This is a genomic window from Streptomyces sp. NPDC015346, assembly GCF_043078785.1.
Taxonomy (GTDB): domain Bacteria; phylum Actinomycetota; class Actinomycetes; order Streptomycetales; family Streptomycetaceae; genus Streptomyces.
This window is the reverse complement of record NZ_JBIBTW010000001.1, coordinates 907,506-1,135,928: the sequence shown is the minus strand read 5'-3', so window position 1 is coordinate 1,135,928 and position 228,423 is coordinate 907,506. Positions and strand designations below refer to the sequence as shown.

Here is a 228,423-nt window from a genome sequence, read left to right as displayed (position 1 = left end):
GTCCGGCCGGTGGACTCGACGGGCGCCGGCGACGCGTTCGCGGGCGCGTTCCTGGCGGCCCGTCTCGCGGGGGCGGCCCCGCCGGCGGCGGCGGAGGCGGGCTGCCGGGCCGGCGCGGAGGCGGTGACGGTGGTGGGCGGCCGGCCGGAGAGCGGGAGCCGGGGGAAGGGGTGGCCGGAGAGCGGGAGCCGGGGGAAGGGGTGGCCGGAGAGCGGGGTCTAGCCGGGGAGGCCGGTCCAGGCGGGGTGGCGCGGATCGTCGGCGCGTACGACCACGTCGGCGACGTCGGAGGGGCCGACCTCGTCCTCGTACCGCGCGAAGGCGGGCAGGGTCCAGGGCTCCTCGGTGCGGCGCGCGAGGGCTCCGGGCGACAGCCGCAGATGGACGGTCACGTCGAACGGGAACCAGTGCCCGAGCAGGAACGGTCCGTGCATCACCAGCACGCCACCCGGAGGGAGTTCCACGTACGGGCTGCGGGTGGCGCGGTCGGTGACGGGATCCCACAGATCGGGCAGCACGCGCCCGCTCCCGCCCGCCTCCAGCGGTCCGAACACCTCGCGCCAGAGGGCCCCGGTGTCGAACCACCCGCTGTAGTACGCGTCGGGGTCCTGCTTCCCGTACTCGTAGCGCAGCGAGGCGGGACGCAGGAAGCCGCCGGTCCCGACGACGAGCACGGACCTGCCGCGCAGCCGCAGCGCCTCGGCGATCCGCTCGGCCGTCTCCCCGGTCGGCGCCGCGGGCGGCCCGTCGATGCCGACCTTGAGCCAGTCGCCGCCGTCGCCGGGCGTGGCCTCGTCGACGTGACCGGCCAGGATCCGGGCCAGTCGCTCCCAGGTGATCGCTTCATAACGCAAGGGACGTGACCCCGTTCCCATCCTCGGTCTCGGCTCGCACGGAACAGGATCATTGTCCCCACGGAGCCGGCCAGGGCCGCCGCCCCACAGCCGTCGGCTCGGCTCACGCGACGAACACGGTCTCCCCACGGCCCGCCGGGCCGGCACCGGCTGCCGGGTCTGCCTGGTCCGCACCGGCCGCCAGGTCCGCCGCCCGCCCCGACCGGTCCGACCGGTCGACCCGGCCCGCCGCGACCGCCTCGGCGAGCGTCAGCTCCCCGCCCGCCAGGGCGCGGCAGGTCGCCAGGTCCGTCCGCAGCCGCACGTCGGCGTCGACGGCCGGCCCGTCGCCGTACTCCGGCGGACCGCCCGCCCGCGTCCGTACGTGGAACTCCCCCTCGTCGAGGGTCACCTGCACCACCACCCCGGCGCTCTCCGCCTCCAGAGCGCGCAGCAGCGGGATCGCGAACCAGTGGACGCGTACGGCGTCGGTGGGCCGGGGTTCCTCCAGGGCGGGCGCGCCCCACTCCGCCAGCGCGCGCAGGACGGGCAGCAGGCCGCGGCCCCGCTCGGTGAGTTCGTACACGTACGCCGAGGCGGGCGGCGGCAGCCGGCGGCGGGTGAGGAGCGCGGCGCCCTCCATGTCCTTGAGGCGGCCGGCCAGCATGTCCGTGCTGACGCCCGGTAGATCGGCGTGCAGGTCGGTGTAGCGGCGCGGCCCGGCGAGGAGTTCACGGACGATCAGCAGAGTCCAGCGGTCGCCGACGACGTCGAGGGCGCGGGCGGCGGCGCAGTACTGGTCATAGCTTCGGCGGCGTGGCATGCGACGCAGTCTAGACAACTTGTTGGACTTTCCAAGCTCGAACTTGGTAAAACCAAGCAACAGTACTTCTGGGGAGGTCGTCGCATGGAGTTCCGGCAGTCGAGCAAGCTGAGCGAGGTCTGCTACGAGATCCGTGGCCCGGTCATCGAGCATGCCAACGCCCTGGAGGAGGCGGGCCACAGCGTGCTCCGCCTCAACACGGGAAACCCGGCGCTCTTCGGCTTCGAGGCGCCCGAGGAGATCGTCCAGGACATGATCCGGATGCTCCCGAAGGCCCATGGCTACACCGACTCCCGCGGCATCCTCTCCGCCCGGCGCGCCGTCGCCCAGCGCTACCAGGGCATGGGTCTGCCGGAGGTCGACGTCGACGACGTCTTTCTCGGCAACGGAGTCTCCGAACTGGTCTCCATGGCCGTCCAGGCGCTCCTGGAGGACGGCGACGAAGTCCTCATCCCCGCCCCCGACTTCCCCCTGTGGACGGCGGTGACCACGCTCGCGGGCGGCAAGGCGGTCCACTACCTCTGCGACGAATCGGCCGCCTGGTACCCGGACCTCGACGACATGGCCGCGAAGATCACCGACCGCACCCGGGCCGTCGTCATCATCAACCCCAACAATCCCACGGGTGCGGTCTATCCGCGCGAGATCGTCGAGGGCATCCTCGACCTCGCCCGCCGCCACCAGCTGATGGTCTTCGCCGACGAGATCTACGACCAGATCGTCTACGACGAGGCCGTCCACCACCCGGCCGCCTCCCTCGCCCCCGACCTGGTCGTCCTCACCTTCGGCGGTCTGTCGAAGACGTACCGGGTGGCGGGATTCCGCTCGGGCTGGCTGGTCGTCAGCGGCCCCAAGCAGCACGCCAAGAGCTATCTGGAGGGGCTGACGATGCTCGCCTCCATGCGGTTGTGCCCCAACGCCCCTGCGCAGTACGCCATCCAGGCCGCGCTCGGCGGCCGGCAGTCGATCCACGAGCTGACCGCGCCGGGCGGCAGGCTGCGCGAGCAGCGCGACAAGGCGTGGGAGAAGCTCAACGAGATCCCCGGGGTCTCCTGCGTGAAGCCGAAGGGCGCGCTCTACGCGTTCCCCCGACTCGACCCGAAGGTGCACAGGATCCACGACGACGAGAAGTTCGTCCTCGACCTGCTGCTGCGGGAGAAGATCCAGGTGGTGCAGGGCACCGGCTTCAACTGGCCGCGGCCGGACCACTTCCGCATCCTGACCCTGCCGTACGCCGACGACCTCGACGCCGCGATCAGCCGTATCGGCCGCTTTCTGAGCGGCTACCGGCAATAGGCCCGGGAAACGGGAGCGGGTCCGAGGGCGTAGCCTGCCCCCGGACCCTGTCGATGCCGCTCACATCACACGCCGGCACGCTTGAGAACCCGGGTCAGTCGTCATTGCGTCGCGTCCTGCCATTGGACCACCGCCGATCGAGCTCGGCGGACCAGATTCGAACTGGCATTTCGACGCACCAGGGCCCGGGCCCGGTCGATCCGGCGATGAGCGGCGAATGCTGAATCTGGAGCAATAGTCTGAGTTTGACCGCGACCCTCGTCAGAAGGGCCGCGCATTCACGACAAGCCTCATCTTCAGCTTTGCGCTCCTCGCGCACCCCGGCCGTGTTCTGTGGTGGCCGGGGAGTCTGTGTGGTGTCTGCCCGCTACCCGAAGAGGTAACCGAAGACGGCGTCGCCGACGCGCTGATCGGTGACCTCGGCGCTGTTCGCCTCCTCCCGGGCGAACTTCACCGCCTGCTGGAGCTTCTCCACCCGCTCCAGGAGTTCGTTCACCCGCCGGGCCGGCAGCGCGCCGGAGAACTTGACCGTGGTCCAGTAACCGACCGGCACGTCCTCGTAGTACACCTCGACCTGCGCCGGGTGCTTGTCCGTCGCCTCCGCCTTGACGTGGTTGCGCGGCACCTTCTTCGTCCGGACCGTGCGGACGACCTCGGTCTTCCACGCGTCGGTCGACGGGTCCTGCGTCCAGGACTCGGCCGCGTCGAGGACGGGCAGCTTCCGGACGAAGGTGTTGATGTCCGTCAGCTGCTTCTCCAGGAAGAGGAGGTACGCGACGGGCACCTGACTCACCAGCACGCGCCCGTCGACCGTGATGTCGGCGCGCGCCTCGCAGTTGGCCCAGTCCTTGGTGGCGGTCACGTCGAACAGCCGGGTCAGCGCCCGCGCCGTGTCGCGCAGCACGTCCTCGGCCTTCACCTGCACCAGCGTGGACTCGGGCGGAAGCTGCTCGCCCTCCTCGTCCTTCGGCTGGTACGTACGGGAGATGCCGGCGAGGAGCGCGGGCTTCTGCAGCCCGTGGTGCGCCGCGGTCAGGTCCTGATGTGCCCGGGACTTGACGCCCTTCTCCACTGCGATGATCTGATTGAGTTTCGTTGCCACGCGAAGGACCCTAGCCGTGGCGGGCACGTCGAATCGAACGATTTTTCACGGCCGTTCTCTTGTTTCGGCCGTTCACGACCCTCACGGCTCCGGAGCAGGGGAGACCGCCTTGGACCTGGTCGCACCCGTCGTCGTCGAACCGCTCAAGCGCCGCCGCTGCTCGGAGTGCCACCAGGGGCCGTTGGAGCGGATGATCCTCGAGTTCAACGCACCGGTCTGCCTGGACTGCGCCGACCTCGGCCATCTGGTGTTCCTGCCGCGCGGGGACGCGGCACTCACCCGCAGGGCTCGCGAGGCCAGTGCGCTCTGGGCGGTGGTGGTACGGCACAACCGGCGCCGTACCCGGTACGAACGTCAGGGGCTGCTCGTCGAGGAGGCCGCGCTGGCCCGGGCCGAGGCGGCCTGCCTGGCGGACGCGGAGGCGCGGGCGCGGCGGCGGGCACGGGACGCGATGCGGCGCGCGGCCCGGGACGCGCAGGTCACGGCGGCGCTCGAGGCGGAGATCCTGCGGCTCTTTCCGCGCTGCCCGGCTGAGCGGGCCGCGGAGATCGCGGCCCATGCCTCGCTGAAGGGCAGCGGCCGGGTGGGGCGTACGGCGGCCGGGCGGTCGCTGGACCCGGGTGCGGTCACGGCCGCCGTGCGGGCGGCCGTCCGCCATGTCGACACCGAGTACGACACGCTGCTCATGCGGGGAGTCCCCCGCCACCAGGCCCGGACGAGGGTGGCGCCGGCCATCGAGGCCGTGCTCCGGGCCTGGCGTCGAACGTGAGGCCGGGGTCTCAGGCCTCCGTGCCCGCGCGACGCGCGCGGCGGTACAGCAGCGCGCCACCGAGCAGCAGGGCCGCTCCGGCCGGGGCGGCGTAGCCGACCAGGTCCGCGCCCGTCTCGGCGAGCGCGCCCGAGCTGTCCTTGGGGGCGTACTCGCGCTCCGGCTCCGGCTCCTCGGCGTCGGTGCTGGGCAGGGGCACGTTCTTGCCGGGAACCTGCGGCTTGGGCTCCTCGTCGGGCTCATCGGGGTTGTTGACCGACTGATTGCCGTAGGCCGGGTTGCCGATGCCGACGACGTTGACCGAGTTGCCGCTGACGTTCACGGGGAGGTGGATCGGCAGCTGGATGCTGTTGCCGGAGACCAGTCCGGGGGAGCCCTGTGCGAGGCCCTCGGCGGCGGCACCACCGCCGTGCGAACCGCTGCCGCTGTCGCTGCTGCCCGGTCCGCCCGCGTGGGAGCCGCCGCCGCGGGAGCCGCCCGGCGCTTCGCCGTGCGGGGTTCCCGGCAGGTCCTTGTGCTTCCCGCCGCCGTCCCGCTCCGAGCCGTAACCGTCGGACCCGCCCGATCCGTTGGCGCAGCTGTTCCCGTAGGCCGGGTTGAGCAGTCCGACGACATTGACGGTGTTGCCGCAGACGTTGACCGGTGCGTGCACCGGCAGTTGGACGGTGTTGCCGGAGACCACACCCGGCGAATCGACCGCGGCGCCCTGCGCACCGGAGCCTGCGTGCGCGGCGCCCGCCGAGAGCGCGAGCGCGCCACCCGTGACCATCAATGTGGCCAGACCACTTCGGCGAATCTGCCTCATGGCTTCCTGCCTTCCGGAGGTGTTCACGGGCAGCTGCCCGTACCGCAATTAACGCGATCCGAACCCGCCTGGATCAGGCCACCGGCGCGTTTCACTCCATCGTGTGGTCGGCTTTCGAACGCGCACGAACATCCTCGCTCAGTGGCCGAACACCCCGGCCGGCGGCCGAGCAGGTCGTCAGCGGCCGAGCAGGTCGGTGAGTGCGCCGACGGGGTCGGGGTCCGGGGTGCCGCGGGGCCACCAGTCCTCGCGGTCGGCGTCCGACTCGTATCCGTACCACAGGCCGTCGCGGCCGAGGCGGAGTTGGAGCGTCCGGGTCGACAGGCGGTTGCGCCAAGGCCGGAAAGAGGGGTGATCGGCGGCGAGCAGGGCGGGGCGGGCCCGGTCGAAGGGGCCGGCCGGCGGATCCCAGGGTTCTTCCAGGACGGCGAGTCCGGCCAGGCCGCCCTGGCGCCAGGCGGCGACGGCGCGGGCCAGGTCGGTGGGGGTGCGGTCGAGGGCGTACGCGAGGTCGCGGTAGAGCGCGCGGGTGGAGGCGGTGAGACCGGAGCCGGGGTGCGCGGCGGCCAGCCGGACGGCGTCCTGCCACGGCGTGAGGGCGGCCACGGGGTCGTGGCCGGTGACGAGGAAGGTGTGGGCGCGGGAGGCGGCCTCCGTCGCGAGGAGGTCCAGGGCGAGCGGGTCGGGGGCGTCCGGGTCCGGGGGGTGGACCGGGGGCCGCCCGGGGCGCGCCGGAACGGGGAGGGGCGGCGGAAGGGGCGGCAGGGCCCGGGTCCCCGGGCCGCCGGGCGCGGTCTCCAGCACATGGCGGGCGGGGACCGTCGGCATGAGCGAGGTCCCCGTGCTCGCCTCGGCGGCGGACCGTGCCGCGTTGCGGTGGGTGAGCGCGGCGAGGATCTCCTGTTCGCCGCGGCCTCGCATCAGGAAGAGGACGAAGGGGTCCTCGTCGAGGAGCCGGGCCGACTGGTAGCAGAGGGCGGCGGCGTGCTTGCAGGGGTAGCCGTCGTCGGGGCAGGAGCAGTCGGGGATCAGGTCGCCGGGCGCCGGCAGCAGACCGGTGACGGCTTCGAGGGCGTGCGGGACGTCCTTGTCGAGCAGGGCGGCGATGTGGTCGGGCCGGGCCGCCGCCTCGTCGAGGAACCGCTCCCAGTCGTCGTCCCCGAGGGTGCGGAGCCGGATCTCGGTGCGGTACGGGCGGGGGCGGCTGCCGTGGACGTAGGCGACGACACGACCGGGGGTGACGGTGATCGCGTCGACGTGGCCGCGGCCGGCGTAGGCCTTGCCGCGGGCCAGGCGGGCGGCGTCGAGGGCGGTGTCCTCCAGGGCCTCCACCCAGGCGTTGCCCCACCAGGTGGCGGCGAAGCGCCCGTCCGGCGCCTCGCGCGGCGCGAGGGGCGGGAACGTGCGGCGGCGGTCGTCGTGGAGCGGACCGGCGTACCGCCCGGCGGCCGGCCGGCGGCCCGCGGCGGGGCGGCGGTTCATGACGGCCTCCTCAGGGACACCAGGTCGGCCAGTTCGCGGTCGGTCAGTTCGGTGAGCGCGGCCTCGCCGGAACCGAGGACGGCGTCGGCGAGGGCCCGCTTGGCCCGCAGCATCTCGGCGATGCGGTCCTCCACCGTGCCCTCCGCGATCAGCCGGTGGACCTGGACCGGCTGGGTCTGCCCGATGCGGTAGGCGCGGTCGGTGGCCTGCTCCTCGACGGCGGGGTTCCACCAGCGGTCGAAGTGGACGACGTGCCCGGCCCGGGTGAGGTTGAGACCGGTGCCCGCCGCCTTCAGCGACAGCAGGAAGACGGGCACCTCGCCGGACTGGAAGCGGTCCACCATCCGCTCGCGCTCGGCCACGGGCGTCCCGCCGTGGAGGAGTTGGGCGGGGATCGCGCGGGCGGACAGGTGGTCGGCGAGGAGCCGGGCCATGGAGACGTACTGGGTGAAGACGAGCACCGAGCCGTCCTCGGCGAGGATCGTGTCGAGGAGTTCGTCGAGCAGGGCCAGCTTCCCCGAGCGGCCGGCGAGCCGGGCGGTGCCGCCGCCCTTCGGTGCCTGTTCCTTGAGGTACTGGGCGGGATGGTTGCAGATCTGCTTGAGGGAGGTCAGCAGCTTCATGACGAGCCCCCGGCGTGCGATGCCCTCCGCGCCCTCGATCTGCGCCATGGTCTCCCGCACCACCGCTTCGTAGAGCGAGGCCTGTTCACGGGTGAGGGCGACCGGGTGGTCCGACTCGGTCTTGGGCGGCAGCTCGGGGACGATGCCGGGATCGGACTTGCGGCGGCGCAGCAGGAAGGGCCGCACGAGGCGGGCCAGCCGCTCCACCGCCTCGTCGTTCTCGATCTCCTCGCTGTTCTCGACGGCGCGCGCGTGGCGGGCGCGGAACGCCTTGAGGGGGCCGAGGAGGCCGGGGGTCGTCCAGTCGAGCAGGGCCCACAGCTCGGAGAGGTTGTTCTCCACGGGGGTGCCGGTCAGGGCGACCCTGGCCGCTGTCGGGATCGTGCGCAGCGCCTTGGCGGTCGCGGAGAAGGGGTTCTTGACGTGCTGTGCCTCGTCGGCGACGACCATGCCCCATTCCAGCGCCGCCAGGCGGGGCGCGCTGGTGCGCAGGGTGCCGTACGTGGTGAGGACGAACCCGCCGGTGCCGGAGCCGCCGTCGAGCCCGTCGAGGGAGCGGTCGGCGCCGTGGAAGCGGCGGACGGGGACGCCGGGGGCGAACCGCTGGATCTCCCGCTGCCAGTTCCCGAGCAGGGAGGCGGGGCAGACGACGAGGGTGGGCGACCGGCGGGCGCGGCGCAGGTGGAGGGCGATGAGGGTGACGGTCTTGCCGAGGCCCATGTCGTCGGCGAGGCAGCCGCCGAGGCCGAGCGACGTCATCAGGTCCAGCCAGGCGAGCCCGCGCAGCTGGTAGTCGCGCAGGGTGGCGTCCAGGCCGGCGGGTGGTGCGACCGCCTCGGGGCCGGCGACGAGTCGGTCCCGCAGGGTGGCGAGCGCGCCGACGGGCACGGCCCGGACGGTCTCGCCGTCCACCTCCGCGGTGCCGGTGAGGGCGACGGCGAGGGCGTCGACGGGCTCCAGAAGACCAAGTTCGCGCTTGCGGGCCTTGCGCACCAGGTCGGGGTCGACGACCACCCACTGGTCGCGCAGCCGCACGATGGGCCGGTGGGACTCGGCGAGGGCGTCCATCTCCCGCTCGGTGAGCGGGTCGCCGTCGAGGGCGAGCTGCCAGTTGAAGCGGAGCAGCTCCTCGCTGTCGAAGAAGGCGGTGCCGTCGGTGGCGGAGCCGGGGGCGGCGACGGGCGGCCGGACCACGGCGGAGGCGCTGAGCGAGCGGGCCAGCTCGCGGGGCCAGTGGACGGCGACCCCGGCGTCGGCGAGGCGGGCGGCGGCGGGTCCCAGGAGTTCGTACAGCTCGTCCTCGGTGAGGGCGACGACGTCCGGTACGTCGCGCTCCAGGAGCCTGCCTAGGGGCGGCCAGACGCGAGCCGCGCGGCGCACCGCGAGGACGGCGTCGACGCGGGCGCGCGGCCCGAAGTGCTCGTCGCCGTCGCCCGCCCAGAGGGCCGCGGCGTCGATGACGAGGGTGGGGTCGGCGAGGCTGTGCACCTGGAGGAGAGCGGCCGCCGCCTGGCGTTCGTCACCGCCTTCCTCCGCGATGTCGAAGAGTTCGTATCCGGCGAGGTCGAGGCGGAGTGAGACGCGCACGCCGGCGTCCATGCCGGCCGCGGCCTCGGCGGCCCAGGCACGCGCGCGGGGCAGGTGCTGCGCCGCGCGGGCGGCGAACGGCGCACCGGCCGCGTGGGCCGCGGCGGGGGTGCGGGGCAGGGTGTCGGCGACGGCGTCGAGGAAGGCCCGCACCAGCGCCTCCGGCTCCGGCAGCTGGAGGGGCCTGCGGCCGGGGACGGGCACGGCGTGCGCTTCGTACGGCATGGCGGCGGCGATCGCCCGCAGGTGGGCGATGTCGTCGGCGTCCAGGGGCCCGGCCCGCCAGGCGTCCAGGTCGTCGGCGGTGAGCCCGGGCAGCAGCCGGCCCCGGGCGGTGAGGTGGAGGGCGTGCAGGGCGGCGGCTCCCCAGCAGGCGGTGGCGGGGTGGGCGGCCGGGTGGTGCCGGGCGGCGACCAGATGGGGCAGGGCTTCGTCGACCCCGAGGATCACCGCGGGGACTGTGCGGCCGCGGACTCCGGCGCCATGGCGGCGCACGACGGCGAGCTCACCGAGGCGCGCTCCGTCGGGCTCGCCCGCGTCCCCGCCGCTCGCCGCCGTCGGGACCGTGGGCAGTTCGCCGCCGTCCGGGGCCCAGAAGGCGACGCGTCCCTCGCGGGGCAGGGCGGCCGGAAGGAAGACGGCGGCGCAGGTCTGCAACGTATGGCTCACGGCGCTGCTCACCTCCCCGTTCCGCGACGGATTCCGACTGGACCTCCGACCTTACGGGTGGGGTCTGACAACGGGCCTTCGCGGCGCTTCGCCCGGGCGGCCCAGCAGCGGGTGACAGCCCGCCCGGCAGGCGGCAGGGTGACGGGGAACAGGGCTTCCGCGCCTTCGCCCGACAGACGAGGATCCGCCATGTCCGTTCACCGGCGTCTCGGCACCGCCGCCGGGGCCGTGCTCCTGACACTTTCCGTCGCGGGCTGTTCCGACCTCGGCCGCACCGCGGTGGGCACGATCACGTTCGAGACCGGGCACGAGAACGAGGTCTTGGTGACGAGCCCGTCGGTCAAGGGCTGTCACAAGCTCGCCCCGGCCGGGGCGACGAAGATCGAGAACGACACGCTGGTCGACATCCTCATGTACACAAGCGAGAACTGCCGGGGCGCGTCCATCTACGTCCCCACCAAGTCGGGCAACGAGATCGTGCCCGGAACCCCGCCCTGGCGCAGCTACCGCGTCGTCCACTAGCGAACCGGGCGGTCGTACCACCGGCGGCGCGCCACGCCTGAACCCCCGTCCCGGACGTGGCGCGCCTCCGTGGGCCCGGCGGAGGCGGCCACTCCGTCCAGAGCCGTCCTCCCTCACACCTGGCGCCGCAGGACCAGGCCGAGGAGCTCCTTGTTGTGGTGGCGGCGTGTCCAGGCGATCACGACGAGCGGCACGGCGAAGAGGAGGGGGGTGAGGGCGTACTGGCCGTCGAAGACCGTCATCTGGGTGACGAAGGCGCCGATCATCAGGCCGGTGAGTGCGATCGCCGAGGCGCTCGACAGGATCGGGATCACCAGGGCGACGGCTCCGGCGAGCTCCAGGGCTCCGACGGTGTACATCAGCCAGTCGCCCCAGCCGATCTTGTCGAAGGACTCGGCGGCCGACCAGTGGCCGACGAGTTTGGGCGAGGCGCTGGGGATCGCGAAGGCCAGCGCGAGGAGGATCTGGAGCACCCGCACGGAGATGTCGGCGCGTCGGCTCAGCTTCTTGGCGCCGGCCCTCGGGACATATGCGGAAGCGGTGGTCACGGTGGTCTCCCTCGTGTCGGCGTGCGTGTCGGCGTTGCGTGCGCTTTCACAGAGGTAGACGGGCGGGACACCGGAAACTCATCGCCGTTCCGCGTCCCGACCACACTTTTCTCAGCGGGACTTGGGACGCGCCCTCACCCATGTGCCGTCGTCCGTCAGGTAGGTGTCCACGGCGAGTCCCGCCTCTCCCAGATACCGCTCGAAGTCCTCCCTGCTCAGCGGCCGGGAGAGGAACGTCTGCGTCCAGCGCGCGCCGTCCGGGAAGGCGTATTCGGCGAGGACCTCGTCGACGCCGTCCCCGACCGGCTCCGCCGACGCGATCCGCACCGTGCAGCCCGCCGCGTCCCGCCGTACACGGGGCACGTCGAGGTGCCACCCTTCGCCCTCGCGCTGGATCAGTACGCAGCCGTCGTCGCTCACATGCCGTCCACAGGTCTCCAGGAGGGCCTGCCGGGTGCGGTGTTCGGCGGTGTGCACCAGGAACGAGGCCAGCATCACCACGTCGAACCGCCGCCCCAGGTCGAGTGATTCGATCGGGCTCCGCACGGCCTCCACGCCGGGCACCCATCCCCGGCACGCGTCGCCGTGCGCCTCGCGGGTAGACCCTCACTAGGCCCTCGGGGAATCCTCAGGGGGATCGACGGGAGATGCGACCGTCATGCGTACGGGCAGTGAGCCGTCGACCGCGCGCAGTCCTCTGCGCCTGCGGTTCTGGCTGAGTCTATGGGGTCTGATCTGGGCCGGCTTCGGTACGGCGGTCTTCGCCCTGGTCGGCAGGCCGGGCTGGGCGGCGGCCTGCGGAGTGCTGCTGGTGATCGTCGCGGTCGACATGGCCATGGTCCTGCGCCACCTCCGGCAGGGTCCGCACTGGCAGCCGGGGCGGGACGTCCCGCCGTACGAACCCGATCGTGGCGGCAGGGGCCGCTGACGCGCGCGTACGGCCTCGCGTCAGCCCGCGTCGAAGCGGGCGGCCTGGACGTACTCGGGCTTGGGGTCGAGCGCGGCCGCGAGCCGGAAGTGACGCGTGGCCTGATCGGGGTGGCCGGAACGCTCGAAGGTGCGGGCGAGTGCGAAGTGCGCGTACGCGTTGTCCGGCTCGCGCTCCAGCACGAGCTCGAACTCGAGCTGAGCGGGTCGCAGTTGCGCTGCGGCGAAGAAGGCCCTGGCCCGCAGCAGACGGGCCGCGGTGTTCTCGGGGTGGGCGGCGATCACGGAGTCCAGCAGCTTCACGGCACCACGGGGGTCCCGCGCGGCGAGCAACTGCTCGGCCGCACGGAAGTCGATGACGTGTGTTTCCGGGTTCCTCTCGGCCACGATGGCATCCTTCCCCTTGCTCCGGCGGTTCAACGTCGGGCGCGGCGGCCGTATTCCGTACGGAACCGGCCGGACGATCCGCCCCCGCTTCCCCGGTCCCTACCCCGCCGATGGCGCGACCGATCGACCGCGGCCGCTCACTCCTCGGCCACCGCGCGCCGCTCCAGCTCCTCCCACACCTTGCGCACCTGGGGTTCCAGCGCCTCCAGCGGCCCGTCGTTGTCGATGAGGAGGTCGGCCACGGCCCGCCGTTGCGCGCGCGTGGCCTGGGCCGCCATCCGGGCGCGGGCCTCGGGTTCGGTCATTCCGCGCAGCCGTACGAGCCGGTCGAGCTGGGTCTCGGGAGACGCGTCCACGACGACGACCAGGTCGTAGAGGGGGGCGAGACCGTTCTCGGTGAGGAGGGGCACGTCGTGGACGACGACGTCGTGCGGTCCCGCCGCGCTCTCGAGCTCGGCGGAGCGGGCGCCGACGAGCGGGTGGACGATGGCGTTCAAGGTGGCCAGGCGGTCGGCGTCGGCGAAGACGATCGAGCCGAGCTTCTGCCGGTCCAAGGTGCCCTCGCCCGTCAGGATGTCGGTCCCGAAGGCGTCCACGACGGCCGCGAGCCCGGGCGTCCCGGGCTCGACGACCTCGCGGGCGATCTTGTCGGCGTCGATCAGCACGGCTCCGTACGAGACGAGCAGCCGCGACACTTCACTCTTGCCGGCGCCGATACCGCCGGTCAGGCCCACCTTCAGCATGAGCGGCAGCTTAGGACCCCGGCCTGGTTCGCGCCCGACCGGGGCCACCGGGGCCCGAGGGCCCGAGGGAGGCTACGCCTCGCCCTCCCGCTCGGCGAGGAAGCGCTCGAACTCGCGCCCCAGCTCGTCGGCGGACGGCAGGTCGACGGGCTCGGCGACCAGGCTGCCGCGGGTGGCGGCGCCTGCCACGGCGTCGTACTGGTGCTCAAGCCCCTGGACGAGCGCGACCAGCTCCTCGTCGCCCTCGCCGATCTGGCGCTCGATCTCGGTCTGGGTGCGCCGGGCCTCGGTGCGCAGGGTGTGGGCGATGCCCGGCAGGACGAGCCCGGTGGCGGCCGTGATGGCCTCCAGAACGGTCAGAGCGGCGTCGGGGTAGGACGAACGGGCCACGTAGTGCGGGACGTGCGCCGCGACGCCGAGGGTGTCGTGGCCGGACTCCGTGAGGCGGAACTCGACGAGCGACTCGGCGCTGCCGGGGACCTGGGCCTCGTCGAAGGGGCTGCGGTGGCCGGGCATGAGGTCCGTGCGGCTGCCGTGCGGGGTCAGGCCCACGGGCCGGGTGTGCGGGACTCCCATGGGAATGCCATGGAAGTTCACCGAGAGCCGCACGCCGAGGCGCTCGACGATCTGGCGGACGGCGGCGGAGAAGCGCTCCCACTCGACGTCCGGCTCGGGACCGGAGAGCAGCAGGAAGGGGGCGCCGGTGGCGTCCTGGACGAGCCTGACCTCGAGGGCCGGTGTTTCGTACGCCGTCCAGCGGTCGCGCCGGAAGGTGAGCAGCGGCCGACGGGCGCGGTAGTCCACGAGCCGGTCGTGGTCGAAGCGGGCCACCACCTGGTGCGGCAGCGTGTCCAGCAGGCGGTCGACGATCTGCTCGCCGGTCTCGCCCGCGTCGATGTAGCCGTCGAAGTGGTACAGCATGACCAGCCCGGCCGACTCCTGCGCCAGGGCCATGTCCACGACGGCCAGACCCTTCTGGTCCCATTCGTACAAATCCTGGGGATCAAGCACGATTACCGCTCCTCCTCGCGTTCCTACAAAAGAACGCCCTCCCGGACAGCGACATTCCCTCGGACCGTGAATTTCCGTTCACGGAGCGCCTCTTCGACCGCGCGGCGGCACGCGCGCGGGGACCCGCAAACGGGGGCCCACTGCGCCCGCGACAGGTCCAGACCTTGACATGACCATGAGCCCTCCTTACCGTCTCGGAGCAGCACGGGTTCACCATCTCGCTCATCGTCCATGTATGAGAACTCTACGGAAGGCACCCCATGCGACCCCCCATGCGCGCCCGCTCGCTGCTGCTCCCCCTTTTGCCGGCCCTTCTGGCCGTGCCCCTCGCCGCCTCACCGGCCTCCGCCGCGACCATCGAGGTCTCCACCGCGGCCCAGCTGAAGACGGCTCTGACGAACGCCCGGCCCGGCGACACGATCCACCTGGCCGACGGCACCTACACCGGCAACTTCAAGGCCACCACCCCCGGGAGCTCGTCCGCCCGGATCACCCTCACCGGCTCCTCCCGCGCGGTGCTCACCGCCGGCGGCGGCTACGGCCTGCACCTCAACGGGGCCTCGTACTGGACGATCAAGGGCGTCACCGTGACCGGTGGGCAGAAGGGCATCATGGCCGACGCCGCGAACGGGGTGGTGATCGACGGGGTGACCGTGCACGACCTCGACATGGAGGGGGTGCACTTCCGCGACTCCAGCAGGAACGGTGTCGTCAAGAACTCGCGGATCTACGACACCGGCAACGACGGACGCGGCATGGGCGAGGGCGTCTACGTGGGGAGCGCCAACACTCTCTCCGACAAGAGCGACCACGCGCAGATCCTCAACAACACGATCGGCCCGGATGTCGGCGGCGAGGCCGTCGACATCAAGGAGGGCACCACCGGGGCGAAGATCATCGGCAACACCTTCGACGGCCGCGGCCTGACCGGAGCCAACTACGACGACTCCTGGGTGGACGTGAAGGGCAACAACGTCCTGGTCGAGAACAACACCGGCCGCAACACGACCAACAACGGCTTCGAGACCCACACCCAGCGGAGCGGCTGGGGCTGCGGCACGGTCTTCCGCGGCAACCGGTCGGACCTCACGGGCGCGACGGGCTCCCGGCAGCTCGCCATCCACGTCACCAACCAGAGCGCCGGCTGCACGACGACGGTGTACGGCTCGAACACGGTCACCGGCGGCAAGGGGCTGACGAACATCGCCGTCACCCCCTGACCGGCGACGCGAACCGTGCCCCGCGAACGGCACAAGGCCCGCCCCCCGAGGGGAGCGGGCCTTGTGTTTCTCAGCCTGTCAGCTGGTGGTCAGAGCGTTCAGCTCTGGCCGCCGGCCAGCTTCTCGCGCAGGGCGGCGAGGGCCTCGTCCGACGCCAGGGCGCCGGAGTTGTCGTCCGACTCCGAGGAGTACGAACCACCCGAGATACCCGCACCGGCGTTGCCTCCGGCGGCCGGGGCGGCAGCGCCCTCGGCAGCGGCGGCCTCGTCGGCCTCGCGGGACTTGATGACCTGAGCCTGGTGCTGCTCGAAGCGCTGCTGCGCCTCGGCGTACTGGGTCTCCCAGGCCTCGCGCTGGGTCTCGTAGCCCTCGAGCCAGTCGTTGGTCTCGGGGTCGAAGCCCTCGGGGTAGATGTAGTTGCCCTGGTCGTCGTAGGACGCGGCCATGCCGTACAGGGTCGGGTCGAACTCGACCGAGGCCGGGTCGGCGCCGAAGGACTCGTTGGCCTGCTTCAGCGAGAGGCTGATGCGACGACGCTCGAGGTCGATGTCGATGACCTTGACGAAGATCTCGTCGTTGACCTGGACGACCTGCTCCGGGATCTCCACGTGGCGCTCGGCCAGCTCGGAGATGTGGACCAGACCCTCGATGCCCTCGTCCACGCGGACGAACGCACCGAACGGAACCAGCTTGGTGACCTTACCCGGGACGACCTGACCGATCTGGTGGGTCCGGGCGAACTGCTGCCACGGGTCCTCCTGGGTCGCCTTCAGCGACAGGGAGACGCGCTCGCGGTCCATGTCCACGTCGAGAACCTCGACGGTGACCTCCTGGCCGACCTCGACAACCTCGGAGGGGTGGTCGATGTGCTTCCAGGACAGCTCGGAGACGTGCACGAGGCCGTCGACGCCACCCAGGTCCACGAAGGCACCGAAGTTGACGATCGAGGACACGACGCCGGAGCGGACCTGACCCTTCTGCAGGGTCGTGAGGAAGGTCTGGCGAACCTCGGACTGGGTCTGCTCGAGCCAGGCGCGGCGGGACAGGACCACGTTGTTGCGGTTCTTGTCCAACTCGATGATCTTCGCCTCGAGCTCCTTGCCCACGTAGGGCTGGAGGTCGCGGACGCGACGCATCTCGACGAGGGAGGCCGGCAGGAAGCCACGGAGGCCGATGTCGAGGATGAGACCACCCTTGACGACCTCGATGACGGTACCGGTGACGATGCCGTCCTCTTCCTTGATCTTCTCGATGGTGCCCCAGGCGCGCTCGTACTGGGCGCGCTTCTTCGAGAGGATCAGGCGGCCTTCCTTGTCCTCCTTCTGGAGAACAAGGGCTTCGATCTCGTCGCCGACCTTGACGACCTCGTTCGGGTCGACGTCGTGCTTGATCGAGAGCTCGCGGCTCGGGATGACACCTTCGGTCTTGTAACCGATGTCGAGCAGGACCTCGTCCCGGTCGACCTTCACGATGACGCCGTCGACGATGTCGCCGTCGTTGAAGTACTTGATCGTCTCGTCGATCGCGGCGAGGAAGGCTTCCTCGTTACCGATGTCGTTGACCGCAACCTGCGGGGTGGTGGCGGTGGTCTCGGTGCTGCTCGTCATGTGGGAAAGGGCTCCGGTTACGGACAGAAAGTCGTAGGTACTGCTACGCCGTGAGCCCGTATCGCACTGAAGAAGCCGGACAGCCAATGAAGCGCCTTCCCGCACAAGCGGGGGACGCCTCGAAAACCGAGGGGACATACAACAGGTGCGAGCGCGGCCTACTCCGTCTGAGGCGCGCAGGCCCGCAGCGCAACCTTTAGCATACGGGGGCGGCCGGACAGGGTCAATGCGCGAAGCGCGCACCCAGGGCGGATCGCCGCATATCCGGCACAACTTCCGTCTCCCCCGGCCGTGTCGGCCCGGGGCGGCACCGCCGCGCTGAGCGCAAACTACATCGACGGGCGAGATGAACCAAGAGTACGAACAGGAAGAAGGCCCCGGGTTCGAGCCGGAGGCGACCCGGCGTGACGCGGGTGACGCGGAGAGCAGCCGGGCGAGCCGCGGATGGTGGGACCGGAACGCGGACGAGTACCAGAGCGAGCACGGGGCGTTCCTCGGGGACGACCGGTTCGTCTGGGGTCCGGAGGGGCTCGACGAGGCGGAGGCGGGGCTGCTGGGCCCGGTCGGCTCCCTCGAGGGGCGGGACGTCCTGGAGATCGGCGCGGGGGCGGCGCAGTGCTCGCGCTGGCTGGCCGCGCAGGGGGCCCGGCCGGTCGCGCTCGACCTGTCGCACCGCCAGCTCCAGCACGCCCTGCGGATCGGCGAGGACGTGCCACTCGTCGAGGCGGACGCCGGGGCGCTGCCCTTCCGGGACGGCTCCTTCGACCTGGCGTGCTCGGCGTACGGAGCGGTGCCGTTCGTGGCGGACCCGGTGAAGGTGTTCCGGGAGGTGCGCCGGGTGCTGCGGCCCGGCGGCCGGTGGGTCTTCTCGGTGACGCACCCGATCCGCTGGGCGTTCCCCGACGAACCCGGCCCCGAGGGGCTCTCGGTCGCGTCCTCCTATTTCGACCGCACTCCTTATGTGGAGCAGGACGAGAACGGCCGGGCCGTCTACGTGGAGCACCACCGGACGATCGGCGACCGGGTACGGGACGTGGTCGCCGGCGGCTTCCGGCTGGTGGACCTGGTCGAGCCCGAGTGGCCGGCGTGGAACAGCCAGGAGTGGGGCGGCTGGTCGCCGCTGCGCGGGAATCTGATCCCCGGCACGGCCATCTTCGTGTGTGAGCGCGACTGAGAGCGGTTTCGTCATATGAACCGACCGGCCCTGTGGACAGCGGGGCCCGCTCACGGCGACGACGTACGAGACTGAGTGCGTGATCCGAAACGACGCACTCGACCGTCTCCCCGTCCGCCATGCCGTCCCCGAGCTGCTGCGCGCGCTCGACGGGCGCGGCACGGCGGTGCTCCACGCCCCTCCCGGCACCGGCAAGACCACGCTGGTGCCGCTCGCGCTCGCGGGGCTCATAGGGGACGGACCGCGGCGGCGGGTGCTGGTGGCCGAGCCGCGCAGGATGGCGGTCAGGGCGGCGGCGCGGCGGATGGCGTGGCTGCTGGGTCAGGAGGTCGGCGGGGCGGTCGGCTTCTCGGTCCGAGGCGAGCGCAGGGCCGGGCCCGCGACCCGGGTCGAGGTGGTGACCACGGGCATCCTGCTCCAACGCCTGCAGCGCGATCCGGAGCTTTCCGGTGTGGACGTGGTGCTGCTCGACGAGTGCCACGAGCGTCATCTGGACGCGGACACGGCGATGGCGTTCCTGGTCGACGTCAGGGCGACGCTGCGGCCGGAGCTCAAGCTGATCGCCGCGTCCGCGACCAGTGACGCGGAGGCCTGGGCGGAGCTCCTCACGGTCCTCGACGGGAGCGGCCCCGCGCCCGTCGTGCGGGCGAAGGGAGAGGGGCACGGCTACGGAGTGCGCTTCGCCGCTCCGCCCGCGGGGATCAGACCCTCCCACGGCACGTGGGTGGATCCGGCGCTGCTGCGTCATGTCGCGGCGACCGTGCGGCTGGCGATGGAGCACCACGAGGGCGACGTCCTCTGCTTCCTTCCCGGCACGGGCGAGATCGCTCGGACGGCGGGGCTGCTCCAAGGCCTCGACGCCGAGGTGCTGCAGCTCCACGGCCGGGCACCGGCGGCGGTGCAGGACGCCGTGCTGCGCGGGCGGGAGCCGGAGGGAAGGCGGCGGGTCGTCCTGTCGACCTCGGTGGCGGAGTCGAGCCTGACCGTGCCCGGTGTGCGGATCGTCGTCGACTCGGGGCTGGCCCGGGAGCCCAGGACGGATCACGCGCGCGGGCTCGGCTCACTGGCGACGGTGCCGGTGTCGGCCGCGACGGCGACCCAGCGCGCGGGACGCTCCGGGCGCGAGGCGCACGGCGTCACCTACCGCTGCTGGTCGGAGGCCGAGGACGGCCACCGCCCACGGTTCCCCTCCCCCGAGATCAAGGTCGCCGAGCTGGCGGACTTCGCGCTCCGGGTCGCCTGCTGGGGAGATCCCACCGCAGCCGGCCTCGCCCTGCTCGACACCCCGCCGGCCGGGGCGATGGCGGCGGCCCGTTCCGTACTGACGGCGATCGGCGCGGTGGGCGAGGACGGCCGTGTGTCGGAGCGGGGGATACGGATGTCCCGGCTCGGCCTGCATCCGCGGCTGGCCCGCGCCCTCCTGGACGGCGCGCCCGAGGTCGGCGTCCGGCGGGCGGCCGAGGTCGTGGCGCTGCTGAGCGAGGAGCCGCCCCGGGAGTACGGCGACGACCTGGCGGCGGCCTGGCGCACGGCACGGCGCGGCGGGGACGGCTACGGGGCGCGCTGGAAGGCGGAGGCCCGTCGCCTTGAGCGGTCGGCCGCCGAGGCGGGTCCGGCCCCGGCCGGATCGGGGCCGGCGGGCACGGGCGGATCCGGGGCGGGCGCGGTGAGTGGCCGGGCCGGTTCCGGGACCGGGGGCGCCGCGCAGGTGGGGGACGACGCCGTGGCCGGGCTGGTGACCGCGCTCGCCTTTCCGGAGCGGGTGGCCCGGGCGCGCGAAGGCAGCGGCCTGCTCATGGTCTCGGGGACGGGAGCCGAGCTCGCCGAGGGATCGGGGCTGCGCAGCGCGCCCTGGCTGGCCGTCGCCGTGGCGGACCGGACCGCGCGCAGTGCGGTCGCCCGGGTGCGGCTGGCGGCCGTGATCGACGAGGGCGTGGCGCGAAGGGCCGCGGGCCACCTGCTGGACGAGGGCGAGGAGGTCCACTGGGAGGAAGGGGACGTGGTCGCCCGGTCGGTCTCCCGCCTGGGCGCCGTGGAGCTCACGGCGCGCCCGCTCAGGGGCGGCGCCGATCCGGGGCTCGTACGGGCGGCGCTGCTCGACGGGCTGCGGCGCGAGGGGCTCGGGCTGCTGCGGTGGAGCCGGGAGTCGGAGGAGCTGCGCCGACGGCTCGGCTTCCTCCACCGGGTGCTCGCCGGGCCCTGGCCGGACGTGTCGGACGAGGCGCTGCTCGACCGGGCGGAGGAGTGGCTGGAGCCGGAGCTGTCCAGGGCGGCTCGGCGGGCGGACCTCGGCCGGATCGACGCCGGCCAGGCGCTCCAGCGGCTGCTCCCCTGGGCGACGGGCGAGGCGGCCAGGCTCGACGAGCTGGCGCCCGAGCGGATCGAGGTGCCCAGCGGCTCACGGATACGGGTGGACTACAGCGGTGAGCAGCCCGTCCTCGCGGTGAAGCTGCAGGAGATGTTCGGGCTGGCGCGAACACCGCGGGTGGCGGGGATCCCGGTCGTGGTCCATCTCCTCTCCCCCGCCGGCCGCCCGGCGGCCGTCACCGCCGACCTGGCCTCGTTCTGGCGGGACGGCTACCGCTCGGTGCGCGCGGAGCTGCGCGGGCGCTACCCCAGGCACCCGTGGCCGGAGGACCCCGGGGCGGCGGCGCCGACCCGCCACACCAGCGCCCGGCTCAGGAGGGAGGGGTAAGGGTCGGCGGGACGGGACCGCCTCGCCTGCCGCGGGCCTCGAGCCACAGCGCGAGGGCGAACAGGGCGAGACTCAGGACGACGAAGGTCCACGGCAGATAGGAGGTCACGAGGAGGACGAGGGCACGGTTGGTCTTCACCAGTTCTTCGGTGCTCCGGAGGTAGTCCTCGCGCATCTTCACATGGCCGGCGAAGGCGGTGACGGTGTCCTGGCCCATGAGCTTGCGGGCGTTGCGGAGCTCCTCCCGGTGGATCTCCTCGCCGTTGACGGGAGCTCCGGTGACCGGGTCGACCCAGAACATGCGCTTGGTGGTGTACCAGCGGGTGATGCCGGTCTGGGCGAGGAATTCGGGGGTGATGCCCTTGACGGGCATCGACTTGGGCATGGGGACCTTGGTCCAGGGGATGGTCTGCTCGAAGTAGTAGACCTCCATGCCCCGGAAGGTGCGGGTGCCCTTGTAGTGGATGGGGGCGGAGGTGCGGGCCTGGGCGTCGAAGTACTGGTAGTCCCGCTTCTCGGTGAGGAAGGGCCATTTGAACTCGATGCCCTCGCGGCGGACCGGGTCGCCGTCGACGGACTCGCCGGTGGCGTGGACCGGGTCCTGGGTGTGGGCGTCGAAGATGTACCGCTCGGGGATCTGGGAGACCATCTTGCCGTCGGGCCCGGCCACGTAGGAGAGCGAGTCCCAGACGACGACGTCGCGTCCGGCGTCGCGTTCGATCCGCTTCGACTCCTCCACGTTGCCCTTGAGGGTCTGGATGATCGTGAGCTTCTCGACCTGTTCGGCCTTGAGGGTGGAGTAGTTGAGAAGGGTCGCGGGCTTCGCCTCCAGGACGGTCACCTGGTACTGGTTCGGGGGGATCTTGACAGCCCGGGGGAAGACGTACCAGCGCAGGGTGGGGGCCATCGCGGCGAGGCAGACGGCGAAGGAGAGCAGGACGAGGCTGGCTCGGCGGCGCATGGACCTCCTCCTACTTCTGGGGGCCGGGGTCGGCGGTGAGGAGGGGCTGGGGCGAGGTGGGTCCGTCGGGCGGCAGGTCGACGACGGCGAAGAGCAGGATGACGAGGAGGACTGGGACCAGCCCGATGGCGGCGGCTACGAGGGCGCGCATGGTCGGCCTCCCGGTGCTCGATCTGATGCTGTGTCAGGGCTGGGGCACCGTAGCAACGCGGCCGCGAGATGAGAACACGTCGCACCCAGAACCCGGAACGCCGCCCCTCCGTCCGGGAGGACGGGGAGGCGGCGGGGGCAGGACGTATGAGCCGGAGGTGCGGGCGGGCGGCCGGGCCGGGTCAGGGCGTCGGCGTGGCCTCGGGGGAGCCGGTCGAGGGGTTCGGGCTCGGCGTGGGCGTCGGGGTGGGGGTCGGCGTCGGTTCGGGGGCCGGGGCCGTGACCTTGAGCTCGATGGTCAGGGTGCCGCCACCGGGCGCGGTCAGCCGCAGCAGGAACGTACCGGTCTGGCCGTCCGCGTAGATGTCGGGAAGGGTCAGGACACCGTTCGCGTCCGTCTTCAGTCCGGTGAGGGTTCGCAGCGGGGCGCCGTTCGCGTCCTTGAAGTACGGGCCGTCGGTGCGCGTCCGCGGGTCCTGCGCCGAGGTGATCATGGTGGCGGTGAGTCCGACCGAGGAGGCGGCCGCGCCGTCGAGGGTGGCCTTCACCAGGACCCGGTCGGCGAACCGGCCTTCGGTTGTGGCGGTCAGCTCCTTGTCGTCGCCTCGGACCAGGGTGTCCGCCTGCCGCTCGGTGACGGTCGCGGTGAACGCGACCGGAGCCAGCGTCCGGCCGACGACCGTGGCCCGGACGGTGAACGTGCCCGTCCGCTCGCCCGCCCTGACGGGCGGCGCGACGGCGGTGCCCGCCGAGTTGGTGGTCACGATCACGTACTTGGCCACGCCGCCGAAGTTGGCGTCGGTGGAGCCGACGATCTCGAACCGCACGCCGAGCCCCGCGACCGGCCTGCCGGCCGAGTCGAGCGCGGCGATGGCCGGCCGCGCGGTGAAGACGCCGCCCGCGGTCGCCGTCAGCGTGCCGGTGCCGGCGTCCTTGATCCGCGTGACCTGCGCGCTCGCCGGCGGCTTCGTGGCGGGATCGCTCGGCTTGGGGGTGACGGGCGTGGACGGCTTCGACGGGGACGGCTTGGGGGTGGTGGGGGACGGCCGGGGAGTGGTGGGCGCCGGGTGTGTCGGCCGGGGCGAGGTTTCGACGCGCGGGGTGTCGCTGCGGTCCCGGGGCAACTGGCCCGTGCCGTCCGGGACCTGGTGGGTGCCGCGCTTGTAGTACTCGAACCAGGAGAGCACCGTGTGCAGGTACTCGGTCGAGCGGTTGTAGCTGAGGATGGCCCGGTCCAGATCGGCCTTGACCGCGAGGTCGCGGTTGTTGGCGCAGAGGTAGAGGCCGGCGGCCTGAGCCGCGTCGTAGATGTTGTTGGGGTCCTTGCGGCCGTCGCCGTTGGCGTCCTGACCCCAGGTCGCCCAGGTGGAGGGGATGAACTGCATCGGACCGACGGCGCGGTCGTGCGTCCTGTCCCCGTCGAAGGCGCCGTTGTCGGTGTCCGAGATGTTGGCGAAGCCGACGCCGTTGAGCACCGGGCCGAGGATCGGCGAGAGGGTGGTGCCGTTGGCGTCGACGCGACCGCCGCGCGCCTGACCGGACTCGACCTTGCCGATGCCTGCGAGCAGCTGCCACGGAAGGTGGCACGCGGGGTCGCTGGAGGCTATGGACTGCTCCGCCCGCTTGTAGGCGGCGAGGACGGACGCGGGTATGCCCGCCTCGGCGGGGCCGGTGACGATCGGCAGGTCTATGGAGGTGCCGGGCTTGTTCGGCGTGTTCAGCGGCGGCAGGTCCGTGTAGTACGGGGAGTCGCCGGTCGCCGAGCCGCCGGGGGGCGTCGAGGCGTCACCGGCGCCGACCGGCCGGTCGCCGCTCGCGTTGTCCGCGGGCGGCGGCGGGGCCGCGCCGGGCCCCTGCGAAGCGGCCAGCGCGGCCACCGCCGCGGCCACGACAGCACCGCTGGTGGCTCCTCTGCGCAGCCGGCGGCCGAATTGCGCTGTCATACGTATGGTCCCCTCCCCGTCGACTGCACTCGCGCTCCCCGCGCGTGGACTCAGGTGACCCTATGACACCGACAGGCCCGCGAACACCGAGGGCTGACCGTCTTTCACGCTTTCGTCACCTCTTGGCCGCCCTTGGTGCCGCCGACATCACTCCCCCCTCGCTCCGCTCACGTCCCCCGGCATCGGTCCCGGTCACTCGCGCATACTGGGCCGGACCGGTTCTCGAGGGGGATGTTCCATGCCGTTCACGCTCAGTCATGCCGCCGCCGTGCTGCCGGCGCTCCGGAGGGACGGCACCGCGCGCGGGCCTCTGGTCGCCTCCGCGCTCGTGGCGGGGTCGTTCTCGCCCGACATGACCTACTTCGCGGCCACGGCGATCCCGGAGGCGATGGTCTTCGGCGATGTCACGCACTCGCCGGTGGGGATCGTGACGGTCGATGTGCTGATCACCGCGGCGCTGGTGGCGGTGTGGCTGATGGTGCGCGAGCCGCTGATGGCGCTCCTGCCGGCGCGATGGCGAGGACGGGTGTACGGGTTCGTCCGCGGCCGCTCCTGGCGGGAGCGGCGCGCGCCCGCGCTGGCCGCCTGGTTCTTCCTCTCCGCGGTGGTGGGGGCGACGACCCATGTGGTCTGGGACTCCTTCACCCACCTGGACCGCTGGGGCACCCGGTCCGTGCCGCTGCTCGGCGAGATCGTGGCCGGCTTCCCGGTCTATCTCTATCTGCAGTACGGCGGCTCGGCGTTGGCGCTCGGCCTGCTGGTGTGGTTCACCGTACGGGCGCTGCGCGCGAGCTCCGCGGTCGCGCCGCCGCCGCCGGAGGTCCCGGTCCTGGAGCGGCGGGGACGGTGGCTGGCCGGTGGGCTGATCGGCGCCTGCGTCCTGGCCGGGATCGTGCACCGCTGCCTGCGCTGGTACGCGTACTGGGGTCGCGTCGAGACACCCCTGGACATCATTCCGACCGCGTGCTTCGGGGGCGGCGCGGGGCTCGCCGTCGGACTGGTGCTGTACGGGGCGGGGATGCGGCTGCGAAGGACACCTCCGGCACCGGACCGAGGCCCGGCCCCGGACCCGGCACCGGCACCGGCACCGGCACCGGCACCGGCCGAGGGTCGTGAGCCGGTGCGCTCCCGTCCGGGATCCCGCTGATCTCGTCGGCCGGCGTGTAACCGCGGGCCGCCGCCCCGCCCGCGAGCCCGCGGTGGACCGCGAGCGCGACCCGCTCCAGGGTGCGGACGCCATAGCTCATCGACGGGTTGTCGTGGCTGAGGAGGGCGAGGCGGTAGTCATGGCCGCCGCCGAGGATCGCTCCGACGCTGTGCACCCGCCAGCCGTGGGTGGCGCGCGGCAGCCAGCCGTTCTTGAGATGGACGCGGGCGGCGTCAGGCGCTCCCGCGGAGACGCCCCAGGCCTGCGAGGGAATGACCTGACTCATGAGGGTGAGGGCGGCGGGACGGCGGGACACCGCGGCGAGCAGGGCCAGTTGGTCCCGTGCGGTGGTACGGGTCAGGCCCCAGTAGCGGTCGGGGCCGAGGACGGTGTCGTGGGCGCCGGCGCCGGTCAGCACCCGGCCCATCCGGTCGCGTGAGAGGCCCAGCCAGAGGGCGGTCGCCGCGTCGTTGTCCGAGCGGGTGATCATGGCCTTCATGCGCTGGGACTCCAGGCTGGTGGGCGCGCGGCCGAACTCCTCGGCGCGGCCGAGGACCGACTCCATGATCAGCACCTTGGCGGTGCTGGCGGCGTCGAAGTACCGGTCGTCGTGGAGCCCGCAGCGCAGGGCGCGACCGGGGTCGAGGACGGCGACGGAGACGGTTCCGTCACGGCCTTCGAGGGCGGCGTGGATGTCCGTCGACAGGGCGGCGGCGAGCGTGGGGTGGCTCGGCGAGGAGCAGAGCTCGGCCGCGCGGCCCACCGCCGCGGCCGGCCCGGTGGTTCCCAGCGCCGCGAGCATCGTCCCGAGGAGGGCCCACGTGCGCAGACGGGGGCGGCGGCTCTCGATCATGCTGCCAGTCTCGGGAGCGCCCCGGCCGGAGCGCTCCCGTACTGGTCCACCTGGCCCAAGCGGACCCCCGGCCACCGAACACCCGCCGCCGGCCACCCTCGGGCCGACCGGCCGGCCGAGGCACGGGCGAGCCGAGGCACGGGCCGGCCGAGGCGCCGGCCGCCCTGGCGCGTCAGTGCGCCGCCGACTCCCAGTCCGGACCGACGCCGATCGAGACGTCGAGCGGGGCGCGGAGGGTGACCGCGGAGGACATCTCCTCGCGGACCAGGGCCTCGACCCGCTCGCGCTCGCCCGGGACCAGTTCGAGGACGATTTCGTCGTGGACCTGGAGGAGCATGCGGGAGGAGAGTCCGGCCTCCCTCAGGGCCCGGTCGACGTTCAGCATGGCGACCTTCACGATGTCCGCCGCCGTGCCCTGGATCGGGGCGTTCAGCGCCATCCGCTCGGCCGCCTCACGGCGCTGGCGGTTGTCGCTGTTCAGGTCCGGGAGGTAGCGGCGGCGGCCGAGCATCGTCTCGGTGTAGCCGGTCGCGCGGGCCTCGTCGACGACCCGGCGCAGATAGTCCCGTACCCCGCCGAACCGCTCGAAGTACGTGTCCATCAGGGCGCGCGCCTCGCCCGCCTCGATGTTCAGCTGCTGGGAGAGACCGAAGGCGGACAGGCCGTACGCCAGGCCGTAGGACATGGCCTTGATCTTGCGCCGCATCTCGGCGTCGACGGCGGACCGCTCGACCCCGAAGACCTGGGAGGCGACGGTGGTGTGCAGGTCCTCGCCGGAGGCGAACGCCTCGATGAGGCCCTCGTCCTCGGAGAGGTGGGCCATCACCCGCAGCTCGATCTGGCTGTAGTCCGCGGTCATCAGGGCATCGAAGCCCTCACCGACGACGAAGCCGTGGCGGATGGCCCGGCCCTCGTCGGTGCGGACCGGCACGTTCTGCAGGTTCGGGTCGGTGGACGACAGCCGGCCGGTCGCGGCCACGGTCTGGCTGAAGGTGGTGTGGATGCGGCCGTCGGCGGCGATCGTCTTGATGAGGCCCTCGACCGTGGAGCGCAGCCGGGCCTGCTCGCGGTGGCGGAGCATGATCACCGGCAGCTCGTGCTCGGTCTGGCCGGCCAGCCAGGCCAGGGCGTCCGCGTCCGTGGTGTAACCGGTCTTGGTCTTCTTCGTCTTCGGCAGGTTCAGCTCGCCGAAGAACACCTCCTGGAGCTGCTTGGGCGAGCCGAGGTTGAACTCGTGGCCGACCGAGGCGTGCGCCTCCTTCACCGCCTGCTGCACCGCACCGGCGAACTGCTGCTCCATGGCCTCCAGATGGGCGCGGTCGGCGGCGATGCCGTGCCGCTCCATCCGGGCGAGCAGCAGGGACGTGGGCAGTTCCACGTCGTGCAGCAGCTCGGTCGCGCCCACCTCGGCCAGCCTGTCGCCGAACGCGTCGCCGAGGTCGAGGACGGCGCGGGCCTGGGCCATCAGCGCGTCCGCCTCGGCGTGCTCGTCGGCGCCGAAGGCCAGCTGGCCGTCGGCCGCGGCGGGGGCCAGCTCGCGGTGGAGGTACTCGACGGAGAGCGCGTCCAGGGCGAAGGAGCGGCGGCCCGGCTTGACCAGATAGGCGGCGAGGGCGGTGTCCATCGTGATGCCCTCGATGTGCCAGCCGTGCTCGGGGAAGACCCGCAGCGCGTCCTTGGCGTTGTGCATCACCTTCGGCCGGCCCGGGTCGGCGAGCCAGGCGGCGAAGGCCCGCTCGTCGGACTCGTCGAGCCGGGTCGTGTCGAACCAGGCGGCCTTGCCGTCGGCGGCCGCGAGCGCGACCTCGCTGACATTGCCGACACCCAGCGCCCAGGTCGCGACGGTGGCGACACCGAGCGGCTGTCCCCCGTGCTGCTCCAGCCAGAAGGCCAGCTCGCCCGCGCCGAGGACCGTGCCGTCCAGCTCGACGCCCGCCTCGGGGGCCGGGGCCTCGTCCTCCTCCGCACCCGGGTCGACGGCGAGCAGGCGCTCCCGCAGGCTCGGATTGCGGATCTCCAGGACCTCCAGGAAGCCCTTGAGCGCGGTCCTGTCGTACGGGGCGCGCTCGAGCTCCGCGACGCTCCGGGGCAGCTCGACGTCCCTCACCAGCTCGGTGAGGTGCCGGTTCATCTTCACCGACTCCAGGTGGTCGCGCAGGGCCTGGCCGACCTTGCCCTTGACCTCGTCGGCACGCTCGACCAGCTCCGCGAACGACCCGAACTGGTTGATCCACTTCGTGGCCGTCTTCTCACCGACGCCGGGGATACCCGGCAGGTTGTCGGACGGGTCGCCGCGCAGGGCGGCGAAGTCGGGGTACTGCGAGGGGCTCAGGCCGTACTTCTCCTGGACCTTCTCCGGGGTGAACCGGGTCAGCTCGGAGACGCCCTTGGTCGGATACAGCACGGTCACGTGATCGGTGACCAGCTGGAAGGAGTCGCGGTCGCCCGTGACGATCAGGACGTCGAAGCCGGCCGCCTCGGCCTGGGTGGCGAGCGTGGCGATGATGTCGTCGGCCTCGAAGCCGTCCACCGCGAACCGCACCGCGTTCATCGTGTCGAGCAGCTCGCCGATCAGCTCGACCTGCCCCTTGAACTCGTCCGGGGTCGTCGAACGGTTCGCCTTGTACTCCGGGAAGTCCGCCGAGCGCCAGGTCTTGCGGGACACGTCGAACGCCACGGCGAAGTGCGTGGGCGCCTCGTCGCGCAGCGTGTTCGCCAGCATCGACGCGAAGCCGTAGATCGCGTTCGTCGTCTGTCCGCTCGCGGTCGTGAAATTCTCCGCGGGCAGCGCGAAGAACGCCCGGTACGCGAGGGAGTGCCCGTCCATGAGGAGCAGGCGGGGACGGTTTTCTTCGGTCTTCTTCGATGCTGTCTCGGCCACGCACACGATCCTGCCACGGACCGCTGACAATCCCGTCCTCGCCCGGTCGCGGGCACCCGCTGTCGGTGGTCCGTGACAGGATCGGAGACGTACGCCACAGGATTACCGCTCAAGGGAGAGCGCGATGGTCAGCAAGCCGCCCGCAGGCGACCCGGTCCAGGACGCGCCGCAGGTCGCGCCGCCCCAGCACGCGGCCGCCGGACTCCCCGCCGTCGGGCACACCCTCAAGATCGCGCAGGCGCAGATGGGCGTGCGGCGTACCGCGCGGACCCTGCTCAAGGTCAATCAGAAGGACGGCTTCGACTGTCCCGGCTGCGCCTGGCCGGAGGCCGACAAGCGGCATGTGGCGGAGTTCTGCGAGAACGGCGCGAAGGCGGTCGCCGAGGAGGCGACCCTGCGCCGGGTGACGCCCGACTTCTTCGCCACCCATCCCCTCTCCGACCTGGCCGGCCGCAGCGGCTACTGGCTGGGGCAGCAGGGCCGCATCACCCAGCCCATGTATCTGCCGGAGGGCGCCGAGCGGTACGAGGCGGTGACCTGGGAGCGGGCGTTCGCGATCATCGCCGAGGAGCTGCGCGCCCTCTCCTCCCCCGACGAGGCGCTCTTCTACACCTCGGGCCGGACCAGCAACGAGGCCGCGTTCCTGCTCCAGCTCTTCGCCCGCGAGTTCGGCACGAACAATCTGCCGGACTGCTCCAACATGTGCCACGAGTCGTCCGGTTCGGCGCTGAACGAGACCATCGGGATCGGCAAGGGCAGCGTCTCCCTGGAGGACCTGCACCAGGCGGACCTGATCATCGTGGCCGGCCAGAACCCGGGGACGAACCACCCCCGGATGCTCTCCGCCCTGGAGAAGGCCAAGGCCGCGGGCGCCCGGATCATCTCGGTCAACCCGCTGCCCGAGGCCGGCCTGGAGAAGTTCAAGAACCCGCAGACCCCGCACGGCATGCTCAAGGGCGCCTCGCTCACCGACCTCTTCCTGCAGATCCGCATCGGCGGCGACCAGGCCCTCTTCCGGCTGCTCAACAAGCTGGTCCTGGAGACCGAAGGCGCCGTCGACGAGGAGTTCGTACGGGAACACACGCACGGGTACGAGGAGTTCACCGCCGCCGCGCGCGCGGCCGACTGGGACGAGACGCTCGCCGCCACCGGACTGACCCGCGCCGAGATCGAGCGGGCCCTGGAGATGGTCCTCGCCTCGCAGCGGACCATCGTCTGCTGGGCGATGGGGCTCACCCAGCACAAGCACTCCGTGCCGACCATCCGCGAGGTGGTCAACTTCCTTCTCCTGCGCGGAAACATCGGCCGCCCCGGCGCCGGCGTCTGCCCGGTCCGCGGCCACTCGAACGTGCAGGGCGACCGCACGATGGGGATCTTCGAGCGGCCCGCGCCCGCCTTCCTCGACGCCCTGGACAAGGAGTTCGGGATCGTCTCGCCGCGCCACCACGGCTTCGACGTCGTCCGCTCCATCCAGGCGCTGCGCGACGGCGAGGCGAAGGTCTTCTTCGCCATGGGCGGCAACTTCGTCGGGGCCACACCCGACACGGAGGTCACGGAGGCGGCGATGCGCCGCGCCCGGCTGACCGTCCACGTCTCGACCAAGCTGAACCGCTCGCACGCGGTCACGGGCACGCGCGCGCTGATCCTGCCGACGCTCGGGCGCACCGACAAGGACGTCCAGGCCTCCGGCAAGCAGTTCGTGACGGTGGAGGACTCGATGGGCCTGGTGCACGCCTCGCGGGGCAACCTGCCGCCCGCGAGCCCGCACCTGCTCTCCGAGCCGGCGATCGTGGCCCGGATGGCGCGGGCCGTGCTCGGACCGGAGTCGGCCACCCCCTGGGAGGAGTTCGAGAAGGACTACGCCACGATCCGCGACCGCATCGCGCGCGTGGTGCCGGGATTCGACGACTTCAACGCCCGGCTCGCCGCGAACCCGGGCGGCTTCGCGCTCCCGCACGCCCCGCGTGACGAGCGGCGCTTCCCCACGGCCACCGGCAAGGCCAACTTCACCGCCGCGCCCGTCGAGTACCCGCGGGTCCCGGAGGGCCGGTTGCTGCTGCAGACCCTGCGCTCGCACGACCAGTACAACACCACGATCTACGGCCTCGACGACCGCTACCGCGGCATCAAGGGCGGCCGCCGCGTCGTCCTGGTCCACCCCGAGGACGCGGCGGCGCTGGGCCTGGCGGACGGGGCGTACACGGACCTGGTGAGCGAGTGGAAGGACGGCAGCGAGCGGCGGGCGCCGGGCTTCCGGGTCGTGCACTATCCGACGGCCCGCGGCTGCGCGGCTGCGTACTACCCGGAGACGAACGTCCTCGTACCGCTGGAGTCCACGGCGGACGTCAGCAACACCCCCGCCAGCAAGTCCGTCATCGTGCGTCTGGAACAATCACACTCCGCCTAAGCGTTTGCTCAGGCGATCAGGTGATCAGCTGGCTGATCGGGCGGATCAGTGGATCAGCAGCCGTACGAAGACGAACGGAGCCGGGCCGATGGGTGAGCAGCAGCACGTGAAGTTCCCGCCGGAAGTCATCGAGGAGTACGCCGCGCTCGGCGTGGACCTTCCCGCTCTCTTCTCGGCCGGGCACCTCGGCAACCGGATGGGCGTGCAGATCGTCGAGGCCTCGGCGGAGAAGGTCGTCGGCACGATGCCGGTGGAGGGCAACACCCAGCCGTACGGACTGCTGCACGGCGGCGCCTCCGCGGTGCTCGCCGAGACGCTGGGCTCGATCGGCTCGATGCTGCACGGCGGCGTCTCCAAGATCGCCGTCGGCGTGGACCTGAACTGCACCCACCACCGCGGGGTCCGCAGCGGCCTGGTGACGGGTGTGGCGACGCCCGTCCACCGCGGGCGCTCCACGGCCACGTACGAGATCGTGATCACCGACGAGCACGACAAGCGGGTCTGCACGGCCCGGCTGACCTGCATGCTCCGCGAGGTCACGGCGAAGGACGCGGCGAACGTCCCGGACACCGGGGCGGGCGCACCCGCGGGCGCCTGACCGTACACGCACCCGACCACGGCCCGGGACGGCTCCTCCGTCCCGGGCCGCCGTCGTACCCCCGTCCCGGGCCGCCGTCGTACCCGGCCCAACTGCGATGTCTCCGGACCCTCTTGCCCCGCCGGGCCGCACCCGCTTCACTGACGAACCTCCCCCACAGGAGAACACCGGTTCCAACGGTTCCACTCACACACCGAGGGGTTCTTCTTGACCGCCGTACGCACCACGACCGTGGCGAGCGCAGTCGCCGCCGCGGCCTGCGCTGCCGTTCTCGCCACCGCGATCCCGTCCGCAGCGATCAACTCGTACAACGCGACCCCCGCACCCGAGCGCACCGAGGTCGGCGCGCTGGTCGCGACCTGGGACAACGACGGCGACCCGGCCACGCCCGACCGGGTCGACTGGGTCTGTTCCGGCACCATGATCGACGCGGACACCTTCCTGACCGCGGCGCACTGCACCACCGACTGGCCGGAGAACGTGCGGTTCTACGTCTCCCTCGACCAGGACGTGCAGGGAGGCCTCGACAAGGCCGCCGCCGAGCACCCGGGCGACCCGTCCGCCGTGGCCAGGGCCGTGGCCGTCGAGGGCACCGCGCACAACCACCCGGCCTACCCCGGCCCGGCCTCCGACACCCATGACATCTCGGTGGTCCAGCTCCCGGCGGCGAAGCTGAAGGAGCGCTGGTCCTTCACACCGGCCGCGCTGCCCGCGGCCGGCGCGCTCGCGGCGCTCGGCCCGCAGGGCCTGAACGACACCTCCTTCGTCGTCGCCGGTTACGGCACCCAGGAGGCCCGGCGCGGCCCGGGCGGGCACACCCACCCCGGCGGCGGCGTCCGGCTGAAGGCACCCGTCACCTTCAACGCCCTCAACGACGCCTGGCTCCGGCTCTCCATGACCGCCCCGCAGGGCAACGGCGGCGCCTGTTACGGCGATTCGGGCGGCCCGAACTTCGCCACGCTGAACGGGAAGCGGACCCTGGTCGCCACCACCATCACGGGCGACACGCCCTGTTACGCCACGAATGTCGTCTACCGCCTCGACACGCCCGGCGCCCGCGACTTCCTGCAGCCGTTCACACAACTGCCGTAACCACTGGGGCTGTTGTGTCCACGCCCCACCCTCCCCTAGCGTGGCGCCCATGGCGCTGTCGCCCCACACGCCGGCCAGGACCGCCTCTCGCGCGGTCCTGGCCGTCGGCCTTCCCGCGACGAGCGACGCGACGGCGCGAGGCCAGGGCCAAGGCCGGGGACCTCCCGGCCCCGCGCGCCGTAACACTGCGTAACATCCGCGCAATCCGGAAGCGGAGTGAGAGGCTCAGCCCTCCGTCCGCTCAGATTTGAGCCCCTGTCCGCTATCCGGACACCCTCCACCCCGCCCCGACAGGTGCAAGATCAGCTCAAGCCCCTGAGCGGAACTGCGCGTTCTCACTATGTGAACACCCCGTCACCGACCGTTATGCCCCAATTTGCCCACCCGCTGTCCACCTCCTCTCCCCCTCGCGATAACAAGACAGTCACATCCTGACCTCGGCGCTCCCCACCTCCTCCACCTGCGCTTAGAGTCACCGCCAGTCACCGCGCCGCCGGGCGCGTCCACTGCACGACCCCGCATCACCCGTCACCCCAGTACGGCCCGGCACTCACCACGGCACCTCTCGCCACAGCTTCATCGGCACCGCCTCAGTTCGAGGGGGCCGCGCCAGGGAAAGGATTCTTCGTGCGACACCGTTCCTTGCTCATCCTCACCACCGCGATCACCGCGGGAGCACTCACCCTCACCGCCTGCGGGTCGCGCGACGACAAGGGCGGCGACGCCGCCGGCGGCACGACCGTCGTCATCGGCCTCGACGCGCCCCTGACCGGCGACCTCTCCGCCCTCGGCCTCGGCATCAAGAACTCCGCCGACCTCGCGGTCAAGCAGGCCAACAAGAAGCAGTACGTCAAGGGCATCACCTTCAAACTCGAAGCCCTCGACGACCAGGCCCAGCCCTCCGCCGGCCAGCAGAACGCCACCAAGCTGGTCGCGAACAAGGAGGTCCTCGGCGTCGTCGGCCCCCTGAACTCCTCCGTCGCCGAGTCGATGCAGAAGGTCTTCGAGGACGCGAACCTGGTGCAGGTCTCCCCGGCCAACACCAACCCCGCGCTCAGCCAGGGCCCCAAGTGGAACACCGGTGAGAAGAAGCGGACCTACAAGACCTACTTCCGCACCGCCACCACCGACGCCATCCAGGGCCCGTTCGCCGCCCAGTACGTCGTCAACAAGGCCAAGAAGACCAAGGCCTTCATCATCGACGACAAGAAGACCTACGGCGCCGGCCTCGCCGCCACCTTCAAGGGTGAGTTCGAGAAGCTCGGCGGCAAGGTCGTCGGCACCGAGCACGTCAACCCCGACACCAAGGACTTCAGCGCCGTCGCGACCAAGGTCAAGAGCTCCGGCGCCGACGTCGTCTACTACGGCGGCGAGTACCCGGCCGGCGGCCCGCTGACCAAGCAGATCAAGGAAGCCGGCGCCAAGGTCGTCGTCGTCGGCGGCGACGCGCTCTACAGCGCCGAATACATCAAGCTCGGCGGCGCCGCCGCCAACGGCGACATCGCCACCTCCGTCGGCGCGCCGATCGAGACCCTCCCGTCCGCCAAGGAGTTCCTCGCCAACTACAAGGCCGAGAACTACAAGGACGCGTACGAGGCGTACGGCGGCTACTCCTACGACTCGACCTGGGCCATCATCGAGGCCGTCAAGAAGGTCGCGGACGCCAACGGCGGCAAGCTGCCCTCCGACTCCCGCGCCAAGATCGTCGAAGCGATGCAGACCATCTCCTTCGAAGGCGTCTCCGGCAAGGTCTCCTTCGACGAGTTCGGCGACACCACCAACAAGCAGCTGACCGTGTACGGCGTCCAGAACGGTGCCCACAAGCCCCTCGAGTCCGGCACCTTCGGCGGCTGATCCGCCCCACCCCTCACCACCCAGCACCACCTTCGCCGCGCGGGGCGCCGCACCAAGCGCCCCGCGCGGTGTCACATCCGTCGAAAGTCTCGGAGGACAATGCGGTGAACGAACTGCCGCAGCAGCTGGTCAACGGCCTGCTACTGGGATCCATGTACGGGCTGGTCGCCGTTGGTTACACGATGGTCTACGGCATCGTCCAGCTCATCAACTTCGCCCATGGCGAGATCTTCATGACCGGCGGCTTCGGGGCCCTGACGGTCTGGCTCATGCTCCCCGGAGGCACCAGCCTCTGGGTCGCACTCCCCCTCATGATCATCGGCGCCATCCTGGTCGCCACGACCATAGCCGTCGGCGCCGAACGCTTCGCCTACCGGCCACTGCGCGGCGGGCCCAAGCTCGCCCCGCTCATCACGGCCATCGGCCTCTCGCTCGCCCTCCAGCAGGCCGTCTGGCAGTGGTACCCCGAAGCGAAGTCCGCCCGCATCTTCCCGCAGATCCCCGGCGGCCCGATCGAGCTCGGCCCGCTCACCATCGGAACCGGTGACATCTTCCTCGTCATCGCCTCCCCGATCTGCATGGCCTTCCTCGCCTTCTTCGTCATGCGCACCCGCCTCGGGCGCGGCATGCAGGCCACGGCCCAGGACCCGGACACCGCGCGCCTCATGGGCGTCAACACCGACCGCATCATCGTGATCGCGTTCGCACTCGGCGCCTCCTTCGCCGCCGTCGGAGCCGTCGCCTACGGCCTCAAGTACGGCCAGATCGACTACAGGATGGGCTTCCTCCTCGGACTCAAGGCGTTCACCGCCGCAGTCCTCGGCGGCATCGGCAACATCTACGGCGCCATGATCGGCGGCCTCGTCCTCGGCATCGCCGAGACCATGGCCACCGCCTACATCAACCACATCCCCGGCATGCAGCAGCTCGGCGGCCAGTCCTGGGCCGACGTCTGGGCGTTCGTACTCCTCATCGTCGTCCTCCTCCTCAGGCCCCAGGGCCTGCTGGGCGAGCGCGTCGCGGACAGGGCGTGACCACCATGACCACAACTTCCAAGAACACGACGGCCCCCGCCGCACCCGAGCCCACGCCCACCAAGGCGACCGGACTCATCCCCGTCCCCGTCACCACCGCCCGGGCCCTCATCCTCGGCGGCGGCGCGCTCACCGTGGTCAGCTGCTTCCTCTCCTGGACCTGGACGGCCGCCTTCCCCGGCGACCTCACCGTCTACGGCTACCCGGGCGGCCTCCAGTGGCAGGTCCTCGTCACCGGCCTGCTCACCGTCCTCCTCAGCCTCTCCTCGTACGGAGTCAAGGGCACCCGCTGGCTCACCCCGGCCGGCGCCGACGCGGCCCTCAAGTTCTCCGCACTCGCCTCCTTCGCCACCGCCTGGTACACGATCATCGCGATCAGCGTCACCCTCGGCGGCCCGATCAACCTGGAGCCCGGAGGCGCCGTCGTCGGCGTCGCCACCCTCCTCACCCTGATCGGCGCACTGGCCCTGCCCTTCGAACGTCCCGAACTCCACCCCGTGGACCCCGAGGACGACAGCTGGTCGCAGTTCAAGCACCGGATCTCCAACGACCTGCAGACCTTCAAGGCCGCCTTCGCCTCCGGCCAGGCCCGCCCCCTGCGCCCGCTGCCCTCCGCCGTCGAGATCCTCATCATCACCGGCATCCTCGCCACCGGCCTCGGCGTCTTCACCTACGGCATCGGCACCGAGTACGACGAGCTGTTCATCGGCTTCCTGATCACGGCCGGCTTCGGCTTCGCCGCGCTCACCAAGTCCGGCCTCATCCAGCAGGCCACCCAGCTCACCGGGAAGCACCAGAACCTCACCATCGCCGGCGCCTTCATCGCCGCCGCCCTCTTCCCCTTCACCCAGACCGACGACCAGTACGCCACCATCGGCGTCTACATCCTGATCTTCGCGACGGTGGCACTCGGCCTGAACATCGTCGTCGGCCTCGCCGGCCTCCTCGACCTCGGTTACGTCGCCTTCCTCGGCGTCGGCGCCTACGCCGCCGCGCTCGTCTCCGGCGCGCCGACCTCCCCCCTCGGCATCCACCTCCCCTTCTGGGCGGCCGTCCTCGTCGGCGCCGGCGCCTCCCTCGTCTTCGGCGTCCTCATCGGCGCCCCGACCCTGCGGCTGCGCGGCGACTACCTCGCCATCGTCACCCTCGGCTTCGGCGAGATCTTCCGCATCACCATGATGAACACGGACGGCACCTCCGGCCCCGACATCACCAACGGCTCCAACGGCATCGCGTCCATCCCGAACCTCAACATCTTCGGATTCGACCTCGGCGTGGAACACTCCATCGCCGGATTCACCATCGGACGCTTCGCCAACTACTTCTTCCTCATGCTGCTGATCATGGCGGTCGTCGTCCTCGTCTTCCGACGCAGCGGCAACTCCCGCATCGGCCGCGCCTGGGTCGCCATCCGCGAGGACGAGACCGCCGCGCTCGCCATGGGCATCAACGGCTTCCGCGTCAAACTCATCGCCTTCGCCCTCGGCGCCACCCTCGCCGGCGTCGCCGGCACCGTCCAGGCACACGTCACCTACACCGTGACACCCGAGCAGTACCTCTTCGCCGGACCCATCCCGCCCAACTCCGCCTTCCTGCTCGCAGCCGTCGTCCTCGGCGGCATGGGCACCATGAGCGGCCCCTTGGTCGGCGCGGCACTGCTCTTCCTCATCCCCAACAAGCTTCAGTTCATGGGCGACTACCAGCTGCTCGCCTTCGGACTCGCGCTGATCCTCCTCATGCGGTTCCGCCCCGAAGGCATCATCGCCAACCGGCGCAACCAGCTCGAGTTCCACGAGAACGCCGAAGCGCCCGCCACGCTCGCCAAGGCAGGTGCCTGAACCATGACCACCACCACCACGACGAAGGACACCGCCCCGGCGGTCCCCGAGCGCGAGCCCGTGCTCGACGCCCGCGGAGTCACCATGCGCTTCGGCGGCCTCACCGCCGTCCGCGACGTCAACCTCACCGTCAACAGCGGAGAGATCGTCGGTCTCATCGGCCCCAACGGCGCCGGCAAGACCACCTTCTTCAACTGCCTCACCGGCCTCTACATCCCCACCGAAGGCGAAGTCCGCTACAAGGGCAACGTCCTGCCGCCCAAGTCCTTCAAGGTCACCGACGCAGGCATCGCCCGCACCTTCCAGAACATCCGGCTCTTCAACAACATGACCGTCCTGGAGAACGTCCTGGTCGGCCGCCACACCCGGATGAAGGAAGGCCTCTGGTCCGCCCTCCTCCGCCTCCCCCGCTTCAAGAAGGCCGAAGCCGAAGCGGAGACCCGAGCCCTCGAACTCCTCGACTTCATCGGGCTCAAGCACAAGGCCGACCACCTCGCCAAGAACCTCCCCTACGGCGAACAGCGCAAGCTCGAAATCGCCCGCGCCCTCGCCAGCGACCCCGGCCTCATCCTCCTGGACGAGCCCACCGCCGGCATGAACCCGCAGGAGACCCGGGCCGCCGAAGAACTCATCTTCGCCATCCGGGACATGGGCGTCGCCGTCCTCGTCATCGAGCACGACATGCGCTTCATCTTCAACCTCTGCGACCGGGTCGCCGTACTCGTCCAGGGCGAGAAGCTCCTCGAAGGCGACAGCCAGACCGTCCAGAGCGACGAAAGGGTCATCGCCGCCTACCTCGGCGAGCCCTTCGAAGGCGCACCCGGCGAGGAGGAGGTGGCCGAGGTCGAGGCGGCGGAGGCCGCAGCGGAAGAGGCAAGCGCGGAGGCGACGAGCGCGGAGGAGGCGACCGACACCGGCGCCGCCGACGCCGAACCCTCCGACGCCGAGCCCTCCGACGCCGACGAGGCCACCGACGCCGCCACGGACAGCACAGAAACCGCGGCCGCCGACACCCCGAAGGCCCCCGGTTCGGGCAAGGAGAACGACGCATGACCGCACTGCTCGAAGTCGAGGACCTGCGCGTCGCCTACGGCAAGATCGAGGCCGTCAAAGGCATCTCGTTCTCCGTCGAAGCCGGCGAGGTCGTCACCCTGATCGGCACCAACGGCGCCGGCAAGACGACCACCCTCCGCACCCTCTCCGGACTCCTCAAGCCCGTCGGCGGCCAGATCAAATTCGAAGGCAAGTCCCTCCGGAAGACACCCGCACACAAGATCGTCTCCCTCGGACTCGCCCACTCCCCCGAAGGCCGCCACATCTTCCCCCGGATGACCATCGAGGAGAACCTCCTCCTCGGCGCCTTCCTCCGCAAAGACACCGCCGGCATCAACAAGGACGTCCAGCGCGCCTACGACCTCTTCCCCATCCTCGGGGAACGCCGAAAGCAGGCCGCGGGCACCCTCTCCGGCGGCGAACAGCAGATGCTCGCCATGGGCAGGGCCCTCATGTCCCAGCCCAAACTGCTCATGCTCGACGAGCCCTCCATGGGCCTCTCCCCGATCATGATGCAGAAGATCATGGCGACCATCGCCGAACTCAAGGCCCAGGGCACCACCATCCTGCTCGTCGAGCAGAACGCCCAGGCCGCCCTCGCCCTCGCCGACCACGGCCACGTCATGGAGATCGGCAAGGTCGTCCTCTCCGGAAGCGGCCGAGACCTCCTCCACGACGAATCCGTCCGCAAGGCATACCTCGGCGAGGACTGAGCCCCCGGCTCCGAGAACGAGGAGGCCCGCCCCACAGCGTTGTGGAGCGGGCCTCCTTCTCGTCCTACCGGGCCTACGGGCCTACGGCGTCACTGCTGGCCCTTCGCCGCCTTCTTCTCCTCGGCGTCCTCGATGACCGCCTCCGCCACCTGCTGCATCGACATCCGCCGATCCATCGACGTCTTCTGAATCCAACGGAACGCCGCCGGCTCCGTCAGCCCGTACTGCGTCTGCAGGATGCTCTTCGCCCTGTCCACCAGCTTCCGCGTCTCCAGCCGCTGGGAGAGGTCGGCGACCTCCTTCTCCAGCGCCCGCAGCTCCGCGAAACGCGACACGGCCATCTCGATCGCCGGCACGACATCGCTCTTGCTGAACGGCTTCACCAGGTACGCCATGGCCCCGGCGTCCCTCGCCCGCTCGACGAGGTCCCGCTGCGAGAAGGCGGTCAGCATCAGGACCGGGGCGATGGACTCACCGGCGATCTTCTCGGCGGCGGAGATCCCGTCGAGAACGGGCATCTTCACATCGAGAATGACCAGGTCGGGGCGGTGCTCACGGGCAAGCTCGACGGCGGTGGCCCCGTCACCGGCCTCGCCGACGACCGAGTAGCCCTCTTCTTCGAGCATCTCTTTGAGGTCGAGGCGGATGAGGGCCTCGTCCTCGGCGATGACGACACGGGTCGTCAGCGGCGGAACGTGCGACGCGTCGACGTCGTCTGCGGCGGGCTGGGGCGACTCGGGGGCGGTCACGGGGGCTCCTCATTGCGGGGCAAGCTGCTCCCCATGAGCCTACCTAGCTGCGGTATGGTGGACGCGCAGCGGGTCATAGGAAACCTTTGATTTCGCGGGCCCCGGTAGCCCAATTGGCAGCAGGCAGTGGATTCAAAACCCACACAGTGTCGGTTCGAGTCCGACCCGGGGCACCTTTCCTTCGATTCCATGGTCACGACCCCCGTGGTGATCGTTCACTCACATCGGTGAACCTGTTCGAAGCCTGCGGGTATGAGGCCGACGTTCCGCGACGCTCGCATTCATGTACGACCTTGACACGCGTCAGCGCGCCCTGACTCTCGTCGCCGACGGCCACAGCCTCAACTCCGTCAGCAAGCGGACAGGCATCTCCCGAGCCGCGTTACGGGCCTGGAAGACCAGACTTGAACCGCTCCCCCGCGTCAACGCGCACGCCGTGCCATGCGTGAGATGGCGTCCGCTACCGGGGTTGCCCGATGACACGGCGACCTACTCCTACCTGCTCGGGCTGTATCTCGGCGACGGCTGCATCAGCAACCACCCCCGAGGCGGCCACCATCTCCGCATCGCGTGTGCGGATGCCTGGCCGAGCCTGATCGAGGCCTGCCGCACGGCGATCCTGGCCGTACGGCCCGAAGGAAGCGTCTGTGTCCTGCAGAAGCAGGGGTGCGTCATGGTCACCAGCTACGGACGTCATTGGAAGTGCCTCTTCCCGCAACACGGGCCGGGGAAGAAGCATGAGCGGCCCATCGTCCTCGAACCGTGGCAGCGACAGATCGTGAGCGAACACCCCTGGGCGTTCATCCGGGGGCTGATCCACTCCGACGGGTGTCGGATCACCAACTGGACCGAGAAGGTCATCGGTGGGCGGCTCAAGCGGTACGAGTATCCCCGGTACTTCTTCACCAATTCGTCCGCCGACATCATCGGGCTCTTCACCGCCGCCCTGGACCTCGTCGGTGTCGAGTGGAAGGCCACCAACCAGCCGCGCACCGCGCAGAACATCTCGGTCGCCCGCAAAGCGTCCGTCGCGCTCATGGACCTTCATGTGGGGGCCAAGTCCTGAGCGTGCACCCCTGACCGCCTGCGACGTTCCCTCGCATGACGCCCATGAATCGCCGTACCTTCGTCGCCGCCACCGCCGGGGCCGCCGCCGCTGCCGTTGCGTTCAATCCCGTCACCGCTGCCGCCCAGCCTCGTACACAGGACGACTTCGCTGATGCCGATCGCGGGTTCATCGCCGCCCTCGTGCCGGGGGTGGTGAAGGACGCCGCCGGGAAGGTCGTCTGGGACAACGACGCGTACGCCGCCGCCGCGCTCGGGCCCTACCGGGCGCACCGGGGGGAGCGGAAGGTCACCGGGCTGATCTACACGCATCCGCATGTGGATCACTTCGGGGGGTCGCGTGGCGTGTTGCCGGAGGGGGCGGTGGGCGGGGTGCCGGTGTTGGCGCCCGGCGGGATTCATGGAGCACGCCGTCTCGGAGAACGTGTACGCGGGTACGGCGATGACGCGTCGCGCCGGGTACATGTACGGGGCGCATCTGCGGAAGTCACCCGCGGGGCAGATCAGTTGTGGGCTCGGTCAGAGCGTGTCGCTGGGGACGGTCGGGCTGGTGCCGCCGACGGCTGCGGTTGGTGAACGGTGTGCTGACGTATCGCGTGAGTGGGCGGCGGGATCCGGGGGCGGGGGTGACGTTGACGATGACGAAGCCGCAGTTGCTGGCGCTGCTGGGGGGCAGGGGGCTCGGCGGGGTCGCGGTGGAGGGTGATGCGTCGCTGCTCACGGTGTTGCTGGGTGTGCTGGACAAGCCTGATCCGGACTTCGCCATCGTCACGCCGTGAGGGTCAGGGGTTTCTCGGGCGGTCGTCGTCTTCGCCGATGTGGTGGACGCGGACGAGGTTGGTGGAGCCGGCGACGCCGGGTGGGGAGCCGGCGGTGATGACGACGATGTCGCCTTTCTGGCAGCGGCCGATGCGGAGGAGTTCTTCGTCGACCTGGGCGACCATGGCGTCGGTGGAGTCGACGTGGGGGCCGAGGAAGGTTTCGACGCCCCAGGTGAGGTTGAGTTGGGAGCGGGTGGCGGGGTCGGGGGTGAAGGCGAGGAGGGGGATCGGGGAGCGGTAGCGGGAGAGGCGTTTGACGGTGTCGCCGGACTGGGTGAAGGCGACGAGGAATTTGGCGCCGAGGAAGTCGCCCATTTCGGCGGCGGCGCGGGCGACGGCGCCGCCTTGGGTGCGGGGTTTGTTGCGGTCGGTGAGTGGGGGGAGGCCTTTGGCGAGGATGTCCTCTTCGGCGGCTTCGACGATGCGGCTCATGGTTTTGACGGTTTCGACGGGGTGTCGGCCGACGCTGGTTTCGCCGGAGAGCATGACGGCGTCGGTGCCGTCGATGACGGCGTTGGCGACGTCGGATGCTTCGGCGCGGGTGGGGCGGGAGTTGTCGATCATCGAGTCGAGCATCTGGGTGGCGACGATGACGGGTTTGGCGTTGCGCTTGGCGAGTTTGATGGCGCGTTTTTGGACGATGGGGACGTGTTCGAGGGGCATTTCGACGCCGAGGTCGCCGCGGGCGACCATGATGCCGTCGAAGGCGGCGACGATGTCGTCGATGTTGTCGACGGCTTGGGGTTTTTCGATTTTGGCGATGACGGGGAGGCGGCGGCCTTCCTCGTCCATGATGCGGTGGACGTCCTTGATGTCGCGTCCGCTGCGGACGAAGGAGAGGGCGATGACGTCGGCGCCGGTGCGCAGGGCCCAGCGGAGGTCGTCGATGTCCTTGTCGGAGAGGGCGGGGACGGAGACGGCGACTCCGGGGAGGTTGAGGCCTTTGTGGTCGGAGACGAGGCCGCCTTCGATGACGCGGGTGTGGACGCGGGGGCCGTCGACGGTGGTGACTTCGAGGGTGACGCGGCCGTCGTCGACGAGGATGCGTTCGCCGGTGGTGACGTCGTCGGCGAGTCCGTCGTAGGTGGTGGAGCAGATGTGGCGGTCGCCGTCGACGGGTTCGACGGTGATGGTGAAGGTGTCGCCGCGTTCAAGGAGTACGGGTCCGTGGAGGAAGCGGCCGAGGCGAATCTTCGGACCTTGAAGGTCGGCGAGGATGCCGATGCTGCGGCCGGTTTCGTCGGAGGCCTTGCGGACGCGGTGGTAGCGCTCCTCGTGTTCGGCGTAGGTGCCGTGGCTGAGGTTGAGGCGGGCGACGTCCATTCCGGCGTCGACCAATGCCTTGATCTGGTCGTATGTGTCGGTGGCGGGGCCCAGGGTGCAGACGATTTTGGCTCGGCGCATGGTTCGAGCCTAGGGCTTACCGGCGGGTAGAGAAGTGGACTGGCATGACTGTTCAACAACCTTTGCGTGAAAGGTTATTGACAAGACTTGAATTTGTGCGCAGGGGTGCTCCGATGAGCACGTAGCGGTTTTACGCGAGGTATTCGCGCAGGCCCTTGGAGCGGGCGGGGTGGCGCAGTTTGGACATGGTCTTGGCTTCTATCTGGCGGATGCGTTCGCGGGTGACGCCGTAGACCTTGCCGATCTCGTCGAGGGTGCGGGGGTCGCCGCCGTCGAGGCCGTAGCGCAGGGCGATGACTCCGGCTTCGCGCTCGGTGAATTTGGCGAGGACGGCGGTGAGGTGCTTCTTGAGGAGTTCGGCGCCGACGATGTCTTCGGGGGCGGGTGTGGCGGTGTCCTGGATGACGTCGGCGAGTTCGCCGTCGCCGTCGGCGTCGCCGAGGGGGGTGTGGAGGGAGACGGGTGTGCGGTCGTAGCCGCGGACCTGGACGACGCGGGCGACGGGGACGTCGAGGGCGGCGGCGAGTTCCTGGTCGGTGGGGTCCCGGTCGAGTCGGGTGGCGAGTTCTCGCTTCGTACGGGCGAGTCGGTTGATCTCCTCGACCATGTGGACGGGGACGCGGATGGTGCGGGACTGGTCGGCGAGGGCGCGGCCCATGGCCTGCTTGATCCACCAGGTGGCGTAGGTGGAGAGCTTGAAGCCCTTGGTGGGGTCGAACTTCTCGATGGCGCGGAGGAGGCCGAGGTTGCCTTCCTGGACGAGGTCGAGGAGGGGCAGTCCGCGGCCGGTCTGGCGTTTGGCGAGGGAGACGACGAGGCGGAGGTTGGCTTCGAGCATCTGGTCCTTGGCGTGGCGGCCGTCGCGGGAGAGGTGTTCGAGTTCGGGGGTGGGGACGCCGGTGTCGGCGATGCGCTGTTCGGCGGCGATGCCGGCCTGGACGCGGAGCCCGAGGGTGACTTCCTGTTCGGCGGTGAGGAGGGGGATGCGGCCGATCTGGCGGAGGTAGTCGCGGAGGGTGTCGGCGTCTTCGTGGGTGCGGGTGTGGGTGCGGGTGTTCACGTGGTGACCTTTCGGGGCGGGTCTGCGGAGGCTCTCGTTGTGATGGACCTAAATTTAGGCTGGACCTACCCCATAGGTCAAGCATAAATTTAGGACCGACCTATGAGAGGGTGTTGTCCATGAGCGCACAGACGCTGCGGGAGCAGAAGAAGCAGCAGACCCGGCAGGCGATCTCGGACGCGGCGACGCGGCTGTTCGTCGAGCGGGGCTTCGACCGGGTGACGATCGCGGAGATCGCGACGGCGGCGGGCGTGGCCAAGATGACGGTCACGAACTACTACCCCCGCAAGGAGGACCTGGTCCTCGACCTGAGCGAGGAGTTCGTGGCCGGTGCGGCGCGGGCGGTCGCGGCGGGGCGGGAGGCCGGTGTGCCGGCGGTGGAGGCGCTGGCCGAGGACTATCTGGCAGCGGTGGAGCGGCGGGACCCGGTGATCGGGTTCGCGCCGGAGCCGTTCGCCCGGATGCTGACGGAGAGTCCGGTGCTGTTGGCGCGGCTGCGGGAGTTCCACGAGCAGCGGGAGGCGGCTCTGGCGGCCGCCCTCGCGGTGGACTGGCCGCCCGGTGACATCACGCCGCTGGCCCAGGCCGCGCAGTTGGGCGGGGCGCTGCGGGTGCTGTTCGGGCGTCTGGTGGAGCGGGTGCTGAGCGGTGAGGGGCTGGACGCGATCGCGGTGGCCCACGAGGCGGAGGCGCGCCGGGTGTTCGCCCTGCTGCCCCCGCCGCCGGAGCCGCCGCGGTAGGCCTATCCAGATCTTCAGCGCTGCAGGGCTTCGGGCTTCAGAGCTTCGGCGGAAGCATGGTGAAGCGGGCGGTGACCTCGGCCGTGACGGTCTGGCGCTGGGGTTCGAGGTCGAGTGGCGGGGCCTCGTCGATCGATTCCGCCGCGAACGCCATGCGTGCCCCGCCCATGAGGGCGGGTGGCGGGGCCATGCCGGTGTCGGAGAGTTCGAGGAGCGCGGCGAGGCTGGTGCCGAGGGCCGTCGCGTAGGCGCGGGCGCGTTCGACCGCCTCCCCCACCGCTTTGCGGCGCGCTTCTTCGTACGCCGGGGATTCCGGGCGCAGTGCCCACCAGGGCCCCTCGACGCGGGTGAGTTCGAGGTCGGCGAGGCGGGTGACCAGTTCGCCGAGGGCGGTGAAGTCGTTGAGTTCGGCGGTCAGGCGGACCGCGCCCCGGTAGGCGCGGACCCGTTCGCCGCGGCCGTGGCGGCCGGTCTCCGGAGCGATGGAGAAGGCACCCGTCTCCAGTCTTTCGACGGCTTCGCCGTAGGAGCCGACCAGTTCGGCGGCGAGGGCGTTGCGCCGGGTCAGATCGGTGAGGGTGGCCCGCCGGTCGGTGCCGCGTGCGGCGACCGTTACGGCGATGCGGGCGATCTCCGGGTCCACCTCGAGTCGTGCCTCGCCGCGCACGGCCACCTGCGGGGCGTCGGGGGTCGGGTGTTCGGTCGTCGTCACTGCGGGCTCCCTCGTGAGGCCGGCGGGTGCGGTCCGGAACACTTTCCCACTCCGTAACCCGAAAGGTCTGTTGCGGAGGTGGCGTCTGAGCCAGAATCTACGCGCGTTGTGCGCCATCGAACCACCGAGGAGATCACATGCCGCTGAACCGCCGGACGTTCCTGGAGAGCTCCGTCGCCGTCGGAGCCGGAGCCGCCCTCACCACGGGGGTCGCCGCCCCCGCGCAGGCCCAGGGACGTCCCCCCAAGCCGGCCAAGCGGTACTCCTTCACCGTCATGGGCACCACCGACCTCCACGGCAACGTCTTCAACTGGGACTACTTCACGGACAGGGAGTTCGACGACAAGGCTCACAACGACGTCGGTCTCGCGAAGATATCCACGCTGGTCAACCAGGTGCGTGAGGAGAAGGGCAGGGGCAACACCCTGCTCATCGACGCCGGTGACACCATTCAGGGCACCCAGCTGTCGTACTACTACGCGAAGGTCGACCCGATCACGCAGGCCGGCGGTCCGGTCCACCCGATGGCGCAGGCCATGAACGCCATCGGCTACGACGCGGCGGCGCTCGGCAACCACGAGTTCAACTACGGCATTCCGGTGCTGCGGAAGTTCGAGGAGCAGTGCGACTTCCCGCTGCTCGGCGCCAACGCGCTCGACGCGAAGACTCTGCGCCCCGCGTTCCCGCCGTACAGCATGCACCGGCTGCGGACACCGCACGGCCGGGATGTGAGGGTCGCGGTACTGGGCCTGACCAACCCGGGCATCGCGATCTGGGACAAGGCGAACGTGTCCGGAAAGATGGTGTTCCCGGGCCTGGAGGAGCAGGCGGCGAAGTGGGTGCCGAAGCTGCGGTCGATGGGCGCCGATGTGGTGGTCGTCTCGGCGCACTCCGGTTCCAGCGGCACCTCCTCGTACGGTGACCAGCTGCCGTACATCGAGAACGCGGCGGGGCTGGTGGCCGAGCAGGTCCCGGGCATCGACGCGATCCTCGTCGGGCACGCCCACACCGAGATCCCGGAGTACCGGGTGAAGAACCGGGAGACCGGTCAGGACGTCGTCCTGTCGGAGCCGCTCAAGTGGGGGCAGCGGCTGACGCTGTTCGACTTCGACCTGGTCTGGAGCAAGGGCCGCTGGACGGTGGAGAAGGTCGGCGCGCGGGTCCTCAACTCCAACACGGTGGCGGAGGACCCCGAGATCACCGGGCTGCTCGCCGACGAGCACAAGAAGGTCGTCGCGTACGTCAACCAGGTGATCGGCACCTCGACCGCCGCGATGGCCACGGCCGACGCGCCGTGGAAGGACGAGCCGATCATCGACCTGATCAACCACGTGCAGGCGGAGACGGTGAAGGCGGCGCTGGCGGGCGGCGAGTACGCCGCGCTTCCCGTCCTCTCTCAGGCGTCCTGTTTCTCCCGTACCGCCGCGATCCCGGCCGGTCAGGTCACCATCAGGGACGCCGCCGGGCTCTACCCGTTCGAGAACACGCTGGAGGCGCTTCTGCTGACGGGCGCGCAGCTGAAGGACTACCTGGAGTTCTCGGCGAGGTACTACGTCCAGACCCCGGCCGGCGCGCCGGTGGAGCCCGCGAAGCTGACGAACGCGGGCGGTATCCCGGACTACAACTATGACGCGGTGTACGGCCTGACGTACGAGATCGACATCGCGCGGGCGGCCGGTTCGCGGATCGTGAACCTGTCCTTCGACGGCCGGCCGGTCGATCCGGCGGCGCGGTTCGTGCTGGCGGTGAACAACTACCGGGCGAGCGGCGGCGGCGCGTTCCCGCACGTGGCGGGCGCCCCGCAGCTGTGGGCGGACTCGGACGAGATCCGTAACACGATCATCCAGTGGGTGCGGGCGAAGGGGACGGTCGACCCGGGCCAGTTCGCCTCGGTGGGCTGGAAGCTGACCCGGGACGGGGTGCCGGTCTTCTAGTTCAGGTCTGTGCGAGAGGCGTCAGCGCCTGGCCCTGGGCCGGGATGCGTGGCGCCTCTCGCCGTTCCAGGCCGAAGCTGGTGAAGGCGGTGCGGCGCGGGAGCGGGTACGGCTCCTTGCCCGTGAGGGTGTTGAGGATGGTGGCGCTGCGCCAGGCGGCGAGCCCGAGGTCGGGGGCGCCGACGCCGTGGGTGTGTTTCTCGGCGTTCTGGACGTAGACGGAGCCGGTGACGGAGTCGTCGAGGACGAGCCGGAAGGCGTCGTCGATGCGGGGGCGTCCGGCGGAGTCGTGGCGCAGATACGGGTCGAGGCCGGCGAGCATCCGGTCGACGGGGCGTTCGCGGTAGCCGGTGGCGAGGACGACGGCGTCGGTGGTGAGCCGGGAGCGGGTGGCCTGCTGGATGTGCTCCAGGTGGAGTTCCACCTTGGTGGTGGCGACGCGTCCGGCGGTGCGGACCTGGACGCCGGGGGTGAGGACGGCGTCGGGCCAGCCGCCGTGGAGGGTGCGGCGGTAGAGCTCGTCGTGGATGGCGGCGATGGTGTCGGCGTCGATGCCTTTGTGCAGCTGCCATTGGCGGGGCATGAGGTCGTTGCGTACCCGCTCGGGCAGGGCGTGGAAGTAGCGGGTGTAGTCGGGGGTGAAGTGCTCCAGGCCGAGTTTGGAGTACTCCATCGGCGCGAACGCCTCCGTGCGGGCCAGCCAGTGGATCTTCTCGGCGCCGGCGGGGCGTGCTCGGAGCAGGTCGAGGAAGACTTCGGCACCGGACTGGCCGGAGCCGATGACGGTGACGTGGTCGGCCGCGAGGAGCATGTCGCGGTGGTCGAGGTAGTCGGCGGAGTGGAGGACGGGGACTCCGGGGGCGTCGGCGAGCGGCTTCAGCGGCTCGGGGACGTACGGCTCGGTGCCGACGCCCAGGACGATGTTGCGGGCGTAGGCGCGGCCGAGGGCCTCGGCCTCGCCGTCGGGGTCCAGTTGGGTGAAGTCGACCTCGAACAGGGCGCGTTCGGGGTTCCAGCGGACGGCGTCGACCTGGTGGCCGAAGTGCAGGCCGGGGAGCCGGGCGCTGACCCAGCGGCAGTAGGCGTCGTACTCGGCGCGCTGGATGTGGAACTTCTCGGCGAAGTAGAAGGGGAAGAGCCGGTCCTTGGAGCGGAGGTAGTTGAGGAACGTCCACGGGCTGGCGGGGTCGGCGAGGGTGACGAGGTCGGCGAGGAAGGGGACCTGGAGGGTGGCGCCGTCGATGAGGAGGCCGGGGTGCCAGTGGAAGGCGGGGTTCTGTTCGTAGAAAGCGGTGGCGAGGCCGCCGGGGACGCCTTGGGCGAGCGCGGCGAGGGAGAGGTTGAAGGGGCCGATGCCGACGCCCACGAGATCGTGGGGGTGGTCGGGGTCGCGCTGGGGTGTGCTGCCGGTCATCGGTCGATGCCGCCTTCCACGAGGGTGATCAGGGTGTCGAGGTCGCCGGGGCCGGCGTGGGGGTTGAGCAGGGTGGCCTTGAGCCAGAGCCGGCCGTCCTCGTGGGCTCTGCCGAGGACCGCGCGGCCTTCGGTCAGGAGCCTGCGGCGGATCGCGGCGACGTGGGTGTCGTCGGCTCCGGTGGGCCGGAACAGGACGGTGGTGAGGGCGGGGCGTTCGTACAGCTCGAGGCCGGGGGCCTTGTCGACGAGGTCGGCGAGGTGCTGGGCGAGCTCGCAGCACTGGTCGACGAGTGCGCCGAGGCCGGTGCGGCCGAGGGCCCGGAGGGTGACCGCGGTCTTGAGGATGTCGGGGCGGCGGGTGGTGCGCAGGGAGCGGCCGAGGAGGTCGGGCAGGCCGGCCTCGGTGTCGTCGTCGGCGTTGAGGTAGTCGGCGGTGTGGTTGAGGGCTGCCAGGTCGGCGGCGTCGCGTACGGCGAGGAGTCCGGCGGCGACCGGTTGCCAGCCCAGTTTGTGCAGGTCGAGGGTGACGGTTCGGGCGCGGTCGAGGCCGGTCAGGAGGGTGCGGCGGGCGTCGCTGAACAGGAGTGGGCCGCCGTAGGCGGCGTCGATGTGGAGTTCGGCGCCGTGTGCGGCGCAGAGGTCGGCGATCTCGGGGAGGGGGTCGATGCGGCCGGTGTCGGTGGTGCCGGCGGTCGCGGCGACGAGGAGCGGGCCGTGGAGGTCGGTGAGCGCCTCGTCGAGGGCGACGGGGTCGAGGGTGCCGTTGGGGGTGGGGACGGTGACCGGTTCGGGCAGGCCGAGGAGCCAGGCGGCGCGGTGGAAGGAGTGGTGGGCGTTGGCGCCGACGACGGTCTGGACGGGATGTCCGGGGCCGTGGCGTTCGCGGGCGAGGAGCAGGGCCAGTTGGTTGGCCTCGGTGCCGCCGGTGGTGACGAGGGCGTCGGGCCGGGGGGCGTCCGGGTAGGCGCCCGGGTAGACCTCGGCGGCGAGGGCTTGCGTGACCAGGGCTTCGAGGGCGGAGGCGGCGGGGGCCTGGTCCCAGGAGTCCATGGAGGGGTTGAGCGCCGAGGCGGCGAGGTCGGCGGCGGCGGCGAGGGCGAGCGGCGGGGTGTGGAGGTGGGCGGCGCAGAGCGGGTCCGCGGGGTCCGCCGAGCCGGCGGCGAGGGCGTGGACGAGGCTGTGGAGGGCGGCGTCGGCGCCGGTGCCGGTGTCGGGGACGACCTCGCCGAGGGCCTCGCGCACGCGGGCGGCGACGGCGTCGGGCCCTCCGGCGGGCAGGGGGCCGCCGCGGGTGAGGGCCCCGTCGTGGAGTGCGGTGAGGACGGTGTCCAGGAGCGGGCGCAGGGCTGCCGGTCCGGACGGACCTCCGGCGAGGGGCGGGGAGTTCGGCGTGGGCACGGCACACATGGCACCACCCTGCCGGGGGTTCTACGGGTTTGTCCGCCGAGCGACGCCAAGCAACCCGAACGAGGGACGGGGGACGGGGAGAGGGCCCCGACGGCGGGGTGGGGGGTGGGGGGGTTGGGCGGCCGGGCCGTCGGGCGGCCGGTCCGGGGGCGGCCGGGCCGTCGAGCGGCCGGGCCGTCGGGCGGCCATGGGCGGGCCGCCGGAGCCGCCCCGGCTCCGGCGGCGCCCCCCTTACGCGCCGCGGACGCGCAGGGCCCGCCGGAGGTCGTCGAGTTGGTCGGCGAGTTTGCGGTGGAGGGCCGGGATCATCGCGTTCTCGTTGAGATGGGTCTCCCCGAGGGAGAGGGAGGCGGCGTCGACGGCGTACGCGGGGAAGGCGTAGCGGCCCGCGGCCTCCGCCATCGCGGGGCCGCGCCGGGCGCCGAGGGCGATGGCTGCGGGGTAGAAGCGGGGCACGTACTCCCGTACCAGCTCGGCCTGTTCGGGCTGCCAGAAGCCCTGGGCCGTCGCGGTGAAGAGGTAGTTGGACAGGTCGTCCGTGTCGAAGAGGCGGGACCAGGCGGCCGCCTTGGCCTGGGGGTCGGGCAGGGCGGCGCGGCAGCGGGCCGCTCCCTCCTGGCCGGTGGCGCTCGGGTCGTGCGCCAGTTCCTCGTCGATCGCGGCCTCGTCGACGGCGCCGAGGACGGCGAGGCGGGCGAGGATGCGCCAGCGGAGCTCGGGGTCGACCTCGGGGCCGCCGGGGACGGTTCCCTCGGCGAGCCAGGCGGCGATCGTGTCGGGCTGGGTCGCGCTGTCGATGAAGGTGCGGACGGCGGTCAGGCGCAGGCCGGGGGCGTCGCCGTCCTCGGTGCGGCGGATGAGGTCGCGGGCCAGGGAGGTGAGGAGGGCGAGCGCGCCGGGGCGTTCCTCGGCCGGCAGGTAGCGGTCGGCGATCTGGGCGCGGGCGAAGGAGAGGACGCCCTGGACGACGGCGAGGTCCCTCTCCTCGGGGAGGTGGGCGTGGGCCGCCTCCAGGTAGGCGGCGGGGGCGAGTTCGCCGTCGCGGACCATGTCGCGCAGGGTGTTCCAGACGACGGCGCGGGTGAGGGCGCCGGGGATGCCGGAGAGGCCGCGCAGGGCGGTCTCCAGGGAGGCCTCGTCGAGGCGGACCTTGGCGTAGGTGAGGTCGCCGTCGTTGAGGACGACGAGGGCGGGGCACGGCCCTGGAAGGTCGACGGGCGCGGTCTGCGGCACGTCGAGCTCCAGGCGCTCGCGGGCCACGAGCCGCCGGGCGTCGATGAGGTCGCGGTCGTAGACGCCGGCGGCGATGCGGTGCGGGCGGCTGCCGTCGTGGCCCACGGTGAGGGTGGTGCGGGTCTCGTCGCCGCCGAGTGTGGGGGTGAGGGTATCGACGCCGGTGGTGCGCAGCCACCGCTCGGCCCAGCCGTGGACGTCGCGGTCGGTGGCGGAGGCGAGATTGTCGATGAAGTCGGCGAGGGTGGCGTTGCCGAACTTGTGGCGCTTGAAGTGGGTGTTGATGCCGGCGAGGAAGTCCTTCTCCCCCATCCAGGCGACGAGCTGGCGCAGGGCGGAGGCGCCCTTGGCGTAGGAGATGCCGTCGAAGTTGAGCAGCGCGGAGGCGGTGTCGGGGACGGCGTCGGGGTCGGGGGCGACGGGGTGGGTGGAGGGCCGCTGGTCGGCGTCGTACCCCCAGGCCTTGCGGGCGATGCCGAAGTCGATCCAGGTGTCGGGGAAGCGGTCGGAGCACGCCTCGTTGACGGTCTGGTAGCCCATGTACTCGGCGAAGGACTCGTTCAGCCAGATGTCGTCCCACCAGCGCAGGGTGACGAGGTCGCCGAACCACATGTGGGCCATCTCGTGGGCGATGACCATGGCGCGGGTCTGGCGCTCGGTGACGGTGACGGCGGAGCGGTAGACGAACTCGTCGCGGAAGGTGACGAGGCCGGGGTTCTCCATGGCGCCGGCGTTGAACTCGGGGACGAAGGCCTGGTCGTAGGAGTCGAAGGGGTAGGGCTCCTCGAACTTCTCGTGGAAGCGGTCGAAGCAGGCCTTGGTGACGTCGAGGATCTCCTCGGCGTCGGCGTCGAGGTGGGGGGCGAGGGAGCGGCGGCAGTGGATGCCGAAGGGGAGCCCGGCGTGCCGGGTGCGGACGGAGTGCCAGGGTCCGGCGGCGACGCAGACGAAGTAGGTGGAGAGGAGCGGGGTGGCGGCGGCCTTCCAGCGGCCGTCGGGCTGCTGCTCGGTGATGCCGTTGGCGAGGACGGTCCAGCCCTCGGGGGCTGTGACGGCCAGCTCGAAGACGGCCTTGAGGTCGGGCTGGTCGAAGGCGGCGAAGACGCGCTGGACGTCCTCCATGAAGAGCTGGGTGTAGACGTACGACTCGCCGTCGGTGGGGTCCGTGAAGCGGTGCATGCCCTCGCCGGTACGGGAGTACCGCATGGTGGTGGCGACGCTGAGGATGTGTTCGCCCTCGGTGAGGGTGAGGGGGAGCCGGTTGCCGTCGAGGGAGCCGGTGTCGAGGGGCTCGCCGTCGAGGAGGGCGGAGTGGAGGGTCTCGGGCTTGAGCTCGACGAAGGTGTTCCCGGCGGTGCGGGCGGTGAAGCGAATGACGCTGGTGGATTCGAAGGTCTCGTCGCCGGTGGTGAGGTCGAGGTCGACCGCGTAGTGCTGGACGTCGAGGAGCTGGGCACGGGTCTGCGCTTCGTCGCGCGTCAGTACGGACATGGGGCCATGCTGCCTGACGGCGCGGGGACGCGGCAGGGGGTTTCCCCTGCTCATGGTGTTTCGCGGCTCGTGGTGTCTTCCCGCTCGTGGAGGGGTTCCAGCTCGTGGGGGTTCCGCTCTCAGGCGAGGCCGGCGCCGTTGAGGTGGGTGAAGGCGGCGGTGATGCGGGGGCGGTCGTAGCCGGCCGGTCCGGCGGCGCCGCTGGAGATGAGGGCGTGGAGGAGGAGGCGGGCCTTGGGCGGGTCCAGGGGTCCTGCGGGGATGAGGCCGCGGTGCAGGACGTCGTACTCGGAGCCGGGACCGCGGTAGGTGTGGGTGAGGGTGGCGCCCGCGCCGGTGCGGGAGGCGAGGACGACCGGGATACGGGTGGCCAGCTCCGCCAGGGGCTCGACCAGCCGGTCGGGGACGTGTCCGGCGCCGAAGGCGGCCAGGACGAGGCCGTCGAAGCGGGAGTCGACGGCTTCGAGGAGTTCGCCGCGGTCGCCGAGGGAGAGGGTGAGCAGGGCGACCCGTACCGCCGGGTCGAACCGCAGGGGGCGGATCGCGGAGGGGGTGGTGGGGCGCAGCAGGATCCTCGTCTCGCCCTCGACGACCGCGCCGAGGGGGCCGGCGCCCGGGGAGGCGAACGTGGCCACGGAGGTGGTGTGGGTCTTACGGACGTGCCGGGCCGCGTGGATCTCGTCGGCGAGGACGACCAGGACGCCGAGGTCGCGGCAGCGGGGGTCGGCGGCGACCGTGAGGGCGGCCGCCAGGTTGGCGGGGCCGTCCGCGCCGGGCAGGTCGGGGCGGCGCATGGCGCCGGTGACGACGATCGGCCGGTCCGTCGGGCAGAGCAGGTCGAGGAGGAAGGCGGTCTCCTCCAGGGTGTCGGTGCCCTGGACCACGACGACGCCGGAGCCGGCGGCGACCGTCTCCCGTACGTCGTGCGCGAGCGCGGCGAGGTCCTCGAAGGTCAGGGAGGAGCTGGGCAGCCGGCGGAAGTCGCGCAGCTCGACCTCCACGCCGGGGACGCCGAGGCCCGCCACCACCTCCGCGCCCGTCATGCGGGTGGCGTCGCCGCCGCGTGCGGAGATCGTTCCGCCGAGCGTGAAGAGGGTGACGCGGCCCATCAGCGTGCTCCGTCCGCGTTGGCCGCGTCCCGGGTCGCCCCGTTCGCCCCGTTCGCTCCGTTCGCCCCGTCCGCGATCGTCTCGTGGTGGCGGATGACCTCCGCGATGATGAAGTTCAGGAGCTTCTCCGCGAACGCCGGGTCCAGTTTCGCGCTCTCGGCGAGCTCGCGCAGGCGGGTGATCTGGCTGGCCTCGCGTGTCGGGTCGGCCGGCGGCAGCTGGTGCTTGGCCTTGAGGACGCCGACCTGCTGGGTGCATTTGAAGCGCTCGGCGAGCATGTGTACGACCGCCGCGTCGATGTTGTCGATGCTCTCGCGGAGCCGGGTCAGTTCCGCGGTCACGGACTCGTCGATGTCGCTCATGAGCAGCGAGCTTAGACGGAGCGGGTGGCGATCGTCGGAGGGTGTTCGGGATCCGGGATCCGGTTGCTCCAGCCGCCCGGCACGGTCCTGCCCTGCTGTTCACGGAAGCGGATCGGGGCAGCGCCGACCCTCCGGGTGAACAGCCGGGAGAAGTAGGCCGGGTCGTCGTAGCCGACCCGGCGGGCGACGGCCGCGACGGGCAGTTCGGTGGCGGCGAGGAGTTCCTTGGCGCGGCCGAGCCGGATGGAGAGCAGGTAGTCCTTGGGGCTGCAGCCGGCCGCGCGCCGTACGGCGGTGCGCAGCTCGGCCGGGGTCATGCCGTGCCGGGCGGCGTGCTCGGCGACGGAGAGCGGCTGGAAGGCGTCGCGGGCGAGGGCGGTCAGGACGGGGTCGCCGTCGGCGTTGGTGTCGGCGCGGGCGCGGCGGAGCGCGACGAGGAGTTCGTGGACGGCGGCGCCGGTCTCGACCTCCAGGAGCGGGTTGCCGCGCCGGGCGGCGCGGGCGATCCGGCCGATGACGGCGCGTGGTCCCGCGGCGTCGGAGAGCGGGACGACGGGCCGGTCGGGCTCGATGTAGCCGAGTTCGGTGTAGGTGGCGGTGGCGGGGCCGCCGAAGTCGACGAAGCTCTCGTCCCAGCCGGTGCCGCGGTCGGCGGAGTAGTGGTGGGGTATGCCGGGGGTGAGCCAGATCAGGGCGGGTGCGGTGACGGTGGTGCGCCGTCCGTCGGGGCCGCGGTACCAGCCGCTGCCGGCGCTGACGACGACGGCCACGTGGTGGTCGAGGGTGCGCGGGCCGACGGTGGGCAGGGTGCCGTGCTGCAGCCCGACGCCGAGACAGACGAGCCCGAGGCGGTGGTGGACCGGGCTGGGCGTGAAGTAGCGCATCCAGGTGTGGTACATCGGCTCGGGCTCCTTACGTCCAAACAGCGACGATCTTTGTCCATGGACCGGTCCGCCGCCAGAGGGCGAGGGTGAGTCCATGAGCACGTTCGCTGTGGGTGACGAGGACTTCCTCCTGGACGGGCGGCCGGTGCGGCTGCTGTCGGGGGCGCTGCACTACTTCCGGGTGCACGAGGAGCAGTGGGGGCACCGCCTGGAGATGCTCCGCGCGATGGGGCTGAACTGTGTGGAGACGTACGTCCCCTGGAATCTGTACGAGCCGGAGCCGGGCCGGTACGGGGATGTGGCCGCGCTCGGCCGGTTCCTGGACGCGGTGGAGCGGGCCGGGATGTGGGCGATCGTGCGGCCGGGGCCGTACATCTGCGCCGAGTGGGAGAACGGCGGGCTGCCGCACTGGCTGACGGGCTCGCTCGGTCGGCGGGTGCGGACGGACGACGCGGAGTACCTGGAGCAGGTGGAGCGCTGGTTCCGGGCGCTGCTTCCGCAGGTCGCGGCGCGGCAGATCGACCGCGGCGGCCCGGTGATCATGGTCCAGGTGGAGAACGAGTACGGCAGTTACGGCTCGGACCAGGGGTATCTGCGGCGGGTGGCGGATCTGCTGCTCGACTGTGGGGTGGGGGTGCCGCTGTTCACGTCGGACGGGCCGGAGGACCACATGCTGACGGGCGGCTCGGTGCCGGGGGTGCTCGCGACGGCGAACTTCGGTTCGGGGGCGCGGGAGGCGTTCGCGGCGCTGCGGCGGCATCAGCCGTCGGGGCCGCTGATGTGCATGGAGTTCTGGTGCGGCTGGTTCGACCACTGGGGCACGGAGCATTCCGTACGGGACGCGGAGGACGCGGCGGCGACGCTGCGGGAGATCCTGGAGTGCGGGGCGTCGGTGAACGTCTACATGGCGCACGGCGGGACGAATTTCGCGGGCTGGGCGGGGGCGAACCGGGCCGGTGCGCTGCACGAGGGGGAGCTGCGGCCGACGGTGACCTCGTACGACTATGACGCGCCGGTGGACGAGGCGGGGCTGCCGACGGAGAAGTTCTGGCGCTTCCGGGAGGTGCTCGCGGAGTTCGCGGAGGGTCCGCTGCCGGAGGTGCCGGGGCCGCCGCGGCGGATCGCCGCTCCGGTGGCCGGGGCCCTGGCCGAGTGGGCTCCGCTGGCGGAGGTCCTGGAGGTGCTGGGCGACGAGGAGGCGGTGGCCCCGGTGCCGCCGACCTTCGAGGAGCTGGGCGTGGAGCGGGGGGTGGTCCGCTATCGCGTGGAGATTCCCGGGCCCCGGCAGCCGTATCCACTGTCGGTGAGCGGGCTGCGGGACCGTGCGACGGTGTTCGTGGACGGGGTCCGGGCGGGCGTACTGACGACGGAGGACGCGGTGCTGCCGGAACCGGTGGCGGGGCCCGCGGTGGTCGAGCTGTGGGTGGAGTCGCTGGGCCGGGTCAACTACGGGCCGCGCCAGGGTGAGCCGAAGGGGATCACGGGCGGGGTGCGGCACGAGCGGCAGTACGTGCACGGGGTACGGGCCCGGGGGCTGCGGCTGGACGCGTTCGAGGCGGGGGCCGTGGGGAAGGTGCCGTTCGGTCCGGCGGCGGGTGGGGCTCCCGGCCTGTACCGGGCGGTCGTGGAGGTCGCGGGTCCCGGTGACGCGGCGCTCTCCCTGCCGGGTGCGGGCCGCGGCTTCGTGTGGGTGAACGGCTTCTGCCTGGGGCGGTTCTGGGACGTGGGTCCGCAGGACTCGCTGTTCGTGCCGGGTCCGGTGCTGCGGGAGGGCGGCAACGAGGTGTGGGTCCTGGAGCTGGAGGGCGGGGCGCCGGGGCGGGTGGAGCTGGCGTAGGAAGCGCGCGGTGGGCGCCGCACGCGCTGCGGTACATGCGGTACGGGCGTGCGGTACATGCGGTACGGGCGTGAGGTACGGGCGTGCGGTACGCGCGGTACGTGTACGGAGGCGGGCCCCACCCCCGTACACGTACACGTACACCTACCGCGTCACGGGGTCACAGCGTCGCGGCGGCGGACTTGATCGCGGAGGCGAAGGTCGAGACCTCGGTGTAGACGCCGGGGTAGCCGGGCCGTGCGCAGCCCTCGCCCCAGCTCACGATGCCGACCTGGATCCAGGCACCGGCGTTGTCCCGGCGGAACATCGGGCCGCCGGAGTCGCCCTGGCAGGTGTCGACCCCGCCCTCGTTGTAGCCCGCGCAGATCTCCTCGGACGGGACGAGGGAGCTGCCGTACGCCGCCTGGCAGGAGGCGTCGGAGACGAACGGCACGGTCGCCTTGCGCAGGTACCGCTGCTGCGCGCCGCCCTCGCGGGTGGCGCCCCAGCCGGCGACGGTGAACGTGCCGCTGTTGTACGCGGTGGTGTCCGCGATCTTGAGGGTGGGCAGCGAGGTGATCGGCGAGGCGAGCTTGATCAGGGCCCAGTCCTTGCCCGTGCCGTTGTAGCCGGGGGCCTGGAGGACCTTGGTGGACCTGACCTTGATGGCGCTGCCGCTCTGCAGGTCCACGACTCCGGCGGTGGCGGTGATGCTGGTGTTGTTGCCGGAGCCGCTCACGCAGTGGGCGGCGGTGAGGACGATCTGCGGGGTCAGCAGGGAGCCGCCGCAGCCCATGGAGAGCCTGACCATCCAGGGGAACTCGCCCTGCGCGGCCCGGGTTCCGCCCACGACGGGGGTGGGCGCGGCGGAGGCGGTGGAGGGCTGGAGGCTGACCGCGGCGAGGACGACGGCGCCGGCCGCGGCGATTCTCTGCAGCGCGCGGACCAATCGGTTCTTCTTCAAGTGTCTGCCTTTCATGGGGGGTTGAGCCTTGATGGCATGTGCCCGTCAAAGCTTGGTCCGGATTATGGGCAAGGCTTCGCGGGGGCCACAAGAACTCGTTTTCGGCCAGCGCTTCGCCTGCCCCAGCGTCCTCGTACAGTGGAGAGAAGGGGGTGACGACGTGCCGAACGGCGGCGGAAACGGCGAAGTCACGCACGGGTTCCCGCACCTCGACGCGGTCCGGGCCTCGATCACCGCGCTGTACCGGAGGCTCTCCGCGGACGGGGTACGGCGGTACGCCACGAGCGTGGCGGCGGCGGACGTGGCCTTCGGCGACGAGGACGACCTCCACCTCGGGGCGCAGCGGGTGGCCAGGGCGCTCGTGCGGCAGCTGCGGCTGCCCGAGGCGCGGATGATCGTGAGTTTCCGCCGGATGGAGCACGCGGCGAGCGTCGAACTGGCGGCCGGCCCCGAGTACTTCATCGAGCTGAACGATCGCTTCCGCCTCCACCGCAGGGACGTGGGCGCGGCGCTGGCCCACGAGATCACGCATGTGCTGCTGCACCGGTTGGACCTCGGCTTCCCCGGCACCCGGGACAACGAGATCCTCACCGACGTGGTGACGACCTATCTCGGGGCGGGGTGGCTGCTGCTCGACGCGTTCCGGGAGGACGCGGTCTCCCACCAGAAGCTGGGCTATCTGACGCCGGAGGAGTTCGGGTACGTGCTGGCGAAGCGGGCCGCGGCGTTCGGGGAGGACCCGTCGCCCTGGTTCACCAGCCCGCAGGCGTACGAGGCGTGGGGCCGGGGACGGGAGACGGCGGCGCGGGACGGGCGCCGGCCTCCGCTGGCGGGCGCGGGGTGGGCGGCGCGGCACCGGTACGCCAAGGAGCGCCGCTACGGGCGGGCGGCGGCGGGGCTGCCGTACGCCTTCGAGGGGAGCGGGCCGGCGACCAGGGTCTCCTTCCCGTGCCCGGTGTGCTGGCAGCGGCTGCGGGTGCCGGCCGGGGGGCGCGGGGTGCGGGTGCGGTGCCGGGTGTGCGAGTCGGTGCTGGAGTGTGACGCGTAGGGCACGAGGGGGTGGGGGGTGGGGGGTGGGTGGGGCCCCTGAGGCGCGTCATCACCTGAGGCGCGTAATCATTTGCGCCGTACGTACCTTTCGGGTGAAAGTCGCTGGATGAGCACGCTGTTCGACGCCATTCTCGACGGGGACGATGACGCCGCCGTCCGCGCCCTCCGGGCCGGGGAGTCCCCCGAGGCCGACTCGGAGGGGGAGACCGCGCTGTACCGGGCCGCCCTCGCGAACGAGGCCGGGATCGTCCGCCTCCTGCTGGCCGCCGGGGCCGACCCCGCGCGGGGCAGCGGCGAGGGTGCCGGGGACCTTCCGCTGTGCGGGGCGGCGTGCGGCGGGCACACCGAGGTGGTCAGGGCGCTGCTCGCGGCGGGGGCGCGCGCCGACCAGGAGGAGGCGTACGGCTTCACGGCGTTGGACTGGGCGGTACGGCTCGGGCACGCGGAGACCGTACGGCTCCTCCTGGAGCACGGGGCGGACCCGGGACGCCCGGGCAGCGACGGGCTGCCGCCCCTGGTCGCGGCGGCCCGGCGCGGCTCGGCCGCGAGCGTGCGGGCGCTGCTCGACCACGGCGCGGGCCACCGGGAGGAGGCCCTGCGCGAGGCGCGTCGCTGGATCGGCGTGGACGTCGCGGGCGCGCTGCTGCGGGGGCTGCTGGAGACGCACGGCGCCGAACCGTACGAGGCGGTCGTCCGCCGCGTCGCCGAGGACGGCGGAGTGACCGTCGTCGTCGACCTGCTGCGCGAGGACGGCGCGCCCGGCAGCGGCAACGAACAGCAGACCGGGCACGCCGCCATCGCCACGCTCCTGGAGACCGCGCTCGGCGTCCGGGTGCCCTGCGAGGAGCTCGCCGAACGGGCACTGGGCTGCGGCGACCCCGACCAGGACGACTGGACGGAGGCGGTCACGGCCCTGGCCGCGCGCGGCGACGAGGAGACCGTCGCGGCGGCTCTCGCCTGGTGCGAGGCGGGCGATGACCCCCTGCGCCAAGCCCTCGGCGCGGACGTCCTGGGCCGCCTGCCCGCCTGGGCGCCGAGGTCGCTGCCGCCGCTGCGCCGCCTGGCCCGCGAGCTGGCGCCGGGGGACGGGGCCCGTCCAGGGCGGGAGATCCCACCGGCCGACGACCGGGCGTCGGGGCCGGAGATCCCACCGGCCGACGACCGGGCGTCGGGGCCGGAGATCCCACCGGCCGACGGCCGGGCGGCGGGGCGGGCGCCCGCACGCGGTGACGGGCACCGTGCGCGGCGCGAGCCCGCGCTCGCCGTCGTCACGGCGTTGGGGCGGATCGGGGATCCGGCGGCCGTGGACGAGGTGGTGGCGTTCGCCGGGCATGGCGACGCGGAGGTGCGGCGGGCGGTCGGGTGCGCGCTCACGGGGATGGTGCCGGCCGGGCACCCGGGCGCCGTCGGCGCGTTGATCCGGCTGAGCCGGGACCACGACTCGGGGGTGCGGGACTGGGCGACCCTGGCCCTCGCGGAGGTGCCCGAGGACACCCCCGTACTCCGGGACGCGCTCGTGGCGCGGCTCGGGGACCCCGACCCGGACGCGGTGGCCGAGGCGGCTCGCGGCCTGGCGATCCGTCAGGATCCGCGCGCGATCGAGGCGCTGGCCGCGATCCTCGCGGACGGCGACCCGGAGGGCACCGCCCGCGAGACGGCCCTGGCCGCCATCGAGTACGTACGAGATCCGCGGATCAGGACCCGCCTGGAGTGGACGGCTCCCCGCTGCCGCTGACCGGCGCGCGGCGCGACGGACGGCCGACCCGGCGGTACGGGAACGAGCCGGCCGCGTCGATCGACCGGCGCACGGCGCGACGGACCGCCGACCCGGCGGTACGGGAACAGGCCGCCCCACCGATTGACTGGCACACGGCGGCACGGCGGCACGGCGGACCGCCGACTCCAGCGGTAAGGGAACAGGCCGGCCCGCGTCGATCGACCGGTGCACGGCGCGACGGACCGGCCGACCCGGCGGTACGGCAACGGGCCGCCCCCACCGATTGACTGGCACACGGCGGCGCGACGGACCGCCGAACCCGGCGGTACGGCAACAGCCGCCCCCGCCGATCGACCGGCGCACGACGCGACGGACCGCCGACCCGGCAGTACGGCAACGAGCCGCCCCCGCCGATCGACCGGCGCACGGCGCGACGGACCGCCGACCCGGCGGTACGGCAACGAGCCGCCCCCGTCGGTCAGGCGGCAGGTCCCGTGGGCGTGAGCCCTATGCCCCGTACACCGGGCCCGGCGGTTCCGCCTCGGCCAGGAGTTTCGATGTCGCCTCGCCCGCCTCCGCCGGGGTCCAGCGCCGGCCCCTGTCCGTCGTCGGGCCGGGCCGCCAGCCCTCCATGACGGTGATGCGGCTGGCCTCCGCCTCGAAGACGCGGCCGGTCACGCCCGCCGAGGCCGCCGAGCCCAGCCAGACCACCAGGGGGGAGACGTCCTCCGGTACGCCCTCCAGGTCCGCGAAGGCCTGCTCGGTCATCCGGGTCCTGGCCGCCGGCGCGATCGCGTTGACCTGCACCCCGTACCGGCCCGTCTCGGCCGCCGCGACCAAGGTGAGTCCGACGATCCCGGCCTTGGCCGCCGCGTAGTTCCCCTGCCCCACGCTGCCCAACAGGCCCGCCCCGGAAGTGGTGTTGACGACCCGCGCCACCACCTCGCGGCCCGCCTTGGCCTCCGCGCGCCAGTGGGCGACCGCGTGGCGCAGCGGCAGGAAGTGGCCTTTCAGGTGCACCCTCATGACCGCGTCCCAGTCGTCCTCGTCGAGGTTGACGAGCATCCGGTCGCGCAGGAAGCCCGCGTTGTTGACCAGGGTGTCGAGTCGGCCGTACGTGTCGAGCGCGGTGGCGATCAGCGAGGCCGCGCCCTCCCCCGTCGCGATGTCGCCGCCATGGGCCACGGCTTCGCCGCCGGCCGCGCGGATCTCCTCCACGACCTGTCCGGCCGGTGACTCCCCGGAGGCGGCTCCGTCGAGGTCCACTCCGAGGTCGTTGACGACGACCCGCGCGCCCTCGGCGGCGAAGGCGAGCGCGTGCGCCCGGCCAAGGCCCCGCCCCGCGCCCGTCACGATCACGACGCGCCCTTCGCACAGACGCATGTCAGCCATGTCAGCCATGTCAGCTCTCCTTGTCGGCGGTGTTGACGGTCGCGGCGTCCAGGAAGGCCGGGCGCTCCCCGCCCCCGTGCACGAGCAGCGACGCCCCCGTGACGTACGCGGCCCGTGCGGAGGCGAGGAAGACCGCCGCCTCCCCCACCTCGCTCGGTTCGGCGAGCCGGCCGAGCGGGACGGTGGCGCCGACGGCGGCGATCCCGGCCTCGTCGCCGTAGTGGAGGTGTGACAGCTCGGTGCGGACCATGCCGAGGACGAGGGTGTTCACGCGGACGTACGGAGCCCACTCCACGGCCATCGAACGGGCCAGGTTCTCCAGGCCGGCCTTCGCGGCGCCGTAGGCGGCCGTGCCCGGTGAGGGCCGGGTTCCGCTGACGCTGCCGATCATGACGATGGAGCCGCGCGCGGCGCGCAGCCGCTCGTAGGCGGCGAGGGAGACGGTCAGCGGGGCCGTGAGGTTGAGGGCCAGGACCCGGGCGTGACGCTCCGCCTCGCCCTCGCCCAGCAGGCGGTACGGCGTTCCACCGGCGTTGTTGACGAGCACGTCGAGCCGTCCGTGCGTCGCGTCGAGTCCGGCGAGGAACGCCTCGACGGCGTGCGGGTCGCGCAGGTCGAGCGGGGCGAACTCGGCCCGCCTGCCGCCCTCTTCGACCGGTGCGTCGGGTGGCCTGCGCGCGCAGACGACCACCCGCGCCCCGGCCCGCAGGAGGGCCCGGGCGATGCCGGCGCCGACCCCTCGCGTGCCGCCGGTGACGACGGCGACCCTCCCGTCCAGCTCCATCGGCTGCTACCTTTCCTCACCAAGCAGTCACCTAACAAATGTTTGGTGGAAAGGTAGCTGATCCGCTCATGGGTGTCTCCACCTCCCGCCCGGACAAGGGCATCGCTCTTGTCACCGTCGACTTCCCGCCCGTCAACGCCCTCCCCGTTCAGGGCTGGTACGACCTCGCCGACGCCGTCCGCGCGGCCGGCCGCGACCAGGAGAACCGCTGCGTGGTGCTGACCGCCGAGGGGCGCGGCTTCAACGCGGGCGTCGACATCAAGGAGCTCCAGCGCGAGCACGGCACGGCACACGCGGCCCTCATCGGCGCCAACCACGGCTGCGCGGAGGCCTTCTCGGCGGTGTACGAGTGCGAGGTGCCGGTCGTCGCGGCCGTCGGCGGCTTCTGCCTGGGCGGCGGGATCGGGCTCGTCGGGAACGCCGACGCGATCGTGGCCGCCGAGGACGCCACCTTCGGGCTGCCGGAGTTGGACCGGGGCGCGCTCGGCGCGGCCACCCACCTCGCCCGGCTCGTCCCGCAGCACCTGATGCGCGCGCTGTACTACACCTCCCGCACGGTCACCGCCGCCGAACTGCACGCCCACGGCTCGGTCTGGCGGGTCGTCCCGCGCGACGGGCTCCTCGACGCGGCGCTCGGCCTGGCCCAGGAGATCGCCCGCAAGGACGGGTCCCTGATCCGGCTCGCCAAGGCCGCCATCAACGGGATCGACCCGGTGGACGTGCGCCGCAGTTACCGCTTCGAGCAGGGCTTCACCTTCGAGGCCGGTCTCAGCGGTGTCGCCGACCGCGTCCGCGCCGGCTTCGGAAAGGAGCGACCGGCATGAGCGACAGGACGACGGGCGACAGGACGACGGGTGACAGGACGGGCGACACGACGAGCGACAAGACGATGACGCCCGAGGAGGTGGTGGGTCGGCTGCGCAGCGGGATGACGATCGGCATCGGCGGCTGGGGCTCGCGCCGCAAGCCGATGGCACTGGTCAGAGCGCTGCTCCGGTCCGAGATCACCGATCTCACCGTGGTCTCCTACGGCGGCCCCGACGTCGGTCTGCTCGCCGCCGCCGGACGGATCCGCCGCCTCGTCGCCGCCTTCACCACCCTGGACTCCATCCCCCTCGAACCGCACTTCCGGGCCGCCCGAGAGCGCGGCGCCTTCGCGATGACGGAACTCGACGAGGCGATGTTCATGTGGGGCCTGCACGCCGCCGCCAACCGGCTGCCGTTCCTCCCGGTCAGGGCCGGTCTCGGCTCGGACGTGATGACGGTCAACCCGGAGCTGCGGACGGTCCGGTCGCCGTACGCGGACGACGAGGGCCGCTACGAGGAGTTCGTCGCCGTCCCCGCCCTGCGCATGGACGCGGCCCTGGTCCACGTCAACCGCGCCGACCGGCTCGGCAACGGCCAGTACCTCGGCCCGGACCCGTACTTCGACGACCTGTTCTGCGAGGCCGCCGACACCGCGTACGTCTCCTGCGAACGGCTCGTCGACGGCTTCGGGAGCGACACCGTCCCGCAGACCCTCCTCGTCGGGCGGCACAGCGTCACCGGCGTCGTGGAGACGCCGAACGGCGCCCACTTCACCTCCTGCGCTCCCGACCACGACCGCGACGAGCCCTTCCAGCGGATGTACGCGACCACGCCCTGGCCCGCGTTCGCCGAGCGGTTCCTGTCCGGCAAGAGCGAGGACGACTACCAGCGGGCCGTACAGGCCTGGCACGAGGAGCAGCGGGGAGAGGGGCAGCGGTGACAGGGGCAGCGGTGACAGGAGCAGCGGCACGTGAAGCCGAGGCAAGTGGGGCGGAGGCCGTCAGTCGCTCGGAGTACTGCGTCGTGGCCTGCGCCGACGCCTGGCGCGGCAGCGGCGAGATCCTCGCCGCCGCCATGGCCCCGGTCTCCTCCTTCGGCGCCCGGCTCGCCAAACGCTCCTTCGCCCCCGAGCTGCTGCTCACCGACGGCGAGGCGATGCTCGTCGGCCTCGACGGGCAGGTCGAGGGCTGGCTGCCGTATCGGCGCCACCTCACCATGGTCACCGGCGGCAAGCGGCACGTCATGATGGGCGCGAGCCAGATCGACCGGTACGGCAACCAGAACATCTCCTGCGTCGGCGACTGGTCGCGGCCCACCCGTCAGCTCCTGGGCGTCCGTGGGGCACCGGTCAACACGCTCAACAATCCGGTGAGTTACTGGATCCCCCGGCACTCGCCCCGGGTCTTCGTCGAACGCGTCGACATGGTCTGCGGCGTCGGCCACGACCGCGCCGCGGCCGCCGGGGCGACCCGTTTCCACCGCATCCCCCGGGTCGTCTCCGACCTCGGCGTCTTCGACTTCGAGACGCCCGACCGCTCGATGCGGCTCGCCTCCCTGCACCCGGGCGTCACGGTGGACCAGGTGAGGCGGGCCACCGGTTTCGACCTGGTGATCGGCGACGAGGTCCCGTACACCCGCGAACCGACCGCCGAGGAGCTGCGGCTCATCCGGGAGGTCATCGACCCAGGCGGGCTGCGGGACCGCGAGGTCACGGCGTCATGAGGACGGCGCTCACCGAGCTGACCGGCGTCCGGTACCCGATCGTCCAGACCGGTATGGGCTGGGTCGCCGGGCCCCGGCTGGTCTCGGCGGCGGCCGAGGCGGGCGCGCTCGGCATCCTCGCCTCGGCCACCATGAGCGTCGACGGACTGCGGGCCGCGGTCCGCGAGACGAAGAGCCGTACGGACCGGCCCTTCGGGGTGAACCTGCGCGCGGACGCGGGCGACGCCCGCGAACGGGTGCGGATCATCGTCGACGAGGGCGTCCGGGTCGCCTCCTTCGCCCTCGCCCCCTCGCGGGAGCTGATCGCGGAGCTCAAGGACGCGGGTGTGGTCGTGATCCCGTCGATCGGGGCCCGGCGGCACGCCGAGAAGGTCGCGGCCTGGGGCGCGGACGCGGTGATCGTGCAGGGCGGGGAGGGCGGCGGGCACACGGGCGAGGTGGCGACCACGGTGCTGCTGCCGCAGGTGGTCGACGCGGTCGGCATCCCGGTGATCGCGGCCGGCGGTTTCCACGACGGGCGCGGTCTGGTCGCGGCGCTCTCGTACGGCGCCGCCGGCATCGCCATGGGGACCCGTTTCCTCCTGACCTCCGACTCGACCGTTCCCGACTCGGTCAAGGCGCGGTATCTGGCGGCCTCGGTCAGGGACGTCACCGTCACCACCGCCGTCGACGGACTGCCCCACCGGATGCTCCGTACGGAGATGGTCGCCGCCCTCGAACGGGCGGGCCGGGCACGGGCCTTGGCCCAGGCGGTACGCCGGGCGGCCGGTTTCCGGAAGCTCTCGGGCCTGTCGTGGTCGCGGATGATCCGCGACGGGCTCGCGATGAAGCACGGCAAGGACCTGTCGTGGAGCCAGGTCCTGCTCGCCGCGAACACCCCCATGCTCCTCAAGGCCTCCATGGTCGAGGGCCGCACCGACCTCGGCGTCATGGCCTCCGGACAGGTGGCGGGTCTGATCGAGGACCTCCCGAGCTGCGAGGAACTCGTCCGCCGCGTCATGTCCGAGGCCGCGCACGTGCTCCGCACCCTGCCACCACCAGGGTGACCCCTCATCCCCGTAAGGGAGTCCGGCCATGCCCCTTCCGAGAAGCCTGTCGAGACGCGCACTGCTGAGCGCGGCGACCGCCACCACCCTGGCGGCCGTCCTCTCCCCCACCGCGACGGCCGCACCCCGCCGCACCACCGAGATCCGCCACATCCCCCTCCAGGGCGCGGTCAACGTCCGTGACCTGGGCGGCCATCTCACCTACAGCGGTGACCGGGTCCGCCACGGCCTGGTCTACCGCGCCGACCACCTCGGCAAGCTCACCGAGTCCGACGTCGCCACCCTCACCGGGCTGCGGCTCGGCACGGTCGTGGACTTCCGCATCCCGCTGGAGGTGCGGTACGACGGAGCGGACCGTCTCCCGGCCGGACTCGCCCCGGTCTCCCGTCCCGTCACCGACAACGGCCTGTTCGGGCAACTGCTGGCGGCGATCGGCTCTCGCGACCCGGTCCGCCAGGAGGAGATGCTCGGCGGCGGCCGGGCGGCCGCCTTCATGCGCGAGGTGTACCGCAGCTTCGTCACCAGCGCCGAGAACCGCGCGGCGTTCGCGGCGACCTTCCAGGACCTCGCCCGCCCGGAGGCGACACCACTGCTCTACCACTGCACCTCGGGCAAGGACCGCACGGGCTGGACGAGCTACCTCCTCCTGAAGGCCCTCGGCGTACCCGAACACCAGGCCGTCGGCGACTACCTGGCCTCCAACACCTTCCGCGCCGCGCACGACGCGAAGGTCCGGGAGGCCCTCAAACAGGGCGGCCTGATGCAGAACCCCAACCTGATCATCCCGCTCCAGGAGGTACGGACGGAGTACCTGGACAGCGCGCTCACCGAGGTCCGGTCCGGCTACGGCGGTCTCTACGGCTATCTGACGAAGGGCCTCGGCCTGACCCCGCACGACCTGCTCCGGCTCCACGACACCCTGGTGACATGACGGCGCCGGTCCCCCGTCGAGCGGGGGACCGGCGCGGTCGTGTCGGACAGACCCGAGGGCCGACCCGAGGGCCGACCCGAGGGCGACCCGAGGACGGATCCTAGGCGGCGCCCCGGCGTCCGCCGCCGGAGCGGCGGGTGGCGGAGCCCGCGGCGGACGGGCGGCCGCCGGTGGCCGCACGGCCGCCGGTCCCGCCGGCCGTGCGGCCGGTGCCGGTCGCGGTGCGGCCGGTGGCGGAGGCCGTACGGGAGCGGCCCGCGCTCGCACCGCCGTTGCCCCCGTTGCCGCCGTTGCCACCGCGGCGGCCACGGCGGGCGCCGGTGGAGGCGGAGGGCTGAGGCGGCTGGGGGACATCGATGACGACCGGTATGCCGGAAGGCTCCCGCGCGCCGGTGAGCCGGGTCAGCTCCTCGTCGCTGGACTTGACCTGCGCCGTACGCGGGCTGATGCCGGCGTTCGACATCAGCCGGCTCATGTCCCGCTTCTGCTCGGGCAGTACGAGGGTGACCACGCTGCCGGACTCGCCGGCCCGGGCGGTGCGGCCGCCGCGGTGGAGGTAGTCCTTGTGGTCGATCGGCGGGTCGACGTTCACGACGAGGTCGAGGTCGTCGACGTGGATGCCGCGGGCCGCCACGTTGGTCGCGACCAGGACGGTGACCTGGCCGGTCTTGAACTGGTCCAGGGTGCGGTTGCGCTGCGGCTGGGAGCGGCCGCCGTGCAGGCCGGAGGCGCGCACCCCGCTCGCCAGGAGCCGCTTGACCAGCCGGTCCACGGCCCGCTTGGTGTCCAGGAAGAGGATCGTGCGGCCGTCGCGGGCCGCGATCCGGGTGGTGACGGCCTTCTTGTCGGTCTCGTCGGCGACGTAGAGCAGGTGGTGCTCCATCGTCGTCACCGCGCCCGCCGAGGGGTCGACCGAGTGCACGACCGGGTCGGTGAGGAACATCTTCACCAGGCGGTCGATGTTCTGGTCGAGGGTCGCCGAGAACAGCATCCGCTGTCCGTCCGGCTCGACCTGCTTGAGCAGCGCGACGACCTGCGGCATGAAGCCCATGTCCGCCATCTGGTCGGCCTCGTCGAGGACGGTGATCGCGACCTGGTCGAGCCGGCAGTCGCCGCGCTCGATGAGGTCCTTCAGCCGGCCGGGGGTGGCGACGAGGACCTCGGCGCCGCGGCGCAGCGAGTTGGCCTGCTTGGTGATGGACATGCCGCCGACGACGGTCGCCACGCGCAGCTGCACGGAGGTGGCGTACGGGGTGAGGGCGTCGGTCACCTGCTGGGCGAGCTCGCGGGTGGGCACGAGGACCATGGCGAGCGGCGCCCTGGGCTCGGCGCGGCGGCCCGCGGTGCGGGCGAGCAGGGCGAGGCCGAAGGCGAGGGTCTTGCCGGAGCCGGTGCGGCCGCGGCCGAGGATGTCCCGGCCGGCGAGCGAGTTCGGCAGGGTGGCGCCCTGGATCGGGAACGGCTCGGTGACACCCTGGGCGTTGAGCGTCTTGACGAGCGCCGCGGGCATGTCGAGGGCGTCGAAGGATTCGACGGAGGGCAGGGCCGGCGTCAGCGTCTCGGGCAGGGTGAACTCACGCGGCAGCGGAGGCGTGGCCGGCCCTCGGCCGCGTCCGGCACCCCCCTTGCCCCGGGCTGCGCCGGAGCCGCGGCGCGCGCCGCCGTTTCCGGCGGCGTTACGGGTGCTGGTGCCGCCCGAGCCGTCGCGGGCAACCGAGCCGCGCGCGGAGCGGCCCGATCCATTTCCGGACGGGGTCCCGGAAGTGGAGTCCGCGGCCCGACGGGGCCGCTTTTCGGAGCGAGTCATAAGGGGAAATGCCTTCCTGGCCTGAGCACAGCGCGAGCCGGGACCCGCACCTGCGCGGTGCGGGTCCCGGCTGCGAGAAAACGCGTTACGGCAATCAGGCGGGGACGATGTTCTCCGCCTGCGGGCCCTTCTGGCCCTGCGTGACGTCGAAGGAGACCTTCTGGCCTTCCTGCAGCTCACGGAAGCCGGAGGTCGCGATGTTCGAGTAGTGGGCGAAGACGTCGGCGCCGCCGCCGTCCTGCTCGATGAAGCCGAAGCCCTTTTCCGAGTTGAACCACTTCACGGTTCCAGTAGCCATGTGAATCTCCTGAATAGGTAGGGTCCCCATCCCGGAGAGTCCGGAAAACAAAATTGCGCCTGAAGGAACATTCCCGTCAGGCGCACATAAAGTTCATGGGTACCAAAACTAGCAACAGGGAAAGACTAGCACGCCGTCCCGCCCGTCCGGGCGGGACAGCGACGAGGATCACACTCGCTCGATGATCGTGACGTTGGCCTGGCCGCCGCCCTCGCACATGGTCTGGAGGCCGAACCGGCCGCCGGTGCGCTCCAGTTCGTGCAGGAGGGTCGTCATCAGCCGTACGCCGGTCGCGCCGAGCGGGTGGCCGAGGGCGATCGCGCCACCGTTCACGTTCACCCGGTCGGGGTCCGCGCCGGTCTCCTTCAGCCAGGCGAGGACGACCGGGGCGAAGGCCTCGTTGATCTCGATCAGGTCCATGTCGTCGATCGACATGCCGGTCTTCCGCAGGGCGTGGGCGGTCGCCGGGATCGGGGCGGAGAGCATCCGGATGGGGTCCTCGCCGCGGACCGAGAGGTGGTGGACGCGGGCGCGGGGGGTCAGTCCGTGGGCGGCGACCGCGCGCTCGCTCGCGAGGAGCATGGCGGCGGCCCCGTCGGAGACCTGGGAGGAGCAGGCGGCGGTGATGGTGCCGCCGTCGACGACCGGCTTCAGGCCGGCCATCTTCTCCAGGGTGGTGTCCCGGCGCGGTCCCTCGTCGGCGGTCACGTCGCCGTAGGGGACGGTCTCGCGGGCGAAGCGGCCCTCGTCGATCGCGCGCACCGCCCGCCGGTGGGAGCGGAGGGCGAATTCCTCCTGGTCACGGCGGGTGATGCCCCAAGTGGCGGCGATCAGCTCGGCGCCGTGGAACTGGTTCACGGGCGCGTCGCCGTACCGGGCGCGCCAGCCCTCGGAGCCGGCGTAGGGGCCGTCGGTCAGGCCGAGGGGTTCGGCGGCCTGCCGGGAGGCGAAGGCGATGGGGATCATGGACATGTTCTGGGTGCCGCCGGCGACGACGAGGTCCTGGGTGCCGGACAGGACGCCCTGCGCCGCGAAGTGCACGGCCTGCTGGGAGGAGCCGCACTGGCGGTCGATCGTGACGCCGGGGACCTCTTCGGGAAGGCCGGCCGCGAGCCATGCCGTACGGGCGATGTCGCCGGCCTGCGGGCCCACGGTGTCGAGGCAGCCGAAGACGACGTCCTCGACGGCGGAGGGGTCGATGCCGGAGCGTTCGACGAGCGCCCTCAGGACGTGGGCGCCGAGGTCGGCGGGGTGGACGGCGGCGAGGCCGCCCCTGCGGCGGCCCACCGGGGTGCGGACCGCTTCGACGATGTAGGCCTCGGCCATGACTGCTCCTCCATACGGTCGGGGACGTACGGCCGGATACGTACGGCTGGCGTACGGCCGGGTACGTGCGGCTAGGGACGTACGGCGATTCCGTCCAGGACCATCGACAGGTACTGGCGGGCGATCTCGTCCGGGCTGTGCTGTCCGCCCGGGCGGTACCAGGACGCGGCGACCCAGACGGTGTCGCGCACGAACCGGTAGGTGAGCCGGACGTCGAGGTCGGCGCGGAAGACCCGGGCCCGGACACCGCGCTCCAGCGTCCCGAGCCACGCCTTCTCGAACTTCGCTTGCGAGTCGGAGAGGTAGTGGAAGCGGGGCTGGGCGGTGAGGTGCCTGGACTCCTTCTGGTAGATGGCGACGGCGGCGCGGTGCCGGTCGATCTCCCGGAAGGACTCGGTGACGAGGGCCTCGATGGTCTCCCTGGGTCCGAGACCGGCGGCGAGGACGGCGTCGTACCCCTCCCACAGCTCGGTCAGGAAGGTGGAGAGGATCTCGTCGAGCATCGATTCCTTGGAATCGAAGTGGTAGTAGAGGCTTCCGGCGAGCATGCCGGCGGCGTCGGCGATCTTGCGGACGGTGGTGGCGTTGTACCCCTGGGCGGCGAACACCTCGGCCGCGGTGTCGAGGATTTCCCGGCGCCGCTCCGGTGAGGCGGTCACCTGTGTCTTCTTCTTGTTCTTGCTGACAGTGTTCGGCACACGTCCATTCTGGTCCTACGGATGCTGGCTGCTGACCGAGACGGTCTCGCCGGTCATGTAGGAGGAGTAGTCGCTGGCGAGGAAGACGATGACGTTGGCGATCTCCCAGGGTTCGGCATAGCGGCCGAAGGCCTCGCGTTCGGTGAGTTCGGCGAGGAGCTCGGCGGAGGTGACCTTGACCAGGTGCGGGTGCATGGCGAGCGAGGGCGAGACGGCGTTGACGCGGACCCCGTGGGCGGCGGCCTCGATCGCGGCGCAGCGGGTGAGCGCCATGACGCCGGCCTTGGCGGCGGCGTAGTGGGCCTGGCCGGCCTGGGCGCGCCAGCCGACGACGGAGGCGTTGTTGACGATCACTCCTCGGTCGCCGGAGTCCTTGAAGCGCCGCAGGGCGGCCCGGGTGCAGCGGAAGGTGCCGTTGAGGGTGGTGTCGAGGACGCGGGTCCACTGTTCGTCGGTCATGTCGGCGAGTTCCGCGGTGCCGCCGAGGCCGGCGTTGTTGACGACGACGTCCAGGCCGCCGTGGAGCCGTACGGCGGTGTCGAAGAGCCGCCGTACCTGACTCTCGTCGGTGACGTCGCAGGGCAGCGCGTCGATCCGGCCGTCGCCGAACTCGGCGGCGAGCGCGGCGGCGGTCTCGTCGAGGCGGCGCGCGTGGGCGTCGCTGACGAGCACCCTGGCGCCCTCCTCCAGGAATCGGCGGGCGGTGGCGCCGCCGATGCCGGCTCCGGCGGCGGCGGTGACGACGGCGCTGCGGCCGGTCAGCAGCCCGTGCGCCTCGGGGTAGGGCGGCGGTGTCATGGGCGCGGCTCCTTGGGGAGGCCGAGCACCCGCTCGGCGACGATGGTGCGCTGGATCTCGCTGGACCCGGCGTAGATCGTGTCGGCGCGGGAGAAAAGGAACAGCCGCTGCCAGGCGTCGAGTTCGTACGGATCGCCCGCGGCGAGCGTGGCGGCGGCGCCGCGGACGTCCATGGCGAGTTCGCCGAGGTCGCGGTGCCAGTGGGACCAGTACAGCTTGGCCACGGAGGGTTCCGTGCCGCGCAGGGCGCTCGCGCGCATGGCTTCGAGGCCGGTCCAGGAGCGGGCGAGCCGGTCGCGGATCAGCGGGTCGTCGAGGGCTCCGGTGCGGCGGGCGAGGGCGAGCAGCGCGTCGAACTCGCGGCGGAATCCGACCTGTTGGCCGAGGGTGGAGACACCGCGTTCGAAGCCGAGGGTGGCCATCGCGATCCGCCAGCCGTCGCCGGGTGCGCCGACGACGTGGGCGGCGTCGGTCCGCGCGCCGTCGAAGAAGACCTCGTTGAACTCGCTGGTGCCGGTGAGCTGGACGATGGGCCGGACCTCGACGCCCGGCTGGTCCATCGGGACGAGCAGGTACGAGAGTCCCGCGTGCCGACGTGAGCCGGGCTCGGTGCGGGCCAGGACGAAGCACCACTGGGACGCGTGGGCCAGCGAGGTCCAGATCTTCTGGCCGGTCACCACCCAGGCGTCGCCCTCGCGGGTGGCGCGGGTGCGGACGGCGGCGAGGTCGGAGCCGGCGCCGGGTTCGCTGTAGCCCTGGCACCAGAGCTCCTCGACCGCCCGGATCGAGGGCAGGAAGCGGGCCTTCTGCTCCTCGGTGCCGTGGGCGATGAGGGTGGGGCCGAGGAGCTGTTCGCCGATGTGGTTGACGCGGGCGGGGGCGTCGGCGAGGGCGTACTCCTCGTGGAAGGCGATCTGCTCCTCGATGCTCGCGCCCCGCCCGCCGTGCTCCTTCGGCCAACCGACGCAGGTCCAGCCGTGGGCGGCCAGGTGCCGTTCCCAGGCGAGGCGTTCGGCGAACGCCTCGTGCTCCCTGCCCGGGCCGCCGAGGCCCTTGAGTCCGGCGAACTCGCCGCCGAGGTGGGTCTTCAGCCAGTCCCGTATCTCGGCGCGGAACTCCTCGACACCGGCCTCGGCACCGGCCGTCGCGCTGCCCGTGGCGCTGTCCGTGGCGCTGCTCATGACCGTACGTTAACCTACCAAACACTTGTTAGGGAAGGATGCTCCGATGGATCTGACGTACACCGCTCAGGAGGAGGAGTTCCGCGCGGAGGCCCGGGCCTGGCTGCGTGCCCATGTCCCGGCCGGGCCGCTGCCGTCCCTGGAGACCGAGGAGGGCTTCGCGGCCCATCGCGCCTGGGAGGCGGAGCTCGCCGCCGGCCGCTGGTCGGTGGTGTCCTGGCCCGAGCGGTACGGAGGGCGGGACGCGGACATCTTCCGCTGGCTGGTCTTCGAGGAGGAGTACTACGCGGCGGGGGCGCCCGGCCGGGTCTCGCAGAACGGCATCAGCCTGCTCGCCCCGACCCTCTTCGACCACGCCACCGAGGAGCAGCGGGCCCGGGTGCTGCCTCCGATGGCGACCGGCGAGGTCGTCTGGGCGCAGGCGTGGTCCGAGCCCGAGGCCGGCTCGGACCTGGCCTCGCTCGCCTCGCGGGCGGTACGGACGCCGGGGGGCTGGCTGCTGTCCGGGCAGAAGACCTGGTCCTCGCGGGCCGCCTTCGCCGACCGCGCCTTCGGCATCTTCCGTACGGATCCGGCGGCCGACCGCCCGCACCGGGGGCTGACGTATCTGATGTTCGACCTGCGGGCGCCCGGGGTGACCGTCCGGCCCATCGGCCGGCTCGACGGGAAGCCCGCCTTCGCCGAGCTCTTCCTGGACGAGGTCTTCGTGCCCGACGAGGACGTGATCGGGGAGCCCGGCCAGGGCTGGCGGATCGCGATGTCCACGACGGGCAACGAGCGCGGTCTGACGCTCCGCTCCCCCGGCCGCTTCCTGGCGGCGGCCGAGCGGCTCGTCCGGCTCTGGCGCGCGACCGGCGAGGACCCGGGGCTGCGGGACCGGGTGGCGGACGCGGTGATCGGCGCGCGGGCCTACCAGCTCTTCACGGCGGCCGGTGCCTCGCGGTTCGCGGCGGGGGCGGCGATCGGGGCGGAGTCGAGCCTCAACAAGGTCTTCTGGTCGGAGTACGACATCGCGCTGCACGAGACGGCGCTCGACCTGCTAGGTGGGGCGGGTGCGGGGTCGGAGCGTGGGGCGGGGGCGGGGGCGGGGGCGGCGGCGGGGGCGGGCGGCTGGTCGGACGGCGAGTGGGCGGACGGCGCATGGGCCGAGGGGTTCGTCTTCTCGCTCGCGGGCCCGATCTACGCGGGCACGAACGAGATCCAGCGGGACATCATCGCCGAGCGGCTGCTCGGCCTGCCGAAGGGACGCCGCTGATGAGGTTCCGGCTCACCGACGAACAGCGGGACTTCGGCCGGTCCTTGAACGCCCTGCTCACGGCCGCGGACACCCCGGCGGCGGTACGGTCCTGGGGTGCGGGCGATCCGGGACCGGGTCTCGCCCTGTGGGCGCGGCTCGCGGAGGCGGGGGTCTTCGCGCTCGCGGTGCCGGAGGCCTACGAGGGGGTGGGCGCCGGTCCCGTGGAACTGGCCGTCGCCTTCACGGAGTTGGGGCGCCACGCGGTGCCCGGCCCGGTGGTGGAGACGGTGGCCGCGTCGGCCCTGCTCACGGAACTGGCCCGGCGGGGCGAGGTGGCCCCGGCGAAGCGCCTGCTGCCGGGAATCGCCTCGGGCGAGACGGTGACGACCCTGGCGATGCCGCCGGGCACGGCTCTGCCTGGTCGTGGGCCATCGTCCCGCGGGGCGATGGGGGTCCCCCCGGACGGAGTCCGGGAGAGGGTGGGCACCACGGACGGCGCCCTTGCCGGGCCCAGGCTCCCGGTGCCCGCGGTGCCCACACGTGCGGCGCCGTCGCGAGACGCGTACGCGCTGGACGCGGATGTCGCCGGGCTCACGCTCGTCGTCGTGGGCGACGAGCTGCGGATCGCCCGCGGGCACGGGCCCGTGCGGGTGTCGGCGGATCCCGCGCGGCGGTTCGCCCGGCCCGATGGCGGCGGCGAGCTGCTCGCCGCCGGTCCCGCCGTCGTGGCCGCAGCCGCGCACGCCGCCGGCTGGGCGATGCTCGCGACCGCCGCCCAGTCGCTCGGGGTCGGTCTCACCCTGCTCGACCGGACCGTGGCGTACGCGAGGCAGCGCACCCAGTTCGGGACGGCGATCGGCTCGTTCCAGGCGGTGAAGCACCGGCTCGCGGACACCCTGATCGGCCTCGAATTCGCCCGGCCCCTGCTCTTCGGAGCGGCGCTCACCTTCGAGAGCACCGATCTCGCCGCGGCGAAGGTCAGCGCCGGTGAGGCGGCCTGGGCGGCCGCCCGCACCGCCCTGCAGATCCATGGCGCGGTCGGCTACACCGAGGAGCTCGACCTCTCCCTCTGGCTGCGCAAGGCACGGCCCCTACGGGACGCCTGGGGCACCCCGTCCTGGTGCCGTGCTCAGGTGCTCGGCGCCTCATGACGTACCGTCAGGCGACGTCAGGCACCGTCCTGCTCGGGTCGCTCGGAGACCGACCGCTCGACGCAGAACTCGTTGCCCTCCGGGTCCGCCATCACCGCCCAGCCCCTGCCGTCCGGGGTCCGCCGGTCGTCGACCAGCGTGGCCCCGAGACCGAGGAGTCGCTCGACCTCCTCGTCGCGCGTGCGGTCCTGCGGCTGGAGGTCGAGGTGGACCCGGTTCTTGACCGACTTCTTGTCGGGCACGGTCACGAAGAGGAGGCCAGCGCCGGGCGTCTCGACGAGGGCGTCCTCGTCGCCCGGCTGGTCCTCGTCGGACACCTTGGCGTCCAGCACCTTGGCCCAGAAGGTGGCCAGGGCGTACGCGTCGGAGCTGTCGATCGTCACATGTCGCACCAGAGATCCCATGGCGTCACTATCACCCGCGTACAGCCCTCGCAGCCAATGGATTTGGGTCAGGAGCGCACGATGGCCCGCGCCCGGGCCGCCGCCAGCCAGGCGGGGAACTGGGAGACGATCCGGTCGTACAGCTCCGCGTCCGGGACCCGGCGCGGGTCCTTCCCCGCGTGGAAGAAGCCGGCGTTGTCGACCGGACGCTTGTCGGGGACGGCCAGCTCGTCCAGCTTCCGCAGGAATTCGAACTGGCGGCTGTCCGGGTCGCCGAAGCCGATGAACTGCCAGAAGATCGGCAGCTTCGCCGCCTTGCACACGTACCGCTCGGCGGCCGGCTTGTTGATCGGTCCGCCGTCGGTCTGGAAGACGACCAGTGCGGGGGCGGTGGCGCCGCTGTCGAGGTAGTGGTCGATGACGGCGTCCATGGCCAGGTGGTAGCTGGTCTTGCCCATGTGACCGAGTCCGGCGACGATCCGGTCGATCCGCCCCTCGTGGTCGGCGAGCGAGATGTCGGTCTCGGCGTCGATGTCGGTGGAGAAGAAGACCACCGGCACCCGCCCGTCGTCGTCCAGGTTCGCCGAGAGCCCCAACACCCGGTCGGCCAGGGCCTGGACGCTGCCGTCCTGGTAGTACGGCTTCATCGACCCGGAGTAGTCGAGGACCAGATACACGGCGACGCGCTGATCGCTCATGCCGTGCTTCCGCAGGGACACCCCCGCCGACTTGTAGAGACTCACCAGCGCGGGCGCGGACTCCTCGACCTTGCGCAGACTCAGGGCCACGGACGGCTCCCCTCCCTCATCCCGTACGGAATGCCGAGGGTACGTGATCACCGGCGTGGGGCGCCCTGGAAGACTGACCGGCATGCGTCTCGGCTCACTTTCCGGCTCACTTTCCGGCTTACGTGCCTGCCTGTGGATCCTGGGGGCGGCCTACGCCGTACTGCCGGGCGCGCGCGCCCTGTCGGTGTACCTGGACGGGCCGCCGCCCGGTATGACCGTGATGCAGGTCGTCGCCTTCGCCGTCTTCGGTCCGCTGGTCGCCGGACTGCTCGTCCGCGTGGGCTACGAGCCTCTGATCGCGGAGAGTTGGCGGTACACCCGGCCGCCGCTCCGCGTGCTGCTCCCGCTCGGCTGCGTCGCCCTCTTCCTGTGCCTCGTCCTGCTGGCCCTGGCGGTGCGCGACACCGCGCTCGGCCTGGGCTTCGATCTGCTGGAGAGCCCGGGACGGTTGTGGAGCACCGCGTCCGTCGAGGTACGCGAGCTGTGGCTGATGATGTACGTGCTGGCGGCCCCCGTGCTGATCTGGGCACCGCTCGGGTTCTACGAGGGCCCGCTCCTGGTCGTCCGGATGTATCTGTTCCGGCTGGCCGAGAAGTCGGTCAGGGCCGGGGACGTGGAGACGCTCCGGCGCACTCTCGCTCCGCTGCGCAGGCAGGGGCGGCTGCCGAGCGTGAACGCGTTCAACGAGGCGGTGGTGGCGTCCCTCGACAGTCTGGCGCTGCTCAGCCGCGTGGAGCGGACGGAGGAGATGGCGTCCCTCGACGCCTGTCTCGCGGCGGCCCGGCGCGGTCTGGCCGGGATGCAGGCGCTGCCCGGGCGGAGGTCGGCGCGGCTCCTGTGGATGCTGCGGGACAACCTGGGGGACGCGCTGTGGCGGCGCTATCAGGACACGCGCAGCTCGGCGGCGCTCGACGAGTTGATCCTGATCCGGCGCGAGGTGCTGGCCGCGCCCCGTCGGCACAAGGGCTTCGACCCTCGTCCGTACCTCATCCAGCTCAGCGAGGCCCTCGGCGCCCGCTTCGACTTCAGCGGCGACGAGGGTGATCTGCGCGAGGCCGTCGAGACGGCCAAACGTGCCGTCCGCGCGCGGCCGTTGGGGAAGGGCCCCAGCGTGAACGCCCTGCACAACCTGGGGTTGCAGCGGATGCGCGGGGTACGGGAGGGGATCGGCGGCACGGCGGCGTGGGAGGCCGCCGTGGCGGCCCTGCGCGAGGGCGCCTCACTCGAGGAGGAGGCCGGGGGCACCCGCTGCCACTTCCAGCTGGCCCTCGCCCTGCTCGAAGCACCGCGGGAGGGCCCGCGGGCGGCGTCGTTCGCCGCGTCGCTCGCCGAGGCCCACGAGACGGCCCGGGGCCTGGTCGAACGGGCGGAGCCGGGCACCCCGGCCGAGGCCGAGGCCTGCTACGTCCTGGGCCTGGTGCTCCTGAGCGTGGTCGACGAGGACCCGGAGCCGGTTCCGGCGCTGTGGGAGGAGGCCACGCGCGCCTTCACGACCGCGGCGCGCAACGCGGCGCTGCCGACGGACATCCGGCTCCACGCGGCCCGGCTGTGGGGCACCTTCGCCACGGCGACCGCCCTGGAGATCGCCGGCGGGGGCGTGGCACCGGAGCAGGTGAGCGACACCGAGGAGCGGCTGTGGGCGTCCGGCGCCGACGGGCTCGCGCTGGCGGCCGTGGAGCTGCTGCCGCTGGTGGTGTGGCGCGGTGTCGCCCCCCACGACCAGCGCCATCTCCTCGCCGACCTGAACGAGTTGGCGGTCGACGCGGCGGCCGCCGCCGTGGGTGCGGGCCGGCCCGAGCAGGCCGTCGAGATCCTGGAGCGCGGCCGGACCGTGATGTGGTCGCAACTGCTCGACCTGCGGACGACCGAGCTGTCCCGGCTGCGCGAGGACAACCCCGAGATGTTCGCGCGGCTCGACGCCATCCGGGACGAGCTGGACACGCCGCCGCCGGGGGACGGCCGGGAGACGCCGGGGCAGGCCGAGCGTCGCACGGCCCTGGCCCGCGAGTGGGAGTCCCTGACCCGGACGGCGGGGGTGCTGCGGAGCCCGCGGTACGCGTCGCTGCGCGCGGCGGCCGCCGAGGGGCCGGTCGTGGTCGTGAACGTCAGCCTGATCGGCTGCCACGCCCTGCTGGTGCGCGCGGAGGGCCCCCCGGCCGTCGTACCGCTGGACGCCCTGACCCACGACGGCGTGCGGGAGGCCCTGGACCGCACGGCGCGCGCCGACGACCGGCTCGTCCGGGCGCACGCGGAGCTGCGGCGGGCGAGGGAGACGGGAGCGGAGGCCGGCCGGGTCGAGGCGGCCGAGGCGCTCGTCATCCGGGCCGAGATGCGGCGGGCGCAGACGGCCGCCCGGATGCTGGACTGGCTGTGGGAGTCCGTCGCCCGTCCCGTTCTCGACGCGCTGCCGGAACTGGCCGCGGAGGGCGGGGAGTTGCCGCGTCTCTGGTGGTGTCCGACGGGGCTCGCGACCTATCTTCCGCTGCACGCGGCAGGCGCCCGGCGCGGGGGCGTACGGGAGTCGGTGCCGGGCCGTGTCGTGCCCTCGTACGCGCCGACGCTCACCTCGCTGCTGCACGCCCGCCGACCGGTGCGGGAGCCCGCAGGCCGCGAGGACCGGCTGCTGCTGCTGACCGTGCCGGAGCCCGATCTGCCGGAGGTCGGCGCGGAGGCCGAGGTCGTCATGAAGCACGTGCCCGGGGCGGTACGGCTGCACGACGAGCGCGCGACGGCCGAGGCCGTCACCCGCCTGCTGCCGTCCCACACCCGGTTCCACGCCGTCTGCCACGGCATCGCCCGCGAGGGCCTGCGGCTCGGCGGCGGCGAGATCCTGACCCCGCTCCAGCTCTCCCGTGTCCCGGCCGTGGACGCGGAGTTCGCGTTCCTCTCGGCCTGCGACACCGCCGTTCCCGACCCGGAGGTCCCGGACGAGGCGACCCATCCGGCGGCGGTGCTGCACTTCGGCGGCTTCCGGCACGTCCTGGCCAGCCTGTATCCGGTGCAGGACGGGAGCGCCCCGGCCGTGACGGACGCGGTGTACGGGCGTCTCGTACGGGACGGGGTCCTGGACGCGGCCCGGGCGCCGCGGGCACTGCACGCCGCGCTCGCGGAGCTGCGGGCGGAGCATCCGTACCAGCCGAAGGTCTGGATGCCGTACATCCATGTCGGGGCCTGACCCGACCGCTGCCGAGGAGGAGACGTTGAGCGACCGCGCGCTGGAGAAACGCGCCCGCACCTGGCTGTGCGACCAGTACCCCGTGGTCCGGGGGGACTTCGAGGAGGACGACGCCCTGGAGGAGTTCGAGGAGGTCTTCGAGGAGGTACGGGAGGGTGGCAGCGCACTGGCGGCGATGCGGCGGCTCGGCCACGACCCCTCTCTCGTCTTCGGCGAGCGCCGCAAGGACGGCATCGGCGTGGCCGGGCTGTGGAGCGAGGAGCCCGAGGTGAGCAGTGTCTTCCGCTGCCCGCGCGCCACGGGCCGGTGCACGGCCCGGCGTACGCGGGACGAGTCCGGCGCCTGGCCGCTGTGCTACCTGGATCCGGACGATCCGGACGGCGTGCCGCTGAAGCCGGCGGCGCTGCCGGCGCACAGCGAGGGGCCTGGCGGGAGGCCGGGCGGGCCGGGCGGGGCGCCGGGCGGGCCTGGCGGGGGGACGGGCTGATGGACGGGTTCCTCTCGGAGGTCGGCAAGAAGGTCACGGAGCGCTGGCTGACCCGGCTCGTCCTGCCGGGCCTCGTCTTCGTGGTGGCCTGCGTGGTGGCGCTGACGCCGGGCCGTTCGGGGGCCGTGGACGTGACGGCGACGATCGAGTGGCTGGAGCGGCTGCGCACGGGCCGGTACGCGACGCCCTCGGGCAAGGCCGTGGCACTGGTGATGCTGCTGCTCGCGGTCGCGGGTTCGGCGCTGTGCGCGGACGGGCTCGCGTCGGGGGTCGGCCGGCTGTGGGCCGGCCGGGCGCGCCGGCTGCGGCGGGCGGCGGGCCGGCTGCGGGGCGGTACGGAACTGCCGGACCGCGCCACCTGGATCGGGGGCCGGCTCGGCGCGGTCGAGGAGCGGGTCCGGGTCCAGCACGGGGTGCACATGGCCCTGGTGTGGCCGCGGCTGTGGCAACTGGCCCCGGAGGGGGCCCGCCAGGACGTGAACGCGGCCTGGGACCGCTACGCGGCCGCCGCCCTGCGCACGGCGTGGACGGTGCCGTACGCGGTCCTGGGCGCGGCGGGCGGGTGGTGGCCCGGCCTGCTGATCGCGGCGGGCCTGGCCCTCACGGGCGTCCGGGAGGGGCGGGCGGCCGTGGTGGGCCTGACGGTGGCCGTCGAGGCGGCCGTGGACACGGGCCTGACGACCCTGGCGACGGTCCTCGGGGTGCCGCTGCGCCACGGCCGGGTGCTTCCGTCGGACGGCGCGCTGATCAACGAGCTGCTGAACAAGGGCCGTTGAGGTCCTTGGTTCCGACGGAACGCGCCGCGGCGCCCGCCCAGTCGTCCGGTCGGGGACATTCGGGGGGCGCCGCGCTCAGTTCCGTACGTCGTTGTACGGGACGTCTTGGGGGGTCCGTGGACCCCGGGGTCAGACCGTCAGGGCACGGTCCGTCGGGCGGATCGGGGCGGGCAGGTCGCTCGCTCCCGTGAGGAAGCGGTCGACTCCGCGCGCCGCCGAGCGGCCCTCGGCGATCGCCCAGACGATCAGCGACTGGCCGCGGCCCGCGTCGCCGGCCACGAACACGCCGCCGACGTTGGTGGCGAAGTCCGCGTCCCGCGCGATGTTGCCGCGCTCGTCGAGCTCCAGGCCGAACTGCGAGACGAGACCGTTCTCGACGTCCGTGCCGGTGAAGCCCATCGCGAGCGTGACCAGCTGGGCGGGGATCTTGCGCTCCGTGCCCGGCTTCTGGGTCAGCTTACCCTCGACGAACTCGACCTCGACCAGGTGCAGGAACTGGACGTTGCCGTCCTCGTCGCCCTCGAAGTGGGTGGTGGAGACGGAGTAGACCCGCTCGCCGCCCTCCTCGTGGGCCGAGGTGACCTTGTAGAGCATCGGGAAGGTCGGCCAGGGCTGGCCGGCCGTCCGCTCCTCGCCCGGACGCGGCATGATCTCCAGCTGCGTGACCGAGGCCGCGCCCTGGCGGTGGGCGGTGCCCACGCAGTCCGCGCCCGTGTCGCCGCCGCCGATGACCACGACGTGCTTGCCCTCGGCCGTGATCGGCGGAGCCACGAAGTCGCCCTCGACGACCTTGTTGGCGAGCGGCAGGTACTCCATCGCCTGGTGGATGCCCTTCAGCTCCCGGCCCGGGACGGGCAGGTCGCGGGCGGTGGTGGCACCGGCGGCGATGACCACGGCGTCGTACCGCTTGCGCAGGTCGGTCGCCGTGATGTCGCGGCCGATCTCCACGCCGGTGCGGAACTTGGTGCCCTCCGCGCGCATCTGCTCGATGCGGCGGTTGATGTGCCGCTTCTCCATCTTGAACTCGGGGATGCCGTAGCGCAGCAGGCCGCCGATGCGGTCGGCGCGCTCGAAGACGGCGACCGTGTGGCCGGCCCGGGTCAGCTGCTGGGCGGCGGCGAGACCCGCCGGGCCGGAGCCGATGACGGCGACGGTCTTGCCGGACAGGCGCTCGGGCGCCTGCGGCTTGACGTCGTTGCGGTCCCACGCCTGGTCGATGATGGAGACTTCGACGTTCTTGATGGTGACGGCCGGCTGGTTGATGCCGAGCACGCACGCGGCCTCGCACGGAGCCGGGCACAGGCGGCCGGTGAACTCCGGGAAGTTGTTGGTGGCGTGCAGCCGCTCGGAGGCCTGGGCCCAGTCCTCGCGGTAGGCGTAGTCGTTCCACTCGGGGATGAGGTTCCCCAGCGGACAGCCGTTGTGGCAGAACGGGATGCCGCAGTCCATGCAGCGGCCGGCCTGCTTGCTGATGATCGGCAGCAGGGAGCCGGGAACGTAGACCTCGTTCCAGTCCTTGACTCGCTCGCCCACCGGACGGGTCTTGGCGACCTCGCGCCCGGTGGTCAGGAAGCCCTTGGGGTCAGCCATTGGTCGCCGCCTCCATCATCTTCTCGGTGGTCTCCTGCTCGGAGAGACCGGCGAGCTCAGCGGCGTCCTTGGCGGCGAGCACTGCCTTGTACGTGGTGGGGATGATCTTGCTGAAACGGTCCACGTTCACGGACCAGTCGGCCAGGAGCTTCTCGGCGACGGTCGAGCCGGTCTCCTCGTGGTGGCGGCGCACGACGTCGTGCAGCCATGCCTTGTCGGTGTCCGACAGGGCCTCGATCGCCTCCGTGTTCCCGGAGTTGACGTTGTCCCGGTCGAGGTCGACGACGTAGGCGACACCGCCCGACATGCCGGCCGCGAAGTTGCGGCCGGTCTCGCCGAGGACGACCGCCGTGCCACCGGTCATGTACTCGCAGCCGTGGTCGCCCACGCCCTCCGAGACGACAAGGGCGCCGGAGTTGCGGACGCAGAAGCGCTCGCCGGTGCGGCCGCGCAGGAACAGCTCGCCGCCGGTCGCGCCGTACGCGATGGTGTTGCCCGCGATGGTGGAGTACTCCGCCAGGTGGTCGGCGCCCCGGTCCGGGCGGACGACGATCCGACCGCCGGAGAGGCCCTTGCCGACGTAGTCGTTGGCGTCGCCCTCCAGGCGGAGGGTGACACCGGCCGGCAGGAAGGCGCCGAAGGACTGGCCGGCGGAGCCGGTGAAGGTGATGTCGATGGTGTCGGCGGGCAGACCCGCGCCGCCGAACTTCTTCGTCACCTCGTGGCCGAGCATGGTGCCGACCGTGCGGTTGATGTTGCGGATCGCGACCTGGGCCCGGACCGGCTGCGCCTCCTCGGCGGTGGCCGCGCCCAGCGCCTCGGCGGCGAGCTCGATCAGCTCGTTGTCGAGGGCCTTCTCCAGACCGTGGTCCTGCTCGATCAGGGCGTGGCGGACCGCGCCCTCGGGCAGCTCGGGCACGTGGAAGAGCGGGGCCAGGTCCAGGCCCTGCGCCTTCCAGTGCGTGACCGCGCGGCTGGTGTCGAGCAGCTCGGCGTGGCCGACGGCCTCTTCGAGGGTACGGAAGCCCAGCTCGGCGAGGAGCTCGCGGACCTCCTCGGCGATGAACTCGAAGAAGTTGACGACGTACTCGGCCTTGCCGGAGAAGCGGTCGCGCAGGACCGGGTTCTGGGTGGCGATGCCGACCGGGCAGGTGTCCAGGTGGCAGACGCGCATCATGACGCAGCCGGAGACGACGAGCGGCGCGGTCGCGAAACCGAACTCCTCGGCGCCGAGCAGCGCGGCGATGACGACGTCACGGCCGGTCTTGAGCTGGCCGTCAGTCTGGACGACGATCCGGTCGCGCAGGCCGTTGAGCAGCAGGGTCTGCTGGGTCTCGGCGAGGCCGAGCTCCCAGGGGCCGCCCGCGTGCTTCAGCGACGTGAGCGGCGAGGCGCCCGTGCCGCCGTCGTGGCCGGAGATGAGGACGACGTCCGCGTGCGCCTTGGAGACACCGGCGGCGACCGTGCCGACACCGACCTCGGAGACCAGCTTCACGTGGATGCGGGCCGCCGGGTTGGCGTTCTTGAGGTCGTGGATCAGCTGAGCCAGGTCCTCGATGGAGTAGATGTCGTGGTGCGGCGGCGGCGAGATCAGACCGACACCCGGGGTGGAGTGCCGGGTCTTGGCGACCCACGGGTAGACCTTGTGGCCGGGCAGCTGGCCGCCCTCGCCGGGCTTGGCGCCCTGCGCCATCTTGATCTGGATGTCGTCCGCGTTGACCAGGTACTCGGAGGTCACACCGAAGCGGCCGGAGGCCACCTGCTTGATGGAGGAGCGGCGCTCCGGGTCGTACAGGCGCTCCGGGTCCTCGCCGCCCTCACCGGTGTTGGACTTGCCGCCCAGCTGGTTCATGGCGATGGCGAGGGTCTCGTGCGCCTCGCGGGAGATGGAGCCGTAGGACATGGCTCCGGTCGAGAACCGCTTGACGATCTCGGAGACCGGCTCGACCTCGTCGAGGGGGATCGAGGGGCGGTCGGAGGTGAAACCGAAGAGGCCGCGGAGCGTCATCAGGCGCTCGGACTGCTCGTTCACCCGCTCCGTGTACTTCTTGAAGATGTCGTACCGCTTGTTGCGGGTGGCGTGCTGCAGGCGGAAGACGGTCTCCGGGTCGAACAGGTGCGGCTCGCCCTCGCGGCGCCACTGGTACTCGCCGCCGATGTCGAGGGCGCGGTGGGCGGAGGGGACGCCGGAGGCGGGGTACGCCTTGGAGTGGCGGGCCGCGACCTCCTTGGCGACGACGTCGAGGCCGGCGCCGCCGATCTTGGTGGCGGTGCCGTTGAAGTACTTCGCGACGAAGGCCTCGTCGAGGCCGACGGCCTCGAAGACCTGGGCGCCGCGGTAGGAGGCGACGGTCGAGATGCCCATCTTGGACATGACCTTGAGAACGCCCTTGCCCAGGGCGTAGATCAGGTTCCGGATGGCCTGCTCGGGCTCCATGCCCTCGATGAAGGTGCCGGCGCGGACCAGGTCCTCGACCGACTCCATGGCGAGGTACGGGTTGACGGCGGCGGCGCCGTAGCCGATGAGGAGCGCGACGTGGTGGACCTCGCGGACGTCGCCGGCCTCGACGAGCAGCCCCACCTGGGTGCGCTGCTTGGTGCGGATGAGGTGGTGGTGGACGGCCGCGGTGAGCAGCAGCGACGGAATCGGCGCGTGCTCGGCGTCGGAGTGCCGGTCGGAGAGGACGATCAGGCGGGCGCCGCCCTCGATCGCCGCGTCGGCCTCGGCGCAGATCTCCTCGATGCGGGCGGCGAGCGCGTCGCCGCCGCCGGAGACCCGGTACAGGCCGGAGAGGGTCGCGGCCTTCATGCCGGGCATGTCGCCGTCGGCGTTGATGTGGATGAGCTTGGCCAGCTCGTCGTTGTCGATCACCGGGAAGGGCAGGGTGACCGAGCGGCAGGAGGCCGCGGTCGGCTCCAGCAGGTTGCCCTGGGGGCCCAGCGAGGAGCGCAGGCTGGTCACCAGCTCCTCGCGGATGGCGTCCAGCGGCGGGTTGGTGACCTGCGCGAAGAGCTGGGTGAAGTAGTCGAAGAGCAACCGGGGGCGCTCGGAGAGGGCCGCGATCGGGGAGTCCGTACCCATGGAGCCGAGCGGCTCGCCGCCGGTGCGGGCCATCGGGGCGAGGATGACGCGGAGCTCTTCCTCGGTGTAGCCGAAGGTCTGCTGGCGGCGGGTGACCGAGGCGTGGGTGTGGACGATGTGCTCGCGCTCGGGAAGGTCCTCGAGCTCGATCTCGCCGGTCTCCAGCCATTCGGCGTACGGCTTCTCGGCGGCGAGGCCGGCCTTGATCTCGTCGTCCTCGATGATCCGGTGCTCGGCGGTGTCGACGAGGAACATCTTGCCGGGCTGCAGGCGGCCCTTGCGGACGACCTTGGCGGGGTCGATGTCGAGAACGCCGACCTCGGAGGAGAGGACGACGAGACCCTCGTCGGTGACCCAGTAGCGGCCGGGGCGCAGACCGTTGCGGTCGAGGACCGCGCCGACCTGGACGCCGTCGGTGAAGGTGACGCAGGCCGGGCCGTCCCAGGGCTCCATCATCGTGGCGTGGTACTGGTAGAAGGCCCGCCGGGCCGGGTCCATCGTCTCGTGGTTCTCCCACGCCTCGGGGACCATCATCAGGACCGAGTGCGGCAGCGAGCGGCCGCCGAGGTGGAGGAGTTCGAGGACCTCGTCGAAGGAGGCGGAGTCCGAGGCGTCCGGCGTGCAGATCGGGAAGATCCGCTCCAGCTTCTCCGCGCCGAACAGGTCGGAGGCCAGCTGGGACTCGCGGGCCACCATCCAGTTGCGGTTGCCCTTGACCGTGTTGATCTCGCCGTTGTGGGCGACGAAGCGGTACGGGTGGGCGAGCGGCCAGCTCGGGAAGGTGTTGGTGGAGAACCGGGAGTGGACCAGGGCCACGGCGGTGGCGCAGCGGCGGTCCGACAGGTCCGGGAAGAAGGGCTCCAGCTGGCCGGTGGTCAGCATGCCCTTGTAGACGATGGTGCGGGCGGAGAGCGAGGGGAAGTACGTCCCCGCCTCACGCTCGGCGCGCTTGCGCAGCAGGAACGCCTTGCGGTCGAGGACGATGCCCTCGCTGCTGCCGTCGGCGACGAACAGCTGACGGAAGACGGGCATGGTGGAGCGGGCGGAGGCGCCGAGCAGCTCGGGGGCGACGGGGACCTCGCGCCAGCCGAGGACGGTCAGGCCTTCTTCGCCGGCGATCGCCTCGATCCGCTCGACGGCCTGTGCGGGGCCGTCGGCGGGCAGGAAGGCGATACCGACGGCGTAGGCGCCGGCGGCGGGGAGCTCGAAGTCGGTGACCTCGCGCAGGAAGGCGTCCGGGACCTGGAGCAGGATGCCCGCGCCGTCTCCGGAGTCGGGCTCGGAGCCGGTGGCGCCGCGGTGTTCGAGATTGCGCAGTACGGTCAGCGCCTGCTCGACCAGTGCGTGACTGGCAACACCGGTGAGGGTGGCCACGAACCCGACACCACAGGCGTCGTGTTCGTTACGGGGGTCGTACATCCCCTGCGGAGCGGGGCGACCGTCCATGGGCGACCAGGCGTCGGAACGCATCGGCTCTCCCGTCGTCGTCGTGGCATATGCAGCAGCCGAGGGACGACGTTGGCCCTCCGCGAAATTTCGTGCAGGTTACATGATGGCTGGCTTCTCGCAGGACGGATAGCTCATTCCAGCATGCGGACACCGCTGGCACGGAGCGGTGGCGGTGGTTCACGTGTGGACAGGTCGATCTTGTGTGGTTCGAGCGGATTCGACGACCCGTCGCGGAGCGGGCCTCATTGCCCGCGGCGCTTACGCCTCATGCCCGGTGGTTAAGGATTCGAAACCAGCGAGTAACGGCTAGATATGTAGCGCTGCGCATAGTGTCTCACCGGGGCGGCGGATCCGCCCAGGGATATACGTCACAGCGGCGGGGACAGGGCCGGACAGTTGCCCCAAGGATGCCCGAAAGGTCCCCGCCGCGCGACGGGGACCTCGGTACGGGCGGTGGCGCCATGGGGTCGAGTGGCTGCTCCGGGCGGTCGGGCGCCGGCTCGGGCCGGAGTCCTGGTTACAGCGCGGCGCCGGGTCCTGGCTACAGCGCGGCGCCGCCGGAGTCCTGGCTACAGCGCGGCGCCGAAGGCCATGCCGAGCCCGTACGTGATGGCCGCGGCCGCGCCGCCGAGGACGAGCTGGCGCAGGCCGCTGAACCACCAGCTGCGGGCGGTCACCCGGGCCACCAGCGCGCCGCAGCCGAAGAGCCCGACGAGCGCGAGGAGCACCGCGGGCCACAGCGCGGTGGCGCCGAGCAGATACGGCAGGACGGGCAGCAGCGCGCCGAGCGCGAACGAGCCGAAGGAGGAGACCGCGGCGATCATCGGCGACGGCAGGTCGTCGGGGTCGATGCCGAGCTCCTCGCGGGCGTGGATCTCCAGCGCCTGCTCGGGGTCCTTGGAGAGCTGCATCGCGACCTCGCGGGCGAGCGCGGGCTCGACGCCACGGGACACGTACAGCGCGGCGAGCTCCTCCATCTCGTCGATGGGGTGCTTGCGCAACTGCCGGCGCTCGACGTCCAGTTCGGCCTGGACGAGCTCGCGCTGCGAGGCGACCGAGGTGTATTCGCCGGCCGCCATGGAAAAGGCGCCGGCCGCGAGCCCGGCGAGACCGGTGATGACGATGGTCTGCTGCGAGACCGCGCCGCCGGCGACACCGGTCATCAGGGCCAGGTTGGAGACCAGGCCGTCCATCGCGCCGAAGACCGCCGGGCGCAGCCAGCCGCCGTTCACATCGCGGTGCGTGTGATTGTCGCGGTGGGCCTCGTGAAGTGGCGCCTCGGTTTCGATGATGGACATGCTTCTCCCCTGTCGTTCCGGCGGGTCGGGCTGACCCCGCCGCCCCTCAACACCTCGAAAATACGCGCGATGTAAGGGGCGCGCCAGCAAGGCAGGCCGTACTTACTAAGGCCCACCTGACCTTTCCGATGCGGCGTCAGCCGGGTGACAGAGACGTTTCTTCGCACGGTTCGGGCTCCCGCGTGGCACAGATCCAGGAACCACGAAAAGGGAGCGAGATGGTGAGCGAGACCGGGACGATCGCTTGCGACACGCGCGAGCGGGCGAGGGGCGCGCTGCTCGGCCTCGCGGTCGGCGACGCGCTCGGCGCACCGGCCGAGAACATGCGCCCCTCGGAGATCCGCCGCCGCTGGGGCCGGATCGAGGGCTTCGTGACGGACCGTCCGGCCGGCACGGACGACACGGAGTACGCCATCTTCTCCGGGTTGCTGCTCGCCCGGCACGGCTCCGCGCTGACCGTCCAGCACGTGGAACGGGCGTGGCACCACTGGATCGCCGACCTGGACGAGGGCCCGTTCCGGGGGGCCGGATTCAGCGAGCGCGGCACGCTGGAGAACCTCCGCCGGGGCCTGGCCGCCCCCATCTCCGCCCAGCACCGCCACGCCTGGTCGGACGGCCTGGCGATGCGGGCGGCCCCGTTCGGGGTCTTCGCGGCGGGCCGTCCCTCGGAGGCGGCGCGCCTGGTCGCCATCGACGGCAGCGTGAGCCACGACGGCGAGGGGATCTACGGCGGCCAGGCGGTCGCGGCGGGCGTCGCGGCGGCGATGGGCGGGGCCTCGGTCACCTCGGTGATCGCGGCGGCGCTCTCGGTCGTGCCGATGGACTCCTGGACGGCCCGCTCGATGCGCCGCGCGGTGGTGGCGGCCCAGCGCGTCCAGCCCGACGCCCTGACCAGGGAACGCACGGTCCGCTCGGCGGTCGTCATCGGCGGCTACCCGTGGACGGACCTGGCCCCGGAAGCGGTGGGCCTGGCCTTCGGCGCCTTCGCGGCGGCCCGCGGCGACTTCCGTACGGCGGTCCTGACCGCGGTCAACATGGGCCGCGACGCCGACACCACGGCGGCGGTGGCGGGCGCCCTGGCCGGCGCGGTGGCGGGCGCCTCGGCGATCCCGGCGGAGTGGTCGAGCGCCATCGGCCCGGTACGGGGCAGCTGCCTGCCGTCGATGCGGGGCTACCACGTCCTGGACATCGCGGACCTCCTGACCTCCGACGACGAGGAGGCAGCATGACCACCCCCAACCTCACCCACCAAACCTTCGGCACGACCCCCACCGCGACCCCGACAGCCCCCGGGGAACCGGGAGGACCCGGCGACCCGGCTGGGCAAGGCGGGCCTACGCGACCCGGCGGGCCGCCTGGGCCCGGGGAGCCGGCGGGGCCCGGCGGGCCGGCTGGGGCCGAGGAGCCGGTGGGGCCCGGTGGGCCGGTGGGGCCCGGTGGACCTGCGCGGCCCGTTACCCCCGCCGCACCGGCGGGCCCGGCTGGGCCCGGGGAGCCGGCGCGGCCCGGCGGGCCGACTGGACCCGGGGAGCCTTCGCGGCCCGGCGGGCCGACTGGGGCCGAGGAGCCGGAGGGGCTCGGGGAGCCGGCGCGGCCCGTTACCCCCGCCGTACCGGCGGGCCTGGCTGATCCCGGCCGCCCGGCTGGGCGCGGCGGCCCCGCTGGGTCCGGCGGCCCGGCTGGGGCCGGGGAGCCGGCTGGGGCCGGGGAGCCGGCTGGGGCCGGGGAGCCGGTGCGGCCGGCTGGTCCCGGTGGGCCCGCGTTGCCCGATGTGCCCGCGCTGCTCGCTGGGCCTGCGCGGCCGGCGGCCCCCGCCGCCGGGCCGGGCACCCCCACCGTGCCGGTCGGCCCCACCGCACCCAGCGGGACTCCGTCGCCCGATGGCCCCGCCGCGTCGGCGGGGCCGGCTGGGCCCGGGGTGCCCGCGCTGCTCGATGGGGCCGCGCGCGCCCCAGTCCCTACCGGCGCTGTGGGCAATCGTCCAGCGGGACGCGGTGGCCGTGACGAGGGCGGCGCCCACGGGAGCCCGGTCGCGCACGGGGCTCTCGGGGCCAGCCCGAGGCAGGGCGCCCCGGTCGCCAAGATCGAGGGCCTGCTCCTCGGGCTCGCCGCGGGCGACGCCGCCGGGTGGCCCGCGGCCAGGCACAGGGCCGCCCGGATGCCCGAGTGGACCCGCCGCCTCACCCGTGAGCTCGACACCTTCGCCGAGCAGAACGCCACCACCACCCTCCCCGTCCCCATCGCCCTCAACCAGCCCCCCGAGCCCCTCCGCCTCGGCCCCTCCGACGACGCCGAGTGGGCCGTCTTCACCGCCGAGGCCTTCCTCGCCGCCTCGGGCCCCCTCTTCACCTCCCTCTCCCCCGAGCGCCGCCTCCGCGCCGCCGTCGACATGGCCTGGAACTCCCTCGCGAGCCAGATCGCCGCCGCCGCCGATCGCGCCCCCGAGGTCGAGTCCGCCGTCCTCCCCCTCCGCGCCCGGATCTCCGTACGGGCCGGGCTCGGTAATCTCGCCACCGGCCTGCGCCCGCCCGCCACGGGACACGACAACCCGCACTACTTCGACGACGCCGCCTGCGTCCGGGCCGTCGTCCTCGCCCTCGCCCACCCGGGTGACCCCGCCTCCGCCGCCGAACTCGCCGAGTTCGACGCCCGCTACACCCAGGACGGGGACGGCGTCCACGGCGCCCGCGCGATGGCCGCCGCCGTCGCCGCCGCGCTCGGCGGGGCGACGGTCGACGACGCCGTCGCCGCCGCGCTCACCCAGCTTCCGCCCGCCACCGAGATCGGCCGCAACGCCCGCCAGGCGGTGAAGATGGCCGAGGAGGCCGCGACCGCCTTCGAGCTCGTCCCCCTCCTCGAGCACCAGATCGTCGACCACGTCTACAGCTACGGCATCGCCGCCGCCGAGACCGTGCCCGTCGCCCTCGCCCTCGCCACCGCCGCACGGGGCGAGGTCTCCGCCGCCGTACCGGCCGCCGCCTGCCTCTCCCGCGTCGCGGACTCCGCCCCGGCGCTCGCGGGCGCGCTCACCGGCACGCTCGGCGGCGGCGACTCGGTCCCCGCCACCTGGCGCGAGGCCTGCCGCACGCTCGCCGGCTGCGCGCTCCCCCGCCTCGCCGGCACGGATCTCGTCGAACTCGCCGAGCTCCTCGGAAACACGGAACTGGCCACCACGGGTGGACAATTCCGACATGACCCCCACACTGGATGACCGGATCACCGGCAGCCTCATCGGCGCCGCCGTCGGCGACGCCCTCGGCGGCCCCGTCGAGGGCTACGCCCCTGAGCAGATCGTGGAACGCCACGGCGGCCGCGTCACGGGCATCGTCGGCCCCTGGAACGGCGAGGCCTGGCGCACGGCCCGCCCCATCGCGCCGTACCACAAGGGCGACGGGCACGTCACCGACGACACCTTGATGACCCACGCCCTGATCAGGGTGTACGAGAAGGTCCGCGACCACCTCGACGCCCACGCGGTGGCGGACCACCTGGTCCCCGAACTCATCGCGCACCCCGTCTGGATCCCCGAGCTGGAGGCCGAAGCCCTCCCCCTCCAGCGGATCTTCCTCGCGGAGAAGTGGATCGTCGCCCGGCTCCACTACGGCCATGCCGACCCGCGCGAGGCGGGCAGCGGAAACATCGTCAACTGCGGTGCCGCGATGTACATGGCGCCGGTAGGCCTGGTCAACGCGGCCAACCCGGCGGGCGCCTACGCGGAGGCGCTCGACGTCTCCGGCGCCCACCAGTCCTCGTACGGCAGGGAGGCGGCGGGTGTGTTCGCCGCGGCGGTGGCGGCGGCGTGCACGCCGGGAGCGACGCCGGAGTCGGTGGTCGACGCCTCCCTCGCCCTCGCCAAGGACGGCACCCGCTCGGCGATCGAGGCGGTCGCCGAAGTGGCCGCGCGCCACTCGGACTTCGAGTCGGCACTGATCCCGCTGCGGAGCGCGGTGGCCCCCTTCGACACGGTCGGCCCGGACTACCGCGCCCCTTCCCTGGGCGCGCGCCGCCCGTCCCGGCTCCACGCGATCGAGGAGCTGCCCGTCGCGCTCGGCATGCTCCTTGTCGGCGGCGGCGACTACCGGCGTACGGTGCTCGGCTCGGTCAACTACGGCCGTGACTGCGACTCGATCGCGACCATGGCCGGGGCGTTGGTGGGTGCGCTGCGGGGCGAGGCGGCCGTTCCCTCCGACTGGTCGAAGCAGGTCGCCGAGGCGAGCCGCCTGGACCTGCACGCCCCGGCGGCGGCGCTGACGGCCGTCGCCCACGAGGTCTTCGCCCGCGACACGGCACGGCGCCGGGCGCACGAGGCGGCGTACGCGGCCCTGACCCGCGCGGCCCGATGAACCTGCGCGTCACCTGGGTCCAGCCGGAGGACCTCCTCGGCCACGAACTCCGCCAGGCGGCCGAGGACGGCCGTGACGCCTCCGCGATCGCCGCCCGCTGGCGGGCGGCCGGCGGCCTGCCCGCCCCCGGGGCGGCCGGCGCCTCCCCCGACCCGGCGCCCCCGCACCTGCGCGCCCTGGCGCGGACCCTGCTGGACGAACTGTCCGCCCTCCCCCGCCCGCTGTCCGCCGACGAACCCACCTCCCTGCCCGCCCTCCGGGCCGGCGCCTCCCGCCCCGCGCCCATGGACGTGGCCCCCGGTCTGTACGACCGATTGCACGCCGCCTGGCTCGGCCGGGCCGCCGGCTGCCTGCTCGGCAAGCCCGTCGAGAAACTTCCCCTGCACGCCATCCGCGCCCTGGCCCGCGCCGCCGGCGACTGGCCCCTCTCCTCCTGGTTCACCGCCGAGGGCGTGCCTCCCGCGCTCCTCGCCGCCCACCCCTGGAACCGCCGGTCCGCCGCCACCTCCCTCGCCGAGAACATCGACGGGATGCCCGAGGACGACGACCTCAACTACCCCCTCCTCAACCTCCTCCTGCTCCAGCGGTGCGGCCGCGACTTCACCACCGCCGACGTCGCCCGCCTCTGGCTCGACGAGCTCCCCGCCGGCCGCACCTTCACGGCCGAGCGCGTCGCCTACCGCAACCTCCTCGACGGCGTCGAGCCGCCGCTGACCGCCGTCCACCGCAATCCCTTCCGCGAGTGGATCGGGGCCCAGATCCGGGCCGACGTCCACGGCTGGATCCACCCGGGCGACCCGATGGCCGCCGCCGCGCAGGCCTACCGGGACGCGGCGCTCACCCACACCGCCAACGGGATCTACGGCGCCATGTTCGTCGCCGCCACCCTCGCCACCGCCGCGACCGGCACCGCCGACGTCCACCAGTCCCTCGCCGCCGGGCTCGCCGTGATCCCCCCGCGCTCACGGCTGGCCCGGGCCGTCCGCCTCGGCATCGAAACCGCCCGCGCCACCCCCGACTTCGACCTCGTCGTGGACCGGCTCCACGACACGCTCGGCGGGTATCACTGGGTTCATGCCGTCCCCAACGCCGCCCTCCTCGCCGCCGCGCTCACCCACGCCGAAGGCGACTTCTCCCGCTCCATCTGCGCGGCGGTCTCCGGCGGCTGGGACACCGACTCCAACGGCGCCACCGCCGGTTCCGTCGCCGGTCTCCTCGCCGGCCACCCGGACCGGCTGCCCGAGCGCTGGACCTCCCCCCTCAAGAACCGCCTCTCGACCTCGATCCCGTCCTTCGACGGCACGGGCTTCGACACCCTCGCCGAACTGACGCACATGGAGGCAGTACGCCCATGACCAGCATCGTGGTGCTCGGCAGCACCAACATGGACCTCGTCGCCTTCGTACCCAGGGCCCCGGGGCGCGGAGAGACCGTCACCGGCCGGGAGTTCCGCACGATCCCCGGCGGCAAGGGCGCCAACCAGGCCGTCGCCGCCGCCCGGGCAGGTGCCGAGGTGGCGATGATCGGCGCGGTCGGCACCGACGACTTCGGCGTACGGCTCCGGGCCGCCCTGGACGGCGCCGGCGTCGACACCGACCTCCTGCGCACCGCCGAAGGCGCCTCCGGCACCGCGCACATCGTCGTCGACGACGAGGGCGGCAACGCGATCGTCGTCGTCCCCGGCGCCAACGGCACCGTCACCTCCCTCACCCACGGCGACGAGGCCCTCATCGGCACCGCCGACACCCTGCTCCTCCAGCTCGAACTCCCCCTCCCCGTCGTCACCGCCGGCGCCGTCACCGCCCGCCGCCTCGGCGTCCGTACCGTCCTCACCCCCGCCCCCGCCCGGCCACTGCCCGCCGAACTCCTCGCCGCCACGGACCTGTTGGTCCCCAACGAGCACGAGGCCACCGCGCTCACCGGGATCGCCGACCCCTACGAGGCGGCGGCGGCGCTGCTGCGGGACGTGCCCGAGGTGGTCGTCACCCTCGGCGCGGCCGGCTGCCTCCACGCCGCCCGCGGCGACGAACCCTTCACCGTGCCCGCCCCACGGGTCCGCGCCGTGGACACCACCGCCGCGGGCGACACCTTCGTCGGCGCTCTCGCCGTCGCCCTCGGCGAGGGCCGCCCCGTCCGCGAGGCCCTGGCCTGGGCCTCGACCGCCGCCGCGCTCTCCGTCCAGCGCGCGGGCGCCTCGTCCTCGATGCCGTACCGCGCGGAGATCGACGCGGCCCACGGCTCCCTCACCACCGGCCAGGAGGTCGACGCCGTATGAGCCGCCCCGCGACCGACTCCGCCGCTCCTCCCCTCCAGGGCTTGCGCGTCCTCGATATCGCCACGCTCTTCGCCGGGCCGCTCGCGGCCATGATGCTCGGCGACTTCGGCGCCGACGTCGTCAAGATCGAGCACCCCCGCCAGCCCGACCCCTCCCGAGGCCACGGCCCCGCCAAGGACGGCGTCGGTCTGTGGTGGAAGGTCCTGGGCCGCAACAAGCGGACCATCACCCTCGACCTCTCCACCCACGGCGGCCGCGACACCCTGCTGCGCCTCGCCGCCGACGCCGACGTGATCGTGGAGAACTTCCGCCCCGGCACCCTCGAACGCTGGGGTCTGGGCTGGGAGGAACTCTCCACCGTCAACCCGCAGCTGGTCCTCGCCCGGGTCACCGGCTTCGGCCAGTTCGGCCCGTACTCCCACCGCCCCGGCTTCGGCACCCTCGCCGAGGCGATGAGCGGCTTCGCCTCGATCACCGGCGAGCCGGACGGCCCGCCCACCCTTCCCCCCTTCGGTCTGGCCGACTCGATCGCCGCCCTGGCGACGGCGTACGCGGTGATGACCGCGCTCACCGCCAGGACCACCACCGGACGCGGCCAGGTCATCGACATGGCGATCATCGAACCGATGCTCTCCGTCATCGGGCCCCACCCCCTCTGGTACGACCAGCTCGGCTATGTCCAGCCCCGCACCGGAAACCGCTCCCGCAACAACGCCCCCCGCAACACCTATCGCACCGCCGACGGCTCCTGGGTCGCCGTCTCCACCTCCGCCCAGTCCATCGCCGAACGCGTGATGCGGCTGGTCGGCCGCCCCGAGCTGATCGACGAGCCCTGGTTCGCCGACGGCACGGGCCGGGCCGCCCACGCGGACGTCCTCGACGAGGCGGTCGGCTCCTGGATCGCCCGCCACACCCGCGACGAGGCCATGGCCGCCTTCGAGAAGGCGGAAGCGGCGATCGCCCCCGTCTACGACATCCGGGACGTGATGACCGATCCGCAGTACCGCGCCCTGGACACCATCACTGAGGTCCCGGACCCCGAACTGGGCCCGATCCGCATGCAGAACGTCCTCTTCCGGCTCTCCGAGACCCCCGGCGCGATCCGCTGGACCGGCCGGCCGCACGGCGCGGACACGGCCGAGGTCCTCGCCGAAGCCGGCCTCACGCCCGCCGAGATCGGCGCCCTACGAGGCGAAGGAGCCGTATGACCTTCCCCCTCACCTGGCTGTACGCCCCCGGGGACCGCCCCGCCGTCGTCCGCAAGGCCCTGGTCTCGGGCGCGGACGTGGTGATCGTCGACCTGGAGGACGCGGTGGCCCCTGACCGCAAGGCCTACGCCCTGGCCGCCACCGCCGACCTCCTCGCCGACCCCCAGCCCGTACCGGTCCATGTGCGCATCCACTCGCCGCGCGACATCCCATGCCTGGCCCCCCTCCCCGGCCTGTGCGGTTTCCGTGTTCCCAAGGTGACACACGCCACTGACATCCACCGGATCGCCGAAGCCGTCCCGGGCATCCCGCTCTTCCCGCTCCTGGAGAACGCCCTGGCCGTCGAGCACGCCTACGCCATCGCCACCGCCCACCCCTCGGTGCGCGGCATCGCCCTCGGGGAGGCGGATCTCCGCGCCGATCTCGGCGTACGGGACGACAGCGGCCTCGACTGGCCGCGCAGCCGCGTCGTGGTCGCCGCCCGCGCGGCGGCCCTGCCGCCCCCGGCCCAGTCGGTCCACCCCGACATCCGGGACCTGGACAGCCTGGCGGCCAGCTGCGCGCGGGGCCGCGCCCTGGGTTTCCTCGGCCGGGCGGCGATCCACCCCCGCCAGCTGCCGGTCATCGAGCAGGCGTACCTCCCCACCCCTGACGAGGTCGCCGCCGCGGAGGAGGTCGTCAAGGCGGCGGAGACGGAGGAGGGCGCCCTGGCCCTCCCGGACGGCCGCTTCGTCGACGCGGCGGTCGTGGAGGGGGCCCGCCGGGTCCTGACCCTCGCGGCGAGGGGCTGAGGAGCACCGGCACGCCGGCATCCCGCCGACGTACGCCGACGGGGGCGGCCCGGACCTCTCGGTCCCGGCCGCCCCCGTCGCAGATGTGCGGGGCGTCCCCGGTCAGCTCTTGCCGGCGCCGTTCCCGGCCCGCTCGTCGTCCGAGCCGAGCGGCCGGTCCGCAGGCTCGTCGGCAGGCTCGTCCGCCCCGGCGGAATCGGCCTCCGCCTCGGGCTCCGAGGCGCTCTCGTCCTCCTCGTCGTCCCCGGCGGGCTTGTCGGCCGCCCGCGCCGCCGGTTCCACGACCTCTTCACGGCCCGGCCGGACCCGCGCCGAGATCACGATGTAGACGACGGCCAGGACGAAGACGACGATCGCCGTCCAGACGTTCAGCCGCAGGCCGAGCACGTGGTGCGCCTCGTCGACGCGCATGTACTCGATCCACGCGCGGCCCGCGCAGTACGCGGCGACGTACAGCGCGAAGGCCCGCCCGTGACCGAGCTTGAACCGGCGGTCCGCCCAGATGACGAGCAGCGCGACACCGACGCACCACAGCGACTCGTAGAGGAAGGTCGGGTGGTAGAGCCCGGCCTCGCGGTTCGGGCCCTCCGTGATCTTCAGCGCCCACGGCAGATCGGTCGGCCTGCCGTACAGCTCCTGGTTGAACCAGTTGCCCCAGCGGCCGATGGCCTGGGCGAGGGCGATGCCGGGCGCGATGGCGTCGGCGTACGCCGGCAGCGGGATGCCACGGCGGCGGCAGCCGATCCAGGCGCCCACCGCGCCGAGCGCGATGGCGCCCCAGATACCGAGGCCGCCCTCCCAGATCTTGAAGGCGTCGACCCAGTTCTCACCCTCGCTGAAGTACAGCTGGTAGTCGGTGATCACGTGGTAGAGGCGGCCGCCGACGAGACCGAAGGGCACCGCCCAGACGGCGATGTCGGCCACGGTGCCGGCTTTGCCGCCCCGGGCGAGCCAGCGCTTGTTGCCGTACCAGACGGCGACGAAGACACCGATGATGATGCAGAAGGCATAGCCGCGCAGCGGAACCGGTCCGAGGTGGAGGACGCCGGTCGACGGGCTGGGAATGTAGGCAAGGTCCATGGCAGGACCGACGCTACCCTGCCGGGCGGGCGCGGCGGCAGCCCACCCGGCAACGTGTGCGTAACTACCGCCGTCAGCCGGCGGCGGCCGGTGAGGCGGTCCCCGGCTTCTTGCCCTTGTTGGCCTCGGCGACCCACTTCTTCAGGTTCTCCGGGGAGATCTGCTCGTTCCCCTTCTGCGGGAAGATTGATTCTCCGTTGAGGAGGACCGACGGAGTGCCGCGGAAGTCGCCCTTCCGGAAGGCGTCGGTGGACTTCGCGATCCAGCTGTCGTGCGTGCCGCCCTCGACACAGCTGCGGAAGGCGGGCGTGACGAGCCCCGGCACCTTCCCCGCCAGCTCCAGCAGCTTGTCGTTCTTCCCGAAGGCGTCGTCCGTCTCCTGGGGCTGGTTCACGTAGAGCACGTCGTGGTACGGCGTGAACTTTCCGGCGTCCTGGGCGCACGCGGCGGCGTTCGCCGCGCGCAGGGAGCCGCTGCCGCCCATGTTCCCGTCGATGATGGTGACGAGGTGGTACTCGACCTTGAGGGCGCCGGACGCCTCGAGCTCATGGATGGTGTCCCGGAACGCGTTCTCGAAGGAGGCGCACGCCGGGCAGCGGAAGTCCTCCCAGATGGTGAGCGTCGAGGGGGCGTCCGGCTTGCCGGTGGGGACGGCCGGTTTGTCGTCCCCGACGGCGCCGCTCGGCGCGACGACGGGACCCGCCTTGTCGGAGCCGCCGTCCTTGCCGGCGTTGGCGGCGATCACGCCGACCACGGCGGCCAGTCCGAGGACGCCGACCACCGCCGCCGACACGATCAGGACGCGTCGCTGCTTATCCCGTGCCTTCTCTCGCTCGCGCTGCTGCTGGAGGCGCTCCCGCGCGCTCCGATGACCGTCATGGTTCTTCTCGCTCACGCCCTCAGCAACGAACCGGGGAGGCGCGTCCGCGCCTCCCCGGTCCCAGAACCACCCGATCGGGCTACGAAACGCGGCGCACGCCCTCGGCGAGTTCGCCCGCCAGTTCCCTTACGGCGGCGAGCCCGGCGGCCTCGTCCCGCGCGTCGAGCATCCGCTTGACGAAGGCCGAGCCGACGATGACGCCGTCGGCGAAGCTCGCGACCTCCTTGGCCTGCTCGGCGTTGGAGACGCCGAGTCCGACGCAGACGGGGAGGTCCGAGGTGGCCCGGGTACGGCGGACGAGGTCGGCGGCCTGCTCGCCGACCGACTCGCGCGTACCGGTGACGCCCATCAGGGAGGCGGCGTAGACGAAGCCGGAACCGGCGGCGGTGATGGTGGCGAGCCGCTCGTCCCGGCTGCTCGGCGCGACGACGAAGACGGTCGCGAGACCCTGCTTGTCGGCGTGCTCGCGCCAGGTCGCGGACTCCTGCACCGGCAGGTCGGGCAGGATGCAGCCGGCGCCGCCGGCCGCCGCCAGCTCCTCCGTGAACCGCTCGATGCCGTAGCGGTCGATCGGGTTCCAGTACGTCATGACCAGCACCGGCTTTCCGGTGGCGGCGTGCGCCTCGCGGACCGTGCGCATGACGTCGGCGATCCTGACGCCGCCGCGCAGGGCGATGTCGTCGGCGGTCTGGATGACGGGTCCGTCGAGGACCGGGTCGCTGTGCGGCAGACCGACCTCGACGATGTCGGCGCCGCCGTCGAAGACGGCCTTGATCGCCTCGATGCCGCCGTCCACGGTCGGGAATCCGGCCGGGAGGTAGGCGATGAGGGCGGCGCGGTTCTCGGCCTTGGCCTGGGCCAGGGTGTCGCTGAGGAGGTTGATGTTCCCGCTCACTTGGTGTCCCTCTGAATCTCGGCGGCGCCGTTCTCCGCGGAGGCGTCGGCCTCGACCCGGGCGGTTTCGGCGTCGGCGTCGTACAGGCCGAAGTAACGGGCGGCCGTGTCCATGTCCTTGTCGCCGCGCCCGGACAGGTTGACGACGAGCAGCCCGTCCCTGCCGAGCTCCTTGCCGACCTCGAGCGCGCCGGCCAGCGCGTGCGCCGACTCGATGGCCGGGATGATGCCCTCGGTGCGGGAGAGCAGCCGCAGCGCCTGCATGGCCGCGTCGTCGGTGACCGCGCGGTACTCACCGCGGCCGGTGTCCTTGAGGTACGAGTGCTCCGGGCCGATGCCCGGGTAGTCGAGACCGGCCGAGATGGAGTACGGCTCGGTGATCTGGCCCTCGTCGTCCTGGAGGACGTACGACCGCGAGCCGTGCAGGATGCCGGGCTCGCCGGCGGTCAGGGTGGCGGCGTGCTCGCCGGTCTCGACGCCGTGCCCGGCCGGCTCGCAGCCGATCAGGCGGACGTCGGCGTCCGGGATGAAGGCGTGGAAGAGGCCGATGGCGTTGGAGCCGCCGCCGACGCAGGCGACGGCCGCGTCGGGGAGGCGTCCGGCGCGCTCCAGGATCTGGCGGCGGGCCTCGACGCCGATGACGCGGTGGAAGTCGCGGACCATAGCGGGGAAGGGGTGGGGTCCGGCGACCGTGCCGAAGAGGTAGTGGGTGCGGTCGACGTTGGCGACCCAGTCGCGGAACGCCTCGTTGATGGCGTCCTTCAGGGTGCGGCTGCCGGAGGCCACGGGGATCACCTCGGCGCCGAGCATGCGCATCCGGGCGACGTTCAGCGCCTGGCGCTGGGTGTCGATCTCGCCCATGTAGATGGTGCATTCGAGCCCGAAGAGGGCGCAGGCGGTTGCGGTGGCGACGCCGTGCTGACCGGCTCCGGTCTCGGCGATGACCCGGGTCTTGCCCATGCGCTTGGTGAGGAGGGCCTGGCCGAGCACGTTGTTGATCTTGTGCGAGCCGGTGTGGTTGAGGTCCTCGCGCTTGAGGAAGATCCGGGCGCCACCGGCGTGTTCGGCGAACCTGGGCACCTCGGTGAGGGCGCTGGGGCGACCGGTGTAGTGGACCATGAGCTCATTGAGTTCACGGGCGAACTCGGGGTCGGCCTTGGCCTTGTCGTACTCGACGGCGACCTCGTCCACGGCGGCGACGAGGGCCTCGGGGATGAACTTGCCGCCGTAGGCGCCGAAATAGCCCTCGGCGGTGGGGACCTGACCCTCGGGGTCCGGAATGAAGAACTCGCTGGACATGCGACTGCTCCTCGCGGGGCGGAGGCGCCCCGGGTGACGTGCGGGTTGATGGTCACGGTATGCGCGCGAACGCCTCACGTACGGCAACGCCGCAGCCGGGAGCGGACACGCCTGTGTCCAACAGGGAGGCCGGTGTCGGCTAAGCGTTGTCGGTCGTGAAGGTGCGCGCGGGGCGCGGGCGCCATCGCATGCCGTTGACCTGGCCGGGCTCGCTGCCGATCACGTACCGCACGCGACGGCCGTGGACCCGCCGGGCCGGCGCCCGGCAGCCGCGCGGCCGGCAGCCGCGGGCCAGGGGGGCGTGCGGGTCCCGGGCGGGTGAGGCGACCGCTGCCGCCGCGCGCACGCCGGAGCGCCCTGGGGCGGAGCCCAGGGGGGTCGGCGTGGTGCGGCGGGCGGGCATGGGGGCGGGTCAGCTCCGGCCGTGGCGGAGGGCCGGGTGGGCGCCCGCGGCGACCAGGTCGGCGACGGCGGCCTTCGGGTCGCGGCCGGTCACGAGCGACTCGCCGACCAGGACGGCGTCGGCGCCGGCGTTGGCGTACGCGATGAGGTCGTGCGGGCCGCGGACGCCGGACTCGGCGACCTTGACGATGCTCGCGGGGATCTCGGGGGCGACCCGCTCGAAGGTGGAGCGGTCGACCTTGAGGGTCTTGAGGTTCCGGGCGTTGACGCCGATGATCCGGGCTCCGGCGTCGACCGCGCGCTCGACCTCGTCCTCGTCGTGGACCTCGACCAGCGGCGTCAGGCCGATGGACTCGGCACGCTCGATGAGGGAGACCAGGGCCTCCTGTTCGAGCGCGGCGACGATCAGGAGCGCCAGATCGGCTCCGTACGCCCGCGCCTCCCACAGCTGGTACGCCGTGACGATGAAGTCCTTGCGCAGTACGGGGATGTCGACCCGGGCCCGTACGGCCTCCAGGTCGGCGAGCGAGCCGCCGAAGCGGCGCTCCTCGGTGAGCACGGAGATGACGGCGGCGCCGCCCGCCTCGTAGTCCGCGGCGAGCCCCGCCGGGTCGGCGATCGCGGCGAGCGCGCCCTTGGACGGGCTGGAGCGCTTGACCTCGCAGATCACCTTGACGCCGTCTCCGCGCAGTGCGGCGACGCCGTCCTTGGCCTGCGGCGCCTTGGCGGCGCGCTCCTTGAGCTCGTCGAGGGAGACCCGCGCCTGCCGCTCTGCGAGGTCGGCGCGCACGCCTTCGATGATCTCGTCGAGCACACTCACGCGAGAGGCCCCCTTCCGGGAGGGTGATGGTGACGGTGGTGAAGGTGGAACAGGTTCAGCCATGTCGATGGTATCCGCAGGACGGCGTGGGGCCCGCATCCGGCTGACATGCGTCCCACCTGCTGGGACTTCATGGGGCGAGGGCTGAGCCGAAGGGCAGGTTCCGCACAAGGGTGAAGAGGGCGAGGACGGCTGCCAGTGCCCATCCCCAGGCCGGCGTGATCGCGAGTCTCATGGGCGCGCCGCGTACGGCTCGAATCAGCCAGACGGTCATGAGGACGGCGAAGAGTCCGTAGCCGAGGACGGCGAGGGCGTTGGCGCCGAGCGCGGTGGCGAGATCGCCGTGGACGAAGGCGTGGGCGCTGCGGAGTCCGCCGCAACCGGGGCAGTAGACGCCGGTGAAGCGGAGGAGGGGGCAGACGGGGTAGTGGCCGGGTTCGTTCGGGTCGACGGCGCCGACGTACGCGAAGGCGGCGGCGACTCCGGCAAGCGTCCCGATCGGCGCGACCAGCCGCCGCGCGAGGCGCCGCGTCGGCGGCGCGGCGGTGCGGGCCCCGGCCCAGGCCGGGTGCCCCGGATCCCCGCCACCCCACCCTCCCGGACCGACGGCGCCGGGGCCGCCTGCCCGGGGGGCTGGGGTGGCGGAAGCAACGCCGGCCACGCCGGACGCGAGCGGCGAGGCCGGCACGCCATGCGCGCCAGAACCAGCGCGTACGCCGGCCGAGCCGGACCCTGTCGGCACAGCCGAGACGTCCGGCGCGCCGGACACCGCTGACACGCCCGTATCGCCAGGCACGGCGCGTACGGCCGGTTCGGCGGGTACAGCCGATACGGCAGGTACAGCCGGTTCACCTGCCGCGCCAGGCACCGCAGGTACGGCCGCCGGCGCGTCGGGAACTCCCCGTTCGCTCCCCGCCGCAGATGCGGGTGCACGCGAGGGAGCCGGGGGGTCGGGCGGCGGGGTGGGCGGCGGCTTGTCGGTCACGGGGTGATTGTCGCCCGGGATGCGCGAAGGCGCAGGCCGGCGCGAGGGCCGGGCTGCGCCTTCGGGCGTGTCGTGGGTCAGCCCCGCGCCTTCGCGGACGCCTCCGCGCGCGCGGCGGCCACCTCCTCCGACTCCTTCGGCATGCCCATGCCCGCGACCTTCATCGCGAGACCGACGACACCGCCGAGGGCGATGACGGCCATTCCGGCCCAGAAGCCGGCCACGTTGGCCGCCACCATGAAGATTCCGGCGATGCAGAAGCCGATGAAGGAGATGATGACACCGGTCCAGGCGGCCGGGGTGTGTCCGTGGGCGCTGCCCGCCATGAGTTGCTCCTCGTTGCTGTTGCTCGGTGGTGGCTCGGGTGAGGTCTCGCATGCGAGGACGCTCGTGGCCACATTGTCCCGCACATGGACCCGCGGGGATGAATCGGGGGTGGCGCGACGATCACGCGTCGTTCCCGCTCAGTCCTCGTGTGTCGGGTCCTCGCCGCGGTCCAGGGCCTTCCAGAGGTCCTCCGGCCGGTCGGGGGCGGCCGCCGCGGACGCCTTGCGCGCGGGCCGGGGCGTCGCGGAGCGTTCGTAACGCCCGCCCATCGCCGGCCAGCTCCGGCCGAAGCGCAGGGCGAGGAGGCCGGCCACGAGGATGAGCAGGGCTCCGGCGGCGGTGACGTACGGCCACGCGGTGTGGGTCAGGTCCGCGACGGAGGCGGCGGTGTCGCCGGTGACGCGGGCGGCCTCCGCGTCCAGCGCGGTGTCGTCGGACGCGCCGAGGAACGCGGCGAGCGCCGCGCCCGCGCCGCTGAGCGCGAGGAGCCCGGAGACGAGGGTGCGTCCGGCGCGGCGGACCGCGAAGACGGCGACGAGCGCGGCGAGGCCGACGATGGCGAGCGCCGTGGGTACGCCGGTGACGGTGCCGCCGTCGGCCTCGACTGGCACGGTGCCGCCGCCGACCGGCGCGGTGCCCTCGGCCCAGATCTGGCCCGTGGACAGCAGCACGACGGTGGCACCGAGGGCGCCGAGCAGAAGGGCCGCGGCCAGGCTGCGGCGGCCGCCGGAAGCGGTGGCCGCGCCGCCCGCGCGCGCGGCTCGGGGCTGGGGTACGGGAACAGCACTCACGTACCCCACTATCCCTTACGTCCTCATCCGCCGTTCATCCGGTTGGCGGTGTGGACGGCGCGCAGGACGGCGGCCGCCTTGTTCCGGCACTCGTTGTCCTCGGCGACGGGGTCGGAGTCGGCGACGACACCGGCTCCGGCCTGCACGTACGCGGTGCCGTCGCGGAGCAGGGCGGTACGGATGGCGATGGCGGTGTCGGAGTCGCCGGCGAAGTCGAGGTAGCCGACGCATCCGCCGTACAGGCCGCGTCGGGAGGGCTCCAGCTCCTCGATGATCTGCATGGCGCGGGGCTTCGGCGCGCCGGAGAGCGTGCCGGCGGGGAAGCAGGCGGTGAGGACGTCGAAGGCGGTCTTCCCCTCGGCGACGCGGCCGGTCACCGTCGAGACGATGTGCATGACGTGGGAGTACCGCTCGATCGACATGAAGTCGACGACCTCGACGGAGCCGGGTTCGCAGACCCGTCCGAGGTCGTTGCGGCCGAGGTCGACGAGCATGAGGTGCTCGGCGCGCTCCTTGGGGTCGGCGAGCAGCTCCTCCGCGAGGTCGTGGTCCTCCTGCGGGGTGGCACCGCGGTGCCGGGTCCCCGCGATGGGGTGGACCATGGCGTGCCCGTCCTCGACCTTCACCAGGGCCTCGGGACTGGAGCCGACGACGTCGAAGCCGTTCTCGAAGCGGAAGAGGTACATGTACGGGGACGGGTTGGTGGCCCGCAGGACGCGGTAGACGTCGAGCGCGGAGGCGGTGCAGGGGGTCTCGAAGCGCTGGGAGGGCACCACCTGGAAGGCCTCGCCGGCCCGGATCCGCTCCTTGATGTCCTCGACGGCGTCCTGGTAGGCCGGGCCGCCCCAGAGGGCGGAGAACTCCGGCAGCTCGGAGGCGGGGAGGGCGGCGGGGGCGGTCGCGACGGGGCGGGCCAGGTCGGCCTCCATCGCGTCGAGGCGGGCGACGGCGTCGGCGTACGCCTCGTCGACACCGGTCTCCAGGTCGTTGTGGTTGATCGCGTTGGCGATCAGCAGGACCGTGCCGTCCCAGTGGTCGAGGACGGCGAGGTCGCTGGTCAGGAGCATGGTCAGCTCGGGGAGCTTCAGGTCGTCGCGAGTGGAGTCCCCGATCTTCTCCAGGCGGCGGACGATGTCGTAGCCGAGGTAGCCGACCATGCCGCCGGTGAAGGGCGGCATTCCGGAGGCCAGGTCCCGGGGGGTGTGGAGGGCTTCGACGGTGGCGCGCAGGGCCTGGAGGGGGTCGCCGTCGACGGGGACGCCGACGGGCGGGGTGCCGAGCCAGTGGGCCCGGCCGTCCCGCACGGTCAGGGTGGCGTCGCTGCGGACGCCGATGAAGGAGTACCGGGACCAGGACCGGCCGTTCTCTGCGGACTCGAGGAGGAAGGTGCCGGGGCGTTCGGCGGCGAGCTTGCGGTAGAGCCCGACCGGGGTGTCGCCGTCCGCGAGGAGGCGGCGGCTGACGGGGATCACGCGGCGGTCGGCCGCCAGCTTGCGGAAGGTCTCGAGGTCCATGGCGGCTGACCTTACTGGGAGAGCGGGAGCACGTCGGCGTCGAAACAGGTGCGGGCTCCGGTGTGGCAGGCGGCGCCGACCTGGTCGACCTTGACGAGCACGGTGTCGGCGTCGCAGTCGAGGGCGACGGCCTTGACGTGCTGGAAGTGGCCCGAGGTGTCGCCCTTGACCCAGTACTCCTGGCGGCTGCGCGACCAGTAGGTGCAGCGGCCGGTGGTGAGGGTGCGGTGCAGGGCCTCGTCGTCCATCCAGCCGAGCATCAGCACCTCACCGGTGTCGTACTGCTGGGCGATGGCCGGGACGAGGCCGTCCGGGCTGCGCCTGAGGCGGGCGGCGATGGCCGGGTCGAGAGCGCTGGACGTGCGGGGCGGGCCGGGCGTGCTGGTCATGGGCCCATTGTGCCGTGGAAGGGGCGGGTGTCCGGCGGAGCGTCCACTGGGCGGACCGGTCGCCCCGGCCGTACGCTGGCGACATGTCGACCCATGCCAAGCGTGAACGCCTTCTGCTCGCCGACCTGTTGGAGGCCGCCGGGCCCGACGCTCCGACGCTGTGCGAGGACTGGCGGACCCGGGACCTCGCGGCCCATGTGGTGGTGCGTGAGCGCCGTCCGGACGCGGCGGCCGGGACGCTGGTGCCCGCGCTGAAGGCCCGGCTCGACCGGGTGCAGGCCGAATTCGCCGAGAAGCCGTACGAGGAGCTGATCCAGCTGATCCGTACGGGGCCGCCTCGGATGTCTCCGTTCACCATCAAGCAGGTGGACGAGGGGGCGAACATCGTCGAGTTCTACGTCCACGCCGAGGACGTCCGGCGGGCCCAGCCCGACTGGTCGCCGCGCGAGCTGGACCCGGTCTTCTCGGACGCACTCTGGTCCCGTCTGGAGAAGGGCGCCCGCCTGCTCGGCCGCAGGGCTCCGGTGGGCCTGGTCCTGCGCCGTCCGAACGGCCAGACGGCGGTGGCGCACCGCGGCACTCCGGTGGTGACGGTCTCCGGGGAGCCGGGCGAGCTGACGATGTTCCTCTTCGGCCGCCAGGACGCGGCGAAGGTGGAACTGGACGGGGAGCAGGACGCGATCGAGCGGCTTCATCAGACGAAGCAGCTGGGGATCTAGACCGGCTTACGGTGCCCCCCGCGCCCCACGCGTCGCCGTCGGTGCCGTGCGGGGCAGTTCCGCGCGCCGCAAGGCGCCTGTGGAGAGGGCGTACACGCCGGCGAGCGCGCAGATCGCGGCGCTGGCGACGTACACCGGGCCCAGGCCCCACACGCCCACCGCGGCGCCGGTGAGGGGGAAGGTCAGCGGGGCGATGCCCAGGCTGAGGAAGGTGGACACGGCCGTCACCCGGCCGAGGTAGGCGGGGTCGCACTCCGTCTGGGTGAGCGCGCCGCACAGGGCGCCACTGAGGCCGGCGAGCAGGCCGACGGAGAGCGACACGGCTACGGCCAGGGGCAGCAGCGGTATGTACGCGAGGGCGGCGATCGAGCCCGCGCCGAGGGTGATGGTCCACCCCATGACGGCTCCGGCGCGCGGTATCCGGCCCCGGACGGTCAGGAGCAGGGACGCCGCTGCGGCTCCGGTCCCGAAACCGGCGAGGATCCAGCCGATGCCGGCGGCGCCCCACCCGCGCGTGTCGGAGAGGAGCGCGAGGCCGACGTTGAGGGGGCCGACGAAGCCGAGGTCGCTGAGGGCGACGACGATCATCAGGGGTCCGAGGACCCGGTGGCGGCGGATGTGGCGCAGGCCGTCGGCGAGGTCGCGCAGGGCGGTGCGGTCGCGGGACCGCGTGTCGCCGGGCAGCGGGGTGATCCGGAGCGTGAGGAGCAGCGGCAGGGAGATCGCGAAGAGGAGTCCGGCCGCCCCGAACGCCGCCGCCGGCCCGCCGAGGGCGACGGCGAGGCCGCCGAGCGGGGCGCCGAGGACGAGGCCGGCGCGGTAGGCGAGGCCGCGCATGCCCTGGACGCGGGCGAGCTGGTCGTGCGGGGCGATCCGGGGCGGCAGGGCCCCGACGGCGGGCATGAAGAGGGCGTCGACCACGCCGAAGACGAGGGCGACCGCGGCGAGGACCCAGAGGGTGGGCGAGGTCAGGAGGAGGAGGGCCGCCACACCGAGGACGACGAGGCAGCGGACGGTGTCGGAGACGAGGACGACCCGGCGGGGGCCGAAACGGTCGGCGACGACTCCTCCGCCGAGCATGAGGAGGGCGCGCGGTACGGCGCTGACGGCCAGGACGAGCCCGGCCTCGGCGGGGGTGCCGCCCCGCACGGCCGCCCAGGAGAGGGCCAGGTGGTAGACGCTGTCGCCGAGCGTGGAGGCGGTGTAGGCGCCGAGCCAGCGCCGTACGTGGGGGTCCCGGTGGGCGGGCCGGGCGGTCGCCGCAGTGGGCGTCAGGACGCTCATGAGCTGCGGGGGAAGCCGTGGCGGACGCTCATGAGCGGTAGGGGAAGCCGTGGATGTGGAGGGCGACGTTCTCGCGGCCTTCCGTGTCACCGGCCGCCTCGGCGGCGCGGGCCCGCTCGTCGTGCTTCCGCAGGACGGCCTCCAGCTCCTCACCGAGAGCGGCCAGCTCGGCCGCGGTGAGGCGGGGCAGCCACTCGGAGCTGATCGACGCGGAGCGCCACTCGGTGGACCAGCTGAGGCGTTCGTCGAGAAAGCGGCGGTGCATGGCGGTGCGCTGTTCGTCGAGGGTGCGGCCGAAGGCGGCGCTCGCGGCGACGAGTTCGGGGGTGTCGCGGATGTCCTCCTCGTGGATGCTGAAGCCGTAGGAGCTGGGCTGCCACCAGCGCTCGCGGCCGTCGGCGGACTGGGCGGGCGCCTCCTCGACGAGCCCGCCGTCGGCGAGCTTGCGCAGGTGGTAGCTGACGAGTGAGACGGCTTCGTCGACCTGGTCGGCGAGCTGGGAGGCCGTGGCGGTGCGGGCCACGAAGAGGGCGCGGTAGAGGCGCATCCGCAGCGGGTGCGAGATGGCCTTGAGGGTGCCGAGGTCGGTGATCCTGCGGTGGCTGTCCGGTGTGGGCATGCCACGACCCTAGATACGCAGGAAAACTTGCGCAATATATTTTGCGCAAATAATCCTGCGCATCTGGCCAAGGGAAAGGGCCCCCAGCGGGGGCCCTTGTGCGCGCGTTCAGCGGACCGGGTGGCCCGCTTCCCGCAGCGCGTCCTTGACCTGGGAGATCCGCAGGTCGCCGAAGTGGAAGACGGAGGCGGCGAGCACCGCGTCCGCGCCCGCCGCGATGGCCGGCGGGAAGTCGGAGAGCCTGCCCGCACCGCCGCTCGCGATCACCGGCACGGTCACGTGCTTGCGCACGGCCGCGATCATCTCGGTGTCGTAGCCGTCCTTCGTGCCGTCCGCGTCCATCGAGTTGAGCAGGATCTCGCCCGCGCCCAGCTCGGCGGCCCGGTGGGCCCACTCGACGGCGTCGATGCCGGTGCCCTTGCGGCCGCCGTGCGTCGTCACCTCGAAGGAGCCGGAGGCCGTACGCCGGGCGTCCACGGACAGCACGAGCACCTGGCGGCCGAAGCGCTCCGCGATCTCGCGGATCAGCTCGGGCCTGGCGATGGCGGCCGTGTTGACGCCCACCTTGTCCGCGCCCGCGCGCAGCAGCTTGTCGACGTCCTCCGCCGCCCGGACGCCGCCGCCGACCGTGAGCGGGATGAAGACCTGCTCGGCGGTGCGGCGCACCACGTCGTAGGTGGTCTCCCGGTTGCCGGAGGAGGCGGTGATGTCGAGGAAGGTCAGCTCGTCGGCGCCCTCGGCGTCGTACAGCTTCGCCATCTCCACCGGGTCACCGGCGTCCCGCAGGTTCTGGAAGTTGACGCCCTTGACGACCCGGCCGTTGTCCACGTCCAGGCAGGGGATCACGCGTACGGCGAGACTCATGCCGACTCACCGCCCCGGTACGCCTCGACCTCGACCTCGACGACCAGGCTCGGGTCCACGAACCCGGAGACGATGATCATCGACGCGGCCGGGCGGACCACGTCGAACAGCTCCTTGTGGGCGCGGCCGACCTCGTCCACGTCCCGGGCGTGCGTGATGTACATCCGGGTGCGTACGACGTGCTCCGCGCCCAGGCCGAGCTGCTTCAGCGCGGCGAAGGCCACGTTGAAGGCGTTGACGGCCTGCTCGTAGGGGCCTCCGCCGGCGATCTGGCCGTCGACGATGGAGGTGCAGCCGGAGACCAGGACCAGACCGTTCGGCAGCTCCACCGCGCGGGAGTAGCCGAACTGCTCCTCCCACGGAGCGCCGGTCACCACCTTGCGTACGGAGTCACGTCCGGAGTCGGTCATACGGAAGCCACCGCCTCCAGCGCCTCTTCCAGGGTGAACGCCTTGGCGTACAGCGCCTTTCCGACGATCGCGCCCTCGACGCCCTCGGGGACGAGCCCGGACAGCGCGCGCAGGTCGTCCAGGGACGACACGCCGCCGGAGGCGACGACGGGCTTGTCGGTGACGGCGCAGACGTTCTTCAGGAGCTCCAGGTTGGGGCCCTGGAGCGTGCCGTCCTTGGCGATGTCGGTGACGACATAGCGGGCGCAGCCCTCGGAGTCGAGGCGGGCCAGCGTCTCGTACAGGTCGCCGCCGTCGCGGGTCCAGCCACGGCCGCGCAGGGTCGTGCCGCGCACGTCCAAGCCGACGGCGATCTTGTCGCCGTGCTCGGCGATGACCTTGGCGACCCACTCGGGGGTCTCCAGCGCGGCGGTGCCCAGGTTGACGCGGGTGCAGCCGGTGGCGAGGGCGGCGGCGAGCGAGGCGTCGTCGCGGATGCCGCCGGACAGCTCGACCTTGATGTCCATGGCGCGGGCGACCTCGGCGATCAGCTCCCGGTTGTCCCCGGTGCCGAAGGCGGCGTCGAGGTCGACCAGGTGCAGCCACTCGGCGCCGGAGCGCTGCCAGGCGAGGGCCGCCTCCAGCGGGGAGCCGTAGGAGGTCTCCGTACCGGACTCGCCGTGCACGAGGCGGACGGCCTGGCCGTCGCGGACGTCGACGGCGGGGAGGAGTTCAAGCTTCTGAGCCATGATCAGAGGGTCTCGATCCAGTTGGTGAGGAGCTGGGCGCCGGCGTCGCCGGACTTCTCGGGGTGGAACTGGGTCGCCCACAGGGCGCCGTTCTCGACGGCGGCGACGAACGGTTCGCCGTGGGTGGCCCAGGTGACCTTGGGGGCGCGGATCTTGGGGTTGCCGACCTCCAAGGTCCACTCGCGCACCGCGTAGGAGTGCACGAAGTAGAACCGGGCGTCGGCGTCGAGCCCCGCGAACAGCTCGCTGTCCTGAGGCGCGTCGACCGTGTTCCAGCCCATGTGGGGCACGATCGGGGCCTTCAGCGGCTCGACCGTACCGGGCCATTCGTCGAGGCCCTCGGTCTCCACGCCGTGTTCGATGCCACGGGCGAAGAGGATCTGCATGCCGACGCAGATGCCCATGACGGGGCGGCCGCCGGAGAGGCGGCGGTCGACGATCCATTCGCCGCGGGCCGCCTTCAGCCCCTGCATGCAGGCGGAGAAGGCTCCGACGCCGGGGACGAGGAGTCCGTCGGCGTTCATGGCGGTGTCGTAGTCGCGGGTGATCTCGACGTCGGCGCCGACGTGGGCGAGGGCCCGCTCGGCGGAACGGACGTTGCCGAATCCGTAGTCGAAGACGACGACCTTCTTCTGCGGCTTGGTAGCGCTCATTCCCAGATTCCCTGAATCCGCAGGACGCCGGCGACCAGGCACATCACGGAGGCGATGGCGAGGACGGCGATCACGCCCTTGGGCAGCTTCTGCTTGGAGAAGGAGTACACACCGCCGGCGAGGAAGAGCCCGACGACGATGAGGACGGTGGAGAGGCCGGTCATGGGTTTACAGGGCGCCCTTCGTGGACGGCAGGATGCCGGCCGCGCGCGGGTCGCGCTCGGAGGCATAGCGCAGGGCCCGGGCGAGCGCCTTGAACTGGCACTCCACGATGTGGTGGGCGTTGCGGCCGTACGGCACGTGGATGTGGAGCGCGATCTGCGCCTGCGCGACGAAGGACTCGAAGATGTGCCGGGTCATCGTCGTGTCGTAGGAGCCGATCATCGGCGCCATGTTCTCGGGCTCGGTGTGCACCAGGTAGGGGCGGCCGGAGAGGTCGACGGTGACCTGGGCGAGCGACTCGTCCAGCGGGACGGTGCAGTTGCCGAAGCGGTAGATGCCGACCTTGTCGCCGAGCGCCTGCTTGAAGGCGGCGCCGAGGGCGAGGGCGGTGTCCTCGATGGTGTGGTGCGAGTCGATGTGCAGGTCGCCGTCGGTCTTGACCGTGAGGTCGAACAGGCCGTGGCGGCCGAGCTGGTCGAGCATGTGGTCGTAGAAGCCGACTCCGGTGGCGACGTCGACCTTGCCGGTTCCGTCGAGGTCGATCTCGACGACGACGGAGGTCTCCTTGGTGGTGCGTTCGACGCGTCCTACGCGGCTCATGAACTCTGCTCCTTCTTCAAAGCGCGTACCGCATCGAGGAACGCGTCGTTCTCTTCGGGGGTGCCGGCGGTGACCCGCAGCCAGCCCGGTACGCCGTTGTCCCTGACCAGGACGCCCCGGTCGAGGATCTTCCGCCAGGCCGCGCGGGAGCCTTCGGCTCCGTCGAAGTGCCCGAACTGGACGAAGTTGGCGTCGGACTCGGTGACCTCGTAGCCGATCGCCCGCAACTCGGTGACCAGGCGGTCCCGCTCGGCCTTGAGCTGTTCGACGTACCCGAGGAGCGTATCGGTGTGCTCCAGGGCGGCGAGCGCGGTGGCCTGGGTGACGGCGGAGAGGTGGTACGGCAGGCGTACGAGCTGCACGGCGTCGACCACGGCGGGGTGGGCGGCGAGGTAGCCGAGGCGGAGCCCGGCGGCCCCGAAGGCCTTCGACATGGTGCGGGAGACCACCAGGTTCGGCCGGCCCTCGATCAGCGGCAGCAGCGAGTCGCGGTGGCTGAATTCCACGTACGCCTCGTCCACCACCACCAGGGACGGCTTGGCGGCCTGGGCGGCTTCGTACAGCGCGAGCACGGTCTCGGCCTCGACGGCGGTGCCCGTGGGGTTGTTCGGCGAGGTGATGAAGACGACGTCGGGACGGTGCTCGGCGATGGCCCGCTCGGCCGCCTCGACGTCGATGGTGAAGTCGGCGTTGCGCGGGCCGGAGATCCAGCCGGTGCCGGTGCCGCGGGCGATGAGGCCGTGCATCGAGTACGAGGGCTCGAAGCCGATGGCCGTACGGCCGGGGCCGCCGAAGGTCTGCAGCAGCTGCTGGAGGACTTCGTTGGAGCCGTTGGCGGCCCAGACGTTCTCGACGGCGACCGGGTGCTTTCCGGTACGGGTGAGGTAGCGGGCGAGCTCGGTACGCAGCTCGATCGCGTCCCGGTCGGGGTAACGGTTGAGGCCGCGGGCGGCCTCGGCGACCCGCTCCGCGATCCGGGCCACGAGGGGCTCGGGCAGCGGATAGGGGTTCTCGTTGGTGTTCAGCTGGACGGGGACGTCGAGCTGAGGCGCGCCGTACGGGGACTTGCCGCGCAGCTCGTCGCGGATGGGGAGGTCGTCGATGCCGACCTTGTCGTACGAGGTCACTTGCCGGGCACCTTCCATCCGAACCGGGCCTTGAGCGCGGCGCCGTGGGCGGGCAGGTCCTCGGCCTCGGCGAGGGTCACCACGTGGTGGGTGACGTCGGCGAGCGCGTCGCGGGTGTAGTCCACGATGTGGACGCCGCGCAGGAAGGACTGCACGGACAGGCCCGAGGAGTGGCAGGCGCAGCCGCCGGTGGGCAGGACGTGGTTCGAGCCCGCGCAGTAGTCGCCGAGGGAGACCGGGGCCCAGGGGCCGACGAAGATCGCGCCGGCGTTGCGGACCCGGTCGGCGCGGGCGGCGGCGTCGGCGGTCTGGATCTCCAGGTGCTCGGCGCCGTAGGCGTCGACGACCTTGAGGCCGTCCTCCAGGTCGCTGACGAGGACGATCGCGGACTGCTTTCCGGCCAGCGCCGGGACGATCCGGTCCTCGATGTGCTTGGTGGCGGCGACCTGCGTCTTGAGCTCGGCCTCGGTGGCGGCGGCCAGTTCCTCGGAGTCGGTGACGAGGACGGCGGCGGCCATCGGGTCGTGCTCGGCCTGGCTGATGAGGTCGGCGGCGACATGGACGGGGTCGGCGGTGGAGTCCGCGAGGATCGCGATCTCGGTGGGGCCCGCCTCCGCGTCGATGCCGATGCGGCCCTTGAGGAGGCGCTTGGCGGCGGCGACGTAGATGTTGCCGGGGCCGGTGACCAGGTTGACGGGGGCGCAGCCGGGCGCGTCCTCGGTCCCCTCGGTGCCGTAGGCGAACATGGCGATGGCCTGGGCGCCGCCCGCGGCGTAGACCTCGTCGACGCCGAGCAGCGCGCACGCGGCGAGGATCGTCGGGTGCGGCAGGCCGCCGAACTCCTTCTGCGGCGGCGACGCGACGGCGACGCCCTCGACGCCGGCCTCCTGGGCCGGGACGACGTTCATGACGACGGACGAGGGGTAGACGGAGCGGCCGCCGGGGACGTAGAGCCCCACCCGCTCGACCGGGATCCACTTCTCGGTGACCGTGCCGCCGGGCACGACCTGGGTCGTGTGGGTGGTGCGGCGCTGCTCGCGGTGGACCATCCTGGCGCGGCGGATGGACTCCTCCAGGGCCGCCCGGATCGCCGGGTCGAGCTCGTCGAGGGCGCGGGTGATCGTCTCGGCGGGGACCCGGAGGTCGGCGACGCGTACGCCGTCGAACTTCTCCCCGTAGTCGATCACCGCGGCCGCGCCATGATGCCGCACGTCCTCGCAGATCGGCCGCACCTTCTCCAGGGCGGCTTCCACGTCGAACTCGGCACGGGGCAGCAGGTCGCGCAGTGCGCCACCCTCGGGGAGGGCGTCGCCGCGCAGATCGATTCGAGAGATCACGGGTCAATTCTCGCAGACGCCCCACAAGCGTCGGACGTCCGTATCACTGGCTGATACGCGCCACAGTGGCGTCTTGTCGCCACACCTGACCGTTAGCGTTCAGTCCGTCACTCAGCGGGAAGAACGGCTGTACGAATCCAGGGAAGCGGGTTCGTGGAAAGCGAGGGGGCGGCAGTGACCGAGCCGCACGAGGACGGTATGCCGGACGGTCTCACGGGTCCGGAGCAGATCATGTGGCGGGCGTTCCGGATCGGCAGGACCTGTGATCTGAGCGAGGGGGACGCGGCGCGGGACGATCCGTTCGGACAGCACCGGTGGGGGGACGAGCGCAGTGTGCGCGCCGAGGTGCTGGGGCTGCTGCTGCTCGACGGGCCGCCGCCGCAAGCCGGGCGGGTCGCGGCGCTCAAGCTGCGCGGGGTGCGGATCACGGGGGTGCTGAACCTGGCGGGCGGGGCGATAGGGCCGTACGTGGAGATGAACCGCTGCCGTTTCGACCAGGAGATCGTGCTGCCGGAGGCGCACTTCGGGACGCTGCGGATGGTGGAGTGCGCGATACCCCGGCTGGAGGCGGCGCGGCTGCACACCCAGGGCGATCTGCATCTGCCGCGCTGCCGGGTGGACCGCGGCATCCGGCTGACGGACGCGCAGATCGGCACGGATCTGCTGATCAACCAGATCCAGGTCTGGCCGGACCGGCGGGGGCGGGCGATCACGGCCGACGGTCTGGTGGTGGCGCAGGATCTCCAGGCCGAGCTGATCGAGGCCTACGGGGAGCTGAGTCTGCGCGGGGCGAAGGTGGGGGTGTCGCTGAGTCTGCGCGGCAGCGTGCTGCGCGGCGCGCAGCAGCGCCGGGCGTTGAACGCGCCGCAGCTGACGGTGGAGCGCTCGCTCTATCTGAACGCGGCGTGGGTGTACGAGGGGTCGGGGAACGCCACGGCCACGCCTCCGTACGGCATCGGGTACACCCCGGTGAGTGGGGCGCGCCGCAAGCCGGTGGAGTGCCACGGCGGGGTGCGGCTCGACGACGGCCGGTTCGGTGACGCGGTGGACCTGCACTACGCGCGGTTCGTGCTGAACGGGGCGATGCGCGAGGAGGTGTCGCTGCGCCGGATCGTGACGCCGGAGCTGCGGTTCAACGGGGAACCGCCCGAGGAGGGCCGGGTGGTGCTCAACGGCGCGAAGGTGGTGACGCTGATCGACCTCTCCACCAGCTGGCCGGGCCCGGGCGGTCTGTCCATGAACGGCTTCGTCTACGAGAACCTGGTGCCGTACGGCCACTTTCCGCTGGCCCGCCGCCTGGAGTGGGTGGCGGCGGCGACCCCGGAGTACGCCCCGGAGCCGTACGAACGGCTGGCGACGGTGCTGCGCAACAGCGGGGAGGACGCGGACGCCCGGGTGGTGCTGCTCGCCAAGCAGCGGCGGCGCCGGGAGACGCTGCCGGTGGCGGGCAAGCTGTGGGGCTATCTCCAGGACTGGACGGTGGCGTACGGCTACCGGCCGGGCCGGGCGGCGCTGTGGATGGCGGTGCTGTGGGCGGCCGGTGCGGTGGCCTTCTCCCGCTACGACCCGGTCCCGCTGAAGGCGGAGGAGTCCCCCCGGTGGAACGCCACGCTGTACGCGCTCGATCTGCTGCTGCCGGTGATCAACCTGGGCCAGGACGGCTACTGGCGGCTGGAGGGCCTGTGGCAGTGGGCCGCGACGGTGCTCATCCTCCTGGGGTGGGTGCTGGCGACCACGGTGGCGGCGGGGGCGTCGAGGCTGCTGCGGCGCGGGTGACGGGAGGGTTGCGAGGGGGTCGGATCCTGCCGGCCCCCACCGCTTTCTTTACCCTGTCTTGACCTCGTGCAGGACAACTTTCCTGCCGCTACCAAAGCTTCACAGTCACCCACTGGCGCCGCCCTCACCTGCGGTTTTCAATGGTCCGCACCATGTCATTGCTCCGCGCCCTGATCGGGACCGCCCGCACGGTCCGGCACGCTCCGCGGCTCGCCGCCGCCATGCCGCCGGACGACGACGTGCTGCTCGACGCGCCGGACGAACGGCTCGCCCCGGCGCTGGTGGCGGCCGCCCTGGCCGACCCCGGGCCGGCGGCGGAGCTGCTCGCGACGACCCGGGACGCCGCGGAGTGGGAGAACCGGGACCGGTACGTGGCGCGTCTGGCCACGTTCGCGTACAGCCGTGAGGACTGGCTGGTCCGGTGGCTGACCGCCGCGCCCCGCGACCCGGACGCGCTCCTCGTCAAGGCGGAGCTCGCGGTGCGCAGGGCCTGGCAGTCACCGGCCCGCGCGGAGCGGCTGCGCGAGCTGGGGCCGCTGATCGACGCCGCCGCCGAGGCGTCGCCGCGCGACCCGGTGCCCTGGCGGCTCGCGCTGGACCACGCGCGCGGCACCCACGCCGCGCACACCGCCTTCGAGTCGCTGTGGGAGCAGGCCGTCCGCCGCTCGCCGCACCACTACGGCTGCCATGTGGCCGCCCTGAAGTACCTCTCGGCCCAGTGGTACGGCTCGCACCGCGAATGCCTCGACTTCGCCGAGCAGGCCGCCGAGGACGCGCTGCCCGGCTCGCTGATCCAGGCCCTGCCCGTACGGGCGGCCTTCGCGCAGCTCCTCACCGGCTCGGGGCCCCCGCAGGAGGAGCGGTTCGACGAGGCGGCGGACCGGGGCATCGAGCTGTCCCGGGAGTATCCGGCGGGCGATCCCTGGCCGGCGGAGGTCCGGAATCTGCTGGTGTGCGTGCTGGTCCGGCGCGGGCGCTGGCCGGACGCGCTGGAGGAGTTCCGCAGGATCGGTCCGTACGCCACGTCCTTTCCGTGGGCGTTCGTCGGCACCGATCCGCTGCGGCGTTTTCTGGACGCGCGGGAGGGCGTACGGACCGAAGTGGCCCGGACGATGCCGCTGCGCGGAGCCGGGCCCGGGGGCGGGCGGGGCGTCGCGTACGGACGGGCCGGACGGCGCGGTCCCGGCGGCCATTACGCTTGACCGCTGTGACCACCGCTCGCCTGCCCCTCTTCCCGCTCAACGCGGTGCTGTTCCCTGGCCTCGTGCTGCCCCTGAACGTCTTCGAGGAGCGTTATCGCGCCATGATGCGCGAGCTGCTCAAGACCGACGAGTCGGAGCCGCGCCGCTTCGCCGTCGTCGCGATCCGCGACGGCCGCGAGGTCGCGCCGACCGCTCCGGGCATGCCGGACCCGACGGCGCTGCCGGAGAAGGGGCCCGCCGCGGGGTTCGGCTCCGATCCCATCCAGGCCTTCCACCGGGTCGGCTGCGTCGCCGACGCGGCGTCGATCCGGGAGCGCCCGGACGGCAGCTTCGAGGTGATGGTGACCGGCACGAACCGGGTGAAGCTGCTGTCGGTGGACGCGACCGGGCCGTTCCTGGTGGCCGAGGTGGAGGAGATCCCGGAGGAGCAGGGCGACGAGGCGGGCACGCTCGCCGAGGGCGTGCTGCGGGCCTTCCGGAACTACCAGAAGCGGCTGGCGGGCGCCCGGGAGCGGTCGCTGACGACGAGTGAGCTGCCGGACGACCCGTCGGTGGTGTCGTACCTGGTGGCGGCGGCCGCCGTGCTCGACACCCCGGCGAAGCAGCGGCTGCTGCAGGCGCCCGACACGGCGACGCGGCTGCGGGAGGAACTGACGCTGCTGCGGTCGGAGACGGCCGTGCTGCGGCACCTTCCGTCGCTTCCGGCGGTGGATCTGACGCGGGCGCCGACGAGCCCGAACTGACGAGCGGTACAGAACGGTACGGAGGGGTACGGAGGGGTTCTGTTGGCGAAGAAGCAGAAGAAGCAGGGAGCCGGGGGCGGCACGCCGGCGACGGTGGCGCTCGCGGACTCCGGGACCCCGTTCACACTCCACGCGTACGAGCACGACCCGGCGTCCGCCTCGTACGGCGAGGAGGCGGCGGAGGCGCTCGGCGTGTCGCCCGACCGGGTCTTCAAGACCCTGGTCGCGGACGTCGACGGCGAACTGACCGTCGCGGTCGTCCCGGTCGCCGGCCAGCTCGACCTGAAGGCGCTCGCCTCGGCGGTCGGCGGCAAGCGCGCCGCGATGGCGGACCCGGCGGCGGCCGAGCGCACCACCGGGTACGTCCGCGGCGGCATCTCCCCGCTGGGCCAGCGCAAGCGCCTGCGCACGGTCCTGGACGACTCGGCCTCCACCCACGAGACCATCTGCGTCTCGGCGGGCCGCCGCGGCCTCGAAGTCGAACTGTCGCCCTCGGACCTGGCCGCCCTGACCTCGGCGGTCCTGGCCCCGATCGGCCGCGGATAGCCGGTGTCCCCCGGCCGCCTCCCTCCGGGGGGCGGCCGTCAGTGCTGGGGCAGGGAGCCCGTCGGGCTCATCGGCGGCGCCGGGGGCCAGTCCGGCTCCGGGTCGCGGGGGCCGAAGACGGCCGTAAGCGCCAGGTGAACGATCGTCGCCGCGATCGGCCACACCAGCATCGCCCCGGCCCACATCTCCAGCTTCAGCGGCGCGTCGAAGACCACGTTCGGCCCCACCGCCTTGGCGTGCGCCACCACGTCGTGCGTCGGGCCGAGGAACGTCCCCACACCCCACCCCAGCAGCGATCCCAGGACGCCGCCGCCCGCGAGGGCGAGCACCAGGGCCACGCCACCGTGCCGGTGGAAGAGGAAGACGAGGGCCGCCGCGACCGCCCCGAACCCGAGGGCGAGGAGCACGAACGTGCCGTCCGCCCCGATCGCCGCCTCACCCTCGCTGTGGCGCAGGAACACCGCCTTGCCGTCCGAGATCAGCGGCACCCGAGGCGCCAGCCACAGCCACAGCAGGCCCAGGCCCACACCGGCGACCGTCGAGACGGCGGCCACCACGGCCGCCTGCCGCAGCTCCGTCGCCGCGCTCGGCACGCCGTCGGACTCGGTCAGCGGAGGATACGGCGCCGGCCACCCGTCGGAGTCGTGCGGCGGCGGCTGGTGAGGCGGTGTCAGAGGTGCGGTCACACCGCCATCGTGCCAGGTGCGGCCACCCGCCGCCTCAGCGGACCGCCGCCCGCCGGTACGCCCACGTCGCCACCGCGAGCGACACGACCCCGACCGCCGCGCACACCGTGAGGTCGAGGCCGACCGCCGCCCAGTCCGGGTGCGGATCGAAGGTCCGGGCCAGCGCCTCCACCCCGTACGTCGACGGCAGCAGGTCCCGCGCCCAGCCGATCGGCCCCGGCAGCCGCTCGGCCGGCAGCACGCCGAGGAGCAGCGCCGCCGACATGCCGAGCTGACCGAGGAGCGTGGCCAGCTCCTGGCGGGGCGCCAGCAGCCCGAGCGCCGCGCCGAGGCCCGCGAGCGCGGCGCCCGAGAGCGGGACGACGGCCGCGAGGATCCACAGGTTCCCGAGTGGAAGCCCGAAGAGGACGGAGCCGATGACGGCCGTCACGACCGTCCCGGGCACCGTGAAGGAGGCGTACGCGCCGGCCGCGCCGAGCACGACGGCCGCGGGCGGCACCGGCAGGGTGGCGTAGTGGTCCAGGCCGCCGCCCGCCCGCAGCTGCCCGAAGTACTGGGCGAGCAGGTTGAGCGCGACGAAGGCGACGACGAGGACGGCCGAGCCGGCGACGACGGCCCGCGCCTCCGACCCCCCGTCGACGACCCCACGCATCAGGACCATGATCCCGACGGACTGGAAGGTCGCCACGAAGAGCAGCGGGATACGGGAGACCCGGGCGCGCGAGAGCTGCGCGCGGTAGACGGCGGCGAGGGCGGGCAGCAGCCGGGCGCGCGGGGCGAGGGGCGCGGCGCCCTCCTCGTCGCCCCGCGCCTGGGCCGGGAGCGCCCCCGTCGACAGAGCCTCGGCGGGCACGATGCTCACTGCGTACTGCTCCTGTCACTCGGGCTCGGGACACTCGGGCTCAGGCCGGCCCGGCTCGGGCTCAGGCCGGCCCGGCTCGGGCTCAGGCAGACCCGGCTCGGGCGCGGGTGGATCGGTCGGTGGTCCCTCACGCCTTCACCAGTCCCTCGGTCGCGCCGCCCAGCGCCAGATACACGTCCTCCAGGCTCGGCGTCGCCAGCGTGAAGTCGTCCAGGGCCGCGAACGCCGCCCCTCCCGTGACCGCCGCGACGGCCGCCCGGGCCTCGTCCGGGGCCAGCCGGAGGGTCCAGCGCCGGCCGGACTCCTGGGCCAGGTCCCGCAGCGCGGCGACCTCGGGGACCTCCAGCGGCGGGCGCTCGCGCCAGACCAGGTCGACCCGGACCTCGCCGGCGACGCGCTCCTTGAGGCCGGCGGGGGTGTCGCAGGCGATGACCCGGCCGCGTTCGAGGACGGCGACCCGGTCCAGTACGGTCTCGGCCTCGATCACGTTGTGGGTGACCAGCAGCACGGTGGTGCCGTGTTCGGCGCGCCGCCGGTCGACGGCGGACCAGACGGCCCGCCGGGCGAGCGGGTCCATGCCGGTGGTGGGCTCGTCGAGGACCAGGACCGGCCGTTCGCCGACGAGTGCGGCGGCGACGCAGGCCAGTCGCCGCTGTCCGCCGGAGAGCTTCTTCAGGGGGCGCCCGGCGAGGCCGCCGAGGCCCAGCTCCTCCAGGACCGCGTCCCGCTCGGCCCGCGCGTCGCGGGCGGAGAGTCCGCGCAGCCGGCCGGTGGTCTCGGCGGCGAGCGCGACCGTCAGTTCGTCGAGCGCGGTGGACTCCTGGCCGAGGTGGGCGAGGAGCCGCGCGGCCCGCTCGGGATGGCGTACGAGGTCGTGGCCGAGCATCTCGACCGTGCCGGAGTCGGGGCGCATCAGTCCGGTCAGCTGGCGCACGAGGGTGGACTTGCCGGCGCCGTTGGGGCCGAGCAGGCCGAAGATCTCGCCGCCGCGCACCTCGAGGCTGATGCCGTCCGTGGCGCGGATCTCGGGGGTCGCGGGCACCCCGCGCCTGCCGCGCGCGGCGGGGTACGTCTTGACCAGATCCCGCACCACGCACACCGTACTCACGAGGGATGAGCCTACGGGGTCCTGCGGCCTACTCCCCCGCGGGGGCGTGTTCCGCGGCGGCCCGGACGTCGATCTCGCGCCAGAATCCGGCCCTGATCGCGTACCGGTCGTGCTCGTCGATCTGGTCGTCCTTGTGGGCGAGCAGGCCGAACCTGGCCGCGTACCGGAGCAGTTCGCCGTCGATGCGGTGCGGGATGCGCGGGTACATCGTCGAGAGCTTCTGGACGTGGCTCTGCTCGGGGAGCCGTTCCATCCACCGGCGGGCGAACACCTGCCCGACCTCGAAGGGGTCGCCGCCCACGGTCGTGATGTCCTCCTCGCGGTCGGCCCAGCGCTGCTCGGCGCTGGTGAGCTGGGCGAGGGTCGGCAGGGACGCCGTCTCGGCGGGCTCGCCGAGCGTGCCGCCGCCGGGGCGTTCGATCCAGCCCTTGTCCGAGGACCAGCGGAGGGTGGCGGCCGGCTGGGGCACCGCGGCGGGGGTGGGGGCGGCGGGCCCGCGCAGTCCCGCGAGGTCCTTGGGGGTGGGGACGACCTTGCCGCCGACCGGTGCGGGGGCGCCCGTGCCCGATCCGTTCCCGGAGGAGTCGGCCGACTCGCCGGTCCCGGGCGTCCGGCCGGTCCCGCCGGCCCCGTCGGAGCCCGGGGACGGGGCGGATCCGGAGGAGGCGTCGGACCCCGAAGCGGTGCGGGTGGAGGGTGCCGCGCTGCCGTTCCGTACGGCGGCGGCCGCCGCTGCCGCCTCGGCGGCCCGCTCGGCGGAGGCGGCGAGCGCCGACTCGGGCAGCGGGGCGGAGAGGATGGCGGCGATCTCGGGGCGTGGGGCCGGCGGCGGCGCGCAGACGCCGGTGAGGTCCTTGGCGCGGACGGCCCGGGTGATCCAGGCCCGGTCGAGGACCCGGCGCTCGTCGGCCTCGGCGACCAGGTCCTCGGACTGGTTGTAGTCGCCGTCGGCGGCCTGGACGGCCCAGAGGTGGACGGCGACGCCGTGTTCCTTGGCGGACATCAGGCCGGGCAGCAGATCGCCGTCGCCGGTCACGAGGACCACGTCGGAGCAGGCGCGGTTTCTGGCCAGTTCGGTGAGCTCGGCGTGCATGGCCGCGTCGACGCCCTTCTGGGCCCAGCGGCCGTCGCTGCGGGTCAGGGCGCCGAGCCGGACGGTGACCCGGGGCATCACGCGGAGCCTGCGGTGCTCGGGCTGGGGCACCCGGTCGGGAGCGCCGTCGAACCAGTAGATGCGCAGCAGCGGCTGCTCGGTGTCGGCCTCGGCCCGTTCCCGAAGTCCCTGGATGAGAGCGGCGTGGTCGACGGTGATCCGGGAGCGGGCCGGTTCCCCGGCGAGAAGGCTCGCGGCGGCGCCCAGCAGATAGCCGGCGTCCACCAGAACGACGCAGCGGTCCACGTGTTCCACCCTCTTTCGGGAACCTCGGGATCGGGAGTTGCTTCGAATCCTTCGAGTCTGCCCGACTGCCGGGGGGTTGACGGCCGGAACTGGATCATCGGCGTGGCGAATGTCACGCGTCCCGATGCTTACCGTCCGTAATGATCCAACATGCGGCGGTTCATACCGTATGTGAGTCTGACAGCGGCCCTGGCCCCGAGTTCCCCCTGAGGAGGCATCACCATGGCCAAGAACAAGAACCAGAACCGCAGCCAGAAGGAGCAGTCGCCGGCCGAGCGCGGCACCCAGGAGGCGCAGAAGTCCGCGATGGAGTCGCAGTCGGAGCGCGCCGCGCAGGTGACCCCGGGCGATATGGCCCGCAAGGGCCGGCAGAAGCGTTTCGGCCACAACTGACCGCCCGGCCTCACGTACGGCAAGGGGCGCGCCCGTGACGACGGGCGCGCCCCTTGCCGTGTGCCGTGTGTCTATCCCGCCAGGCAGGACGGGCCAAGCAGGACCTTCAGGTCGCCGAAGAGCGCCGGGTCGGGCTGGACCCGGTGCCGGTCGAGCCGCAGGACGGTCGTCTTGCGGGGCCCCTGGAGCTTGATCCGTACCTCGGTGTTGCCCTTGTGGTGGCCGAGGATCTCGCCGAGCCGGCTGATCATCGGCGGGGTGACCTTGACCGTCGGGATGGTGAGCACGACGGGCGCGTTGCTCCCGGCGTTCGACAGGTCGGGGACCATCAGCTCCATGGCGACCAGCCGGGGCACGTCCTCGCGCTTGTCGAGCCGGCCCTTGACGAAGACGACCGTGTCCTCGACGAGCTGGGTGGAGACCAGCTGGTACGTGGCCGGGAAGAACATGCACTCGATGGAGCCGGCCAGGTCCTCGACGGTGGCGATGGCCCAGGCGTTGCCCTGCTTGGTCATCTTGCGCTGGAGGCCGGAGATGATGCCGCCGATGGTGACGACCGCGCCGTCGCTGTGCTCGCCGCCGGTGAGCTGGGAGATCGCCGCGTCCGTCTTGTCGGACAGGATGTGCTCGATGCCGAAGAGCGGGTGGTCGGAGACGTAGAGGCCGAGCATCTCGCGCTCCTGGGCGAGGAGGTAGGACTTCTCCCACTCCACGTCGGAGAACTCGACGTCGAGGCCGAAGCCCGGCTCGTCGCTCGTCTCGTCGCTCATGCCGCCGAAGAGGTCGAACTGTCCCTCGGCCTCCTTGCGCTTGACCGCCACCACGTTGTCGATCATCGGTTCGTGGTGGGCGACGAGCCCCTTGCGGGTGTGGCCCATCTCGTCGAAGGCACCGGCCTTGATCAGCGACTCCACGGTCCGCTTGTTGCAGACGACCGCCTCGACCTTGTCGAGGAAGTCGGGGAAGGAGGAGTACTTCCCCTTCGCCTTGCGCGTCCTGATGATCGACTCGACGACGTTGGTGCCGACGTTGCGGACGGCGGAGAGGCCGAAGAGGATCACGTCGTCGCCCTGGGCGGCGAAGTTCGACTCGGACTCGTTCACATTGGGCGGCAGGACCTTGATGCCCATGCGGCGGCACTCGTTGAGGTAGACCGCGGACTTGTCCTTGTCGTCCTTGACCGAGGTCAGCAGCCCCGCCATGTACTCGGCAGGGTGGTTGGCCTTGAGATAGGCGGTCCAGTAGGAGACCAGGCCGTACGCGGCGGAGTGGGCCTTGTTGAAGGCGTAGCCGGCGAAGGGGACCAGGACGTCCCAGAGCGCCTTGATCGCCTCGTCGCTGTAGCCGTTCTTCTTGGCACCGGCCTGGAAGATGGTGAAGTTCTTCGCCAGCTCCTCGGGCTTCTTCTTGCCCATCACGCGGCGCAGGATGTCGGCCTCGCCGAGGGAGTACCCGGCGATGATCTGGGCGGCCTTCTGCACCTGCTCCTGGTAGACGATGAGGCCGTAGGTGACGCCGAGGACCTCCCGGAGCGGCTCCTCCAGCTCCGGGTGGATCGGGGTGATCTCCTGCTGCTTGTTCTTGCGCAGGGCGTAGTTCGTGTGCGAGTTCATGCCCATCGGGCCCGGCCGGTACAGGGCGGACACGGCGGAGATGTCTTCGAAGTTGTCGGGCTTCATCAGCCGCAGCAGCGAGCGCATCGGGCCGCCGTCGAACTGGAAGACGCCGAGGGTCTCACCGCGCTGGAGCAGTTCGAAGGTCTTGGGGTCGTCCAGCGGCAGCGCCAGCAGGTCGAGGTCGATGCCCTTGTTGGCCTTCACCATCTTGACGGCGTCGTCCATGATGGTCAGGTTCCGCAGACCCAGGAAGTCCATCTTGAGCAGGCCGAGCGACTCGCACTGCGGGTAGTCCCACTGCGTGATGGTGACGCCGTCGGTGTGCCGCACCCAGATCGGGGCGTGGTCGACGATGGGCTCGCTGGACATGATCACGCCGGCCGCGTGCACGCCCATCTGCCGGACCAGGCCCTCGACGCCCCTGGCGGTGTCGATGACCTTCTTCACGTCCGGTTCGTTCTCGTACATCGCCCGGATCTCGCCCGCCTCGCCGTAGCGCGGGTGGGAGGGGTCGGTGATGCCGTTGAGGTCGATGCCCTTGCCGAGGACGTCGGCGGGCATGGCCTTGGTCAGCCGGTCGCCCATGGCGTACGGGTAGCCGAGGACGCGGGCGGAGTCCTTGATCGCGTTCTTCGCCTTGATCTTGCCGTACGTGCCGATCATGGCGACCTTGTCGGAGCCGTACTTCTCCGTCACGTACCGGATGACCTCCACGCGCCGGCGCTCGTCGAAGTCGATGTCGACATCGGGCATGGAGACGCGCTCGGGGTTGAGGAAGCGCTCGAAGATCAGTCCGTGCGGGATCGGGTCGAGGTCGGTGATACCCATGGCGTACGCGACGATCGAGCCGGCCGCGGAGCCTCGGCCGGGGCCGACGGCGATGCCCTGCTTCTTGGCCCACATGATGAAGTCGGCGACGACGAGGAAGTAGCCGGGGAAGCCCATCGAGATGATGACGTCCATCTCGTACTCGGCCTGCTTCTGGCGGTCCTCGGGGACGCCGCCCGGGAAGCGCCGCTCCATGCCCCGCCGGACCTCCTCGCGGAACCAGGTGACCTCGGTGTAACCCTCGGGGATGTCGAACTTCGGCATGAGGTTCTTGGCCTCGAACATGCCGGTGGTGTCGATCTGCTCGGCGACCAGGAGCGTGTTGGCGCAGCCCTCCTGCCAGGCGTCGGAGGAGTCGATGGCGTACATCTCGTCCGTCGACTTCAGGTAGTAGCCGGTGCCGTCGAACTTGAAGCGGTCCGGGTCGGAGAGGTTCTTGCCGGTCTGGATGCACAGCAGCGCGTCATGGGCGCCGGCCTCGTGCGCGTACGTGTAGTGGGAGTCGTTGGTGACCAGCGGGGGGATGCCGAGCTTCCGGCCGATCTCCAGGAGCCCGTCACGGACCCGGCGCTCGATCTCGATGCCGTGGTCCATCAGCTCCAGGAAGTACCGGTCCTTGCCGAAGATGTCCTGGTACTCGGAGGCCGACTTCAGGGCTTCGTCGAACTGGCCGAGGCGCAGCCGGGTCTGCAGCTCGCCGGAGGGGCAGCCGGTGGAGGCGATGAGGCCCTCGGACCACTGGGAGATGGTCTCCTTGTCCATCCGGGGCCACTTCTGGAGCCAGCCCTCGGCATAGGCGTCGGAGGAGAGCCGGAAGAGGTTGTGCAGTCCGGTGTTGTTCGCCGCCCAGATCGTCTTGTGGGTGTAACCACCGGAGCCGGAGACGTCGTCCCGCTTCTGGTGCGGCTGTCCCCACTGGATCTTCCGCTTGTTGCGCCGGGACTCCGGGGCGACGTACGCCTCGATGCCGATGATCGGCGTCACACCGGCCTTCTTCGCCGAGTGGAAGAAGTCGTACGCCCCGTGGAGGTTGCCGTGGTCGGACATGGCGATGTGCGTCATGCCCATCTCGTTGCACGCCTCGAACATGTCCTTGAGCCGCGCGGCACCGTCCAGCAGCGAGTACTGGGTGTGGACGTGGAGGTGCGTGAAGGGCGGCTTGGTCACGGTGGGGAGCCTCCGAAGGCAGCGGTCTTCTTCTGGGGGGACAGCGTGGAAGTCTACGACTCTCCACTGACAAGTACCGGGGGAACACCGCGGGCCGAAGCCCCTCGATGAGGGGTGGTGGCCGGACGACGGGTGGGCACTCGGGGGTACCGTCGCGCGTTGAGAGACACGGACCACGCGTCCGTTTCGTCATGCACCATTTTGCGCCAGAGCCCGTACCAGGAGGCACCCACCGATGTCGGTCCCGCAGCCCACCGCCGAACAGCGCGGTGAGCAGATCCTCGCCGTCTTCGACACCGCCTTCGGTGAGCTCCTCGCCGCCGACCCGGCCGCCTTCCGCGTGAAGTTCCGGAAGATGGCCGGCTCCGCCTTCGCCTTCTACCGGGGCACGGCGTGCCTGTTCTACAAGGACCTGGAGCGCGAGGCGCACGGCGGCCCGTACCTGGACGAGCGGACCGGCCGGGTGTGGATCCACGGCGACCTGCACGCCGAGAACTTCGGCACGTACATGGACGCCACCGGCCGGCTGATCTTCAACGTCAACGACTTCGACGAGGCCTATGTCGGCCCCTTCACCTGGGACCTCAAGCGCCTCTCCGCGTCCCTGGCGCTCATCGGCTACACCAAGGCGCTCGGCGACGAGCAGATCACGGAGCTGGTACGGATCTACGCCGCCGCCTACCGCGAGCGGATCCACGCCCTGGCGACCGGCGTCAAGAACGACGAAGTGCCGCCCTTCACCCTGGACACGGCGGAGGGTCCGCTCCTGGACACCCTGCGCGACGCCCGTTCCCTGACCCGCTTCGGGCTGCTGGACTCGATGACCGAGATCCGTGACTTCGAGCGCCGGTTCTCCTCGGGCGGCGGCTCCGTCGATCTGGACGCGGCCACCCGCTACAAGGTCCTGGCGGCCTTCGACGGCTATCTGGAGACCCTGCCGGAGTCCAGCCTGACCCGGCCCGACTCGTACCGGGTCAAGGACGTCGTCGGACGGCGCGGCGTCGGCATCGGCTCGGCCGGCCTCCCCTCGTACAACATCCTCCTGGAGGGCAACAGCGACGCCCTGGAGAACGACGTCGTGATCTACATGAAGCAGGCGCAGACGCCGGCGGTCTCGCGTCATGTGACGGACGCGGCGGTACGGGAGTACTTCCAGCACGAGGGGCACCGCACGGTCATCTCCCAGCGGGCGCTCCAGGCGCACGCGGACCCCTGGCTGGGCTGGACGGAGCTGGACGGCTCCGGGCAGCTGGTCGCGGAGGTCTCGCCGTACGCGGTGGACCTGGACTGGTCCGACATCGACGACCCGGAGGAGATCGCGGCGACCGTGGCCGATCTCGGCCGGGCGACGGCGACGATGCACGCGGCCGCGGACGACTCCAGCGGCCACTCCCTGGTGCCGTTCTCGACCGAGCGGGCCATCGACGCGGCCATCGCCGCCGACGAGGAGGGTTTCGCGGAGCTGCTCGTGGACTTCGCCCACGCGTACGGCGCACGCGCGCGTGCCGACCACCAGATCTTCGTCGACCTGTTCCGCAACGGCCGGATCCCGGGCCTGTAAGGCCGCCCTTAGGGGGGTCTTACAGGAAGGCATGGCACACTCTCCTGCGCGATGGACATATCAGGGACGCGGCTCAGGGGGCTGCGGGCGGCGCTCTTCACGGCACTGGTCGTGACGCTGTCCGCCGGCTCCCATGTGCTGCTCTCCCAGGTGCCGCTGCCCCTGCTGACGGTGGGGCTGCTCTCGGCCGGCGTGTTCGCCGTGGCGTACGCGCTGGCCGGCCGCGAGCGCGGCTTCGGCCCGATCGCCGGGCTGCTCGTGCCGCTGGAGCTGGCGGCCGACACGGTCTTCACCACCGGCCAGGCGGTCTGTTACGGAGCGTCCGGCGGCCCGGTCGCCGGCTCGCTGCGCTCGGTGGGCGTGGACGTGCTCTGCGGCGGCTCTGTCGGCACCCCGCTGCCGGGGGTGGTCGTCCCCGAGAACGGCGGCGCGGCCGCCCTCCTGGACTCCCCCGACCCGGCCCTGCCATGGCTGCTGCTCGCGGCCCATGTGTCGGTGGGGCTGTTCGCGGCGGCCTGGCTGCGCCACGGCGAGCGGGCCCTCGCCCGGCTGGTCGGCGCGGTGGCCGCGTTCACGTTCCGGCCGCTGCTGCTGGTGGCCGCGCTCCTCGGCGTGCCGCGCCCGGCGCGCGGGCGCGGCGGACGCCCCGCGAACCGGCCGCGCCCGGCCCGTACCCGCCTTCTCGTGCACTCCGTCGGACGGCGGGGACCGCCGCGCTCGGGCTTCGCCCTCGCCTGAGCAGCCCAGCTGCTCCCTTCCCTCCCTTTCGAGTCTTTCCCTTTCGAGTCTTCCGACGCCCGTCGCGTCGGCACGTCCCACGGAGATCACGACCATGAGTGCACGCAACAGCCAGGCCAACAAGGCGGCCGCCCGCGAGCGGCTGCGCATCGAGCGCGAGCGCCAGGCCAAGAAGGAGAAGAGGCGCCGCCAGGTGATCGTCGGCGTCTCGGCCGTCGCCGTCCTGGCGGTCGCCGGCGGCATCGGCTACGCCGTCGTCCAGGCGAACAAGCCGTCGCACTGGGAGGCGATGGCCAAGGAGACGAAGGTCACCGCGCCCAAGAACACCACGGGCACGAACGGCACCACCGTCGTCATCGGCAAGCCGATCGCGAAGAAGACGCTGGAGCTCTACGAGGACTCGCGCTGCCCGGTCTGCGCGACGTTCGAGCAGCAGGTCGGCGCGACGGTCGAGAAGGACGTCGAGGCCGGCAAGTACAAGATCAAGTACGTCGGCGCGACCTTCATCGACAACGCCACCCAGGGCGAGGGGTCGAAGAACGCCCTGTCCGCCCTCGGAGCGGCGCTCGACGTCAGCCCCGAGGCGTTCATGAAGTACAAGGCGGCGCTCTACTCCGCGCGGTTCCACCCGGAGGAGAGCCAGGACAAGTTCGCCAAGGACTCCTACCTGCTGGAGATCGCGGACTCGGTCCCGGCCCTGAAGGGCAACGCCGCGTTCAAGAAGAACGTGGAGAACGGCACCTTCGACGCCTGGGCGATGAAGATGTCCGCGGCGTTCGACGCGAGCGGCGTGACGGGCACGCCGACGCTGAAGATGGACGGCAAGACGCTGACCGCCCAGGGCAGCGACAGCCCCCCGATGTCGGTGGAGCAGTTCAACGCCGCCATCACCCCGGCCCTCAAGGGCTAGCCCGTTTCCGCCCCGAGCCCGCCGACGCACGACCGCGTCGGCGGGCTCAGGACTGTCCGGGCTCAGGAGCCTTCCGGGCTCACGGCGTGTCCGGGCCGAAGGAGAGCATGCGCGGTTCCTGCACCTTGTCGTCGCCGTTCACCACGGACGGAGTGATGACGACGCGGCCGTTTCCGTACGCCAGGTTCCCCGCGAACATCCCGAACTCCACCTCACGTGCCGAGTCGGGGTGGCGCAGCAGCCGCGTCACCTTGTCCCCGCGTCCGGCGATCCGGACGACGCGGCCCGCCTCGCGGCTGGAGGGTCCGCCATAGGCGATGACCGCGTCGCCTTCCGCGCGCAGCGGGTACATCCGCCGTCCGTCCTCCGCCTGGACGCCCCACGAGAGCTTGCCGGTGTTCAGATCGAAGGCGGCGAGCTTGCTCTCGCTGCCCAGGTAGAGCGTGTTCGGTCCGACTGCCGCGCCCGGGCAGTTCTGCGCCCCCCTGCCGGAGTCACCCGTGTCCGCGCACTGTTTGAACGCGCCCTTCTTGGTCGCGAGGGTCGAGCGCAGCTTTCCGTCGGGCTTGAGCGCGACGATCCGCCAGGTGTCGAGGCTGTCCTTCCGGTCGTAGGTGGTGACCACGACCGGGTCGACGGAGTAGACCTTGGAGACGGCCCAGCCCTTCTGCGTCCGCCACCGCCACTTGACCTTGCCGGTCCTCGGGTCGAGCTCCTTGACCTGGCCGAAGGACGCGTCGCCGCCGACCGCGCAGGTGTCGATCTGGAGCAGCCTGGTGCCTCCGGCCACCTCGTCGGGGTAGCAGTCGCCGGGGTTGTCCACGGCGGAGACGAAGAGCCGCGCGCCGTCGCCGACCCGGTAGGCGGCGGCCCACATGTTCTGCACGACCATGACCGTGTCGCCGGTGATCGCGGTACGGAGACTGATGGTGCCGTCCATGGCGCCGGTCGAGGTGAGTTCCTTGTGCCAGCCGGCCGTGCCGGTCTTCAGGTCGATCATCCGGAGCTGGTCGCACTGGCCGCCCTGCCCGGAGGGGGTGTTCTTGTACGCGATCACGACCTTGCCGTCGGGCGTGGTGTTCACGGGTGTCTCGCACACCGGACCGGGCAGCGGCACGCTCCACACCTTGGCCCCGTCGGACAGCTTGTAGGCGGTGACCTCCTTGTAGACGGCCTGGACGATGGTGTCGCCCACCGTCCACAGGTCGTTCAGGAGGACGGTGCGCCGGGGCAGGTCGGCGTCGTTCCCGCCGAGCCATGCCCTGGCGTCGCCCGCCACGCGGCGGGCGTTGATGTCGGCCGCGTCCGGGGTCTTCGACGCGGCGGGCGAACTGGCCGTCGCCTTGGGCGGCTTGGTCGTCTCCTGGACGGTGGGCTTCGCCGGGGTGGTGGTGCCGCCGCCCCCGAGGAAGGCGTACATCCCTCCCCCGCCGAGCAGCAGCCCGGCGACGAGCGCGGCGACGACGGCGCCGGGCCCGCCCCTGAGCCCCTTCCGCCGCGGCCGCTGCGGGCCCGTGCCGCCTTGGGCGTACGGGTTTCCCTCGACCGGCAGTTGAGGCCGCGGATATCCGTACCAGGGCTGCGGCTCCGGCGGCTGTGACATCGAGTCCCCCACTGACGATGAAAAACATAGAAAGTTTCTAGAAAGGCGATCTGCCGGAGCGTCAGCCTAACGAGCCGCCGCGGGCGGTGTCCGGTGAACGCGATCAGGGCGCTCACGACGGCCGGTCGACGGGTGGGCGAACTTTCCGGATTTCGCCTGCCCGCGAGGCGTACCGATCAGTAATCTGACTGCCCGTGACCAGTCGACTCATTCCCTCAGCGCCCTCCCGCCGTACGGTCGTGAAGGCCGCCGCCGCGACGGCCGTCGCCGCCCCGGTGCTGGCGGGCACCGCCTCCCCCGCCCTGGCGGACACCGAGGCCCCCGCGTTCCTCCACGGCGTCGCCTCCGGCGACCCGCTGCCCGACGGCGTCCTGCTCTGGACGCGCGTCACTCCCACCCCCGACGCCGTGCCCGGCTCCCGAAGAGGCCCGGACGTCGCGGTCGCCTGGGAGATAGCCGAAGACCGCGCCTTCACCCGGACCGTGGCCCGCGGCACCACCACCGCGACGGCCGCGTCCGACCACACCGTCAAGGTGGACGTACGGGGCCTGCGTCCCGCCACCACCCACTGGTTCCGCTTCACGGCCGGCACCACCGCCTCCCCCGTGGGCCGCACCCGCACCGCACCGGCCATCGACGCCGCCATACCCGGCGTCCGCTTCGGTGTCGTCTCCTGCGCCAACTGGGAGGCGGGCTACTTCTCCGCCTATCGCCATCTCGCGGCCCGAGCGGACCTCGACGCCGTCCTCCACCTCGGCGACTACGTCTACGAGTACGCCAGCGGCGGCTACCCGACGGCCGAGTACACGGTCCGGCCCCACGAGCCGCGCCACGAGACCGTCTCGCTGGCCGACTACCGCCTGCGGCACGCCACGTACAAGACGGACCCCGATCTGCGGGCGCTGCACGCCGCGCATCCGGTGATCGCGATCTGGGACGACCACGAGGTCGCCAACGACGCCTGGTCGGGCGGGGCGCAGAACCACACGCCGGGCGCCGAGGGCGAGTGGGCGGCCCGGGTGGCCGCCGCCAAGCAGGCGTACTTCGAGTGGATGCCGGTCCGCGCCTCGACCGAGGGCACGGTCTACCGCAGGCTCCGCTTCGGCAAGCTGGCCGATCTGCACCTGCTGGACCTGCGTTCCTTCCGCTCCCAGCAGGCCGGCATCGGCAGCGGCTCGGTCGACGACCCGGAGCGTACGCTCACCGGCCGCGCGCAGCTGGACTGGCTGAAGTCGGGCCTCGCGGGCTCCGACGCGACCTGGAAGCTGGTCGGCACCTCGGTGATGATCTCGCCGGTCGCCTTCGGTTCCCTGCCGGCGCATCTGCTCGCCCCGCTGGCCGAGCTGCTCGGCCTGCCGAAGGAGGGCCTGGCGGTCAACGTCGACCAGTGGGACGGCTACACCGACGACCGCAGGGAGCTGCTCGAGCATCTGACCGCGCGGTCCGTCCGGAACACCGTCTTCCTGACCGGCGACATCCACATGGCCTGGGCCAACGACGTACCGGTGAAGGCGGCGACGTACCCGCTGTCGCGGTCGGCGGCGACCGAGTTCGTGGTGACGTCGGTGACCTCGGACAACCTCGACGACATCCTCCGCGTGGCGCCGGGCACGGTCTCGGTGGTGGCGGCCGGGGCGGTCAGGGCCGCCAACCGCCATGTGAAGTGGGTCGACATGGACCACCACGGCTACGGCGTGCTCGACGTGACCGCCGAGCGCTCGCAGATGGACTACTACACGGTCTCCGACAAGACGCGGGCGGACGCGACGACCGCCTGGGCGCGCTCGTACCGGACGCTCGAGGGAACGCAGCGTGTCGAGCGGGTGTACCAGCCGGTTCACTGACATGACCTCATGGTTGATTTTCAGCCATGATCCAGCGTGTTAACGGAAGATCACATCCCCACGGCGGGTGGTGAATTCGGCAGCCCTAATCCGGACACACCACCCGCCTTCGGCCGTGCGTTCGTTACGTCCACGTCTCAAACTCCGGAACGGGCGAAAGTTTTTCTTCCTGATGCCCTGATTTGCCGCACGAATGATTGGGCTTGTTCGATGCTCATCAACGTCTGACATGGCCCCGTAATCTCCCCGCGGTGGCGAGGAAGTGCCTCTCCACAACCCCCCGCGAGGAGTCACCTGTGCGTGCTCTTGTTCGTATATCGCCGCGTATGTCACGTCGTATGCTCGGCACCGCGGTCATGGCCGGAACCCTGGCCCTGGCCCCGCTCTCCGCCCCGTCGGCGGCCCCGGTCACCACCGTCTCCGCCGCGGGCCTCTCCGCCGAGGAGTGCGTGGAGGGCGTGGACGACCACGCCGACGACCACTCCGCCGCCCGTAAGTCCCGTGGCGCCGACACCCACGCCGGCGAGCCCAACGAGGTCTCCGCCGCCCAGGCCAAGGCCATGGACGCGGACCTGAAGAAGAGACTGGAGTCGGTCCGCGCCAGTGGCATGAACTCCACCGCCGCCGTGGTGAACATCCCGGTCTACTTCCACGTCATCCACAGCGGTACGACGGGCAAGCTCAGCGCCACCGCCGTCAACAACCAGATGGCGGTCCTGAACGCGGCCTTCGGCGGCCAGGGCACCGGCAATGTGAACACCAACTTCCAGTTCACCCTCGCCGCGACCACCTACACGGACAACCCGTCCTGGTACAACCTCTCCTCCGGCTCCACCGCCGAGAAGGAGATGAAGTCGACCCTCCGCCGGGGCGGCGCGGGCGCGCTGAACTTCTACACCGCCAACCTCAGCGGCGGCCTGCTCGGCTGGGCGACCTTCCCGTCCTCGTACAACTCCAACCCGTCCATGGACGGTGTCGTCGTCCTCGACACCTCGCTGCCGGGCGGCTCCGCGGCCAACTACAACGAGGGTGACACCGCCACCCACGAGGTCGGCCACTGGCTGGGGCTGTACCACACCTTCCAGGGCGGCTGCAACGGAAACGGTGACTACGTCAGCGACACGCCGGCCGAGAAGAGCCCGGCGTACGAGTGCCCGGTCGGACGTGACAGCTGCGCGTCCAAGCCCGGTGTGGACCCGATCAAGAACTTCATGGACTACACCTACGACGCGTGCATGACCCAGTTCACCCTGGGCCAGGTCACGCGCATGAACGACGCCTGGACCGCGTACCGCGCCGGCTGAGAATCGATGCTCTGAGGAAGGGCGCGGCGGGAGAGCACCCGCCGCGCCCTTCCGCGCGTCCTACAGCCCCTCCAGGAACGCCAGGGAGATCGCCCACGCACGCTCCGCGGCCGCCTCGTCCCAGTCCGGCAGGTCCGGGTCGGTGAAGAGGTGACCGGCGCCCGGGTAGCGGTAGACCTCGACGTCGGCCCCCGCCTTCCCCATCCGCAGATACCAGGACGTCAGCCAGTCGTGCGGCTCGAAGGGGTCCGGGTCGGCGATGTGCAGCTGGACGGGAAGATCGTCGACCGACGCGCTCTCGGCGATGTCCGAGGTGCCGTGGAGCAGCAGCAGCCCGCGCGCCTTCTCGTCCCCGAGGGCGAGGGTCTGCGCGACCGAGGCGCCGAGGGAGAAGCCGGCGTAGACGAGTCCGCGCTCCGAGTAGGGCGCGGAGGCGAGGACCGCCCGCTTCAGGAGCTCCTCCTTGCCGATCGACTTCTGGAGCTCCATTCCCTCCTCGACCGTCTGCGCGGTTTGACCCTCGAAGAGGTCGGGCACGCGCACCTGGTGCCCGGCGGCCCGCAGCCGCTCGGCCGCGGCCTCCACCGCCGGACGCGGACCGTAGGTCGAGTGGAAGAGCATGATGTCCATGCGGTCCATCCTGCCAGCCGGGCGCACCCACCCGGAGACTCGGAGGTCTGGAGTACATGGACAGCGCGCTGCGCCCCCTGCTCGTCGTCGGCGGATCGATACTGCTCACCCTGGCGGCCGGCTGGGCCGCCGACGTCCTGCTGCGGCGGGCCGACGCCGCCCACCACGAGACCCCCCTGTGGGGACTGCTGCGCCGCTGCCGGGTGCCGCTCCAGGCGGTGCTGCTCGCCTCCGTCCTGCGCGGCACCTACCGCGAGACGGGGTGGCGGACCGTCGAGGACCACGCGGCGGGGATAGGCCAGTTCCTCTCGCTCGTCCTCATCGGCTCCAGCGCCTGGCTGGTGATCCGGATCGCCGCGGCCGTCGTGGAGTCGACCTTCGCGCGGTACGCCTCCTCCACCCGCGACCCGGCCCGCGTCCGCCGCGTGCGCACCCAGGTGACGCTCATCATGCGGATCGTGACGGCGGTCGTCGCCGTCGTCGCGGTGGCGGCCATGCTGCTGACCTTCCCGGCCCTGCGGACCGTGGGCACCTCGATGCTGGCCTCGGCGGGCATCATCGGCATCGTGGCGGGCATCGCCGCCCAGTCCACCCTCGGCAACCTCTTCGCCGGCTTCCAGATCGCCTTCGGCGACATGGTGCGGCTCGGCGACACCGTGGTGGTCGACGGCGAGTGGGGCGTCGTGGAGGAGGTCACGCTGACCTTCCTCGCGGTACGGACCTGGGACGAGCGCCGCATCACGATGCCGGTCTCGTACTTCACCAGCAAGCCCTTCGAGAACTGGTCGCGCGGCGGCGCCCAGATGACCGGCACGGTCTTCTTCCACCTGGACCACTCGGCCCCGGTCGAGGAGATGCGCGACCGGCTCAAGCAGATCCTGGCGGACTGTCCGGCCTGGGACGGCCGCGACTGGAGCCTGGCCGTCACGGACACCACGCCCAGCACCCTCGTGGTCCGCGCCGTGGTCACGGCCAAGGACGCGGACGACGTGTGGACGGTGCGGTGCACGGTCCGCGAGCAGCTCGTCGCCTGGCTGACCGAGGAACATCCGTACGCGCTTCCCCGGATCGCGATGGCGGACGCCGTCCCGGCGCCGCGGGACGGCCGGAACCCGCTCGACGCCCCGCCGCGGGCCGCCGAGGTGCACAGCAACAACGCCGTCCCCGCCGACACGTACCGTAAGGACGGCGACGAGCCGCCCCGCACCGGCCGCGGCTGAGGCTGCGGCCGAGACCGGCCGGACCCGGGCCTCACCGCCCTGACCTGAGGCGGCGTCACCGCATGCTGCGTACGTCCAGCTGCCGCAGCACGCGGTCGACCACCTCGGGGTCGGCTCCCGGCTCGCTCCGGGCCGCCAGCACCTCGTGCCGGGCGGCGGACAGCATCTCCCGCTGGATGCGCTGGACGGCCTTGACGCGCCCCGCCCGCTCGACGAAGGCGGCCCTGCGCTCCTCGTCCAGCATGTCCGGGCTGATCCGCGCCCCGATGTCGAACGCCCCGCGCAGCAGCCGCTCCTGCACCTCTTCGGGCAGTTCCTCGGCGTCCTCGATCTCCTTCAGCCGGTGTTTGGCCGCCTTCGCCGCGCGGACGGCGAGGTCGCGTTCGAAGGCGCGCTCGGCGTCCGCGTCGGCCCGCACGCCGAGCCGCTTCACCAACCAGGGCAGAGTGAGCCCCTGGACCAGGAGTGTGGTCATGATCACACAGAAGGCGATGAAGACGATCTCGTCCCGGCCCGGGAAGGGCGAACCGTCCTCCGTACGCAGCGGGATGGCGAGCGCCAGCGCCACCGAGGCCACCCCGCGCATCCCGGACCACCACATGACGACGGTCTCCCGCCAGCTCACGGGGATCTCCTCGGCGTAGTCGCGGCGGGTGTGCAGCCGCTTCGCCAGCCAGGTGGCGGGCAGCAGCCACAGCAGCCGGACGCCGACGACGACGCCCACCACCGCCGCGCCCCAGCCCAGCATCCGGCCCATCCGGTCGTCGGCGGTGCCGAAGACGTTGTGGAGTTCGAGTCCGATGAGCCCGAACGCGATGCCGGTGACGAGCGTGTCGACGATCTGCCAGAAGGTCTGCCCGGCGAGCCGCCCCATCACGTCGTCGGCGTCGACGGCGTGTTCGGCGAGGTAGAGGGCGACGACGAGCACCGCGAGGACGCCGGAGCCGCGCAGCTCCTCGGCCAGCACGTAGGCGACGAACGGCACGAGCAGGGTGAGGCCGGTCTGCAGGGTGGCCTCGCCGAGCAGCCCCATGAGCTTGTTGCTCGCCCAGCCGAGGGCGAGTCCGACGGCGACGGCGACGACGGCGGAGAGCACCAGCTCGGCGCCCGCGCCTCCCCAGGAGAAGGCGCCGCCGACGGCCGCGCCGATCGCCACGTGGTACAGCACGATGGCCGTGACGTCGTTGAAGAGCCCCTCGCCCTCCAGGATCGAGACGAGCCGGCGGGGCAGCCCGAGGGAGCCGGCGACGGCGGTCGCGGCGACCGGGTCGGGCGGCGCGACCAGCGCGCCGAGCACGACGGCGGCGGCGATCGGGAGCCCGGGCACGAGCGCGTTCGCCACGGCGGCGACGGCCGCGGTGGTGACGAAGACCAGAGCGACGGCGAGCAGGAAGATGGGCCGCTTGTTGGCCGCGAACTGACGCCAGGACGTGCGCTGCGCGGAGGCGTAGAGAAGCGGCGGGAGGACAAGCGGAAGGATGTACTCCGGCGGGATCTCGACGTTGGGTACGAAGGGCAGGAAGGCCAGCACGATCCCGATGAGGGTCATGAGCACGGGGGCCGGCAGCCCGAGCCGGTCGCCGAGCGGCACGGTGATCAGCGCGCCGAACAGCAGCAGGAACAGCAGGGCCAGTTGATCCACGGTGAGCCCCTCCGGCCTGGCGGCGCGGTCGACGATCGGGCTTCAACCCTGCCACGAGCGGGGCCACATCAGGCCGAACACGACCCGGTGTGAGCGGCCCGCGCGGAAACGTCCCGCCCGAGGGCCCTGGGACCGCCCTGGGCGACCGCCTTGGGGGACGCCCTGGGCGATCGCCCTGGGGGACCGCCTCCGCTAGAGCGCCCGCCGCATGGCGCGGTGCGGGATCCCCGCGTCCGGGAACTCGGGGCCGTACGCCTCGTAGCCCAGCCGTTCGTAGAAGCCGAGCGCGTGGGTCTGGGCGTGCAGGTCCACGGCCTTCAGACCGCGCGCCCTGGCCGCGTCCTCGATGGCGCGGACCAGCGCCACGCCGACCCCGAGACCGCGCGCCGCCTTGGCGACGGCGAGCCGCCCCAGCGAACCCACGGACGCGTCGCCGCCGGTCTTGCCGACCGCGTCGGCTCCGTGCAGGAGCCGGCCGGTGCCCAGCGGCAGCCCGTCCTCACGGACGGCGAGGACGTGCACGGCCGTCTCGTCGTACCGGTCGTACTCGATCTCCTGCGGGACCCGCTGCTCGACCACGAAGACGTCCCTGCGCACGGCGAAGCAGGCCTCGCGGTCCTCGGGTCCGACGGCCTCCCGTACCGAGAATCCGGTGCTCACTCGCTCTCCGCCGCGATCCTGTCCAGCGCGCTCTGGAGGTCCGCCGGGTAGGTGCTCTCGAACTCGACCCACTGCCCGTCCGAGGGGTGCTCGAAGCCGAGCCGGACCGCGTGCAGCCACTGCCGGGTCAGTCCAAGGCGCTTCGCCATGGTCGGGTCGGCCCCGTAGGTCAGGTCGCCGACGCAGGGGTGGCGGTGGGCCGACATGTGCACCCGGATCTGGTGCGTGCGGCCGGTCTCCAGCTTGATGTCGAGCAGCGAGGCCGCGCGGTACGCCTCGATCAGGTCGTAGTGCGTCACCGAGGGCTTGCCCTCGGCCGTCACGGCCCACTTGTAGTCGTGCTGGGGGTGGCGCCCGATCGGCGCGTCGATCGTGCCGCTCATCGGGTCCGGGTGCCCCTGGACCAGCGCGTGGTAGCGCTTGTCGACGACCCGCTCCTTGAACTGCGCCTTGAGCAGGGTGTACGCCCGCTCGGACTTGGCGACCACCATCAGTCCGGACGTGCCGACGTCGAGGCGGTGGACGATGCCCTGGCGCTCGGCGGCGCCGGAGGTGGAGATGCGGTACCCGGCGGCGGCGAGGCCGCCGATGACGGTGGTGCCGGTCCAGCCGGGGCTCGGGTGCGCGGCCACACCGATGGGCTTCATGATCACGACGATGTCGTCGTCGTCGTGGACGATCTCCATGCCCTCGACGGGCTCGGCGACGATCCGCACCGGCGCCGCGGCCCCGGGCATCTCGACCTCGAGCCACGCGCCACCGCTGACCCGCTCGGACTTGCCGACGACGGCGCCATCGACCTGGACCTTTCCGGAGGCGGCCAGCTCGGCGGCCTTCGTACGGGAAAACCCGAACATACGGGCGATGGCGGCGTCGACGCGCTCGCCCTCCAGGCCGTCGGGAACGGGCAGCGTGCGGATCTCGGGACTCGTACTCACTCGTCGAGTATGCCTTGTGCCGCGGACACCCGGCCCCGCGCTCAGTCCTTGTGGACGGTCCCGTCCGGGTCCAGGCCGCGGAACGACAGGATCACGATGAGGAAGCCGCCGCACACGATCGCCGAGTCGGCGAGGTTGAAGACGGCGAAGTGCGCGGGGGCGATGAAGTCGACCACCGCGCCCTCGAAGACGCCCGGCGAGCGGAAGATCCGGTCGGTGAGGTTGCCCAGCGCACCGCCCAGGAGCAGGCCAAGCGCGATCGCCCACGACGTGCTGTAGAGCTTGCGCGCCAGCCGCACGATCACGACGATCACGACCGCCGCGATGCAGGTGAAGATGATCGTGAACGCCTCGCCCATGCCGAAGGCGGCACCGGGGTTCCGGATCGCGTGGAACGTCAGCAGGTCCCCGACGACCCTGATCGGCTCGCGGCCCTCCAGCTTCGCGACCACGAGCATCTTGCTGCCGAGGTCGAGCGCGTACGCGAACAGCGCCACGAGGAGAAGCGCGAGGATCTTGCGCTTCCCCCTGGGCTCCGGGGCCGGTGCCGCGGCCTCGTCGGCCCCCTCTGAATCCGGCGTACCGATGATGCGCTCCGCCTCTGTCACGTGAGTCCCTCAACGCTAGGTGCCTGACTGTGCACGAGGGTACGGCACACCAGTACGGCACCGGCAGGGACCGGGACCGGGATCGGGCCCGGTATCGGGCCCGGGGCTCTCAGCCGCGACGCTCCTGCTTCTGCTTGTCCTCGACGCACAGCGTGGCCCGCGGGAACGCCTGCATGCGCGCCTTGCCGATCGGCTTGCCGCAGACCTCACAGAGGCCGTACGTGCCCGCGTCCAGCCGCTCCAGGGCGTGCTCGGTCTGCTCCAGCATCTCGCGGGCGTTGGCCGCCAGGGCGAGCTCGTGCTCGCGCGTGATGTTCTTGGTGCCGGTGTCGGCCTGGTCGTCGCCGGCGCCGTCCCCGGAGTCCCGCATCAGCCCGGTCAGCTCCTGCTCGGAGTGGAGCAGCTCCGCCCGAAGCCTCGCCACCTCACTCTCCAGGCCGGCGCGGGCCTCGGCGACCTCCTCCGGTGTCCAGGGCTCCTCGCCGGGGCGCACGGCGAGGTCGCCGGCGCGCGCCGGCGGAACCGCGATCTCTTCCTCGGCCGTCGTGACGCCACCCGCGGTCTTCTTCGCTGCCACCGTCATGGCTCCTGTCTGCTCACCCTGCGCCGCGGAAGCGGCCTTCTTCTTGCCTTCGGCCTTCTTGGCCGGAGCCGCCGCCACCTTCGTGGCCACGGCCTTCTTCGCCGGGGTCTTCTTGGCCACGGCTTTCTTCGCCGGAGCCTTCTTCGCCGGGGTCTTCTCTGTCGCGGTCTTCTTCACCGGGGCTCGCGTCCCCACGGTCTTCTTCGCCGCGGTCTTCTTCGCCGCCGTCTTCTTTGCCGGGGTCTTCGTCACGGCGGCCTTCCCGGCTGGGGCCGCCTTCTTCGCCGGTTCCTTCTCCGCCGCCTTCTTCTGCGTCGCCTTCTTCGCCGCCGCCTTCTTGGCCGGTGCCTTGGCCGCCGCCTTCTTGGCAACGACCGCCTTCTTCGCGGTCGCCTTCTTCACGGCCGCTTCCTTCACCGCGCTCCCGGCGGCCGTGCTCTTCGCCGTACTCCTCGCCGCCGTACTCTTCGCCGCCGCGCTCTTCGCGGAAGCGCTCTTCACCGTGCTCTTGCGTGCCGGGGCCGCCGCCGTCGCCGCCTTCTTCGCGACCGTCGACTTCTTGCCGGTCGCGTCCTTGGCGGCCCCGCCCGTACCGGCGGTACCGGCGGTCGAGGTCCTCTTCGCGGCGGTCTTCTTCGCCACCATGTCGCGGCCCCTTCACATTTTGTGATCTTGCTCGCGAATCGTGCTGGGACGATAAATCGGCCCAAGGCCCGCGGCAACGGGGCACGCCGCCGATCGCACCCGCCCATGCCCCCGGCATGGCGAGCCTGCCTCCGTTGTGCCCAGCTCCCCGCCCCGTAATCCGCCCCGCGGAGCCCGTCCGAAGTCCGGCCACGCCCGTATGGCCATTCGGGTCACGCCCACCGCCCCCGGGGCCGTCCCGCCCCGCCCCGAAAAGCGGTCTGCCGACCCGCTCCCCGCCCCGTACACTGGGCGGAGCGAAAGGCTTGGATGGGGACGAGTAGCGTCGTACGCAGCCATGAGCGACCCGGGGACGGTGAGAGCCCGGGGGCGAGCCCGATGTGAAGCATCACCCCGGAGCCGCCGGAAGAACGCCGCGGACAGTGCCCACGGCCAGTAGACCCGGCATCGCGACCCCAATGAGGGGGTCACGGGCACACGCCCGGGGCCAAGGAGGGTGGTACCGCGGGAGCCGCGCAGCACGGCGCTCTCGTCCCTCCGGACGGAAACGAAGCAGTCCGCCGGAGGAAGTTCGCCGATGAAACCGCCGCAGTACCGCCAGGTGCCCGCCCAGGTCGACCTGCCCGCGCTCGAGCACGCCGTGCTCGACTTCTGGCAGGAGAGCAAGGTCTTCGCCAAGACCCTGGAGCAGTCCGAGGGCCGCCCCGAGTGGGTGTTCTACGAAGGTCCGCCCACCGCCAACGGCATGCCCGGCGCCCACCACATCGAGGCCCGCGTCTTCAAGGACGTCTTCCCCCGCTTCCGGACCATGCGGGGCTACCACGTGGCCCGCAAGGCCGGTTGGGACTGCCACGGCCTGCCGGTGGAGCTCGCCGTCGAGAAGGAGCTCGGCTTCTCCGGCAAGAAGGACATCGAGGAATACGGCATCGCCGCGTTCAACGACAAGTGCCGCGAGTCCGTGACCCGTCACACCGACGCCTTCGCCGAGCTGACGACCCGGATGGGCTACTGGGTCGACCTCGACGACGCGTACCGGACGATGGACCCCGAGTACATCGAGTCGGTCTGGTGGTCGCTCAAGCAGATCTTCGACAAGGGCCTGCTCGTCCAGGACCACCGCGTCGCCCCCTGGTGCCCGCGCTGTGGCACCGGCCTCTCGGACCACGAGCTGGCGCAGGGGTACGAGACGGTCGTCGACCCCTCCGTCTTCGTCCGCTTCCCCCTCACCTCCGGCCCGCTCGCCGGCCAGGCAGCGCTGCTGGTCTGGACGACGACCCCCTGGACCCTGGTCTCCAACACGGCGGTCGCGGCCCACCCCGAGGTCAGCTATGTCGTCGCGTCGAACGGCGACGAGAAGCTGGTCGTCGCCCAGCCGCTCCTCGAGAAGGCGCTCGGCGAGGGCTGGGTGACCACCGGCGAGTCCTTCACGGGCGCCGAGATGGAGCGCTGGACGTACCAGCGCCCCTTCGAGCTGGTGGAGTTCCCCGACGAGGCGCACTACGTCGTGAACGCCGAGTACGTCACGACCGAGGACGGTACGGGTCTGGTCCACCAGTCCCCCGCCTTCGGCGAGGACGACCTCAAGGTCTGCCGCGCCTACGGCCTCCCGGTCGTGAACCCGGTCCGCCCCGACGGCACCTTCGAGGAGGACGTCCCGCTGGTCGGCGGCGTCTTCTTCAAGAAGGCGGACGAGGCGCTCACCGCCGACCTGGGCGCGCGCGGCCTGCTCTTCAAGCACGTCCCGTACGAGCACAGCTACCCGCACTGCTGGCGCTGCCACACGGCGCTGCTGTACTACGCGCAGCCGTCCTGGTACATCCGTACGACCGCCGTGAAGGACCGTCTCCTCCAGGAGAACGAGAAGACGAACTGGTTCCCGGACTCGGTCAAGCACGGCCGCTTCGGCGACTGGCTGAACAACAACATCGACTGGGCGCTCTCGCGCAGCCGGTACTGGGGCACGCCGCTGCCGCTGTGGCGCTGCGAGGACGACCACCTCACGTGCGTGGGGTCGCGCGCGGAGCTGACCGAGCTGACGGGCACGGACCAGTCGGAGCTGGACCCGCACCGCCCGTACATCGACGCGGTGACCTTCTCCTGTCCGGCGGACGGCTGCGCGAAGACCGCGACCCGCGTGCCGGAGGTCATCGACGCCTGGTACGACTCGGGTTCGATGCCGTTCGCGCAGTGGGGCTACCCGTACAAGAACAAGGAACTCTTCGAGTCCCGCTACCCGGCCCAGTTCATCTCCGAGGCCATCGACCAGACGCGCGGCTGGTTCTACACGCTGATGGCGGTCGGCACGCTGGTCTTCGACAAGTCGTCGTACGAGAACGTGGTCTGCCTGGGCCACATCCTCGCCGAGGACGGCCGCAAGATGTCCAAGCACCTGGGCAACATCCTGCAGCCGATCCCGCTCATGGACCAGCACGGCGCCGACGCGGTCCGCTGGTTCATGGCGGCCGGCGGCTCCCCGTGGGCGGCCCGCCGGGTTGGCCACGGCACGATCCAGGAGGTCGTGCGCAAGACGCTCCTGACGTACTGGAACACGGTCGCCTTCCAGGCGCTGTACGCCCGTACGTCCGGGTGGGCGCCGAGCGCGGCGGACCCGGCACCGGCGGAGCGCACGGTCCTGGACCGCTGGCTGCTGAGCGAGCTCAACACGCTCGTGGAGCAGGTGACGGAGTCCCTGGAGGCCTACGACACGCAGCGCGCGGGCAAGCTGCTGTCGGCCTTCGTCGACGACCTGTCGAACTGGTACGTGCGTCGTTCGCGGCGCCGGTTCTGGCAGGGTGACGCCTCGGCGCTGCGCACGCTCCACGACGTCGTGGAGACCGTCACGCGCCTGATGGCCCCGCTGACCCCCTTCATCACGGAGCGGGTCTGGCAGGACCTGGTGGTCCCGGTGACGCCGGAGGCCCCCGAGTCGGTCCACCTCTCGTCGTGGCCGGAGGCCGACACGTCGGCGATCGACCCGGAGCTGTCGCGGCAGATGCTGCTGGTCCGCCGCCTGGTCGAGCTGGGTCGCGCGACGCGCGCCGAGTCGGGCGTCAAGACGCGGCAGCCTCTGTCGCGGGCCCTGGTCGCGGCGACGGGCTTCTCGGCCCTGTCGCCGGAGCTCCAGGCGCAGATCACCGAGGAGCTGAACGTCTCCTCGCTGGCCTCGCTGTCGGAGGTCGGCGGCTCGCTGGTCGACACGACGGCGAAGGCGAACTTCCGGGCGCTGGGCAAGCGCTTCGGCAAGGGCGTCCAGGACGTGGCGAAGGCGGTCGCGGCCGCCGACGCCGCCGCCCTGTCCCTCGCGCTGCGCTCCGGAGAGGCGACGGTCACGGTGAACGGCGAGGAGGTGACCCTCTCCCCGGAGGAGGTCATCATCACGGAGACGCCGCGTGAGGGCTGGTCGGTGGCCTCGGACGCGGGTGCGACGGTCGCCCTGGACCTGGAGATCACGCCGGAGCTCCGGCGGGCGGGCCTGGCGCGCGACGCGATCCGCCTGATCCAGGAGGCCCGCAAGAACAGCGGCCTGGACGTGGCGGACCGGATCGCCCTGCGGTGGTCCTCGGAGTCCCCGGAGACGACGGAGGCCCTGACGACCCACGCGGAGCTGATCGCGGACGAGGTCCTCGCCACGGACTACGCGTCGTCCCCGGCCGACGACTCCTTCGGCCCCGCCTTCACCGACGAGTCCCTCGCCCTGACCTTCCACCTCCGCAAGGCGTAACCGCCCGGCCCGAAAGGGCCCGGCACCCACGAGGGTGCCGGGCCCTTTTTCCGTACCCCCGTGCCCGACGTCCATGGAAAAGGGCCGGGCCCGGGACTTTCGTCCCGGGCCCGGCCCTCAGCCTGCCGACGGCTACGCGCTCATCGCGCGGACCGCCGCCGTCAGTTGTCGTCCTCGTCGATCAGGAAGCCGCGCATCGGCGCCGGCGCCTGCTGCATCGGCTGCGGCGCCTGCGGCCGCACCGGTGCCATCGGCTGGGTCATCGCCGGGGACATCTGCTGCTGGCCGCCGTAGGACGGAGCGCCACCCATGGACGGTCCGCCGCCCATCGTGCCGTTGCCGCCGTAGGACGGGGCGCCCGCGCCCGCCGAGGCCATCGAGGGCGACGGCGGCAGGGAGGCCGTGGCCGGCGTCCGCGGCGGAGCCAGCGAGTCGTCGGCCTGGGTCTCCAGCTGGCGCAGCTGCGACTCCAGGTAGGACTTCAGACGCGTGCGGTACTCGCGCTCGAAGCCGCGCAGGTCCTCGACCTTGCGCTCCAGCGTGGCGCGGGCGGACTCCAGCGAGCCCATCGCGACGCGGTGCTTCTCCTGCGCGTCCCGCTCCAGCGCGTCGGCCTTGGCGCGGGCGTCCCGCTCCAGGCCCTCGGCGCGCGAACGAGCCTCGCCGACGATCTTGTTGGCCTCGGAACGGGCCTCCGCGATCGCCTGGTCGGCCGTCTGCTGGGCCAGCGAGAGCACACGGGCGGCACTGTCGCCGCCCGGGCCCTGGCCCGGCTGCGGCATCTGCTGCTGCATCTGCTGCTGGGGGTGGCCCATCGGGCCGCCCATCGGCTGACCCATGGGGCCGCCCTGCATCTGGCCCTGCATCTGGCCGCCCTGCATCTGGCCACCCTGCATCTGGCCGGGACCCATCGGCCCACCCTGCATCGGGCCGGGGCCGTGGCCACCCGGACCGGCGGGGAGCTGGGGCGCACCGGACGGCAGCTGCGGCGGGCCCATCTGCGGGGGCTGCTGCTGGACCGGCGGTCCGGATATGGCCGCGGGCACGGGGGCGCCCGGACCGACGGGACGATCCTGCTGCTCCGGGGGCTTGCGCATGCCCTGCTGCTGGTTCTGCGCGGCGGCGCGCGTCGCGGCGGCCAGCTTGGCGCGCAGGTCCTCGTTCTCGCGGAGCAGGCGGGTCAGTTCGGCTTCGACCTCGTCGAGGAAGGCATCGACCTCGTCCTCGTCATAGCCTTCTCGAAGGCGGACGGTCGTGAACTGCTTGTTCCGCACGTCCTCGGGAGTCAGCGGCATCTCTTCTTCACCTCTACGTAGTCGTCGGCAGTCGGCAAGACCGTATCGTCCACATTCACCTCGCGAAGCTGCTCACGATGGAGATCAGGATGTAGACGATGATCATCAGAACGAAGAAGGACAGGTCGAGTGCCACGCCCCCGAGACGCAACGGCGGAATGAACCGCCGCAGGAGCTTGAGCGGTGGATCGGTGACAGTGTAGGTGGCCTCCAGAACGACCACCATCGCCTTACCGGGTTGCCATGAACGGGCGAACTGGAAGACGTAATCCATGACCAATCGGAAGATCAGCACGATGAGGAAGCACATCAGAGCGATGTAGACCACTTGTAGTGCGACGCCCATCCCGTGCTTCCCTCTCCCCTGGCTCTCGTGCTCTCGCTCGACCGGCCTCGCGGCCGGTCCGTTCCGGTGTCGTGTTTCTCAGCTCTGGTTGAAGAATCCGCCCTCTGCGATCCGGGCCTTGTCCTCCGCCGTGACATCGACGTTAGCAGGCGACAACAGGAAGACCTTCTGCGTCACGCGCTCAATGCTGCCATGGAGCCCGAAGACGAGTCCGGCGGCAAAGTCGACAAGTCGCTTCGCGTCGGTGTCGTCCATCTCCGTGAGATTCATGATCACCGGGGTGCCCTCGCGGAAGTGTTCCCCGATGGTACGGGCTTCGTTGTAGGTCCGCGGGTGCAGTGTGGTGATGCGGTACGGCTCCCGCTCGGACACGACCTTGGGCATGATCACGGGTGCGTTCTTCTCCAGGCTCGGACGTTCTGGTGTGATGGATGCCACGGGGGCGATGCGCGCGGGACGTCCACTTTCGGCGGATAGCGGGACGGAATGCGCGACCGGCTCACGCTCGCGCTCCCGCTGGGCGGGTGGCACCGCCACGCGCACCGGCTCCTCCCGCTCCACCTGCCGCGGGGGCTGGTGGCGCCGCTCACGCTCGGGCTCCGGTTCCAGCTCGGGTTCGAAGTCGTCGTCGGGGTCGAATCCCCGGCCGTCGTACCCATCGTCCTCCACGAGGCCGAGGTAGACCGCCATCTTGCGCATCGCGCCGGCCATTCTCTGAGTCCTCCGCTCTGTGGTGGATCGGCATCGTCACCAAGTGCCCGCGATCCACGAGGTCTGCCCGCCTATTGGCGGAAATGACCATATTTTCTGCTGTGGTCCGACTTGCTTCGCGACGTTACCCGAGCCTGGGGCGGACACCCAGTACCGCCGTACCGATGCGTACATGTGTCGCTCCGGCCGCCACGGCGTCCTCGAGGTCCGCACTCATGCCTGCTGACACCATGTTCGCAGCCGGACGGGTCGCGCGCAGGACAGTCGACAAATCCATCAGCCGGTCGAACGCGGCCCGTTGCCGTCCCGCGTACGGACCGGCGAGCGGCGCGACGGTCATCAGTCCGTCGAGCCGCAGCCGGGGTGCGGCGTCCACGGCCGCCGCCAACTCCTCGATGCCGTCCGGGGCGACGCCGCCCCGCTCACCCCGCTCGCCCGACTCGGCGTCGAGCGCGACCTGGATGAGACAGCCGAGCTCGCGCCCGGCCTTCTCCGCCGCCGCCGAGAGGGCGGTGACGAGCTTCGGGCGGTCGACCGACTGCACGACATCGGCATAACTCGTCACAGAACGGACCTTGTTGGTCTGCAACTGACCGACGAAGTGCCAGCGGAGGTCCAGATCCGCGCAGGCCGCGGCCTTGGGAGCGGCATCCTGGTCCCGGTTCTCGGCGACGTCGCGTACGCCGAGTTCGTGAAGGAGTCTCACATCGCTCGCCGGGTAGGTCTTCGTGACCACGATGAGGGTCACGTCCTCCCGCTTGCGACCGGCCGCCGCGCACGCGGCGGCGATACGTTCCTCCACTCGCGCGAGGTTCTCGGCGAGTTCGGCCCTGCGGCCCGTCATGCCCGTCATGTCTCTCTCAGTCCAACCAGACATATCCCGCGAGTCGCCCCGTGGTGCGATCGCGGCGGTACGAGTAGTGGTCGCCCGACTCGCGGGTGCAGACCGCGTCGGCCCGCCGGTCCCGGATCCCGAGCCGCTCCAGCTGTGCGTGGACTCCGGCCGTGACGTCGACGGCCGGGGTTCCCCAGCTGGTCTCGGCCCACGCGGCCGGCTCGACCGCCGCGACCTCGTCCCGCATCGGGGCCGGCACCTCGTAGCAGCGTCCGCAGACGGCGGGGCCGGTACGGGCGCTGATCCGCGAGGGGTCGGCGCCCAGTTCGATCATGGCCTTCACGGCCGCCGGGACGACCCCGGCCACCATTCCGGGCCGGCCGGCGTGGGCCGCGGCCACGACCCCGGCGACGGGGTCGGCCAGGAGGACGGGGGTGCAGTCGGCGGTGAGGACCGCGAGCGCGAGTCCGCGCCGGGTGGTGACGATCGCGTCGACGGACGGGATCTCGGCGGTCTCCCACGGGCCGTCGACCACGGCCACGTCCGCGCCGTGGACCTGGTTCATCCAGACCACCAGCGCCGGGTCGAGCCCGAGCCGCTCCGCGACGCGCGCCCGGTTGGTCCGGACGGCCTCGGGGTCGTCCCCCACCGCCCCGCCGAGGTTGAGCTCCTCGTACGGAACGGCGCTCACCCCGCCCCACCTGTCGGTGAAAGCGAAGTGCGCGCCGTTCACGGGCTCGAGCAGGTCTATCACTTCAGGAAGTCCGGGACATCCAGCTCTTCGGCCGCGGTGTCCGGGTACGGCCGGGCCGTCGGGACCACCGGCGGGGTGGCCGGAGGCAGCGAGGTCTCGTTGACCGCCGGGACCGGCTCGGCCGGGGCGGCCGGCTCGTCCCGCGGGGCGACGGTGCCGAGGCCGCCGAGGGGGCGCGGGTTCTCGTTCGCGCGCGGCGCCGGGGCCGGCTCCTCGCGCTTGGCGGAGGCCGAGCTGAGGATGTTGTCCCGGCGGGTCGGCGGCTGGCCGCCGTCGAAGCCGGCCGCGATGACGGTGACCCGTACCTCGTCGCCCAGGGCGTCGTCGATGACGGCGCCGAAGATGATGTTGGCCTCGGGGTGGGCGGCCTCGCTCACCAGCTGCGCGGCCTCGTTGATCTCGAAGAGACCGAGGTCCGAGCCACCGGAGATGGAGAGCAGCACGCCACGGGCGCCGTCGATGGACGCCTCCAGGAGCGGCGAGGAGATCGCCATCTCGGCGGCGGCCACCGCGCGGTCGTCGCCGCGGGCGGAGCCGATGCCCATGAGGGCGGAACCGGCCTCGGACATGACCGACTTGACGTCGGCGAAGTCGAGGTTGATCAGGCCGGGGGTGGTGATGAGGTCGGTGATGCCCTGCACACCGCTCAGCAGCACCTGGTCGGCCGACTTGAACGCGTCGAGCACGGAGACCTGGCGGTCCGAGATCGAGAGCAGGCGGTCGTTCGGGATGACGATGAGGGTGTCGACCTCTTCGCGGAGCTCGGCGATGCCGTCCTCCGCCTGGTTGGCCCGACGGCGTCCCTCGAAGGTGAACGGCCGGGTGACCACACCGATCGTCAGGGCGCCGAGCGAGCGCGCGATGTTGGCCACGACGGGTGCGCCGCCGGTGCCGGTGCCGCCGCCTTCGCCTGCGGTGACGAAGACCATGTCGGCCCCCTTGAGGACCTCCTCGATCTCCTCACGGTGGTCCTCTGCCGCCTTGCGACCGACTGCCGGGTTCGCCCCGGCCCCGAGGCCACGGGTGAGTTCACGGCCGACGTCGAGCTTGACGTCGGCGTCGCTCATCAACAGCGCTTGCGCGTCGGTGTTGATCGCGATGAACTCGACGCCCTTGAGACCGACCTCGATCATTCGGTTGATGGCATTGACACCACCGCCGCCGACACCGATGACCTTGATGACTGCGAGGTAGTTCTGCGGTGCTGCCACGTCGAAGGCCTCTCGCCTCGAGTTACGTGTCGCCGCTTCGCGGTGGTAGTCGCGCTGCGACGACGGATGCCGATGGGACGGTCCGAAACGCCGACCCAAACCCTAACGTTGAAGTTTAGGGTTACCAGTGTCTCTGTTCGCTGGACTCTTCCGAACAGGACACTAAGTCGACAAGTGGCGCACGTTCAACGAACACGCCGAACCTCCCGTTTTTCTTTTCACCCTATGTGATCACCCGTAGCGCTGGCCAACCAGGGTGCTGGCCAGCGGCGATGGGCGTCAACTCCCGGACGCCGCCGGGGCCGTGGGGGCGCTTACATCGAAGTGCCCCGCTTTGGGCATCGCCTTCATCAGCGCCGTCAGGACCCGCGCCTTGACGGCGCCGGCCTCGGCGCTGCCCCAGAAGACCGTGCGGCCCCCGCGGAGCTCCAGGGTGAGGGAGTCGTACGAGGTGACGCGGACGACACGAGTGTCCCGGGCGACTTTCTCGGGGAGTTCGCCCGTCGCGCGTACCGCTTCGAGCAGCAGCCGGTCCGCGTCGAAGCGCCGCAGGCTCGGCGAGGAGGCGGCGGCCAGAACGAGTTTCGGTACGCCTGGGGGGGCTTTGTCCACCGTGGCGAAACGGGTTCCGGTGGAGTCCACTTCTGTGAACTTTCCGCCCTTCTCCACCACCAGAACCGGCTGCCGTTCCGTCACTTTCAGACCGATTCCATGCGGCCAGGACCGCACGACCTCCACCGTGTCGATGCGGGGCAATTTCTGCCGAAGCCGTGCTTCGATCGCTTCCGTTTCGACGGAGACGAGCGGGGATCCGATCGGGACGGCGGCCACCGCCTCCACCTCACGGACTGTCAGAACCCGCGTGCCGGAAGTCTTCACATGTTCCACACGCAGCCAGGAGGAGCCGTAGAACGCCCAGAGTCCGCCGGCCGTGATCGCGAGAACGGCCAGGGCGACCAGAAGGACCCGCGGCCCGGGCACCCGGAAGCGACCGCTCCGGGTACCCGTACGGGACGGCCGTCCCGACGACCCCTTCGGCTTGCTCGCACCGTCCTTCTCAGCGGTCGTCGGCCCAGCTGCCACCAGGTTCCCCTGCCTTCTTTTTTAGGGCTCGGCTCGCCTCCGGGGCGCTTGAGCGTCTGCCGACGGTCGATCGTGCTCGGCCGCTCGTTCCTCGCGGCCTGTGCGCGTTCTCCCTTTCGGCAGCCGCCGCGCCCCTTCGGCTCGCTCGCCAGGTTCCTTATGCCTGGCGGCGGGCGTTGATCGCCTCGTACACCATGGCGACGAGGAGGTCGTCGGCGTCCCGGCGGCCGAACTCGGCGGCGGCCCGGGACATCTCGTACAGCCGGTGCGGGTCGGCGAGCACGGGCAGGACGTTGCCCTGGACCCACTGCGGCGTCAGCTCCGCGTCGTCGACCAGCAGACCACCGCCGGCCTTGACCACCGGCTGGGCGTTGAGCCGCTGTTCGCCGTTGCCGATGGGCAGCGGGACATAGGCGGCCGGCAGCCCGACGGCGGAGAGCTCGGCGACGGTCATCGCGCCCGCGCGGCAGAGCATCATGTCGGCGGCGGCGTACGCGAGGTCCATCCGGTCCACGTACGGTACCGGGACGTACGGCGGCATCCCGGGCATGTTGTCGACCCGCGGCACCTCGTTCTTCGGGCCGACCGCGTGCAGGATCTGGATGCCCGAGCGCTGGAGCACCGGGGCGATCTGCTGGATGACCTCGTTGAGCCGGCGCGCGCCCTGCGAGCCGCCGGAGACCAGCAGGGTCGGCAGGTTCGGGTCGAGACCGAAGGCGGCGCGCGCCTCGGGCCGGACCCGGGCCCGGTCCAGGGTGGCGATGGAGTGCCGCAGCGGGATGCCGATGTAACGGGCGTTACGGAGCTTGGAGTCCGGCGTGGCGACGCCGACCCCGGCCGCGTACCGCGAGCCGATCTTGTTGGCCAGGCCCGGCCGCGCGTTGGCCTCGTGGACGACGATCGGCACCCCGAGGCGCTTGGCGGCGAGGTAGCCGGGCAGCGCCACGTAGCCGCCGAAGCCGACCACGCAGTCGGCCTTCGTGCGCTCCAGGATCTGCTCGGCGGCCTTGATGGTGCCGCGCAGCCGCCCGGGGACGGTGATCAGCTCCGGGGTGGGCTTGCGTGGCAGCGGTACGGCGGGGATGAGGGCCAATTCGTAGCCCCGCTCGGGCACGAGCCGGGTCTCCAGACCCTTCTCCGTGCCGAGCGCCGTGATTCCCACGCTCGGGTCCTGCCTCCGCAGGGCGTCCGCGAGGGCGAGCGCGGGCTCGATGTGGCCGGCGGTCCCCCCGCCGGCGAGTACGACATGCACCGAAATTCACCGCTCTCCGGACGGACGCTTCTTGACGCGCCGTCGCATCGACTTCCATCTCACCCCGGCCCGCTTGCCCCAGCCGGGGCGCCGCATGGCCAGGGCCGCTTTCGCGGCGGGTTCCTGTCGCGCGAAGGCGATCAGGAGCCCGACGGCGAACATGGTCGGCAGCAGGGCCGACCCCCCGTAGGAGAACAGCGGGAGCGGGACTCCGGCGATCGGCAGCAGACCGAGCACCGCACCGATGTTGATCACGGCCTGCGCCGTGATCCAGGTGGTCACGCCTCCCGCGGCGTACCTCACGAAGGGGTCCTCCGTGCGTCCGGCCACGCGGATACCCGCATAGCCTAGAGCCGCGAACAGGGCGAGCACCGACAGCGTCCCCGCCAGACCCAGTTCCTCCCCGGTGACGGCGAAGATGAAGTCGGTGTGCGCCTCGGGCAGTTGGCCCCATTTTTCCACACTGGCACCCAGTCCGGAACCGAACCATCCGCCCGAGGCCAGAGCATAGATCCCGTGCGCCGCCTGGAGGCAGGGGGCGCCCTCTCCGCCGGGGTCGGTGGCGCCGATGCAGGCGAACCGCTTCATCCGGTTCTCGCTGGTCCTGATCAGCAGGAAGCCGATCGTCCCGGCGACGGTGAGCACCCCGACGAAGAGCCGGGTGGGCGCGCCGGCCGTCCACAGGAGGCCGAAGAGGATCGCGGTGAGGACGATCGTCGTCCCCATGTCGCCGCCCAGCATGATCAGCCCGAGCAGCAGGAAGGCACCCGGGACCAGCGGCACCAGCATGTGCTTCCACTGGGTGAGAAGTTTCATGTCCTGCTTGCGGGCGAGCAGGTCGGCCCCCCACAGGATCAGCGCCAGCTTGCCGAACTCGCTGGGCTGCAGCATGAACGGTCCGCCCAGGGAGATCCAGTTCTGGTTGCCGCCGACCGCACGCCCTATCCCGGGGATCTGGACGAGCACCATCAGGAAGACCGCGCCGACCAGGATCGGGTACGCGAGCGCCCGGTGCAGCTTGACCGGCATCCGGGAGGCCACCAGGAGCAGCCCGGTGCCGAGGACCGCGGCGAAGAACTGCTTGCGGAAGAAGTACGACGGCACGAGGTCGTACCGCAGCGCCGTGATCATGGACGCCGAGTAGACCATCACGAGGCCGAGCGTGGTGATGAGCAGCCCCGCGCCGAGGATCACGTAGTACGCCGTCAGAGGCCGGTCCCAGGCCCGGCGCGCCCGCTCGTACGTCCGCCGTACCGATTCGCCGCTGGGGCGCCGCGGAGGCGCGGGAAGGCGGCCTCCGCCGCGTACGGCGGAGGGCCGACGAGTCCCGGCGGTTCTGCTCGGCATGGTCGCTGTCCCCTCCAGTCGTGCCCGGCTCCGCCGGACCTGTCGCTGGGGCAGGTCAGGCGTGCCCGGTCGCGGCGAGGGCGCGGACCGCGTCCGCGAACGCCTCGCCCCGCTTGTTGTAGTTGGTGAACATGTCCATCGAGGCGCAGGCCGGGGCCAGCAGGACCGTGTCCCCCGGCCGGGCGAGCGCGGCCGCCTCCTGGACCGCCGCGGACATCGCCCCAGTGTCGGTCCGGTCGAGGTCCACCACCGGTACCTCGGGGGCGTGTCGCGCCAGGGCTTCGCGGACGAGCGCGCGGTCGGCGCCGATCAGCACGACCCCCCGCAGCCGCTTCGCCGACTTCTGGACCAGCTCGTCGAAGGTCGCGCCCTTGGCGAGGCCGCCGGCGATCCAGACGATCGGGTCGTAGGCCGCCAACGAGGCCTCGGCCGCGTGGGTGTTGGTGGCCTTGGAGTCGTCGACGTACGTGACGCCCTCGATCTCCTCGACCAGTTCGATGCGGTGCGGGTCGGGCCGGAAGGCGCGCAGTCCGTCCCGTACGGCCTTCGGCTCGACGCCGAAGGCGCGGGCCAGGGCGGCCGCGGCGAGCGCGTTGGCGATGTTGTGCGGGGCCGGCGGGTTCACGTCCGCGACCTCGGCGAGCTCCTGGGCCTGCTTCTGCCGGTTCTCCACGAAGGCCCGGTCGACGAGGATGCCCTCGACCACGCCGAGCTGGGAGGGTCCCGGGGTGCCCAGGGTGAAGCCGATGGCCCGGCAGCCCTCCTCGACGTCGGCCTCGCGGACCAGGTCCTCGGTCGCCTTGTCGGCGACGTTGTAGACGCAGGCGACCTGGTTGCCCTCGTAGACGCGGCCCTTGTCGGCGGCGTAGGCCTCCATGGAGCCGTGCCAGTCGAGGTGGTCGGGCGCCAGGTTGAGCACGACGGCCGAGTGGGCGCGCACGGACGGCGCCCAGTGGAGCTGGTAGCTGGAGAGTTCGACGGCGAGGACGTCGTACGCCTCGTCGCCGAGGACGGCGTCGAGGAGGGAGACCCCGATGTTGCCGACGGCCGCGGTCCGCAGCCCGGCCGCCTCCAGGATGGAGGCGAGCATCCGCACGGTCGTGGTCTTGCCGTTGGTGCCGGTGACGGCGAGCCAGGGGGCCGGAGCCCGTCCCGACGGGGTGTCGCGGAGCCGCCAGGCGAGCTCCACGTCGCCCCAGACCGGGACGCCCGCCTCGGCGGCGGCCGCGAACAGCGGCTTGTCGGGCCGCCAGCCCGGCGTGGTGACGATCAGCTCGGTGCCTTCGGGCAGGGTCGCCCCGTCGCCGAGGCGGACGGTGATCCCCTCCGCTTCGAGCGCGGCCGCCTGCTCCCGGGAGCGCTCGTCGTCGCCGTCGTTCACGACGGTCACGACCGCGCCGAGGCCGTGCAGGACCCGGGCGGCGGGAATGCCGCTGACGCCCAGACCCGCGACGGTGACCCTCTTGCCGTTCCAGCTCACTTTTCGGATGCCCATCCCGCGTAGAAGAGTCCGAGGCCGACGATCACACACATGCCCTGGATGATCCAGAACCGGACCACCACGAGGACTTCGGACCACCCCTTGAGTTCGAAGTGGTGCTGGAGCGGCGCCATCCGGAAGACGCGCTTCCCGGTCATCTTGAACGAACCGACCTGGATGACCACCGACATGGTGATCAGGACGAACAGGCCGCCGAGCAGGGCGAGGAGCAGCTCCGTACGGGAGCAGATGGCGAGACCGGCGAGCGCGCCGCCGAGGGCCAGCGAGCCGGTGTCACCCATGAAGATCTTGGCGGGCGAGGTGTTCCACCACAGGAAGCCGAAGCAGGCGCCCATCAGCGCGGAGGCGACGACCGCGAGGTCGAGCGGATCGCGCACCTCGAAGCAGGCGTTGGGGTTGGTCAGGTCCATCGCGTTGGCGCAGGACTCCTGGAACTGCCACAGCCCGATGAAGGTGTACGCGCCGAAGACCATCACCGACGCGCCGGTGGCCAGGCCGTCCAGACCGTCCGTCAGGTTCACGCCGTTGGACATGGCCAGGATCATGAAGAGGGCCCAGACCACGAACAGCACCGGTCCGATGGACCAGCCGAAGTCGGCGATGAAGGAGAGCTTCGTGGAGGCCGGGGCCAGTCCTCGCATGTCCTTGAACTGCAGGGCGAGCACCGCGAAGGCGATGCCGACGATGAGCTGGCCGGCCATCTTCGCCTTGGCCCGCAGACCCAGCGACCGCTGCTTGACGATCTTGATGTAGTCGTCGAGGAAGCCGACCAGGCCCATGCCGGCCATCAGGAAGAGGACCAGCACACCGGAGTACGTCGGGTCCTCACCGGTGATGACCTTGGCGAGCGCGTACGCGATGAGCGTGGCCAGGATGAAGGAGATGCCGCCCATGGTGGGCGTGCCCTTCTTCCCGGCGTGGCCGCGCGGGCCGTCGTCCCGGATGAACTGCCCGTACCCCTTGCGGGCGAGGAGCTTGATGAGCAGCGGAGTCCCGATCAGGGTCAGGAAGAGCCCGATGGCCCCCGCGAAGAGGATCTGCCTCATCGGCCCGAGACCTCGCTCTCGGGGTCGATGAGGGCCAGGGCGACCCGCTCGAGCCCGACCGACCTCGAAGCCTTCACCAGCACGACGTCTCCCGGACGCAGCTCTCTGCGCAACAGGTCGACCGCCGCCCGCGCGTCGGACACGTGCACCGACTCCTCACCCCACGAACCCTCGTTATATGCGCCCAGTTGCAGCCAGGACGCTTCCCTGTCCCCGACCGCGACGAGCTTGCTGACGTTGAGCCGGACGGCCAGCCGTCCGACCGCGTCGTGCTCGGCGAGCGAATCGTCACCGAGCTCGGCCATCTTGCCGAGCACCGCCCACGTGCGGCCCCCCTGGGCCTGTGCGGCCCGTCCCATGGCCGCGAGCGCGCGCAGAGCGGCTCGCATGGACTCGGGGTTCGCGTTGTAGGCGTCGTTGACGATCGTCACGCCGTCCGGACGCTCGGTGACCTCCATGCGCCAGCGCGACAGGGTGCCCGCCTCGGAGAGCGCGGTGGCGATCTCCTCGACGGGCATGCCCAGCTCATGGGCGACGGCGGCCGCGGCGAGCGCGTTCGACACGTGGTGCTCACCGTACAGGCGCAAGGTCACGTCACTGCACCCGGTGGGTGTGTGAAGCCTGAAAGAGGGCTGTCCGTTCTCTGTGAGCCGGACATTCTCGGCACGTACGTCGGCGTCCTCGGCCTCTCCGAACAGGGTCACGCGCGCGTGGGTCCGGGTGGCCATGGCCCGGACGAGCGGGTCGTCGGCGTTGAGGACCGCCACTCCACCCTTCTCGGCCGGTGGGAGGGACTCGACGAGTTCGCCCTTGGCCTGGGCGATCTGGGCGCGGCCGCCGAACTCGCCGATGTGGGCGGTGCCCACGTTCAGGACGAGTCCGATGCGCGGCGGGGTCAGTCCGGTGAGGTAGCGGATGTGACCGATGCCGCGGGCGCCCATCTCGAGGACCAGGTGCTGGGTCTCGTCGCTCGCGCTCAGCGCCGTCAGCGGGAGTCCGATCTCGTTGTTGAGCGAGCCGGGCGTCCACACGGTCGGCGCGTGCCGCTGCAGGACCTGCGCGATGAGGTCCTTGGTGGAGGTCTTGCCCGCCGAGCCGGTGAGGGCGACGACATCGGTGCCCAGGCGTTCGACGACGCTCCGGGCGAGGGCGCCGAGCGCCGCCTGGACGTCGTCCACGACGATGGCGGGTACGCCGACGGGGCGGGCGGCCAGGACGGCTGCCGCGCCCGCCTCGACGGCGCGTGCCGCGTAGTCGTGGCCGTCGACCTGTTCGCCGGCGAAGGCGACGAAGAGGCTGCCGGGCGTCACCTCACGGGAGTCGATGACGACGGGGCCGGTGATCCGGACGGACGGATCCGGTATGTCGTACGACTGCCCGCCGACGATTTCGGTGATCTCGGCGAGGGAGAGGGCGATCACAACTTATCCCTGACTGTTCTTGAGGCTGCGTTCAATCGCTTCGCGCAGGACCTGGCGGTCGTCGAAGGGGCGGACCACCCCGGCGATGTCCTGGCCCTGCTCATGGCCCTTGCCGGCGACGAGCACGGTGTCGCCGGGCCGGGCGCGGGCCACGGCCGCGGCGATGGCCGCGGCCCGGTCGGCGTCGACCAGGACGTCGCCGCGCTCGTGGGCCGGCACTTCGGCGGCGCCCGCGAGCATCGCGGCGAGGATCGCGAGGGGGTCCTCGGAGCGGGGGTTGTCCGAGGTCAGTACGGCGGTGTCGGCGAGGCGCGCCGCGGCGGCGCCCATCGGACCGCGCTTGGTGGTGTCCCGGTCGCCGCCGCAGCCGAGCACGATGTGGATCTTGCCCTCGGTGACCTTGCGCAGGGAGCGCAGGACCGATTCGACGGCGTCCGTCTTGTGGGCGTAGTCGACGACGGCGAGGTAGGGCTGGCCGGCGTCGACGCGCTCCAGGCGGCCGGGGACGCCGGGGACGGCGGCGACGCCCTCGGCGGCGGTCCGGGGGTCGAGCCCGGCGACGGCGAGGGTGACGATCGCGGCGAGGGTGTTGGCGACGTTGAACGGGCCGGGCAGCGGGGCGGTGGCGGGGAACCGCTCGCCCTCGGGGCCGACGACGGTGAGGGTCGAGCCGAAGGCGCCCAGCTCGACGTCCTCGGCGCGCCAGTCGGCGTCCGGGTTGCCCTCGGCGGAGAAGGTGACGACCGGGACGGGGGCCTCCTTCGCGAGCCTGCGGCCGTAGGCGTCGTCGAGGTTCACCACGCCCCTTCTGCTGCGCTCCGGGGTGAACAACCGCGCCTTGGCGGCGAAGTAGTCCTCCATGTCGGAGTGGAACTCCATGTGCTCCGGGCTGAGGTTGTTGAAGACGGCGACGTCGAAGACGCAGCCGTCGACCCGGCCGAGCACGAGGGCGTGGCTGGAGACCTCCATGGCGACCGCGTCGACCCCGCGCTCGCGCATGACGGCGAAGAGGGCCTGGAGGTCGGTGGCTTCGGGGGTCGTACGTTCCGACTTGATGCGCTCGTCGCCGATCCGCATCTCGACGGTGCCGATGAGCCCGGACCGGCGGCCGGCCGCCTTGAGGCCGCCCTCGACGAGGTAGGCCGTGGTGGTCTTGCCGGAGGTGCCGGTGATGCCGATCTGGAGCAGGTCCTCTCCGGGCCGGCCGTAGATCTCGGCGGCGAGCTCACCCATGCGGCCGCGCGGGTCCTCGACGACCAGGACCGGCAGGCCGGTCGCGGCGGCGCGTTCGGCGCCGGCCGGGTCGGTGAGGACGGCGGCGGCACCGAGGCCCGCGGCCTGGTCGGCGAAGTCCGCGCCGTGCAGCCGGGCGCCGGGCAGGGCCGCGTACACGTCCCCCGGGCGTACCGCCCGCGAGTCGTGGGTGATGCCCGTGACGTCGACAGGGCCGCCGCCGGGCGACTCGATCCCGAGCCGGGCGGCCAGGTCGCCCAGGGGTGTGGGGCGGGCCTGCTCCGGGCGGGGCGGCGTGGTTCGGTACTGATCAGCGTGTGGCACGGCGGTGAGCGTACCGGGCCCACCCGCCGCGGGGCCAAAAGAGGCCCGGGCGTCGCCGGAGTTCGATTTCCGGTTCCCGGAATCGGGGGTGATCGTTGTCACTGGTGCTCCCGAGTGTCACTCACTGGCCTTGAAGGTCACCGGCATCCGGGCGGGCTCGCTGCCCGTCGGGGCGACGTGGAGCGTCTTGAGCGCGAACTCCATGACCTTCTTGTAGATGGGACCGCAGATCTGGCCGCCGAAGTAGTCCCCCTTGGTGGGGTTCTGGATGGCGCAGTAGACGGTGATCCGCGGGTTGTCTGCGGGCGCGAAGCCCGCGAAGGAGGCGGTGTACCCCTTGTAGCGGCCGAGTTCGGGGTCGACGCGGTTGGCTGTTCCGGTCTTGCCCGCGACGCGGTAGCCGGGGATGCGGGCCTTGGTGCCGGTGCCCTCCTCGTCGCCGACCACGGACTCCAGCATCTGCGCGAGGGTCTTGGCGGTCTTCTCGCTCACCACCCGGGTCTGCCGCGGCTCGGGGGCGGGGGTGAACCGTCCGTCGGGTCCCTTGGTGCCGCGGACGAGCGTGGGCTCGATCCGTACGCCGCCGTTGGCGATGGTCGAGTAGACCGAGGCGGCCTGCATGGCGTTGACGGACAGGCCCTGGCCGAAGGGGATCGTGTACTGCTGCGAGGTCGACCAGTCCTGGGGCTTGGCCAGGATCCCGGGGGTCTCACCCGGGTATCCGAGCCCGGTGGGGCTGCCGATGCCGAACTTGCGCAGGTACGAGTGGAGGACCCGGTTCGACTCGGCCTGGGTGCCGCCGAGCTGGCCGGTGGCCAGGATCGTGCCGATGTTGCTGGACTTGGCGAGGACGCCGTTGAGGGTGAGGTACCAGGTGCGGTGGTCGACGTCGTCCTTGAAGAGCCGGTCGCCGCGGTGCAGCCGGTTGGGGACGGTGACGTGGGTGTCGGGGGTCGCCACGCCCTCCTCCAGGACGGCGGCCATGGACATGACCTTGCTGGTGGAGCCGGGTTCGTAGGCGTCCTGGAGGGCCGCGTTGCCCATCGCGGCGGCGTTGGCAGCGGAGAGGTCGTTGGGGTCGAATCCGGGGGCGTTGGCCATGGCGAGGACCTCGCCGGTCTTCGTGTCCTGCACGATGACGTAGCCGCGGTCGGCCCGGGACTTCGTCACCTGTTCGGTGATGGCCTTCTGGGCGGCCCACTGGATGTCCCGGTCGATGGTCAGCTCGATGTCGGAGCCGGGCACCGCCGGGGTGCCCTCGGACCCGGCGGTGGGGACCCGCCGCCCGCCGGACTGGGCGAACCTGATCTTGCCGTCCTTGCCGGCCAGCTCCTTGTCGAGCATGGACTCGAGGCCGCCGGCGCCGCGGCCCTCGGCGTTGACGTAACCCAGTATCCCGGCGGCGAGTTCGCCGTTGGGGTAGACCCGCTTGGTGGAGGGCTCGCTGAGGATGCCGCCGAGCAGATTGATCCCGTTGCCGCCCTGGGCGGGCTTGGCCTTCCGCTCGTAGACCTTCTTGAGGTCCTTGATCTGGTTCCAGACCTGCGGGGTCTGCTTGCGGGCGAGCAGGGTGTAGCGGGACTTGGGGGTGCGGAGCTTCTTGGCGAGCTCGGCGGGCTCCTTGCCGAGGAGCGGTGCGAGGAGGGCGGCGGCCTGCTCGGGGGCGTCCCGGATCTTGCTCTCCTCGGGGGTGAAGAGCTTGGGGTCGGCCGTGATGTCGTACGCGTCGACGCTGGCGGCCAGGGCGATCCCGGCGCGGTCGGTGATCTCGCCGCGGTCGGCGGAGAGCGTGTACTCCTGGTAGCGGTGGGCCTCCGCCTTCGCGGTGAGCGCGCTGGCGTCGACGGCCTGGACCTGGAGCAGGCGGAGGACGAACGCCACCATGACGAGGGTCAGTCCGAGGGAGACGAGACGGAGCCGGGGCTTGGGGCTGCCGAGCCGGATGGTGCGCACCCTGGGCCGCGCGGACGGCCGGGAGGCGGACGGCCGGGTGGTACGGCGCGGGGCCGGCCGGGCGGGCTGCGCGGGGCGGCCCGCGGAGGGCCGGGGGCGGGCGGGCCGGGCGGGGCCTGGCACCCGGCGCGGGGGCTCCTTGGGGGGCACTTCGGTCACCTGCCGGAGGTCGTCGGGTCGGGCACGGTGGTCGCGGGCGCGGACGTCGTGGGCGCGTCGGGGGCGGCCGCGTCAGGGGTGATCGCGTCGGGAGCGGTCGCGTCGGGGGCGGTGTTCTGGGGTGCGCTCCCGGCCGGGGGCGGGGAGGCGGGCGGTGTCACGGGAAGGGCGACCGGAGGCGCCGGCGGCGGGGTGTCCGTCGCGGTCGGGGCCGGGTCGGGCTCGGGCGAGGACGCCTTGGAGGGCTTGCCCCGGACCGTGCCGTCCGGATCGAGGAAGGCGGGGCTGCCGCCCGGGACCATGCCCAGCTCGCGGGCCCGCCGCTCCAGCGCGTCGGGCGCGGAGCGGTCGTCCACGTCCCGCTGGAGGGCCTGCTCCTGGTCGGTGAGCTCGGTGGTCCGGTTCTTGAGGTCGCGCAGCTTGAACGAGCCCTGGTTGAGGGCGGAGTTCAGCAGCAGGAGGGTGATGAGGCCGCCGCCGAGCAGGAGCACGACGAGCAGGACGAAGGGAGTACGGGCAGCGGTGCTGGGCCCCGACGGCATGAGCCGCCCGAGCCGCGCGGCCCTGCCCTTGAGCGGCCCCTTCGTCGTCACCGTTCGCCCCCGATCCCTTCTCCGCCTCCGCCCGCGCGGCGCTCAGGCGCGGGCACCGTCGTCGTCCGCGGTCCGGCCGGCCGGTGGCCGGTGGCCCCGCGTCCCTCGCTCACGAGGGCTCGTCCTCCCGGATGCGCTCCGCTCCGCGAAGACGCGCGGGCGCGGCGCGGCGGTTCTCGGCGATCTCCTGCTCCGTGGGGAGCTCGGCGCCGCGGGTGAGCAGTTTCAGACGGGGCTGGTACTGCTCCGGTACGACCGGCAGGCCGGGCGGGGCCGTGTTCGCGGCGCCGGCCGCGAAGACCTGCTTGACCAGCCGGTCCTCCAGCGAGTGGTACGACAGGACGGCGATCCGGCCGCCCACCGCGAGCGCCTTCACGGCCGCCGGGATCGCCCGCTCCAGTACGGTCAGCTCGCCGTTGACCTCGATGCGCAGCGCCTGGAAGGTGCGCTTGGCCGGGTTGCCGCCGGTGCGCTTGGCCGCCTGCGGGAGGGCGTCCCGGATCAGCTCGACGAGGCGGGCGCTGTTGGTGAAGGGCTCCTTCTCGCGCTCGCGCACGATCGCGGAGACGATCCGCTTGGCCTGCTTCTCCTCGCCGTACGCCCGCAGGATGCGGACCAGTTCGCCGGGCGGGTAGGTGTTGAGGACCTCCGCCGCGCTGACGCCGGTCGTCTGGTCCATGCGCATGTCGAGCGGGGCGTCCTGCGCGTAGGCGAAGCCGCGGTCGGCCTCGTCGAGCTGCATGGAGGAGACGCCCAGGTCGAAGAGGATGCCGTGCGCCTTGGGGATGCCGAGCCTCTCGAGGACCTCGGGCAGCTCGTCGTAGACGGCGTGGACGAGCGTGGCGCGCTCGCCGAAGCGGGCGAGCCGCTCGCCGGAGAGCCGCAGGGCCTCCTTGTCCCGGTCGAGGGCGACGAGGCGCGCCTCGGGGAACCGCTCCAGGAGGGCCTCGCTGTGGCCGCCGAGACCCAGGGTGCAGTCGACGACCACCGCTCCGGGGCGCTCCAGGGCGGGGGCCAACATGTCCAGGCACCGCTGGAGCATCACCGGGACGTGTCGGTCGTTGCTCAATGCGCCCTCTCAGATTCGGCGCGGCCGGTACGTACCACCGGGTCCCCGCCCGCTCGCTGAAGGGGAAGCGACCGGCCGGCGCCGCCAAGGGGGCGCATCGGCCGGCCGGCGAGCGGGAGGAGGCCGAGCCGTACGTACCGCCGCACACGCGGGGGAGAAACTGCTGATAACGCTCAATGTCTCCGTGAACTTCGCGTCACTTTAGTCCACTGGTCCCGGCGGTCAATCAACCGGCTGGCGCGTCGCGCGGGCCGCCGGGCGGAGCGGGGCGATCCCGGCGTCTCACCCGGATGGGCCCGGTCTTCTCACGCCTGTGGGTTAGCTCACAACAAGGCTCATTGACGTTCTTTGTCCGCTCTCACAGCGGGCCCGGAGGCCAGGTGCCCGTTACCTTCATAGACATGTCGACCTCTGCGCACTCCTCCGCCGCCCCCGCCGACGCGATACGGACGGGCGGGACGGTCACCGACCGTCTTGTCGAGGCCAACGAGCGTTACGCGGCCCGCTTCACCGACCCGGGCCTGGGCGCGAAGCCCGCCCTGAACGTCGCCGTGGTGGCCTGCATGGACGCCCGCCTCGATCTGCCCGCCGCTCTCGGCCTGGAGCTGGGTGACTGTCACACCATCCGCAACGCGGGCGGTGTGGTCACCGACGACGTGATCCGTTCCCTCACCATCAGCCAGCGGGCGCTCGGGACGCGCAGCGTGGTGCTGGTCCACCACACCGGATGTGGCCTGGAATCGCTCACCGAGGAGTTCCGGCACGAGCTGGAGATGGAGGTCGGCCAGCGTCCCGCGTGGGCCGTCGAGTCCTTCCGCGACGTCGACCAGGACGTCCGGCAGTCGATGCAGCGCGTGCGGACCTCGCCGTTCCTGCTGCACACGGACGACGTCCGGGGCTTTGTCTTCGACGTGACCACGGGTCTTCTCCGCGAGATCGACCCCGCCTGACCCGGCGAAACCCGGCATAACACCCGCACTTGTCCACAGGCAAGTGACACGACCCGGCCACGGCAACAAGAATGCTCGGGTGACACCCCCCGGAGCGTGCGCGGGGGCAGGTGTCGGTGTTTACGGAAGGGCCGAGGAGGGCCGGGTGACGACCTATGACGATCGAGCGAGCCTCACAGATCTGACCACCACAGCGGAGCGTGTCCGCAGGTCGGTGGAGGGTGTGATCGAGGGCAAGCCTGAGGTCGTACGGCTTTCGCTGACCGTGCTGCTCGCCGAGGGACATCTTCTGATCGAGGATGTCCCCGGCGTCGGCAAGACGATGCTGGCCAAGACGCTGGCGCGGTCCATCGACTGTTCGGTGCGCCGCATCCAGTTCACCCCCGACCTGCTGCCGTCGGACATCACGGGTGTGTCGATCTTCGACCAGCAGCGGCGGGACTTCGAGTTCAAGCCGGGCGCGATCTTCGCCCAGATCGTGATCGGCGACGAGATCAACCGCGCCTCCCCGAAGACGCAGTCGGCGCTCCTGGAGTCCATGGAGGAGCGGCAGGTCACCGTCGACGGGCAGACCTACGAGCTGCCGAGCCCGTTCATGGTGGTGGCCACCCAGAACCCGGTGGAGATGGAGGGCACGTACCCGCTCCCCGAGGCCCAGCGCGACCGGTTCATGGCCCGTGTCTCGATCGGCTACCCCAGCCCCGAGGCCGAGCTGCAGATGCTCGACGTGCACGGCGCGGTCAACCCGCTCGACGACCTGCAGCCGGTGGCGCACGCCCATGACATCGTCAAGCTGATCGACGCGGTGCGCGCCGTGCACGTCGCCGACGCCGTGCGCCGGTACGCCGTGGACATCGTCGCCGCGACCCGTACCCACGCGGACCTGAGACTCGGCGCCTCCCCGCGCGCCACGCTCCACCTGCTGCGCGCCGCGAAGGCCTCCGCCGCGCTCAGCGGCCGCGAGTACGTCCTGCCCGACGACCTCCAGGCCCTGGCCGTACCGGTCCTGGCACACCGTCTGCTGCCCACCGCGCAGGCCCAGCTGAACCGGCGTACCGCCGAGCAGGTCGTCCTGGACATCCTGCAGCGCACCCCCGTCCCCGCCGCGGCGCCGCCCGCCGGCCCGCTCTACGGCCAGCAGCAGCCCGGCATCCGGCAGCTGTGATGACGACCGCCGCCGCACCGCCCGGGCAGCGGAGCGACGACGACCTGGACGCCCGGCCGGGAGAGGACCGGGGCGGCCTGCGGGCCGCGCTGAGCGGGCTCACCACCCGGGGCCGGTCCTTCCTCGCCGCCGGTGTCGCCGCCGCGGTCTGCGCCTACGTGCTCGGGCAGGGCGATCTGCTGCGCGTCGGGCTGCTGCTCGCCGTGCTGCCGCTGATCTGCGTCGGGGTGCTCTTCCGCACCCGCTACCGGGTCGCGACCAGCCGCCGGCTCTCCCCGCACCGGGTGCCGGTCGGCTCCGAGGCCCGCGTCCATCTGCGGATGGACAACGTCTCCCGGCTGCCCACCGGGCTGCTGATGCTCCAGGACCACGTCCCGTACATGCTCGGGCCGAGGCCCCGGTTCGTCCTGGACCGGGTCGAGGCGGGCGGCCGGCGCGAGGTGTCGTACCGGGTCCGCTCCGACCTGCGCGGACGCTTTCCGCTGGGCCCGCTCCAGTTGCGGCTGAACGACCCGTTCGGCATGTGCGAGCTGACCCGCTCCTTCAGCGCGTACGACATGCTCACCGTCGTCCCGCGGACCGAACCGCTGCCGCCGGTGAAGCTGATCGGCGAGGCGGCGGGGTACGGCGACGGCAGGCAGCGCTCGCTCGCGCTGGCCGGGGACGACGACGTCATCCCGCGCACCTACCGCCACGGTGACGACCTGCGCCGGGTCCACTGGCGCTCCACCGCCCGTTACGGCGAGCTGATGGTCCGCCGCGAGGAGCAGCCCCAGCGGGCCCGCTGCACGGTACTGCTCGACACCCGCCGGATCGCCTTCCAGGGCGCGGGCCCCGACTCCGCCTTCGAGTGGGCGGTCTCGGGCGCGGCCTCGGCCCTGGTGCACATGCTGGAGCGGGGCTTCTCCGTGCGGCTGCTCACCGACACCGGCAGCGCGGTGCCCGCCGAGGGCGCCGAGGGCTTCGCCGGTGCGACGCAGGACTCGGCCGAGGCGGCCGGACTGATGATGGACACCCTCGCCGTCGTGGACCACTCCGACGGGGCCGGTCTCTCGCGCGCCTACGACGTGCTGCGCGGCGGCAACGAGGGCCTGCTGATCGCCTTCCTCGGCGACATCGACGAGGAGCAGACGGCGGTGGCCGCCCGGATGCGGCAGCGCAGCGGCGCGGCCGTGGCGTTCGTCCTGGACTCAGGGACCTGGCTGACCGGGGGCGCGGTCGCCGGTGCGGTCGGGGAGCGGCTGCGGCAGTTGCGGGAGGCCGGCTGGACGGCGCTGGCCGTGGAGCCGGGGGCCCGGCTCGCGGAGCTGTGGCAGCAGGCCGGCGGGATGCGCGCGGAGACCACCGCGGGCGAGACGTACGGAGGTTGGTCATGAGCGGCCGCGCGCGGCTGACGCTGGGCGCCTTCGCCGCCACGCTGACGGCGGCGGGCGCGCTCCTTCCGCTGGTGCGGCCGGCGACGTGGATCTTCACCGCCGCATTCCTGCTGGCGGTGCAGAGCGGGGTCGGCGTGCTGACCCGGCGGGTGCCGCTGGCCCGACCGCTGACGATCGCGGCGCAGGCCGTGGCGACCCTGCTCGCGCTGACCTTCGTCTTCGCCCGGGAGCAGGCGCTGCTGTGGTTCCTGCCGGGGCCGCAGGCCTTCGGGCGGTTCGCCGCGCTCTTCGAGGCAGGGGCCGACGACATCGGGAGGTACGCGATCCCGGCGCCGGACACCGAGGGCATCCGGCTGATGGTGGTCGGCGGCGTGCTGGTGATCGGTCTCCTGGTGGACACGCTCGCGGTGACCTTCCGCAGCGCGGCCCCCGCCGGACTGCCGCTGCTCGCGCTGTACTCGGTGGCCGCGGGCCTCTCGGAGGGCGGCGCGAGCTGGCTCTGGTTCCTCCTCGCCGCCACGGGCTACCTCCTGCTTCTGCTGGCGGAGAGCCGGGACCGGCTCTCGCAGTGGGGCCGTGTCTTCGGTGGCGCGCCGCGCGCCGGGGGCGGGTCGACGGGCGCGGCCGGCGGCGGGCAGGCGCTCGCCCCGGTGCGGACCGGCCGGCGGATCGGCGTGGTCGCCATGGGCGTCGCGCTGGTGGTCCCCGCCGTGCTGCCGGGGCTGACCGGCGGTCTCTTCGGCGGTGCGGGCGAAGGCCCGGGCGAGAGCGGCAAGGGCGGCACGATCTCGGCGGTGAACCCGCTCGTGTCGCTCCAGGAGAACCTCCGCCAGCCCGAGGACCGCGAGGTGCTCCGCTACCGGACCAACGCGACCGACACCAGCGGCATGTATCTGCGGCTCGTGGCGCTCGACCAGTTCGACGGCACCTCGTGGAAGTCGTCGGTCCGCCCGATCCAGGACGTCCCGGAACGGCTGCCGACGCCGGACGGCCTCGGCCGGCAGGTCCGTACGACGGAGGTGACCGGCAATTTCGTCGCCTCCACGACGTACGAGCAGAAGTGGCTGCCGATGCCCTATCCGGCCGTCAAGGTCGAGATCGGCGGCCGCTGGCGCTACGAGCCGGCCGGGCGGATGCTTGTCGGCGACGACAAGCAGAACACCCGCGGCGCCCGGTACACGGTGACCAGCCTGGACGTGCGGCCGACGGGCGAGCAGCTGTCGGGTGCGCCGTCGGCGCCGGCCAAGCTGCTCGCGGAGTACACCCGGGTCCCCGACTCGCTGCCCGCCGACGTGAAGTCGAAAGCGCTGGAGGTCACCCGGGGCGCGCGCAACGACTACGAACGGGCCGTGAAGCTCCAGAACTGGTTCGCCACCGACGGCGGGTTCCGCTACGACGTGGAGGTCGAGTCCGGTACGGGAGTGCAGGCGATCTCCCGCTTCCTTCAGCAGAAGGAAGGCTTCTGCGTCCACTTCTCGTTCTCGATGGCGGCGATGGCACGGTCGCTGGGCATCCCGGCCCGGGTCGCGGTCGGCTTCATGCCCGGCACCCCGCAGTCCGACGGCACGGTGTCGGTCGGCATCCGGGACGCGCACGCCTGGCCGGAGCTGTACTTCGAGGGCGCGGGCTGGCTGCGGTTCGAGCCGACGCCGACGCGGGGCTCCACACCGGACTACACCCGGCCGCAGACTCCGAGCGGTTCGGCGTCCGGCTCCGCGCGGCCGGAGACCAGCGCATCGGCGCTGCCGTCGGCCGTGCCGAGCGCCTCGGACAGCTGTCCTCCGCAGTCGCGCCGCCTGGGCGAGTGCGGTCCCGACGCGGCGGCGGCCGGTGCCTCGGCGGGCGGTGACGGGCCGAATCCGCTGACGGTGGTCCTGATCTGTCTGGGGGTGGCGGTGGTTCTGCTGCTGCCGCTGCTCCCCCTGCTCTGGCGTACGCGGGTACGGACCCGGCGGCTCGGCTCCCCGGGCCGTACCGCCGAGGACGCGGTGGCCAGGACGCTGGCGGCCTGGCAGGAGATCAACGACACCGCCTGGGACCACGGGGTCCGGCCGGACGAGTCGCGGACGCCCCGGAAGACGGCGGCGCGGATCGTCCGCCTGGGCGCCCTGGACGGCGAGGCCGCCAACGCGGTGCACCGGGTGGCCCGCTCGGTCGAGCAGGTCCTCTACGCCCCGCGACCGCGCCCGGGCGCCGGCCTGGTGGAGGAGGTCGCTCTCGTCCGGGCGGGCTTCCAGCAGGTCTCGGGCCGCCGGGCCCGGCTGCGGGCACTGCTGGCGCCGCGCTCGGCCGTCCGGGTGGTGTGGGCGGCATCGGCCGGCTGGGCACGGCTGACGGCCGCCTGGTCGTCCCGCCGCGACGAGACGACGGCCCGCCTGACGGGTGCCTTCCGCCGGGTGTCGCGCCAGCGGGGTTGAGGGCTGGGGTGAGGTGGTCGGCGAACGCTTCGACGGGCGTTCGCCGACCACCCTCGCCTCCCCCTCCGCCTCACGGGCGCCTGGGGAGGCGGGCGTTTCACCCCGACCGCACACGCGCCTTTACGGCGCCGGCCTGCGGGGCTCGGGGTCGGGTAGGGGCCCAAGAGGCCCTGTCTCAGGGGGCCGTCAGTGGCCGCCGCCCTGCTGTTCGTCCCGGCGGCGCTGCCACCGTTCTTCGATCCGGTTCATCATGGAGCGACGCTGACGGGGCTGACGGCCGCCGGCCGCCTCTCCGCCACTCGCCTGCTGCTGCTCGCCCGGCTTGGGCGCCTTGCGCCATCCGGTGACCGCCAGGACCGCGCAGCCCAGCATGACGAGGAACCCCACCACGCTGATCCAGATCTGCTGAGCGACCATTCCAGCCATGAGGAGCGCGATACCCACCAGGAAGCCGGCGACTGCCTGGTAGACCCGTCGCCGGGTGTACGTACGCAGTCCGCTTCCCTCGAGCGCTGTCGCGAACTTGGGATCTTCGGCGTACAGCGCTCGCTCCATCTGCTCGAGCATTCGCTGCTCGTGCTCCGAGAGCGGCACGGAGTCCTCCTAGTCGTCGGTCGCGGGGGCGACCGGGATGCGGCCCTTTCAGGATAGGCAGGGAATCGCCCCCGTGAAACCCGCCCTCAACGCCTAATCGCCAATCCGGGCCGCCATGCGGTTCGGTTGCTGAGGCGTTGATTCCCCAGCACCCTGCCTGTCATGCCGGATGGTGTCCCCCGATCATACGGGGCGAAGTCCTCGATCGGGGGGCCTGTGGCGTACTCCATGTGCGGCTGCGCCGCTGATCAGCCCGGTGCGGGCCCCTCGCGGGTCCTCGCCCGGCCCGTGCGGCCGGGCGGGTTGTCAGGCCCGCTTCTCTCCGAGGACGTGCAACTGGGTGGCGATCGCCTGGAAGGAGGGCAGCTCGGCGGCGGCCGCCTCCAGCTTGAGCAGGGCCTCGGCGGCCCCCGGCTCGGTGTCGACCAGCGCGCCGGGCACCAGGTCGGCGAAGACCCGGACGCCGTGCACGGCGCCGACCTCCAGACCGGCCTCGCCCGCCAGCTCCGTGAGCTGCTCCGCGGTGAAGCGCCGGGGCACCGGGTCTCCGTCGCCCCAGCGTCCCGCCGGGTCGTCGAGGGCGGTCCTGGCCTCGGTGAAGTGCCCGGCCAGGGCGCGGGCGAGGACGGCGCCGCCGACGCCCGCGGCGAGCAGGCTCAGCGCGCCTCCGGGCCGCAGCGCGGCGACCGCGTTGCGTACGCCCTCGGCCGGGTCGTCGACGTACTCCAGGACGCCGTGGCAGAGCACCACGTCGTACGCCTCGCGCTCGACGACCTCGAACAGGCCGCGGATGTCTCCCTGCACCCCGCTGACGCGGTCGGCGACGCCGGCCTCGGCGGCCCGGCGCTCCAGCGCGAAGAGGGCGTTCGGGCTGGGGTCGACGACTGTGACGCGGTGGCCGAGGCGCGCCACCGGCACCGCGAAGTTCCCGGAGCCGCCGCCGGTGTCGAGGACGTCGAGGGTGTCTTTCCCGGTGGCCTTGGCCCGGCGGTCGAGGGCGTCCTTGAGGACGTCCCAGACGACGGCGGTACGCAGGGAGGCGCGCGACGGGCGCGACGACGTCTCCCGACCGAAGACAGGGGAAGGGTCCGACACGGCTGTTGACTCCTCGGTGACGGTGCACGAACCCTCCCACCCTATGGCCTCGGGTGACCTGCCCCGGTCATGTCGCTCAGCCCGCCGCCTCGCCGGCGCCGCTCTGGCGGGGCAGCACCGGCTGGAGGACGAGGAGCCGCTCGACCAGGCGCAGGAACATCGCGGCGTCCCGGACGAGGTCGTCGGCGTCCCGGTGACTCGCCGCGCCGGGTATGCCCGCCTCCGCCCGGGCCCGGCGGCCGGCCCCCGAGGCGAACAGGGCGCTCCATTCGGTCAGCTCGGGCGCTATCTCGGGGAGCACCTCCCAGGCGCTCCTGATCCGGGCCCGCTTGCGCGGATTGTTCTCGGGCCTGCCACGGGCGGCGAGCACGGCGGCGGCGGTCCGCAGCGCTGCGAGGTGGGCGGTGGCATACCGCTCGTTGGCCACGTCGAGCGCCGCGGCCTCGTCGAGGCCGGTGCGGGCCTGGGCGAGCAGGTCGAGGGCGGCGGGCGGCGCGGAGGAGCGGCGCGGGACGGGGTGGACGTCGGACGCGGGTCCGGGCAGTGCGGGCGCGGGGCGGCCGGCGGTGCGGCGCCGGGCCGCGGCTGCTGCGGAGGAGCTGGCCATGACGAGCCTCCTGTCGTCGTGTGACGGCGCTGTGTCCGTATGTGTCCATCGTGAAGGGCACCACTGACAATCGCCCTGACCTGGCCTTTTGCCGTGATCGCGGATTCGGGGGTAAGTTTTTGCACTGACTGGTCAGTTCAAAAGCGGGAACGCTGGGGAAGTGGGGGTGGGTCCGTGGAAGCGCACTCGGAGGAGCCGCGCGGCGCCGCCGTCGTCGCGGACGGATTCGGGCTGAAGGGGCCGCGCGGCTGGGTCTTCCGCGAGGTGGGCTTCCGGGCGGAGCCGGGCTCGCTCGTCGCGATCGAGGGGCCGTCCGGCTCGGGCCGCACGTGTCTGCTGCTCGCGCTCACCGGCCGCATGAAGCCCCACGAGGGCCACGCCGAGGTCGCCGGACTGCGCCTGCCCCGCAAGATGGCGGCGGTACGGCGGATCAGCGCGCTCGGGCCGGTGCCCGGGGTCAGCGACCTGGACCCGGCCTTCACCGTCGCCGAGCACCTGCGCGAGCGCGCGCTGCTCCAGCGGCGCTACGACGGCTCCGTCCGGGCCCTGCTGCGTCGCCCGGCCGAGCGGGCCGCGACGACACGGGCCCGGATCGCGGAGGCCCTGGAGACGGCCGGGCTCGACCTGGCCGCCCTGCCGAAGGCCGAGCGGACCTCCGTACGGGACCTGGAGCGGCTGGAGGCCCTGCGCCTGTCCGTCGCGCTCGCCCTGATCGGCCGGCCCCGGCTGCTCGCCCTGGACGACACCGACCTGAAGCTCTCCGACGACGCCCGGGCCGAGGCGTGGACGCTGCTGCGGTCGATCGCCGACGCCGGCACGACGGTGCTGGCCGTGTGCAGCGAGGCCCCGGAGCGGGCCCTGCGCGTCACCACCGGCCCTGCCCCGGAGGCCCCGGAGGCCCTGGAAGCCCCCGAGGCACCGGAAGCCCCGGAAGCACCGGAGAACCCGGCCCCGGACGAGACCGCCGCGACCGAGGAAGACACCACCGAGGAGGGGGAAGCCGATGCGCTCGCCGAAACTGGCCGCGCTTGAGCTGAAGCGGTTCGGCAGGGGGAAGCTGCCACGCGCCGCGCTCGTCGCGATCCTGCTGCTGCCGCTGCTGTACGGCGCGCTGTACCTCTGGTCCTTCTGGGACCCGTACAGCAGGCTGGACCGGATACCCGTCGCGCTCGTCAACGACGACAAGGGCGCCACCGCCGACGGCAGGAGGATCAACGCCGGCGACGACATCTCCCGGGGCCTGCTGGAGAGCAAGGTCTTCGAGTGGCACGAGGTGAGCGACGCCGAGGCGCGCGAGGGCGTGGAGGACGGGACGTACTACCTCTCCCTGACCATGCCCGGCGACTTCAGCACGCGCATCGCCTCCAGCTCCGGCGACGCCCCGGAGACCGGCGCCCTGCAGGTCCGTACGAACGACGCGAACAACTACATCGTCGGGCAGATCTCCCGCACGGTCTTCTCCGAGGTCCGCACCGCCGCCTCCACCAAGTCCTCCCGCTCGTTCCTCGACAGGATCTTCATCTCCTTCTCCGACATCCACGACGCCACCGCCAAGGCGGCCAAGGGCGCCGGTGAGATCAAGGAGGGCGTGGACAAGGCCAAGAAGGGCTCCGAGAGCCTGGCCGGCGGCCTGAAGGACGCCAAGAAGGGCAGCGGCGACCTGGCCACCGGCCTGAAGAAGCTCGACAAGGGCGCGGGTGAGCTGGAGACCGGCTCACGGCAGGTGGCGAACGGCACGCAGGCGCTCGCCGACAAGGTCAACGGCAAGGCCGCGAAGATCCGTCCGTACCTGAAGAACAACGGCAGGACGATCGGCGACACCGCCAAGCTGGTCGCCGACTCCGCCGCGGCCGTCCGGCACAACCTGGACGACCTGGTCAAGCGCGCGCCGGTCGCCCGCAGCGCCGCCCACCTGGCCGACGACAAGCTGGAGAAGGTCCACCGCGAGCAGTGCGTGGACAACCCGCTGCCGGACCCGAAGGCCTGCCCGGCCCTCAAGGAGGCCAAGGTCACGGCCGACGACGTGGCGAAGATCGCCGACGACCTGCACGAGCTGACCAAGGACAGCGACGGCGACCTGAAGAAGCTCGACGGGCAGCTCGCCACGCTGCAGAAGCAGGCCGAGGACCTGCACAAGGCCGCTCCGAACCTGGAGGAGGACCTCGAAGGCGCCGTCGCGAAGATCAACAAGCTCAACACGGGCGCCCAGAAGGTGGCCAAGGGCGCCGACGAGCTCCACACCGGTCTCAGCAGTGCCAGGACCGGCTCCGTCAGCCTCGACACCGGTGTCGGCAAGCTCAAGAAGGGCGCGGGAGACCTCGACGGCGGCCTGTTCAAGCTGGCCGACGGATCGGGCGAGCTGGCCACCGGTCTCCACGACGGTGTCACCAAGATCCCCGACTACGACAAGCAGGACCGGGACCGCCGTACGGAAGTCATGGCCGACCCGGTGGAGCTGGCCTCCCAGTCGCTCCACAAGGCGCCCAACTACGGCACCGGCTTCGCCCCGTACTTCATCCCGCTCTCCCTCTGGGTCGGCGCCATGGTGGCGTACATGCTCATCCAGCCGCTCAACCGGCGCGCCCTCGCCGCCGGCGCCTCGGCCTGGCGGATCGCGCTGGCCGGCTGGCTGCCCGTCGCGGCGATCGGACTGCTCCAGGTCGCGGCGCTGATGTCCGTCCTGCACTGGGGGCTCGGCCTGCAGATGGCTAGGGCCGCCGGGACGGTCGGCTTCCTGGCGCTGGTGACCTGCTGCTTCGCGGCGATCATCCAGTGGCTCAACGCCCGCTTCGGGGCGGCGGGGCGGATCCTGGTCCTCGCCGTGCTGATGCTCCAGCTGACCTCGGCGGGCGGCACGTACCCCGTCCAGACCAGCCCCGGCTTCTTCAACGCGATCCACCCCTTCCTGCCCATGAGTTACGTCGTCGAGTCGCTGCGCCGGCTGATCACCGGCGGCGGGATCGGGCCGGTCTGGCAGGCGGTCGCCGTCCTGACCGCGTTCACCGTGGGCGCGCTGGCGCTGACGGCGCTCTCCGCGCGGCGCAAGCAGGTGTGGACCCTGGACCGGCTCCACCCGGAACTGAGTCTCTGAGACCTGTGAGAATCGAGCCCATGGACAGCAGCAGCACCAGACGCCAGGCCACGCGCGCGAAGCTCTACGAATCCGCCGTCACGCTCATCGCCGAGCAGGGCTTCTCGGCGACGACGGTGGACGAGATCGCGGAGCGCGCGGGCGTGGCGAAGGGCACGGTCTACTACAACTTCAAGAGCAAGACCGAGCTCTTCGAGGAACTGCTGCGGCACGGCGTGGGGCTGCTCACCGCCTCCCTCCGGGAGGCGGCCGAGGAGACCGCCCGGCGGGGCGGGAGCCGGGTCGACGCGCTGGACGCGATGATCCGGGCGGGCCTGGTCTTCATCGACCGGTACCCCGCCTTCACCCAGCTGTACGTGGCCGAGCTCTGGCGCACGAACAGGGCATGGAACGAAACCCTCCTGGTCGTCCGTCAGCAGGCGGTCGCGGTGGTGGAGGGCGTGCTGCGCGAGGCCGTCGAAGCCGGCGAACTGAGCGAGGAGATCGACATCCCCCTCACGGCGGCGGCGCTGGTCGGGATGGTCCTGGTGGCCGCCCTGGACTGGCAGGCCTTCCAGCGCGAGCGCTCCATCGACGACGTGCACAGTGCGCTGTCCCGGCTCCTGCACGGCCGGGTCGGCGGCCGCTAGCCGCGTCCGCGAGGACACGCGCATACGCCGGACGGCGAGGCTCGATCCCCCCGAGCCTCGCCGTCCGACGTTTCCGCACCCCCCGTGAACACCCCCGTGTCCCCCGTGCGGTCCCCCGTTGCACCCCCGTGCCGGCCGGTGCACGACCCCGTTCCGCCGCCCCGTGTCGGCGGGTGCGGAGCCGTGCCCCTTCCGTGGTCCCCACTCTTCCGTCCGCGCAGGTCAAAGCCCATCCGCGTAGCTACTCATCTCTTCCCCTAGGTACGGATACTCAGCGTTCCGCGCCAAGGCCCACGCGCGCGTGCCCCCGGCTGGTTACGATCGCGTCCGTGTCCGTACTCCCCCTGGTCTTCACCAGCGGCTGGGCGAGCGGGATCAACGCGTACGCGGTGGTCCTGCTGTTCGGCGTCTTCGGCGCGACCGGACTCACCGACGAGGTGCCCGAGTCGCTGCAGCGCACCGACGTCCTGATCGTCGCCGGCGTGCTGTTCCTCTGCGAGGCGGTGGCGGACAAGATCCCGTACGTCGACTCGGTCTGGGACTCCGTCCACACGGTGATCCGGCCGGTCTCCGGGGCCGTGGTCGGCGCCCTGCTCGCCGGGCAGTCCGGTTCCCTGCCGGAGCTCGCGGCGGGCGCGGTCGGCGGCTCGACCGCGCTGCTGAGCCACTTCGTCAAGGCCGGGACGCGGATGGCGATCAACACCTCGCCGGAACCGTTCTCCAACGTCGCCATGAGCATGGCGGAGGACCTCGGGGTGGCGGGAATCGTCACCTTCGCGATCTTCAACCCAGAGGCGGCGGCGATCATCGCGGCCGTACTGCTCGTGCTGGGCCTGGCGATACTGGGCATCCTCGCCCAGCGCATCCGCCGCTTCCTCCGCCGCCGGGCCCAGCGGCGTGAGGAGCGGCGACTGGCAGCCGCCGAGGCGGCCGACGGCCCCCGGGGACCCGGCGGATAAAGTCCCTGACATGGGACGGATCGTGGTGATCGGCGCCGGGATGGGCGCCATGGCGGCGGCCGCCCGGCTGGCCGTGGCGGGCCACCGGGTGACGGTGTACGAACGCACGGAGACCTACGGCGGCGCGGTACGCAGGTTCGAGCGGGACGGGTTCGCCTTCGACACCGGACCAGGACTGCTGCACCTGCCCGCCGTCTACCGCGACCTGTTCGTCAAGACCGGCAAGGAGCCGCTGGAGGACCGCGTCGAGCTGACGCAGGTCGACCCGGCGAGCCGGCACGTGTTCTCCGACGGTACGAGGGTGGACCTGCCGAACGCCTCGCGCGCCGGCACGGTCTCCGCCCTGGACGCGGCCCTCGGCGCGGGCGCGGGCGAACGCTGGGGCGACTTCATGGTCCGGGCCCGCGAGGCCTGGGACCGCACCCGGCGCCCGCTCCTGGAGGAGCCGCAGCCGGAGGACACCTCGGTGTTCGGCCGCGATCCGTACCCGGCCCTGAAGGCGGGGTTCCTGCGGCGCCCGACGACCCGGCTGGAACAGATCGGCGCGCGGGAGCTGCGTGACCCCCGGCTCGCGGCGCTCCTCGACTCGTACGCCTGGTCCTACGGCTTCGACCCGGCGGCGGCCCCGGCCTCGGCGGCCGTGCTGCCCTACATGGAGCAGACCTTCGGCACCTGGTACGTCGGCGGCGGCATCCGGGCGCTCGCGGACGCGGTGTACGAGCGGTGTTTGCAGCGGCGGGTGGAGTTCGTCTTCGACACGGCCGTCGTCGAGGTGCTGGAGAAGGACGGCCGGGCGACGGGAGTCCGACTGGCGGGCGGGGAGGCCGTGGAGGCGGACCACGTCGTGGCGGGTGCGCCCGTGCCCGCGCTCTATCGGGACCATGTGGTGGCCCAGGGAGACCAGCTGGACCTGACCGGCCGCATGACGGTCTGTCTGGCCCTGCGCGGAGCCCGGGAGGCGGACGCGGTGCACCGCACCGTCGTCCACGCGACCGCGAGCCGGCCCACCGTGACCGTGCTGCGGCCGGACGACCCCGCGCTGCGCCCGGACGACGCGCACGAGTCGGTGACGGTCTCCGCGACGGTGTACCTGTACCCCGAGTACGACTGGGCCGAGATCGCCGAGGAGATGGTCGCGGCGGCTGAGTCCGTCGTTCCGGGGCTCCGGGAGCGGCTGCTCTGGCAGGAGGTCCGCACCCCGGAGGACACTCTGCGGGAGACGGGTACCGCCGAGGTCCCCGGCCCGGCGCTCGCCGGCGGCTCAGGTGCCTACCTCCCCGCCGCCAACCGCTCCTCGCTTCCCCGCCTGCACTTCGCCGGCGGCTGGTCCCATCCCGGCGGCGGGCTGGCCCACGCCGGCATGTCGGGCGCCCTCGTGGCCGGGCTGATCGTCGAGGGCGACGGTTTCCGGGGTTCGCAGTAGGCCGGAGTCAGTACCGGTACTGCTCGTTGCCGTAGCCGTAGTACTCCTGGCCCGGCTGCTGCGGGTGCTGCGGCGGATCGGCGGGCTGCTCGGTGTCCCGCTGCTGGGGCACCCAGACGCCGCCGGGCGGGGTGTCGTACGTGTACGAGGGGGCGTAGGGGTCGGCGTAGGGCTGCTGGCCGCCCGTGCCGTAGTCGTACGAGGTGTACTGCTGGCCGTCGGTGCCGGGGCCGATGTACGGGTCGGAGTAGGCCGCGTACTGCTGCTGGCCGGTGCCGTAGTCGTAGGCAGGCTGCTCGTACCCCGGCGTGTAGCCGTCGTAGCCGCCGTACGCGGGCTGGGCCTCGGGCTGGGCATGGCCGTGGGCCTGGGCCTGGGAGTGGGCGTAGGAGGGGTCGTAGACGGCGTACTGGCCGGTCTCGTCGGGCATCGGCTGCGGCTCGTAGACCGCCGTGGTCTCGGCGGGTGAGGGGTCCACCGGCTCGTAGGAGAGGTCGGTGACCTCGAGCGTGGGGCCGGCCTCGGCCGGCGCGGTGGACCTGCGGCGGCGGCTCGCGCCCGGGTTCCCGCCGATCGCCCAGCCGGTGGAGAAGCCGCGGCGGAAGGAGAGGGTCACATAGGTCTGCCCGACGCCGAAGGCGACCGCCCCCGCGATGATCACGGCGACCAAGGACAGCAGAACGCCGATGACCACCCCCAGGAAGCCGCAGAAGGCGAGCACGCGCCAGCGCAGCCTCGCCTTGTACTGCAGGAGCACCTCACCCAACAGCCACAACGCGACGACACCGAACGCGATGTAGAGGACCGTCCACCCCATGCCCGCCCCTCTCCTACGGCCACCGCCGCGGGTCTGGGGCGGGTACGCCGGTCAGGACTGCACGTGCAGTCCGAGATTCTCGTAGATCTCCAGCGTCGCGGTGGAGTTGTTCAGCGTGATGAAGTGCAGTCCGGGGACACCCTCGGAGAGCAGACGCGCGCAGAACTCCGTCGCGAACTCGATGCCAATGGAGCGTACAGCGGCCGGATCGTCCTTGACGGCGAGGATGCGTTCTTTCACGTCCGCCGGGAAGAGGGCGTTGCTGAGCTGGGGCAGCCGGTCGAGGGTCTTCACGTTCACGACGGGCATGACTTCGGGGATGATCGGCGTCTCGCAGCCGGTCTTCGCCACGCTGTCGCGCATCCGGAGGTAGTTCTCCGGATCGAAGAACATCTGGGTGATGGCGTAGTCCGCGCCGGCCCGGCACTTGTCCACGAAGTGCCGGATGTCCGTGTCCCAGTCGGTGGAGCGCGGGTGCATCTCGGGGAAGGCCGCGACGCCCACGCAGAAGTCGCCGGACTCCTTGATCAGCCTGACCAGGTCGGCGGCGTAGCGGACGCCCTCGGGGTGCTCGATCCACTCCCCCAGCGGGTCGCCGGGCGGGTCGCCGCGCAGCGCGAGCATGTTCCGGATGCCGGCGTCGGCGTACTGGCCGAGGACGTTGCGCAGTTCGGCGACGGAGTGGTCGACCGCGGTGAGGTGGGCGACCGGGGTGAGGGTGGTGTCACCGGCGATCTTCTGGGTGGCCTTGACGGTGCCGCCGCGGGTGGATCCGCCGGCTCCGTAGGTCACCGAGACGAAGCTCGGGCCGACCGCCTCGACCCTGCGCAGGGCGTTCCAGAGGCTGCGCTCGCCCTTCTCGGTCCGGGGCGCGAAGAACTCGAAGGAGTACGAGGGCTTGCCGGACGCGAGGATGTCGCGGACCGTGCGCGCACGGTCCGAGCGGGTGGAAGCGGTGCCAAGAGCCATACGGGCAGGTTAGACGGGGGCCATCGGCGGAAGAAGCGGTGTCCGAGTAATGGACACATTTTTGGACACCTCCGCGCGGCGCCCTCCGCGGAGCCCTCAGCGGTGCCCTCTGGGTGGACGGCCCGGCTCCCGTCGTCCCCCGCTACGCCGAGCGCTCGCGGACCCGCTTGGCCAGCCGGGCCGTGGCCGCTGCGGGGTCGTCGGCCTCGGTGATCGCCCGGACGACGACGATCCGGCGCGCGCCCGCGTCGAGGACCTCGTCGAGGGTGGTCTCGTCGATCCCGCCGATGGCGAACCAGGGGCGGTCCTGGGCGAGCCCCGCCGTGTACCGGACGAGGTCGAGCCCGGGGGCGTACCGGCCGGGCTTGGTCGGGGTGGGCCAGCAGGGGCCGGTGCAGAAGTAGTCCACGCCCGGCTCGGCGACGGCCGCGTCGACCTCGGACTCGCCGTGGCAGGAACGGCCGATCAGGACCCGGTCGCCGAGGATCGCGCGGGCGGCGGGCACGGGCAGGTCGCCCTGGCCCAGGTGCAGCACGTCGGAACCGATGGCGTGGGCGACGTCGGCCCGGTCGTTGACCGCGAGCAGCCTGCCGTGGCGGCGGCAGGCCTCGGCGAACACGGCGAGGTGCTCCAGCTCCTCACCGGCCTCCATGCCCTTGTCGCGCAGCTGCACGATGTCGACACCGGAGGAGAGCACGGCGTCGAGGAACGCGGGCAGGTCGCCCTGCCGCTTGCGGGCGTCCGTGCAGAGGTAGAGCCGGGCGTCGGCGAGCTGCTCGCGAGGCGTGGACATGGGTGGTTCCCCCCGTCGGTGCGGTGGCCCCGTGGGGCCGGGCGGACCCGGCCCCACGGAAACCTCCTGTGTGGTGTCTTCGGTACGTCAGACGGCGAGCGCCTGGGCGCGGCGCTTCACCTCCGTGCCGCGATTCTCGCTGAGCGCCTGCGCGGGCGTGCCCGGCAGGGTCGGGTCGGGAGTGAAGAGCCACTCCAGCATTTCTTCGTCGGTGAAGCCGTCGTCCTTCAGGAGCGTCAGGGTGCCGGAGAGGCCCTTGACGACCTTGTCGCCGTCGATGAAGGCGGCGGGCACCTGAAGCGCCTTGTTCTCACCGCGGCGCACGGCGATGAGCTGGCCCTCCTTGACCAGCTGCCGCACACGCGTCACCTCGACATCGAGCATTTCCGCGATGTCGGGGAGGTAGAGCCAGGCGGGGACGAGAGCATCGATTCTTGCGTCAATCTCGGTCACGTGGACAAGCCTGCCATCCCGGACCGACAGCCGGAAGTCGAGCCCTACCGGACTGCCGCCTTCAGGGGTACGGAGGGGTCGGCGGCGCGCTCGCGGGCGAGGGGGGTGCCGGACTCGATGAGCTTGCGGCCCTGGGCCAGGTCGCGGGGGCGGCCGACGGCGAGCAGGGCGACCAGGAGCCCGTCGCGGAGCCAGAGGACGGACCAGGAGGGGCCCGCCGGGTCGCCGCGCCGGACCAGCTCGGCGGCGCCCGTGTGGTGGCCGGCGTACTGCACGAACCGGCCGAACTGCTCGGACCAGAAGTACGGCACCGGGTCGTAGACCTGGGGGGCCTCGCCGATGATGTCGGCCGCGACGGTGCGCGGGCCCTGAAGGGCGTTGTCCCAGTGGTGGACGAGGAGCCGTTCGCCGTAGCGGGCGGAGGGGAAGGAGGCGCAGTCGCCGACGGCGTACACGTCGGGCAGGGAGGTGCGCAGCCGCTCGTCGGCGGTGACGGAGCCGCCCGCGTCGAGGGCGATGCCGGAGCCGGCGAGCCAGCCGGTGGCGGGGCGGGCGCCGATGCCGACGACGACGGCTTCGGCGGGCAGCTCCCGGCCGTCGGCCAGGACGACCCGGCCGGGTTCGACGTGCGCCACGCGCGCGTGGGTGAGGAGTGCGGCGCCGCTCTCCTCGTACCACTGGGCCATCGGGGCGGCGACCTCGGCGGGCAGCGCGCCGGCCAGCGGCCGGTCGGCGGCCTCGACGACGGTGACCGCGCACCCCGCCTCGCGCGCGGCGGTGGCGAACTCGGCGCCGATCCAGCCGGCGCCGACCACCACGATGTCGTGACGCCGCTCCAGGACGGGCTTGAGGCGGGCGGCGTCGTCGAGGGTGCGCAGCAGGTGGACGCCGGGGACGCCCTCGGTGCCGGGCAGGGTGACGGGCTCGGCGCCGGTGGCGACGACCAGGATGTCGTACGGGACGGGCCCGGCCTCCGTGTCGACCTCGTGGGCGTCGGGGCGCAGTCCGGTCACCTCGACGCCGAGGCGCAGTTCGATGGAGAGCGCCTCGAAGTCGACGTCGAAGGCGGAGTCCTCGGCCTTGCCGAGGAGCACCGCCTTGGAGAGCGGGGGACGGTCGTAGGGCTGGTGCGGTTCGGCGCCGAGGAGGGTGATCGGGCCTGTGAATCCCTGTTCGCGCAGGGCGACGGCGGTCTGCACCCCCGCCATACCGGCGCCCACGATCACGACCCGCTGCTGTGCCTGCTTCTGCTCGCTCACCCGATCACCTTACGCACCTGACGGCACGTCAGGAAGGCGGCCGCTCGAGCCGCCACCGAGGCTCCCTTACCGGGTGTCGGCGGCGGGGGATAGTCTGACGGCCAACGTAGAGCACACGCGGGAGCCCGGACGCACCGGGCTGAGAGGGAGGCTGACCGGCCTCCGACCGTACGAACCTGATCCGGGTCATGCCGGCGAAGGGAGGGGCTGGACGCCCATGTCGCGTACATGCAGCACATCTGACGTCCTCGTCATCGGGGGCGGAATCATCGGCCTGGTCACGGCCTGGCGGGCGGCGCAGCGCGGTCTGCGCACCGCGGTCGTCGATCCGGAGCCCGGGGGCGGGGCCGCCCGGGTGGCGGCCGGCATGCTCGCCGCCGTCACCGAGCTCCACTACGGCGAGGAGACCCTGCTCGGTCTCAACCTCGCCTCGGCGCGCCGCTATCCGGACTTCGTCGCCGAACTCCAGGACGCCACCGGACAGGACGTGGGCTACCGCGCCTGCGGCACCCTCGCCGTCGCGCTCGACGCCGACGACCGGGCGCACCTGCGCGAGCTGCACGCCCTGCAGACCCGGTGCGGCCTGGAGTCGGAGTGGCTCAGCGGGCGCGACTGCCGCCGCCTCGAGCCGATGCTGGCACCGGGGGTGCGCGGCGGGCTGCGGGTCGACGGCGACCACCAGGTCGATCCGCGCCGGCTCGCCGCCGCGCTGGTCACCGCCTGCGAGCGGGCCGGGGTGGTCTTCCACCGGAGCGTCGCGGACCGCCTCGCGGTGGTGCGGGAGCGGGCCGCCGGCGTGGTCCTCGCCGACGGCCGCGAGGAGGCCGCGGACCAGGTGGTGCTGGCCGCGGGCAGCCTCAGCGGCCGGCTGGGCGGCGTGCCGGAGGAGGTCCTGCCGCCCGTACGGCCCGTGAAGGGGCAGGTGCTGCGGCTGACCGTGCCGCCCGCGTACGCGCCGTTCCTCTCCCGGACGGTCCGGGCCGTCGTGCGCGGCAGCCAGGTCTATCTGGTGCCGCGCGAGAACGGCGAGCTGGTCGTCGGCGCGACCAGCGAGGAGCTGGGCTGGGACACCACCGTCACGGCGGGCGGGGTGTACGAACTGCTGCGCGACGCCCATGAGCTGGTGCCGGGCATCACCGAGCTGCCGCTCACCGAGACCCGGGCGGGTCTGCGCCCCGCCTCGCCGGACAACGCGCCGCTGCTGGGCCCGACCGGCCTGCCCGGTCTCCACCTGGCCACCGGCCACTACCGCAACGGGGTCCTGCTCACCCCCGTCACCGGCGACGTGATGGCGGATCTCCTCGTCACCGGTGTGCTGCCGGACGAGGCCCGCCCCTTCACCCCCCGCCGCTTCTCCCCCGCTCACGTACGTCAGGAGCAGCCCGCATGAACGTCTCCGTCATGAACGTCTCCGTCAACGGCGAGGCACGCGTCCTCGCCGCCCCCACGACCCTCGACGCCCTCGTCGCCACCCTCTCCGCCGCGCCGTCGGGCGTGGCCGCGGCCGTCAACGAGACCGTCGTGCCGCGCAGCCAGTGGTCCGCGACCGTCCTCGGCGAGGGCGACCGGATCGAGGTCCTCACCGCGGTGCAGGGGGGCTGAGCGCGATGTCCGACGACACCTTCCTCCTCGGCGGTACGGAGTTCTCCTCGCGCCTGATCATGGGCACCGGCGGGGCTCCCAGCCTGGACGTCCTCGAACGCGCGCTGATCGCCAGCGGTACGGAGCTGACGACCGTCGCGATGCGGCGCCTGGACCCGACGGTGCGGGGCTCGGTCCTCTCCGTCCTCGAGCGGCTCGCCATCCGGGTCCTGCCGAACACGGCGGGCTGCTTCACGGCGGGCGAGGCCGTGCTGACGGCGCGCCTCGCGCGCGAGGCGCTCGGCACGGAGTGGATCAAGCTGGAGGTCGTGGCCGACGAGCGGACCCTGCTGCCGGACGCGGTGGAGCTGCTGGACGCGGCGGAGACGCTGGTCGACGACGGGTTCACGGTCCTGCCGTACACCAACGACGATCCGGTCCTGGCGCGGAAGCTGGAGGACGTCGGGTGCGCGGCGATCATGCCGCTCGGCTCCCCGATCGGCTCCGGGCTCGGGATCCGCAACCCGCACAACTTCCAGCTGATCGTCGAGCGGGCGGGGGTTCCGGTGATCCTCGACGCGGGGGCCGGGACGGCGTCGGACGCGGCGCTCGCGATGGAGCTGGGGTGCGCGGCGGTGATGCTGGCGTCGGCGGTGACCCGGGCACAGGAGCCGGTGCTGATGGCGCGGGGCATGCGGCACGCGGTGGAGGCGGGCCGGCTGGCGTGGCGGGCGGGCCGGATCCCGCGCCGCCACTTCGCGGAGGCCTCCTCCCCGGTCGAGGGCCGCGCCGCCCTGGACCCGGAACGCCCGGCGTTCTGACCTGTGCGCCGACCGGCGCGCAGGCCGGTACTGCGCCCAGGCCGGTACGTCCTGCCCGGGCGCGGGGACCACGCCCCGGTCGGCCTGGGCGCGGCCCCCGCGCCCGGGCCCTCGCGTCACAGGTGTGCTGCGGTACAGGCCTGCGCGGCGGGGGTGTCCGCGGCGGCTCGTAGACTCGACGCCGTGGATACGACCCTCCAGGACCCCCTCGTCGGGCAGCTGCTCGACGGCCGCTACCGCGTCGACGCGCGCATCGCCGTCGGCGGGATGGCCACGGTCTACCGGGCCGTCGACACCCGGCTCGACCGGGTGCTCGCGCTCAAGGTGATGCATCCGGCGCTCGCGACCGACGTCGCGTTCGTCGAGCGGTTCATCCGTGAGGCCAAGTCGGTCGCCCGGCTCTCCCACCCCAACGTGGTCGGCGTCTTCGACCAGGGCGCGGACGGCGCGTACGTCTATCTGGCGATGGAGTACGTCGCCGGGTGCACCCTGCGCGACGTGCTCCGCGAGCGCGGCGCCCTGCGGCCCCGGGCCGCGCTGGACATCCTGGAGCCGGTCCTCGCCGCGCTCGGCGCCGCCCACCGCGCCGGGTTCGTGCACCGGGACATGAAGCCGGAGAACGTCCTGATCGGGGACGACGGCCGGGTCAAGGTCGCCGACTTTGGTCTCGTACGGGCCGTGGGATCCGCGACGAACACCACCGGCTCCGTCCTCGGCACCGTCTCCTACCTCGCCCCCGAGCAGATCGAGCACGGCACCGCCGACACCCGCGCCGACGTGTACGCCTGCGGTGTCGTGCTGTACGAGATGCTCACCGGCGGCAAGCCGCACGGCGGGGACACGCCCGCGCAGGTCCTCTACCGGCACCTGAACACCGACGTCCCCGCCCCCTCCGCCGCCGTCCCCGGGCTCGCCCTGGAGCTGGACGAGCTGGTGGCCACCGCCACCGCCCGCAACCCCGACGTCCGCCCGCACGACGCCGTCGCGCTGCTCGCCAGGACCCGGGAGGCCCGCGCCGCGCTCGGGGACGAGCAGCTGGACGCCGTACCGCCGCAGGCGCACGCCCCGGGTGAGGAGCGCGACGCCTCCGAGGACCGGACCAGCGTCATCCCGCGGACGCCGCCGGCCGCCGAGGCCCAGCGGGTCCAGCACACCAGCCGGCTCACCATGCCCCCGCCCGAGCCGCGCGCGGCGCGCCGGGCGGTGTCCCGCCGCCCCCGCGGCCCGCTGCTCGTGGTCGCCGCCGTGCTGCTCGCGCTGGGGATCGGCTCCGGCGTCTGGTACATCAACTCCGGCCAGTTCACCCGCGTCCCGGCGGTGCTCGGCCAGAGTGAGGCGCGGGCCACGAAGCGGATCACGGACGCCGGCCTGGGCGTCGGCGCCACGAAGCGCGCCTTCAGCGAGGTCTACGAACGCGGCACGGTCATGGCCATCGACCCCGCCTCCGGAGAGCGGATCCGCGGCAACGGCACGGTCACGCTCACCATCTCCCGCGGCCCGGAGATCGTGAAGGTCCCGAACCTCAAGGGCAAGCCGCTCGCGCAGGCCAGGAAGCTCCTGGAGCGGGAGGGCCTGGCGGCCGGCGTGATCACGTCCGCCTTCAGCCAGGACATCGCCCAGGGCGCCGTCATCTCCTCCGACCCCGAGCCGGGCACGGAGCGCAGCCCCGACTCGGCCGTCGCCCTGGTCGTCAGCAAGGGTGTGCCGATCGACGTCCCCGACGTGGCCGGCGAGTCGGTGGCCGACGCCACCCGTACCCTCCAGGACGCCGGGCTGACCGTGCGGGTCGCTCCCGAGCGGATCCACTCCCCCGAGGAGGCCGGCACGGTCGCCGCCCAGTCCCTCGCGGAGGGCAGCCGCGCGGCCGAGGGCGACACGATCACCCTCACCGTCTCCAAGGGCCCGCGCATGATCGAGGTGCCCGACGTCGTCGGCGAGAAGGCCGACGACGCGCGCTCCGCACTGGAGGACGCGGGCTTCGACGTGAAGGTCGAGAAGACCTTCCCCTTCCTCGGCGACACGGTCTCGGGCCAGTCCGTCGACGGCGGCTCCACCGCCCCGGAAGGCTCCACCATCACTCTCACGATCAAGGGACTGTAAGCACTCATGCGCAACCCCGTCGGCGGCCATGTCCCCGTGGCCGGCGGCCTCGCCACGACCGGTCTCGCCTACGCCCGCGAGCTGGGCGCGGAGACCGTGCAGGTCTTCGTCGCCAATCCGCGCGGCTGGGCCACCCCGGTCGGCAGTCCGGCGCAGGACGAGCTGTTCCGCGCCGCGTGCGAGGCGGAGTCCCTGTCGGCCTGGGTCCACGCCCCGTACCTGATCAACTTCGGCTCCCACACCGAGGCCACCGTCGAGAGGTCGGTGGAGTCGCTGCGGCACTCGCTGCGGCGCGGCCGGGAGATCGGCGCCCGGGGCGTCGTGGTGCACACCGGCTCGGCGACCGGTGGCCGCCCGCGCGAGGAGGCGCTGGCGCAGGTACGGGAGCGGATGCTGCCGCTGCTGGACGAGCTGACCCACCCGGACGACCCGTTCCTGCTCCTGGAGTCGACTGCCGGGCAGGGTTTCTCGCTCTGCTCTCGGACGTGGGACTTCGGCCCGTACTTCGAGGCGCTCGACCGCCACCCGAAGCTCGGCATCTGCCTGGACACCTGCCACATCTTCGCGGCCGGCCACGACCTCGCCGGGCCGCACGGGATGATCCAGACCCTCGACCTGCTGGTCGAGACGGTCGGCGAGGGACGGCTGAAGCTGATCCACGCCAACGACTCGAAGGACGTCGTCGGCGCGCACAAGGACCGGCACGCGAACATCGGGGCCGGACACATCGGCGAGGAGCCGTTCCGCGAGCTGATGCGCCATCCGGCGACGGACGGGGTTCCGCTGGTCATCGAGACGCCGGGCGGGAAGGAAGGCCATCGGGCGGACGTGGAGCGGCTGAAGAAGCTCAGAGGCTGAGACTCCCGTTCAGGAATCCCCCCGTTCAGGAATACCCCCGTGGGGTATACGGGTTTCTGAAGAGGAACCGCTACGGACGTTGGGGGCTCTCATGCAGCACGAGGCACACGCACACCACCAGCACTCCGACCACACCACCACTCACGGCGGCCATGACGGGCACGCGCCCGGCAAGGTCGGCTGGGGCATGGCCATGAAGGCCACGCTGCACTGCCTCACCGGCTGCGCCATCGGCGAGGTCCTCGGCATGGTCATCGGCACCGCGCTCGGCTGGGGCAACGCCCCGACGATGGTGCTCGCCATCGCCCTGGCCTTCTTCTTCGGCTACTCGCTGACCCTCTGGGCCGTCGTCCGCGCCGGCCTGACCCTGAAGGCGGCCATCGGCGTCGCGCTCGCCGCCGACACCCTCTCCATCACGGTGATGGAGGTCGTCGACAACGGGGTCCTGCTCCTGGTGCCCGGCGCCATGGACGCGCATCTCTCGGACGGGCTCTTCTGGGGCGCCCTCGCCTTCGCCTTCCTCGTCGCCTTCGTGATCACCACACCGGTCAACAAGTGGATGATCGGCCGCGGCAAGGGCCACGCGGTGGTCCACCAGTACCACCACTGAGCCTGGGCGGGACGGTCAGAGCTCCGGGCCGTCCCCCGGCTCCTCCTGGTAGGAGTACCGCTGCTCCGTCCAGGGATCGCCGATGTTGTGATAGCCGCGCTCCTCCCAGAAGCCGCGGCGATCGGCGGTCATGTACTCGACGCCCCGGACCCACTTCGGCCCCTTCCAGGCGTACAGATGGGGGACGATGAGGCGCAGCGGGAAGCCGTGCTCGGCGGTGAGCAGCTCACCGTCCTTGTGGGTGGCGAAGATCGTGCGCTCCGAGGCGAAGTCGGAGAGCCGCATGTTGGCGCTGAAGCCGTACTCGGCCCACACCATCACATGCGTGACATTGGCGGCCGGCGGGGCCAGCTCCAGGATCGTCCGGGCGGGCACACCACCCCATTCGGCCCCGAGCATGCTGAACTTCGTGACGCAGTGCAGATCGGCCACGACCGTGGAGAACGGCAGGGCCGAGAACTCCTCGTGGTTCCAGCACCGCTTGTCGCCGTCCGCCGTCGCCCCGAAGACCCTGAACTCCCAGCGGTCGGGCTTGAACTTGGGGACGGGGCCGTAATGGGTGACCGGCCAGCCGCGCTGCAGCCGCTGTCCCGGCGGAAGATCCGACTGCCCCGCTTCCCGGTGTGCTCCGCTCTCCGGCTGACCCATGTCATCCATGGTGACAGACGGCGAGGGGTGGTCATGACCAGCCAACCCCCCATCCCAGCCGGATCGGGGCAACTCCCACTAAGCCTGCACTTACTGGACGGCCCCCATCCGTGGTGCGAGGATGCGGCCATCCTGCCCAGTCACGGCGTAGACATGCGTGGAAGGAGCCTCTGCGATGCAGGGCGACCCCGAGGTCCTCGAGTTCCTCAACGAGCAGCTGACCGGCGAGCTGACGGCCATCAACCAGTACTGGCTGCACTACCGCATCCAGGACAACAAGGGCTGGGCCAAGCTCGCCAAGTACACCCGCGAAGAGTCCATCGATGAGATGAAGCACGCGGACAAGCTCACCGAACGCATCCTGATGCTGGACGGGCTGCCCAATTACCAGCGGCTCTTCCACGTACGGGTCGGCCAGACGGTCACCGAGATGTTCCAGGCGGACCGCCAGGTGGAGGTCGAGGCGATCGACCGCCTCAAGCGCGGGATCGAGGTCATGCGCGCCAAGGGCGACATCACCTCGGCCAACCTCTTCGAGGAGATCCTCGCCGACGAGGAGCACCACATCGACTACCTCGACACCCAGCTGGAGCTGATCGAGAAGCTCGGCGAGGCGCTCTACATCTCGACGCTGATCGAGCAGCCGAGCTAGGCCTCACGGGCGGCGCCGGGTGCGGCGCTAGGCCGCTTCGGAGAGCCGTTCGTCAGGCGCGGCGGCGAGCTCCGCCGCCAGGGCCGGCATGCCCTGGTCCAGAAGCTCCCGTCGCGGGCAGTTGCCGCGCCCGAGGATGGCCTGGATGCGCCGCACGCACGAACCGCAGTCCGTGCCGGCCTTGCACGCCGAGGCGATCTGGCGGGGCGTGCACGCGCCCGCGTCCGCGTGGTCCTTGACCTGCTTCTCCGTGACACCGAAGCATGAGCAGACGTACACGCGGTTCACCTCCCGCCGAGATCGATAAGGCTAACCTAACCTTACCCGGCGGACCTGGCGCCCAAAAGCCCTGAACATGACGGTGGGGCGCGGATCACATCGATCCGCGCCCCACCGTCGTAGGAAGCCACCTACTGATCGCGTCGACTAGTCGCGGTAGAGCTCCGCCACCAGGAAGGCGAGGTCCAGCGACTGGCTGCGGTTGAGCCGCGGGTCGCAGGCCGTCTCGTAGCGCTGGTGCAGGTCGTCGACGAAGATCTCGTCGCCGCCGCCCACGCACTCGGTGACATCGTCACCGGTGAGCTCGACGTGGATGCCGCCCGGGTGGGTGCCCAGGCCCTTGTGGACCTCGAAGAAGCCCTTGACCTCGTCGAGCACGTCGTCGAAGCGGCGGGTCTTGTGGCCGGAGGCCGCCTCGAAGGTGTTGCCGTGCATCGGGTCGGTGACCCAGGCGACGGTCGCGCCGGAGGCGGTGACCTTCTCGACCAGCTCCGGAAGCTTGTCCCGGACCTTGTCGGCGCCCATGCGGACGATGAAGGTCAGCCGGCCGGGCTCGCGGTCCGGGTCCAGGCGGTCGATGTACGTCAGCGCCTCGTCGACGGTGGTCGTCGGGCCGAGCTTGATGCCGATCGGGTTGCGGATCTTCGACGCGAACTCGATGTGCGCGCCGTCGAGCTGCCGGGTGCGCTCACCGATCCAGACCATGTGGCCGGAGGTGTCGTACAGCTCACCGGTGCGCGAGTCGGTACGGGTGAGGGCGCCCTCGTAGTCGAGCAGCAGCGCCTCGTGGGAGGCGTAGAACTCGACCGCGCGGAACTCGGCCGGGTCGGTACCACAGGCCTTCATGAAATTCAGCGCGTTGTCGATCTCGCGCGCCAGCTGTTCGTAGCGCTGACCCGAGGGGGACGACTTCACGAAGTCCTGGTTCCAGGCATGGACCTGGCGCAGGTCGGCGTAGCCGCCGGTGGTGAAGGCGCGCACCAGGTTGAGCGTGGAGGCGGAGGCGTTGTACATCCGCTTCAGGCGCTCGGGGTCCGGGATACGGGCCTTCTCGTTGAAGTCGAAGCCGTTGACCGAGTCGCCTCGGTACGTCGGCAGGGTCACGCCGTCACGGGTCTCCGTCCCCTTGGAGCGGGGCTTGGAGTACTGCCCGGCGATACGGCCGACCTTGACGACGGGCACGGAGGCCGCGTACGTCAGGACGGCGCTCATCTGGAGCAGCGTCTTGAGCTTGGCCCGGATGTGGTCGGCGGACACGGCGTCGAAGGCCTCGGCACAGTCGCCGCCCTGGAGCAGGAACGCCTCGCCACGGGCGACGGCTCCCATGCGGGCGCGCAGCTGATCGCACTCGCCCGCGAAGACGAGCGGCGGATACGACTCGAGGTCCGCGATCACATCGCGCAGAGCCTCGGCATCGGGGTACTCGGGCTGCTGCGCCGCGGGAAGGTCTCGCCAGGTGTTGCCACCGGTAGCGGTGGTCTTAGCGTTCACGGTCACAACCACCACATTACGGGGTCGGGCGTCCTGTCCAGTGCGCCGCCCAATGGCTGAGACACGCGTCCGAAATGTCCGCTGACGATGTTCACACCATCGAGTGGTGTTACCCTCACGCGCGCTTTAAACATCACAGACGAACAAAAACGAATCAGCAGGGGTGGGCGTGAGCCAAGGGCACCGCAGGGATCGCAAGAAACGACGGCTGCTTTACGGGGCGGCGGCGGCCGTCGTCGCCACCGCCACGATCGGCACCATCGCGGTGGCGTCGCCGGGTGTACTGGGATCCGAGGACGGCAAGAACAGCGGAAACGCTTCTCTTCAGTCGCAGTTCGCGGAGGCGGCGCGGGAGTTCGACGTACCGCAGAGCGTGCTGATGGCGGTCTCGTACCGGCAGACGCGGTGGGAGTCGCACGACGGCCTGCCGAGCACGACCGGTGCGTACAACGTCATGGGGTTGACGGACGTCGACGCCGACGACGTCGAGCACGAGGACGACAAGGAGCGCCTGTCGCACCTGAACAGGAGCGGCAGGGCGGAGATCGAGAAGACCTTCGACGCCGCCAAGGTGCTGCGCAGCCTGCCGAAGGAGACCGTCGACACCGACGACCCGCGGCTGCACACCCTGGACAAGGCCGCCGAGCTGATCGACAGCTCCGCCGAGTCCGTGAAGAACGACACCGCCGAGTCGATCCGTGCCGGCGCGGCGCTGCTCGCCGAGTACCAGCGCCAGGCGACCGGCGAGCTGCCGGACGACCCGGGCCAGTGGTACGCCGGTGTCGCGCGCTACAGCCAGTCGCCGGACAAGAAGGGCGCCGACCTCTTCGCGAAGCGCGTCTTCGAATCGATCAGGACCGGTGAGCGGGAGCTCACCACGGACGGCGAGCAGGTGGTCCTGCCGGCCGACCCGTCGGTCGAGCCGGTCAAGCCGTCGAACGTGCCGCTGGCCGCCACCTTCGCGAGCACGACCGACACGCCGGCGCCGGAGTGCCCGTCCGGCCTGAACTGCAACTTCGTCCCGTCGCGGACCGCGTCGGACGGCAAGACGCGCAACTACACGCTCGCGGACCGGCCCAACCAGGGCGTCGACATCCGTCAGATCGTGATCCACGACACCGAGGGCAGCTACGAGGGGTCCCTCGCCACGCTGACCAACCCGGACGTCAAGGCGAGCGCCCACTACCTGGTGCGCGCCCATGACGGTCTGGTCACGCAGATGGTCGAGAACAAGCACCTGGCGTGGCACGCGGGCAACTGGACCCTCAACATGCACTCCATCGGCGTGGAGCACGAGGGCTACGCCATCAAGCAGGGCAGCTGGTACACCGAGTCGCAGTACGAGTCGACCGCGGCGCTGGTGAAGTTCCTGGCGGCGAAGTACGGCATCCCGCTGGACCGGGAGCACATCATCGGCCACGACGAGCTGCCCGTTCAGCTCGACAGCTACATCCCCAAGACGCACTGGGACCCGGGCCCGTTCTGGGACTGGAACAGGTTCATGTCGCTCGTGGGCGCCCCCACCGGCGCGAGCGGCGCCGGTGGCCCGGTCAAGGTCGGACAGGTCGTCCGCTTCGTGCCGCCGTTCACCACGGCGAACCAGCCCAAGCTGACGGTCGCGCCGTGCGACTCCAACGGCGTCTGCACGGACGTGCCCCCGCAGCCGGCGAACTTCGGCTACCTCTACACCTCTCCGTCGACGACCGCGTCCACGGTGGGCGACCAGTACTTCTCGGCGGTCTGGTCCCAGGGCTCGAACTGGGGCAACAAGATCCGCGCCGGCGCCACCTACGTCGTCGCCGGGACGTCGGGCAACGACTGGACGGCGATCTGGTACGGCGCCAAGAAGGCGTGGTTCTACAACCCGGGCGGGCAGTACACCGTCCCGGTGACCACCACGCCGACCCGGGTGAAGGCCAAGGCCGGAGTGACCGCCCGGGTCTACGGGCGCTCCTTCCCGGAGACCGCCGCCTACACCGCCGCGGGCCTGACGGCTCCGACGGACAACCCGAACTACCTCTCGAAGTACCCGCTCACCGGCGAGTACGCGAAGGTCGGCGCCGCGGTGAAGGGCGACGACTGGTTCGGCTCGGCCCAGAAGAACGTCATCGGCAACGACGTCTACATCCCGATCCACTACAACCACCGCCAGGCGTATGTGAAGGCCTCCGAGGTCGACCTGGTCCCCGGTGTCGCTCCCGACGCCGGGACCAACCGCTACAACCTGCTCGCCCGCGACTCCTCCGGAGTCCTGTGGCAGTACCAGGGCACCGGGTCCGCCTCCGAGCCGTTCTACTCGCGCTACCGGGTCGGCAGCGGCTGGAACGCGTACAACCTCGTCACGCCGCTGACCGCCCTGGGCGCCAACGGCACCGGTGACGTCATCGCCCGGGAGCCCTCCGGCGCGCTCTGGTACTACTCGGCCAGCGGCAACCCCTCCGCGCCCTTCAAGGCGCGGGTGAAGGCCGGTACCGGGTGGGGCGTCTTCAACCAGATCGTCGGCGTGCGGGACCAGACCGGCGACGGCAAGCCCGACGTGATCGGGCGCGAGCCGTCCGGTGTGCTCTGGCTGTACCCCGGCACCGGCAACCCGAGCGCGCCGCTCGGGCCGCGCCTGAAGATCGGCACCGGCTGGCAGACGTACAACATGATCATCAGCACCGGTGACCTCACCGGTGACGGCAAGCCCGACCTCATGGGCCGCGACACGGCCGGCGCCCTCTGGCTCTACAACGGCACCGGCGTGGCGACCCAGCCGTTCGGCCCTCGGGTCAAGATCGGCACGGGCTGGCAGACGTACAACACGATCCTCGGCCCGAGCGACCTCAACCGGGACGGCCGGGTGGACGTGATCGCGCGCGACGGCTCCGGTGCGCTCTGGCTGTACACGGGCAGCGGCAACGCCACGTCGCCGTTCCCGCCGCGCGTCAAGGTCGGCAGCGGCTGGCAGATCTACAACATGATCTTCTGATCGGCTGACGCCCTTCGAAGCGCCTCTCGGGGCCCGGCTCGCACCGTCCACGGTGTGAACCGGGCCCCGTTCGCGTGTCCCGCTGGGTTACAGTGCGGGCATGTTCGCGCACAAGGCCCGGGTTTCGGCCCAGAACTGGTGGTGGACCGCTCATCCGGCGGCCCACTGACTGCGCGTACACCGAACACGCGAAGGCCGCCCGAGGGGCGGCCTTTCTCGTACCCGGGGCCGTTCCTCTCCCTCCCGGAAGGAACGACGCAACCACATGGACCTCTCCCGTCTCCTGGACGACTCCTGCCCGCCTTTCGCCCTGCTCCGCAGACGCACCCCGGGCCGTGACCACGACACCGTCGAGGTGCTGATCGGCCCCGTCCACAAGGCCGTGCGGCTCGCCGATCTGCCCGTCGGCCCGCTGCCGACCCTCGCCCTCGTGCCGTTCCGGCAGATCCGCGAGCGCGGCTTCGACGTCCGCGACGACGGCACCCCGCTCTCCTTCCTGGTCGCCGAGGAGTCGTACGAGCTGCCGCTCGCCGCCGCGATGGAGCAGCTGCCGGTCCATGACGTGAGGGTGGAGGGGCGCGGCTTCGACGTGTCCGACGAGGCGTACGCCGAGACCGTGCGGCGCGTCATCGACGAGGAGATCGGCTCGGGCGAGGGCGCCAACTTCGTCATCCGCCGCACGTATACGGGCGAGATCCCGGGCTTCGGGCGCGCCGACGCGCTGGCGCTCTTCCGGCGGCTGCTCGCCGGTGAGCGGGGGGCGTACTGGACCTTCGTCGTCCACACCGGGGACCGCACGCTGGTGGGGGCGAGCCCCGAGGTGCACGTCCGGATGTCCGGGGGGACGGTCGTGATGAACCCGATCAGCGGGACGTACCGCTACCCGTCCGGCGCCGCGCCGTCCCCCGAAGGCTTGCTGGCCTTCCTCGCCGACCGCAAGGAGACCGAGGAGCTCTCCATGGTGGTCGACGAGGAGCTCAAGATGATGTGCACGGTCGGCGACATGGGCGGGGTGGTGATCGGGCCCAGGCTCAAGGAGATGGCGCATCTCGCGCACACCGAGTACGAGCTGCGCGGCCGTTCGTCCCTGGACGTACGGGAGGTGCTGCGGGAGACGATGTTCGCGGCGACCGTCACCGGCTCACCGGTGCAGAACGCGTGCCGGGTCATCGAGCGCCACGAGACCGGGGGCCGGGGCTACTACGCGGGGGCGCTGGCGCTGATCGGCCGGGACGAGAACGGCGTCCAGACGCTGGACTCCCCCATTCTGATCCGGACCGCCGACATCTCGGCGGAGGGACACCTGAGGGTGCCGGTCGGCGCGACCCTCGTCCGCCACTCCGATCCGGCCGGTGAGGTCGCCGAGACCCACGCCAAGGCGGCGGGGGTCCTCGCGGCGCTCGGCGTACGCCCCGGGCGGCCGCGCGACGAGTCGCCCCGGGCGCCGCGCCTCGCCGACGACCCCCGGGTGCGGGCGGCGCTGGACGCCCGGCGGGCCGACCTGGCGCCGTTCTGGCTGAAGATGCAGGTCCGGTCGGCCGAGCTGACCGGCCACGCGCTGGTGATCGACGCGGAGGACACCTTCACGGCGATGCTCGCGCACCTGCTGCGCTCCTCGGGGCTCGAGGTGTCGGTGATCCGCTACGACGAGCCGGGCCTGCGGGAGCTCGCGCTCGGCCACGACGGCCCGGTGGTGCTCGGGCCCGGGCCCGGCGACCCGGGGGACGCGGCCGACCCGAAGATGCGCTTCCTGCGCGGCCTCACCGCCGACCTGGTGCGGGATCACCGGCACGGTCTCCTCGGCGTCTGTCTGGGCCACGAGCTGATCGCGGCCGAGCTGGGCCTGGAGATCGTCCGCAAGCGGACCCCGTTCCAGGGGGCGCAGGTGAGGATCGATCTGTTCGGGCAGCCGCAGACCGTCGGCTTCTACAACAGCTTCACGGCCCGCTGCGACGACCGGGCGGCCACCGAGCTGGCGCTGCACCGGATCGAGGTGAGCCGGGACGCGGAGACGGGCGAGGTCCACGCGCTGCGCGGGCCGGGCTTCGCGGGCGTCCAGTTCCACCCCGAGTCGGTGCTGACGATGGACGGGGCGGCCCTGACGGCGTCCCTGCTCGCGGGGGTGCTGGTCTGAACGGTGCTGGTCCAGGCGGTGCCGGTCTGAACGGTGCTGGTCCGGGCGGTGCTGGCCGACGCCGGTGGACACGGCCTCGTCGCCGAGGGCGATCGGGGCCGCGTCCTCGGTGAGGGGCTCAGCCGAAGAAGACGCCGACCTCCGCGTAGAGCGCCGGATCGACCGTCTTGAGGCGGGCGGTCGCCTCCGAGATCGGTACGCGGACGATGTCGGTGCCGCGCAGGGCGACCATCTTCCCGAAGTCGCCGTCGCGGACCGCCTCGATGGCGTGCAGACCGAAGCGGGTGGCGAGCCAGCGGTCGAACGCGCTGGGGGTTCCGCCGCGTTGCACATGGCCGAGGACGGTGGTGCGGGCCTCCTTGCCGGTCCGCCGCTCGATCTCCTTGGCGAGCCACTCCCCCACGCCCGAGAGCCGGACGTGCCCGTACGAGTCGAGGGTGCCGTCCTTGAGCACCATCTCCCCGTCCCGGGGCATCGCCCCCTCGGCGACGACGACTATCGGGGCGTACGTGGCCTTGAAGCGCGAGGCGACCCAGGCGCAGACCTGGTCGAGGTCGAAGCGCTGTTCGGGGATGAGGATGACGTTGGCGCCGCCGGCGAGTCCGGAGTGGAGGGCGATCCAGCCGGCGTGACGCCCCATCACCTCGACCACCAGGACGCGCATATGGGACTCGGCGGTGGTGTGGAGGCGGTCGATGGCCTCGGTGGCGATACCGACCGCGGTGTCGAAGCCGAAGGTGTAGTCGGTGCCGGAGAGGTCGTTGTCGATGGTCTTGGGGACGCCGACGCAGGGGACTCCGTACTCGTCGACGAGCCGGGCGGCGACCCCGAGGGTGTCCTCGCCGCCGATCGCGATCAGGGCGTCGATCTCGCTCTTGGCGAGGTTCTCCTTGATCCGGCGGATGCCGCCGTCCGCCGTGAGCGGGTTGGTGCGGGAGGAGCCGAGGATGGTCCCGCCGCGCGGCAGGATGCCGCGGACGGCCGGGATGTCGAGCCGTACCGTGTCGCCTTCCAGGGGGCCGCGCCAGCCGTCGCGGAACCCGGTGAACTCGTAGCCGTACTCCTGGACGCCCTTGCGGACGATGCCGCGGATGACCGCGTTGAGACCGGGGCAGTCGCCTCCCCCGGTCAGTACGCCGACGTGCATGAAGGTCTCCTTCGCCGTGGCGGACGGTGGGTACGGCCCACGCTAGTAGTGACGTGGGTCACTCCGACACGGCATGGAGAGTGAATTGTCGGGGCGCCGCCCGCCGGGGGCCGGCCCGTTGGCCGCTCAGGCGTCGTCGAGGCCGCGCTCGATGGCGTACCGGACCAGCTCCACGCGGTTGTGCAACTGGAGCTTGCCGAGCGTGTTCTGGACGTGGTTCTGCACGGTCCGGTGGGAGATGACGAGGCGTTCGGCGATCTGCTTGTAGCTCAGGCCCTTGGCGACGAGCCGGAGGACCTCGGTCTCGCGCTCGGTGAGCTGCGGGGCCTTGGGCTCGTCGGCGCCGGCCGCCGGGGCGGGCTCGGAGGCGAGCCGGCGGTACTCGCCGAGGACGAGCCCGGCGAGGCCCGGCGTGAAGACGGGGTCGCCGACGGCGGTGCGGCGCACGGCGTCGATCAGCTCGGCCGTGCTGGCGGACTTGAGGAGATAGCCGGTGGCCCCGGACTTGACCGCCTCCAGGACGTCGGCGTGCTCACCGCTCGCGGAGAGCACCAGGACCCGCAGCCTGGGGTCGGCGGCGACCAGCTCCTTGCACACCTGGACGCCCGGCTTGGCGGGCAGGTTGAGGTCCAGGACCAGGACGTCGGGGCCGACGGCCCCGGCGCGGCGCACGGCCTGCTCGCCGTCGCCGGCCGTGGCCACCACGTCGAAGCCCGCCTCGGCGAGGTCGCGGGCGACCGCGTCGCGCCACATCGGGTGGTCGTCGACGACCATCACCCTGATCGGTCCGGCCGTCCGCCGCCCGTCCACCTGCTCGTCCACCTGCTGTCCCACCTGCTGATCCACCCGCTGATCCACCTGCGGTTCCGTCCGCTGCTCGCTCATGTGTCCGTTCACCTTCCCCCGTGGGTCCCGCGCTCCCGCGGCACCTTCAACTCGACTTCCGTGCCCTGGCCGGGGACCGAGATCAGCTCGGCCGTGCCGCCCAGGTCCCGCAGTCTCCCCCGGATGGAGAGGGCGACGCCCATCCGGCCCTCGCCCTCCGCCTGCGCGAGCCGCCCCTCCGGGATGCCCGGGCCGTCGTCCCTGACCGTGACGATCACCTCGTCCGGCCAGTCCTCGACCAGGATCCACGCCCGGGCGCCGTCGCCCGCGTGCACCCGGACATTGTCCAGGGCGGCGCCGACAGCGGCGGCCAGTTCACGCGCGGCGGGCGGCGGGAGCAGGACCGGGGCGCCCGGATCCGCGAGCGTGACCCTCGCCCCGGCGCGCGGGGCGAGCAGGGTCCGCAGATCGACCGGGCCGTCGGCGGCATCGTCCTCGTCGTCGGGGTCGTCGACGTACCGCACCACCGCTCCCTCCGACTCGTCCTCGGAGACCAGCGAGGGGCGGGTGAGACCGCCGGCGACGAGGGTACGGAGGGCGACCTCCTGCTCCCCGGCCATCCGGCCCAGTTCGGCGGCCTCGCCGCCCAGGGCCGTGCCGCGCCGCTGCACCATCGCGAGGACCTGGAGCACGCTGTCGTGGATGTCCCGGGCCAGGCGCTCGCGCTCCCGGGTCGCCGCCTCGATCTCCAGGGCACGGGCGAGCGTCCGCTCGGAGGCGCGGGCGACCTCGACGACGTACCCGATGGCGATGGACGCCACCCACACCAGCAGGACGTTGTGGACGGTGTCCCGGCTGGGGTGGCCGCGCTCGACGAGGTTGGCGACGGCGACCAGTGAGGAGGCGAAGCCGGCCCAGCGCCAGCCGCCCTTGATCGCGTACGCGAGGACGGCGCCGGCGGTCCATATCGACGGCAGCGTCGGGCCGTCGACGCTCCGCGCGTGCTCGTCAGCGAGCGGGGTGAGCAGAATGCCCGTCAGGGCGACCGTGAGGTCGGCGACGAGGAAGCGCCTGGTGCAGCTGACCGCGTTCGCCACCTTCGGCAGCGTGGCGAGCGTCCAGACGCACATGACCGCGAGGAAGACGACGGCCACCCATGGCTGTTCGTACCGGTCACGACCGAAGACGAAGATCAGCACCGCGTAGACCATCGTCAGGACGCGGTACGCGGTGAGCGCGCGCCACAGCGGCTGCTCGACCGACATCCGCACGACACGCTCGCGCTTGGCCATCTTCCCCACCCCCCGCCCGACGCTCCCCGGTGGGGATCAGGCGCCGGACTCCTCCCGCCGCGCGATCTCTTCCTTCACGGCCTCCTTGGCGGCCTTCTCGGCCTCCGCGATCTGCCGCTTGGCGGCGGTCGCGTAGATGTCCACGTACTCCTGGCCGGACAGCTTCATGATCTCGTACATGACCTCGTCGGTCACCGAGCGGAGGATGAAGCGGTCCCCCTCCATGCCGTGGTAGCGGCTGAAGTCCAGCGGCTTGCCGATCCGGATCCCCGGACGCATCAGCTTGGGGACGACCTTGCCGGGTGGCTGGATCTTCTCCGTGTCGATCATGGCGACCGGGATGACCGGCGCGCCGGTGGCCAGGGCCACGCGCGCGAGGCCGCCGGGCTTGCCGCGGTAGAGGCGGCCGTCGGGCGAGCGGGTGCCCTCGGGGTAGATCCCGAAGAGCCCGCCCTTCTCGATGACCTCGATACCGGCCTTGATGGCCGCCTCACCGGCGCCGCGCGCACCGGAGCGGTCCACCGGGAGCTGGCCGACGCCCTTGAAGAAGGCGGCGGTGAGCTTGCCCTTCACACCGGGCGAGGTGAAGTACTCGGCCTTGGCGATGAAGGTGACCTTGCGGTCGAGCACGGCGGGCAGGAAGAAGGAGTCCGAGAAGGACAGGTGGTTGCTCGCGAGGATCGCCGGCCCCTCGGCGGGAATGTTCTCGAGGCCCTCCACCCAGGGCCTGAAGGCGAGCTTCAGTGACCCTCCGATGGAGAACTTCATTGCGCCGTAGATCAACTCGAGTACCTTCCGTGTGCCGTCGAACAGACCTTATCCCGCCTTGTCCCCCATCCCCCCGCGGGAGCGGCCGGCGGCTGAGCACCTTCGTGCGAACGGCCCTGGTCGGTGTCGGTCCGGTCGCGTACGGTGAAGGTCCTTCCCCTTGCCCCGTCGCTTCGTCGGATCCCCGAAGCCGATTCCGCGAAGCCGAACCCCGAACAGGAGACCCCGGTGCCGGTCCTTCCTGGAGCCGAGCCGTACCGCCACGAAGGCGGAGAGGTCGGCGTCCTTCTCTGTCACGGATTCACCGGTTCCCCGCAGTCGATGCGGCCCTGGGCCGAGTATCTGGCCGCGCGGGGAGTGACGGTGTCGCTGCCGCTGCTGCCCGGGCACGGCACCCGCTGGGAGGACATGCAGCTCACCACCTGGCAGGACTGGTACGCGGAGGTGGACCGGGCTCTCAAGGAGCTGCTGGCGCGCTGCGAGCAGGTCTTCGTCTTCGGCCTGTCGATGGGCGGGGCGCTGTCGCTGCGTCTCGCGGCCAGGCACGGGGACGCGGTGCGGGGCCTCGTCCTGGTGAACCCGGCCAACAAGATGCACGGCGTCGCGGCGCACGCGCTGCCGGTCGTCCGCCACCTTGTCCCCTCGACGAACGGCATCGCCAGCGACATCGCCAAGGAGGGCGTGAAGGAGATCGGGTACGACAAGGTGCCGCTGCACGCGGCGCACTCGCTGCGGCGGTTCTTCCGGATCGTGGACGCCGAGCTGCCGCAGGTCACGCAGCCGATGGTGGTGCTGCACAGCCCCCAGGACCACGTGGTGCCGCCGGCCGACTCGGCCCGCATCCTGAGCCGGGTCTCCTCCACGGACGTGAAGGAGATCCTGCTGGAACAGAGCTACCACGTGGCGACGTTGGACCACGATGCGGAGCGGATCTTCGAGGAGAGCTGGGCCTTCATCGGCCGGCTCGCTCCGGACGTCGTCGGGGAGAAGGGGAGCACGAGCGGTGGCTGAGCAGCAGGACGGGGAGCGGGATCCCCAGCCCATCGACGAGGAGGCCGCGTGGGCGGCGATCGTCGCCGGGTACGGCGAGGAGCCCGCGGACCCGGCCCCGGGGGCTGAGCGGGCGCGTCCGGTGGAGAACCTGGCGCTGCCCGAGTTCCCGGAGAACCCCGGGACCTCCGAGACCCCCGAGACCCTGGAGGACGGCGGCGGCGAGGGGAAGGCCGACGCCGGAGACGGGGACGGGGACGGGGCTGAGGACGAGGACGGGGACGGGGACAAGGACGGGGACGACGGGCCGGTGAGACCGGCCCTCGGGAGCTCGATCGTCTTCGCGCCCGGCGTGGGCGTAGGCGTGGGCGGCGGCGGCCCGCGCGACTACCAGCTGGCCGATCCCGACGAGGAGCCCGCGGAGGGCGGTCGCAAGGGCGCCAGGAGCAGCCGGAGCGGCGAGGACGACGGCGACGAGGGCCACTTCGTACCGCCGGAGCCGCCCCCGCTGCCGGAGGCGGACGCGACGACGAAGTTCGCGTGGCTGGGCGTGGTGGGCGGCCCGCTGCTGATGCTGCTCGCGGTGCTGCTCCGCTGGGACATGACGTGGTGGCTGACGACGCTGTGCGTGGGCGGCTTCCTGGGCGGCTTCGCGACGCTGGTGGCCCGGATGAAGCACGACGACGACGATGACGGCTACGACGACCCGGGCCGCGGCGCGGTGGTCTAGGGGCGCTGCCCTCAGCTCGTCCCGGCCGCCGGGATCCTGACCGCCGCGAGGACCGGCAGGTGGTCCGTCGCCGCCTTGAGGTCCGCCTCCGGGAGCTCCGTCGGGACGCCGCAGCCGAGGAACTCGACGCCCGGGGTGGCCAGGATCGCGTCGATGCGCTGGTGCGGGTCCGTGGGCGTCGAGGTGTACTCGCCGCCCCACGGGCTGACCGCCCAGCCGTCCTGGAGCTCCTTCGTCAGCCGGGTGAAGCTCCGGCCGTCCGGCCGTTCGTTGAGGTCGCCGGCCACGATCGTGTGCGGGGCGTCCATCGCGGCGACCCGGTCGAGGAGCATCCCGGCCTGGGCGTACCGCTCGTCCTCCCGCAGGCTGAGATGGCAGCTGATCAGCCCGACCCGGGCGCGGGCGAACCGGACGACGGCGGTCGCGAAGCCTCGGCGGTGCAGGCCGGGCGTGAGGGGCAGAAGGATGTCCTCGGTGCGCTCGACGGTGGCCCGCAGGGAGCACATCAGCAGCGGTCCGGCGGCCGTGGCCCCGCCGCTCAGGACGAGGAGTTCGCTCTTGGCGGCGAGCCGGGCCGCGTGCTTGCGCCAGCGGAAGAAGCGCGGCGCCTCCTGGACGAAGACGAGGTCGGGCGCGCAGGCCCGGATGACCCGGGCGAGGGCGTCCTCGTCGTCCCGCAGGGAGCGGACGTTGTAGCTGAGCACCCGGACGACGGCCGAACCGTCCTCCTCGGTGCGGGAGTTGGGCAGGTCAGTGATCGCCATGGCAAGCAACATACGACAACCGCCCGCCGCACCCCGAGGGGCGCGGCGGGCGGTGCGGTCCTACGGTGGTTCAGCCCTGGCGCGGTCTCGGCCCTGGGGCGGTCTCAGCCCTGGCGGGCCAGGTCCGCCGCGCCCACCAGTCCGGCCTTGCCGCCGAGCTGGGCCGCGAGCACCTGGGCGTGCGGCCGGTACTTGCCGCCGATCAGCCAGCGGCGGAAGGACTTCCGGATCGGTTCGAGCACCAGCTCCCCCTCGTCCGAGACACCGCCGCCCACGATGAACGCCGAGGGGTCGAAGAGGGACGCCAGGTCGGCGAGGCCCGCGCCGGCCCAGCGGGCCAGCTCGCGGAAGGAGTCCACGGCCACCGGGTCGCCCTGGCGGGCCGCGGCACTGACGTGCTTGCCCTCGATGCCGTCGGGCGTGCCGTCCCCGAGGCCGAGGAGGATCTCCGCGTTCTCCGGGGTGGCGTTGGCGCGCTGCTTCGCGTACCGGACGAGCGCGCGGCCGGAGGCGTACTGCTCCCAGCAGCCCTGGCTGCCGCAGCCGCAGAGCAGGCCGTCCGGGACGACCCGGATGTGACCGAACTCCGCCGCCACGCCGAAGCGTCCGCGGCGCAGCTTGTTGCCGATGATGATGCCGCCGCCGAGGCCGGTGCCGAGCGTGATGCAGATGACGTCCTCGTGTCCCTGCCCCGCGCCGAACCGGTACTCGCCCCAGGCCGCCGCGTTCGCGTCGTTCTCGACGACGACGGGCAGGCCGACCCGCTGCTCGACCTTGTCCTTCAGCGGCTCGTGCCGCCAGTCGATGTTCGGCGCGAAGAGGACGGTGGCGCGCTTGTCGTCGACGTAGCCCGCGGCACCGATGCCGACAGCCTCGATCTGATGACCCTTGCCGGCCTCCGAGACCGCGGCGCAGATCGCGTCGACGATGCCTTCGGGCGTCGGCGGGGTGGGCACCTTGTGCGTGTCGAGGATGTTGCCCTCCTCGTCGACCACGCCGGCCGCGATCTTCGTGCCGCCGATGTCGACGCCGATGGTGAGTCCCATGTGTCCCTCAGTTTTCGGTCGAGCCCCGCTACGGCCCACCGTACCCGAGGGGGACGACCCGCCCGGTCAGTCCAGGTCGATGTGCTGCCCGGTTCCGGTGCCTTCGTCGCCCCCGCTCGGATCCTCCTCGCGGGCGCCGTCCTTACGGACGTCCTTACGCACGTCGTCTTCCTTCTGGCGGTCGTCGTCGCGGGTCCAGCGCGTCTCGTGGGCCTCGACCGCCGAGCGGTACGCGGCGAGCAGTTCGCTGCCCGCCGCCGCGAGGTGGTCGAAGACCTGCGGGTTGCGCTCGACGACCGGCTCGACGGCGGCCTTCGCCTGGCTGACGAGCTGCTGGACGGTCTGCTGCACGGCACCCTGGCCCGCCAGGCCGGCCAGCGGCCCCCGCAGAGAGGAGACCTTGTCGGCGACGGCGTCGAAGAGCTTGCGGAACTCCTCGGCGGCCGAACCGGGCTCCGCGCCCGCGCGGGCACGGCGGCGGGCCCTCTCCGCTTCCAGGTCCTCGGCGCACGCCTTGGCCCAGGCATCCGAATCGCTCATGGCGTACTCCTTACGGCTTCTACCGTCGACGGTACACGCCGTCACGGGGTCCGTTACGACGTCCGCGGCCAGAGTCCGGGGTCGGGGGTGAAGCGGACCCGTAGGTCGCCGTCGACCAGAGCGGCGCCGGAGACGGTGCAGCGGCGCAGGGCGGGAGGCAGGGGGAGGGCGCGGCGGAACGGGCCGACTTCGAGGAGGAGTTCGTCCCCCCGGCGTACGAGGGAGAGCTCCTCCTTGACCGCGCCGGGCAGGGGCAGGTGCCAGACGAGGATGCCGTCCTCGGTGCGGCGGTCCTCGACGGTCCGGTCGGGCGCGGCGGCCGGCGGGCCGACCTCGACGGCGAGCAGGTCGAGGTCGTCCACGCCGCGGGGGGCGCGGCCGAGGTGCGGCAGCGCGTGGACGGGGCCGGCGTGCTCGGTGCGGAGCTGCTCCAGGTGCGTGTGCTGCTCGGCGGTCAGCGCGGCGAACCAGGGGTCCGGGGAGTCGGCGGGGAGCACCCGGTTGGCGACGACCAGGTCGAGGGCGAGACCTTGGAGCGCGAGGCCGAGCCGGGCGGTGCGCAGGGTGTCGAGGGCCGTACGCCCGGGTTCGACGACGAGGCGGACGCTGGTGGTCGGGGCGTCGATCACGGCCTGGACGGCGGCGAGCTCGGTCTCCCAGCGGGCGGTGGTCTCGTACAGCCACTGTGCGGGCATGGGGACCCCGGCCAGCTGGGCGAGCATCGGGCGCAGGGCGCGGGCGGCCTGCCGTTCGGGCGGCAGGAGGCGGCGCAGATAGCGGCGGAGCTGGGCGGGGAGGGCGAGGACGGCGAGGGCGTCGTGGAGCGGGGGCAGGTCGACGACGACGAGGTCCTGGTCGCCGCCGGCGGCGTCCCGCACGGCGCGGAGGAGGGCGAACTGCTCGCTGCCTGGGAGCTCGGTCAGCTCGGCGTCCTCGAACGGGGCGGCGCCGAGGAGGTCGAGGGCGGTGGCGGAGCGGGCTTGGAGGGCGAGGAACTCGCGCCGGAAGTCGGCGGCGGGGGTGGGGCGCAGGATGCGGAGGCTGTCGCTTTGGAGGGTGTCGGCCTCCGCCGAGACCAGCAGGACCCGGCGTCCGGCCCGCGCCTCGGCGAGCGCGGTGGCCGCGGCGAGGGTGGTACGGCCGGCGCCGCCGGGCCCGGTGACAAGGATGATCCGCATGTCGGTGACGCTACCGCCCGCCTGCGGGCACCCGCTCCGCCGGGCCTCCGCCACCCCGTCGGTTGTGGGCAACTGTTCCGCAGGGCGATGGGGGTCCCCCCGGACGGAGTCTGGGGGAGGGTGGGCACAACCCCACGACGGCGCCGCACCTGTGGTGACCGTACGGACCGGGAGCCTGGGCCCGGCAAGGGCGCCGTCCCGTGTGCCCACCCGTCCCGCCCTGCGGGACGATTGCCCACACGGGGGCGGGGTGGGGGGCCTTATGCGCGGGATTCGACGCGCTTCTTCAGGCCTGCCAGGGCGCGGTCGATGATGACCTTCTCCGCCTTGCGCTTGATCATGCCCAGCATCGGGATCTTGACGTCGACGGTCAGCTGGTACGTCACCTCGGTGCGGGTACCGCCGGCCGCCGGGGTCAGGCGGTAGGAGCCGTCCAGGGCGCGGAGCATCTGGGACTTGACGAGGGTCCAGCTGACCTCGTTGTCGCTGGCCCAGGTGTACGCGAGGGTGTGGTCGTCCTTGATGGCGCCCGCGTCGAGCAGCAGCCGCACCTTCTCCGCGCGGCCGGCCGCGTCCTTCTCCAGGACCTCGGCCTCCTTCACCTCGCCGGTCCACTCCGGGTAGCGGGCGAAGTCGGCGATCACAGCCATGACGTCGGCCGGTGCCGCCTCGATGGTGATGCTCGAGCTGGTGTGTTCGGCCATCGCTGTGGCTCCTCCACTGTGCGGTCCGGCGAGAACTCAAGGGGAATCCAAGGGCACGAAGCGTGCCGACCGAAGGCTATCGCGCCCCCGGTGGCCTCCCGGCACCCCTCACCACTCCAGCGACCAGGGTCGGCCCGTCGCCGCGAAGTGGCCCACGTTCACGCACTCCGTCGCGCCGATGCGCATCCGCCGTGCCAGGGGCTGGTGGACGTGGCCGAAGAGGGCGTACCGGGGGCGGGTGCGCCGGATCGCGTCGAGCAGGGCGCGGCTGCCGCGTTCGAAGCGCCGGGCCACCGTGTCGTAGGTCAGGTCCGGCACGTCCGGCGGGATGTGGCTGCACAGCACGTCGACCTCGCCGAGCGCCTCGACCTTCGCCGCGTACTCCTCGTCGGAGATCTCGTACGGCGTGCGCATGGGTGTGCGCAGGCCGCCGCCCACGAAGCCGAAGACGCGGCCCCCGATCTCGACCTTCTCGCCGTCGAGGACGGTGATCCCCGGGCCCGCGTACTCCGGCCAGAGCGTGGGGATGTCGACGTTCCCGTAGGTCGCGAAGGTCGGCGTCGGGAAGGCCGCGAAGAGCTCGGCGTACTGGCGGCGTACGGCGGACTCGATGGCCGTGTCCCGGTCGACCGCCAGCTCGGACCAGAGCCGTCGCCCCAGCTCGCGGGCGTCGTCGAAGCGGCGGGCGGTGCGCAGTTCGACGATCAGGTCGGCGTTCTCGACGCCGAAGAGGTCGGGGAAGATGCCGCGGCTGTGGTCGGCGTAGTCCAGGAAGAGGACCAGGTCACCGAGGCAGATGAGGGCGTCCGCACCGTGCCCCGCCTTGGCGAGAGCGCCGGTGTTGCCGTGCACGTCGCTGACCACGTTGATCCTCATACGGCTCAGCCTAGGGGGTCGGACCTGCGGTTACTTCCGAGTCTGCGAAGCTGTGGATTACTGTGCGCGAAGCACCGCCACGCACGTGTGACGCACGGAACATCTGACCAGGACCCCCTATCGGGAACCGAGTACTGGTGGGTAACGTCCGGGCAGTCCGGTCATGCTCACCCCCACTGAGCACCTGCCCGATCATGGACCGCACCGGTGCATCACACAGAGCCGTGGCGCCGGCGCCCGATGAGGAGCAGCAGTCTTGCGCGAGTTCAGCCTTCCGGCCCTGTACGAGGTCCCCACGGACGGCAATCTGACGGATCTCATCCGCCGTAACGCGTCTCAGCACCCAGATGTCGCCGTGATGGGGCGCAAGGTGGCCGGCGTCTGGACGGACGTCACCGCCCGGCAGTTCCTCGCCGAGGTCCGCGGGGTCGCGAAGGGGCTGATCGCCGCCGGAGTGGAGGCGGGTGACCGGGTGGCGCTGCTGTCCCGGACCCGTTACGAGTGGGTGCTCCTGGACTTCGCGATCTGGAGCGCGGGCGCGGTCACCGTGCCGGTGTACGAAACCAGCTCGCCGGAGCAGATCCAGTGGATCCTCGGGGACTCGGGCGCCTCGTTCGTCCTCGTCGAGTCCGCGGCCCACCAGGAGTCGGTGGAGTCGGTACGGGAGAACCTGCCGGAGCTCAAGGGCGTCTGGCAGATCGAGGGCGACGCGGTCGCTCAGCTCACCGCCGGCGGCGCGGACATCTCCGACGAGCTGCTCGACGAGCGGATGTCGACGGCGCACGCGGACGACCCGGCGACGATCGTCTACACCTCCGGCACCACGGGCCGCCCCAAGGGCTGTGTCCTGACGCACCGCGCGTTCTTCGCGGAGTGCGGCAACGTGGTGGAACGGCTCAAGCCGCTGTTCCGCACGGGCGAGTGCTCGGTCCTCCTCTTCCTGCCGGCGGCCCACGTCTTCGGGCGGCTTGTCGAGGTCGCGTCCGTGATGGCGCCGATCAAGCTGGGCTGTGTGCCGGACATCAAGAACCTCACCGACGAGCTGGCCTCGTTCCGGCCGACGCTGATCCTCGGTGTGCCGCGCGTCTTCGAGAAGGTCTACAACTCCGCCCGCGCGAAGGCGCAGGCGGACGGCAAGGGCAAGATCTTCGACAAGGCGGCGCACACGGCGATCGCGTACAGCCGGGCGATCGGCACGCCGCAGGGCCCGTCTCTGGGCCTGAGGATCAAGCACAAGGTCTTCGACAAGCTGGTCTTCTCCAAGCTGCGCGCGGTCCTCGGCGGGCGGGGCGAGTACGCGATCTCGGGCGGCGCGCCGCTGGGCGAGCGGCTCGGGCACTTCTTCCGCGGCATCGGCTTCACCGTCCTGGAGGGCTACGGCCTGACGGAGTCCTGCGCGGCGACGGCGTTCAACCCGTGGGACCGGCAGAAGATCGGCACGGTCGGGCAGCCGCTGCCGGGGTCGGTGGTGCGGATCGCCGACGACGGCGAGGTGCTGCTGCACGGCGAGCACATCTTCACCGGCTACTGGAAGAACGAGGCCGCTTCGGCGGAGGCGCTGGCCGACGGCTGGTTCCACACCGGTGACATCGGCACGCTGGACGAGGACGGCTACCTCGCGATCACCGGCCGGAAGAAGGAGATCCTGGTGACGGCCGGCGGCAAGAACGTCGCCCCGGCGGTCATCGAGGACCGGATCCGGGCGCACGCGCTGGTCGCGGAGTGCATGGTGGTGGGCGACGGCCGGCCGTTCGTCGGTGCGCTGGTGACCCTGGACGAGGAGTTCCTGGGCCGCTGGGCCGCCGAGCACGGCAAGCCGGCGGGTTCGACGGCGGCGTCGCTGCGCGAGGACGCGGAGCTGCTCGCGGAGGTGCAGCGGGCGGTGGACGACGGCAACGCGGCGGTGTCGAAGGCGGAGTCGGTACGGAAGTTCCGGATCCTGAACTCCCAGTTCACCGAGGAGGCCGGGCACATCACGCCCTCGCTGAAGCTCAAGCGCAATGTGGTGGCGAAGGACTTCGCGGACGAGATCGAGGCGATCTACCGCGCCTAGCGCGAGGGGGGGCCAGGCCCCCCTCGACCCCTCGCCGGTGAGGCCCGCGCACGCACGCACTCGCGTCCGCGGGCCTCACGGCGTGGCAGGGGGGGTACGGGCGCCTCGGCGCCCCCGTCAGGAGGCGGCCGGCGACGGCCTCCCGCCGGTCCGCGCCGCAAGGCGGCCGGGTGCGGGCTCCCGCCGGCCCGCGCCACAAGGCGGCCGGGTGCCGCTTCCCGCCGGCCCGCACCTCCGAGGCGGCCGGAGACGGACCCCGCTGGTCCTTGCCACAAAGCGGCCGGGTGCCGCTTCCCGCCGGTCCGCACCTCCGAGGCGGCCGGAGACGGACCCCGCCGGTCCGCGCCGCAAAGCGGCCGGGTGCGGGCTCCCGCCGGCCCGCACCACGAGGCGGCCCGGTGTGGCCTCCCGCCGGTCCCGCCGCAAGGGGGGCGCGCCGGGTCCGGTGGCTAGAGCAGGTCTCGCAGGCGGTCCGCGAGGAGGTCCCAGCGCCAGCGGTCTTCGACCCAGGCGCGGCCGCGTTCGCCCATGCGGCGGCGGAGGTCCGGGTCGAGGAGGAGGGTGGCGATGCGGTCCGCCGACTCCTCCGGGGACGAGCCGCGCACGACCCAGCCCGTCTCGCCGTCCAGGACCGCGTCCGGAGCGCCGCCCGAGTCGCCGGCGACGACCGGGAGACCCGTGGCCGAGGCCTCCAGGTAGACGATGCCGAGGCCCTCGACGTCGAGGCCGCCCCGGCGGGTGCGGCAGGGCATGGCGAAGACGTCGCCGGCGCCGTAGTGGGCCGGCAGCTCCTCCCACGGGACCGCGCCGGTGAAACGTACGGAACCGGCCACGCCCGTCGCCGCCGCGAGGCGCCGCAGATCCTTCTCGTAGGGGCCGCCGCCGACGATCAGGAGCACCGCGTCCGGTACACGCCGCAGGATCGCCGGCATGGCCCGGATCAGCGTGTCCTGGCCCTTGCGCGGGACGAGCCGGGAGACGCACACGACCACGGGCCGGTCGGTGAGCCCGAGCCGTTCCCGTACCGCCTCGCCGCCGGAGCCCGGGTGGAAGGTCTTCTCGTCGACGCCCGGCGGGAGCTGCTCCATGCGGGCGGCGGCCGCCGGTGTGAGCGCCGCCGCGATCCGCGAGCGCGTGTACTCGCCGAGGTACGTGAGGGTGTCCGTACCCTCGCCGATCCGCCGCAACAGCTGCCGGGAGGCGGGTAGTTGCGCCCAGCCCGCCTCGTGGCCGTGCGTGGTCGCCACCAGCCTGCGCGCCCCGGCCCGGCGCAGCGCGGGCGCCATCAGGCCCAGCGGGGCGGCCGCCCCGAACCAGACCGACTCGCAGCCGTGTTCCCGCAGCAGCCCGACCGCCCGCGCGGTGACCCGGGGAGTCGGCAGCAGCATGGTGGTGCGGTCACGCACGACCATGAAAGGCTGTTCGGCGTCGAACGCGGCGGTCGCCTCGATCCCCTCCCGGCCGCGCTTCCAGGTGGAGGCGTAGACCACGATCCGCTCGGGATCGAGGCGCAGCGCCATGTTGTGCAGGAACGCCTGGATTCCACCGGGACGTGGCGGGAAGTCGTTGGTTACGATCAGGGTCTTGTGCATCGTCGCCGAATCTACGTGACGGCACCCCCCGCCCGGCAACACCACCCTCCGCGGACGACGGACCGACGGACCGACAGAGATGGACGAGGTAGGAATGACGGGCGTACTGGGTACGGCTGCCGAGCGCGCGAGACGAAATCCGCTCCTTCTCTGGGGCCTCACCCGGATCGTGCTCCTGCTGTGCGTCTTCAAGATCGTCACCGTCCCGGGGCCCGACGTCACCAGTGACATCGAGGTGATATACCAAGGCTGGTACGAGGTCCTGAAGACGGGCACGTACCCGCTGGACGACGTGACCTGGCAGTATCCGCCGCTCGCCGCCCTCGCGATCCTCGCCCCGGCCCTGCTGCCGTTCCTCGGCTACTCCGCCGCCTTCTTCGTCCTGTCCTTCCTCTGCGACGCGCTCGTCTTCGGGCTGCTGCGGTACGCCGGGAAGCGGCCGGGCCGTTCGTCGCGCGGAGCCTGGATCTGGATCGCGGGCGTGCCGCTGCTGGGGCCGACCGCGTACGCCCGCTACGACATCATGGTCACGGCGGTCGCCGTGGCCGCCCTGCTGGCCGGTCTGAGCCGGCCGCGGGTGCTCGGCGCGCTGGCCGGGTTCGGGGCGATGCTGAAGGTCTGGCCGGTGCTGCTGCTCGTGGGTACCCGACGCGGGCGCGCCACCTTCCGCTCCTGGTCGGCGGCGGCCGGCGCGGCCGCCGGGCTGCTCCTGCTGTGCACGATCGCGGCGCCGGGGGCGCTGGCCTTCCTCGGCTTCCAGCGCGACCGGGGCACAGAGGTGGAGTCGATGGGCGCGCTGGTCTTCCACGTGGCCCGGCACTTCGGCTGGGAGGGCGAGGCGCGGATGAACTACGGCGCGATCGAGTTCCTCGGCCCGTACGTCTCCACCGTCTCCACCGCGGCGATGGCTCTGACCGTGGCCGCCTTCGGCTGGCTGCTGGTGTGGCGGATCCGGGCCCGCGCCTTCTCGACCACGACGCCGGCGGACGCGGCGTTCGTGGCGGTGCTGCTGTTCACCTCCACGAGCCGGGTGATCAGCCCCCAGTACATGATCTGGCTGGTCGGTCTGGCCGCGGTCTGTCTCGCCTACCGGGCGAGCCGGATGCGCCGGCCGGCGCACCTGGTGGTGTGGGCGACGGCGGTGACGCAGTTCGAGTTCCCGGTGTGGTTCTCGCACGTGACCGAGAGTGATCCGCTGGGCATGGCGCTGCTGTTCGTCAGGAACGGTCTGCTCGTGGCCGCCTCGCTCTCCGCCTGCCGGATCCTGTGGCGCCAGACGGTGACGGAGCCGCGCCTCGCGGCCGCCGCCGCCCCGGTGGTGCCGGTTCAGCCGGAGCGGGCGAGGAGCCTGCCGGTCGCCTGAGAGCGGGGTGTACGGCGGTGCGACAGGCCGAGAGCCGCGCACTGCCCCGCCATGGCGATCGCCATGGCCAGGCAGATGCCGGGCAGTCCGAGGCCTGAGAAGGCGTGGGCGAGCGGGAGTTGGGCCAGGACGCCGGTGACGGTGATCCTGGCGAGCCGCGGGCTGCCTCCGCTGCCCTCGAAGACCCCGGCGAGGGCGATGAATCCGGCCATCAGCACCAGATAGGGGCCGAGGCAGCGCAGATAGCGGGCTCCGGCGGCCGCCACGTCCGGGGCCGCCCCGAAGCCGCTCATGACGAGGTCGGCGGTGAGCAGCAGCAGGCCGGCCGCGGTCGTGCCGAGGACGGTCCCGAGGAGCAGCGCCTGGCGGCCGACGGCCCGCCGCTCGTCGCGACCCGCGCCGAGCAGGTGGGCGGTGTGGATGGCGGCGGCCTGGCGCACGGCGTAGAAGGCCATGGTCGCGACGTACATGGCCTTGGTGGCGATGCCGTAGGCGGCGACCTGGGTGACGCCGAGCCGGGCCACCACGGCGACGAGGGCGAGGGTCCCGGCCATCCGGACGACGAAGTCGACGGACATGGGCAGTCCGGTGGCCGCGGTGCGGCGCAGGGCGGGGAGAGTCCGCTCCGAGGGCTCGGCGGCCCGCGCGGCCCGCAGGAGCGGGTTGCGGCGCAGGGCGAGGAGTCCCGCGCCGAGTGCGACGGTCCGGCCGACGACGGTGGCGAGGGCGGCGCCCTCCACCCCGTTCGCGTGGATGAGCAGCGGGTCGAGGACCAGGATGAGGCCGTTGGCGAGGAAGGCGAGGCGCATGGGGGTGCGGGTGTCGCCCGCGCCCTTGAGGACGCCGTCGACGACGGTGGTGGCGAAGAAGACGGCCGTGCCCGGGAGCGAGATCGCGAAGTAGGCGGTGGCCAGGGCGAGGGCGGGGGTGTCGGCGGCGCCGAGGACGAGCCGGGCGAGGGGTTCGCGCAGCAGGAATCCGCCGATCGCCACGGGTGGGACGAGCAGGGCGCAGAGGGCCCGGCCGCCGCGGACGGCGGCCCGTACGGCGCCGGGGTCCTCGGCGCCCCGGGCGCGGGCCACGAGGACGGTGGTGCCGGAGGCGGCCATGAGGACGACGCCGAGGAGCAGGTTCTCGACGTTGGTGGCGACGGCGACGGCCGCGACGGCGTCGCCGCCGAGGGGTGCGACCCAGATCATGGTGATGATGCCGGCGGCGACCGAGGCGAGCAGTTCGCAGTAGACCGGGTACGCGAGCCGGATCAGTGGTCGTCGATGCGTCATGCGGCAATCCCCCCGGAGCGACGTACCTCGATTCGAGGCACCTCGAAAAGAGGTAGCATGGCGGGCGGGGTCGGCACAAGCGCGAGAGAGGGGGCCGGATGCTGGAGCTGACGATCCTCGGCTTCCTGTACGAAAGGCCGCTGCACGGTTACGACTTGAAGGACCGCATCCAAGGGCTGAGCGGCCATGTCCGCCCGGTCAGCGACGGGGCGCTCTACCCGGCGATCACCCGCATGGTGAAGGCGGGCCTCCTGGAACGCCGTACCGAACCGGGGACGAGCGCCGCGCCCCGGCGAACGCTCTCCCTCACCCCCGAAGGCCGGGCGGAACTGCTGGCCCGCCTCCGCGACCCCAAGGACGTGGAGATCACCGACGGCCAGCGCTTCTTCACCCTGCTCGCCTTCCTCGGGCTCCTCCCGGACCGCGCGGAACAGGCGGCGGTCCTGCGCCGCCGGCAGGCCTTCCTGAACACCCCGGCCAGCTTCTTCTACGAGAACGGCGCCCCGGTCCGCGCGGAGGAGGAACCAGACCTCTTCCGACGGGGCATGCTCCGGATCGCCCGGGCGACCGGCACGGCGGAGAAGCAGTGGCTGACGGAGGCCCTGCGCGAGCTGGAGGCCGCCCCCGGCGCCGACCGGTAGGCCGACGCCCCCGGCGGGTTCAGCCCAGCCGCTCCCCCAGGTAGGCGCGCCACCGCGCGGTGAAGTCCTCCGGCGTCGTGCCGAGCACCTCGTGGAGGGCCTTCTCCACCGCGCCCGCGCGGCCCGGATGGGCGCCCACCGCGCGGTAGAAGGCGATCAGTTCCGCCTCGCCCCAGCGCTCCGCGATCAGCTCGCAGGCCAGCCAGCCGCCCGCGTACGCCCGTGCCAGGGCTTCCCCGTCGCCGCCGAAGGCGAAGGTCTCGTCGTCGGGGAGGCCGGCCGGGAGATCGCCGGCGCGTACCGCGCGGCGGAGCTCCGGGGCGGCCTGGGCGGCCGTGCGGCCGCTGCCCCGGTAGGCGACCCAGTCGGCGAGGCCCTCGGAGAGCCAGACCGGGGTGGCCGGGGAGGTGTCGGCGCGGGTCGCCACATGCGTCGTCTCGTGGGTGAGGACCATCTGCCGGCCGAAGTCGCCGAGCGCCCCGTACGCCTCCGGGTTGACGATCACCCGGTCCGCCGGGGCGTCCGGCCCGCCGCGCACCTCGCCTGTCGTGACGGCGGCGATGCCCCGGTACGAGGCCGCGGGCGCCCCCAGCAGTCCGCCCATCGCGTCCAGCGAGGACGGTACGAGGACCACCACCCGGCCCGCCCACTTCCGCGGCCAGGCGGCCGAGACGGCCGGCACCGCCCGGTCGGCCGCCGCCGCGATCTCCCTGAGGCGTTCGGGCGACTGCCCGACGCCGAGCACGAGGCTGCGCTCGCCCGCTTCCGCCTCCACGTCCCCCTGCTGCCAGAGCTGCTGGGCGGCGCCCTTGCCGGGCCGGTCGGCGCTCACGTACCACCGGCCGTCCCGCTCGGTCAGGTCCAGGACGCGCTCCGTGGTGACGGGGCCGGGGTCGTAGCCCCGGATCTGGTAGCTGAGTTCGGCGCGGGCCGTCGCCCGGCCCTCGCCGGTCCGGTCGACGTCCTTGAGCCGGTAGCCCCACGCGCCGAGCGGCACCTCGGCCAGGTGCTCGAACTCCCGCAGCGCGGCGGGGGCGAGGGCGGGGTCCAGGTCCACCGCGTACGCCGCCTCGTCCCGGGCGAGGACCGCCCGCGCGTGCCGGTCGAGCAGCGTCTGGATCTGCCGGGGCGCCGGATCGGGGGGCTCGGGGGACGCGCACCCGGCAAGGGCCACCACACCGGCGAGCAGAGCGACCAGCGGTCCGGCCAGGGGACGGATCAGCGGACGGACCACTGCCCGTCGCACCGTTTCCCGCCCCTGACCTGCCACGCTCCCGATCGTACGGGGCCGGGCGCGGGCGGTCGTACGGTCAGACCCGCGTCACCGTCACGTGGGACATCATCCCGACCGGGTCGTAGCGCACCCGCGCCCCGGGGTAGGGGGCGTGGATCACCTGCCCGTTCCCGGCGTAGATCCCCACATGGCTGGCGTCGCCGCGGTACGTCACCAGGTCGCCGGGCTGCGCCTGCGAGAGCGGCACCTGGCGCCCCGCGTACCGCTGGGCGGAGGAGGTCCGCGGCAGGCTGATCCCCGCCTGTCGGTACGACCAGACCATCAGGCCCGAGCAGTCGAAGCCCGAGGGGCCCGTCGAGCCCCAGACGTAGGGCTTGCCGACGGCGCTGCGGGCGGCCATCAGCGCGGCGGCCGCCCGCGAGGAGGCGGGGCCGAGGTCCCCGAGCGGCGGCAGGTCCGCGTCGCGGCCCGAGCGGGAGGCCCGGTCGAAGCCGGCCCGCTCCTCCGCGGTCAGGGACTGCAGCAACCGCCGGGCCTCGGCCAGCTTCCCCTCGACGGTGCGCTTGTGCCGGGCGACCTGGGTGCGGCTGCGTTCCAGTTCGGCGAGGAGTTCGGCGGCCTCGGTCCGCTCCTGGTTCAACCGCCGCTGCTCCTGGCGGAGCCGGTTCAGCTCCACGCCCTGCCGGTCGGCGACCCGGTCGAGGACCGACGCCCGGTCGAGGTAGGAGTCGGGGTCGGAGGAGAGCAGCAGGGCGAGGGCGGGGTCGATGCCGCCGGAGCGGTATTGCGCCCCGGCCACCGAACCGAGCGCGCCCCGCATGCGGTTGACGCGCTCCTGGCCGCGCGCCACGCTGTCCCGCGCCCGGGAGACCGACGCGCGCAGGGTGTCCGCCCGCTCGTCGGCCTCGTTGTAGCCCTCGGTGGCCCGCTCGGCCTCCTCGAAGAGCCGGTCGACCGTGGCCCGGGTGGCCTCGGGCGTGCCGACCGGGTCGGCGCTCGCGGGGACGGCACCGAAGGCCGTGGCCGCGGTGGCCGCGGCGGCGGTCAGGACGGTGACCCTCGCGGGTCGACGGTGGGACGCCACGTATCGCGCTCCGTTCAGCTCTGTTCGACGCTCCGCGGACTGGCTCGGCGGACAGCGGCAGACAGTAGCCGGTGATCACCCTCCGTCCAACGAAGGCGCCGGGCACACAAAGTGACGCCCCGCCGGAGACCACAGGTCACCGGCGGGGCGTCACGTCAGCACAGGAGGCGACGAACCACCCGATCGGGCGTCAGGTCGCGGGAGGTGTCGAAGGCGTCAGATGCGGACACCGAACTGGAAGGTGCCCATGTAGCTCATCGACTCGTAGCGGACCGAGGCGCCCGGCTTCGGAGCGTGCAGGATGGTGCCGTTGCCCGCGTACAGGCCCACGTGCGACAGGCCGTTGAAGAAGACCAGGTCGCCCGGCTTGAGCTGGCTGCGGCCGATCTTCACGCCGTCGTTCTGCTGGGTGTAGGTGGTGCGCGAGATGCCGACGCCGGCCTGGCGGTAGGCCCACTGCGTCAGACCGGAGCAGTCGTACGAGTTGGGGCCCTCGGCGCCGGAGACGTACGGCTTGCCGATCTGGGTGGCGGCGGCGCTGAGCGCGGCGCGGCCGCGCTCCGAGGCGGGGACCTCGTTGCCGAGGTCGAGGCGGTCGCCCGCGGCCCGGCTGGCCCGCTGCGCCTCCTCCTGCTGCATCTTGGCGCGCTCGGCGGCGGTCAGGGTGTTGAGCAGCTTCTGCGCCTCGGCGAGCTTGCCCTGGAACTTCTTCTTCTTCTCGCCGAGGGTCTTGCGGACGTCCTCGAGGTCGGCGAGCTTCGTCGTCGCCTCGGCGCGCTGCTGGGCGAGGGTGCGCTGCTTCGACTGGATCGACTGGAGCACGTCGGCCTGCTTGGCGCCGAGCTGGTCGATCGCGGACGCCTTGTCGAGGTAGGTGTCCGGGTCGGAGGAGAGGAAGAGCTGGATCGCCGGGTCGATGCCACCGGAGCGGTACTGCGCGCTGGCGACCGAACCGATGTTGTCCCGCAGGGTGTTGAGCTCCTGCTGACCGCGGGCGACCTTGTCCTGAAGGGCGCCGATCTCCTTCTGCAGCTTGCCGCGCCGCTCCTCGGCCAGGTTGTACTGCTCCGTGGCCTCCTCGGCCTCGTGGTGCAGCTTGTCGACCTTCGACTTCACGTCGTCGATCTTCGGCTTGGGCGCCGCCTGGGCTCCGGTCTGGGCGGAGAGCGCGACGGCGGCTGCGGCGGTCGCGGTGAGCACGGTCACGCGGGTGCGGCTCGGCTGCTTGGGACGACGGTGGGACGCCACGAAGGCGAGCTCCTTCTTCCTCGAGCCGCCCAACCAGGGTGCGGCAGGCGGTTCCTTCGCTGTCATCCCCGATGGATGATCAACCGCGCGAAGGTTCGAGGCCTGACCCTAGTGACCATCTTGTGATCAGTTCAAATCCTCACAGGCAAAATCTCGCTCACGCGACACATTATTTGCAGACACCCCACGGGCAGTAATGGGCACTTGACGGTGTGCCCTCCAGAATTCCGGCATTGCCCCCAGGAGTTGACAGGGGTCACGATGCGCGCGAAAGCCGCTTCAGCAACAAAGCGGACGCGACCGGCCGCGCACCGGCCTTGGCGACCCCGTCGGCGACCTCGCGGTCGGTGGAGACGACCACGACCGGGCGGCCCGGCGGCTCCGCGCGCACCAGCTGGCGGATCAACTCGTCCGCGGTGACGCCGGGCTTGGAGAAGAGCACCCGCACCCCGCGCGGCGGCGCGAGCAGCACCGGGGCCGCCAGCTCCGCCCCGTCGAAGACACAGGTGATCTCGGCGCCCGAGCGGGCCGCGAGCGCGGAGAGGCCGCCGAGCAGCCGCAGCCGCTGCTTCTCCAGCGGCATGGTCGGATAGCCGGTCTTGGTGACGTTGTAGCCGTCCACGACCAGATGGGCCTGCGGCAGCGCGAGAAGCTGGTCGAGCAGGGCGGGGTCGGTCTCGGACAGCGCTCGGGCCGCGATGTCCTTCGGCGACATCCGGCCGGGCTGCACCGCGTCGACGGTGTCGGCGGGATGGACGGAGGCCGGCGGCAGGGCGAGCTCGCGCCGGAGCCCCTGCGCGGCGTCGAGGACGGTGTCCAGGAGCAGCCGTAGCCGCATGTCCTCCACCGAGCGCCCCTCACGGGCGGCCCGGCGGCTGGCCTCCAGGGCGGATTCGACCTCGCCGAGCCGGGCCTTGAGCCGCCGGCTCTCGCTCTCGGCGGCCGAGACCCGGGCGGCGCTCTCCGCCTTGACGGTGTCGATCTCGGCCTGGGCGCGGCGCAGGGCCGCCTCGCCGCGCTTCACGTCGCTCAGGGCGCTGCGCAGCTTGCGATGAAGCGATTCAGCGTCCTTGCGGGCCGCCTCCAGATCGGTGCGCAGCTGCTCGGTCTCCGCGCGGCCGCGCTCCTTGGCGGCGGCGATCTCCTCGCGCAGCCGCTCCAGCTCACGCCGTCCGGCCTCGTCGGCCCGCTCGGCGTCGGCCCGCAGGGCCTCCTCGCCGGCGGCGGCGACCAGCTTGACCCAGCCGGTGGGGCGCAGGACGTACGCGGCCGCGGCGACGTCGACGGGGTCGGCGGCGGCGGGCGGGGCGCCGGACTCGACGGCCCCGGCCAGCTCCGGCTGGGCCTCCTTGAACCGCTCGCCGATCCGCTGCCGGAAGAGCGGTTCGCTCTCCAGGGCCGCGGCCATGGCGTTGCCCGCGAACTTGGCCCGCCGGCTCGCGGTGAACCGTGCGTACTGCCGCAGGGGTGCCGGAAGCTCGGCGACGGTCAGCCCGCCGAAGGCGTCCGAGACCAGCGCGACGACCCGCCGCCGTACACCTTCCGGCAGCGGGCGGTCGAGCGCCTCGGCAGCGTCACCTGCCGCGCCGGCCGGCTCGCCACCGTGCGCGGGCTGCTCCACGATCCGTCACCCCATCGTCAGTCGCACCGCTCCCTCAGGAAGCGGTGCCCGGCCTGTCCACCAGCTCGATCTGGTCCACGGCGTTGCACCAGCGGCAGCGGACCGACTCGATGGTCTCACTGACCACCTCGCGCTCCTCCACCTTCGGGTCGCCCGCGAGGTCCAGATGGACGTACTCGACGACCTTGGAGGAGCGGGTCACATCGAACCGGGTCAGATTGCCGCAGAGCGTGCAGCGCCAGCGGGTCTCGGCGGTCGGCAGGGGAACCGTCGTCATCGGTGCCGTCCTCTTTCATCTGCGTGGTGCGGGTGCGGGTACCGCGGTGCGCCGTCGAACTGCGGAGGTACTGCTCGTAACCCTACGGCCTCGGGGGTATCCGATGTCGCGGCGAGGCACTCTGTCCAGTTCGGCACCGTTACGCCATGATCTGTCCATGATCGACTGGCGGGAGACGGCCCTGGGGGCGTGGCGCGGCGCCCGGCGCGGGCCCACGGTGACCTACGGCCTGATCGCCGTGTGCTGCCTCGTGTTCGTGCTCGGGCCGGTGTCCGGTCTCCATCCGGGATACGGGACGGGGGACGCGGCCCTCGCGGCGCAGAGCGAGTACTTCCACCGCTGGGGGGTCGTGCCGGCCGAGCTGACGACCGGCGACCCGCGCGCCCTGCTCACCCCGCTGACCGCGCTCTTCGTCCACGGCAGCTGGCTGCACCTGCTCGGCAACATGCTGTTCCTCCACGTCTTCGGGGCGATGGCGGAGGAGCGGATGGGGGCGGTCGGGTTCGCCCTCTTCTATCTGGGGTGCGGCTATCTGGCCCTGCTGGGCTACGCGGCGGTCCACGCGAGCAGCGAGCAGACGCTGGTGGGCGCCTCGGGCGCGATCTCGGGGGTCCTGGGGGCGTTCCTGTACCTCTTCCCGCGCTCACGGGTGACGAGCCTCTACCCGTTCCTCTTCTTTCTGCCGCTGCGTTTCCCGGCCTGGATCGTGCTCCTCTTCTGGTTCGCGCTGCAGTGGCTGGCGGCCCGCTCGGCGGGGCCGGGGCCGGGCGTCGCCTATCTCGCGCACGTGGTGGGCTTCGCCGTCGGCTTCCTCTACGCCTGGGGCCGGTACCACCAGGGGGATAAGGTGAAGGCCCAAGCCGCGGCGACCGAGGGAGAAAGCCAGCCGTGATCACCGCGATCGTGCTCATCAAGACCAGCGTGGACCGCATCCCCGAGATCGCGGAGTCGATCGCGGCGCTCGACAGCGTCAGCGAGGTCTTCTCGGTCACCGGTACGTACGACCTCATCGCGATGGTCCGGGTGCCCAAGCACGACGACCTGGCCGATGTGATCCCCGGCCGGATCAGCAAGATCCCCGGCGTCGAGGCGACGGACACGCACGTCGCGTTCCGTACGTACTCCCAGCACGACCTGGAGGCCGCCTTCGCCATCGGCCTGGAGTCCTAGGGGCCCCGCGGGCGAAGACGACGGCATGACGAAGGGGGCCTCCGGTCGGAGGCCCCCTTCACCCGTACGAGGGACGCTCAGCCGCGGTCGGGGACGCAGCGGCCGTCCTCGGTGCGGTACTTCCACTGCGCGCCGTCGCGGACCAGCTCCTTCACGGCCCGTACGAAACGCTCCACGTGCTCGTCCGGCGTACCGGCGCCGAAGCTCACCCGGATGGCGTTGAGCGACTTCTCGCCCGGCTCCGCCTCCGGGGCGCCGCACTCGCCGATCTGCTGCGGGTCGCTGCCGAGGAGCGTGCGGACCAGCGGGTGGGCGCAGAAGAGACCGTCCCGCACGCCGATGCCGTACTCGGCGGAGAGGGCGGCGGCGAAGTGGGAGCTGTTCCAGCCTTCCACGACGAAGGAGATGACGCCGACGCGGGGGGCCTCGTCGCCGAAGAGCGAGAGCACCCTGACCTCGGGGACCTCGGCCAGGCCCGCGCGCACGGTCGCGATCAGCTGCCGCTCGCGCGCGACGAGGGTGTCGAAGCCGGCCTCGGTGAGCGCCTTGCAGGCGGAGGCGATGGCGTAGACGCCGATGACGTTCGGGGAGCCGGCCTCGTGGCGGGCGGCGGTGGTGTGCCACTCGACGTCCACTCCCCCGTCGGCGCGGCGGGCGACCTTCTTGGAGGCGCCACCGCCGGCCAGGTACGGCTCGGCCTCCTGGAGCCAGTCGGCGCGTCCCGCGAGGACGCCCGAGCCGAACGGGGCGTACAGCTTGTGTCCGGAGAAGGCGACCCAGTCCACGTCCAACTCCCGTACAGACACGGGGTGGTGGGGGGCGAGCTGGGCGGCGTCGAGGACGATCCGGGCGCCGTGGGCGTGCGCGGCCGCGGCCAGTTCCCGCACCGGCCACAGCTCACCGGTGACGTTGGAGGCGCCGGTGACGCAGACGAGGGCGGGGCCGTGCGGGTCGCGGTCGGCCAGCGCGCGCTCCAGGGTCTCGACGGCCTGGGCGGGGGTGCGCGGGGCGTTGAGGTAGGTGACCCGCGCGTCCTGCCAGGGCAGCAGCGAGGCGTGGTGCTCGGTCTCGAAGACGAAGACCTCGCACCCCGCGGGCAGGGTGGCGGCGAGCAGGTTGAGCGAGTCGGTGGTGGAGCGGGTGAAGACGACCTGGTCCTCGGGGCGGCAGTCGAGGAACTGGGCGACGGTGACGCGGCTGTTCTCGAAGAGGTCGGTGGAGAGCTGCGAGAGGTACCCGGCGCCGCGGTGGACGCTGCCGTAGTACGGCGCGTACGCGGCGACGTCGTCCCACACCCGCTGCAGGGCCGGCGCGCTGGCGGCGTAGTCGAGCGCGGCGTAGGTGACCTCGCCACCGGTGACGAGCGGAACGGTGACATCCCGGCCGAGAACGGGCAGCGGGGAACAAACCGACTGGTCGGTGGCAGCGGTGGAGACAGACATGGCGAACTCCCGTACAAGGCAGGCGAATTCCCGCGCCGGCGGATACGCGGCAGCGCTGGGGAAGAGAAAAGGGGTGTGCGAAGAAGGGGCGAGAAGGCCCTATCGCATTCGCTTGCTCACAAGAGGCTCCCTGAGGACCAGGACCCCAAGGTTTCGAGGGGTCCGCGCTTGCCGTAGACCTCGCTGCCTACGGCCTGGTCTTCACCCGGGGCACCCCGCCACGGACGGAGGGTTGCCGGACAGCAAGCCGGGGCTTCGTAGCTGTCACTCATGACCTGGCACAGAACGTATGTCAGTTGATCGTCCCCGCGCAACCCCGTTCCGCATTCCGGAACAGGGCCGCGCGGACCTGTCTACGCGTTGCTGGCGGCGATCCAGCGCTCCAGGGCCTTGCGGGCGGCGCCCGAGTCGATCGACTCCGCCGCCTTCGCGATGCCGGCGCGCAGTTGCTCCACCAGGGTGCCCTCCCCCGGCTCGAGCGCCGTGAGCGCCGCCGCCGAGTTGAGCAGCACCGCGTCCCGTACGGGACCGGTCTCGCCGGCGAGCAGCCTGCGGGCCACATCGGCGTTGTACGAGGCGTCGGCGCCGCGCAGCGCCTCCACCGGGACGATCTCGATGCCGACGTCCCGCGGGTCGAAGGTCTCCTCCCGCACCGCCCCGTCCCGTACCACCCACACCCGCGAGGTGGCCGTGGTGGTCAGCTCGTCGAGGCCGTCGTCGCCGCGGAAGACGAGCGCGGACGAACCCCGCTCGGCGAGGACCCCGGCCATGATGGGGGCCATCCGGGCGTCGGCGACGCCGGTCGCCTGCGCCATGACGCGGGCCGGGTTGGTGAGCGGACCGAGGAAGTTGAAGGTGGTCCGGATGCCCAGTTCCTTGCGGGCGGCGGCCACATGGCGCAGCGCGGGGTGGAACTTCACCGCGAAGCAGAAGGTGATGCCGGCCTCCTCGGCGACCTCCGCCACCCGCCGGGGGGTCAGCTCCAGGTTGACGCCGAGCTTCTCCAGGACGTCGGAGGCGCCGCTCGCGCTGGACGCGGCCCGGTTGCCGTGCTTGACGACCTTGGCGCCGGTGCCGGCCACCACGATCGCCGACATGGTGGAGATGTTGACGGTCTTGGCGCCGTCGCCGCCCGTGCCGACGATGTCCACGGAGGGGCCGGGGACCTCGATGAGGTTGGCGTGCTCGTACATGGTCCGGACGAGTCCGGAGATCTCCTCGACGGTCTCGCCCTTGGCACGCAGCGCGACCGCGAAGCCGGCGATCTGGGCGTCGGTGGCCTCGCCGCGCAGGATCCGGTCCATGGCCCAGGCGGTGTCCTCGGCGCTCTGGTCGCGGCCGGTCAGCAGGCCGTCCAGGACGGCCGGCCAGGAGCGGCCCGCCGTGGTCGGTCCTCCAGCGGGGGTCACAGCGCTCATGGCAGCTCCATAGTCAATTGCGCGCGCAATGGGTTATGGCCAGCCTATCGACCTACAGGGACGGCAAAGAGCCCCGTCCATCGAATGGACGGGGCTCTCGCTGTGGCGACCTTCAGGTCGGGTGGTTCAGGTGATCAGTGGTGGCCGTGGCCGCTGGTGATCTCCTTGTACTCCTCGACGGTGGGCTTGGCGATCTGGCTTTCCTCGCCGTAGTAGCTCCGGCTGAGCTTGACCCGGAGCTTCTCCATGCGGCCGATCTTCCGCTCGACGCCGTTCTCGTCCACCGTGGGACCGAGCTCGGCCGGCTTGTGCTGCTCGTGCGCCGTGAGCTTGTAGAGCTGGCCCTGGCTGAGCGGCTCGTGGATCTCGACGAACTCACCGTGCGGCAGGCGCTTGATGATGCCGGACTCGCGTCCGTGCAGCACCTTGTCCTTGTCGCGGCGCTGGAGGCCGAGGCAGATCCGCTTGGTGATGATGAACGCGATGACCGGGCCGACGAAGAAGGCGATCCGGACGAACCACGTGATCGAGTTGATCGACAGGTGGAAGTGGGTCGCGAAGATGTCGTTGCCACCACCCACGAGCATGATCATGTAGGCGGTGATCCAGGCGACACCGAAGGCGGTGCGCGTCGGAGCGTTGCGCGGGCGCTGCGCGATGTGGTGCTCGCGCTTGTCGCCGGTGATCCACGACTCGATGAAGGGGTAGACCGCGATCGCGGCGAGCATCAGCGGGAAGATCACCAGCGGGATCATCACGCCCAGGACCAGCGTGTGGCCCCAGAGGTTGATCTCCCAGCCCGGCATCACACGGATCAGACCCTCGGCGAAGCCCATGTACCAGTCGGGCTGGGCGCCGGTGGACACCTGGTCCGGGCGGTACGGGCCGAGCGCCCAGATCGGGTTGATCGAGGCGATCGCCGAGATGACCGCGATGACACCGAAGACCAGGAAGAAGAAGCCTCCGGCCTTGGCCATGTAGACCGGCAGCAGCGGCATGCCCACGACGTTGTTGTTCGTCCGGCCGGGGCCCTCGAACTGCGTGTGCTTGTGGTAGAAGACCAGGATCAGGTGCGCCACCACGAGGCCGAGCATGATGCCGGGCAGCAGCAGCACGTGCGCCGAGTAGAACCGGGCCACGAAGTCGCCGCCGGGGAACTCCCCGCCGAACAGGAACATCGACAGGTACGTGCCGACGACCGGCACGGACAGGATCGCGCCCTGCATGAAGCGGACGCCGGTGCCGGAGAGCAGGTCGTCCGGGAGCGAGTAACCGGTGAAGCCGGTGAACATGCCCAGGAAGAACAGCAGGAAGCCGAACAGCCAGTTGATCTCACGCGGCTTGCGGAACGCGCCGGTGAAGAAGACGCGCATCATGTGCACGAACATGCCGGCGATGAAGATCAGCGCCGCCCAGTGGTGGATCTGCCGGATGAGCAGACCACCGCGCACATCGAAGGAGATGTGCATGGTCGAGTTGAACGCCTCGGACATCAGCTGGCCCTGCAGCGGGACGTAGCTGCCGTGGTACTCCACCTCGTTCATCGACGGGTGGAAGAACATCGTCAGGTACACACCCGTGAGGATGATGATGATGAAGCTGTAGAGGCAGATCTCGCCGAGCATGAAGGACCAGTGGTCCGGGAAGATCTTCCGCATGTTGGCCCGGGCCAGGGAGTAGATCCCCAGGCGGCCGTCGGCCCAGTCGGCGACCCGCTCACCGGCGGGTGCCTTCTTCTGCGTGTTGGTCACAGTGCTCATCCGCGCTCCCAGAAGGCAGGGCCGACGGGCTCGTCGAAGTCGCCGAGCGCCTCGAGGAAGCCCTTGTCGTTCACGCCGATCCGCAGCTGCGGGAGGGCGTGACCGGCCGGGCCGAAGATGACGCGGGCGCCGTCGGAGAGGTCGAAGGTGGACTGGTGGCACGGGCAGAGCACGTGGTGCGTCTGCTGCTCGTACAGGGAGATCGGGCAGCCCACGTGGGTGCAGATCTTCGAGAAGGCGACGATGCCCTCGTGCGACCACTCGAGCTCGCGCTTGTCCTTGATGTCCTCCGGCTGGATGCGGACGATCATCAGGGCGGCCTTGGCGATCTCGACCTGGAAGTTGTGGTCGTGCTCCGAGAGGCCCTCGGGCATCGCGAAGGTCAGCGAACCGACCGCGACGTCCTCGGGACGCAGCGGCTCGTGCGTGTTCATGTTGATCAGCTGCAGCCCCTTGGCCCACATCGTGGTCCGGAGCTTCTTCTCGGGCAGCGGACCCATGTCGCGCAGCAGCACCAGGCCGGAGAGCGGTACGAGGGACAGCGCGCCGAACATCGTGTTGCGGATCAGCTTGCGCCGGCCCATCCCGGACTCGGCGGCACCGGCCGCGAAGTCCGACATGACCTTCGCCTTGGTCTCCGCGGAGGCCTGGATCGGGTGACGCTCGTCCGCGATCTCGACGTCGGACATCAGGGTGCGGGCCCAGTGGACCGCGCCCGCGCCGATGAAGAAGAGCGCGGCACCGAGGGTCAGACCCAGGGCGAGGTTGAGCGCGCTCACCCGGCCGAGCGGCCAGACGTACACGATCTTGTCGACCGGGAAGATCACGTACGAGGCGATGAAGCCGACGGTGGCCAGCATCGACAGCGTGAACATGAAGGCGACCGCACGCTCGGACCGCTTGGCGGCCCGCTCGTCGATGTCCTGGATGCGCGGCTTGTGGGGCGGAAGGCCCGGGTCGGCGAACGGGTCGTCCGCGACCGCGACCTTCACCGCGCCGTGCGCGGTGTCCTGCGTGGAGGGCAGGTTCTCTTCTGGAATCTCTTGGCTACTCATGACTTCTTGGCCTTAGCGGTGTGGGCCGCGACCCAGACGGCAACTGCGATCAGCGAGCCCAGACCGAAGATCCAGCCGAACAGACCCTCGCTGACGGGGCCGAGGCCACCGAGCGAGAGGCCGCCGGGGTTGTCGGTCTTGTCGCTGTTGACGGCCTGGACGTACGCGATGATGTCCTTCTTCTCCTTCTCCGGCATCGTGGAGTCCGGGAAGGAGGGCATGTTCTGCGGGCCGGTCTGCATGGCCTCGTACAGGTGCTTCGGGCTCACGCCTTCGAGGCTCGGGGCGTACTTGCCGTGCGTCAGCGCGCCGCCCTCACCGGTGAAGTTGTGGCACTGGGCGCAGTTGTTACGGAACAGTTCGCCGCCGCGGCCGATGTTGGCGCCTTCGACGCTGTACTGGCTCGGCTTCGGCGTGGTCGGGCCGGCGCCGAGGGAGGCGACGTACGCCGCGAGCTGATCGATCTCAGCCTGCGAGTAGACGACCTTCTTCTTCGGCACCTGGGCGCCCGGCTGCTGGGCCGGCA

The 228,423-nt window shown here is 72.1% G+C and carries 200 protein-coding genes, 1 tRNA gene, 4 pseudogenes and 2 riboswitches (2 of these 207 running past the window's edge); of the genes and pseudogenes, 82 read left to right on the top strand and 123 right to left on the bottom strand.

Annotation, left to right across the window (positions count from 1 at the left end; all coding sequences use genetic code 11):
* On the top strand, positions 1-222 hold the final stretch of the coding sequence (locus tag ACF06X_RS05140; protein WP_392285765.1) for a carbohydrate kinase family protein. It extends 732 nt beyond the left edge of the window; the window shows 222 of its 954 coding nt (coding positions 733-954); its start codon lies beyond the left edge, outside the window; it ends in the stop codon at positions 220-222.
* On the opposite strand, the gene ACF06X_RS05135 is transcribed toward ACF06X_RS05140, so the two are convergent.
* Entirely contained in the window at positions 219-854 is a 636-nt protein-coding gene (locus tag ACF06X_RS05135) for a uridine kinase (RefSeq protein WP_392285764.1), read from the bottom strand. The genes ACF06X_RS05140 and ACF06X_RS05135 overlap by 4 nt on opposite strands.
* 103 nt (positions 855-957) lie before the next feature.
* Positions 958-1,656, bottom strand: coding sequence for a winged helix-turn-helix transcriptional regulator (locus ACF06X_RS05130; RefSeq protein WP_392285763.1), 699 nt, complete (start codon positions 1,654-1,656; stop codon positions 958-960).
* 84 nt (positions 1,657-1,740) lie between these two features.
* Between ACF06X_RS05130 and ACF06X_RS05125 the strand changes: the two genes are divergently transcribed.
* A complete protein-coding gene (locus ACF06X_RS05125; protein WP_392285762.1) occupies positions 1,741-2,952 on the top strand; it encodes a pyridoxal phosphate-dependent aminotransferase in 1,212 nt (403 codons plus the stop codon).
* A 367-nt stretch (positions 2,953-3,319) separates the two neighbouring features.
* Here ACF06X_RS05125 and ACF06X_RS05120 read toward each other — a convergent pair whose 3' ends face one another.
* Positions 3,320-4,054, bottom strand: a complete 735-nt coding sequence (locus tag ACF06X_RS05120) for a hypothetical protein (protein WP_137990054.1) — start codon at positions 4,052-4,054, stop codon at positions 3,320-3,322.
* 109 nt (positions 4,055-4,163) lie between these two features.
* Here ACF06X_RS05120 and ACF06X_RS05115 point away from each other — a divergent pair, with 109 nt between their 5' ends.
* Entirely contained in the window at positions 4,164-4,823 is a 660-nt protein-coding gene (locus ACF06X_RS05115; protein ID WP_392285761.1) for a DUF2293 domain-containing protein, read from the top strand.
* A 10-nt stretch (positions 4,824-4,833) separates the two neighbouring features.
* Here ACF06X_RS05115 and ACF06X_RS05110 read toward each other — a convergent pair whose 3' ends face one another.
* The 3 genes from ACF06X_RS05110 to ACF06X_RS05100 form a co-directional block, all read right to left on the bottom strand.
* On the bottom strand, positions 4,834-5,628 hold the full coding sequence (locus tag ACF06X_RS05110; RefSeq protein WP_392285760.1) for a chaplin: 795 nt from the start codon (positions 5,626-5,628) through the stop codon (positions 4,834-4,836).
* 177 nt (positions 5,629-5,805) lie between these two features.
* On the bottom strand, positions 5,806-7,110 hold the full coding sequence (locus ACF06X_RS05105; RefSeq protein ID WP_392285759.1) for an SWIM zinc finger family protein: 1,305 nt from the start codon (positions 7,108-7,110) through the stop codon (positions 5,806-5,808).
* Entirely contained in the window at positions 7,107-9,989 is a 2,883-nt protein-coding gene (locus ACF06X_RS05100) for a DEAD/DEAH box helicase (RefSeq protein ID WP_392285758.1), read from the bottom strand. Before ACF06X_RS05100 ends, ACF06X_RS05105 begins: the two co-directional genes overlap by 4 nt.
* A gap of 189 nt (positions 9,990-10,178) precedes the next feature.
* On the opposite strand from ACF06X_RS05100, the gene ACF06X_RS05095 reads away from it, so the two are divergent.
* A complete protein-coding gene (locus ACF06X_RS05095; protein WP_392285757.1) occupies positions 10,179-10,511 on the top strand; it encodes a hypothetical protein in 333 nt (110 codons plus the stop codon).
* Between the two features lie 113 nt (positions 10,512-10,624).
* Here the strand turns inward: ACF06X_RS05095 and ACF06X_RS05090 are convergent, their stop codons facing one another.
* Together ACF06X_RS05090 and ACF06X_RS05085 are read right to left on the bottom strand one after the other, a co-directional pair.
* The gene (locus ACF06X_RS05090) at positions 10,625-11,059 is read right to left on the bottom strand and encodes a DoxX family protein (RefSeq protein ID WP_392285756.1); all 435 of its coding nucleotides are present in this window, start codon (positions 11,057-11,059) and stop codon (positions 10,625-10,627) included.
* Between the two features lie 111 nt (positions 11,060-11,170).
* A pseudogene (locus tag ACF06X_RS05085) lies at positions 11,171-11,602 on the bottom strand (SAM-dependent methyltransferase); the annotation flags it as partial.
* 115 nt (positions 11,603-11,717) lie between these two features.
* Here ACF06X_RS05085 and ACF06X_RS05080 point away from each other — a divergent pair.
* Positions 11,718-11,987 (top strand): DUF6343 family protein, encoded by a 270-nt coding sequence (locus tag ACF06X_RS05080; protein ID WP_392285755.1) that lies wholly within the window; start codon positions 11,718-11,720, stop codon positions 11,985-11,987.
* Between the two features lie 20 nt (positions 11,988-12,007).
* Here the strand turns inward: ACF06X_RS05080 and ACF06X_RS05075 are convergent, their stop codons facing one another.
* The 3 genes from ACF06X_RS05075 to ACF06X_RS05065 form a co-directional block, all read right to left on the bottom strand.
* Positions 12,008-12,373 carry a tetratricopeptide repeat protein gene (locus ACF06X_RS05075; RefSeq protein ID WP_392285754.1) on the bottom strand — a complete coding sequence of 122 codons (366 nt, stop codon included), beginning with the start codon at positions 12,371-12,373 and terminating at the stop codon, positions 12,008-12,010.
* A gap of 137 nt (positions 12,374-12,510) precedes the next feature.
* Entirely contained in the window at positions 12,511-13,116 is a 606-nt protein-coding gene (gene coaE / locus ACF06X_RS05070) for a dephospho-CoA kinase (RefSeq protein ID WP_392285753.1), read from the bottom strand.
* Positions 13,117-13,188: 72 nt separating this feature from the next.
* Entirely contained in the window at positions 13,189-14,127 is a 939-nt protein-coding gene (locus ACF06X_RS05065) for a PAC2 family protein (protein WP_392285752.1), read from the bottom strand.
* Between the two features lie 272 nt (positions 14,128-14,399).
* Between ACF06X_RS05065 and ACF06X_RS05060 the strand changes: the two genes are divergently transcribed.
* Complete coding sequence (locus ACF06X_RS05060) at positions 14,400-15,347, top strand: right-handed parallel beta-helix repeat-containing protein (protein ID WP_392285983.1); 948 nt, start codon at positions 14,400-14,402, stop codon at positions 15,345-15,347.
* Positions 15,348-15,445: 98 nt separating this feature from the next.
* Here ACF06X_RS05060 and rpsA read toward each other — a convergent pair whose 3' ends face one another.
* Positions 15,446-16,954, bottom strand: a complete 1,509-nt coding sequence (rpsA, locus tag ACF06X_RS05055) for a 30S ribosomal protein S1 (RefSeq protein WP_355111259.1) — start codon at positions 16,952-16,954, stop codon at positions 15,446-15,448.
* Positions 16,955-17,300: 346 nt separating this feature from the next.
* On the opposite strand from rpsA, the gene ACF06X_RS05050 reads away from it, so the two are divergent.
* Together ACF06X_RS05050 and hrpB are read left to right on the top strand one after the other, a co-directional pair.
* Positions 17,301-18,128: a class I SAM-dependent methyltransferase gene (locus ACF06X_RS05050; protein WP_392285751.1), complete on the top strand. Its 828-nt coding sequence runs from the start codon at positions 17,301-17,303 to the stop codon at positions 18,126-18,128.
* Between the two features lie 79 nt (positions 18,129-18,207).
* Positions 18,208-20,823, top strand: coding sequence for an ATP-dependent helicase HrpB (gene hrpB, locus ACF06X_RS05045; protein ID WP_392285750.1), 2,616 nt, complete (start codon positions 18,208-18,210; stop codon positions 20,821-20,823).
* On the opposite strand, the gene ACF06X_RS05040 is transcribed toward hrpB, so the two are convergent.
* The 3 genes from ACF06X_RS05040 to ACF06X_RS05030 all read right to left on the bottom strand — a co-directional run bounded on the left by ACF06X_RS05040 (position 20,807) and on the right by ACF06X_RS05030 (position 23,877).
* Positions 20,807-21,784 (bottom strand): DUF3068 domain-containing protein, encoded by a 978-nt coding sequence (locus ACF06X_RS05040; protein ID WP_392285749.1) that lies wholly within the window; start codon positions 21,782-21,784, stop codon positions 20,807-20,809. The two genes, hrpB and ACF06X_RS05040, sit on opposite strands and share 17 nt — an antisense overlap.
* Positions 21,785-21,794: 10 nt before the next feature.
* On the bottom strand, positions 21,795-21,935 hold the full coding sequence (locus ACF06X_RS05035) for an SPW_0924 family protein (RefSeq protein WP_215074054.1): 141 nt from the start codon (positions 21,933-21,935) through the stop codon (positions 21,795-21,797).
* Positions 21,936-22,116: 181 nt separating this feature from the next.
* Positions 22,117-23,877: a lytic transglycosylase domain-containing protein gene (locus tag ACF06X_RS05030; protein WP_392285748.1), complete on the bottom strand. Its 1,761-nt coding sequence runs from the start codon at positions 23,875-23,877 to the stop codon at positions 22,117-22,119.
* A gap of 238 nt (positions 23,878-24,115) precedes the next feature.
* On the opposite strand from ACF06X_RS05030, the gene ACF06X_RS05025 reads away from it, so the two are divergent.
* On the top strand, positions 24,116-25,024 hold the full coding sequence (locus ACF06X_RS05025) for a DUF4184 family protein (RefSeq protein ID WP_392285747.1): 909 nt from the start codon (positions 24,116-24,118) through the stop codon (positions 25,022-25,024).
* Positions 25,025-25,163: 139 nt separating this feature from the next.
* On the opposite strand, the pseudogene ACF06X_RS05020 reads toward ACF06X_RS05025, so the two are convergent.
* Positions 25,164-25,514: pseudogene (locus ACF06X_RS05020) on the bottom strand (serine hydrolase); the annotation flags it as partial.
* Between the two features lie 535 nt (positions 25,515-26,049).
* Positions 26,050-28,704 carry a DNA polymerase I gene (gene polA, locus ACF06X_RS05015; protein ID WP_392285982.1) on the bottom strand — a complete coding sequence of 885 codons (2,655 nt, stop codon included), beginning with the start codon at positions 28,702-28,704 and terminating at the stop codon, positions 26,050-26,052.
* Positions 28,705-28,882: 178 nt separating this feature from the next.
* On the opposite strand from polA, the gene ACF06X_RS05010 reads away from it, so the two are divergent.
* From ACF06X_RS05010 to ACF06X_RS04975, 8 genes are all read left to right on the top strand, one after another.
* Positions 28,883-31,165, top strand: a complete 2,283-nt coding sequence (locus ACF06X_RS05010) for an FdhF/YdeP family oxidoreductase (protein WP_392285746.1) — start codon at positions 28,883-28,885, stop codon at positions 31,163-31,165.
* Positions 31,166-31,253: 88 nt separating this feature from the next.
* Positions 31,254-31,763: a PaaI family thioesterase gene (locus tag ACF06X_RS05005; RefSeq protein ID WP_392285745.1), complete on the top strand. Its 510-nt coding sequence runs from the start codon at positions 31,254-31,256 to the stop codon at positions 31,761-31,763.
* Positions 31,764-31,970: 207 nt separating this feature from the next.
* On the top strand, positions 31,971-32,855 hold the full coding sequence (locus ACF06X_RS05000) for a trypsin-like serine protease (protein WP_392285744.1): 885 nt from the start codon (positions 31,971-31,973) through the stop codon (positions 32,853-32,855).
* A gap of 627 nt (positions 32,856-33,482) precedes the next feature.
* Positions 33,483-34,709 (top strand): branched-chain amino acid ABC transporter substrate-binding protein, encoded by a 1,227-nt coding sequence (locus ACF06X_RS04995; RefSeq protein ID WP_392285743.1) that lies wholly within the window; start codon positions 33,483-33,485, stop codon positions 34,707-34,709.
* A gap of 104 nt (positions 34,710-34,813) precedes the next feature.
* Positions 34,814-35,743 carry a branched-chain amino acid ABC transporter permease gene (locus tag ACF06X_RS04990; protein ID WP_392285742.1) on the top strand — a complete coding sequence of 310 codons (930 nt, stop codon included), beginning with the start codon at positions 34,814-34,816 and terminating at the stop codon, positions 35,741-35,743.
* Between the two features lie 5 nt (positions 35,744-35,748).
* Positions 35,749-37,581, top strand: coding sequence for a branched-chain amino acid ABC transporter permease (locus ACF06X_RS04985; protein WP_392285741.1), 1,833 nt, complete (start codon positions 35,749-35,751; stop codon positions 37,579-37,581).
* A gap of 3 nt (positions 37,582-37,584) precedes the next feature.
* Positions 37,585-38,634 carry an ABC transporter ATP-binding protein gene (locus tag ACF06X_RS04980; RefSeq protein WP_392285740.1) on the top strand — a complete coding sequence of 350 codons (1,050 nt, stop codon included), beginning with the start codon at positions 37,585-37,587 and terminating at the stop codon, positions 38,632-38,634.
* Positions 38,631-39,347, top strand: coding sequence for an ABC transporter ATP-binding protein (locus tag ACF06X_RS04975; protein ID WP_158986314.1), 717 nt, complete (start codon positions 38,631-38,633; stop codon positions 39,345-39,347). The genes ACF06X_RS04980 and ACF06X_RS04975 overlap by 4 nt, the downstream gene beginning before the upstream one ends.
* 89 nt (positions 39,348-39,436) lie before the next feature.
* On the opposite strand, the gene ACF06X_RS04970 is transcribed toward ACF06X_RS04975, so the two are convergent.
* The gene (locus ACF06X_RS04970) at positions 39,437-40,096 is read right to left on the bottom strand and encodes an ANTAR domain-containing response regulator (RefSeq protein ID WP_158986316.1); all 660 of its coding nucleotides are present in this window, start codon (positions 40,094-40,096) and stop codon (positions 39,437-39,439) included.
* A gap of 98 nt (positions 40,097-40,194) precedes the next feature.
* Between ACF06X_RS04970 and ACF06X_RS04965 the strand changes: the two genes are divergently transcribed.
* From ACF06X_RS04965 to ACF06X_RS04950, 4 genes and pseudogenes are all read left to right on the top strand, one after another.
* Positions 40,195-40,269: transfer RNA gene (locus tag ACF06X_RS04965), tRNA-Leu, on the top strand.
* 110 nt (positions 40,270-40,379) lie between these two features.
* Positions 40,380-41,162, top strand: coding sequence for a transcriptional regulator (locus tag ACF06X_RS04960; protein ID WP_392285739.1), 783 nt, complete (start codon positions 40,380-40,382; stop codon positions 41,160-41,162).
* Between the two features lie 35 nt (positions 41,163-41,197).
* Positions 41,198-41,723, top strand: a pseudogene (locus tag ACF06X_RS04955) (MBL fold metallo-hydrolase); the annotation flags it as partial.
* Complete coding sequence (locus ACF06X_RS04950; protein WP_392285738.1) at positions 41,671-41,940, top strand: alkyl sulfatase C-terminal domain-containing protein; 270 nt, start codon at positions 41,671-41,673, stop codon at positions 41,938-41,940. The pseudogene ACF06X_RS04955 and the gene ACF06X_RS04950, both read left to right, overlap by 53 nt.
* 3 nt (positions 41,941-41,943) lie before the next feature.
* On the opposite strand, the gene pyk is transcribed toward ACF06X_RS04950, so the two are convergent.
* Together pyk and ACF06X_RS04940 are read right to left on the bottom strand one after the other, a co-directional pair.
* Positions 41,944-43,386, bottom strand: a complete 1,443-nt coding sequence (gene pyk, locus ACF06X_RS04945) for a pyruvate kinase (RefSeq protein WP_392285737.1) — start codon at positions 43,384-43,386, stop codon at positions 41,944-41,946.
* 130 nt (positions 43,387-43,516) lie between these two features.
* Positions 43,517-44,410: pseudogene (locus ACF06X_RS04940) on the bottom strand (RNA polymerase sigma factor); the annotation flags it as partial.
* Positions 44,411-44,565: 155 nt separating this feature from the next.
* On the opposite strand from ACF06X_RS04940, the gene ACF06X_RS04935 reads away from it, so the two are divergent.
* Complete coding sequence (locus ACF06X_RS04935) at positions 44,566-45,186, top strand: TetR/AcrR family transcriptional regulator (RefSeq protein WP_392285736.1); 621 nt, start codon at positions 44,566-44,568, stop codon at positions 45,184-45,186.
* 37 nt (positions 45,187-45,223) lie between these two features.
* Here ACF06X_RS04935 and ACF06X_RS04930 read toward each other — a convergent pair whose 3' ends face one another.
* Positions 45,224-45,898, bottom strand: coding sequence for an SIMPL domain-containing protein (locus ACF06X_RS04930; protein WP_392285735.1), 675 nt, complete (start codon positions 45,896-45,898; stop codon positions 45,224-45,226).
* 137 nt (positions 45,899-46,035) lie between these two features.
* Here ACF06X_RS04930 and ACF06X_RS04925 point away from each other — a divergent pair, with 137 nt between their 5' ends.
* On the top strand, positions 46,036-47,832 hold the full coding sequence (locus ACF06X_RS04925) for a bifunctional metallophosphatase/5'-nucleotidase (protein ID WP_392285734.1): 1,797 nt from the start codon (positions 46,036-46,038) through the stop codon (positions 47,830-47,832).
* 1 nt (position 47,833) lies between these two features.
* Here ACF06X_RS04925 and ACF06X_RS04920 read toward each other — a convergent pair whose 3' ends face one another.
* The 6 genes from ACF06X_RS04920 to ACF06X_RS04895 form a co-directional block, all read right to left on the bottom strand.
* Positions 47,834-49,246: a lysine N(6)-hydroxylase/L-ornithine N(5)-oxygenase family protein gene (locus ACF06X_RS04920; protein ID WP_392285733.1), complete on the bottom strand. Its 1,413-nt coding sequence runs from the start codon at positions 49,244-49,246 to the stop codon at positions 47,834-47,836.
* Positions 49,243-50,655, bottom strand: a complete 1,413-nt coding sequence (locus ACF06X_RS04915; protein ID WP_392285732.1) for a pyridoxal phosphate-dependent decarboxylase family protein — start codon at positions 50,653-50,655, stop codon at positions 49,243-49,245. Before ACF06X_RS04915 ends, ACF06X_RS04920 begins: the two co-directional genes overlap by 4 nt.
* A gap of 231 nt (positions 50,656-50,886) precedes the next feature.
* Positions 50,887-53,379: an aminopeptidase N gene (pepN, locus tag ACF06X_RS04910; protein WP_392285731.1), complete on the bottom strand. Its 2,493-nt coding sequence runs from the start codon at positions 53,377-53,379 to the stop codon at positions 50,887-50,889.
* A gap of 119 nt (positions 53,380-53,498) precedes the next feature.
* Positions 53,499-54,488: an asparaginase gene (locus tag ACF06X_RS04905; RefSeq protein ID WP_392285730.1), complete on the bottom strand. Its 990-nt coding sequence runs from the start codon at positions 54,486-54,488 to the stop codon at positions 53,499-53,501.
* Complete coding sequence (locus ACF06X_RS04900) at positions 54,488-54,856, bottom strand: chorismate mutase (protein ID WP_392285981.1); 369 nt, start codon at positions 54,854-54,856, stop codon at positions 54,488-54,490. The genes ACF06X_RS04905 and ACF06X_RS04900 overlap by 1 nt, the downstream gene beginning before the upstream one ends.
* Positions 54,857-54,861: 5 nt before the next feature.
* Complete coding sequence (locus tag ACF06X_RS04895) at positions 54,862-55,749, bottom strand: AraC family transcriptional regulator (RefSeq protein ID WP_392285729.1); 888 nt, start codon at positions 55,747-55,749, stop codon at positions 54,862-54,864.
* A 79-nt stretch (positions 55,750-55,828) separates the two neighbouring features.
* Here ACF06X_RS04895 and ACF06X_RS04890 point away from each other — a divergent pair, with 79 nt between their 5' ends.
* Entirely contained in the window at positions 55,829-57,571 is a 1,743-nt protein-coding gene (locus ACF06X_RS04890) for a beta-galactosidase family protein (RefSeq protein ID WP_392285728.1), read from the top strand.
* Positions 57,572-57,731: 160 nt separating this feature from the next.
* Here the strand turns inward: ACF06X_RS04890 and ACF06X_RS04885 are convergent, their stop codons facing one another.
* Positions 57,732-58,529: a S1 family peptidase gene (locus tag ACF06X_RS04885; protein ID WP_392285727.1), complete on the bottom strand. Its 798-nt coding sequence runs from the start codon at positions 58,527-58,529 to the stop codon at positions 57,732-57,734.
* A 145-nt stretch (positions 58,530-58,674) separates the two neighbouring features.
* On the opposite strand from ACF06X_RS04885, the gene ACF06X_RS04880 reads away from it, so the two are divergent.
* Together ACF06X_RS04880 and ACF06X_RS04875 are read left to right on the top strand one after the other, a co-directional pair.
* A complete protein-coding gene (locus tag ACF06X_RS04880; RefSeq protein WP_392285726.1) occupies positions 58,675-59,562 on the top strand; it encodes a hypothetical protein in 888 nt (295 codons plus the stop codon).
* Between the two features lie 108 nt (positions 59,563-59,670).
* On the top strand, positions 59,671-61,299 hold the full coding sequence (locus ACF06X_RS04875; RefSeq protein WP_392285725.1) for an ankyrin repeat domain-containing protein: 1,629 nt from the start codon (positions 59,671-59,673) through the stop codon (positions 61,297-61,299).
* Positions 61,300-61,788: 489 nt separating this feature from the next.
* Here ACF06X_RS04875 and ACF06X_RS04870 read toward each other — a convergent pair whose 3' ends face one another.
* Both ACF06X_RS04870 and ACF06X_RS04865 read right to left on the bottom strand, forming a co-directional pair.
* Positions 61,789-62,673, bottom strand: coding sequence for an SDR family oxidoreductase (locus ACF06X_RS04870; RefSeq protein ID WP_392285980.1), 885 nt, complete (start codon positions 62,671-62,673; stop codon positions 61,789-61,791).
* A 10-nt stretch (positions 62,674-62,683) separates the two neighbouring features.
* Positions 62,684-63,457 (bottom strand): SDR family oxidoreductase, encoded by a 774-nt coding sequence (locus tag ACF06X_RS04865; protein WP_392285724.1) that lies wholly within the window; start codon positions 63,455-63,457, stop codon positions 62,684-62,686.
* Between the two features lie 68 nt (positions 63,458-63,525).
* On the opposite strand from ACF06X_RS04865, the gene ACF06X_RS04860 reads away from it, so the two are divergent.
* The 5 genes from ACF06X_RS04860 to ACF06X_RS04840 are packed head-to-tail and all read left to right on the top strand — an operon-like array spanning position 63,526 to position 67,963.
* Entirely contained in the window at positions 63,526-64,281 is a 756-nt protein-coding gene (locus ACF06X_RS04860) for an enoyl-CoA hydratase family protein (RefSeq protein ID WP_392285723.1), read from the top strand.
* A complete protein-coding gene (locus tag ACF06X_RS04855) occupies positions 64,278-65,204 on the top strand; it encodes a CoA transferase subunit A (protein WP_392285722.1) in 927 nt (308 codons plus the stop codon). Before ACF06X_RS04860 ends, ACF06X_RS04855 begins: the two co-directional genes overlap by 4 nt.
* Before the next feature lie 11 nt (positions 65,205-65,215).
* Positions 65,216-65,986 carry a CoA-transferase subunit beta gene (locus ACF06X_RS04850; RefSeq protein WP_392285721.1) on the top strand — a complete coding sequence of 257 codons (771 nt, stop codon included), beginning with the start codon at positions 65,216-65,218 and terminating at the stop codon, positions 65,984-65,986.
* Positions 65,983-67,032, top strand: a complete 1,050-nt coding sequence (locus tag ACF06X_RS04845; RefSeq protein ID WP_392285720.1) for an NAD(P)H-dependent flavin oxidoreductase — start codon at positions 65,983-65,985, stop codon at positions 67,030-67,032. The genes ACF06X_RS04850 and ACF06X_RS04845 overlap by 4 nt, the downstream gene beginning before the upstream one ends.
* A gap of 28 nt (positions 67,033-67,060) precedes the next feature.
* A complete protein-coding gene (locus tag ACF06X_RS04840) occupies positions 67,061-67,963 on the top strand; it encodes a tyrosine-protein phosphatase (protein WP_392285719.1) in 903 nt (300 codons plus the stop codon).
* Positions 67,964-68,063: 100 nt separating this feature from the next.
* Here ACF06X_RS04840 and ACF06X_RS04835 read toward each other — a convergent pair whose 3' ends face one another.
* From ACF06X_RS04835 to ACF06X_RS04810, 6 genes are all read right to left on the bottom strand, one after another.
* Positions 68,064-69,770: a DEAD/DEAH box helicase gene (locus ACF06X_RS04835; protein WP_392285718.1), complete on the bottom strand. Its 1,707-nt coding sequence runs from the start codon at positions 69,768-69,770 to the stop codon at positions 68,064-68,066.
* Between the two features lie 94 nt (positions 69,771-69,864).
* Positions 69,865-70,068, bottom strand: coding sequence for a cold-shock protein (locus ACF06X_RS04830; protein WP_003969786.1), 204 nt, complete (start codon positions 70,066-70,068; stop codon positions 69,865-69,867).
* A gap of 168 nt (positions 70,069-70,236) precedes the next feature.
* Complete coding sequence (locus ACF06X_RS04825; RefSeq protein ID WP_392285717.1) at positions 70,237-71,394, bottom strand: acetyl-CoA C-acetyltransferase; 1,158 nt, start codon at positions 71,392-71,394, stop codon at positions 70,237-70,239.
* A gap of 71 nt (positions 71,395-71,465) precedes the next feature.
* Entirely contained in the window at positions 71,466-72,092 is a 627-nt protein-coding gene (locus tag ACF06X_RS04820; protein ID WP_392285716.1) for a TetR/AcrR family transcriptional regulator, read from the bottom strand.
* A gap of 15 nt (positions 72,093-72,107) precedes the next feature.
* Entirely contained in the window at positions 72,108-72,890 is a 783-nt protein-coding gene (locus ACF06X_RS04815) for an SDR family oxidoreductase (protein WP_392285715.1), read from the bottom strand.
* Entirely contained in the window at positions 72,887-74,071 is a 1,185-nt protein-coding gene (locus ACF06X_RS04810) for an acyl-CoA dehydrogenase family protein (RefSeq protein ID WP_392285714.1), read from the bottom strand. The genes ACF06X_RS04815 and ACF06X_RS04810 overlap by 4 nt, the downstream gene beginning before the upstream one ends.
* Positions 74,072-74,117: 46 nt before the next feature.
* Between ACF06X_RS04810 and ACF06X_RS04805 the strand changes: the two genes are divergently transcribed.
* Both ACF06X_RS04805 and ACF06X_RS04800 read left to right on the top strand, forming a co-directional pair.
* Positions 74,118-75,326 (top strand): acyl-CoA dehydrogenase family protein, encoded by a 1,209-nt coding sequence (locus ACF06X_RS04805; RefSeq protein ID WP_392285713.1) that lies wholly within the window; start codon positions 74,118-74,120, stop codon positions 75,324-75,326.
* Positions 75,326-76,459: an acyl-CoA dehydrogenase family protein gene (locus ACF06X_RS04800; RefSeq protein ID WP_392285712.1), complete on the top strand. Its 1,134-nt coding sequence runs from the start codon at positions 75,326-75,328 to the stop codon at positions 76,457-76,459. The genes ACF06X_RS04805 and ACF06X_RS04800 overlap by 1 nt, the downstream gene beginning before the upstream one ends.
* Before the next feature lie 17 nt (positions 76,460-76,476).
* On the opposite strand, the gene ACF06X_RS04795 is transcribed toward ACF06X_RS04800, so the two are convergent.
* Both ACF06X_RS04795 and ACF06X_RS04790 read right to left on the bottom strand, forming a co-directional pair.
* Positions 76,477-76,863, bottom strand: coding sequence for a VOC family protein (locus tag ACF06X_RS04795; protein WP_392285711.1), 387 nt, complete (start codon positions 76,861-76,863; stop codon positions 76,477-76,479).
* 47 nt (positions 76,864-76,910) lie between these two features.
* Positions 76,911-77,630, bottom strand: a complete 720-nt coding sequence (locus tag ACF06X_RS04790) for a VWA domain-containing protein (protein ID WP_392285710.1) — start codon at positions 77,628-77,630, stop codon at positions 76,911-76,913.
* An 82-nt stretch (positions 77,631-77,712) separates the two neighbouring features.
* Here ACF06X_RS04790 and ACF06X_RS04785 point away from each other — a divergent pair, with 82 nt between their 5' ends.
* Genes ACF06X_RS04785 through ACF06X_RS04775 form a run of 3 tightly spaced genes read left to right on the top strand, consistent with a single transcriptional unit; the run spans position 77,713 to position 82,068 of the window.
* Complete coding sequence (locus ACF06X_RS04785) at positions 77,713-80,805, top strand: CHAT domain-containing protein (protein ID WP_392285709.1); 3,093 nt, start codon at positions 77,713-77,715, stop codon at positions 80,803-80,805.
* 25 nt (positions 80,806-80,830) lie between these two features.
* Positions 80,831-81,292, top strand: a complete 462-nt coding sequence (locus ACF06X_RS04780) for a hypothetical protein (protein ID WP_392285708.1) — start codon at positions 80,831-80,833, stop codon at positions 81,290-81,292.
* Positions 81,292-82,068, top strand: a complete 777-nt coding sequence (locus ACF06X_RS04775; protein ID WP_392285707.1) for a hypothetical protein — start codon at positions 81,292-81,294, stop codon at positions 82,066-82,068. Before ACF06X_RS04780 ends, ACF06X_RS04775 begins: the two co-directional genes overlap by 1 nt.
* A 129-nt stretch (positions 82,069-82,197) precedes the next feature.
* Here the strand turns inward: ACF06X_RS04775 and ACF06X_RS04770 are convergent, their stop codons facing one another.
* From ACF06X_RS04770 to ACF06X_RS04760, 3 genes are all read right to left on the bottom strand, one after another.
* Positions 82,198-83,658 carry a glutamate synthase subunit beta gene (locus ACF06X_RS04770; protein ID WP_392285706.1) on the bottom strand — a complete coding sequence of 487 codons (1,461 nt, stop codon included), beginning with the start codon at positions 83,656-83,658 and terminating at the stop codon, positions 82,198-82,200.
* Positions 83,651-88,210 (bottom strand): glutamate synthase large subunit, encoded by a 4,560-nt coding sequence (gene gltB / locus ACF06X_RS04765; RefSeq protein ID WP_392285705.1) that lies wholly within the window; start codon positions 88,208-88,210, stop codon positions 83,651-83,653. The genes ACF06X_RS04770 and gltB overlap by 8 nt, the downstream gene beginning before the upstream one ends.
* Before the next feature lie 548 nt (positions 88,211-88,758).
* Positions 88,759-89,487 carry a VIT1/CCC1 transporter family protein gene (locus ACF06X_RS04760; RefSeq protein ID WP_392285704.1) on the bottom strand — a complete coding sequence of 243 codons (729 nt, stop codon included), beginning with the start codon at positions 89,485-89,487 and terminating at the stop codon, positions 88,759-88,761.
* Positions 89,488-89,705: 218 nt separating this feature from the next.
* Here ACF06X_RS04760 and ACF06X_RS04755 point away from each other — a divergent pair, with 218 nt between their 5' ends.
* From ACF06X_RS04755 to ACF06X_RS04725, 7 genes are all read left to right on the top strand, one after another.
* Positions 89,706-90,716, top strand: a complete 1,011-nt coding sequence (locus ACF06X_RS04755) for an ADP-ribosylglycohydrolase family protein (protein ID WP_392285703.1) — start codon at positions 89,706-89,708, stop codon at positions 90,714-90,716.
* Between the two features lie 740 nt (positions 90,717-91,456).
* Positions 91,457-92,698 (top strand): ADP-ribosylglycohydrolase family protein, encoded by a 1,242-nt coding sequence (locus ACF06X_RS04750; RefSeq protein WP_392285702.1) that lies wholly within the window; start codon positions 91,457-91,459, stop codon positions 92,696-92,698.
* Entirely contained in the window at positions 92,679-93,830 is a 1,152-nt protein-coding gene (locus tag ACF06X_RS04745; protein ID WP_392285701.1) for an ADP-ribosylglycohydrolase family protein, read from the top strand. Before ACF06X_RS04750 ends, ACF06X_RS04745 begins: the two co-directional genes overlap by 20 nt.
* Complete coding sequence (locus tag ACF06X_RS04740; protein WP_392285700.1) at positions 93,827-95,185, top strand: ADP-ribosylglycohydrolase family protein; 1,359 nt, start codon at positions 93,827-93,829, stop codon at positions 95,183-95,185. Before ACF06X_RS04745 ends, ACF06X_RS04740 begins: the two co-directional genes overlap by 4 nt.
* Entirely contained in the window at positions 95,182-96,105 is a 924-nt protein-coding gene (rbsK, locus tag ACF06X_RS04735; protein ID WP_392285699.1) for a ribokinase, read from the top strand. Before ACF06X_RS04740 ends, rbsK begins: the two co-directional genes overlap by 4 nt.
* Positions 96,102-97,313: a CaiB/BaiF CoA transferase family protein gene (locus ACF06X_RS04730; RefSeq protein ID WP_392285698.1), complete on the top strand. Its 1,212-nt coding sequence runs from the start codon at positions 96,102-96,104 to the stop codon at positions 97,311-97,313. The genes rbsK and ACF06X_RS04730 overlap by 4 nt, the downstream gene beginning before the upstream one ends.
* Entirely contained in the window at positions 97,310-98,104 is a 795-nt protein-coding gene (locus tag ACF06X_RS04725) for an HpcH/HpaI aldolase/citrate lyase family protein (RefSeq protein WP_392285697.1), read from the top strand. The genes ACF06X_RS04730 and ACF06X_RS04725 overlap by 4 nt, the downstream gene beginning before the upstream one ends.
* Before the next feature lie 102 nt (positions 98,105-98,206).
* On the opposite strand, the gene lgt is transcribed toward ACF06X_RS04725, so the two are convergent.
* From lgt to hisI, 11 genes are all read right to left on the bottom strand, one after another.
* Complete coding sequence (gene lgt, locus ACF06X_RS04720; protein ID WP_392285696.1) at positions 98,207-99,184, bottom strand: prolipoprotein diacylglyceryl transferase; 978 nt, start codon at positions 99,182-99,184, stop codon at positions 98,207-98,209.
* 73 nt (positions 99,185-99,257) lie between these two features.
* A complete protein-coding gene (locus tag ACF06X_RS04715) occupies positions 99,258-100,079 on the bottom strand; it encodes a DsbA family protein (RefSeq protein ID WP_392285695.1) in 822 nt (273 codons plus the stop codon).
* A 64-nt stretch (positions 100,080-100,143) separates the two neighbouring features.
* Positions 100,144-100,959, bottom strand: coding sequence for a tryptophan synthase subunit alpha (gene trpA / locus ACF06X_RS04710; protein ID WP_392285694.1), 816 nt, complete (start codon positions 100,957-100,959; stop codon positions 100,144-100,146).
* Positions 100,956-102,257, bottom strand: a complete 1,302-nt coding sequence (trpB, locus tag ACF06X_RS04705) for a tryptophan synthase subunit beta (RefSeq protein ID WP_392285693.1) — start codon at positions 102,255-102,257, stop codon at positions 100,956-100,958. Before trpB ends, trpA begins: the two co-directional genes overlap by 4 nt.
* A 139-nt stretch (positions 102,258-102,396) precedes the next feature.
* Positions 102,397-102,660 carry a tryptophan biosynthesis modulator TrpM gene (gene trpM, locus ACF06X_RS04700; RefSeq protein WP_392285692.1) on the bottom strand — a complete coding sequence of 88 codons (264 nt, stop codon included), beginning with the start codon at positions 102,658-102,660 and terminating at the stop codon, positions 102,397-102,399.
* Between the two features lie 9 nt (positions 102,661-102,669).
* On the bottom strand, positions 102,670-103,479 hold the full coding sequence (trpC, locus tag ACF06X_RS04695; protein ID WP_392285691.1) for an indole-3-glycerol phosphate synthase TrpC: 810 nt from the start codon (positions 103,477-103,479) through the stop codon (positions 102,670-102,672).
* 130 nt (positions 103,480-103,609) lie between these two features.
* Complete coding sequence (locus ACF06X_RS04690; protein ID WP_392285979.1) at positions 103,610-103,990, bottom strand: DUF2752 domain-containing protein; 381 nt, start codon at positions 103,988-103,990, stop codon at positions 103,610-103,612.
* A 551-nt stretch (positions 103,991-104,541) separates the two neighbouring features.
* On the bottom strand, positions 104,542-104,790 hold the full coding sequence (locus ACF06X_RS04685) for an HGxxPAAW family protein (RefSeq protein WP_392285690.1): 249 nt from the start codon (positions 104,788-104,790) through the stop codon (positions 104,542-104,544).
* Positions 104,791-104,928: 138 nt separating this feature from the next.
* A complete protein-coding gene (locus tag ACF06X_RS04680; protein ID WP_392285689.1) occupies positions 104,929-105,591 on the bottom strand; it encodes a TIGR02234 family membrane protein in 663 nt (220 codons plus the stop codon).
* Positions 105,592-105,605: 14 nt separating this feature from the next.
* Positions 105,606-107,096, bottom strand: coding sequence for an anthranilate synthase component I (locus ACF06X_RS04675; RefSeq protein WP_392285688.1), 1,491 nt, complete (start codon positions 107,094-107,096; stop codon positions 105,606-105,608).
* 11 nt (positions 107,097-107,107) lie between these two features.
* Positions 107,108-107,485, bottom strand: a complete 378-nt coding sequence (hisI, locus tag ACF06X_RS04670; RefSeq protein ID WP_392285687.1) for a phosphoribosyl-AMP cyclohydrolase — start codon at positions 107,483-107,485, stop codon at positions 107,108-107,110.
* Between the two features lie 83 nt (positions 107,486-107,568).
* Here hisI and ACF06X_RS04665 point away from each other — a divergent pair, with 83 nt between their 5' ends.
* Entirely contained in the window at positions 107,569-108,204 is a 636-nt protein-coding gene (locus ACF06X_RS04665; RefSeq protein ID WP_392285686.1) for a TIGR03085 family metal-binding protein, read from the top strand.
* A gap of 6 nt (positions 108,205-108,210) precedes the next feature.
* Here ACF06X_RS04665 and ACF06X_RS04660 read toward each other — a convergent pair whose 3' ends face one another.
* From ACF06X_RS04660 to hisD, 10 genes are all read right to left on the bottom strand, one after another.
* Positions 108,211-109,488 (bottom strand): MFS transporter, encoded by a 1,278-nt coding sequence (locus ACF06X_RS04660; RefSeq protein WP_392285685.1) that lies wholly within the window; start codon positions 109,486-109,488, stop codon positions 108,211-108,213.
* A 28-nt stretch (positions 109,489-109,516) separates the two neighbouring features.
* Positions 109,517-110,107 carry a helix-turn-helix domain-containing protein gene (locus tag ACF06X_RS04655; RefSeq protein ID WP_392285684.1) on the bottom strand — a complete coding sequence of 197 codons (591 nt, stop codon included), beginning with the start codon at positions 110,105-110,107 and terminating at the stop codon, positions 109,517-109,519.
* A gap of 108 nt (positions 110,108-110,215) precedes the next feature.
* A complete protein-coding gene (gene hisF, locus ACF06X_RS04650) occupies positions 110,216-110,971 on the bottom strand; it encodes an imidazole glycerol phosphate synthase subunit HisF (RefSeq protein WP_392285683.1) in 756 nt (251 codons plus the stop codon).
* On the bottom strand, positions 110,968-111,381 hold the full coding sequence (locus tag ACF06X_RS04645; protein WP_392285682.1) for a RidA family protein: 414 nt from the start codon (positions 111,379-111,381) through the stop codon (positions 110,968-110,970). Before ACF06X_RS04645 ends, hisF begins: the two co-directional genes overlap by 4 nt.
* On the bottom strand, positions 111,378-112,109 hold the full coding sequence (priA, locus tag ACF06X_RS04640) for a bifunctional 1-(5-phosphoribosyl)-5-((5-phosphoribosylamino)methylideneamino)imidazole-4-carboxamide isomerase/phosphoribosylanthranilate isomerase PriA (RefSeq protein ID WP_392285681.1): 732 nt from the start codon (positions 112,107-112,109) through the stop codon (positions 111,378-111,380). Before priA ends, ACF06X_RS04645 begins: the two co-directional genes overlap by 4 nt.
* 2 nt (positions 112,110-112,111) lie before the next feature.
* Positions 112,112-112,762 (bottom strand): imidazole glycerol phosphate synthase subunit HisH, encoded by a 651-nt coding sequence (gene hisH / locus ACF06X_RS04635; protein ID WP_392285680.1) that lies wholly within the window; start codon positions 112,760-112,762, stop codon positions 112,112-112,114.
* Positions 112,759-112,926, bottom strand: coding sequence for a hypothetical protein (locus tag ACF06X_RS04630; protein WP_392285679.1), 168 nt, complete (start codon positions 112,924-112,926; stop codon positions 112,759-112,761). The genes hisH and ACF06X_RS04630 overlap by 4 nt, the downstream gene beginning before the upstream one ends.
* A 4-nt stretch (positions 112,927-112,930) precedes the next feature.
* Entirely contained in the window at positions 112,931-113,524 is a 594-nt protein-coding gene (gene hisB / locus ACF06X_RS04625) for an imidazoleglycerol-phosphate dehydratase HisB (protein WP_158986436.1), read from the bottom strand.
* Positions 113,521-114,651 carry a histidinol-phosphate transaminase gene (locus tag ACF06X_RS04620; protein ID WP_392285678.1) on the bottom strand — a complete coding sequence of 377 codons (1,131 nt, stop codon included), beginning with the start codon at positions 114,649-114,651 and terminating at the stop codon, positions 113,521-113,523. The genes hisB and ACF06X_RS04620 overlap by 4 nt, the downstream gene beginning before the upstream one ends.
* Positions 114,648-115,988: a histidinol dehydrogenase gene (gene hisD / locus ACF06X_RS04615; protein WP_392285677.1), complete on the bottom strand. Its 1,341-nt coding sequence runs from the start codon at positions 115,986-115,988 to the stop codon at positions 114,648-114,650. Before hisD ends, ACF06X_RS04620 begins: the two co-directional genes overlap by 4 nt.
* 174 nt (positions 115,989-116,162) lie before the next feature.
* Here hisD and ACF06X_RS04610 point away from each other — a divergent pair, with 174 nt between their 5' ends.
* From ACF06X_RS04610 to ybaK, 4 genes are all read left to right on the top strand, one after another.
* Complete coding sequence (locus ACF06X_RS04610; protein ID WP_392285676.1) at positions 116,163-117,764, top strand: oxidoreductase; 1,602 nt, start codon at positions 116,163-116,165, stop codon at positions 117,762-117,764.
* Positions 117,765-117,904: 140 nt separating this feature from the next.
* The gene (locus ACF06X_RS04605) at positions 117,905-118,966 is read left to right on the top strand and encodes a hypothetical protein (RefSeq protein WP_392285675.1); all 1,062 of its coding nucleotides are present in this window, start codon (positions 117,905-117,907) and stop codon (positions 118,964-118,966) included.
* A gap of 5 nt (positions 118,967-118,971) precedes the next feature.
* Complete coding sequence (locus ACF06X_RS04600) at positions 118,972-119,709, top strand: LON peptidase substrate-binding domain-containing protein (protein ID WP_392285674.1); 738 nt, start codon at positions 118,972-118,974, stop codon at positions 119,707-119,709.
* A 42-nt stretch (positions 119,710-119,751) separates the two neighbouring features.
* On the top strand, positions 119,752-120,255 hold the full coding sequence (gene ybaK, locus ACF06X_RS04595; RefSeq protein WP_392285673.1) for a Cys-tRNA(Pro) deacylase: 504 nt from the start codon (positions 119,752-119,754) through the stop codon (positions 120,253-120,255).
* A 38-nt stretch (positions 120,256-120,293) separates the two neighbouring features.
* Here ybaK and ACF06X_RS04590 read toward each other — a convergent pair whose 3' ends face one another.
* The 4 genes from ACF06X_RS04590 to ACF06X_RS04575 all read right to left on the bottom strand — a co-directional run bounded on the left by ACF06X_RS04590 (position 120,294) and on the right by ACF06X_RS04575 (position 124,319).
* Positions 120,294-120,941, bottom strand: coding sequence for a DUF2567 domain-containing protein (locus ACF06X_RS04590; protein WP_392285672.1), 648 nt, complete (start codon positions 120,939-120,941; stop codon positions 120,294-120,296).
* Between the two features lie 34 nt (positions 120,942-120,975).
* Positions 120,976-121,803, bottom strand: coding sequence for an ABC transporter permease (locus ACF06X_RS04585; protein WP_392285671.1), 828 nt, complete (start codon positions 121,801-121,803; stop codon positions 120,976-120,978).
* Positions 121,804-121,930: 127 nt separating this feature from the next.
* The gene (locus tag ACF06X_RS04580) at positions 121,931-122,902 is read right to left on the bottom strand and encodes an ABC transporter ATP-binding protein (RefSeq protein ID WP_392285978.1); all 972 of its coding nucleotides are present in this window, start codon (positions 122,900-122,902) and stop codon (positions 121,931-121,933) included.
* A 37-nt stretch (positions 122,903-122,939) separates the two neighbouring features.
* Positions 122,940-124,319 carry an NYN domain-containing protein gene (locus ACF06X_RS04575; RefSeq protein WP_392285670.1) on the bottom strand — a complete coding sequence of 460 codons (1,380 nt, stop codon included), beginning with the start codon at positions 124,317-124,319 and terminating at the stop codon, positions 122,940-122,942.
* Positions 124,320-124,532: 213 nt separating this feature from the next.
* Between ACF06X_RS04575 and ACF06X_RS04570 the strand changes: the two genes are divergently transcribed.
* Positions 124,533-124,703, top strand: a complete 171-nt coding sequence (locus ACF06X_RS04570) for a hypothetical protein (RefSeq protein WP_392285669.1) — start codon at positions 124,533-124,535, stop codon at positions 124,701-124,703.
* A 71-nt stretch (positions 124,704-124,774) separates the two neighbouring features.
* On the opposite strand, the gene dnaE is transcribed toward ACF06X_RS04570, so the two are convergent.
* A complete protein-coding gene (gene dnaE / locus ACF06X_RS04565; protein ID WP_392285668.1) occupies positions 124,775-128,314 on the bottom strand; it encodes a DNA polymerase III subunit alpha in 3,540 nt (1,179 codons plus the stop codon).
* 235 nt (positions 128,315-128,549) lie between these two features.
* On the opposite strand from dnaE, the gene ACF06X_RS04560 reads away from it, so the two are divergent.
* From ACF06X_RS04560 to ACF06X_RS04550, 3 genes are all read left to right on the top strand, one after another.
* The gene (locus ACF06X_RS04560) at positions 128,550-129,875 is read left to right on the top strand and encodes a DUF2252 domain-containing protein (protein WP_392285667.1); all 1,326 of its coding nucleotides are present in this window, start codon (positions 128,550-128,552) and stop codon (positions 129,873-129,875) included.
* A 51-nt stretch (positions 129,876-129,926) separates the two neighbouring features.
* The gene (locus tag ACF06X_RS04555; RefSeq protein WP_392285666.1) at positions 129,927-130,613 is read left to right on the top strand and encodes a hypothetical protein; all 687 of its coding nucleotides are present in this window, start codon (positions 129,927-129,929) and stop codon (positions 130,611-130,613) included.
* 94 nt (positions 130,614-130,707) lie between these two features.
* Entirely contained in the window at positions 130,708-131,523 is an 816-nt protein-coding gene (locus ACF06X_RS04550; protein ID WP_392285665.1) for a thioredoxin domain-containing protein, read from the top strand.
* 79 nt (positions 131,524-131,602) lie between these two features.
* Here ACF06X_RS04550 and ACF06X_RS04545 read toward each other — a convergent pair whose 3' ends face one another.
* Positions 131,603-133,126 (bottom strand): PQQ-binding-like beta-propeller repeat protein, encoded by a 1,524-nt coding sequence (locus ACF06X_RS04545; protein ID WP_392285664.1) that lies wholly within the window; start codon positions 133,124-133,126, stop codon positions 131,603-131,605.
* 194 nt (positions 133,127-133,320) lie between these two features.
* Between ACF06X_RS04545 and ACF06X_RS04540 the strand changes: the two genes are divergently transcribed.
* Both ACF06X_RS04540 and ACF06X_RS04535 read left to right on the top strand, forming a co-directional pair.
* Entirely contained in the window at positions 133,321-134,970 is a 1,650-nt protein-coding gene (locus ACF06X_RS04540; protein ID WP_392285663.1) for an alkaline phosphatase D family protein, read from the top strand.
* Positions 134,971-135,296: 326 nt separating this feature from the next.
* The gene (locus ACF06X_RS04535) at positions 135,297-136,274 is read left to right on the top strand and encodes a zinc metalloprotease (protein WP_392285662.1); all 978 of its coding nucleotides are present in this window, start codon (positions 135,297-135,299) and stop codon (positions 136,272-136,274) included.
* A 60-nt stretch (positions 136,275-136,334) separates the two neighbouring features.
* On the opposite strand, the gene ACF06X_RS04530 is transcribed toward ACF06X_RS04535, so the two are convergent.
* Positions 136,335-136,913 carry a dienelactone hydrolase family protein gene (locus ACF06X_RS04530; RefSeq protein ID WP_392285661.1) on the bottom strand — a complete coding sequence of 193 codons (579 nt, stop codon included), beginning with the start codon at positions 136,911-136,913 and terminating at the stop codon, positions 136,335-136,337.
* Between the two features lie 47 nt (positions 136,914-136,960).
* Between ACF06X_RS04530 and ACF06X_RS04525 the strand changes: the two genes are divergently transcribed.
* Complete coding sequence (locus tag ACF06X_RS04525) at positions 136,961-138,124, top strand: mechanosensitive ion channel family protein (RefSeq protein ID WP_392285660.1); 1,164 nt, start codon at positions 136,961-136,963, stop codon at positions 138,122-138,124.
* Between the two features lie 55 nt (positions 138,125-138,179).
* Here the strand turns inward: ACF06X_RS04525 and ACF06X_RS04520 are convergent, their stop codons facing one another.
* The 5 genes from ACF06X_RS04520 to ACF06X_RS04500 form a co-directional block, all read right to left on the bottom strand.
* Positions 138,180-139,766 (bottom strand): Na+/H+ antiporter, encoded by a 1,587-nt coding sequence (locus tag ACF06X_RS04520; protein ID WP_392285659.1) that lies wholly within the window; start codon positions 139,764-139,766, stop codon positions 138,180-138,182.
* Positions 139,767-139,958: 192 nt separating this feature from the next.
* Positions 139,959-140,426: a GNAT family N-acetyltransferase gene (locus tag ACF06X_RS04515; RefSeq protein ID WP_392285658.1), complete on the bottom strand. Its 468-nt coding sequence runs from the start codon at positions 140,424-140,426 to the stop codon at positions 139,959-139,961.
* Entirely contained in the window at positions 140,423-141,364 is a 942-nt protein-coding gene (locus tag ACF06X_RS04510) for an RluA family pseudouridine synthase (RefSeq protein ID WP_392285657.1), read from the bottom strand. The genes ACF06X_RS04515 and ACF06X_RS04510 overlap by 4 nt, the downstream gene beginning before the upstream one ends.
* Positions 141,365-141,405: 41 nt before the next feature.
* Positions 141,406-141,972 carry a signal peptidase II gene (gene lspA, locus ACF06X_RS04505; protein WP_392285656.1) on the bottom strand — a complete coding sequence of 189 codons (567 nt, stop codon included), beginning with the start codon at positions 141,970-141,972 and terminating at the stop codon, positions 141,406-141,408.
* 109 nt (positions 141,973-142,081) lie between these two features.
* A complete protein-coding gene (locus ACF06X_RS04500; RefSeq protein ID WP_392285655.1) occupies positions 142,082-143,200 on the bottom strand; it encodes a TraR/DksA family transcriptional regulator in 1,119 nt (372 codons plus the stop codon).
* A 577-nt stretch (positions 143,201-143,777) separates the two neighbouring features.
* On the opposite strand from ACF06X_RS04500, the gene ileS reads away from it, so the two are divergent.
* Positions 143,778-146,921 carry an isoleucine--tRNA ligase gene (ileS, locus tag ACF06X_RS04495; RefSeq protein WP_392285654.1) on the top strand — a complete coding sequence of 1,048 codons (3,144 nt, stop codon included), beginning with the start codon at positions 143,778-143,780 and terminating at the stop codon, positions 146,919-146,921.
* Between the two features lie 161 nt (positions 146,922-147,082).
* Here ileS and ACF06X_RS04490 read toward each other — a convergent pair whose 3' ends face one another.
* The 16 genes from ACF06X_RS04490 to rsmH all read right to left on the bottom strand — a co-directional run bounded on the left by ACF06X_RS04490 (position 147,083) and on the right by rsmH (position 165,054).
* Positions 147,083-148,216 (bottom strand): DivIVA domain-containing protein, encoded by a 1,134-nt coding sequence (locus ACF06X_RS04490; RefSeq protein ID WP_392285653.1) that lies wholly within the window; start codon positions 148,214-148,216, stop codon positions 147,083-147,085.
* Between the two features lie 55 nt (positions 148,217-148,271).
* Entirely contained in the window at positions 148,272-148,562 is a 291-nt protein-coding gene (locus tag ACF06X_RS04485; protein ID WP_019885526.1) for a YggT family protein, read from the bottom strand.
* A gap of 78 nt (positions 148,563-148,640) precedes the next feature.
* The gene (locus ACF06X_RS04480; protein WP_391932602.1) at positions 148,641-149,273 is read right to left on the bottom strand and encodes a cell division protein SepF; all 633 of its coding nucleotides are present in this window, start codon (positions 149,271-149,273) and stop codon (positions 148,641-148,643) included.
* A 124-nt stretch (positions 149,274-149,397) separates the two neighbouring features.
* On the bottom strand, positions 149,398-150,117 hold the full coding sequence (locus ACF06X_RS04475; protein ID WP_392285977.1) for a YggS family pyridoxal phosphate-dependent enzyme: 720 nt from the start codon (positions 150,115-150,117) through the stop codon (positions 149,398-149,400).
* 16 nt (positions 150,118-150,133) lie between these two features.
* A complete protein-coding gene (gene pgeF, locus ACF06X_RS04470) occupies positions 150,134-150,841 on the bottom strand; it encodes a peptidoglycan editing factor PgeF (protein ID WP_392285976.1) in 708 nt (235 codons plus the stop codon).
* Between the two features lie 17 nt (positions 150,842-150,858).
* Positions 150,859-152,073, bottom strand: a complete 1,215-nt coding sequence (ftsZ, locus tag ACF06X_RS04465; RefSeq protein WP_392285652.1) for a cell division protein FtsZ — start codon at positions 152,071-152,073, stop codon at positions 150,859-150,861.
* A gap of 279 nt (positions 152,074-152,352) precedes the next feature.
* Positions 152,353-153,156 (bottom strand): cell division protein FtsQ/DivIB, encoded by an 804-nt coding sequence (locus ACF06X_RS04460; RefSeq protein ID WP_392285651.1) that lies wholly within the window; start codon positions 153,154-153,156, stop codon positions 152,353-152,355.
* A 157-nt stretch (positions 153,157-153,313) separates the two neighbouring features.
* Positions 153,314-154,408: an undecaprenyldiphospho-muramoylpentapeptide beta-N-acetylglucosaminyltransferase gene (gene murG, locus ACF06X_RS04455; protein ID WP_392285650.1), complete on the bottom strand. Its 1,095-nt coding sequence runs from the start codon at positions 154,406-154,408 to the stop codon at positions 153,314-153,316.
* A 6-nt stretch (positions 154,409-154,414) separates the two neighbouring features.
* Positions 154,415-155,755: a putative lipid II flippase FtsW gene (gene ftsW, locus ACF06X_RS04450; RefSeq protein ID WP_392285649.1), complete on the bottom strand. Its 1,341-nt coding sequence runs from the start codon at positions 155,753-155,755 to the stop codon at positions 154,415-154,417.
* Positions 155,756-155,810: 55 nt separating this feature from the next.
* Positions 155,811-157,250, bottom strand: coding sequence for a UDP-N-acetylmuramoyl-L-alanine--D-glutamate ligase (gene murD, locus ACF06X_RS04445; protein WP_392285648.1), 1,440 nt, complete (start codon positions 157,248-157,250; stop codon positions 155,811-155,813).
* The gene (gene mraY, locus ACF06X_RS04440) at positions 157,232-158,302 is read right to left on the bottom strand and encodes a phospho-N-acetylmuramoyl-pentapeptide-transferase (RefSeq protein ID WP_392285647.1); all 1,071 of its coding nucleotides are present in this window, start codon (positions 158,300-158,302) and stop codon (positions 157,232-157,234) included. The genes murD and mraY overlap by 19 nt, the downstream gene beginning before the upstream one ends.
* Positions 158,299-159,723: a UDP-N-acetylmuramoyl-tripeptide--D-alanyl-D-alanine ligase gene (gene murF / locus ACF06X_RS04435; protein ID WP_392285646.1), complete on the bottom strand. Its 1,425-nt coding sequence runs from the start codon at positions 159,721-159,723 to the stop codon at positions 158,299-158,301. The genes mraY and murF overlap by 4 nt, the downstream gene beginning before the upstream one ends.
* 3 nt (positions 159,724-159,726) lie before the next feature.
* Positions 159,727-161,382, bottom strand: a complete 1,656-nt coding sequence (locus ACF06X_RS04430) for a UDP-N-acetylmuramoyl-L-alanyl-D-glutamate--2,6-diaminopimelate ligase (RefSeq protein ID WP_392285645.1) — start codon at positions 161,380-161,382, stop codon at positions 159,727-159,729.
* 15 nt (positions 161,383-161,397) lie between these two features.
* Complete coding sequence (locus ACF06X_RS04425; RefSeq protein ID WP_392285975.1) at positions 161,398-163,383, bottom strand: penicillin-binding transpeptidase domain-containing protein; 1,986 nt, start codon at positions 163,381-163,383, stop codon at positions 161,398-161,400.
* 5 nt (positions 163,384-163,388) lie between these two features.
* Positions 163,389-163,934 carry a septum formation initiator family protein gene (locus ACF06X_RS04420; RefSeq protein ID WP_392285974.1) on the bottom strand — a complete coding sequence of 182 codons (546 nt, stop codon included), beginning with the start codon at positions 163,932-163,934 and terminating at the stop codon, positions 163,389-163,391.
* A gap of 160 nt (positions 163,935-164,094) precedes the next feature.
* On the bottom strand, positions 164,095-165,054 hold the full coding sequence (gene rsmH / locus ACF06X_RS04415; protein ID WP_392285644.1) for a 16S rRNA (cytosine(1402)-N(4))-methyltransferase RsmH: 960 nt from the start codon (positions 165,052-165,054) through the stop codon (positions 164,095-164,097).
* A gap of 401 nt (positions 165,055-165,455) precedes the next feature.
* On the opposite strand from rsmH, the gene ACF06X_RS04410 reads away from it, so the two are divergent.
* The 4 genes from ACF06X_RS04410 to ACF06X_RS04395 all read left to right on the top strand — a co-directional run bounded on the left by ACF06X_RS04410 (position 165,456) and on the right by ACF06X_RS04395 (position 170,962).
* A complete protein-coding gene (locus ACF06X_RS04410; protein WP_392285643.1) occupies positions 165,456-166,004 on the top strand; it encodes a beta-class carbonic anhydrase in 549 nt (182 codons plus the stop codon).
* A gap of 145 nt (positions 166,005-166,149) precedes the next feature.
* A complete protein-coding gene (locus ACF06X_RS04405; protein WP_158986505.1) occupies positions 166,150-167,169 on the top strand; it encodes a MoxR family ATPase in 1,020 nt (339 codons plus the stop codon).
* A complete protein-coding gene (locus ACF06X_RS04400; protein WP_392285973.1) occupies positions 167,169-168,545 on the top strand; it encodes a DUF58 domain-containing protein in 1,377 nt (458 codons plus the stop codon). The genes ACF06X_RS04405 and ACF06X_RS04400 overlap by 1 nt, the downstream gene beginning before the upstream one ends.
* Positions 168,542-170,962, top strand: coding sequence for a DUF3488 and DUF4129 domain-containing transglutaminase family protein (locus ACF06X_RS04395; RefSeq protein ID WP_392285642.1), 2,421 nt, complete (start codon positions 168,542-168,544; stop codon positions 170,960-170,962). The genes ACF06X_RS04400 and ACF06X_RS04395 overlap by 4 nt, the downstream gene beginning before the upstream one ends.
* Positions 170,963-171,148: 186 nt before the next feature.
* On the opposite strand, the gene ACF06X_RS04390 is transcribed toward ACF06X_RS04395, so the two are convergent.
* From ACF06X_RS04390 to ACF06X_RS04380, 3 genes are all read right to left on the bottom strand, one after another.
* Positions 171,149-171,556: a DUF3040 domain-containing protein gene (locus ACF06X_RS04390; RefSeq protein WP_392285641.1), complete on the bottom strand. Its 408-nt coding sequence runs from the start codon at positions 171,554-171,556 to the stop codon at positions 171,149-171,151.
* Between the two features lie 306 nt (positions 171,557-171,862).
* Positions 171,863-172,651 (bottom strand): methyltransferase, encoded by a 789-nt coding sequence (locus tag ACF06X_RS04385; RefSeq protein ID WP_392285640.1) that lies wholly within the window; start codon positions 172,649-172,651, stop codon positions 171,863-171,865.
* 76 nt (positions 172,652-172,727) lie between these two features.
* Positions 172,728-173,258 (bottom strand): SAV_6107 family HEPN domain-containing protein, encoded by a 531-nt coding sequence (locus ACF06X_RS04380; RefSeq protein WP_392285639.1) that lies wholly within the window; start codon positions 173,256-173,258, stop codon positions 172,728-172,730.
* Between the two features lie 174 nt (positions 173,259-173,432).
* Here ACF06X_RS04380 and ACF06X_RS04375 point away from each other — a divergent pair, with 174 nt between their 5' ends.
* From ACF06X_RS04375 to ACF06X_RS04355, 5 genes are all read left to right on the top strand, one after another.
* The gene (locus tag ACF06X_RS04375; protein WP_392285638.1) at positions 173,433-174,290 is read left to right on the top strand and encodes an ATP-binding cassette domain-containing protein; all 858 of its coding nucleotides are present in this window, start codon (positions 173,433-173,435) and stop codon (positions 174,288-174,290) included.
* Entirely contained in the window at positions 174,262-176,349 is a 2,088-nt protein-coding gene (locus ACF06X_RS04370; protein ID WP_392285637.1) for a YhgE/Pip family protein, read from the top strand. The genes ACF06X_RS04375 and ACF06X_RS04370 overlap by 29 nt, the downstream gene beginning before the upstream one ends.
* A gap of 20 nt (positions 176,350-176,369) precedes the next feature.
* On the top strand, positions 176,370-176,978 hold the full coding sequence (locus ACF06X_RS04365; protein WP_392285636.1) for a TetR/AcrR family transcriptional regulator: 609 nt from the start codon (positions 176,370-176,372) through the stop codon (positions 176,976-176,978).
* Between the two features lie 329 nt (positions 176,979-177,307).
* Positions 177,308-177,937: a DUF4126 domain-containing protein gene (locus ACF06X_RS04360; RefSeq protein WP_392285635.1), complete on the top strand. Its 630-nt coding sequence runs from the start codon at positions 177,308-177,310 to the stop codon at positions 177,935-177,937.
* Between the two features lie 10 nt (positions 177,938-177,947).
* Positions 177,948-179,360 (top strand): phytoene desaturase family protein, encoded by a 1,413-nt coding sequence (locus ACF06X_RS04355; RefSeq protein WP_392285634.1) that lies wholly within the window; start codon positions 177,948-177,950, stop codon positions 179,358-179,360.
* Between the two features lie 7 nt (positions 179,361-179,367).
* Here ACF06X_RS04355 and ACF06X_RS04350 read toward each other — a convergent pair whose 3' ends face one another.
* From ACF06X_RS04350 to ACF06X_RS04330, 5 genes are all read right to left on the bottom strand, one after another.
* Positions 179,368-180,177 (bottom strand): hypothetical protein, encoded by an 810-nt coding sequence (locus tag ACF06X_RS04350; protein WP_392285633.1) that lies wholly within the window; start codon positions 180,175-180,177, stop codon positions 179,368-179,370.
* Between the two features lie 51 nt (positions 180,178-180,228).
* Positions 180,229-181,146 (bottom strand): methylenetetrahydrofolate reductase [NAD(P)H], encoded by a 918-nt coding sequence (gene metF, locus ACF06X_RS04345; RefSeq protein WP_392285632.1) that lies wholly within the window; start codon positions 181,144-181,146, stop codon positions 180,229-180,231.
* A 142-nt stretch (positions 181,147-181,288) separates the two neighbouring features.
* On the bottom strand, positions 181,289-181,939 hold the full coding sequence (gene thiE / locus ACF06X_RS04340; RefSeq protein WP_392285631.1) for a thiamine phosphate synthase: 651 nt from the start codon (positions 181,937-181,939) through the stop codon (positions 181,289-181,291).
* 87 nt (positions 181,940-182,026) lie between these two features.
* Complete coding sequence (locus tag ACF06X_RS04335; protein ID WP_158986532.1) at positions 182,027-182,392, bottom strand: Rv2175c family DNA-binding protein; 366 nt, start codon at positions 182,390-182,392, stop codon at positions 182,027-182,029.
* Between the two features lie 44 nt (positions 182,393-182,436).
* A complete protein-coding gene (locus ACF06X_RS04330) occupies positions 182,437-183,651 on the bottom strand; it encodes an NAD(P)/FAD-dependent oxidoreductase (RefSeq protein ID WP_392285630.1) in 1,215 nt (404 codons plus the stop codon).
* 107 nt (positions 183,652-183,758) lie between these two features.
* Positions 183,759-183,871, top strand: a riboswitch (TPP riboswitch).
* Here ACF06X_RS04330 and thiO point away from each other — a divergent pair.
* From thiO to ACF06X_RS04300, 6 genes are all read left to right on the top strand, one after another.
* A complete protein-coding gene (thiO, locus tag ACF06X_RS04325; RefSeq protein ID WP_392285629.1) occupies positions 183,869-185,041 on the top strand; it encodes a glycine oxidase ThiO in 1,173 nt (390 codons plus the stop codon). It overlaps the preceding riboswitch by 3 nt.
* Before the next feature lie 11 nt (positions 185,042-185,052).
* On the top strand, positions 185,053-185,253 hold the full coding sequence (gene thiS, locus ACF06X_RS04320) for a sulfur carrier protein ThiS (RefSeq protein WP_215067561.1): 201 nt from the start codon (positions 185,053-185,055) through the stop codon (positions 185,251-185,253).
* Between the two features lie 5 nt (positions 185,254-185,258).
* Positions 185,259-186,053 (top strand): thiazole synthase, encoded by a 795-nt coding sequence (locus ACF06X_RS04315; protein WP_392285628.1) that lies wholly within the window; start codon positions 185,259-185,261, stop codon positions 186,051-186,053.
* Positions 186,054-186,236: 183 nt separating this feature from the next.
* Positions 186,237-188,153: a Stk1 family PASTA domain-containing Ser/Thr kinase gene (pknB, locus tag ACF06X_RS04310; RefSeq protein WP_392285627.1), complete on the top strand. Its 1,917-nt coding sequence runs from the start codon at positions 186,237-186,239 to the stop codon at positions 188,151-188,153.
* Positions 188,154-188,159: 6 nt separating this feature from the next.
* On the top strand, positions 188,160-189,011 hold the full coding sequence (locus ACF06X_RS04305; protein ID WP_392285626.1) for a deoxyribonuclease IV: 852 nt from the start codon (positions 188,160-188,162) through the stop codon (positions 189,009-189,011).
* 91 nt (positions 189,012-189,102) lie between these two features.
* The gene (locus tag ACF06X_RS04300) at positions 189,103-189,621 is read left to right on the top strand and encodes a DUF4396 domain-containing protein (RefSeq protein ID WP_392285625.1); all 519 of its coding nucleotides are present in this window, start codon (positions 189,103-189,105) and stop codon (positions 189,619-189,621) included.
* Positions 189,622-189,636: 15 nt separating this feature from the next.
* Here the strand turns inward: ACF06X_RS04300 and ACF06X_RS04295 are convergent, their stop codons facing one another.
* Positions 189,637-190,269, bottom strand: coding sequence for a sulfite oxidase-like oxidoreductase (locus ACF06X_RS04295; protein ID WP_392285624.1), 633 nt, complete (start codon positions 190,267-190,269; stop codon positions 189,637-189,639).
* Between the two features lie 175 nt (positions 190,270-190,444).
* Here ACF06X_RS04295 and bfr point away from each other — a divergent pair, with 175 nt between their 5' ends.
* Positions 190,445-190,921: a bacterioferritin gene (bfr, locus tag ACF06X_RS04290; RefSeq protein WP_392285623.1), complete on the top strand. Its 477-nt coding sequence runs from the start codon at positions 190,445-190,447 to the stop codon at positions 190,919-190,921.
* 27 nt (positions 190,922-190,948) lie between these two features.
* On the opposite strand, the gene ACF06X_RS04285 is transcribed toward bfr, so the two are convergent.
* Positions 190,949-191,209 carry a bacterioferritin-associated ferredoxin gene (locus tag ACF06X_RS04285; RefSeq protein ID WP_392285622.1) on the bottom strand — a complete coding sequence of 87 codons (261 nt, stop codon included), beginning with the start codon at positions 191,207-191,209 and terminating at the stop codon, positions 190,949-190,951.
* A 138-nt stretch (positions 191,210-191,347) separates the two neighbouring features.
* Positions 191,348-192,697: a class II 3-deoxy-7-phosphoheptulonate synthase gene (locus ACF06X_RS04280; RefSeq protein ID WP_392285621.1), complete on the bottom strand. Its 1,350-nt coding sequence runs from the start codon at positions 192,695-192,697 to the stop codon at positions 191,348-191,350.
* Positions 192,698-192,860: 163 nt separating this feature from the next.
* Here ACF06X_RS04280 and ACF06X_RS04275 point away from each other — a divergent pair, with 163 nt between their 5' ends.
* The 3 genes from ACF06X_RS04275 to ACF06X_RS04265 all read left to right on the top strand — a co-directional run bounded on the left by ACF06X_RS04275 (position 192,861) and on the right by ACF06X_RS04265 (position 197,796).
* Positions 192,861-195,662, top strand: coding sequence for an N-acetylmuramoyl-L-alanine amidase (locus ACF06X_RS04275; RefSeq protein WP_392285620.1), 2,802 nt, complete (start codon positions 192,861-192,863; stop codon positions 195,660-195,662).
* A gap of 100 nt (positions 195,663-195,762) precedes the next feature.
* Positions 195,763-195,831 carry a trp operon leader peptide gene (locus tag ACF06X_RS04270; protein ID WP_392285972.1) on the top strand — a complete coding sequence of 23 codons (69 nt, stop codon included), beginning with the start codon at positions 195,763-195,765 and terminating at the stop codon, positions 195,829-195,831.
* A 96-nt stretch (positions 195,832-195,927) separates the two neighbouring features.
* A complete protein-coding gene (locus ACF06X_RS04265) occupies positions 195,928-197,796 on the top strand; it encodes an anthranilate synthase family protein (RefSeq protein WP_392285619.1) in 1,869 nt (622 codons plus the stop codon).
* Positions 197,797-197,914: 118 nt separating this feature from the next.
* Here the strand turns inward: ACF06X_RS04265 and ACF06X_RS04260 are convergent, their stop codons facing one another.
* From ACF06X_RS04260 to ACF06X_RS04245, 4 genes are all read right to left on the bottom strand, one after another.
* Positions 197,915-198,943 carry a 6-phosphofructokinase gene (locus ACF06X_RS04260; protein WP_392285618.1) on the bottom strand — a complete coding sequence of 343 codons (1,029 nt, stop codon included), beginning with the start codon at positions 198,941-198,943 and terminating at the stop codon, positions 197,915-197,917.
* A gap of 126 nt (positions 198,944-199,069) precedes the next feature.
* The gene (locus ACF06X_RS04255; RefSeq protein WP_189599339.1) at positions 199,070-199,717 is read right to left on the bottom strand and encodes a response regulator transcription factor; all 648 of its coding nucleotides are present in this window, start codon (positions 199,715-199,717) and stop codon (positions 199,070-199,072) included.
* Positions 199,718-199,836: 119 nt separating this feature from the next.
* Complete coding sequence (macS, locus tag ACF06X_RS04250; protein ID WP_392285617.1) at positions 199,837-201,060, bottom strand: MacS family sensor histidine kinase; 1,224 nt, start codon at positions 201,058-201,060, stop codon at positions 199,837-199,839.
* A 36-nt stretch (positions 201,061-201,096) separates the two neighbouring features.
* Positions 201,097-201,828, bottom strand: a complete 732-nt coding sequence (locus ACF06X_RS04245) for a lysophospholipid acyltransferase family protein (RefSeq protein ID WP_392285971.1) — start codon at positions 201,826-201,828, stop codon at positions 201,097-201,099.
* A 228-nt stretch (positions 201,829-202,056) separates the two neighbouring features.
* Here ACF06X_RS04245 and ACF06X_RS04240 point away from each other — a divergent pair, with 228 nt between their 5' ends.
* Positions 202,057-202,839 (top strand): alpha/beta hydrolase, encoded by a 783-nt coding sequence (locus ACF06X_RS04240; protein ID WP_392285616.1) that lies wholly within the window; start codon positions 202,057-202,059, stop codon positions 202,837-202,839.
* Positions 202,832-203,548, top strand: coding sequence for a hypothetical protein (locus tag ACF06X_RS04235; RefSeq protein ID WP_392285615.1), 717 nt, complete (start codon positions 202,832-202,834; stop codon positions 203,546-203,548). Before ACF06X_RS04240 ends, ACF06X_RS04235 begins: the two co-directional genes overlap by 8 nt.
* An 11-nt stretch (positions 203,549-203,559) precedes the next feature.
* Here the strand turns inward: ACF06X_RS04235 and ACF06X_RS04230 are convergent, their stop codons facing one another.
* The 6 genes from ACF06X_RS04230 to ACF06X_RS04205 form a co-directional block, all read right to left on the bottom strand.
* Positions 203,560-204,312 (bottom strand): endonuclease/exonuclease/phosphatase family protein, encoded by a 753-nt coding sequence (locus tag ACF06X_RS04230; protein WP_392285614.1) that lies wholly within the window; start codon positions 204,310-204,312, stop codon positions 203,560-203,562.
* 104 nt (positions 204,313-204,416) lie between these two features.
* Positions 204,417-205,358 carry an ROK family glucokinase gene (locus ACF06X_RS04225; RefSeq protein ID WP_392285613.1) on the bottom strand — a complete coding sequence of 314 codons (942 nt, stop codon included), beginning with the start codon at positions 205,356-205,358 and terminating at the stop codon, positions 204,417-204,419.
* 66 nt (positions 205,359-205,424) lie between these two features.
* A complete protein-coding gene (locus ACF06X_RS04220; protein WP_392285612.1) occupies positions 205,425-205,898 on the bottom strand; it encodes a DUF5304 domain-containing protein in 474 nt (157 codons plus the stop codon).
* 53 nt (positions 205,899-205,951) lie between these two features.
* Positions 205,952-207,076 (bottom strand): ArsA family ATPase, encoded by a 1,125-nt coding sequence (locus tag ACF06X_RS04215; protein ID WP_392285611.1) that lies wholly within the window; start codon positions 207,074-207,076, stop codon positions 205,952-205,954.
* A gap of 260 nt (positions 207,077-207,336) precedes the next feature.
* On the bottom strand, positions 207,337-207,780 hold the full coding sequence (locus ACF06X_RS04210) for an SRPBCC family protein (protein ID WP_392285610.1): 444 nt from the start codon (positions 207,778-207,780) through the stop codon (positions 207,337-207,339).
* Between the two features lie 108 nt (positions 207,781-207,888).
* Positions 207,889-208,644: a metallophosphoesterase gene (locus ACF06X_RS04205; protein ID WP_392285970.1), complete on the bottom strand. Its 756-nt coding sequence runs from the start codon at positions 208,642-208,644 to the stop codon at positions 207,889-207,891.
* 268 nt (positions 208,645-208,912) lie between these two features.
* Here ACF06X_RS04205 and ACF06X_RS04200 point away from each other — a divergent pair, with 268 nt between their 5' ends.
* Positions 208,913-210,709 (top strand): AMP-dependent synthetase/ligase, encoded by a 1,797-nt coding sequence (locus ACF06X_RS04200; RefSeq protein WP_392285609.1) that lies wholly within the window; start codon positions 208,913-208,915, stop codon positions 210,707-210,709.
* A gap of 449 nt (positions 210,710-211,158) precedes the next feature.
* On the opposite strand, the gene ACF06X_RS04195 is transcribed toward ACF06X_RS04200, so the two are convergent.
* Positions 211,159-212,301 carry a glycosyltransferase family 4 protein gene (locus ACF06X_RS04195; protein WP_392285608.1) on the bottom strand — a complete coding sequence of 381 codons (1,143 nt, stop codon included), beginning with the start codon at positions 212,299-212,301 and terminating at the stop codon, positions 211,159-211,161.
* Positions 212,302-212,395: 94 nt separating this feature from the next.
* On the opposite strand from ACF06X_RS04195, the gene ACF06X_RS04190 reads away from it, so the two are divergent.
* On the top strand, positions 212,396-213,664 hold the full coding sequence (locus tag ACF06X_RS04190) for a glycosyltransferase 87 family protein (protein WP_392285969.1): 1,269 nt from the start codon (positions 212,396-212,398) through the stop codon (positions 213,662-213,664).
* Here ACF06X_RS04190 and ACF06X_RS04185 read toward each other — a convergent pair.
* Positions 213,628-214,947 (bottom strand): MATE family efflux transporter, encoded by a 1,320-nt coding sequence (locus ACF06X_RS04185; protein ID WP_392285607.1) that lies wholly within the window; start codon positions 214,945-214,947, stop codon positions 213,628-213,630. The two genes, ACF06X_RS04190 and ACF06X_RS04185, sit on opposite strands and share 37 nt — an antisense overlap.
* A gap of 98 nt (positions 214,948-215,045) precedes the next feature.
* Here ACF06X_RS04185 and ACF06X_RS04180 point away from each other — a divergent pair, with 98 nt between their 5' ends.
* Positions 215,046-215,588, top strand: coding sequence for a PadR family transcriptional regulator (locus ACF06X_RS04180; protein WP_392285606.1), 543 nt, complete (start codon positions 215,046-215,048; stop codon positions 215,586-215,588).
* Positions 215,589-215,607: 19 nt separating this feature from the next.
* Here the strand turns inward: ACF06X_RS04180 and ACF06X_RS04175 are convergent, their stop codons facing one another.
* The 5 genes from ACF06X_RS04175 to ACF06X_RS04155 all read right to left on the bottom strand — a co-directional run bounded on the left by ACF06X_RS04175 (position 215,608) and on the right by ACF06X_RS04155 (position 221,052).
* Entirely contained in the window at positions 215,608-216,822 is a 1,215-nt protein-coding gene (locus tag ACF06X_RS04175) for a hypothetical protein (protein WP_392285968.1), read from the bottom strand.
* A gap of 76 nt (positions 216,823-216,898) precedes the next feature.
* Positions 216,899-217,906, bottom strand: a complete 1,008-nt coding sequence (locus ACF06X_RS04170) for an NlpC/P60 family protein (RefSeq protein ID WP_392285605.1) — start codon at positions 217,904-217,906, stop codon at positions 216,899-216,901.
* 216 nt (positions 217,907-218,122) lie between these two features.
* Complete coding sequence (locus ACF06X_RS04165; RefSeq protein ID WP_392285604.1) at positions 218,123-219,154, bottom strand: NlpC/P60 family protein; 1,032 nt, start codon at positions 219,152-219,154, stop codon at positions 218,123-218,125.
* 256 nt (positions 219,155-219,410) lie between these two features.
* Positions 219,411-220,775 (bottom strand): NYN domain-containing protein, encoded by a 1,365-nt coding sequence (locus tag ACF06X_RS04160; protein ID WP_392285603.1) that lies wholly within the window; start codon positions 220,773-220,775, stop codon positions 219,411-219,413.
* A 34-nt stretch (positions 220,776-220,809) separates the two neighbouring features.
* The gene (locus ACF06X_RS04155; RefSeq protein ID WP_158986593.1) at positions 220,810-221,052 is read right to left on the bottom strand and encodes a hypothetical protein; all 243 of its coding nucleotides are present in this window, start codon (positions 221,050-221,052) and stop codon (positions 220,810-220,812) included.
* A 157-nt stretch (positions 221,053-221,209) separates the two neighbouring features.
* Between ACF06X_RS04155 and ACF06X_RS04150 the strand changes: the two genes are divergently transcribed.
* Both ACF06X_RS04150 and ACF06X_RS04145 read left to right on the top strand, forming a co-directional pair.
* Entirely contained in the window at positions 221,210-221,944 is a 735-nt protein-coding gene (locus ACF06X_RS04150; protein ID WP_392285602.1) for a rhomboid family intramembrane serine protease, read from the top strand.
* Complete coding sequence (locus tag ACF06X_RS04145; RefSeq protein WP_158986597.1) at positions 221,941-222,222, top strand: Lrp/AsnC family transcriptional regulator; 282 nt, start codon at positions 221,941-221,943, stop codon at positions 222,220-222,222. Before ACF06X_RS04150 ends, ACF06X_RS04145 begins: the two co-directional genes overlap by 4 nt.
* A gap of 77 nt (positions 222,223-222,299) precedes the next feature.
* On the opposite strand, the gene ACF06X_RS04140 is transcribed toward ACF06X_RS04145, so the two are convergent.
* From ACF06X_RS04140 to ACF06X_RS04120, 5 genes are all read right to left on the bottom strand, one after another.
* A complete protein-coding gene (locus ACF06X_RS04140; RefSeq protein ID WP_392285601.1) occupies positions 222,300-223,664 on the bottom strand; it encodes an aminotransferase class V-fold PLP-dependent enzyme in 1,365 nt (454 codons plus the stop codon).
* Positions 223,665-223,823: 159 nt separating this feature from the next.
* A riboswitch (SAM riboswitch) is annotated at positions 223,824-223,940 on the bottom strand.
* 77 nt (positions 223,941-224,017) lie between these two features.
* Positions 224,018-225,082: an anthranilate phosphoribosyltransferase gene (gene trpD, locus ACF06X_RS04135; RefSeq protein WP_392285600.1), complete on the bottom strand. Its 1,065-nt coding sequence runs from the start codon at positions 225,080-225,082 to the stop codon at positions 224,018-224,020.
* Between the two features lie 134 nt (positions 225,083-225,216).
* Positions 225,217-226,842 (bottom strand): cytochrome bc complex cytochrome b subunit, encoded by a 1,626-nt coding sequence (locus ACF06X_RS04130; RefSeq protein ID WP_392285599.1) that lies wholly within the window; start codon positions 226,840-226,842, stop codon positions 225,217-225,219.
* Positions 226,839-227,897 carry a Rieske 2Fe-2S domain-containing protein gene (locus ACF06X_RS04125; RefSeq protein ID WP_392285598.1) on the bottom strand — a complete coding sequence of 353 codons (1,059 nt, stop codon included), beginning with the start codon at positions 227,895-227,897 and terminating at the stop codon, positions 226,839-226,841. Before ACF06X_RS04125 ends, ACF06X_RS04130 begins: the two co-directional genes overlap by 4 nt.
* On the bottom strand, positions 227,894-228,423 hold the 3' portion of the coding sequence (locus tag ACF06X_RS04120) for a c-type cytochrome (RefSeq protein WP_392285597.1). Its footprint extends 280 nt past the window's final position; 530 of the gene's 810 nt are visible here — the last part of the coding sequence; its start codon lies beyond the right edge, outside the window; its stop codon occupies positions 227,894-227,896. The genes ACF06X_RS04125 and ACF06X_RS04120 overlap by 4 nt, the downstream gene beginning before the upstream one ends.

Excerpts from the sequence above, each read along its gene's own strand:
- ACF06X_RS04255 (WP_189599339.1), bottom strand. The coding sequence starts at position 199,717 with ATGGTCGTCGACGACCACCCGATGTGGCGCGACGCGGTCGCCCGCGAC.
- ACF06X_RS04295 (WP_392285624.1), bottom strand. The coding sequence starts at position 190,269 with ATGGGTCAGCCGGAGAGCGGAGCACACCGGGAAGCGGGGCAGTCGGAT.
- ACF06X_RS04220 (WP_392285612.1), bottom strand. The coding sequence starts at position 205,898 with ATGAGCGATTCGGATGCCTGGGCCAAGGCGTGCGCCGAGGACCTGGAA.
- ACF06X_RS04655 (WP_392285684.1), bottom strand. The coding sequence starts at position 110,107 with ATGCCCACACCGGACAGCCACCGCAGGATCACCGACCTCGGCACCCTC.
- ACF06X_RS04210 (WP_392285610.1), bottom strand. The coding sequence starts at position 207,780 with ATGGCCGAACACACCAGCTCGAGCATCACCATCGAGGCGGCACCGGCC.
- lgt (WP_392285696.1), bottom strand. The coding sequence starts at position 99,184 with ATGGACCTTGCCTACATTCCCAGCCCGTCGACCGGCGTCCTCCACCTC.
- ACF06X_RS04305 (WP_392285626.1), top strand. The coding sequence starts at position 188,160 with ATGCGCAACCCCGTCGGCGGCCATGTCCCCGTGGCCGGCGGCCTCGCC.
- ACF06X_RS04645 (WP_392285682.1), bottom strand. The coding sequence starts at position 111,381 with ATGACCGACTCCGGACGTGACTCCGTACGCAAGGTGGTGACCGGCGCT.
- ACF06X_RS04810 (WP_392285714.1), bottom strand. The coding sequence starts at position 74,071 with ATGAGCAGCGCCACGGACAGCGCCACGGGCAGCGCGACGGCCGGTGCC.
- ACF06X_RS04605 (WP_392285675.1), top strand. The coding sequence starts at position 117,905 with ATGGTCCGCACCATGTCATTGCTCCGCGCCCTGATCGGGACCGCCCGC.
- ACF06X_RS04500 (WP_392285655.1), bottom strand. The coding sequence starts at position 143,200 with ATGGTGGCGAAGAAGACCGCCGCGAAGAGGACCTCGACCGCCGGTACC.
- ACF06X_RS04825 (WP_392285717.1), bottom strand. The coding sequence starts at position 71,394 with ATGGCCGAGGCCTACATCGTCGAAGCGGTCCGCACCCCGGTGGGCCGC.
- ACF06X_RS04230 (WP_392285614.1), bottom strand. The coding sequence starts at position 204,312 with ATGGCGATCACTGACCTGCCCAACTCCCGCACCGAGGAGGACGGTTCG.
- ACF06X_RS04420 (WP_392285974.1), bottom strand. The coding sequence starts at position 163,934 with ATGCCGTCGGGGCCCAGCACCGCTGCCCGTACTCCCTTCGTCCTGCTC.
- ACF06X_RS04730 (WP_392285698.1), top strand. The coding sequence starts at position 96,102 with ATGAGCCGCCCCGCGACCGACTCCGCCGCTCCTCCCCTCCAGGGCTTG.
- ACF06X_RS05060 (WP_392285983.1), top strand. The coding sequence starts at position 14,400 with ATGCGCGCCCGCTCGCTGCTGCTCCCCCTTTTGCCGGCCCTTCTGGCC.
- ACF06X_RS04770 (WP_392285706.1), bottom strand. The coding sequence starts at position 83,658 with ATGGCTGACCCCAAGGGCTTCCTGACCACCGGGCGCGAGGTCGCCAAG.
- ACF06X_RS04855 (WP_392285722.1), top strand. The coding sequence starts at position 64,278 with ATGAGCGACAGGACGACGGGCGACAGGACGACGGGTGACAGGACGGGC.
- ACF06X_RS05050 (WP_392285751.1), top strand. The coding sequence starts at position 17,301 with ATGAACCAAGAGTACGAACAGGAAGAAGGCCCCGGGTTCGAGCCGGAG.
- polA (WP_392285982.1), bottom strand. The coding sequence starts at position 28,704 with ATGGACGGGCACTCCCTCGCGTACCGGGCGTTCTTCGCGCTGCCCGCG.
- hisF (WP_392285683.1), bottom strand. The coding sequence starts at position 110,971 with ATGAGTCTCGCCGTACGCGTGATCCCCTGCCTGGACGTGGACAACGGC.
- mraY (WP_392285647.1), bottom strand. The coding sequence starts at position 158,302 with ATGAGGCAGATCCTCTTCGCGGGGGCCATCGGGCTCTTCCTGACCCTG.
- rbsK (WP_392285699.1), top strand. The coding sequence starts at position 95,182 with ATGACCAGCATCGTGGTGCTCGGCAGCACCAACATGGACCTCGTCGCC.
- ACF06X_RS05005 (WP_392285745.1), top strand. The coding sequence starts at position 31,254 with ATGGGTGAGCAGCAGCACGTGAAGTTCCCGCCGGAAGTCATCGAGGAG.
- ACF06X_RS04380 (WP_392285639.1), bottom strand. The coding sequence starts at position 173,258 with ATGGCCAGCTCCTCCGCAGCAGCCGCGGCCCGGCGCCGCACCGCCGGC.
- ACF06X_RS04215 (WP_392285611.1), bottom strand. The coding sequence starts at position 207,076 with ATGCGGATCATCCTTGTCACCGGGCCCGGCGGCGCCGGCCGTACCACC.
- ACF06X_RS04935 (WP_392285736.1), top strand. The coding sequence starts at position 44,566 with ATGAGCGCACAGACGCTGCGGGAGCAGAAGAAGCAGCAGACCCGGCAG.
- ACF06X_RS05040 (WP_392285749.1), bottom strand. The coding sequence starts at position 21,784 with ATGCGCCGCCGAGCCAGCCTCGTCCTGCTCTCCTTCGCCGTCTGCCTC.
- ACF06X_RS04150 (WP_392285602.1), top strand. The coding sequence starts at position 221,210 with ATGATCGACTGGCGGGAGACGGCCCTGGGGGCGTGGCGCGGCGCCCGG.
- ACF06X_RS04865 (WP_392285724.1), bottom strand. The coding sequence starts at position 63,457 with ATGGAGCTGGACGGGAGGGTCGCCGTCGTCACCGGCGGCACGCGAGGG.
- ACF06X_RS04745 (WP_392285701.1), top strand. The coding sequence starts at position 92,679 with ATGACCCCCACACTGGATGACCGGATCACCGGCAGCCTCATCGGCGCC.
- ACF06X_RS04840 (WP_392285719.1), top strand. The coding sequence starts at position 67,061 with ATGCCCCTTCCGAGAAGCCTGTCGAGACGCGCACTGCTGAGCGCGGCG.
- ACF06X_RS04975 (WP_158986314.1), top strand. The coding sequence starts at position 38,631 with ATGACCGCACTGCTCGAAGTCGAGGACCTGCGCGTCGCCTACGGCAAG.
- ACF06X_RS04190 (WP_392285969.1), top strand. The coding sequence starts at position 212,396 with ATGACGGGCGTACTGGGTACGGCTGCCGAGCGCGCGAGACGAAATCCG.
- ACF06X_RS04835 (WP_392285718.1), bottom strand. The coding sequence starts at position 69,770 with ATGACTCGCTCCGAAAAGCGGCCCCGTCGGGCCGCGGACTCCACTTCC.
- ACF06X_RS04545 (WP_392285664.1), bottom strand. The coding sequence starts at position 133,126 with ATGTCACAGCCGCCGGAGCCGCAGCCCTGGTACGGATATCCGCGGCCT.
- ACF06X_RS04895 (WP_392285729.1), bottom strand. The coding sequence starts at position 55,749 with ATGTACCACACCTGGATGCGCTACTTCACGCCCAGCCCGGTCCACCAC.
- ACF06X_RS05110 (WP_392285760.1), bottom strand. The coding sequence starts at position 5,628 with ATGAGGCAGATTCGCCGAAGTGGTCTGGCCACATTGATGGTCACGGGT.
- pyk (WP_392285737.1), bottom strand. The coding sequence starts at position 43,386 with ATGCGCCGAGCCAAAATCGTCTGCACCCTGGGCCCCGCCACCGACACA.
- ACF06X_RS04185 (WP_392285607.1), bottom strand. The coding sequence starts at position 214,947 with ATGACGCATCGACGACCACTGATCCGGCTCGCGTACCCGGTCTACTGC.
- ACF06X_RS05105 (WP_392285759.1), bottom strand. The coding sequence starts at position 7,110 with ATGAACCGCCGCCCCGCCGCGGGCCGCCGGCCGGCCGCCGGGCGGTAC.
- ACF06X_RS04480 (WP_391932602.1), bottom strand. The coding sequence starts at position 149,273 with ATGGCCGGCGCGATGCGCAAGATGGCGGTCTACCTCGGCCTCGTGGAG.
- gltB (WP_392285705.1), bottom strand. The coding sequence starts at position 88,210 with ATGCGTTCCGACGCCTGGTCGCCCATGGACGGTCGCCCCGCTCCGCAG.
- ACF06X_RS04560 (WP_392285667.1), top strand. The coding sequence starts at position 128,550 with ATGTCGGTCCCGCAGCCCACCGCCGAACAGCGCGGTGAGCAGATCCTC.
- ACF06X_RS04370 (WP_392285637.1), top strand. The coding sequence starts at position 174,262 with ATGCGCTCGCCGAAACTGGCCGCGCTTGAGCTGAAGCGGTTCGGCAGG.
- ACF06X_RS04800 (WP_392285712.1), top strand. The coding sequence starts at position 75,326 with ATGAGGTTCCGGCTCACCGACGAACAGCGGGACTTCGGCCGGTCCTTG.
- ACF06X_RS05010 (WP_392285746.1), top strand. The coding sequence starts at position 28,883 with ATGGTCAGCAAGCCGCCCGCAGGCGACCCGGTCCAGGACGCGCCGCAG.
- ACF06X_RS04300 (WP_392285625.1), top strand. The coding sequence starts at position 189,103 with ATGCAGCACGAGGCACACGCACACCACCAGCACTCCGACCACACCACC.
- ACF06X_RS04410 (WP_392285643.1), top strand. The coding sequence starts at position 165,456 with ATGTCGACCTCTGCGCACTCCTCCGCCGCCCCCGCCGACGCGATACGG.
- ACF06X_RS05125 (WP_392285762.1), top strand. The coding sequence starts at position 1,741 with ATGGAGTTCCGGCAGTCGAGCAAGCTGAGCGAGGTCTGCTACGAGATC.
- hisB (WP_158986436.1), bottom strand. The coding sequence starts at position 113,524 with ATGAGCCGCGTAGGACGCGTCGAACGCACCACCAAGGAGACCTCCGTC.
- murD (WP_392285648.1), bottom strand. The coding sequence starts at position 157,250 with ATGGGCATCCGAAAAGTGAGCTGGAACGGCAAGAGGGTCACCGTCGCG.
- ACF06X_RS04845 (WP_392285720.1), top strand. The coding sequence starts at position 65,983 with ATGAGGACGGCGCTCACCGAGCTGACCGGCGTCCGGTACCCGATCGTC.
- ACF06X_RS04960 (WP_392285739.1), top strand. The coding sequence starts at position 40,380 with ATGTACGACCTTGACACGCGTCAGCGCGCCCTGACTCTCGTCGCCGAC.
- ACF06X_RS04245 (WP_392285971.1), bottom strand. The coding sequence starts at position 201,828 with ATGAAGTTCTCCATCGGAGGGTCACTGAAGCTCGCCTTCAGGCCCTGG.
- ACF06X_RS04225 (WP_392285613.1), bottom strand. The coding sequence starts at position 205,358 with ATGGGACTCACCATCGGCGTCGACATCGGCGGCACGAAGATCGCGGCC.
- ACF06X_RS05095 (WP_392285757.1), top strand. The coding sequence starts at position 10,179 with ATGTCCGTTCACCGGCGTCTCGGCACCGCCGCCGGGGCCGTGCTCCTG.
- ACF06X_RS04870 (WP_392285980.1), bottom strand. The coding sequence starts at position 62,673 with ATGGCTGACATGCGTCTGTGCGAAGGGCGCGTCGTGATCGTGACGGGC.
- ACF06X_RS05030 (WP_392285748.1), bottom strand. The coding sequence starts at position 23,877 with ATGACAGCGCAATTCGGCCGCCGGCTGCGCAGAGGAGCCACCAGCGGT.
- ACF06X_RS04775 (WP_392285707.1), top strand. The coding sequence starts at position 81,292 with ATGGACGGGTTCCTCTCGGAGGTCGGCAAGAAGGTCACGGAGCGCTGG.
- metF (WP_392285632.1), bottom strand. The coding sequence starts at position 181,146 with ATGGCTCTTGGCACCGCTTCCACCCGCTCGGACCGTGCGCGCACGGTC.
- ACF06X_RS05025 (WP_392285747.1), top strand. The coding sequence starts at position 24,116 with ATGCCGTTCACGCTCAGTCATGCCGCCGCCGTGCTGCCGGCGCTCCGG.
- ACF06X_RS04830 (WP_003969786.1), bottom strand. The coding sequence starts at position 70,068 with ATGGCTACTGGAACCGTGAAGTGGTTCAACTCGGAAAAGGGCTTCGGC.
- ACF06X_RS04875 (WP_392285725.1), top strand. The coding sequence starts at position 59,671 with ATGAGCACGCTGTTCGACGCCATTCTCGACGGGGACGATGACGCCGCC.
- ACF06X_RS04980 (WP_392285740.1), top strand. The coding sequence starts at position 37,585 with ATGACCACCACCACCACGACGAAGGACACCGCCCCGGCGGTCCCCGAG.
- ACF06X_RS04760 (WP_392285704.1), bottom strand. The coding sequence starts at position 89,487 with ATGTCCATCATCGAAACCGAGGCGCCACTTCACGAGGCCCACCGCGAC.
- ACF06X_RS04740 (WP_392285700.1), top strand. The coding sequence starts at position 93,827 with ATGAACCTGCGCGTCACCTGGGTCCAGCCGGAGGACCTCCTCGGCCAC.
- ACF06X_RS04400 (WP_392285973.1), top strand. The coding sequence starts at position 167,169 with ATGACGACCGCCGCCGCACCGCCCGGGCAGCGGAGCGACGACGACCTG.
- thiO (WP_392285629.1), top strand. The coding sequence starts at position 183,869 with ATGTCGCGTACATGCAGCACATCTGACGTCCTCGTCATCGGGGGCGGA.
- trpM (WP_392285692.1), bottom strand. The coding sequence starts at position 102,660 with ATGCCCGCCCGCCGCACCACGCCGACCCCCCTGGGCTCCGCCCCAGGG.
- rpsA (WP_355111259.1), bottom strand. The coding sequence starts at position 16,954 with ATGACGAGCAGCACCGAGACCACCGCCACCACCCCGCAGGTTGCGGTC.
- ACF06X_RS04395 (WP_392285642.1), top strand. The coding sequence starts at position 168,542 with ATGAGCGGCCGCGCGCGGCTGACGCTGGGCGCCTTCGCCGCCACGCTG.
- ACF06X_RS04350 (WP_392285633.1), bottom strand. The coding sequence starts at position 180,177 with ATGGGGTGGACGGTCCTCTACATCGCGTTCGGTGTCGTCGCGTTGTGG.
- pepN (WP_392285731.1), bottom strand. The coding sequence starts at position 53,379 with ATGTCCGTACTGACGCGCGACGAAGCGCAGACCCGTGCCCAGCTCCTC.
- ACF06X_RS04925 (WP_392285734.1), top strand. The coding sequence starts at position 46,036 with ATGCCGCTGAACCGCCGGACGTTCCTGGAGAGCTCCGTCGCCGTCGGA.
- ACF06X_RS04905 (WP_392285730.1), bottom strand. The coding sequence starts at position 54,488 with ATGGGCCGCGTCACCCTCTTCACGCTCGGCGGAACGATCTCCGCACGC.
- ACF06X_RS04630 (WP_392285679.1), bottom strand. The coding sequence starts at position 112,926 with ATGACCGGCCTCTCCACCGTCCTCATCGTCGTCGGGCTCTTCCTCGCC.
- trpB (WP_392285693.1), bottom strand. The coding sequence starts at position 102,257 with ATGTCCAGCGAGTTCTTCATTCCGGACCCCGAGGGTCAGGTCCCCACC.
- hisH (WP_392285680.1), bottom strand. The coding sequence starts at position 112,762 with ATGAGCGCTACCAAGCCGCAGAAGAAGGTCGTCGTCTTCGACTACGGA.
- ACF06X_RS04885 (WP_392285727.1), bottom strand. The coding sequence starts at position 58,529 with ATGAAAGGCAGACACTTGAAGAAGAACCGATTGGTCCGCGCGCTGCAG.
- ACF06X_RS04550 (WP_392285665.1), top strand. The coding sequence starts at position 130,708 with ATGAGTGCACGCAACAGCCAGGCCAACAAGGCGGCCGCCCGCGAGCGG.
- ACF06X_RS04920 (WP_392285733.1), bottom strand. The coding sequence starts at position 49,246 with ATGACCGGCAGCACACCCCAGCGCGACCCCGACCACCCCCACGATCTC.
- ACF06X_RS04125 (WP_392285598.1), bottom strand. The coding sequence starts at position 227,897 with ATGAGTAGCCAAGAGATTCCAGAAGAGAACCTGCCCTCCACGCAGGAC.
- ACF06X_RS04890 (WP_392285728.1), top strand. The coding sequence starts at position 55,829 with ATGAGCACGTTCGCTGTGGGTGACGAGGACTTCCTCCTGGACGGGCGG.
- ACF06X_RS04570 (WP_392285669.1), top strand. The coding sequence starts at position 124,533 with ATGGCCAAGAACAAGAACCAGAACCGCAGCCAGAAGGAGCAGTCGCCG.
- ACF06X_RS04525 (WP_392285660.1), top strand. The coding sequence starts at position 136,961 with ATGGACAGCGCGCTGCGCCCCCTGCTCGTCGTCGGCGGATCGATACTG.
- hisI (WP_392285687.1), bottom strand. The coding sequence starts at position 107,485 with ATGACCAGCACGCCCGGCCCGCCCCGCACGTCCAGCGCTCTCGACCCG.
- trpD (WP_392285600.1), bottom strand. The coding sequence starts at position 225,082 with ATGAGCGCTGTGACCCCCGCTGGAGGACCGACCACGGCGGGCCGCTCC.
- ACF06X_RS04535 (WP_392285662.1), top strand. The coding sequence starts at position 135,297 with ATGTCACGTCGTATGCTCGGCACCGCGGTCATGGCCGGAACCCTGGCC.
- ACF06X_RS04315 (WP_392285628.1), top strand. The coding sequence starts at position 185,259 with ATGTCCGACGACACCTTCCTCCTCGGCGGTACGGAGTTCTCCTCGCGC.
- ACF06X_RS04260 (WP_392285618.1), bottom strand. The coding sequence starts at position 198,943 with ATGCACGTCGGCGTACTGACCGGGGGAGGCGACTGCCCCGGTCTCAAC.
- ACF06X_RS04130 (WP_392285599.1), bottom strand. The coding sequence starts at position 226,842 with ATGAGCACTGTGACCAACACGCAGAAGAAGGCACCCGCCGGTGAGCGG.
- thiS (WP_215067561.1), top strand. The coding sequence starts at position 185,053 with ATGAACGTCTCCGTCAACGGCGAGGCACGCGTCCTCGCCGCCCCCACG.
- bfr (WP_392285623.1), top strand. The coding sequence starts at position 190,445 with ATGCAGGGCGACCCCGAGGTCCTCGAGTTCCTCAACGAGCAGCTGACC.
- ACF06X_RS05080 (WP_392285755.1), top strand. The coding sequence starts at position 11,718 with ATGCGTACGGGCAGTGAGCCGTCGACCGCGCGCAGTCCTCTGCGCCTG.
- ACF06X_RS04365 (WP_392285636.1), top strand. The coding sequence starts at position 176,370 with ATGGACAGCAGCAGCACCAGACGCCAGGCCACGCGCGCGAAGCTCTAC.
- ACF06X_RS04725 (WP_392285697.1), top strand. The coding sequence starts at position 97,310 with ATGACCTTCCCCCTCACCTGGCTGTACGCCCCCGGGGACCGCCCCGCC.
- ftsW (WP_392285649.1), bottom strand. The coding sequence starts at position 155,755 with ATGCCGAGCAGAACCGCCGGGACTCGTCGGCCCTCCGCCGTACGCGGC.
- ACF06X_RS04795 (WP_392285711.1), bottom strand. The coding sequence starts at position 76,863 with ATGGGATCTCTGGTGCGACATGTGACGATCGACAGCTCCGACGCGTAC.
- ACF06X_RS05035 (WP_215074054.1), bottom strand. The coding sequence starts at position 21,935 with ATGCGCGCCCTCGTAGCCGCCGCCATCGGGCTGGTCCCAGTCCTCCTC.
- ACF06X_RS04555 (WP_392285666.1), top strand. The coding sequence starts at position 129,927 with ATGGACATATCAGGGACGCGGCTCAGGGGGCTGCGGGCGGCGCTCTTC.
- ACF06X_RS04265 (WP_392285619.1), top strand. The coding sequence starts at position 195,928 with ATGGACCTCTCCCGTCTCCTGGACGACTCCTGCCCGCCTTTCGCCCTG.
- ACF06X_RS04155 (WP_158986593.1), bottom strand. The coding sequence starts at position 221,052 with ATGACGACGGTTCCCCTGCCGACCGCCGAGACCCGCTGGCGCTGCACG.
- ACF06X_RS04860 (WP_392285723.1), top strand. The coding sequence starts at position 63,526 with ATGGGTGTCTCCACCTCCCGCCCGGACAAGGGCATCGCTCTTGTCACC.
- ACF06X_RS04805 (WP_392285713.1), top strand. The coding sequence starts at position 74,118 with ATGGATCTGACGTACACCGCTCAGGAGGAGGAGTTCCGCGCGGAGGCC.
- ACF06X_RS04475 (WP_392285977.1), bottom strand. The coding sequence starts at position 150,117 with ATGACGGGCCGCAGGGCCGAACTCGCCGAGAACCTCGCGCGAGTGGAG.
- ACF06X_RS04195 (WP_392285608.1), bottom strand. The coding sequence starts at position 212,301 with ATGCACAAGACCCTGATCGTAACCAACGACTTCCCGCCACGTCCCGGT.
- ACF06X_RS05130 (WP_392285763.1), bottom strand. The coding sequence starts at position 1,656 with ATGCCACGCCGCCGAAGCTATGACCAGTACTGCGCCGCCGCCCGCGCC.
- ACF06X_RS04665 (WP_392285686.1), top strand. The coding sequence starts at position 107,569 with ATGTCGACCCATGCCAAGCGTGAACGCCTTCTGCTCGCCGACCTGTTG.
- ACF06X_RS04985 (WP_392285741.1), top strand. The coding sequence starts at position 35,749 with ATGACCACAACTTCCAAGAACACGACGGCCCCCGCCGCACCCGAGCCC.
- ileS (WP_392285654.1), top strand. The coding sequence starts at position 143,778 with ATGAAACCGCCGCAGTACCGCCAGGTGCCCGCCCAGGTCGACCTGCCC.
- ACF06X_RS04675 (WP_392285688.1), bottom strand. The coding sequence starts at position 107,096 with ATGGACCTCGAGACCTTCCGCAAGCTGGCGGCCGACCGCCGCGTGATC.
- ACF06X_RS04490 (WP_392285653.1), bottom strand. The coding sequence starts at position 148,216 with ATGCCGCTGACTCCCGAGGACGTGCGGAACAAGCAGTTCACGACCGTC.
- ACF06X_RS04915 (WP_392285732.1), bottom strand. The coding sequence starts at position 50,655 with ATGTGTGCCGTGCCCACGCCGAACTCCCCGCCCCTCGCCGGAGGTCCG.
- ACF06X_RS04685 (WP_392285690.1), bottom strand. The coding sequence starts at position 104,790 with ATGGCGGGCAGCGCCCACGGACACACCCCGGCCGCCTGGACCGGTGTC.
- thiE (WP_392285631.1), bottom strand. The coding sequence starts at position 181,939 with ATGTCCACGCCTCGCGAGCAGCTCGCCGACGCCCGGCTCTACCTCTGC.
- ACF06X_RS04485 (WP_019885526.1), bottom strand. The coding sequence starts at position 148,562 with ATGGGCGTCGCACTACAAGTGGTCTACATCGCTCTGATGTGCTTCCTC.
- ACF06X_RS04815 (WP_392285715.1), bottom strand. The coding sequence starts at position 72,890 with ATGACACCGCCGCCCTACCCCGAGGCGCACGGGCTGCTGACCGGCCGC.
- ACF06X_RS04140 (WP_392285601.1), bottom strand. The coding sequence starts at position 223,664 with ATGTCTGTCTCCACCGCTGCCACCGACCAGTCGGTTTGTTCCCCGCTG.
- ACF06X_RS04530 (WP_392285661.1), bottom strand. The coding sequence starts at position 136,913 with ATGGACCGCATGGACATCATGCTCTTCCACTCGACCTACGGTCCGCGT.
- priA (WP_392285681.1), bottom strand. The coding sequence starts at position 112,109 with ATGGCTCAGAAGCTTGAACTCCTCCCCGCCGTCGACGTCCGCGACGGC.
- macS (WP_392285617.1), bottom strand. The coding sequence starts at position 201,060 with ATGGCCAAGCGCGAGCGTGTCGTGCGGATGTCGGTCGAGCAGCCGCTG.
- ACF06X_RS04755 (WP_392285703.1), top strand. The coding sequence starts at position 89,706 with ATGGTGAGCGAGACCGGGACGATCGCTTGCGACACGCGCGAGCGGGCG.
- ACF06X_RS04660 (WP_392285685.1), bottom strand. The coding sequence starts at position 109,488 with ATGAGCGTCCTGACGCCCACTGCGGCGACCGCCCGGCCCGCCCACCGG.
- ACF06X_RS04355 (WP_392285634.1), top strand. The coding sequence starts at position 177,948 with ATGGGACGGATCGTGGTGATCGGCGCCGGGATGGGCGCCATGGCGGCG.
- ACF06X_RS04180 (WP_392285606.1), top strand. The coding sequence starts at position 215,046 with ATGCTGGAGCTGACGATCCTCGGCTTCCTGTACGAAAGGCCGCTGCAC.
- ACF06X_RS04785 (WP_392285709.1), top strand. The coding sequence starts at position 77,713 with ATGCGTCTCGGCTCACTTTCCGGCTCACTTTCCGGCTTACGTGCCTGC.
- coaE (WP_392285753.1), bottom strand. The coding sequence starts at position 13,116 with ATGCTGAAGGTGGGCCTGACCGGCGGTATCGGCGCCGGCAAGAGTGAA.